Source organism: Paraburkholderia sp. 35.1 (assembly GCF_050436525.1).
In the GTDB taxonomy this organism is placed as follows: domain Bacteria; phylum Pseudomonadota; class Gammaproteobacteria; order Burkholderiales; family Burkholderiaceae; genus Paraburkholderia; species Paraburkholderia tuberum.
Genome location: NZ_JBNDMJ010000001.1, coordinates 1 through 225,921, shown reverse-complemented (window position 1 = coordinate 225,921; position 225,921 = coordinate 1). Strand labels below are relative to the sequence as shown.

The following is a 225,921-nucleotide window of genomic DNA, read 5'->3' as shown; positions in this document are numbered from 1 at the left end:
CTTGGGACCGCTCCTCGGAGGCTTCATCGTCACGGTGGCGTCATGGCGCTGGATATTCCTGCTCAACATCCCTTTCGGCGTGCTGGGGATCTTGTTGTCACTAAAGTTTGTGCCGGATTCGCGATCAGAAAAAAGGGAACCGTTTGATGTCACCGGCTTTGTTTTGATGGCGATCGGACTTTCTGGAGTGGTCTGCGGCCTGGAAACTATCGGGCACAATTTTGTTTCACTGAGCGCTACAATTTTTGTTACAAGCATTGGCATCGTGGCATCAATCGCCTATTGGATCTATAGTCGAGATCGTGCTGACGTGATCATTCCGCCCAGCCTATTCCGATATAAAGCATTCAGTATCACAAATATCGGCGGTATGCCATTAAGAATAGCGGTCGGATCGTCTCCGATTTTCGTTCCGCTGCTTTTGCAAGTCGGTTTGGAATTCACGCCTATTCAGGCCGGATTGACGAGTGCCTGGCTTTCGGTTGGAGCCTTTGGGATTCGGCCAATTATGCGACGGGCGATTAATAGATTCGGATTCAAACCTCTTATGATTGCAGCGACGGTACTGTCAGGTGCCGCATTTGCTGCTTATGGTTTGTTTTCGCCCGGAACGTCGATTTATTTCATGTGCGCCGTGCTCTTCGCGGCTGGCATCTTCAATTCGCTTGGAATGATCACGATGAATACGGTCGGATATTCCGGCGTCCCGAAGGCCATCATGAGCAAGGCAACAGCACTTTCAACTATGATGCAGCAGACGTCGATGAGTATTGGTGTCGCACTATGCGCTTCCTGCTTGACGTTTAGTGCGCGGGCTCACGGGCATAGTGCGGAGCATTTGACGATGAGCGATTTTCCGATGATGTTCTTTATCGTCGGGGCGTTGAGTTGTCTGTCAATGCCTGCGTTCCTCCGTCTTCCGAACGATGAAGGTGCCGAGCTGCGGTAAGTGACCTCGGTTAAAACGATGAGCGCCGGATGCGCACCCGCAGTCAGCGACAATTTCGGGCGGAGTTTAGGCTAGCCATTATGATGGCCACGATCGCGATGTGCGCTTCGCATGCTTCACATTCGGCCCGATCTGCTTGTCGACTAGACTTTGCGGACGATACCGTCGGGCCTAACCGTTAAGAGAAAAAGCCCAGGCACTGAACTGAGCCCGGAGAACCGGATGGTGCAAGGAGGCGGAATACCGAAGGGCTGGGCGCTACACCGGAGGCGAGCTGTATGCAATTGAGCCCGCGATCCGCGGCAAGCCACGGACGTGCGAAGACGTGTCTGTCAGGAGCAGGCGCGTCCGCTACTCGACGCCCTCGAGACCTGGCTGCGCTCGACATTGAGTCATATTTCGCAGAAAGGGCGATACCGACAAAGCCATCAACTACGCGCTCAACCAGTGGCCCGCGCTTACAATGTACGTCGACGAGGGGGATAGTCGAGATCGACAACCATGCCGCTGAACGCGCCCTGAGAGCGGTAGAGCAGGAAAGGAAAGGCGGATTCAACCGGTCGTCGCAATCTTTGATCATGTTGGTGTTTATGGGGCGACCAGCGGGATGGATGCATAAGCTGACCCGGTGAGGGGCGATGCGCTCGTCAGGTGCACCGTCGCGTCGGCGTGAGATCGAGCGGCGACTCTGGAAGCAAATCGCAATAGACATTACAAACGCGAAAGCAGAAGATCTGTTTTCACGGATTCAGTTTGACCTCGTTCGCCTTTCCGAATTGCAGGGGGGATGAACGGTGCGGATCATCTCGCTGACGGTCATCGAGAAGCAGTATTGCCGGAATGCGAAACTGGCGAAGCAGATTTCAAGCGTCCCGACGTTTTCCATAACGTCGCATGTCGTGAAGAAGCGACGACGGTGCCCGACATCCACTCCGCCGCACTGAAGACGCGACGCGGGCTTCCCGCCCTTCACGTCCCTTTGTGATGGACGGCAGCCAGAAGATTGCGCCGCGTATTCCTTTGACAATTGCGGCGTGGCTCGATGCTAGGCGATCCATCAAACACCTCGGGCCGGCCATGGCCGCAAGGTCCAAATTCACGCCTGGACGCAGGACTGCGGCGAAGCCGGCGGTCTGTCGAAGCTTGCTTCGGCGGCGCAGGAAGTAGGGCACCACGTCGGCGCGCCGCTTGCTGGAACCACATTTCGAGGGTCTCGCCGGTACACATCAGGCAGAATGAATGTTGTTTCGATCTGCCTTTTTTTTGTCAAGACAGCGCCTATACTCTCAGGGATATCCCCGATAAAAAAGGCCTTGCCATGACCTCTCTTCCGCGTATTGCGCTCGGCGCCCTTGCCGCAGCGTGCTGCTTTGCGTCCGTTGCGGCGCTCGCCCAACCGTACGATTCCACAGCGCCGCTGACGCGCGCCCAGGTGCGCGCCGAGGTGATCGAATGGCAGCGGGCGGGCTACGATCAGTCCGACGATTGGTCCCACTACCCTGAAAGCGCGTTACGCGCAGGCGCGATCGTCGCACAACGGCGTGCAGAGACTGCCACTCCTGCGGGTGGCGCGCGCCATTGACCGCGGCGATCCTCGACTGGAAAGACCGCTCGCGTGAACCGCGCCCGTATAGTTGGATATTGATCCGACCTTTGGATGCAAAGTACAACGAGCAGTTTCGGCGGCAGATAGTTCAGTGGTATCTGGAGCCGGGCGCGAGCACACGAACGTCGGCCGCGCGTTATGGCATGGGTGGCAGGGCGATCCGACCCGGGGGCGAGCTACCGGGAACATCGCCTGGCCGGCCAGTGCACTAAGGTCATTGGCCACGATGCCCGGTTTAGGCCGTCGGTGCTTTGCCTGCAGCAGCGCATCGAGCCTTTTCAGGGACGCTACTCTGGGGATGAGCGTCCCGTACGTGGACCTCAGAGTCGAGCTCCGGAGCGTCTATGATCATCACGGGCGCGTTACGGCGATGTGCATGTCATGGAGGCGATCCGGCAGGCTGGACAGTTGATCAAGTACCGCGCCGGTGGCCCGTCCAGAAGTGGGTTCCGATGTAGCAGGCTTTAACGTCGACGGGCCGAAGCTTCTATGTGTCGCCGGTGATGGATTCATACAACGGAGAAATCGTTGCTTCCGGATGGATCAGCGACTCAGCTACGAACTGGCCAGCGGAGGTTGAAGAACGCACAGACCGCACTCCCACGCAAGGAGTGGCCACTGCAGCGTTCAGACCAGTGCTGACACCGCTGCACGTCAGCCTATCGTCAACTGCAGGACCGCCGCAGCCACGTGCAAAGCATGTCCCGCAAGGGCGATTGCCTCGATAAGGCGGTCATGGAAAGCCTCTTCGGCGCGCTCAGTCTGAATCCGCCGGGCTCGAACGTTTTGCGTGCGCCGGTCAATTGCACGCGCGCTGGATAGATACATCCACTACAACAACCACGAACGCGTCAGGAAAAACTAATGGCCTAAGTCCTATTCAGAAAAGGACTCAGGCCTTGATGGCCCGCCAGATTTTAACTGTCCGACTTCGCGGGGTCAGTTCGTTCGGCGGGTTTTCAATTGCAACAGCAACTACGCTCAGAAGCGCGTCGACATGCCCAGACCGATAGCCGTCACATTCGAGTGCTGACCGGTAGTAGCCAAGCCCCCCGGGGGGTAAATCGACTGACTTGCGATACCGCTATTCCAGAGCTTCTTGACGAAGCCATAGAACATAGTGGATTTCGAAACCGAGTAGGTGTAGCCGATAGCAGCGGAACGGATGAACCAGTCTCCGACTTTAACCGGCGTCGTGATTTGTGTGCCGCTCGCAGTGAGATTCTGGTCGCTCAGCTCGCCATACGAGACGCGGACCGTGCCGAAAGGGCTGGTCGGGACCGTGAAGCCAACCTGCCACCCCTTGTCAACGAAGCCTGGATCGTTGGTACGGATTTGGCCCGAGGCATACAATTCCATGAAATTCAGGTTGTAGCGGATGCCAAGGACATTTTCGTACGTATTGCGAGCCACGGCAGCTTGGTTCTGAAGGCTATGGCCGAAACCGTATTCCGTGATCAGGGGGCCGTTTTCATACCGCAGCGTCGCGAGCTCGAAGTGCCGCTGGTAGGCTTGAGCCGTCAGTGGATCGGAGGGATCACCCCAAGAATAGGTTAGCGTGCCGGTCAAGCCGCGAAATGTCGGGCTCGTGTACTGAATCGTATTGTCCGACCGTGCCGGGTCTTGCAGCATGTTGAACAGCCACGGACGCGGATTCTCACCGCCGATCGAACCCAGCGGGGATCCCGGCGCGAGCAGGATCGGGTCGAACGTGCCACCCCAATCGTAACCCATCGTCTGGAGGCGACCGGCGATCAACTCGCCGTACTGTGCGCTATGCAGGCCGACAAACGCACGACGACCGAACAGACGGCCGCTTTGGCCTGAGGTGCCGTTGTTGATATTGAAGCCACTTTCGAGGGTGAAGATTGCCGATAGACCGTTACCGAGATCTTCCTGGCCCCTCAAGCCCCAGCGCGAACCACCTGCACCACCGCTGTTCATGCTGATGACGTGCTGCCCATTGGAGTTGGCAAAATAACCCATGAACACATCGGCCACGCCATACAGTGTGACACTGCTCTGCTGCGCTTGAACCATCATCGGCGCGAATGCTGCTGCGGCAATTGCGCCGCAGGTAATAAGTTTACGCACTGGAGCCTCCAAAAATTTGATATTGGTCGTAGGGCGGGCTGCCGACCCACCGTGACACGCCGAGATATGGGGTGTACGAATTCAAAATGATATTCTTTGTTGCATAAGTTGTGTGGAAAAACACAAAAATGTTGCTTAAGGGTATCCACTAGATGACAGTCGCGTGATCCATTTGGCATGACTTTGTTACTTAGCGATCCAAAGTAATGTGCAATAGGGATCATTTCTTAGGGTCGTAAGTCAAAATCGGGTTTTCCCCACGTTTACAAGGCTTCTTGTTTGCCTATAGCATTAGATATGCTAAATTGAATACAAAACGCGGACCGGGGCAGCGGGCCCAAGGTTCCTATTGCAATGTGCCAAGGAGAAAGGATGTCAAACATTCAGGGTGGTCTTTCGTCGCCCGAGTTCATCGCGCAAGCAGATGGATGGCTCGATAGTTGGACGGGACGTGTAGCAGCAATGCTTGTCGGATTCATTTTCGTCGGCTGGATTGCGCACGATCTCCATTCGGATCCCCGTTGGAAGTGGCACGCAGGCACCGGCAAACTTCCCCATGAGGTCGTTCACGAATTTATGGACATGGCCTATGCGCAGGGCCATGGGAGCGAGGCCTACAAGGAATACTTCTCGGCTAAAGCGATCGATACCGCGCCCCAGACCGACGATCACCAGGATGGCGAGCCGATCCCCGATCACGTGAAGAAGGTTATCGTTGAAGGCTTTGACGTCGCTGTCTACCACACGATTGGCGCCGCGCGCGGTCAGGCCGCACAAGACGTCGTTGATGTATTCGAGCTCGACGGGTCGGGCTGGATCATTCGACGTGATCGTCTCACGGCTCCGGTGCAAGAACAGGCGGCGAACACTGAGGTTGCCGCGCAAAAGCAGGCCTCCAAATAAGCGGGTCGTAAACAAAACGGTGAAAGCATATATGTCTAACGATGATCATAGGACGACGGCTCAACTCGTCGGCAAAGTCATTCTGACCTTCTGTCGCCTGTATCTCGGCGGTTGGATGGTGGTGAGCGGCACCAGCTATTGGCGCACCGTACTCGGGATGGGACCAATCTTTCCGCAGCCGTTCGGCACGCTCCATGCGTCGAATGAATTGCTTGTCACGATGGTTCACACGCACTTCTTCCACATCGTGAAGACGCTTGAGATCTTGGGCGGCCTGTCTCTCGTGCTTGGCCTCTTCGTGCCGATCGGCCTACTGGTCCTGCTGCCGGTGTCGTTTGTGGTCTGGTACAACGCAATCATCCTGAACCATCGTTTCGATAAGATGTTCACGCCATACATGGGTGTCGGGTGTCTCTACATCAACCTGGTGCTGTTGGTCTGGTATATCCGCTACTACCTTCCGATGATGACGTTCAAGACGACGATTGGCCGCATCAGCGACTGGAAGAAGTTGTCCAAAATTTTCAAACCAGATGCTGCTGATCTGGTCTGAATTCGGATTTTGAAGTGAGGGATTTAGCTACGCTGCTTCGGCAACGTAGCTCTTTTTTGTGTAAGTATCTCGCGATATTCCCGAACAAACGCGGCGCGCGTCAAGCAAGTTGTCGCCTCACTCATGCAGCCAGAGGCTGTTTATTTGCGCTGATCGACGCCATCTCGACGACTGAGTCGCGTTCGGGGTTAAGCGTCACGGCACCAACCGGTGTCCAGTTGCGCGTGTGAAGCGACCAGCGGGCCGGATTGCACGCGCGCGCCTTCGCGTACAGTGCGTGACGTGCCACGAGAAGCGCACGATCGTCGCCGGCATGACGCTGCGCAGGCGTCACGTAGCGGATGCCGCTATGACGATGCTCGAAGTTGTACCACTGCACGAAGCCGGCAGCCCAGGTGCGAGCAGCGTTCAGGTCCTCGAAGCCTGTGACCGGAAACTCCGGCCGGTACTTCGCGGTTCGGAACAGCGCCTCGGCGTAGGCGTTGTCGTCGCTGACACGGGGGCGCGAGTACGACGGCTTGACACCCAGCCAGTGCAGCATGGCCACCTCGCAGGCCAGGCGCAACCGTGCGCCAGCCAGTCTTGCCGAATCGATTTCCCGGGCCAGGAGCTGGCGATCTTCGAGGCCGATCATTCGTCCTCGCCCTTGTCCGTGTTGAAGATCGCCCCGAGTTTTTTTGAAAGAACCAGCAATGCGGCTGCCTCGGCCAGTGCTTTCTCCTTGCGCCGCAGTTCGCGTTCCAGTTCCTTGATGCGACGCTGGTCCTGCTTCGTTTGCTGTGGACTCGCACGGGCCTCTTCGGGCTCGGCCAGCGCCTGCGTGGCCGCTTGCCGCCACTGCGCCAGTTCCTGCGGATACACGCCATGCTCGCGGCACCATGCATTGCGGGCCGTCTCGTCCATCGCTGCCGTGCTCAACACCGCTTCGAAACGCGCGGCCGCTGTCCATGCCCGCTCGCGAGCGGGCATGGACAGCGCATCACTGCGCCAGCGCTCCAGCGTCTGCGCGCCCACACCGATCTCTCGCGCAACCTCTTCCACTGATGCGCTCTCCGGCGGCAGCAACCGCGCCACCGCTCTGTCCTTGAATGTCTTTCCGTAACGCGCCAACTTGTTCTCTCTTTATCGCCCCCAGATTCCAATTTTATCCAGGCGACAACCATTGTGACGCGGGGGGAACGACAAAAAGGTTACTATGTCTTAAATCGGTTTGTCATTCAGCCGAGTTTGTAGCGACATTCGGGGTGCATTATTTGCCATGCTGTTGATCGTGCAATAACGAAGTTCGCATTCAAGCCGATCATGGTCCTGTCCGCGTCTGTGCAGGCGATATCGGCGCAGCGTCGGGACTTGGGCGACTTCGCGCGATTGCAGGCATTTCTTCAAGTGTCTGACGAAGAGGGCGCACTCAGTTACGGTAAATGATATGAGCTATTCTTTTAAATCACAGTCCAACACACATCCCGGTTCAAATGACTACGGTCAAGACCTTGCAAATCACTTCGGTGGTTTCGACCTGGAATTTTACGACCGGCGCGTGGCCCATCAAGAAACCGAACTGCAGGAGACGCCGCGAGGTGAAGCGCGAGAAATCGAACAGGGCGTAAAGTTCACGCTCGCGCGTGATCAATGGTAAGCGCGCGATTTAGCACACCGAGTTCATAGGGAAATACGGAAGGCGACATGCAATACGGCAGCGCATCGATCGGCAAGGCGCTTCGAATGCGTCGGCCAGATCAAGCTCAACGAGCGGCTGCGGTGAGCTTTGCGTAGTTGAACGGCAGGAGGTCAGTCACGTCGGCATGCGGTTCGCGCTGCGGTAGTTCGGTGAGTACGTGCACGAAGTAGGCGTAGGGTTCGACGTTGCAGGCTTGGCATGTCGAATCTACTCAACGCTCAAGCCCTGCAAAATGTGCCGTGCCGCGATCGAGCATTTCTCCACGGAAAATAGCTTTCTGACCTACGGCGCGTGTCAAGGTACTTGTCGCCTCAGTCATGCAGCCAAAGGCTGTTTAAGTGTGGCATGCGAAGCCATCGTGACGACTGACTCGCGCTCCGGATTGAGAGTGACGGCGCCGATCGGCGTCCAGTCTCGCGTGCAGCCTGACCAGCGTGCGGGGTTGCGTTCCCGCGCCTGGACATATACCTCGTGACGCGCCGCGAGGATCACGTGATCGTCGCCGTCATGGCGCTGCGCCGGGCTGACGTAGCGGATGCTGCTGTGGCGGTGGTCGAAGTTGTACCAATGCACGAACTCGCTCGCCCAGTCGCGTGCAGCATTGAGATCGGTGAAGCCCGTGTTGGGGAACTCCGGGCGGTACTTGGCCGTGCGGAACAGTGCCTCGGCATAGGCGTTGTCGTCACTGACGCGTGGGCGCGAGTACGATGGCTTCACGCCAAGCCAGTGAAGCATGGCCAGCACGGTCGTGGCCTTGAGCGTGGAGCCGTTGTCTCCGTGCAGCACCGGCTTGTCTGCCAGAGTGGCGATGCCCTCGGCCAGCGCTGTGCGCCGCACCAGATGGGCAGCATGGCTGGCATCGTCGCGCTCGTGTACCTCCCATCCCACGATTTTGCGGCTGTACAGGTCGAGGATCAGGTACAGGTAAAACCATTGACCGGCAACCTCGGCGGGCAAATACGTCATATCCCAGCACCAGACTTCCCGTGGTGCGCAAGCGATGTGCGTGGTCGGCGGCCGGCCAGCCTTGGGCGCTTTCGCCCGGCCCCGATGTGCGGTTTGTCCGTGCTCGCGCTGAAGTTGACCCAGAAAAACGCACATCTATCCTTTGGAGAAGGAGGTGCCGATTATGGGCAAGCATCGTACCCCGTACCCGGCGGAATTTCGGGCGCAAATGGTCGGGCTGGTGAAGGCCGGGCGCAGGCCGGAGGAACTGGAAAAGGAGTTCGAGCCGACTGCACAGACCATCTACAACTGGGTGGCGCAGGCTGATCGCGACACAGGTGTGCGGCATGACGGTCTGACCACAGCCGAACGCCAGGAGCTCACACGGTTGCGTCGCGAAGTCCGGCAACTGAAGATGGAGCGCGACATACTCTCTCACGCGGCAGCCTGGTTCGCGAGGGAGACGGGATCCATTCCACCGAAGGGCGGTACGGATTCATGAAAGCGAACCGGGCCCGCTGGCCCATCGCGATGATGGCACGGCTGCTCGGCGTCTCGACGAGCGGCTATTACACATGGCTGGTGCGGGAGCCCGCGATGCGCACGCGTAGCGATGCGCAACTGCTCGCGCATATCCGCACGCTCCATGCAAGCTCGCGCGGCACGTATGGGGCACCGCGTATTCATGCGCAACTCGCGCGCGAAGGCATACACGTGGGGCGCAAGCGGGTGGCGCGCCTGATGCGTATGGCGGGTCTGTGCGGGGCAAGCCGGCGGCGCTGGCCGCGCACCACACGGCCACGCGCAGGCGCCCGGCGTGCGCCTGATCTGGTGCGCCGGCACTTCAGTGCCGAGGCGACAAACGTGCTGTGGGTCGCAGACGCGACCTATGTACCCACGGGTGAAGGATTCCTCTATCTGGCGGTTGTGCTGGATGTATTCAGCCGTCGCATCATCGGCTGGGCGATGTCCAACCATCTGTACACCGAACTGATGCTACGCGCCCTGGACATGGCGTTGCAGCAACGACGCCATGAAGGTGTAATTCTACATTCCGATCAAGGCTCTCAAGGCGGATTCAACCGGTCGTTGCAACACCTTTGATCGAGGAGGTGTTGCATGGGACGAAGTGCAAAGCAGGTGTATCGGTTGACAGGGCGAGAAGCGATGTACTCGCCGGGTGCGCCATCACTTGGACATGTGATGGAGCGTCGGTATTGGCAACAGATCGCAACGGGCATTACAAGCGAGAAAGCAGCGGAGGCGGTAGGCGTATCTCAAGCGGTAGGCTCGCGCTGGTTCCGCTATCGTGGCGGCATGCCACTATTCATGTCGAAACCTATCGCTGGTCGATACTTGTCGTTCGCTGAGCGGGAAGATATAGCGTTGCTCTCGGTACAAGGTCTTGGGGTACGCGAAATTGCCCGGCGTCTTGGACGCAGTCCGTCAACCGTTTCGCGGGAACTCACACGCAATGCGGCAACCCGTGGTGGGTGCCTCGAGTATCGTGCTTCGGTCGCGCAGTGGAAGGCGGAACGGTTCGCCAAACGACCAAAGCCAGCGAAGCTGGCGACGAACGCACGGCTGCGCCAATACGTACAGGAGCGCCTTGAGGGCAAGGTACATGACGCTGATGGTCGTGAAATTGCGGGGCCCAGGCAGGCACCGTTCAAGGGGCGCAATAAACCACATCGCGGTGACCGAAAGTGGGTCAACGGCTGGTCACCTGAACAGATTGCCAATCGATTGCAAGCTGATTTCCCGGATGATGAATCTATGCGCATCTCTCACGAAGCCATTTATCAAGCGCTCTATATTCAAGGGCGCGGTGCGCTCAAGCGCGAGCTGGTGGGTTGCCTTCGCACCGGGCGCGCGTTGCGCGTTCCCCGAGCGAGAGCGCGTGCCAAGGCGTGGGCGCACGTCAGCGAGGAGGTGATGATTTCCAGCCGGCCTGCAGAGGTGCAAGATCGTGCTGTGCCAGGCCATTGGGAGGGCGACCTGATTATCGGCTTAAACCGATCAGCCATCGGGACGTTGGTGGAAAGATCAAGCCGCTTTACGATGCTCGTGCACTTACCTCGCGAGAAAGGCTATGGGCTAATTCCACGCACGAAAAACGGGCCTGCGCTGGCCGGCTACGGAGCTGTTACGATGGCCAACGCACTCAAGAAGACCGTGGCGGACTTGCCTGCTCAGTTGTGGCGATCATTGACCTGGGATCGTGGCAAGGAACTGTCCGATCACGCCCGCTTCACGATCGAGTCCGGCGTGAAGGTGTTCTTCGCTGACCCGCACAGCCCATGGCAGCGTGGTACGAACGAAAACACCAATGGCCTTCTACGACAATACTTTCCAAAGGGCACAGACCTGTCCCGGTGGAGTGCTCGCGAGATCCAGGCCGTTGCTAACACATTGAATACCAGGCCCCGGAAAACACTCGGCTGGAAGACGCCTGCGGAGGCCTTGGACGAATACCTAAAATCTGTTCAATAATCTAGTGTTGCGACGACCGGTTGAATCCGCCCAGTACACGTCCATTGCATTCGGGCGGCGCTGCCGCGAAGCTGGCGTGCAACCGTCGATGGGCACGGCCGGCGACGCGTACGACAAGGCTTGCGCTTCACACTACACCTCCTCGCGGCGATCAGAAACGACGTCGGGGTGGCGACGCCGGCAGGACAGCTTGACGCCCATCGCCTTTCTGGGCGCGTTATTGCCCGGTGGGTCGTACAGGCACTCGTTCTTGTCGCTGTAGGCGTGACCGCGGATGAGTCCGCGACGGTTCCATATCTTTACGCTCGTCGGCGTGACGTGCAGCGCGTCGGCCATCTCCTGCAGCGTCAGGAGACCCGCTTCGCGCAACCGGTCATAGCGTGGCTTCAGACAGTAGTTACGCTGCAGGCGCGCGACCATTTTTGCATTGAAGGGCCTACCCGTGCCCGACGGCGTACCACGTTCGTTCAGTATATTCGCGATCTGCAGGACAGTATGGTGATTGAGCAATGCGTCAATCTCCTCGATCACCGCGGCGGGGGTGATCCATCGTTGCCACGATTTCAGCGGCAACGGCAGCCTGAGGGTCCGGTGAGCGCCGCCCTTGAAGCGGATGTGTGCGGTAACCTGCTGGTCGCGGTTCAGGGTGACGTCTTCCAGAAGCAGCCTCATCATGCGTTTGCGTTCCCGGTCGGGCGTGGCGGGATCGCGCCATAGCCGGGGGAAGTTGGACGCCAGCGAGACGATGACGGCGCGCTGCTCGTCCGTCAGAATGCGCGCGTCCTGTTCGCGGCGACGCCGATAGTCCTCGTTAGCCTCAGTCAGCGCTCGAAGCTTATGGTTCCAGTCCGCTTCGAGTGAGTCAGCAACCAGCCGGTTCTCGGGGTCGACGCGCATGTAGCGACGCTGCGCCAGATCGGCTTCATACTGGGCACGCTCCACCTGCTTGTGACGCAGACGGTCGGCTTCTTCGATGCGGGACTGGAGTTCGTGCTGAACCGCCAGGCTCACCTCAATGGCAAGCGGATTGAGCGCTTCGACGAGCAGTTCGCCAATGGCCTCATCGATGGCCGCGCCGTGGATGCGCTGGCAGACCGGTTCGGCCTGTTCGATGCCTTCGCGCTGGCAGATGTACTCGGGACACAAGCCGCCCTGGCGGCTGTGATAACGGACCGTCATGCGGTTCCCGCATCGACCACAGACCACGAGTCCCTGAAGAAGTGCTGGACCCTCACGCGGCGCGCCACGGCGCCGGTCGGCTCCGATCACCTGTGCGCTCTCATGCAAACGCTTCTGGTTCTGCTCGTACTCTTCCCAGGACAGATAACCGGCATGGGCACCCAGAATCAGCGTATCCCACTGGTCTCGCGGGGCGCGAATCACACGCGTGCGTCCATCGACTGTCCTGCGCGTATGCGTGCGACCGTAGACGAACGCGCCGGCATACCTCGGGTTGTGCAGAATGCGCACCACCTGGCTGTGACCGAGACTGCCCCACAGCAGTTCGCCTTTGTGTGGACCTTTGCAGCACCGTCGCGGAAACGCCAGCTCGAGGTGATGCGCAGCGCGTGCGGTGGCCATCGCCGATCCCGTACCGCGGAAGGTGTCGAACAGCCACCTCAGACAGTGCTGGACCTGCTGGTCCGGATCGAGAACGACCGTGCCCGTGGCGTTATACACGAAGCCGACGGGCAGGCGCATCTGCAACTCACCGCGCCTCGCCTTGCTTAGGATTCCTCCTTGCAGTCGTGCGCGCAGCACATGCAATTCGGCCTCGCTCATGGTGCCCTTCAGCCCCAGTAACAGCCGGTCGTTGAAATGGGCAGGATCGTATACGCCATCCTCATCAAGGATCAAAGTGTCGGTGATTGCGCAGATCTCGAGTAACCGGTGCCAGTCGGTGGAGTTGCGCGCCAGGCGCGATACTTCCAGTCCAAGCACGATGCCGGCATGCCCCACGCCGACTTCGGCGACCAGGCGCTGGAAGCCTTCCCGGTCCGCCGACGAAGCGCCCGACTGGCCGAGGTCGCTATCGATCACAATAATGCGGTCCTCGGACCACCCCAGGGCGACGGCCCGTTGGCGCAGAGCGTATTGGCGCTTGGTGCTCTCGGTGTTCTCGAACACCTGGCGCAATGTGGATTGCCGGATATACAGATAGGCGTTGCGCTTCAGATGACTCGCCTGGACCTTCTGGTGAGGATCGCTCTTCATGCTGTTGCCTCCTGACGCCCATATAGAAGCATTGAAGCCAGAATCATCGTCGCCTCCTGATGCAGCTTGAAGGGGACGATCTCTGCCTCACCCGGCGGCGGCGGCTGCCGCCGTACAACCGTGGTCGCGCACTGCGCCCATGCCTGCATCCACGCTCTCATGCCGCTGCGCATCAACAGCACGAGGCCCTGACCGCGAGGAATCTCGCACGGCAGTCCAAGTGCCTGTTGTCTCAGATCTTCATAACGCGAGACCAGTCCGTCATTGCACAGCGCACGCTCCGGCAATGACACAGACGGTTTCGTTACGGTTTTTTTTGGCGCAGGAACTGCCGTTCGATACTGCGCGGATGAACCTGTACGCCGAAGTTCTGGTGCACCAGGCTGGCCAGTCGCTCCGCTCGCACAGCCGGCTCGGCAACCCGCGCCCGGTTCAAAAACTCCATCACCGCCGGTGTCAGTTTGTGGCCGCTGTGCGGGCCCGTCTTGTGGGGGATCAAACCGGCCAGACCCGCGTCCTCGAAGGCCGCCTGGGCCTGATAGACCGATGGCCGCGAGAAGCCGAACGCCTTGGCGGCTTCGCTGATGGACCACTTGTCGATGTGCACCGCGCGCAGCATCTCGTACTTGACCTGCAGCAGATCGTGCGGGTCGAAGAAGTCGCCGTCGCGAAACAGCGGATGAGTCACGGCATCGGAGCGCGGATTGAGGCTCGCCTGTTCCCGCAGCGCGCGGTGCTTGTCCTCTTTGCGTCGGTCTGTCGCCATGCACGAACTCCAAGGAAGGCGGGCAAGTCAGTGTAAATACAATTATGTACAAAACGTCAGGATATACAAGGCCGATTTATGAAATATCATCGATTTCATCCGGAAAGCAAAGCATTATCTCTGGCACAGCGGATCGTAATACAAGGCGACGTCAGGCGTAATTGCATTTACACATGCGGCGTATTTGGCTTTACAGTGCTTGCGTTGTCATGGCTCCAGCGTCGCGATCAAACGCCCCAGTTCAAGCAGTTCTTCCACACGAAACAAGGCGCGTCCGGCGGCGACCACGTTGAATGGGTCCTCGCCGACGACGCTCGTCCAGCTGGCGGGCAGCGCCCGCAGTCGGCCATTCGCGTCGTGAAACCAAACCCTGTCCTCATGCCAGTTCCGGGCGTGAAGGACCAGTTCGAATTCTTGCAAATGAAGGGGATGGTACGGATGAGTTACCTGAAAACGTCGGCTTTCAACGTCACTCACGGGCGCAGTTGTCTGCGAACTCCAACGCGATGTGCGAGTCATTCTTCGGCACGCTCGAAGCCGAACTGCTCTGTCGCGAACACTTCGCGACCCACGAACAGGCACGGTGGCGTCTGTTCTCGTTTCTCGAGAGCTGGTACAACATACGCCGCCTGCACAGCAGCATCGGCTACTGTTCGCCGCTCGAATTCGAAAACCTGCATGCGCAAGATCAAAGCTTATCGCCGCGCGGGTTGTCCACCGCCGGGCAGCGTCGTGGTCGTGACAGGCGACCTGCCGCCCGGCCGTGGACAACCCGCGATTCAACCTTATCGGGAGGTGCCACACCGCATTAGACTCAACTGCAAATCTATCCGTCGAACCGGGTCAACCTCACTGACTTTATCTCCACGAAGCAAGTGGACGGGCACTGTACGGTAATCGAGACCCTTCAGGTTGAGCGCAATGCGCACCCGGTACGCCGCAGAACCGCGGAAATATGTGTAAAGGACGCGATCTGAGACCGCAGCTTCCGGCTTGTTCGAAACTGTCATCGGTGGTTCCTTTTTAGGCCAGGACGGTGCCACGGACTTCGCCGAGTCCCATGCGAACCGCGCCGGGACGTTCGCACCATCCACGCAGAATCAGCGTGTCGCCGTCCTCCAGGAAGGTCCGCTGCTCGCCATTGGCCAGCACGACGGGCTGCCTGCCGCCCTCGGTCAATTCGAGTAGCGAGCCAGCCTCATTGGCGGCGGGGCCCGACAATGTACCGGAACCAAGCAGATCGCCGGGCTGGAGATTGCAGCCGTTGACCGTGTGGTGGGTCACCAGTTGTGCCGCTGTCCAGTAGGCCGCTGTGCCAGCGTTGCCCAGCGTCAAGCGCTGAGGTGGGAAGCCTGACCCGACCATGCGCTCCGTTAGGATCAACACCTCAAGTGTGACGTCGAATGCGCCTTCCTTGCGATTACAGGCGGCGTCGAGGTAAGGGAGCGGCTGCGGGTCACCGTCGGGACGCGTCAACGGCGCGCGGAAGGGTGCCAGTGCCTCGGTCGTGATTAACCACGGAGAGACGGTTGTCGCGAAGTTCTTGGCCAGGAACGGGCCGAGCGGCTGGTACTCCCACGCCTGGATGTCGCGCGCGGACCAGTCGTTGAGCAGTGTCACACCGAAAAGATGATTCTCCGCGTCTTCGATGGAGACGGGTTGCCCCAAATCGTTGCCGCGACCGACGAAGTAGCCAAGTTCGAGTTCGTAGTCCAGTCGTCGGCTGGGACCAAAGGTGGGTTGCGCGGCCTCCGGCGTTTTGGTTTGCCCACGCGGACGCCGAAACATCTGGCCGCTCACGCGAATGGATGAAGACCGACCGTGATAACCAATCGGCACCCATTTGTAATTCGGCATCAGCGGCTGGTCGGGCCTGAACAGCTTGCCGACAGACATGGCGTGGTGAATGCCCGTATAAAAATCTGTGTAGTCTCCGATTCGGCAAGGCGTTGCCATCTGCGCCGCGCTCTGGTTGATAAGCAGCGTCGACCATGCTTGTTGCTGCTCGCTGCCGTGCGCAAGGCCTCGGGAAATGGCGCGACGCAACTCCAGTCGAGTTGTTGAATCAAGTGCCATCAACGCGTTCATGTCCGGATCGTCGATCAGGCCTGTGCCCTGCAGATCTAAAATCTGGTCGCCAATGGCTACCCCAATCTTGAAGTCCTCGTCCGTGCCCATCGGTCGATAACGACCAAATGGAAGGTTCTGGATCGGAAAATCGCTCCCCGGTCGGTTTGCCTGTTCCACCCAACTTTTCAGAGCCGGGCTGTGCGTCTCGTCGATCAACGACATGTGATTTCTCCAACGTCCTATCAGGCTTGTGCCGGGTTGAAATGCTTCTTGAGGCCCTGCCAGCACCGGTAATACTCGCCTTGGAGCTGCGACGATTCGAGCGCATGGCGCGTCGGCCGGATGACGGCGGGCGTTTCGAACATGAACGCCAGCGTGTTCGTGATGTGATCAGGCCGGGTCGTGTCTGCGGTGCTCGCCCTGGCGAAGGTTTCGGCATCTGGGCCATGACCACTCATGCAGTTGTGAAGCGACGCACCGCCGGGCGCAAAACCTTCAGCCTTCGCGTCATACGCGCCATGAATCAGTCCCATGAACTCGCTTGCGAAATTTCGGTGGAACCATGGCGGACGGAATGTGTTTTCCATCGGCAACCAACGCGGCGGGAAAATGACAAAGTCGATCGAATCGACGCCGGGGTTATCAGTGGGGGACTGGAGCACCAGGAAAATCGAGGGGTCGGGATGGTCGAAGCTTATTGAACCAATCGTGTTGAAGCGCCGCAGGTCGTACTTGTACGGCGCATAGTTTCCGTGCCATGCGACGACGTCGAGCGGCGAGTGGTCGATCCGGGCGCGCCAGAGATTGCCTTCGAACTTCGCGATCAGTTCGAAGTCGCCTTCCCGGTCTTCATACGACGCGACCGGCGTCAGAAAATCACGCGGATTCGCCAGGCCGTTGGAGCCAATGACGCCAAGGTCGGGCAGCTTGAACAGCGCGCCATAGTTCTCGCACACGTAGCCGCGCGCCTCGCCATCGGGCAGTTCAACCCGGAAACGCACGCCTCGCGGGATGACGACGATCTCCTGCGGTTCGACGTCCAGCAGTCCCATTTCGGTTGCCACGCGCAGCCGTCCTTGTTGCGGCACGACAAGCAACTCACCGTCGGCGTTGTAGAAAAACCGGTCGGTCATGGAACAGTTCGCGGCATACAGGTGGATACCGCATCCTCGCCCTACATCGGGCGCACCGTTGCCCGCCATGGTTACAAGGCCCGCCACGAAATCGGTCGGTGCATCGGGCATCGGAAGGGGATCCCAGCGCAACTGATCCGGTGGCGTGGGTACTTCGTCGAAGCGGCTCAACAGGCGCGAGTTCTCGATATGCTGGAATGGCGAGTGCATGGCCGCTGGCCGGATCCGGTACAACCACGAACGCCGATTGTTATGACGCGGCGCCGTGAATGCAGTCCCTGAGAGTTGTTCTGCGTATAGGCCATAAGGCACGCGTTGCGGAGAGTTACGCCCCACGGGAAGGGCGCCCGGCAGCGCCTCGGTGGCAAACTCATTGGCGAAGCCGGTTTGATAATTGACGGTCATTGTTTCGCGTTCCTGCGAAGGATATGGGAAGCCAGAAAAAGTGCTACGAGGTGGGCTTGTGGATTGGAACCCTACCGCGGCGCTGATTCAGTCATTCCTTCGCTTGCGTCGTCGATTAAATTCAGTGCGACGGCGGGGTCGTTGATCCTGTCGATCGCGAGCATGGCGAAGCGCGCGAGGAAAAGCGAAGTGTTCGGCCGACCCAGTTGAGTCATGGTCTTGCACAGCCGGGTATAAATGATGTCGAGGTCGCTGTCGGTCATGGCGTTCTCCTTTACCGGTTTGGTGATCACATTTGAAGGGCGTGGTGGATGGCGGCCTCAACATCTGCAGCCGCTGCCGCATGCCAGCGTCCCAGTACATGGCCGTCCGGGCGAACCAGGTATACGGTACCGGGTCTGGCGGTGTACATGGCGAACAGCCGACCTGTGTGGTCCCAGTTGTGATTATTTTTCGTCTCGGGGTGAAGATGCGAAGTCACGGGGATCAGCTTGAAAGGCAGCTTTTCCTCTTGAAGCGTTGCTTCGAGTTCGGCAAATTCCACCGGTACGCGTCCGTCTTCGCTGAAGTACAGAGCGGTGAACCTTGGAGTGATCAATTCCGTCAGATGAGCCTCTCTCGCGCTGCCGCCCTCGACGATCGTCAGTGGGCATTCGGTCAACACGGCCCCCGGCGCAGGACCAGCCTCAAACGCGCCCGACTGTGCTTCAGGCGTGTTGAGCGGCGACTCCGTATAACTGATGGCAGAAGTCTGCCGCGGGTTAATCAGAGAACGCACGCGTTCATGCTTGATCGCCAGGCTCAATACGGCCTTGCGCATCAACTCGAAGGCGAATGAGGGCGGCGCCATGAATTCGGTGCTCTTGGTACCGTAGCTAAGGTTTTCGTGGGCCGCAAAGACGCGCTCGTCTGAATAGCTGTCGAGCAATCCTTCGGACGCAAGGCCACGGACGACGAACGCCAGTTTCCACGCGAGGTTGTCCGCGTCATCGATTCCTGAATTCGCGCCGCGCACGCCAAAAATCGGCACCAGATGGGCTGCATCGCCGCCAAACAGCACGCGATCGTGACGATAGCTTTCCAGGGTCAAGGCATTGGCCTTGTAGATCGTGATCCAGATGGGTGCCCAGGCGCCACGTTCGCCCATCATGTCCAACAGGCTTTGCACCCGTGGCATGACATTTTCAGGCTTGACTGCCTGTTCGGCGTCCTCGCCGTCCCGCAATTGGTAATCGATGCGCCAGACATTGTCAGGCTGTTTGTGGACCAGCACAGTGGAGCCCGGGTTCGACGATGGATCGAAGTAGGCAAGACGCTCGGTCGGCCGCTCGCTCTCGAGCTCGATATCGACGATGACATAACGGCCCTCGTAGCTCGTCCCATTGAGCTGCAAGCCCAATGCCTCGCGGATCGTGCTGCGCCCACCATCGCAGGCGACCACCCAGTCCGTATTGAGCGAATAGTCGCCTTCGGGAGTCGCGAGGCGAAGCATGGCGCCGTCCGTACGCGAATCGATGGCGGTCACCTTGGTCTGCCAGCGGATGTCGATCAGATCAGACTTCCGTTGCGCGGCGTCCAGGAGAAACTGTTCGATGTGATATTGCGCGACGTTCACCATCGGAGGCAGTTTCTGGTTGTCGTCCTGCGGCATCTTGAAGTGCAGCACTTCGGTGTCGCGATAAAAACTGCGCCCACCGGTCCACGGCAGTCCGGTCTTCAGAAACCCGTCCACTGCACCCAGGCGCTCGATGATTTCCAGGCTCCGACGCGAGATACAGATGGCCCGGCTGCCATAGCACACGGAATCATCGGCTTCGATCAATACGGAAGGAACGCCGTGATTGGCGAGGCCAAGTGCCACGGCGAGTCCGACAGGGCCACCGCCGACGATCGTCACTGCATGTCGCTTTGTCTCGATGCCGTTGTCAAGATTCGGCATCTGGCCAGCGTACTTTTTTGCAGTGAAGGGATAAGCTTTGAATTCCATCGGTTGCTCCTTAACGAATTCTGGTAAGCGGGGGGCCACGCATGAGCTGCACCTCGATGCTGCCGTAACGCCATCGGCGTATTCGCCCAACTAGGGCAATCCGCACTAACGTGCGTTGCTAGATAGTTCCGCGTCGCGGGAGCGCTTGGGCTGAACGGGCAGCACTGCCACCACGATGGCGCCGATCACGAGCAATGCCGCTGCATAGAGCAAGCCGGCCGAGAAGCTATGGGTGAGATCCTTCAGCCATCCCACGACCAGGGGGTTCAGCGCCGACCCAATGTTGCCGGTCGCGTTGATCACTGCGATCCCAACGGCACGGGCCCGGAGGCTCAATGCGTGATCAGGGGTTGTCCAGAAGATCGACATGGCGGTGTACGATCCCGCCGACGCGAGGCAGATGCCTAACATCTGAATCACGGGGTTGGTGGAATAGGCGGTGCAAAGCCAGCCAGCAGCGGAAAACAGCATCGGCAACATCAGGTGCCATTTGCGCTCCTGTTTGCGATCAGAGCGTCTTCCCCACCAGATCATTGCAACGATCGTGCAGATTTGCGGGATCGCGGCCAGCAGGCCGACGGTCCGGTTGCTCGCGTCAGCGCTGAAGCTTTTGACGATCAGGGGCGTCCAGACGGCAACCATTGCTAGCGTGTTGACCAGACAGAAATAAGCGAGCGCAAATTTGAGGACCGTTGGCGAGAAGAGCTCGCTCAGAAGGCTTCTTTCGTCGGTGGCGGGCGAATGCGGCACGGGGTCGGCGTTGTGCTCGGCCGCGAGGGTCTTCGAAAGCGTGCGCTTCTCATCGGCAGTGAGCCAGTTCGCCTTATCGGGAACATCGCGCAGATAGCCGAATACGACCAGACCCAGGATCGCCGAAGGCAGACCCTCCAGACAGAAGAGCCACTGCCATCCTTTGAGGCCAAGCGTTCCATCCAGCGCCAGAATGTATCCCGAGAGTGCGGAGCCGACCGCGGCCGTGACGGGCATCGCGATCATGAACAAAGCGTTGGCCCTCGCGCGATATGCGCTCGGAAACCAATATGTCATGTAAAGCAGGATGCCAGGTAGAAAGCCCGCCTCGGTCACGCCGACGAGGATTCGCAACAGGTAAAGCGTTCCCGGACTCGATGCGAACATCGTCGCTGTAGAGGCCAGACCCCAGGCGATCATGATAGTCCCGATCCATTTCCGCGCGCCGATGCGCGCCAGGACGATGTTGCTGGGAATGCCGAACGCGATGTATGCAATATAAAACAACGTGGTCGCCAGACCGAACTGGACGCCGGAGAGGCCGAGATCCTTCATCATGGTAAGGCCGGCAAATCCGATATTGATCCGGTCCATGAACGAGAAGAAGAACAGGACGAAGAGAAACCACAGAAGGTGCCGGGAGACCTTGGCGATGACACGCTGCTCTCGCATCGATTCACCAGATCCAGCACCGTTTGCCGGACCGCCAGGAAGCGGACTGCGGTCAGCCAATGGGGTCGTTTCCATACGGGTCGTCTCCAAACTCAGCTCTATGTCGAGCGCCGCAGCACTCAATGCAATCGCGTCAGGCTCGTCAGGGCGGCGAGGTATGGCGATGAGTGGAGTATGGAGATTCGCCCGCGCGCGCTGTCCCCAAAATGGGTACGACTTGACGGGTGAAACGGATTAGGAAAAACCCTCAGTGCCAGGCAAGCAGAAGAGCGGGCACGGTCAGAGCGATGACGCAGTGCGTGATCATTCTCGGCTGGTAGCCAGGCACAAGGCAAACAACTGACGCTGGCTCGAAATGCCGAGGCGGCGAAAGGCCCGCTTTTGATAGGTCACGACGCTGGAGGCTTTGACGCCCATAAGTTCTCCAATGTCTTTCGCGGTACGGCCCTCCAGAACGCCGCATAGGACATCGAGTTCGCGCTTCGACAACTCGGGGCAGATCCCTCGAATACGCACCAGCATCAGTTGCGGAATGCCGGTCTGAATCTGGCCGCATAGCACGTAATGATGCTTGGCGGTCTGGGCGATGAGCGGCGCAAAGGCCTCAATCAGCGCGATCTCGTTCGCGTGGAAATGGCCGCGCCTGCGGTCGCGGTAGAGATTGACGGAGAGCCAGATGTCCTGCGAGGGCTGCAGCAAAAGGGAGAGTCGGCCCGAAACGTCCGGCTGGTGATAGCAAGCGGCTCGATACCCTTCATGCGAGATGTCTTCGATGGCCTGCTGGTGGAGCAGGACGGCCGAGTCGAGCTTCTGAGGACGGGCAGAGGAGATAATCGTCTGATTTCCGTCCAACGCATAGAAAGTCCTGGCGTAGGTATCCGCGACGTTGCTCAGATATCGACCGCCACGGTGGTCTGCGACCGAGACCGTCCGAGGACGATTGTTGAACTCGTAAGCAAAGACGGTGCACTGCGATATGCCTGCGGCGTCCCCTAGGAGTTTCAGAACTTCCGCGGCGAAGGCGTTCGCATCGTTAGACCCGATGGCCGAGACCAGGCTCGTTGCCCGTGACAGATCCAGATGGCCGGAGAGGTTGGGACGATCAAGCCGCCATGAGCGCATGATTGGCCTCGGAGAGTGCCGAAAAGATGATTTTAAGCGACTCTGCGGCGGAAGATCGCTCGCATTTGTTCCCATCGGAACTTGCGGCAAAGAGGAGAAGGCGACGCAACGCGATGGCCAAAATACTAGCCTTCGCGTTCGTAGCACTGACCGAGCGTCGTGGTTGATTTCCGGAAAAATTCGTCGGGAGATTAGCAGATCCGGTGACCGTTGCAGGACTGGATACAGACAATCATTTTGCTTGGGTGTACGGCCAAGTGACGCCCTGAGGTGGTCCGTCAAGTTTTTTTGAACGGGAGCCTGTTCCTCCGAAGCCATCCGGTTTGACCTGCGCGTTGCTGGCCCGGCGAGTTGCCCACCGCCGGCCAGCGTCATGGTCGTAGCCATCACGTATATCCGCACGGCGCAGGGCTGGCTCTATCTGGCTGTCGTGCTGGACTTGTACTCGCGCAGGGTCGTCGGCTGGTCAATGGCCCCGACCATGCCGGCTGGACTGGTCATATCGGCATTGACGATGGCGCTGGAGCAGCGTAGGCCAGCGCCGGGACTGGTTTTGCATTCGGATAGGGGCAGCCAGGTATGCAAGCGATGAGTACCAGGCCTTGCTGAAGCAGCATCACGTGGTTTGCAGCATGAGCCGCAAGGGAAATTGTTGGGACAATTCGGTGATGGAAAGATTCTTCCTGAACCTGAAAAAGGAGCGCGTGTGGCAGCGTCGGTACGCCAACCACGATGAGGCTCGGCGCGATATCAACCAGTACATCGTCGCTTTCTACAATCCGGTGCGCTTGCACTCCACGCTGGGCTATCTGTCGCCCGCCGCCTACGAGGCGAAACCGACAGCGAAAGAACCTATCTGCCTTTCCGAAATTAGTTGACCACTACACCGGCCCGCACGCGCCGCAGCACGCGCGCAGCCATGTGAATGAGGGCAGGCGTCGATTAACCCTTAACGTAAAGCGTCTCTCGCCCTCCCGCAGGAAGCGTCGATCAGCACAGTACCGGGGCGGCGAACTACGCCGCCCGGTGATCCTTCGATCCGCGGTTTCCGGGCAGTCCAGTCAATTTCGTGCTTTCGAGTCTAGCCAACCGTTCCTTAGTCCAACGAATTCGGCTTCCCGACACTCCTGCAGGGAGATCGAATTAGTTAGACTGCGGCTTCTTATTAATCAATGACTTGCTAACTTTTTCGGACACACTGGGCGCGAGACCCGAACGAAATAGTTAGATTAGCCGGATTTGTGTCACGAGTTAGTTGGACTGTTGGACTGTGTTAGCAGCGGCGTCAATTTCGCCCAAAACCGACGGTTTGAAATTCACCGTGTCGAAGCGATAGCGCAGCGGCGGCGAAATGGTTCTGCTCCCCGGCCGAGTTCGGGGGGTTTTGTTGCAGTAAGGGGCCGGGTTAAAATTGGGCAGCAAAATTTCTGAGCTGTCTGATGAAGAAGACGAAGACACCGCGAACCACGCTTGCCCCGGGCCTGGCCAAGGTCCTGAAGCGGCTTCATTACCCGCTTGAAGTGATTTTGCTGTGCGTGCGATGGTACGTCGCCTATTCGTTAAGTTTGCGCAATCTCGAGGAGATGATGGACGAGCGTGGTATCGCGGTTGATCATTCCACGGTGTACCGCTGGGTACGGAAGCTATTGCCGCTATTCGAAAAGACGTTCCGCAAGCACAAGCTTCCGGTTGGGAAAAGCTGGCGAATGGACGAGAGCTATATCAGGATCAAAGGCGAGTGGAAATATCTTTATCGGGCGGTGGACAAGGCGGGCGACACGATCGACTTCCTGCTCAGGGCCAGGCGGGACAAGGTTGCAGCCCGGCGGTTCTTTGAAAAAGCCATCGCCCACAATGGTGCGCCAGAGACCGTGACCATCGACAAAAGCGGCTCCAATCTGGCCGCGTTGAACGCGGTGAATGCCGATCGCGAGACGCCGATCAAGGTCCGCCAGATCAAATACCTGAATAACATCGTCGAACAGGACCATCGGGCTATCAAACGCCGGACCCGTCCTATGCTAGGGTTCAAGGATTTCCACAGTGCGAGGGTCATTCTCGGCGGCATCGAGGTAATGCACATGATCAGGAAAGGACAGATGAAATGTGTGGGCAAAGACCCGTTGTCTGCTTCCCGGCAGTTTTATTTACTTGTTATGTAAGCAATACTGATTATATTGACATTTGTCGTCTCGTCACGCTTACTGCGACAGAACCTTTCATGGACATCATAGAACTGGTGACCGATGTGACGGCGGACCGACGCGAGATCGTATTTCGCCTGTCCGGTCAGCACGGCGAGATTGCCTGTGCGATCACGCGGGAAGCGCTCGAAGCGCAATTCTGGTTACCCCCGGACGCTGACCAAATTCGCATGCTCAAGGCGTTTGCCGATGGACAGCGCCGTATCATCGCGGTCGCCGAGAGGAAGATCCGTTTGAGCCCGGGCGGACCCGTAAGGCTCACGACCAATGATTTCCTGATCCGGCGTTGAGTCGCTTGCTGCCAGTTGCCTGCCCATTGCCAGAATGGTGTCGCCCCCCCTGGATCCGGCGTCGCTAGTAACGTCGCCCGTTACCAGTCAATACGATGTTTTCATCGGTCTCGCTACGCTGGCGATCTTCGTCGATGTGCATGTACCGACTTGTTTTCGTCAGCGACGCATGGCCGAGGTTGTGGCGCACAAGTCGCAGATCCACCTGCTGGTCCGCCATATGTGACCCGTGACCCGGCGCTGGGACGCAGCCAGTGTACCCGATGCCTGCTCGAGACGATCGGCGCGCTGCGCATGTTTTTCGCCACGCGCGCAACGCTTCATCCGTGCCGCCGAAGACGTCCTTCATGATCCGGTGCAAATCGGCGGGCGTGAGTGGCTCGAGTGACTGGCCGACCGGCAGCACGAGTGGCATGTCCTCGCCCGGAGAGGGGAGGGCCGGCAGTCCGCGTGCCAGCCGGTACCTGCCGAGTTCCGTCATCATCTCCGCGGTGGCGCGAACCAGCCGCTCCTTGCCACCTTCGCCCATCACTTCAAGCCACCAGCGATCTTTCCCGTTTTCGTCAGGACGACGGAAAAAACGTCCCATCGTGCTCGCACCCACGTCCGTAATCCGTAGACCACCAAGATAAGAGGTATGGCCGGGATTCGTTATTACCTGCAGATTAAGCTAATCGCAAGTGCTGGCCGACCCTTATTGCGTGCGTCGCTCTACCGAAAGCAACTCAGCGAATGCTTCGCCACATGGCATCGTTTCACCGAGCTCACCCAAAAATCCGTCCGGCTTTTAAGGAAGGGCCCGTTGATCGCACTACTGCGACGCAGACACTCATGTAAAAACGCCATCCCACTGCATGCATGACGGCACCGCTGGGCGCGTCACGGTCCGCTGCAGAAAATGGCCGTTAGCAAGAGGGGGACAACTTGATGAATGACAGCGCCGCTGCCGGTCTGGCGCGCGTGCGCTTCTACTGACTCGGTGGGGCCGATTACTACCACCCCATAGGCTGAGTCCGGGACGGGCCGGCCATCTCCGCGTTTGAACAGTGCATCGTCGTGTTCATACCCGAGGACGGCGTAGACGGGAAAGCCAAATGCCGTCAACTTGCTGCCGTGCGCCGGTCGAAATGCATTGACCGAGTTTGCTTCGACGCGCATCGGATTCGGATCGATATACTGGCTCTTTAGCAGCGGGGCGATGAACGCGTGTGCGTTCGATCGACAGTCGAGTTTCGGATCGAGCGCGTAGGCGTAGGACGAGCCCGAAGCGAGCCCCGCGGCGATAGCAGTAAGCACCGTTACCCAGGTGTAGATTGCGGAAACCTTCATCAGTCGCTCCACTCAATCGAGCCTGCTCACGATCCGGAACCAGCATGTCCTGCACCCGCTCCGGTTTCATGGCCAGCGCTCATATGCGCATTCCAGGTCAGCGTGAGGGCCTCCCTTGTGGCGCTCCGGCATCATGTTTTCAGGATGACGAAGACTCCGCGCACAGGCCCCCCCGACACGGAGACCAATCGGATTCCTTACCATTCGCCAATGCCGACTCCAACGCATGAACAAAACGCTGAAACGCATCCAGGGTTCCATGGACGCTGCGGTACCCGGTGCAACCGATCCTGCCATCGAGTACGACCAGCATTCCGGCATTCCCCGCCCGTTCCAGGATGTTCATTCCGTTCTCCTCAGATCGCCCGACTATCGACCCGTCGCTCACGCCGCAAGCCGGTAAGCGCGCATCGCGGACCTCCCAGCATCCAGCAAGACCGGGTTCCTCAAACAGAAATCGGTCCGACCTGATGCCGGCATTGCCTTGCCAGCAGGATCCGGTCCACTGATCTCTACCAGTCTCGATGAACTCCCGGGAACATAGGGAAGTGCCCAGCCGGGAACGGGACGATAAACATGCAATTCCACGCGTGATAAGCGCAGTGCGCTTCGAATACCTGCTCGTTGGACAGGTCCCAGGTTCGCCATACTGCCAGGACCCTCACAACACCCGCCGCTCCCCACTACTCCAACACCTCCCGCACGCCGTTTCATCGCAGTCCCCTCCGAACCAGGGTCTCCTTGGTGCTCGCCATCCGCACAGTATGGCGAGCACCAGGCAGCATCTAAAGCCGGGCGATTCCAGACACCCGTAACGTGAAACCGCGGCTTGTACTAAAGATGCGAGCCGGGCCGGCCAGACTTTCCATGCTGAGGTGCCAGGTCTGTCTATCCAGTTCATAGGTAGGCATGCATCACTGGCCGTCTGGACGCGGGCGGGAACACGCGCCACGATCCATCATCGTGCCGGAAGAAGAAAATGGCCAGCGAGCCGGTCGTTCGCAATGACTCCACACGCACGCAGCGTCTCTGGCTCGAGTTTGCACGACCGTATCGGGTCAGGCGGACCGGCATGGCCGGCGTGGGCGCCAGCCATTTGTCAATCAACCATCGCAAGGACTTCTGATCGGTGTTCATCTGCTGCTCCTTCAACCCCATGGCCGTTGATCGGGCGCGCCCCTTGCCGTGCCCCGGCAGGCCGCCACGTCCTCGAGGACACCGGTGTGCAAGTCGGCCGCCGATTCGTTGCTGACGTGCGATTCGTGCTGATAGATCAGGTCACGAAGTTGCGGATAGATCGCGCTGCGCCAGGCATGGCCCGAGAAAATTCCGTAGTGGCCGCAGCCGCGGGCCGTCACCCGGTGTTTGAGCAACGCGTCGAGTCCCGTGCACAGATCGTGAGCCGCGTGGGTCTGGCCCCGCCCGCAGATGTCGTCCCGCTCACCTTCGACGGTGATCAGTGCAGTGGCCTTGATGGCGTCCGGGCGGACGTGTTCGCCGCGCACCTGCCAGGTGCCGCGCGCCAGGCAGAACTCCTGAAAGACCACCCGAACCGTTTCCAGATAGTATTCGGCCGCCATGTCGAGCACGGCGTTGTACTCGTCGTAGAAGCGGCGATGCGCGTCAGCCGCTTCGCTGTTGCCGGCTGCCACGTCGCAGTAGTAGCGCAGGTGCGAATCCAGGTGGCGCTCGGGATTCAGCGCCACGAAGGCCGCGTGCTGCAGGAAGCCGGGATACACCTGGCGGCCGGCACCGGGATAGTTACCCGGCACGGTCTCGGTCAGTTCGCGTGCGAACCAGTCGAGCGGTTTGCTGACGGCGAATTCGTTGACGGTCGTCGGACCGCGACGCGCGTCGATCGGGCCGCCGATCAGCGTCATGCTTCTCGGCGTCGTCTCGCCATGAGTCGCCATCAGCGAAATAGCGGCGAGCACCGGCACGGTCGACTGGCAGACCGATACAACATGAACGTCCGGTCCCAGGAAACGCAGAAATTCGCGCAGATACGCGACGTAGTCGTCCAGGTGAAAGGCGCCCTCGGCGAGCGGAACCGTGCGGGCATCGCGCCAGTCGGTGATGTAGACGTCGAAATCCGGCAGCATCGCCGCCACGGTGTCACGCAGCAGCGTTGCGTGATGGCCCGACAGGGGCGCGACGACCAGCGCGACGGGATGCCTGTGGGGCGTGGCGCGCTCGAAATGCAGCAGCCGGCAGAACGGCTGGTCCAGCACGACGGTTTCAGTCACCGCGACCTGCTGACCGTCGACGACGGCGTCGGTCAGGCCGAATTCCGGTTTCGGGTAGCGCTTGCAGAGCCGCGCCAACAGCTCGCAGCCGGCCACGAGCTGACTGGTGGGCAGCGCGGAAGCGGCGTTGCCGGAACCTGCAAGGTAGCTGGCGGTGGCCTGCAGCCAGGGAAGGAACGGCGCCCAGATCGCAGTTTGCAACTCGCGCAGGGGGTAGGACATCAACACGTCAGCTTCTCCTTGACTACGGCAGCCGCCTCGACGCATTCAGCAACAGACCCGCTGAAATAGGTCTTATGACCAAATACTAGTGGTCCGTAGACCAATATTCAAGTCCAGTAAGGAGGGGAGAAATACCAATAAGTAGGAGGATTTAGCGACCGTTCGATGGGTCAGACCCAGGCAGTTGATGGTTAAGCCCGTGATTGGCAGTATGTTAACTGTGTTTAATTGGTTTCTTGACCTACCATAGATAGGTCGGATGACAAGAAGGCACGACTGCTTCGGCTGCCCGGCGGCGCGGAGACACTGACTGAGGAATCACCTCTTGGGCCAGGCGCGAACCGAGTCGGGCGCACCATTTCGGCGGCCGGAAGGAACTGTCCTGCGGAGATAACCCGTCACTGAGGAGTTGGGCGCAGATGAAAGAAATGACGATCACATCGGCGGAAATGCTAGGCTCGAGCGCGCCAGCCGAGCCCAGGCGGCGAGGCAACAGAACAACGCGCGTGCCGGAGATCCTCGAGGTCGCGATCAGCGTTTTCGCTACCGAAGGTAACGCAGGGTTCACCCAACGCCGTGTGGCGAGCGATGCGGGTATTCGCCTGAGCACCTTGCAGCACTATTTCGGTACCCGGGAAGACCTGTTGCGAGCCACTTTGAGAGCGATGGCCAACCGCTACCTTGAGCTTTATCGAACGCTCGCCAGGGATAAGCTTCGATCGCCGGAAGCCCGCCTCGATGCGATCATCGACGAGGCGTTTGCTGCACTGACGCGGCCTGGCACCAGCACGAGCGCCTTCGCCCTCGAATCGTGGAGTTTGGCCGAGCATGAGGATTTTGCGCGCGATTTGACGGCGGAAATCACGGGAGAATTCCAGGAAATCTTTGCGGGTCTTGTCGCGAAGATAAACCCGGCGCTGACGTCGGGGGAATGCGCGCTCCGAGGTGCTTTGCTCGTCTCGCACTTGCAAGGCCTGGTCGTTTTTATCCGTCGAGCTGGAGATAACGCGCCTGATCTGGGCGCATTTCAGACCGCCGCAAAAGTAGTTTGGAAAGCGCTAAGCAAGGCGCCACAATAAGGCCACAGTCTTAAGCGTTCCTTCTATGGGGCAACGAAAGTCAAGCCCTTTAGCGACCCTGTTCCCGTCACCATTCTCCGCCATTTTGAGCCGATTTGAAGAAGGATCCTTGGGAGAGGGGAAGGTTGTCCACTGCCGGGCCAGCAGGTCGCCTGTCTCGACCACGACGCTCACCGGCGGTGGACAACCTTCCCCCCAACAGATACGGAGGCCACCACTCATGATGTTTCGGTATCCTTCGCATAACACGAACCTTTGACAGTGCTGATGTCCGGGGTGGTTTGCCCGGGTCACCTTCTAGCCGTGTCGACACCAGGCCGGTCACCACATACCAAATGTGGGGAGCGTCAAGCAGCACGACCGGACAAAGCCATTGTCGCCGCCCACAAATGGGCGCGAAGCGCTGGAACCACCCCAGTTACCGGCGCGCCTCATCTGATAGACGGCTACCAGTAGGGGTAGCCCGGAACACTTACGGGCGTGCTGCTCGCGGAACGGCAGGTTAGTCGAATCATCGGGCTTCGGATTCACTCGTTGGTTTGCATGATTTTGTTCCTCCTGCGGCACCGACAAATGGCGGCTCGGACCCGTAGCGAGAACAAATTTATTTGAAGAAATTTTGCATGAAATTGTTCCTTTAACGGACTATTGAAGCAATTTTGTAGGTGCCGACGCCCGGGCCGGACTTTGGATGACACCCAGCGCTGTCTAACGTTGTCATGTCGCTCAACCCCGAGTGCTTCAATCGTATTGGCAGCCGCTAGCCGGACCGTTCGCGCGCTCAGCAAGAGACGGCTAGCCCGCATTCAGTCCTCGGCACTGCCGGACGCGGCAAAAGCAGATGCGGGTGGAGAACGGCGCAGGCTATGCAACCGTTTTTACTCGGACAAGGGGCTGGGAACAAATTCATGCAAAATTCGGGAACAAAAGTTTGCAAACCAACGGGAGCCCAGATCGATGCGAGTTCGTGAAGTGCGAATTTGACATAAAGGAAATCATCGAAAATTAATTCGCAATCCTATGTTTACCAAGCCGAAGAGGTTTCAATTTGTGCAGGAGGCTGCTGCACAAATTCTGGATTCGGCCATGCCTTCAGGTTGCGCGGTGACAATTTGCGCAAGGCGGGGAGGGCTGGCTTGCGCTGGATCAGTGTGGCGACACGCTCCTTTAAGTTTCTGATGATCGAAACGTCGAGGGGGACGATTGCCTGTCTCACGAGGCCACAATGAAGCGTCTCGAATTGACGATTGGTGACCTGCCAAGGTGTTCGATGCCGTGGACATGGAGGCTGACTGATCGCTGGAGGAGACTGAGCAGGCGTCAACTCCGTTACCATCGCCTGGCGTGTGAATCCGAAATCAGTAGCTCAAACCCGCCAGTTCTCTTCGGAGCCTGGCGGGTTTTCTTTGCCGGCCTTTGCCTGTGGGGCGCGGGCTACATACAGCGGTGGAGTCGCTCAGCCGTTCAGTTGCGACTCGACGTTCAGGACGATCCGTGCAACCGGGTTGTTGTCTGCGGATTGCGGCGCGAACTTGATCTGGGCGAAGGTGACGATACCGAGAGCGACGACCAGGAGTGCTCCAGACGCGGCGATGCGGGGAAGGTATTTCACAGGGACCTCATTTTGATGATGTAGACAGAAACTGGGCGTAGCTGACAGGCGTGGCGATTCACCTTCAGCGGCATGTCTGTCCGCAACCCGGCAACGCCGGACGCGGTCGCCAGATCGCACTTGCCGATCGGACGGAGATTGTGCAGTGCACTATAACACGACCGTCAGATCGCACCTGCCAATCACACGGGCTTGTGCAGTGCACTATAAATGGTTTATCCGTGTGCCCGGTGCGACATCCTGTCGCGAGCGGATGCTTAGTTGCTTGAGCGTTTCGTGTATGAAAGATTTCTGTAGGCCGGGGCGATTCTCGCAGGCACGGACGATGTCGAGGAGACCGCCTCGGCAGTCTCCCCGCTGGAGCCCGCTAGATCGAAGATGGGTTTGCGGACGGTATCAATTGCGCTATCATTAGGCATCAACTGATACTTTGGTCGGGAGTCGCATGTCACTGATCACGCCTGAAGCAGTGGCCGCGGTCATGGAACTGCGGCAGGTCCCGCACACGCTCGCGGAACTCGAGGCACTTGTCCGCGACGGCCTGCCCAAGTCCGCGCTGCGCGCGGGCGTCGAACATGCGACGCAGGGTGCCGACGCCCGGCGTGCGCTACTTGCCCGCATCATCCCCGAAGCGACCTATAAGCGGCGTCGCGATCGGCTGACGCCAGACGAATCGGAAAAGACTGAGCGGCTGGCCAGGATCGTCGCGACGACGGCCTACGTCTGGAACGACGAAGAGGACGCGCGGGAATTCCTGTCGGCGCCGCACCCGGAGCTCGAAGGGCGGGCGCCGCTCGATGTTGCGCTGACCGAGCTCGGCGCGCGCCGGGTCGAAGAGCTGCTCTGGAAACTGTTTTACGGGTTGCCGGCGTGAAGTTGTTTCGAATCGCCGACACTCGACACCCGGTCTGGAGTGGCACCGGCGCGATGCTGGTGGGCGGCCGCTTCAATAGCCCGGGGCGACCGGTCATCTACGCCGCGTCGACCTTCGCCGGTGCGATGCTCGAGGTTCTTGTTCATGCGCGCATCGGCAAGGTACCGAAGACACACGGATGGGTTGAAGCAGCGGTTCCCGACGATATTCGCGTCGAACGCCATTCGGCCGAATCGTTGCCGGGGGGATGGGATGCGCCAGCACTGCAGGTGGCAAGGGTGTTCGGCGACGCCTGGCTGACCGAGTCGCGTAGCGCGCTCCTGATCGTTCCTTCCGTCGTGGTCCGTGCAGAGTTCAACGTGCTGGTCAATCCCGCACACCCCGACGCGACGCGGATTGCCGTGACCGAGCCGCAACCCGTGGTGTGGGACGAACGCCTCTTTGTGATGCGGTCGGTCGGACACTCCTAGATCATGATGGTGGTCGGCTAGCCTCGCCTCGACGCTTTGCTCCTCGAGGGAGATGACCAGGGCGTCGCTTCTGGTTTAGTTCGCACTCGCCGCTCGCAATGGCCAGTGCAGCGCCGTCTTATATTCTCCTTGTGTGGTTGCCAGCGCCGACACGGCTGTCAGTTTTTGTCAATCGCCCCGACAATTTGACATAATATAATTTATCAACAATGAGAATGTGGGAGCAAAGTAGTAGTGTCGTACCTGAGCAAAGTACAGATGTCGTACCCCAGGGATCTGTAGCGCATGCTGGTGCGGTTTTCCTGCCTGTGGAGACCGCCATGACGCGCACCGGGACGATCACGATGAGCATGCAGGAGCTTGACCGGCTGAAGGTCATTGAGGCGGTTGCCGAGGCGCGGCTGATGACCTGGCGCGCTGCTGAACGGCTGGGTTTGAGCCGACGCCAGGTCGAGCGGCTTGTGATCCGCTACCGCGACGAAGGCGCCGCTGGGCTCGTTTCGCAGCGGCGCGGCGTGCGCAGCAATCATCAGTTGCCGCAGACGGTGCTTGACCGGGCGCTCGGACTGATCCACGAGTGCTACGCGGATTTCGGGCCGACGCTCGCGTGCGAGAAGCTGCGTGAATGCCATGGGCTGGTGCTGTCGAAGGAAACCGTGCGGCACCTGATGACGGACGCGGGCCTGTGGGTGCCGCGCAAACAGCGACCGCCGAAGGTCTATCAGCCGCGTGCCCGACGCGCCTGTTTCGGCGAACTGGTGCAGATCGACGGCAGTGACCATCACTGGTTTGAGGAACGGGCACCGGCGTGCACGCTGCTGGTGTATGTCGACGATGCCACCAGCCGGATCATGGCGCTGCACTTCACAGCGACCGAGTCGACTTTCAGCTACTTTGAGGCGACGCGCGCGTATCTCGAAAGGCATGGCAAGCCGGTGGCGTTCTACAGCGACCGCGCCAGCGTGTTCCATGTCAAGAAGCGCGCGGAGACGGCGGGCAAAGGCGTCACGCAGTTCGGCCGCGCGATGTACGAGCTGAACATCGACGCGTTCTGCGCCAACAGCAGCCCCGCCAAGGGGCGTGTCGAACGGGCTCACCTGACGCTGCAGGACCGCCTCGTGAAGGAACTGCGTTTGCGCGATATCAGCACCATCGAAGCCGCGAACGCTTATGCCTGCGCCTTCATGGCCGCTTATAACGCGCGTTTCGCGAAGCTGCCTAGAAGCACGTACGATGCGCACCGGCCGCTGCGCGCCGACGAGAATCTCGACACGATCCTGACGTGGCGGGTCCAGCGCAAGGTGTCGGATGCGCTGACGCTGCTGAACGATCGCGTGATCTGGCTGCTCGACGATACGCCGGCGACCCGCAGGCTGATCGGCCGCTACATCGACGTGTGGGAGTATCCGGACGGGCGCCTTGAGATCCGCGCGGACGGCGTCGTGCTGCCCTGTGTGCCGTACGACAAGCTCGCGGAGATTGATCAGGGTGCCGTGATCGAGCACAAGCGCCTCGGTCATGCGCTGCAGGTCGCGCAAGCCCTGCAGGCGCAGCGCGACAACCGCCGGATCTCGGGCTCGCCATCACGTACGAATCGTGGTGCGGCGGTACGCAAACCCAAACCCTCACCCGGCACGAAGAAGCAACGCGCATTCACCCGAGCCGACCTGAACCAGGCAATCGTGCAGATCGCACAGCAGTCGAAGACGCCTTCAACACCTGGCCAACGGTCTGCACGCACTCGCTGAACGGACTGACACGCCCTGCCCGTTCAAGGCTGTCCTTCGACACTACGTGGATTCAAACCGTTAAAGACAGACTCAAACCCGACATCAAGACTACGACATCTGTATTTAGCCAGCCCTGCGACATTTCAATCTAGCGCAGACCCCGACATTTGAACTTGGCGGGGACATGTGGTGCATTTAAAACATCAAGGATCCGCTGTTGATGGTACGTCTCTATAAGCGCCAAAGGTCTGACTACCCGGCTCAATAGGAACACGACTCAATTTGCTGACCTGAACCGTGCTTCGAAAAATGACGTCGTGGACCAACTCGGCCGTGCTGGCGGAGCGACGAAGGTCACGGGTTGATCCCGCATCCAAAATGGATCAGACGGATGCCTGGGGTGTTGATGGAAACAGGACGCAGCTAGTCCGAATCAAGCAGACTTGCCGCGGGTCGCTTGTGTGGACCATAATGCACATAAAATGCAACGTGGATGGGCACATGGGTAAGGCACTCGAAGTTCGACCGCGCAAGTCCACAAACGTCACATTGCCGCCTGAAGTCCTGGATCGGGCCAAGGAGCTGGGGATTAACCTTTCGCGAGCGAGCGAGCGCGGTGTGCGGGAAGAAATTCAGGAGGCGGAGGCTCGCCGTTGGGCCGATGACAACGCCGAATTGGTCGCCGCCTACAGTGCGATGGTCGATCGCGACGGGCTTCCGCTAGCGAAATTCAGGACGTTCTAATGGCGCGGTTCGATCTCTACGTCAACCCCGACAAAGAGACGCGGAGACTCGCGCCGTACCTGCTCGACATACAGAGCGCGCACGTTGGGATTTTGCCGACGCGCATTGTGATCCCTCTGCGACCTGTCGAGCATCTCGCTTTTTCGGGCAAACCATCCGATCTGCTGCCGGTTTTCGAGGTTAACGGCGAAAAATGTTTCCTTGATACGCCCGGCATGAGTGCAGTTCCTCTGAACGCGCTCGGCAAACGCATCGGTTCTCTTTCGGATGAACGTGAAGCCATCCTGGCGGCGCTCGACCGGATCTTCGGTGCATTCTGACCGACAGCAATGCAGCGCGATAGCCAGCGACGTGACGATTCAGCGCCGGTCCGGCGCTGTGATCGCCGGTCACAAGGCGCCTGGTTCGATCTTCAGAATCACCCCTTTCGCTGCAAGCCGGGTTTGCTTTTGTGGTGTGAGCAGTTGCCACAGACGGTTAGTTGCGAATCTGCAATTGTTAATCTTTGCAAATGGTGAGCTTTTACAGGAGTAAGGTGTGCCAACCGGAACATCGAAACCCGGGCGCTCAATGCGCGAATCGCTGCACCCTGCGTGGGAAGTTAAAGAATTCTGTCGTGGCAGTTCAGGCATCTCCGGCCAGGAACTGCCCGTCTGAATCAGTCACCGAGGAAGCAGCCGTTCCCGCTTGACCGCATCCGGGAAAGTCACCACGAATGCGCGCCCTGCCCGGCATGTCCGTTAGCCTGCGACGGGCGCTGCCGCGTGCTGACGGGCAGCGCCGCGCTGTTCAGGCTCCGCCCGCGGTAGGTTGGCTCAACAGGAAAAACAGAATCGGATCCGGAGCGCACAATTTTAACTAAAACGTTCACGAAAAGTGAATCTTAATTATGTCAAATTGCGCCTGCTGAACCATGCGATGCCGCGACCTGTCCGTAATGCTGGTGCTTGCCTTTGGCGGCCCATGCCTGCATACTAGCTAATATTGATTAGCTAATACGTAGGTGGTGCCATGCTCACGATCAACATGCACGACGCCAAGTCGAAACTATCAAGCCTGGTCGAGCGGCTGGAGGTCGGCCAGGAAAACGAGGTCATCATCGCCCGCAACGGCACGCCCGTCGCGCGGCTGCTGCCGTTCGCGGCGCCGCGGCGCATCGGCGCCGCGCGGCACCTGCTGGCCGGCCTGGCCGTGCCCGCCACCATCGAGGCGTTCAACGCCGCCGATGACGCGATCGCCGCCGACTTCGAGGCAAGCGCGCAGCAGGGACTCACTCCGTGAAAGTGCTGCTCGATACGCATATCGCGCTGTGGGCCGCCGAAGGTGCGCCACAGCTGTCACCGCAGGCCGCCAGCCTGATCGAGGATCCGGCCAATACGTTGCTGGTCAGCGCAGCCGCGATCTGGGAGATTGCCATCAAGCATGCGAAAGGCAACCTGCGCGTGCATCCGCGCGATGCCCGCTCGGCGTTCCGCCTGTCCGGTTTCGTCGAACTGCCGATCACGGGTGAACATACGGAGGCAGTCTCGACGCTTCCTTCCCATGCGGATCACGCGGATCCGTTCGACCGCCTCATGATCGCCCAGGCGCTGCACGAGGGGATGCCCCTGCTGAGCGCCGACCCAAAGGTGTGGCGCTACCACCCCACCCTGATGCTGCAAGCCTGACTTCGCCTGTTTGCTTGACACCGGCTCGCTCTAACGGGTGTCGCCGCGCACTCGGGCGACGCTGCATCGGCTTCAGCCGTCGGCGCGCGAAGTCACTGACTTCGGGAAGATGCGTAGGGCACCGGTTGTGCAATCTCATGTTCCTTCAGGTACGCCCGGATGGCTTCGACCGGATACGGTTCAAGCGGTAGAGGTACCAGGTGTCGCGAGCCGCTTCCACCGTCTGCAGGTCCGCTGCGCCGGTCATTCGAAGATTCGAGGCGCCTTTGGGAACTGAATTGCCAGGCGTCGGCCTCCAGTCGACCGTCCCGACGTTTGACCCGAAATCGTCAATTTGAGAACGGAGTAGATTTGGACATCTTCTACTACTGGAAAGACTTCGTATCGGATGTAAACGAAGGGCGGATAGGTACACTTGGCGCCGATACTCACAAGCTGGCTGAACTTCAGGAGCGGCTGCCGCGCAAGGTGTGGACGTTCATAACGCCTAAGGGGATGAAAGGGAAGCTTAAGCTTATCGGTTCCATGTGGATCACCGACGAGAGGCCCGCGAACTTTGTACCCAAGTGGCCGCACAACCTTTTCTATGACGCTGCTTCACCCAGGTCAGTTCTCTTCACGAACTCAGGGAGTCCCGAAAAGATTGAGGAAGTCAGTTCCTACTTGAACAACCGGTTCAATCAAGCCTTCAGATCCAACTTTCAAGGCGGAAAAGGTCTTCACGCGATGGAAGCCGACGTCGTCCGCGGTTTCGAAAAACTCGTGCGTGACTACGAGACCGTCCAATTTATGGATGGGATAAAACAGCCACCGTTGCGATGAAGGCAATATTATCGTCCGGACTGCGACATAACGGGCAACTTCAGCGACAACGTTTCCGCGTCGCCATCGACTTCACGCGACACCTTCGTCGCCTTGCCGTCAGCCACCACAACCTTCGACGCGAAGGTCGCCTGCGGCAGATTCGCCAGCGCAGCCGGCATCTGGCCCGTCTGGTTCGAATCGTCGTCGATGGCCTGCTTGCCGGGGTTCACCAGTTGCGGTTGCTCCTCGTCGACCAGCGCCTTCAGCAGCTTCGCGACTGCAGGCCTTCATTCGATTCGATCAGAATCGCGCGGTACGCGCCGATCGCCAGCGCCGCGCGCAGCGTTTCCTGACATTGCGGCCACTTCCGTCGCCACGCCGGCTTCCTTCAGATGTGCCGCCTCTTCAACGGCGATTTCGTCCAACGGGTTCATCGACACCTTCACACTCGCAATGTCGACACCCGTGTTGTCCGACTTCACGCGGACCTTCACGTTGTAGTCAACCACCCGTTGACTGCCCTAGGTATTTTCAACGCGCTCTTCTGATGACGGGCACCGCGCTGCAGCCATCGATCTTCATCGCGGTACCACTTATGTAGAAAAATCGCACCGCCAGGGTCTTCGTGCAGTCTCTATCTGATCCGCAGGTTGCAATCGACAAAAGGTGAGCTAGAATCAGGTGCATTCTTCACCAACGGATTGCTCACCGTGCAAATGGAAAGCTGGGTTGGGACCATCGAGCGTGAATGGCATCAGTTGCGCCGCGCCGACCCTACACTGGATGTCGAAAAGTTCTCCCGTCACGTCATTGCGGCAAACAAGACTGGATTCCTGTCACCGGAGTCGCTCGCTGCCATCGCAAATGCGCTGCTCACCAGCACGTTAAACCGCGCACCCGATCTGGGACGCTGGTTACTCGAGCGCCTTGGCGCGAACCGTCATCCAGCCTGGCGACTGGCAATGGCCATTTCTCTGGTCACCCCGACTGGAGCGGAGCCGGACCTGGGAAGAGGTAACGCGATTCTCGAGGATGTGATGAAGGATGAAACCGCCGAAGGTCGTCTGCGCGGCATGGCCGCCGCCGCGCTGGCCGATAGCGCGCGCCTCGGAAGAGGCATGCAGGTGGACGTGAGCCGCGCGCGCTCGCTTTACGAGCAGGCCATTGAACTGGGGCATAAAGCCTCGGCACACAATCTCGGCCTTTTCTGGGAAGGCGTGTGGGGCGCAGAAGACAGGAGCGTTGCCCCGGACCGCACCAAGGCCATGCAGAGCTATCGACGCGGTGGAGACGACAAACGTTGCCAACGTCGCCTGGAAGCGCTGCGTTGAGGCAGTACCGCCTGCGAGTCGGGCGGGTGGAAAATCCTGAGAGGCACCCGACGGTTTTCTCTCATCAATTGATAAAAGCAAGGTTACGGAGAAGAGACTCCCCGTCCTCCGTGATGCGAGGGCGTACTGCCCCGCCCGCAAGTCGCTCCAGTGCGACAAGCTGGCGTTCAAGCAATGTTCCAAGTTCTTCGCGATCGGCAATGTGATCGGCGGAGTCCTTGACCAGCATCAATGTTGCAAATTCGTGGGCGCTCAGCACGGGATGCTCCTGATGCAAAGAGAGAAACGATCGTCGTCAGGTGTTCCGGTGACGGGCGTCCGGTGACCACCCACAACGGTGGGCTTACTACCGGGGGCGAAAAAGCTTAACGTCGAAATGTGACAGCATGAGGGCGGTCTTTTGGGCGCTGGAGGCCGGTAGCGGAGGACGCATATGTAGCAACTGACGCATTAGATGACAACGTCGCCTCTATAATCAAGATATTCAGAGTATCAACATCGCATGGAGCCCTACGTTATGAGTCAAGCCCGCGGGCGATATGCGGGATCCCGGGACAGCGGCCAACGCCAACCTCGCCACGAAAAAAAATCCCCGCCCAGCCGGCAGGGACAACCGTATGTGAAGGCGCCTCCTCGAGACCCCGCCCAGACTGCCTCAATTTTCAAAACAAGATCGTTTCAGTTTCTGGTCGATGCGGTGGGCGTGGAGAATATCGCGATAGCACTTGAATCGAACATGACGCGCGTGGCCGAACTGATGAAGGGCGAGCGGTTCACGCCCGAGACCGCCTTTCACATGGAAACCACGCTTGGATTGCCGCACGGCTTTTTTGACCAGCCCAATCCCGTACTCGCGGCAGAGACAATCACTCGTCTGAAGTCACCGCTCGACTTCATTCAAACGGACGACGAATCAAACGTGCCTGAAGCAACCACGCGGGCTTCTGCCCTGAACGTCGATCAGCAATCATTTCTTAAAGATAGTTTGTCCGAGGAAGCGCAAATGCCAAAGTGAAGTTGACCCAGAAAAACGGACATCTATCCTTTGGAGAAGGAGGTGCCGATTATGGGCAAGCATCGTACCCCGTACCCGGCGGAATTTCGGGCGCAAATGGTCGGGCTGGTGAAGGCCGGACGCAGGCCGGAGGAACTGGAAAAGGAGTTCGAGCCGACTGCACAGACCATCTACAACTGGGTGGCGCAGGCTGATCGCGACACAGGTGTGCGGCATGACGGTCTGACCACAGCCGAACGCCAGGAGCTCACACGGTTGCGTCGCGAAGTCCGGCAACTGAAGATGGAGCGCGACATACTCTCTCACGCGGCAGCCTGGTTCGCGAGGGAGACGGGATCCATTCCACCGAAGGGCGGTACGGATTCATGAAAGCGAACCGGGCCCGCTGGCCCATCGCGATGATGGCACGGCTGCTCGGCGTCTCGACGAGCGGCTATTACACATGGCTGGTGCGGGAGCCCGCGATGCGCACGCGTAGCGATGCGCAACTGCTCGCGCATATCCGCACGCTCCATGCAAGCTCGCGCGGCACGTATGGGGCACCGCGTATTCATGCGCAACTCGCGCGCGAAGGCATACACGTGGGGCGCAAGCGGGTGGCGCGCCTCATGCGTATGGCGGGTCTGTGCGGGGCAAGCCGGCGGCGCTGGCCGCGCACCACACGGCCACGCGCAGGCGCCCGGCGTGCGCCTGATCTGGTGCGCCGGCACTTCAGTGCCGAGGCGACAAACGTGCTGTGGGTCGCAGACGCGACCTATGTACCCACGGGTGAAGGATTCCTCTATCTGGCGGTTGTGCTGGATGTATTCAGCCGTCGCGTCGTCGGCTGGGCGATGTCCAACCATCTGTACACCGAACTGATGTTGCGGGCGTTTGACATGGCGTTGCAGCAGCGACGCCATGACGGTGTGATTCTACATTCCGATCAAGGCTGTCAAGGCGGATTCAACCGGTCGTCGCAACACTAGATTATTGAACAGATTTTAGGTATTCGTCCAAGGCCTCCGCAGGCGTCTTCCAGCCGAGTGTTTTCCGGGGCCTGGTATTCAATGTGTTAGCAACGGCCTGGATCTCGCGAGCACTCCACCGGGACAGGTCTGTGCCCTTTGGGAAGTATTGTCGTAGAAGGCCATTGGTGTTTTCGTTCGTACCACGCTGCCATGGGCTGTGCGGGTCAGCGAAGAACACCTTCACGCCGGACTCGATCGTGAAGCGGGCGTGATCGGACAGTTCCTTGCCACGATCCCAGGTCAATGATCGCCACAACTGAGCAGGCAAGTCCGCCACGGTCTTCTTGAGGGTTCTGTCGCAGTAAGCGTGACGAGACGACAAATGTCAATATAATCAGTATTGCTTACATAACAAGTAAATAAAACTGCCGGGAAGCAGACAACGGGTCTTTGCCCACACATTTCATCTGTCCTTTCCTGATCATGTGCATTACCTCGATGCCGCCGAGAATGACCCTCGCACTGTGGAAATCCTTGAACCCTAGCATAGGACGGGTCCGGCGTTTGATAGCCCGATGGTCCTGTTCGACGATGTTATTCAGGTATTTGATCTGGCGGACCTTGATCGGCGTCTCGCGATCGGCATTCACCGCGTTCAACGCGGCCAGATTGGAGCCGCTTTTGTCGATGGTCACGGTCTCTGGCGCACCATTGTGGGCGATGGCTTTTTCAAAGAACCGCCGGGCTGCAACCTTGTCCCGCCTGGCCCTGAGCAGGAAGTCGATCGTGTCGCCCGCCTTGTCCACCGCCCGATAAAGATATTTCCACTCGCCTTTGATCCTGATATAGCTCTCGTCCATTCGCCAGCTTTTCCCAACCGGAAGCTTGTGCTTGCGGAACGTCTTTTCGAATAGCGGCAATAGCTTCCGTACCCAGCGGTACACCGTGGAATGATCAACCGCGATACCACGCTCGTCCATCATCTCCTCGAGATTGCGCAAACTTAACGAATAGGCGACGTACCATCGCACGCACAGCAAAATCACTTCAAGCGGGTAATGAAGCCGCTTCAGGACCTTGGCCAGGCCCGGGGCAAGCGTGGTTCGCGGTGTCTTCGTCTTCTTCATCAGACAGCTCAGAAATTTTGCTGCCCAATTTTAACCCGGCCCCTTACTGCAACAAAACCCCATGAAACACCTCATGCTTCCATGCTGCCGACTTACTGTCGCTCATTGGAATTTACCAGAACAGACGGTGGACAAGTGAAGTCACGTAGGCAGCGACGCCAAGTAGAATGCCGTTCATCCAAAATGTTGCAGCGATACCACCTAAGGCCAGTGTTGCGCCAGCCAATGCCGGCCCCAAGGCACGACCAGCGGCTTGCGTCGACTTCCGAAGACGAAGCGCCTCGGCCAAACGATTCGCCGGAACAAGTTCAGCCGAAATGGTCGAGCTTGCCGGACCGATGAAGGCTTTTGCCACGACGGTCACCACACCTATGCAGATGATGGGCATAAGTCCATAGTCGGACAGTGAGGCGAGCGTAGCGAAGGTGAAGGCGGCGACCATTAAGGCGCATACACCCCATACAATCTGCGGTCTCTTTGCGTAGCGATCCCCAAGTGGCGAAAGCAGCGGCATTGCGAAAATCGTGGCGATGGCAAAGGTTACGCTGTAGATCGCCAGGTCATGAGCGCCGCCACGATGAATGATCCACCAAGGGAGCGTGATATAGCCAACCATGTCTGCCAAGATCGTCAGCAGATCGCTGAGAAGCAGACTGGAGAGATGGGTGCCGATTGCATTTATGCGAGATTTAATTCCCCGAAACACCGTTTTCTCCCCTGTTGAGTTCGGTGATGCTACCTCAACATTTTTTCCCGCTGTTTATCTGAACGCGTCCAGATGTCGTTGTTTCGCTACTGAGACGATGGACAGCCAGTTCGCGACTGGCTATGCATGAGATAACGATTGTTAGCAATTCATGGGGGTATGTTGACTGGCCGAAAGTGGCCGGTCCCTGCCTGAGGGCAATTGGCGGCACGCGACCCGCAACTGCACTTGAAAATTACCCAATGCGGTCGTTCGCAGAGTGAGTTATGGCTGACCCGGTATTCGGCGCAAGCTGCATAGTAATTGTCGGAATAAGAACGCCGTCTTTGCCAGCTTTCTCACCTGATGCGATTTGGACAAACCCGCACTTACTGTAACAGGCTATGGCTCGCGTATTACTGCATCGCACGTTTAATTGAATCGCGAGATCACCCGAAAACGCACGAACGTCGGCGATTACATCATCAATGACAGCACGGCCGATTCCTTTTCCTAGCAATTCAGATTGCCCGATGAGGATGCCAAGGAACACGACATTGGGCAGCCCTGCCTTGCATTCAACCCAGGTTGTCCCGATCTCGACGCCGTCAACGACGACAATCTTCCATAGGACCGTTCGGGACCGATCTGGAAGATAGCGCGACATAAACCGATCTGCGTCGATTGCTCGCGCCCATGTCTCGATAAGCGGTATGTCGTGCTCAGTCGCCGCTCGCAGTTGAATCTTTCGTGGCATTGACTGACCCTTGGTGCTGAAAGAATTGCTAGATTGTTAGCGATTCAGGCACTCACGTCGAATGACCGCAGTTGGCCGAATTCGGCCCTTCGACGCTGAACCGGAATTGCGCAAACTATCGTTTTGGCGGCCCTGGTGAGAAGGAAGAAAAATCCCCAGCCTGTCAGGCAACCGGGGAATGTCGGATAGCCTGAGCAACACGAAGCGCGGCCAGCAACAGTTTCAAGCGGCAACGGTTGCCAGTTTGCGAAACAACCCCGTGCACGGCCGCCGAACGCCCAAGTTTAACTTGGTGGCTGCATGCTGCACGTGGCCCACAATGAACCGGAGCGCCCTTTTCACGTCGGGCGCTCGAGATCATAGTTACCTTGTCACCCGCCGTCCGATGATGGCGATTCTTTGTCTGCGCATCGCGCTATATCCTGGGAAATCTCCAGGGTGTCCCATGGACCCGCATAACCACAGTCAATGGCGCGTTGCGCTGGCTGGCGGCGAACCAATCACGGCCGCGATGCCTTCGCTGTCGATCACATTCAAGGCTTCAGCGAGCGCTGCACTGTCAGTCGGAAATGAATTGTCCCAGACGGTCGAATTGCCGAATTCATCGACGACCTCGAGTAGCCACGCCCCCTTGCCATCACCATAGATTTCAACCTCGACTGCAGTTCCGTCGCGTGTGACGCGCTGACTCAGCGGGGAAACAATCAATGACTCTTGAGCGTCAGTCAGAACACGTCTGGCCTGTTCCAGATCAAAGCCATGCCCGGCGCTTCCGGAACCGGTGGTCACTTCGACCGCGCCATGACAGCGCTTGTATTTCTTTCCTGAACCGCACGGGCAGGGGTCGTTACGACCCACCTTCGGTGCGCGTCGAAGCGGCTCGCGTTGGGCCATCACACCGGGAATCCCGCCGCGCTCGATTCGCAGCCGGCGCTGTTCGGCCCAGTAGCGATGAATATCTTGCACCGACCTGGCGAGCGATCCGGCAAATGCCTGATGCTGATCGAGGTTGTCTTTTCGCCGTTTCAGCTCATCCCACCCCTCCTCCGTGCCGTACAGCATGATCACCGTGAACCATTCAGGGTGCTCCGCGAGCACCGGCGCCCAAGCTGTCCGATCGACGGAGATGCCTTTGAAATACCCCTCGCACCAGTCGTCGATGACCGAAATCACTCGCCCATCTGATTCGTGTTCAAGGATGAGCGGTTCGTACCCGGCGGAGGCATCGTTCAACATTTCGTTGACGCTATTCCAGTGCCGGATGATCAGCCCGACGATGTCTTTTGACTCGTCAGCACTGGCAAACGTCGGGAGGTCCTGGCCATGCTCCGCATCCCAGATCCAACCCAGCATGGTGCCAGGCATCATCAGGTTTGGCCCCGAGGCGAGCGCTGTCATAAACCCGTCCATCATCGAAACGTCCATTGCCGCATCGGGAGCGGAATCACTGGTCAAGAAATCATCAAGCTGATCGATTTCTGTTTCGTTCAGCGGCAATGTGGGTGCGATTTCGTCTTTCATGGATTCTCCAGCAAGCGTCTGCGATCGCGGGTCCCGTTCGACGGCCCCGTGTGCGTGCCTGTCCGTCCTGCGCTTCTTCGCCGCCGCGACGCCGTTCGAGTCAATATGTCACTTTAAACGTCGGCGAACCTCTTCGGGGCGGCTCTTGCGTCGGTCGTAGATCCGCGTGGTCGCGATGTTCGCGTGGTCGAGCCATTCCTGCACCGTCGCGATGTCGGCCTCATGCTCGAGCGCGTTGGTCGCGGCGGTCGCGCGCAGGCTGTGCACGCCGAAGCCGTCGATCGCGATCTTCGCCTGCGCCGCGTACGCGAGCACGCATTTATAGACGCTGATCCGCTCCAAGGCCGTCGCCGCGACTTCCTCGAGCATTGCCTCCTCGACGAGGAAATCGTCGAAGTTGCCGCCAATGTGCTTACTGGGACTGTTCGTCATGCGTGCACCTCTTGGGCTTTGCGCGGACGTCCTCCCTTCTTGCCGTTCTCGCGCGCGGCGGCCGCCTTCGCTGCGGAGCGTGTCGCGCCCGCCACGCGTGCGGCTTGCTTCATCCACGCCTTAGAACCGTAGATGCCTTCGAAAAGCGCGGGCACGTACACGTCGGCGTCGAGGCGCGGGAAGTGCAGGCCCCATCCGGCCGGCGTGATCTCGATCTTGCTCAGGTCCGTAGCGCTGGCGCGCGCAAGCCCCTGAATCAGGCGTGCGGGTACCGCGAGCGTCACGCCGTTGTCGAACTCGACCTCGAGCTTCCCGACAGACGGGCGATAGCGCGCGGCGACGGCGCGCGGGCCTAGTTCCTTGCCGGACTTGCGAGCGGCGGCGATCGACTCTTTAGTAATGGCCATGATGCTTTCTCCATGCCGCACAAAAGGCGACGATCGCGGGCTCGATGAGGCTCGCTATGCGATATATCGTCCGGTCTGAAACCTTCCCGGCGATGTTCCTGACGTCCAGCGGTCCGTTCGGGCAGTTGAGGTTAAAGACGATCTCGAAGCCGGCGCCGATCACGTGGACGTGCGCTGGTCGGTGGTCCGCCGTGTAGATCACCACGCGGTAGCCGTTGATCGTTGCTATTGTGGGCATACGCCGATGATAAACCTAACTGATGGGTTTTCGCAACGTCGTGGTGTCGCTGCGCCGCCCTGCCCTGCCTGTCGACCAGACCAAGCAACACGTGCGCCGACGCCTTGTCCGGCGTGCCTTCGCGTGATGCGACGCAGCGAAAGCCCGTAAGATCATGGACTTGCGTGGGATTCGCCGGCGGTTATCCACAGGCTCATCAACTTTTTCGGTGCATAACCTTGGCGAAAAACGTCATGCCATAGGACGATTATCAATGGCCGCGCGGAACTTCAGACGTGGCGTGTATGTGGATAACACAGCGCTGTTGAAGCTCAGAAGGCGATCGTCGACGACTTCGTCAAGTGGCAACTGAAACACCATAAGCAAGTAGTTCGCCGGAGCCAATCCATCGGCGCGATGACAAGCCCACCCGCGTGTTCTGACGATGCCCATGTCCGAGCTAGACTCGAAGCACATCACCTGCCCTTTTGACAAGCCAGACGGCCCGGCTTTGATGTGCGCGAGCCTTGGGGCAAGTTCTCGGCGTCGATCCGTGGGTGCAGGTGGTTAAATTTTGCCCAATAGAGCCGACCCGATGAGCGCTCTATTCGTGATCAAGCCGTGGCAGGTCCGCGAGCGTTCGGCCCGCATCGGAATCACCGACCACCATTTCGATGCCTACGCGTCCGGCCTCGTCGACGACGCGCCGGACCTCTGGACCAGCGACGCGCTGTCCATCAAGCGGAAAGACTGTTACGACAGTGTCACCCTTGGCCAGTGCGTCTACCACTTCAATTACAGGCGATGCGTACGGCGCGACCTCAAATTGTTCTCCGCTCAAGGACACCTGCCCCCAAAGCACGTGTGTGATCCTTTGCGAATTCCCGTCCATCCGAACCGCCGTTATAGCATGCACTGTCATTTCTTTTCCTCCCTTGTTGGGGAAATCCTAGCATGAGCGCAACCATCAGCCATTTCGTCACTTACCGATACCGCGAGCCGGCGACGCACCCTTCGACGACCGTGGGCAGACGATGTTCCTCATGCTGAACCCGAGCGCGCCCAACGCCAGTTGCGACGACCCGACCATCAGGCGCTGCCGCTCGCGAACCTCGCAAGGCCGCAAGCGGCAGCATGCGACCCTGAGCCGCCGTCCACCGTCTTTAACCCGGACGCCCGTTTCCCAAGGTTAAGCAGTCGATCGCGCCTCCAGACGCAGCGACGGAATCGGCAGAAATGTCCGAAGGCGGAACCGATGCTCCAGGAGTTGAATCCCCGAAATCCCTTCGTCAACCCTTAGAGGACGCCGCCGCCCAGGCGACCTTCGAGCGCTCATGCGTCCAACGTTACGCCCCTTCCTCAACAGCGAATGCCCTTCCGTCACACATCCATTCGGCGTTCCGAAGAAGTTCAATGACTTGCCCGTAGCGGATAACGCAAGAATTAATAGGGTTTTCCCTGATGTAATTCTGCGACTGTTTGCCTTTAACCCAAGCCGGTAAATTCGATGGAGGCTCAATGAAGAGACACGCGCTGCCCTGTGAGCCTTTCACAATCTTGCGCTGGCTTTAGAGTCGCGAAAGCTTGACCTCGCCTTGACGAGAACACCTGGGCACCCACCGGCTAAATTCAGGAACATTCAATGGAACACTACAGCGGTACCCTTTCCCCCGAGGCCGCAAACGTCTCCGCAGATCTTTTAGAGAAACTCGCATACGCTACGACGGAAACAGCGCCACTAGTAGCAGGTCGCCGAACATTCTTCAATTATCGGGACCTCGGTGTTTCCGACGCCACAGACGGTCGAATGAGGGCGCAGGTGACCGTGGCGACAGGCGTGATGCAGCAGACTGGTTGGCATTATCATGTTTGCGAAACGCAGTTCATTTTCACCCTCCGAGGCTGGATAGATCTTCAGTTCGAAGATGGTCGAGTTATTCGGGTTGGCGCTGGCGAATCGCTTTATATTCCACCTGGTCTCAAACACAATGAAACGGCAATTTCGGAAGATTTCGAGTTCCTGGAAATTTCAGTGCCGGCTAGGGAAACACTGATTTATTTGGTGCGACCGTCATCGCAGATGTGGTCGAGGGCGTTGTAGAAGAAATTCACGGGACGGGCGATCGACGATGAAGCGGCAGATCAGCTTTGCGGAAGCGGAAAGTGCGGGCAAGAAACGTGTGACGAGACGCCAGCGCTTTCTGGCCGAAATGGAGCGCGTCGTGCCTTGGCCGCGCTTGCTGGCGGCGATCGAGCCGCACTACCCGAAGTGCGGGCGAGGTCGGCCGCCGATCGGCCTGGAGCGTATGCTGCGCATCTACTTTCTGCAACAGTGGTACGGTCTGTCGGACGAAGGTCTGGAAGATGCGTTGTATGACAGCATCGCGCTGCGCGCCTTCGCCGGTATCGACCTGGCGGTCGAGAATGTGCCGGATGCGACCACCTTGCTGAAGTTCCGTCGCCTGCTGGTCGAGCATGATCTGACGCGCAAGTTGTTCGACGAGATCGGCATCTCGCTGTGCGAGCGCGGGCTGATGATGAAGGAAGGTACGCTGGTCGACGCGACGATCATCGAAGCGCCACCGTCGACCAAGAACGCCGGGAAGAGCCGCGACCCGGAGATGCATCAGACGAAGAAGGGAAACGAATGGCACTTTGGGATGAAGGCCCACATCGGTGTCGACGCCGATTCGGGGCTGGTGCATACCGTGGTTGGCACGTCGGCCAACGTGTCGGATGTGTCGCAGGCCCATGCCCTGCTGCACGGACATGAGCAAGAAGCGTTCGGCGACGCGGGCTACATCGGCGTGGACAAACGCGACGAAATGAAGGGCAAGCCGGTGAAGTGGCGCGTGGCGGCCAAGCGCGGAAAGATCAAGGCGATGCAGGACGGGCCGCTGAAGGACCTGGTGGTTGCGGTCGAGCGAACCAAGGCGCAGATTCGCGCGCGGGTCGAGCATCCGTTTCATATTGTCAAGAACCTGTTCCATCATCGCAAGGTGCGCTACAAGGGGCTGGCCAAGAACACGGCGCAACTGTTCAGTCTGTTCGCCTTGGCGAACCTGGTGATTGCGCGAAATCTATTGCAGCCGGTTCATGGGGGCAATCCGTCAAGTGTGTGAAAGATGCGATAAGTGAGGCTCGCTCCAGAGCCAAATTCATCGAAACCGATCCTCATTTACTTCGTCATCCAGAAAAATTCCGCGCCATCCCATCTGCAAGCTCGGCAGCCCGGTCAATTAATCAGCGTTTCCCTAGGATGGGAACAATACCGTGCGAGCCTCCTGAAGGTTTAAAGATCCTCGACTGAATTGCCCGACGTACCGCTTGGCTCGCAATGCGCACTGAGACGCAGTAAGCACGACCTGAAGTCGTGCTTACCAGTCAACAGCGCTTGCGCTGGTTGTTTTACTGCCCGCCCTTTACTGCCCGTACAGTCCTAGTCAGGCAAGCCAACGGTTCTAACCAGCCACGCGGCATGCCGCAGCGACCACTGTTCTGCTTGTCTTGCTTTCCTTGGCGAAGCCGACGATGCCCGCAACTGAGACCGCGAAAGTCCGACGGCTGGACGGAGCCTATGTATCAGTTCAACGAGTATGATGCCTGGTATATTCGTTACATAAGTCGTCTGGCCGATTGACCTGTCCGGCGGCTGAAGCCCAAGGTGATGAAAGGAAGGCCGAAACTGCATCTGTCGTTGAGTCCAGAGGACAGAGCCGCGCTCAACGACTTCGCGCAGCGCGGCGGCAATAGTCCAGCGCTGGCTTTTCGCGCCCGAATCGTCCTGGCCTGTGCAGAGGGACTGGACAATGCGGTTGTGGCCGCTCGCGTTCAGTCGACCGCGCACACAGTCTCCAAATGGCGCAGAAGGTTCATCATGGATGGCCTGCAGGGCTTGACGGATCTTCCTCGCAGCGGGGCTCCCCAAAAAATCGGCGAAGCGACGGTGGCCGCGATTGCATCTCGTAAGCCCGACGGTGTCACGGCAGTAAGCAGTGCCCGCCACGTCGCACGAGAGTCTAACGTTTCCGCCTCCACTGTCGGCCGGATATGGCAGAACATGGACAGGCCGGTAAAACGATCCGGATCCCACCGACAATCTCGTCCCGCACCTCCTTCTGCTGCATCCGGAGTCGTTTCCATAAAGGCGGCGGCGCCCACCGTCAACCCGGAAGGACAGGGTGCCAGTGATGACAGACTGGCTACCGACGTGGGTTCCGGTGAGGCGCCGTATCCGCCTGTCGATCTTGCGCAGGCGTTTCGCATGGCACCGGTTGGCCTGCTCCTGTCCAGGCAGCGAGTCATCGTGTCCTGCAACTACACGTTCGGTGAAATATTTGGGTGCGCGCCCAACGAACTGGCTGGACGCTCGCTGCAATACCTCTACCCCTCCCAGGACGAGTTTCGACACATCGGCGAGCGCGCATGGCTGGCAATGAAGGAGACGGGCTTTTATTCCGATGAGCGCATCATGCAAAGGCTTGATGGCAGCCCGTTCTGGTGCCACGTTTCCGGGCGCTCAATGAACCGCAACGATCCATTTGCAACTGCGATCTGGGCATTCGAGGATATTTCGTCGGCCCGTCGGGTGACTCGCGACCTGACCCGGCGCGAGCGCGAGGTCGCGCAACTGCTGGTGACGGGAAAAAGCAGCAAGCGGATCGCGCGCGAGCTGCAAATTAGTCATCGAACGGTTGAAGCACACCGTGCCCGGCTTATGCGCAAGTATGCAGCCATGACGACGGGAGAACTGATCGGCAAGCTACTCGGGCGCGATCGGTGACCTTCTGCACTACCTCTGCGCCACATTGCGACGTTGTAGGTCCCACGCCCGGAGAAACGCGGATTAATGAAAGGAAGTTAAGACGCATCTTACCGGTGTTCACCCTAATGTAATTCGACGACTGCCCTCCCGGTGATGACGCGGGTAAATTTCCCATAAGCACACTGATGGGAGAACGCGATGGGAGTGTCGATTGTAGGCTGGGCGCACTTGCCGTTTGGCCGGTTCGACGGCGCAAGCCTTGAGGATCTGATCGTGCGGGCCGGCCGCGAAGCCGTGAAGGATGCGGGCCTGCAAGGCGAAGAGATCGACGGCACCTGGCTGGGCAATTTAAATGGTGGTCTGGTCCCGGACATCTTCGCTTCGTCACTGACGCTCAATTGCAGCGATGGGCTGCGATGGAAGCCGGCGGTGCGTGTTGAGAACGCCTGCGCGTCGGGCGCCGCCGCAATTTATTCGGCATGCGATGCGATTGAGGCGGGCCGTGCTCGCATCGCGCTGGTAATCGGCGCCGAGAAGATGACCGATGTATCCGGCGAAGATGTGACGCGCATTCTTGGTAACTGCGCATACTCGGGCGAGGCGGGAAATCCACCCGGGGGCTTCCCGGGAATCTTCGCCTCAATCGCGCAGGACTATTTCGCGGAGTACGGAGACCATTCGTCGGCGCTCGCGCGTATCGCCGCAAAAAATCACGCGAATGGCGTCGACAATCCGTGGGCGCATATGCGGCGCGATCTCGGCTTTGAGTTCTGCAATACCGTATCTGAAAAAAATCCGATGATTGCGCCACCGCTGCGCAAGACAGACTGCTCGCTAATCTCCGATGGCGCTGCGGCACTGGTGCTTGCCTCGAGCGATGCGGCCGCAGATTTTCCTCGTGCGGTCTCAATCCGTTCCCGTGTGCAGGTCAACGACTATCTGCCGCTGGGGCGCCGCCATGCTGCGTCGTTCGAAGGTCCGAAGCGCGCCTGGCGCGGCGCACTCGAGCGTGCCGGTTGCGCGGTCGACGACCTGTCGTTCGCCGAGGTTCACGATTGCTTCACGATCGCTGAGTTGCTCAGCTACGAAGCGATGGGCCTGGCCGCTGCTGGCCAGGGCCATCGTCTTATCGAAGAAGGGGTCGTTGCCCGTGGAGGGCGACTTCCGGTCAACGCTTCTGGCGGGCTCAAAGCGAAAGGCCACCCGATCGGCGCCACAGGCGTGTCCATGCACGCGATTGCTGCGATGCAACTGACCAATACGGCAGGCGCAATGCAGGTTCCCGATGCCTCACTCGCCGGCGTCTTCAACATGGGAGGCTCCGCGGTGGCGAGCTATGTCAGCATTCTGGAGCGCAGCCGATGAACATCGCCCGGTGGCTGCAGCGCACGGCAGCGATCTTTCCGAAGCGGCTCGCGGTTCTGCACGGCGACGAACCCTGGCTCGAATACGGGCAACTCGCAACACGCGTGGCGGCGCTAGCAGGCTTCCTGAGCGAGCAATGCGGCGTACAGCCTGGTGCCCGGGTTGCCATCTACTCCGCCAACCGTCCCGAATATCTGGAGGTGCTTCAGGCCATCTATTGGGCAGGTGCCCTTTCCGTGCCTGCTAACTGCAAGCTGCATCCCAGAGAGTTGGAGTACATCCTGGATGACGCCGGGGCTGACGTGCTGTTCGTTTCGAGCGAGTTGCTGTCGACACTGGGCGACCTGCAACGCGGTAAACGGCGCTGCGTCGTGTTCGGCTCGGACGAATACCTGCATGCGGTCCAATATGCACCGGCCGACCTGCATCACCGTCAGCCCGATGATCTCGCGTCGTTGTTCTACACATCCGGAACGACTGGGCGACCGAAAGGCGTCATGCAGACTCACCGGAACCTGATGGCGATGACCGCGTGCTACTGCATTGACGTGGACGATGTTCGCCCCGAAGACGCGATGGTCTACGCAGCGCCGATGTCTCACGGGGCCGGACTTTACCACTATGCGTACATCTTGCGAGGCGCGCGTCACGTGGTGCCGCGCTCGGGTGGATTCGAGCCCGAGGAGCTGGCTGGTCTGGCCGCACGTGTCGGACCTCTCGCGATGTTCGCGGCACCGACGATGGTCAAACGGCTTGTCGATCATTTCCGCGCAGTCGATGCCGATCCCGCCGGCTTCAAGACGATCGTCTATGGCGGCGGACCGATGTATGTGAATGACTTACAGCAGGCTTTGGAAGTGTTGGGTCCGCGCCTCGTGCAGATCTATGGGCAAGGCGAAAGCCCGATGACAATTACCGCACTCGGACGTCACCATCTCTCGGATCGGAAGCATGCTCGCTGGCCGGCCCGTGCCGCTTCCGTGGGTGTCGCACAGTCGCTCGTCGAAGTCGACGTCGTGGCGGGAGACGGAAGCTCCGCCCCGAAAGGAGAAACAGGTGAGGTCGTCGTGCGCGGCGCCGCCGTCATGCCTGGCTACTGGAACAATGCGTCCGCTACGCGCGACGCGATCCGCAACGGCTGGCTCTACACGGGCGATACCGGCAGTCTCGACGAGGACGGGTTTCTCACGCTGAAGGACCGATCGAAGGATCTGATCATTTCGGGCGGCTCCAACATCTATCCGCGAGAGGTAGAGGAAACCTTGCTGGCTCATCCGTCGGTGTCAGAAGTGTCGGTAGTGGGACAGCGAGACGACGAATGGGGTGAGGTGCCCGTGGCTTTCGTGGTGCTTCACGCGGGCCGTCAAACGACCCGCGACGAACTGGACGATTGGTGTGTGCAGCACATTGCACGTTTCAAGCGCCCGAAACACTACCGGTTCACCAATGAGTTGCCAAAAAACAGTTACGGCAAGGTATTGAAAACGGAGTTGCGCGGCCAGCTCGGCCAGTAGCCGTTGCGCAAGCTGCTGAAGATGAGGAGAGCAATCTTGAAACAAGTCAATGTACCGGTACTGATCGTCGGTGGAGGCGGTTGCGGGCTGAGCACATCTATTTTTTTGGCCAACCTTGGCGTTGAATCGCTGCTGATCGAGCGGCACCCGCAGCAGTCGCCGATGCCGAAGGCGCGGTACCTGAATCAGCGCACGATGGAGGTGTTTCGTCAATACGGCCTTGCCGACGCAATCTACGCACGATCATTGCCGATCGAATACGTCAGCAAGATGCGCTGGTGCACGAGTCTGGGCGGCGATCGCCCGTGGGACCGCAAGACGCTTTACGAACTCGAAGCCTGGGGCGGCGGTTCCCTGGCGTCTACGTATCAGAAAGATAGTCCGTGCCAGAGCACCGTTTATCCGCAAGTGCGCCTTGAGCCGCTGCTCAAGGCGCATTCGGAGCAGATGGGTGGTGCGCAGATGCGCTTCGGTCACGAGTTGCTGTCGATCGAGCAAAGCGAGACCGAGGTCATCGCGACCGTGCGTGACCGCATCGCTGACGAAAACTATCAGGTTCGCGCTCAATACGTCGTCGCTGCCGACGGTGGAAAAACGGTCGGTCCGTGCGTCGGTGCGCGTCTTGAAGGTACGCCCGAACTGCTGGAGATGGTGACCGTCTACTTCGCGGCAGATCTGTCGGCTTATATCGACGACGACAACGTCAGCACGTTCTGGTTTGCGAATCCCGAAGGCGACACCAAAGCATGGGGTAGCGGCGTGCTGGGTAAGCTGGGCCCGACGCGGTTCGACCGTCGCTCAGAAGAATGGATGTTCCACTTCAGTTTCAAGCCCGGCAGCAGCGAAAATTACGAGGCGGCTACGCTCGTGCCGCGCATCCGCGCATTGTTGAAGATTCCTGATCTCGACATTAGCGTGCTCAGCGTCGGCAAGTGGATCGTGCAGGGTGTGCTGGCTGATCGCTATCGGTTTGGCCGCGTCTTTCTGGCAGGCGATGCCGCACATAGACACACGCCCACGACGGGGCTTGGCCTGAACTCCGCCGTGCACGACGCACAGAATCTGGCATGGAAACTGGCTGCCGTGATTCGGGGCCGTGCCGGAGCCGGTTTGCTTGACAGCTATGAGAGCGAACGTCGCCCGGTCGCCGAGCGCAACGTCAACTGGGCACTGTTCACGTTCGGAAATTATCAGGTGACGAATGCAGCCATCGGAATCGTGCCGGGCGATCCGCAGGGCAGCGAGGCAAACTTCAAGGCCTTGCTCGCCGAGGGCGACGACGCAGAGGCACGACGTGCCCGATTCAACGAACTGATGAAGGTGCACCGGACAGAATATCAGGCGCACGACCTCGAAATCGGCATCCGGTACGACAGGGGTGCGCTCGTCAGCGACAACACGTCGCCTCCGCCCCGCGACCCGCTGGGCCAACGCTTCGTTCCGACCACGCGCCCCGGCCATCGCATCGCGCATGCATGGCTGGCGCGCGGGGCGCAGAAAATTTCCAGCCTTGATCTCGCACGGGCTGATCGCTTTGTGCTTATTACCGGCCGGCCGGACATCTGGGAAACGGCGGCAAAGGAGACCACTGACAGGCTCGGTATGCCCGTCGAGGTGGTGGTCATCGCCGACGACGCACAGGTAAGCGATCCTTCGGGCGAATGGCGCAACGTACGCGAAATCCAGGATGACGGCGCAATCCTGCTGCGCCCGGATCAGCACGTTGCGTGGCGCTGTACAACTGCTCCAGTAGGTGTCGATCTCGCGCAGTGCCTGACGGACGTGCTGGCACAAGTCATCGATCGCGCCCCCGTGCCGGTCTAACTACGACAGATAGGAGTCGATATGCAAACTTCCACATTAGCAGCGCGCCGCTCGGCCTCCGAGCTGGGACTGCGGCCGAATATGCTCAATCACTATGCACGCGTCACGCATGACGTCGGTGCGACTGCCGACTTTTACGGCCGCATCCTCGGAATGGAACTCGCGAGCACGATCATGGATGATCTCGTGCCGTCCACGGGTGATGCCTTTCCCTATTTCCATATCTTCTTCCGGATGGCGGACGGATCAACGATGGCGTTCTTCGAATGCACCGATTTGCCTTTGCCCTCGTCTCCGTCGCATCCCGCCTACGACGTCTTCGACCACATCGCGCTTGAAGTGAGCGATACGGCCGAGCTCATGCGCTGGAAGGAATGGCTGGTAAGCCAGGGCGTAGATGTACTTGGCCCCGTCGATCACAAAGGCATTATTCAGAGCATCTATTTCAGGGACCCGAACGGATATCGGCTTGAGTTGACGACGCCGATCGATCCTGCATGGAACCAGCACACTACCCGGGCGCAGGAAGATCTTAATCAATGGCTCGCCGCGAAAGCAGCGGCGCAAGCCGAAGGCCGGGACGTCTCCGCCGCCATGATTGAGTTGATCGGACAGATTAAGCGCAAGCGCTACGAGACCTCTGCGGAAGGAAATAAGTGAACATGACCCGTTCCAATCACACCCATGAAGCTTCACGGAAGAGCTGGGTCCGCTCAGCAAATGACGGCGCGACGGATTTTCCAATTCAGAACCTTCCCCACGGCGTATTCCGGCGGGCTTCGCGAGGCGAAGATTTCCGAGGCGGCATCGCAATCGGCGATCAAATTCTTGATGTAGGCGCTGCTCTGGCAAGGAGTCTTTTTCCGGCAGAAGCGCGTGAGGCAGCGCAGGCGGCCGCACGTGCGCCGCTCAACGATTACATGGCGCTATCGTCCGACAAGCGAAGCGCTGTGCGCTCGGCTGTGTCGTTCCTGCTATCTGAGGACTGTCCTCAGCGGAAGGAGGTTTCCGAATGCCTCGTTCCGCAGGCGGACGCTGAATACGCTCTTCCGGCGCGCATCGAGAACTTTTCCGACTTTTACTCGTCGCTCAGCCATGCGACAAACGTCGGCCGTCTGTTCCGGCCCGACAATCCGATCCTGCCAAACTATCGCTGGCTGCCGGTAGGCTATCACGGCCGTACGTCCTCGATTCGTGTGTCGGGACAGGATTTCCGTCGGCCAACCGGTCAACTGAAGGACCCGAGCAGCGCCGAGCCGGAGTTTGCGCCCAGCCGGCGACTTGATTACGAAGCCGAGCTCGGTGTACTCATCGGACAAGGAAACGAACTCGGCACGGCCATTGACATCCAGAATGCTGACGCGCATGTATTCGGCGTTTGCCTGTTGAACGACTGGTCCGCGCGCGACATTCAGTCATGGGAATATCAGCCGCTGGGGCCGTTCCTTGCGAAAAGCTTTTTCACCAGCCTGTCGCCGTGGATCGTGACGCTCGAGGCGCTCGAGCCGTACCGCACCGGCTTCTCTCGGCCTGAAGGTGATCCTGCGCCGATGCCGCACCTTTGGAGTCCGGAGCTGGCGACACGTGGTTCGATTGATATTCGGGTCGAGACTCTGTTGCAGTCAGCGCAGATGCGAACCAGCGGCGCACCTCCGGCGAGCTTGTCCATCTCGCGTTATCCGGACGCTTATTGGGCAATGTCACAACTGATTGCACATCAGACATCAAACGGGACGAATCTTTGCCCAGGCGACCTGCTCGGCAGCGGGACGCTCTCAGGCCCCGATCCGGCTTCGCGCGCCTGTCTTCTTGAACTCACGGAAGGCGGCAAGCATCCGTTCACGTTGCCGAGCGGAGAAACCCGCACGTTCCTGGAGGACGGCGACACAGTCATCATGCGCGCATGGTGCGAACGAGACGGCTATCGTCGCATCGGGTTCGGTGAGTGCCGCGCGACGGTGCTTCCCGCGCGCCGGCCGTGACGGGTGACGTGAGGATGTAAGGAGCGGCGGTGGCCTTGGCCCATCGCTGGTAGGAAAACATGAACCGTATTGTCCGTAAGAGATAAGCGGCTACCCAGGAATCACCTGGATCGGTGAAGGACAAGGCAACCCAGTGACATACCCAAAGGGTTTGTCCAAAGCCGGTCCACCATCGTCCGGATGGAGGAGACAAAATGAAATCCGATCAAACCGCCGCGAGCCTCGCGGCAGGCACAGCTTTGCCTGAACATTCCGCAGGAAAGCGCTCGGGCGCGAGCCTTTACCAGATTGTGGTTGCTGCATCGCTTGGATCGTGCTTCGAGGCGTACGATTTGTTCCTCGTCGGCACTATGGCTGCCGTGATTGGCAAGCAGTTTTTTTCCGGTGTCAATCCCGCGCTGTCGCTGATCTTTACGTTGCTCGGATTTGCGGCAGGCTTTCTCGTCAGGCCGCTTGGCGCGATGGTCTTCGGCGGCATAGGCGACCGGCTCGGTCGAAAACAGGTCTTCGTCGTGACGGTCGCGCTGATGGGACTCGCGACCGTGCTCATCGGTCTGCTGCCGACATACGCAACCGTCGGCGTCCTCGCCCCCGTTATGTTCGTCGGGCTGCGGCTTGTGCAGGGGTTCGCGTTGGGCGGCGAAAATGGAGGGGCGATGGTGTACGTCGCGGAACACGTTCCGGCAAATCGGCGCGCCTTCTATACCTCGTGGCTCCAGATTGCACCGATCGCTGGTCTGATTCTCTCTCAGCTGGTCGTGCAGGGCACGCGTTCTACATTTGGCGAGGCGGCTTTTCTTGAATGGGCCTGGCGTGTGCCGTTCGTGCTATCGCTGGTTTTGCTGGCGTTGTCGTTGTGGATGCGTACCCGCATGGGCGAATCACCTGAATTCGAACGCCTGCGCAACGAACACCAGGTCTCACGCGCGCCGCTCAGGGAAGCGTTCACCGGTCGTCGCAACATCGTCGCAATGATCTGTTCGCTGTTCGCTCTTGGACCCGGCGCGGCGGTGACGTTTTACAGCGCATTTTTCTACACGCCATTTTTCCTGACTGAGGTGCTGCGCGTTGAGCCCGCAACGGCCAATCTGCTTTCAATGTTCTCGCTCGTCATGGCGGTTCCGATCTTTCTCGCTTTCGGCGTGCTGTCCGACAAGATCGAGCGTAAGACAGTAATCTGCACAGGTTTCATTCTGGTTGTCCTTTGTTATCCGGCTATCTACCGCGGCCTGACGCATTTTGCCAATCCGGCGCTGGAACGCGCCATTGAGACGGCGCCCGTCGTGGTCGTGGCCGATCCGCACGAATGCTCCACGCAATTCAATGCACTCGGAACGTCGAAGCTCCATACGTCCTGCGATCTCGCGAAGAGTGCGCTTGTCCGCGCCGGCATCAGCTACACGAATGAGACAGCGAGCGCGGGTGCCGGTGCAATCATCAGGGTGGGCGATAAGGTCGTCGCTTCTTACGAAGGCAGCGGGCCGGACGCCCCAGTCAAGGCTAAAGCTTTCGCCGCCTCGCTGCGCGGTGCGCTGGACTCGGCCGGATACCCGCAGAAGGCCCCGCCGCACGGTGTGAACCGGCCAATGGTCTTCCTGCTGCTGGTCGCCCTTGCCACTTTTGCAGCCATGACCTACGCACCTTTAGCAGCGGCAATGACTGAACTGTTTCCAGCCAGGATTCGCTTCACCGCGCTTTCCGTGAGCTACCACATCGGCTTCGGCTGGACTGGAGGATTTCTTCCTGCAGCGGCTTTCGCGATCGTCGCGGCGAACGGGAACATGTATGCAGGATTGGCCTATCCCAGGGTGGCCGCCCTGATCGGCGCAATCCTTGTCGTGGCGTTCATGCTGGCAGCACGCACGGGAAGTCTGAAGCACGAGACGTGACACGAGGGGTTGGCGTGGCGGGCGGGCGCCGGGTCGGCGTTGCATGGCGTGACCTGGCGGCGCGGTTACGCAAGGTTGTAATCTGGAGACATTGACAGTGCATAGTACCTATCAGTACGAGAAATTCGAATTTGTGCGTCCGCCTGAGCTCAATGGCGTTCCCCATGGGCGCTACCCGGTGGTCGTGGTCGGCGCCGGTCCGGTCGGTCTCACTACCGCTATTGACCTGGCCGCCCAGGGGACGCCGGTGCTTCTCCTGGACAACGACGATACTGTTTCATTCGGCTCACGCGGGGTGGCGTACGCCAAACGCACGCTCGAGATCTTCGACCGACTCGGCTGCAGCGGGCCGATGATGGAAAAGGGTGTGTCTTGGAACGTCGGCCGTACATTCTTTGACGAGACGGAAGTTTTTAACTTCAATCTCAGCCCGGAGCCCGACCATCATCGCCCCGGCATGATTAACCTTCAGCAGTACTACCTCGAAGAGTTTCTGCTTCGACGCGCTCGCGAGTTGCCGAATCTCGAGATCCGTTTCAAGAACGAGGTCATCGGCATTATGCCGCAGGGTCATGAGGTGACGCTTCAGGTCAGGACCCCTGCGGGGGACTACACCTTGGACACGGAATGGCTCGTCGCTGCGGACGGCGCGCGCAGCCCAATCCGCACCTTTCTTGGGTTGGACATCGACGGGAAAATCTTCAAGGATCGGTTCCTGATTGCCGATGTGGTCATGAACGCCGACTACCCCACGGAGCGGTGGTTCTGGTTCAATCCGCCGTTTCACCGTAATCAGTCAGCGCTCGTACACCGTCAGGCCGACAACGTCTGGCGGATCGACTTCCAGCTTGGCTGGCAGGCCGACCCGGAAGAGGAAAAGAAGCCAGAGAATGTGATCCCGCGCATCAAAGCGATGCTGGGCGACGACCGCGAGTTCGAGCTCGAATGGGTGAGCATCTACACGTTCCAGTGCCGGCGCATGGGCAGCTTCAACCATGGCCGCGTGCTTTTTGTCGGCGATTCCGCGCATCAGGTTTCTCCTTTTGGGGGGCGGGGTGCCAATTCGGGCATACAGGACGCCGACAACCTGGTATGGAAGCTCAAGCTCGTTATGGAAGGCAAGGCGCCGTCGGCGCTGCTCGACACCTACACGGAAGAGCGCGGGCTGGCTGCTGACGACAACATCAGGAACTCGACGCGCTCGACGGATTTCATTACCCCGAAAAGCAACATCAGCAAAACGTTCCGTGATGCTCTACTGGGGCTGGCCGGGGAGCAGCCTTTTGCACGGGCGCTGGTGAACTCTGGCCGTCTCTCGGTGCCCACCATCCTGATCGACTCGAGTCTTAACACGCCGGATGCGTCGACGTTCGCCGGCAACATGGTGCCGGGGGCGCCGATGGCCGATGCGCCGGTGACCGGTGGAGGTCAATCATGGCTGCTCGGTGCATTCGGTGACCGCTTCGCCCTGCTCCTTTTCACGAAGGACGCGTCAGCGCTCGATGCGGCGACTGTTCAGGCGCTCGCCGAACTTTCGGATGCGCCGATTCCGGTCGAAGCAGTTGTGGTGGCGGAAGGTGGCAGCGCCCCTAGCGGCATTCCCACGCTCATCGACATCAAGGGGCGCGTCCGCGAGCGATACGATCTCGCTCCCGGGAGCGTCTATCTTGTGCGGCCCGACCAGCATGTCGCAGCACGCTGGCGCGAGCTTGACCCGATGAAGGTACGGAGCGCAATTGCCCGCGCGACGTGCAACGATTGAAGGACTCAGAATGGCACTGACTACGCAGCCCAATTTTGCTGAACCCGGCAAACGCTATTTCTATTCGTTCGTTCCCGGCGACGATTTTTACGAGGCGCTCATCAATGCTCATCGTGACCTCACCGATGAGCAGAGTTCAACGCTCAACGCGCGGCTGATCCTGCTGCTGGCCAACCACATCGGCGATCTATTAGTGCTGCGCGAGGCGCTTGGTATCGCGAGGGGAAAAGTGGAGACCACCGGCAACCTCGAACCTTCCGCGGAGCGTTGATCCATGAGCGGATCCAATGATTTGATGCAGGCTGAATGGCGTCTGACGGATTATGTGCATGGGTTTGATGCCTCGCATGCACCGGAAGAGGCACTCGCAGTCGTGCGCAACATGCTTTTGACGACCCTCGGTACGGCGATCGCGGGTGCCTCCGAGGACGGTTGCGCAGCGATTCTGGACTTCGTCAGGGAACGTGACAGATCAGGCGATGCCACAGTGTTCATTCATGGCGATTCCGTATCAGCCAGCGGTGCCGCGTTGGTAAACGGCGTCATGTGTCGGGCATTGGACTTTTGCGATGCGATGGCGCCCGGGTTGCATACCGGTTCCTCGCTCATTCCGGCGGCACTGGCCGCGGTGGAGCTCGCCGGCGGTTGCTCGGGCCGGGACTTCCTATCCGCGCTCCTCATCGGGGCGGAGGTCGCCTCCCGGATGAATCTGGCAGAGACTGATTACGATGGCGCCGATCCGACGGGCGTGGCCGGGGTCTTCGGCGCGACCGCAGCGGTGGCGAGGATACTCGGCCTGGACCGTCAGCAAACCCTGCACTCACTGGCATTGGCGTTCAACCGGGCAGCGGGCAGCTTCCAGAGCAATATCGACGGGTCACTCGCGGTGCGACTGATTCAGGGGTGGGTGGCCGAGACCGGGGTCATGTGCGCGCAGCTCGCGCAACGCGGTATCACCGGACCGGGCCGCTTCCTGTCCGGTGTCTACGGATATGCGCACCAATTTGCCCGAGGGCTTCGCAAGGCCGACGAGTTTGTCGAGGGACTCGGAGAACAGTGGCAGGTAATGAGCACCGTATTCAAAAAATACCCCAGTTGCGGCCTGACGCAGGGGGTGACCGAGCTGGCGCTGCGCGCACGCAAGGAACTCGATATCGGACAGGGTAACGTCGGTCGCATTGAGGTCAGACTGCCGCCGTATGCGTACCGCCTTGTTGGCCATGATTTCGTAATAGGCGAGAACCCTCGCGTGAACGCGCAGTTCAGTGCGAAATACTGCGTCGCTAATGCGTTGGTTCGGGGCGCATCGCGACTCGAGCACTTCGTCGAGTCGAGCATCCGCGATCCCGAGGTACTTGCATTCACCGGTCGGGTCGACGTGATTTCCGATGAGACCATGCAGGCGCTTCACCATACGGCAGTCGAGCTTCGCGTCGAAGCGGCCGATGGCCGTCGGCTGAAGCTGGCGCTCGATATTGCTCCGGGTTTTCCAGGCAACGCTCTGCCCGAGCAGGCCCATCTGGCGCGTTTCACGGACTGTCTGCAGTATGCGGCTAAACCGGTCTCAGGTCAGCAGGCTGACCAGCTTGTGCAGATCGTGAACACTATCCAGGAGCAGGACGACGCGCACGCCATCCTGTCTCATATGCTGGTGGAGCGCGGCGGCGCATGACCTCGGGGTCCGCGCTAGCACAAAACAGCTGTTTCCCCATCTTAGATATCCGTTACAGAACACGGAGAGTTGGCATGGCAAAGGCATTCGCATCCCAAGGGGACCTGGAAGTCAAAGAAATTACATGGACGCAACTGTCGGAGAACGCTTATGCGTACACCGCCGAGGGCGATCCGAATTCGGGCGTGATCATCGGTGATGATGGTGTATTGATCATCGACACAACCGGTACGCCCGCAATGGCACAGCAACTGATCGCAAAAATCCGGTCGGTGACGGACAAGCCGATCAAGTATGTGGTGCTGTCGCACTATCACGCCGTGCGCGTCCTGGGCGCGTCGGCCTACTTTAAGGAAGGGGCCCAGGAGATCATCGCCAGCCGCGGTACCTATGAGCTGATCGTAGAGCGCGGCGAAGCGGACATGAAGTCGGAGATCGAACGCTTCCCGAGGTTGTTCGCAGATGTGGAGACGGTGCCTGGGCTGACCTGGCCAACGCTTGTTTTCGAAAAGGAAATCACGCTTTTTCTCGGCAAGCTTGAAGTCAAGATCGCACATCCCAGCGCGGGCCATACCAAGGGCGACACGGTGGTCTGGCTGCCGTCGCAGAAGGTGCTGTTCTCCGGTGATCTGGTCGAATACGGGGCGGCCTGCTACTGCGGTGACGCTCAGCTGGCCGAGTGGCCGGCGACGCTCGAAGCGCTGCGTGCTCTCGGTGCGGAAAAGCTCGTGCCGGGCCGTGGACCGGCACTGGTGACACGCGAAGATATCGAGCAAGGGCTCAACTATACGAAGGACTTCGTGACCACTCTGCTTCAGAGTGGTCGTGATGCAGTCGCGCAGAAGTTCGATCTGAACGGTGTGATGGCGCACACGCGCAAGGTCATGGACCCGAAGTTCGGGCATGTTTTTTCATCTACGAGCACTGCCTGCCCTTCGACGTGTCGCGGGCCTACGACGAGGCCAGCGGTATCAGCCATCCACGTATCTGGACGGCTGAACGAGACAGGGAAATGTGGGATCAGCTTCAGGGCTAAGAGCGGACTTGAAGCTATATAGCTACTTCCGGAGTTCGGCGTCCTATCGCGTGCGGATTGCGCTGAACCTCAAGGGGATCCCGTACGAGTACCTGCCGGTGCATCTGGTGCGCAACGGCGGTGAACAGCTCGCGCCGGCATTTAGGGAAATCAACCCCGACCAGCTGGTGCCTACGCTGCTTGACGATGCGCGCGTCCAGACGGCGATGGCGAGCCGGTCGCCGAGCCACGCGAAGCGGTCCAGATTCGCGTTGCCGCTGCTCAGCGTGTGACAGACCGACTGCAGGCCGAACGGCGTTTCGGTAGCGGGCATCACGGGGACGGGTGGGCTGACGTTCACGGAAAACGGGCGAATGACTGTCGATGACTGGATGAGCACGAGTATACGGTGAGCCCTGCGCGGCGGCTCGTCGACGCGAAAAAGTGCGCAATCCTGGACAAGTGCGGCCGGCTGCGCGGGCGCATAGTCGAGCTTCCTTCCGCATTCGCTGTTGCAGGCTCGACCATGAATCTCGCGCTCTATGCCGTCACCGTATTGATCTGGGGCACCACGTGGATCGCCATCAAATGGCAACTCGGCGCGGTTGCGCCGCCGGTGTCGCTTGCGTGACGTTTCTGGATCGCGGCGCTGTTGCTGTTCGCGCTGCTGCGCATCATGCGCCGGCCGATCTGGCCGCCGCGCGCCGCATGGCGCTTGCTGGCCGCGCAAGGATTGGCGCTTTTCTGCCTGAACTTCCTCTGCTTCTACTACGCCGAACAGGTCGTGCCGAGCGGCCTGGTGGCGGTGGTATTCTTCACCGCGCCGCTGCTGAACTCGATCAACGGACGCCTCTTCATGGGCCGGCCGCTGCAGCCCTCGGCGATTGCCGGTGCGTTGCTCGGGCTCGTCGGCATTGTCTGTCTGTTCGTTCAGCAGATGGCCGGACACCTGGGCGATCACACGGCGTGGCTGGGCCTTGGGATCGCGTTCCTGGGGACCTTGTGTTTTTCGGCCGGCAATCTGTTGTCGAGCCGGATGCAATCGATGGGCTTGCACCCGTTCGCCACCAATAGCTGGGCGATGCTGATCGGCGCGAGCATCCTGACGGCGGGGAGCCTGCTGGCCGGCTTTCGTTCGCGGTCGAACCGTGTCCGTGCGTTATCTCGGCGCGCTGGCTTATCTCGCGGTGTTCGGCTCGGTAATCGGCTTTACCGCGTACCTGATGCTGGTCGGACGCATGGGCCCCGAACGGGCCGCGTACTGCACGGTACTGTTTCCGATTGTGGCGCTGGCGGTGTCGACGGTATTCGAAGGCTATCAGTGGTCCGCGTTGGCGGTGGTCGGGCTGTTGCTGGTGGTGGCCGGCAATCTGGTGGCGTTCGATCTGATGCGGCGGATTTTTGCGCGGCGGTTGGTCGCGCGATCGTGATGGTGCGCTTCACCGTCAGCATCACCTGACGCGATGATGAATCGTATTCGACAACTGCTTCGGCGGCCCGTTTGAGGTGAGCGTTTTCGGGAGGCGCAAACGCGGTCGAACGCCCGACAGGTGAGCTTTTGCGGGAACAAACTCCCCGCCGACAGGCCGCCGGGCCGCCCCTGAATTAACCACATGGGTAGACGAACCCTCCCAACGCCCGTATAATCCTTTGCACCCTAACCGCGAAATCGTAGCTAAATAGCCTTGGTTAGAAGGGGTTGGATGCAAATTAGCAGCACATTGCACCCATCCCGTCACCGGTAAAAAAGCCGGTCTTCCAAGGGGCACCCAAACCCCGCCGGACAAACGACCCAGCGCCGCTGTCCACAACATCATCATCGATGGATCTGGCGCCAGTTTTGTTAACTGGCAAGCCACCGAGGGCACGAGCAACTCATCGCCGGGACCCTCGCGCCGGGCAACAACACACTCCCGGCACCACTCGGTTCAACTCGCGGCATCTGCCGCGTCCCGAACTTCCCATTCGCAGCGTCGTCACGATGCCTGTGCGGCGTGGCTATTTCCGCGCGTCGCCCGAACAAGGAGGCGCATCTTCATGATTCATCGTCCTGCCAGACTGATCGGCAGTCTTGTAGCCATCGGCATTGTCGTCGCGTTGCTGTGGCGCGCGATCGACCCCGGCGCATTGCATCAGTACGCGCCCGATCTGGTCTACTACACGAAACGTCACCTGCTGCTCGTCGGCTACTCGATGGCGCTCGCGCTGCTGGTCGGCATACCCGCCGGCATCCTGCTGAGCCGCCCGTCGTTTGCGCGTCACGCCGAACGCTTCATGCAGATCTTCAACATCGGCAACACGATCCCGTCGTTGGCAGTACTCGCGATTGCGCTCGGCATCTTCGGCATCGGCGACATTCCGGCGCTCGTCGCGCTGTTCCTCGCGTCGTTGCTGCCGATCACGCGCAACGCTTACGAAGGCATGAAAAACGTCTCGCCCGCACTGCGTGAAGCGGCGCGCGGCATCGGCATGACGGGCAGGCAGTCGCTGCTGCGCGTCGAGTTGCCCAACGCGATGCCGATCATCATCGGCGGCGTGCGCACAGCGCTCGCGATCAACGTGGGCAGCGCGCCGCTTGCGTATCTGATCGGCGCGGACAGTCTCGGCACGCTGATTTTCCCCGGCATCTATCTGAACAATCAGCAGCAGCTTTTGCTCGGCGCCGCGGCGACCGCGATTCTCGCGCTGGTGCTGGACGGCATCGTTTCGGCCGGCAGCCGCTACCTGCTCGCACGACGCGGGGTGACGGCATGATGAGTCTGTTCAAACGCAGCGGCTGGGTTGCAGCCGGCGCACTGTTCTTCGCGAGCCTTCACGCGAGCGCGGCGACGCTCGTGCTCGGTGGAAAAAATTTCACCGAGCAGTACGTGCTGACCGAGATCACGTCGCAATACCTAAGCTCGAAGGGCTACACGATCGACGCGCGCACCGGGCTCGGCAGCACGCTGCTGCGCAGTGCGCAGGAGAACGGCCAGGTCGACGTGGTGTGGGAATACACCGGCACCGCCGCGATCGTCTACAACAAGATCACCGAGAAGCTCGATCCGAAGACGATGTACGAACGCGTGAAAACGCTCGACGCGAAGCGCGGCCTCGTCTGGCTCGATGCATCGCCGCTGAACAACACGTACGCGCTCGGCTTGCCGCAACGAGTGGCGCAGCAAACCGGTATCCGCACGATTTCGCAGCTCGCCGCGAAGCTCGCGGCGGAGCCGAACAGGAAGCACGTGTTCGCGATGGATGCGGAGTTCGCCAATCGCCCGGATGGTTTGAAGCCGCTCGAAGCCGCCTACGGCATGGAGTTCAGCCGCGCGGAAACGCGTCAGATGGACCCGGGCCTCGTCTACACCGCGTTGCATAACAACCAGGTGCCGATCGGTCTGATCTACACGACGGACGGCCGCGTGAAGGGCTTCAACATCATGCCGCTCGAAGACGACCGTCACTACTTTCCCGCGTACAACGCCACGCCGGTGGTGCGCAAGGCGACGCTCGACCAGAACCCGCAACTCGCGACGCAGTTGAACGCACTATCCGACGCGCTGAACAACGACACCATGCTGGAGATGAACAAGCAGGTCGACATCGAGGGCAAGCCGGTGCGTGAAGTCGCGGCGGATTTCCTGCGCACGCACAAGCTGCCCTGAGCGGAGACCTTTTCCATGACTGTATTCGACTATCTGTCGGCCAATTGGCCTGAGCTGCTGCAACTGACTGCGCAACATGTATGGCTGGTGGGGATCGCGGTGGGCTGCGCGATCATCGTCGGCGTTCCCCTGGGGATCCTGATCAATCGGCACGAGTGGCTCGCCGCGCCGTTGCTGAGCATCGCAACCGTGGTGCTGACCTTGCCGTCGATCGCGCTGTTCGGCCTGATGATTCCGGTCTTCTCGCGCTTCGGCCAGGGGATCGGCGCGGTGCCGGCGATCACCGCCGTGTTCCTCTATTCGCTGCTGCCGATCATGCGCAACACCTACCTCGCGCTGCGCAACGTCGACGCCGGCATCAAGGAAGCCGGCATCGGCATCGGCATGACCGTTTGGCAACGGCTGCGGCTCGTCGATTTGCCGCTCGGGGTGCCGGTGATTCTCGGCGGCGTGCGGACGGCCGTGGTGACGAACATCGGCGTGATGACGATCGCCGCGGTGATCGGCGCGGGCGGCCTCGGCACGCTGATCATCCGCGCAATCGGCCAGAGCAACATGATGAAGCTATTGGTGGGCGCGGTGCTCGTGAGCTTGCTCGCGATCGTCGCCGACCTGCTGCTGCAAGCGCTGCAACGCCTGCTGACACCGAAGGGAGTGCAAAAGACATGATCGAACTCGACCAACTGACAAAGACATTTACGCAGAAGGACGGCCAGCAGGTAAAAGCGGTCGACTCGGTGAGCCTGACGGTCGGCGCAGGTGAAATCTGCGTGTTTCTCGGCCCGTCGGGTTGCGGCAAGACCACCACGCTGAAGATGATCAACCGTCTGATCGCGCCGACTTCGGGCCGCGTGCTGATCAATGGCGAGGACACCTCGGGCCTGAACGAAGTCGAATTGCGCCGGCACATCGGCTATGTGATCCAGCAGATCGGTCTGTTTCCGAACATGACGATCGAGGAGAACATCACGGTCGTGCCGCGTCTGCTCGGCTGGAACAAGAAGCGCTGCCGCGAACGGGCCACGGAGCTGATGTCGATGGTCGCGCTCGATCCGAAGCTGTATCTGAAGCGCTATCCGCGTGAACTGTCGGGCGGGCAGCAGCAGCGCATCGGCGTGATTCGCGCACTCGCCGCCGATCCGCCGGTGCTGCTGATGGATGAGCCGTTCGGCGCGGTCGACCCGATCAATCGCGAGTCGATTCAGAACGAGTTCTTCCAGATGCAGCGTCAACTGAACAAGACGGTGATCATGGTGAGCCACGATATCGACGAGGCGATCAAGCTCGGCGACCGTGTCGCCGTGTTCCGCCGTGGTCAACTGGTGCAATACGATCATCCGGATACGCTGCTTGCGCATCCGCGCGATGAGTTTGTCGGCGCGTTCGTCGGGCAGGACAGCACGCTCAAGCGCCTGTTGCTGGTGAAGGCCGGCGACGCCGCCACGCAGCCGGAAACCGCCCATGCCGACCTGCCGGTTGCACGCGCCTTCCAGATGATGGACGACAGCGACAATCGCTATCTGACCATCGTCGACGACAAGCGGCAGGCGCTCGGCTATGTGACGCGGCGCGCGGCGCGCGCGGGCCAGGGCGTGTGCGGCGATCATCGGACCGCGTTCAAGGCGACGGTCAGCGCCGACGAACATCTGCGCATCGTGTTGTCGAAGATGTATCAGTTCAATTCGTCATGGATGCCGGTGCTGGATGGCGACGGCCGCTATGTCGGCGAAGTCACGCAGGATTCGATCGCGGATTATCTGAGTTCCGGACGTTCGCGCCGGCAGACGGGTCAGCCGGCAATCGTGTCGCCTGCCGTCACCGCGGCGGAAGCGGCTGCCGCTGCCGCGCAAGCGGCGGTTGTAGAGCACGCCGTGCATTCGTAACGCAATCGCATCTAAGCTGAGTAAGGATTCGAAGGCGTTGTGGACGACATGACCGCACTGATCCAGAATGGATCCAACTTGCTCGGTGGGGGGCGGTTGTTTTGACGGAAGGCCGTTGCGGGCGCCGGACGCGGCGGCCTGACAACCCTCGAAGCTGTCGCGTCGAAGACTCAGAGCAATACGGGGTTACAAGCGTGCCCCACGCGAGCGCACGACGTCGATGTTGTTCGTCGTCCCCTCCCGGTTGCGGGCGATGGCCGGTTACGGGGTAGAGCCGACGCCTGAACGTCCGGCCGACGACGGATGTGAACGGCGGATTGTGGCCGCGACCAGACCGCCGGCTCGATGACCGGGCTGCCGCTCGACGCAGCCGCTTGCGATGAGAGCTTTGAGCCGCACACCCGATTTACGTAGTCGACTTCGACGCCGCGAAATCCGCAAGTAATAACGAGTTGGCTGATAACGACGTGATTGACCAGACCATTTCGCGTACGAGCGTGGCTACCAACTCGGCAGCCGGCATTGCTCGCGACAGGCGTACAGCCTGCCCCGCCCATTGCGCTGCATATTCCGAGCTACCGTGCGCCTGTGCCGCAGCATTGAGCGCTTTCCCCGCAGCGAACGCCAACGGAAAGTCGGGTACCGGCGGGCAGGCGGGATCGCGCCCGAGTCTCGTGAAATGATTTTCGATCGCACGAGCCGGCCTGCCGGAAATTACCTTTATCAATGCGGTCCTGCTTCGAGGGTCAAGTAGCGCGGCGCGGTCAGCCTCACTCGCAACAGACTCGGCCGTGGTGAGGAAAGCAGTTCCAAGCTGGGCCGCTTGCGCGCCCAGCGCGAGCGCAGCTGCAATGCCCGCGCCGTCCATGATCCCACCCGCAGAAATCACCGGCAGTGATGTTTCGCGCAGCAGCAACCGGACGAGCGCTATCGTCCCGAGCTGTTCGTCCGCCAACGCCGGATCGAACATGCCACGGTGGCCGCCCGCCTCGATCCCTTGCGCAACAATGGCATCGATTCCCGCTGCTGCAATTTGGCCCGCTTCGTCCGAATTAGTGGCCGTCGCCATCAACACAATGCCGGCGTCGCGCAGTGCGGCGATTTTTTGCGAGGGTGGCAGCCCGAAATGAAAGCTGACGACAGCTGGGCGTTCTTCTAACAGCAACGTCAACATCGCGTCGTCGTCGACGAAGCTTGAGTAACCCGCGCCGAGGGCCGTTGGCGGCTGTGCCTGGAAGCGCTCGAAATGCGGCTTCAGATACGTGAGCCAACGCGCGTCACGCGCCAAGTCTGCGGGTGGTCGAACATGGCAAAAGACATTCACGTTGAATGGACGGTCAGTGAGCAAACGTGTTTCGCGGATGAGGGCGCGAGCGTTCTCCGCAGTCATGCCGCCAAGACCGACGGAGCCCAGCGCACCTGCATCGGACACGGCCGCAGCCAGCGCCGGGGTGGCCCAACCGGCCATCGGCGCCTGGATGATCGGTACAGCAATTCCGAGTTTCGCGAGCAGGTTAGTTGAGTTTTCAGTGGTGCCCATCGCACGCTCCTTCGCCTGGTCATGACTAGCGCGTGGTTTTGCGCGCTCGCCAAGTCGACTATATTGTGCATCCCTGCGACGCTGACCGCGTTTCCCCCCGCTGGGGGGTGCTAAACGAAGGGTACGATCGACCCACAAACGCCGTTCGACATAGCACCGTCTTGACGACAGCTTCCAAGGTACAACGGCCATTCCCTGACCATTAGACGTTTGGCGAAACGAGGGATCGGTTTAATGACTCAGGAGGTTAAATACACACTGCTGACCGGAAACGGATGTTGACGATAGACTACTCTCGCCACACCCATCGGCAATAGGAGCATTTCATGCCCCACGAACGAGTGACTATTCGAACTCGCGACGGCGAATGCCCCGCGAATATTATGACGCCTGCTGGCGAGGGGCCGTGGTCACCGGTGATTTTCTTTATGGACGCTGGCGGGATCAGGCCTGCGGTGCTTGAGATGGCACAGCGCGTTGCAAACGCCGGCTACGTCGTGTTACTCCCCGACCTGTTCTACCGCTACGGCCCCTACGAAACCCTCGTGCCAGAGGAAGTGTTTAAGGGCGACGTGCGCGCAATTCTAGGCCCATTGATGGCTACGACAGGGAATGATAAGGCTGCGAATGACACCGAAGCCTTCCTGGCCTATCTCGATGCCCGCAGCGATGTTACGGGCGCCAAGGTCGGCGCAATAGGTTTTTGCATGGGTGGCGGTATGGCGATTACCGCGGCGGCCACCTATTCTGATCGTTTTGTGACGGTCGCTAGCTTCCATGGTGGCAATCTGGCGACCGACGCGCCAACCAGTCCACACTTGCTCGTGTCCAACCTAAAAGCAGCGGTCTACCTCGCGAGCGCAGAGAACGATGACAGCTATCCGCCGGCGATGGCCAAGCGCCTGGAGAAGGCGTTCGTCGAAGCCGGTGTAAATTACCGCGCGGAAATTTACACCGCCGCTCACGGTTGGATGGTGCCGGACTTCCCGGTATACGACCATGCCGCCGCCGAGCGCGGGTGGGAAGCGTTGTTTGCGCTGCTGAATCAAAACTTGCGCGGTTGAAAATCAGTCCGACGCCAGAATGGCGTCTTTGAATGGCCGGTTTCAAGTGCGATGCTGTTGAAAAAGTCGCGACATACGGGTTGTCGAGCAACAGCAAAAAAATCGACCTCTCAGATCGGCCTACAAGCCGCTCGCAGCCCTTGAGTAAGGGTAAAGCGACCCATGAAAACCTCGCGATTAGACGGTGGCCGACTTTTTCAACAGCATCAAGTGCGGAAGCCGCCGCTCGAGCGTCCTGGCAAACGGCCAAGCGAACGTCCCTTGGTGGCCGGGACAGCGCCCGATGCAGACCACCGTCCGGAGGTACCTCGGTTCAAACTTCGGTCTGCTCTGCCATCTCAAGGGCATCGTCGACCTCGATGCCACGGTACCGCACTGTGCTTGCACGTTTGGTATGGCCGAGGATCTGAACGGCGCGGAGGTGGTGCTCGGTCAGCCCGGTGGCAGATCAACTCACCTACTATCACGACGTTGAGGTGAACTTGAGCTTGCTGCCCTTACTGAGGAGATCGGCCGCCTGTGCCGCCATCGATTGCACGATTGATTCCGCACCCGGGCGGTCTTTTAACAGACCCACAGCCTCTCCGCAGATGACTGCAACCGTATCCAGGTCGTTCCGAGCGCGTGCCTGGGCGTATTTCTCAGACAGCGTACCAAAGGCGCGGAACGCGTCGGCTTCCCGGTCCGCCCATTCGTCGGTCAGGTTGTTCTTTAGGAAGCGAAGTGAGTATTCTTTCGGCCACGGAAACCCTCGCAGCGCATCGAGCACTTTCGTCTGAATCGTCGAATCGCCGGTCACAGCGATAGCCTTGTCAGTGTGCGCCTTTGGGGTGAGCGCTTCGGCCGACGCCCACAGACGTGTCCCCACTACCACCGCATCTGCACCAAGCATCAGGGCTGCTGCCAATCCTCTGCCGTCCGCTACGCCTCCGGCCGCAATCAGCAACGTTCCGGGCGAGGCCTTCGCTCATGACTTGCCGACCCGAGCGTAGCGCGGGCGTGGGCTTTCGAAATCCCCCTCATACGCAAGCTTTCCCGCCTATTTCGCGCGTTGCCACACTACCATTTGCGCCCCATACCCGAAGCTTCCTGGAGTAACGTACGTTAGCCGATTGCCAACAAGGGTGAACGGCCTTTGTTGAACCTCTCCATCCCAGTTCGGAAATGTACCTCGCTGAATGCGGAATACAATGGCATGTGCCGCCTGGTCCACCGTATATGTGCCGAAATGCGCCACATTGCCCTGCGCAATTACTCTGTTTTCCTCAGCGGATCCCGAGAGGCGGTCACCGGATGCGAACTTCGGCAGGTCGGTACGAACCCCAACCAGAACGTAGCGGCCGTCGCTCCCAAATATCAACTGGCCCTCTGGATGCGGACCGAGTAATTCTGTTTGGGTGCCACTCCTCGAAACCGTCAACGATACCAAGGTCCATGAACCCACGATGTCGCCTGCTGACTGCGCGAGCGTCTGTTGTTCGGTGAGCCACATCGCGACAAACAGTGTCGCGGCGCCGGCCATTGTCCGGAGGGTTTTATTCATGGCTTTTCTCCATCATCGTACGAGCATAGGGATTCGACAGCCCCGGCTCCGTCGGCCGGGTGCCGCGAGACTTTCCATCAAAGCGTAGGCTTTTTTCGCACTGCGGGCATTCTGTGCGCCCTCCGTTTGCTCAGGGCGTGGGTCTGCATCGATGCATATGGAGGAACAATGCCACTCGTCTAGGGCTTCTAGCTCACCGAAGGGCGTAATACAATAAACGAGGCAACTTGTATGCAACTTTGAACGTCCCAGTTCGACCCTCAGCCGCCATTAAACTCGAAACCGGGTCAACGGCAGCTTCGTGCCATCTGGATGACCGCGATAACGGCCGAGGAAACTGCCGGCGAGCGCGAACTCGAAAACGTCCGCTCGACTCTGGCCCTGCGTTGGCGAATGGCTGCTTCAGGGTAGGGCCTAGACCACGTGGAGAGGGGACGGGGAGAGGTGTAGGCGTTTCGGCAAAGTAGAAATCGTGCCCCGATTGCGCTGCGCGATGACGGGACGCTCACAAACGGCTCAGCAGCTCCGCTTTCTTGGCGGCGAACTCCTCATCGCTGAGAATCCCCTTCGCGTGCAGCTTGGCGAGCTTCTCTATGGTGGCGAACACGTCTGCCTCGCGGGCGACCGACTGAGTGCTGTCGGGCTCCTCCTGCACCGGCGGCGACGCCGGCTGCGGAATCCCACCGACCGAGACAACCGGCAGGCTGGCGACAGCAACCAAGCCGTGCTGGCTCGCGAATGTGAGGGACGCGTCGCGGGACTGCTGCTGTGAGAAGCCGCTGATCTGGTGATCGAGCGTATCGTAAACCGTCACCTTGCCGTTCACTTCGATCGCCAGGCGCCGGGGCTGGGCGAAGTAGGCATAGCGGACATCGTTCTGCGCGCCGGTGCTGTTGGGCCGCCCCAGATCAGCGGGCCACCAGTCGCCAGAGGTGCCGGGCGCGGGTGGAACGAACAGACTCACCGGTCCGACCGGTCCGGCTGCAGTCTGCTGCTGGTTGCTGCCACCGTAACCAGCGCTCTTCTGTTGTTGCTGGCCGCCGCCGTAGTTTCCCTGCTGCTGGGTACCCTGGCTCTGCGACTGGAAGCTGCCGCTGCGAATAAGGTCGGGCTGGTTTGCCATCAGGCGGGAAAGCTCGGTACAGAGCCCATCGACGCGGCCTTTGAGGTAGTTGTTGAACATGTCGGAGACCATGGTCATTCCCCCCTGCATCCACTGGCCGTTGCCACCAAATTCGGGGTGATTGAACTGGGCCATGCTGCCGTTACCGCGAATCACAGACTCCAGCATGCTCATCACGGCATCCGTGCTGAACCCATATCGCTGGGCTACTTCTTTGATCAATTGCTGGCCGGCGGGTGTGAGTTTTCGCATAATGATCCACTCATGTTTCTTCCGACACTGGATTATATAAACCGCAGCGCCGCCTGCCCGGCGCCGGACGGGGCAAATCAGCGAGGATCGCGAAATGCTGGGGAACAGTTCCGTGCACCGGTGCCATCGCAGCAGCGAATTTCGAAGTATTCGCAAGCCACGTAGATCGCGCCTGCGGACAGGAGAAACAGGGTAAGCGTTAGGAGCATGGAAGCAGTCCGGCCAGGCGAGCAAGAATCCAGTGGCACAACAGCACGGCTCGCCCGACTGGCAAAGCGCGTTGTGGCCAAGGTCTCCCTTGGCTCACGCTGCAAATTGTAGCGGCTGACCGCGCCAAGTCACCAAGCTATATAACTGTGTCTCGTCTCTTTCATCATGACCGGCCGTTGTCGACCCAAACGAGACAGCCCGGCGAAATCCACGAACGACCGCTTTGCGCGAGCGAGCCGTCGCTGGAAGTGACTGGATCGCACTAAACGGCTAGCTATCTTGCTCGAAGGTCATGCCCCCGTTTGCGCTCGGACAAGGTTAATCAACGAGAGAAGCGGCTGTCGCGGCAGCTTATCTTCCGGGGTACCAGGACTCAAAACCAATGCGATTTATTTGTGGGGCTCGATTGGGCCAAGCCCAGTCCTTTCGAATACTGCCGACGCTGTCGGCGTTCTCAGATAAGAAATGAGCGCCGCGGCGCCTTCCCGCTCCTGCGCGTTTGTTGACACGGCGGCGGAAATGACGCTCGCCTTCTGCACTTCTTGCGGAAGCGGCCCGACGTACTGGATCCCCTGAATGGCACGAAGTTCACTGATCTGTTGCAATCCAACTTCGGCGTCGCCCCGCTTAATGGCCGTTCCGACCAGCTCCTTCCCTTTGATCTGAACACTCCTGGCTTTCATTTGATCCGCGATGCCAAGCTTGGGGAACAACGTCTTAGTAATATAGGTGCCGCTCGCTCCTTCAGAGAAGGCTACTGATTTCGCTGCGAGCAGTGCACCACGTAGTGCTTCCACAGTACTGACATCCGGCTTCGGCATGCCGGCCTGAACCGCCACGCCAATTCGGGACGCAACGAGATCTGTGCGAGTGCCCGGGAGAAACTTACCCTGTCTGATCCGTGCGTCTAGCGCAGGGCGGATCATGAAGCAGACGTCCATTGCTTCGCCATTCTTAATGCGCATGGGTAACGCGTCAGCGGACGTACCGTATGAAGGCCCCCACGATATGACGAGGTGATTCCCGGTCTGTCGTTCATACGCTGGTCCGAGCTCCCTAAACGCTGCTGAGAGCGCTCCAGTTGCCAGAACATGAACGTCAGCGGCATGAACCACATTTGACAATAGTGACGCGGTGCAGAGTGCGACAGACACGGTCGCGCGTCGGAGCTTTGCAATGTTGATGACCATCGGATTATCCTTTTCTAGTAAAGCTACGTTTTGTTCAGGTATCGAATCTCACCGCATGTAGTGACATACATCCATAATTGACCTTTCCACGTTAAGCCCTACAGACCCGCTGTCTATGGCGAAGCACAAGAATCAACAACCGGAATCGAACGCTACCCCGTCGAATCGATCGCTCGAACGCGGGCTCGAACTGCTGCGCGCGTTCGGTCCCGGTGCAACGCTTCTCGGCAATGGAGAACTCGCGGAACGCACAGGCCTGCCGAAGGCTACGGTGAGCCGCCTTACACGAACGCTCGTCGAGGCGGGTTATCTCGAGCACGATGCGGCACGCAGGACGTATAGACTGGGCCTGCCCGTGCTCAGTCTGGCGCAGGCGTTGCGCAGCGGATCCACGGTACTGAATGCTGCAGGACAGCTAATCCGCGACACTGCCCAGGCAAAGCGCATCAATGTCGGAATCGCGGGCGCCGACCGGGAAGAGATGGTCTACCTCGAGTCCATTCGTTATAACCAGCGAGCCTCATTGCGTACGATCGTCTCGGGACAACGTGTGCCGATGGAACTGACTTCGCTCGGCCGTGCGTATCTCGCCACGCAGCCGGAGGCCGAATTTGCCCGCCTGATGGGCGCGTTCAAGCGTCGCGGACGGAGCGGCTGGGAGCGTCTGGCGCGAGAAATCGCCGAGGCCGTGGATGATGTGCACCGAAACGGCTATTGCGTCGCAAGCTGGCAGCCTGAAGTCATTGCACTCGCGACTCCGCTCGCCATTCCAGGACACCGGTTGTTGATCCTCAACTTTAGCGTCCGCACGGCAGCGTCAAAAGACAGCGTTGTGAGCGAGCTGGCACCGGCTCTGCTGCGTCTGCGCGACGAGATCAAAGCCGAATGCGTGCGCCTCGAAAATTGAGGCCCGCAAGCGTCTCTTTCATTCCCGACGTTCACTGATCGCGCGCGCTGGAATACCCAGCACCACTGCGAGACCGCCGAGTATGGAGACGACCGCAACCGCATAGAGACCCATCGCGCTGCTGCCGAAGTGCGTCGATGCGTAGCCGATCACCGAAGGAGCCGAAATCCCGCCAAACTGGCCGAGGCTGCTAATGAGGCCGATGCCGCTTGCTGCGGCGGTGCTCGACAGGTACGCGGGTGGGATCGTCCAGAACAGCGACAGCATGCCCAGATAACCAGCCGTCGCGACGCAAAGCAGTGCTACCAGAATGCCTGCGTGATTCGCCGCCGCCGGTAAAAGCGCGACGCCCAGCGCGGCCATCAATGCGCTTGCCATGAAATGCCACCGCCTCTCCAGCATACGATCCGAGTTTCGGCCGAGCAGATACATCGCGACCGCGCCGACCACATACGGAATCGCAGAAAGTAGCCCAATGTGCCAGTAGTTCGACACACCGCTTTTCTGGATCACGCTCGGCGCCCAGATATGCACGACGATGCTCGCCCAAGGTACGCTGAAGTATGCGAAGGTCAGGAAATAAAACTTCGGCTCCTTCAACGCGACCCAGATCGAACCATGAGCGCGTGCGGCCTTCGTTTGCGCATCGCGGCTAAGCTCCGCCAGCAGGAGGGCCTTCTCGTCGTCCGTGAGCCATGTTGCCTGCTCCGGCCGGTCCGTCAGATAGACATACGCAAAGACACCGGCGATGACTGACGGAAACCCTTCTAGCAGGAACAGCCATTGCCAGCCGTTATAGCCGAGTAAGCCCGACATGCTATTGAGTATCCATCCCGACACAGGCCCACTGATGATGCCGGATACGCAGATCGCCGTCATGAAGATGGACGTGACGCGTGCGCGGCGCGCTGCCGGAAACCAGTAGGTGAAGTAGAGAATCACGCCCGGGAAGAATCCTGCTTCCGCTGCGCCCAGCAACACGCGCGCGATGTAAAACTGCGTTGGCGTCTGCACGAACGCGGTGCCCGCCGAAACGATGCCCCATAGCGCCATGATCCGCATGAGCGTTTTTCTCACGCCGACTCGCGCAAGCCACAGGTTGCTCGGCACCTCGAAGAGCATGTAACCCACGTAGAAGAGTCCCACGCCCAGACCGAATGCGGCGTCGGAAAGACCGATGTCACGCGAGAACTGCAGGTGCGCGAAGCCGATATTCGCGCGATCCAGATAAGCGAAGACATAACAAACGAAGAGGAACGGCAGCAGCCGCCAGGTGACTTTCCGGTAGACGGCCTCTGTCTGCGGTTGCGCGACGGCGCTGACGTCGATGGGATTGGAACGGGCTGCGTGCATCATGTCTCCGGGCTTGTATTGGGCCGCAGGTGGCCTGCGTTGGAATCCATTATCGGCACCGAACGCTCGATGACAATCCGTCAATTCCATCCAGTGGAATTTGTCGAACCCTCGGATGAAACGCGCTCCGTTCCACACAGTGGAATTAACGGGGTGTCTTGGGTGGCGGGTGGGGCTAAGCTGCATTGGCAGATTGACCTTGTCAGTCGACTCCAATTCAACCATCGAGACACGCATGAGCACATCCACCATTCAAGTCACTATCGATTCGCAGGTCGCCATGATCGCGCTGAATCGTCCTGAAAAACGTAACGCCATCACCAACGAAATGCGTGCCGAACTGACCGAGGCGCTAGACGCCGTTTCGCGCGACCGGCGGGTGCGCGCCGTGGTGCTGACCGGCAACGGCAAGGGGTTCTGCGCCGGCGGCGACGTCAGCGGTATGGCGCAGCGCATGGAAGCGCCCGCCGGCGAGGTTGCGTTCAATGGCTGGTCCCGCCAGCAACTCGTGCATCACACGGTCAATCTGCTCTACTCGATGCCCAAACCAACCATCGCCGCAGTCAACGGGGCGGCGGCGGGGCTCGGCGCCGATATGGCGCTCTCTTGTGACTTCATCATCGCATCTCAAGAAGCGAGCTTCACGTGGAGCTACATCAAACGCGGGCTGATTCCCGACGGTGGCGGCATGTACTTTTTGCCGCGTCGGGTCGGCCTCGCGCGGGCGAAGGAACTGATCTTCAGCGGGCGCAAAGTGGATGCCAAGGAAGCGCTGGAAATCGGCATCGCGGATCGCCTGAGCGAGCCGGATTCGCTCATCGCCGACGCCCACGCCTGGGCCGCCGAATTGAGCCAGGGTTCGGCCACCGCGCTCGCGCTTGGCAAGAGCATCCTCAACCAGAGCTACGAACTGTCCGCGCATCAGGTGTTTTCACAAGGCAGCCAGGCCCAGGCCGTCTGCTACACAAGCAGTGAACATCGCGACTCGGTGCTCGCATTTCTGAACAAAACCAAGTGAGCACGAAGGAGATCGACGTGAATGCAATTTCAAAATTGATGCGTCCGGCGAGCGTCGCCGTAATCGGCGCATCGGCGGACACAGCCAAGACGTCAGGCCGACCGGTGGCTTACCTCAGGAAGCACGGCTTCGCCGGCGACATCTACCCGGTCAATCCGCGTTACGACTCGATCGATGGCCTACCCTGCTATCCCGATGTAGCGTCGTTGCCGCACGCACCGGATGTCGGCATCGTGCTGCTCGGCGCCGAGCGCGCCCACGTTGCGGTGCGAGATCTGGCAAGCCGCGGCACGAGCGCTGCAATCGTGCTGGCGAGCGGCTACGCAGAAATTGGCGAGGAAGGCGCGAAGCGGCAGGCGCAATTGATCGAGGCAGCAGGGTCCATGCGCCTGCTCGGCCCGAATACAATCGGGCTCGTCAACCTCACCGATCGCATCACGCTGTCAGCAAGCGGGGCGCTGGAGACAGACACTTTTACAGTCGGCGGGATCGGCGTGGTGTCACAAAGCGGCGGGATTCTCGGCTCGCTGTTGTCGCGGGCGGCAGCACGCGGCATTGGCTTGTCAAAGCTGGTGTCGACGAGCAATGAAGCAGATCTCGACATGGCGGACTTCGTCGATTATCTGGTCGACGATGATTCGACTTCTGTTATCGCGCTCTACATGGAGGGGCTACGTCATCCGGACCGCTTTCGCCGCGCCGCGCTAAGGGCGGCCGCCGCGGACAAGCCGGTCGTCGTGTTCAAGATCGGACGCTCGGAATCAGGCGCGCGTTCGGCGGTCTCGCATACGGGCGCGCTGGCCGGCTCGGACCGCATGTATGACGCGCTTTTCAGCCAGGTCGGCGTCATTCGCGCCCAGACGTTTTCCGATTTGCTCGACATTCCTCATGCGCTCGCTACGCGGCGTAATCTCTCCGGGCGACGGGTGGCGATTTTAACCTCGACCGGCGGTGCGGGCACGCTCGTCACCGATAGCCTCGGCATGGCGAACTTTGAGACCCCGCCTCCCGATGAAGCGACTGCTGCAAAGCTGCGCGCGCTCCAGACCGGCGATCATGCAGTGCTCGACCGCAATCCGATCGACGTGACGCTTGCAGGTCTGCAGCCGGCTCTCCTGCGCGGTGCGATCGGCACTCTACTCGATAGTCCGACTTACGACGCGGTCGTGGTTATCGTTGGATCGTCTGGCCTCGCGATGCCTGACCTGATGGCCGGCGCGATCCGCGATTCGCTGCCCGGGAATGACAAACCCGTGATGGTATTTGTGAGCCCTCACGCGCCGGAGATCACGCGGTTGCTTAACGAGCAGGGAGTGCCGGCGTTCCCAACGCCCGAAAGCGTGACGAGCGTGCTTGCGGCGATGTGGCAGCATGGCGAATACATTCGACGCGCTGTGAGTCCGGACGAAAGGTCCCTTGAATCAGACGTCGACCTGAGCGATCTACCGGTCGGATCACTCAACGAAGCGCAGGCGAAAGCGCTTTTTTCCCGCTTCGGCGTGACAGCGGTGCGCGAGCGTGTCGTCACGAGCGCACATGCAGCGGAGAGCGCCGCTCGCGATCTGGGTGACAGGGTCGTGCTCAAGCTGCTGTCGAACGAGATCACGCACAAGAGCGATGTCGGCGGCGTTGTGGTGGGCGTCACTGCCGACAGCATCGGGGCGCGCCTAGACCGCATGCGCGACGACGTCGAAACCGCGACTGGCGTATCCGCGAATGCATTTCTCGTGCAGGAAATGGTGACCGGTGGTACAGAACTGATTCTCGGCCTCCATCGTGATCCACTCGGCACGGTATTGCTGCTCGGCATGGGCGGCGTCACCGCGGAGTTGTTCAAGGATACGACAATGCGTCTCCTCTCCACCGAAGCGCCGCTGTCGCGCGCAGACGCGCTCGCGATGATCCACGAACTGAAAACGTGGCCCCTGCTCGACGGGTATCGTGGACGGCCGCGCGCTGATATTGACGCCCTCGTGACCGCAATCGTCGCCTTTGCGCGAATGGCGGTGCAGCTTGGCGGGCGTCTTGTCGAAGCAGAAATCAATCCGATCTTCGTGCTGCCTGCAGGCCAAGGCGTACTGGCGGCTGATGGCGTTGCTGTACTCGCATCGGAGGCTCACCATGAATGACGATGTTCTGATCACACTCGACGAAACATCCCCCCTCGCCTATCTTGCGCGTGCCGAGAGCGAGGCTGCAAATCCCACCCACATCGATTTCTCGATTGCAAGTGCCGTAGAGTCGATCGCGGTGATCGGGGCCGGTACGATGGGCAGTGGCATCGCAATCTGCGCACTCGATGCAGGACTTCAGGTGACACTCGTCGAGCAGGATGCAGGCGCCCTTGACGCGGGACGAGAAAGAATCCTCAAGCATTACGAACGCAAGCTGAAAGCAGATCACGCAGCAGAACGCGCGAGGAGGCTCGTTTGCACGACCGACTGGCAGTCGTTGACGCATGTCGATGCCGTGATAGAAGCGGTGTTCGAAGATCTTGCAGTTAAGCAAGAAGTGTTTCAGCGCATCGACAAACTCGCGCGTCCCGGAGCACTGCTTGCCTCAAATACCTCCTATCTGGATCTCGATGGCATCGCTGGAGCCACAAAACGGCCACGCGATGTCGTCGGGTTGCATTTCTTCAGCCCCGCGCACGTGATGCGGCTGATGGAAGTCGTGCGCGGCACTGAATCCTCGCAGCAATCGCTTGCGACGGCTTTCGTGCTCGCCCAGCGATTTGGCAAGCTACCGGTGTTGACGCGCAATGCGTTTGGCTTCATCGGTAATCGCGTGTATTCGGCGTATCGCGCTCAGTGCGAATTCATGCTTGAAGAAGGTGCCTATCCTAATGAGATCGACGCGACGCTCCAAGCCTTTGGGTTTGCGATGGGCCCCTTTGCCGTTGCTGACATGTCGGGACTTGACATCGCGTGGCGGATGCGCCGGGCCCGGGCGGCAAGTCGCCCTACCGATGTACGCTATGTCGACATTCCCGACAGGTTGTGCGAAGCGGGCCGCCTCGGGCGCAAGACGGGCGCGGGTTACTATCAATACGGCGCCGGTTCAAAGCACGGCCAGCCCGACGACATTGTGAAAGCGATAATCGATGACGCGCGTGCTCGTAAGGGGATTGTGCCGCGTAGGCTTAGCTTTGAAGACATTCGGAAACGCGCATTGCTCACAATGGTCAACGAAGCGGCGCTTCTGCTCGAAGAAGGTGTCGCCGCGCGTGGGCCAGACGTAGATGTGGTGCTGGCGAATGGGTACGGGTTTCCGCGTAACCAAGGTGGGCCGATTTATTGGGCGAAAGCCATGGCGCCTGAAACGCTTTCAAGAGATCTGGCCTGGCTCGCCGAGGTAAGCGGGACCGGGTTCAAGCCAGCGGGCCGCCTCGATCTGGTGTTGGGGGCGGCGTAAGCTCGCAGAGACGTTTGTATCGATAGAGGCTTTCCGGCCAGACGTTCTCAAAAGGGCAGGAGTGGCTGATCGATGGCCGTGCGTCGATCGGGATGAACGACCGAATTAGATTGAGGAAGGGCCCTTCATCGCGACTAGCGCGAAGGCCGCTTCTGGCCGATCCCGGTCCGACAGCAAACTTCGGCGAGGGGGCTGAACACCGCCGGTCGCGATCGGCGGCACCCGGACCCGAAGCGGTGGCTCGACGTTACGTGGCTGAAATGACCCGGTTCGTGCACAAACCGGTCGCAGTGGCAATTCGCACGTCGCAGACATCAATAGCTCGATCAGCAAGCGCCTGCGCCAAATTACACGGCGGCATTTTCTATCCCAAGTTCCCTTGCGTACGCGGAGAGCTGATCTCCGACGCAGGCTTTCAGTGTGTCGACAAAGCGTACTACCTTGGCGTCGACGAACTGCCGGGACGGATAGACCGCGTACACATTCCGCGCGTAGGTGTGATATTCCGGCAGCACGCGAACCAGGGTTCCCTTACGTAGATCGTTGATAGCGGAAAACCCCGCAAGCAAACCAATTCCGGCGCCGTCGCGCAGCGCGACGGCCATGGCCTCCATGTCGTTCACGCTGAAGTGCGGTCCGGATGGCCGATAAATGACAGTGCCAGAGAAACTCTCGAGGTGCCATTCACCCGCGGCGTAATCCACGGTGCTCAACAATACCCGCGCATGATCGACGAGATCTTCCGGCGCTGCGGGCGCAGGATGCTGCGCCAGGTACGTCGGCGAAGCAGCCAGAATGCAATGGCTGCTACCGATCTTCTGGCTCACATAGGCGGAATCGGGCAGTGCGCGGGCGATCACGACAGCGAGATCGAGTTGCTCCTCGAGCAGGTTGGGCATGCGTTGCGAAAGCAGCAGGTCGACCGAAACATTCGGATACGCTTCGCGGTACGCAAGTATCGCTCGCGTCACGAGCTCGCGCCCGAGTCCCGGTACAGCGTGTACGCGCAGCGTCCCACGCGGCTCAAGCAAAGCGTCGCGCGCCTCGGCTTCGGCATGTGCGATTTCGGCGAGGATCGAGACGCTACGCTCGTAGAACCGGCGGCCCGCATCGGTGACGACGAGGCGTCGCGTGGAGCGTTGCAGAAGTCGCGTGTTGAGGCCCTCCTCAAGCACGGAAACCGCGCGCGAGACGTTACCGACCGTGGTGTCGAGATGGTTGGCGACGGCGGTGAAACTGCCCATCTCCACGACCTTAACGAATACCGACATGTTGTAGACCTTGTCCATTCCGGCGATCCCTATTGAGCTTTCATTATTCTTTCGATGACGGCGCGAGACGCTTCCGCAGCCGCGTCGGATGCGTACTCCGCATGATATCGAGCGTTTTTTATTTGGGGTAGCAAGGCGCGCGGCCGGTTCTGAGGGCTTTACGCGCTGAGCATAAAGCGTACGGCCGTTCGATACGCACGACGCGATTTTCCCTCCAGCGGGAAGAATCATTCTTTCCAGCACCGCTAAAACCGGGCGGCCTTCGCGCCTAAACTTCGTTCCGCAGTCAGGCATTTGACGCATCCGTATCCAGCCCCGAACGACGGGAGGCGATCACGCCGCCCGTACGAATAACCTGATCCGAAGTACGTCCGTTAAGTGGACAAGCCGCTCTATTAATACGGATACCTGATCACTAATATCAACATGAGGTAACGTCATGAACGCAGTCTACGATCCGCTGTACCTTTTCATCGACGGCGAATGGATCGCTGCCAACGAACGCGAAACCGCGCCGGTCATCAACCCGGCCACGAAAGGCGAACTGGGCCGCGTGCCGCTCGCCACCACCGCCGACCTCGATCACGCGCTAGCTGTTACGCGCCGCGCGTTCGACGTCTGGCGCAACACGGTACCCGCCGAACGCGCCCGCATCCTCAGGCACGCTGCGGATCTGATGCGCGAACGCGCGCCGCACATTGCCGAACTGATGACGCTGGAGGAAGGCAAGCCGCTTTCGGAAAGCCGCGACGAAGTGCTGCGCGCCGCCGAGTATTTCGAGTGGTTCGCGGAAGAGGCACGCCGCATCGACGGCCGTGTGGTGCCGTCGAACCGCCCCGGCGTGCAGCAACTCGTGAAGAAGCAGGCCATCGGTCCGGTGGCTGCGTTCACGCCGTGGAATTTCCCGGCCATCACGCCGGCCCGCAAGCTTGCGGCGGCGCTTGCGGCAGGCTGCAGCGTGATCATCAAGCCTGGCGAAGAAAGCCCGGCCACGGCACTCGCACTGGCCCGCGCACTTGACGATGCAGGCCTGCCCAAAGGCGTGCTGCAAGTCGTGTTCGGCGTGCCCGACCAGGTCTCGAAGCAATTGATCGCCTCGCCGGTGATCCGCAAGGTCACTTTCACGGGTTCGGTGCCGATCGGCCGTCTGCTCTCGGCGCGCGCCGCCGAAGGCGTCAAGCCGATCACACTCGAACTCGGCGGCCACGGTCCGGTACTGGTATTCGACGACGCCGACGTGGAGAGGGCCGCTGTCGAAGGCGCAGCCAACCGCTTTCGCGGCACCGGCCAGATCTGCATCTCGTCGACGCGCTTCCTGATCCAGCGCGGTGTCTACGACGTGTTCGTCGAGCACTTCGTGCAGGCGGCAAAGGCGCTCAAGGTGGGCGACGGCATGGATCCCGCCACTCAGGTTGGCCCGCTTGCCAATCCGCGCCAACTCGCGAAGATGGAGGAACTGGTGGCGGACGCGGTGGCGGGCGGCGCGAAAGTGCTCGTGGGCGGCAAGCGCATTGAAGGCGACGGTTACTTCTTCGAGCCGACCGTACTCGCCGACGTACCGATGAACGCACGCGTGATGCACGAAGAGCCGTTCGGCCCGATCGCCGTGCTGATGCGCTTCGACACACTCGCAGACGGCCTTGCCGAAGCGAACCGCCTGCCGTACGGCCTCTCGGCCTATGCGTTCACGCAGAGCGCGCGCACCGCGATTAACGTGGGCGACGGTCTCGAAGCCGGCATGATCGGCATCAATCAGTACCGCATCATCGCAACCGAATTGCCATTCGGCGGCATGAAGGAAAGCGGTCATGGTTCGGAAGGCGGCGTCGAGGGCATCGAGTATTACCTCACGCACAAGTTCATCAGCCAGGCCTGAAAGGAGAGCGGTCATGTCCCACGCAAACTTCAGCAGCCCGCGCGAAGCGGCGCGCGCCTTCACGCCCAAACTCGCGGAGTTCGTCGATGCCACGCTCTATCCGCAGATCTGGAGCGACCCCGCTCTCTCGCTGCGCGACCGCAGCCTCGTGACGGTCGCGGCGCTGATCGCGGGCGGCCATCTCGACGAGTTGCCCGCACATGTGCGCCGCGCCGTAAATAACGGTGTGACACTCGAAGAACTGTCCGCCGCCATCACGCACCTCGCGTTCTATGCCGGTTTTCCGGCAGCGATCTCAGCCTCCGCTGTGGCGCAGGCCACGCTTCTTGAGCAACACGCTAAGGAAACACAACCATGAAAGCCATCACATTCAAGGAATTCGGCGACGCCGACGTACTCCAGCTCGCCGAGGTATCCACACCCGAAGTGCGTCCGGAGGACCTGCTAGTGCGCGTGTACGCCGCCGGCGTGAACCGCGCCGATCTCACGCACCGCACGGGCGGCTACGGCCGTCCCAACTTCGGCGACTCCACCATCATGGGCCTTGAAATAGCGGGTGAAGTGGTCGAGACCGGCAGCGAGGTCCAGGGCTACAAGGTGGGCGACCGGGTGATGGGCGTGGTGGGCGGCGGCGCCTACGCGGAGATTGCGCGAATCGACTGGCGTATGGCCATGCCGATTCCCGCCACCCTCGATTACGTGCACGCAGCAGCGATTCCCGAAGTGTTTGTCACGGCGCACGAGGCGATGCTGCACCTGGGCGGCCTGCGGCGCGACGACTCGGTGCTGATTCATGCGGCGGCAGGCGGTGTCGGTTCGGCCGCCGTGCAACTGGCGTATGCGACGGGTGCAAGGATCTTTGCTACGGCTGAAGGCAGAAAGCGCGAACGTGTTGTGCAACTCGGTGCAGACGTGGTCATTGACTATCGCACCGAGGATTTCGCCGAAGTCGTCAAGAAGGCGACGAACGGTCGGGGTGTCGATGTCGTGATCGACTTCGTGGGTGCGCCGTATTTCGCGCACAATGTAGCGTCCCTCGCCAATGGCGGCCGGTTGATCCAGGTCGGCATTCTTGGTGGTGGTGGGGAGGTGGCGGTCGAACTGGAGCAGATCCTTTACCGTTATCTGCAGATCAAGGGGACGGTGATGAAGTCGCGCCCTCAGGAGGAAAAACACGACATGGTGCGTCGTTTCCGCGAACACTGGCTCGAACGGTTTGACGGCGGCGGCCGCCTTGAACCGGTTGTGGACAGTACATTCGCGCTTGCGCGCGCCGCCGATGCCCATCGGCGCATGGAATCATCTGCCAATGTTGGAAAGATCATCCTGACCATGGAAGCAGACGACCTGTGAAGCGCGGCGGAACGTTGCCGGCACGGTGTAGACGGCGGCGCGCGGGATATCGATCTGCAGACTTCGTAATGCCATAACCGGTCGACGACGACTTTCAGCACGTGGGCGTTCGACCTTTGGGTCGGTGTGCGCCCAAAGGCGTACGCTCGCAACCGGCCCGCTTGCAGACGCTCGAAAGTCCCAACAGCATCTCGTCCGATTGTCTCAAATTGGCCGACTGCCGCCCGACGCGGACGGCTCTAGCCGACCCAGTATAGATAGTCCGTCCCGCTTTCATCGATACTGGTGGGACTGGCAGCGAGCTGCCAGTGCAGGCGGAACATGCACCCGTGGACTACGAATAAGTCGGTCAACTGATTGCGCGTTTCAGTCCTGTGCAAGCCGGGGGTTAGCGAGCGAGATCCGCAAACACGCGAAACTGGATGGATGGTTGCGGAAACTGATGGGTATTGAGATGTCGAGGTCGGCATTATCATCAGGAATACCGATGGAAATGACGTGACCGTCCATGGCGCGATGCGCCATCGGGCAACAGCATGCACCTGCGATGACGCTTAGCAGTAGTGCCGCAGGTTGATCATCGTATAGGCAAGCGTTTTGAACGCGTAGTGGACCGCACCGAGACGTTCGAAGCGCAGTAGCAGCCGGCGGAACTTGTCTTCCCAGGCAAAGACACGTTCAATGGTCCTGAAGCGCTCCTCGAAGATGGCCGGGTCGAAGCTCTGCTTGCGACCGCGCTTTGCTCTCTTGCGCCCGCGCGGATTTTCCGGAATGTTGGGAACCATGCCCCGGTTGAAAATGGCCTTGCGATTGGCCCGGCAGTCGTAGACGCCGTCCAGACTGACGCGCGCGCCTTTCAGGTTCATGCCGATGGCGCGCGCCATCTGGCTCAGTCTGGGCAGTGCGTCACGCAGCAGGGGCGATTCGTTGCGGTTGCCCGCAGCGGCGACGAACGGCGCGATGACGTTGCAGTCACGGTCGCAGAAGGCCACCACCTTGTCGCCTTTCAGATGTTTATGACCGCTGTAACCGAGATTGTCGCCGCCTTTTTTCGCCGCCGTCGTCGTGCCATCGCCGTGAATGACCGTCAGATCGAGCAACTGATCCTTATGAAGCTTGCCGACCGAGCCCGCAAAGATGGCGTCCATGCAACCCGCCGCCTGCCAGCGGCGCATCGCGCGGTAGATGCGGGTGTGGTGAATTTCAGGACGACCCAGGCAATCCTTATCGATCGGCAGTGCCTTCCACTGGCATCCCATATAAAGCACCTGCAGAACGTAGTTGAATATCCTGTGCAAACTTAGCTGCGGCGGCGGCCCGCGCCGACCACGGATCAGGTGGGGCAAGACAAATTCTTCAAACTGCGCAAGGCTCAGTCTCACCGGAATCGCTTGCCAGCGGTGCTTTCCATCCATTCAGGGCATCCATAAATCTGGACTTTAACCGATCCGGCGCCCAATAGACGATCATCCAGTTCCTGCAAGGCTCGCAGACAAATTCGATCACTAGAAAAAACGCGCAACCAGTTGCAAAGAAAAGCAGCCACGAATCGGCAGACTGGAGTCGTGGCCGTGTTGTACAGATTGATGAGATACGGAGCACCCGAGAGGAGATTGAGAGCTCGTACCACGATCTGGAAATACAGCGGAAGTCTTGGACTATTCGAAATCCATAGCACCTTTCCAACGTAATCCATGAGCGGGGACAATATAAGCAAGGTCTCTCAATTTGCAATTCATGCCGTTTTAGCTGCCTACCAATGGCTCGCCGTTGCATGTACCGATTTCGTTGAGCGCCGTCGTCGCCAACTCAAGCGCTCGCACTTCGAGTGCGGGCAGTAACTGTGAAGCGGTGACTGCCCGTACGCGTTGTCGTTCGCTCATGAGCCCGTGCTCGAGGGCAGGCATCGAATAAACCTAAACGATCGGCGACAATCGCGGGCGGCGGCACCCTCGCAATGGATGTCTCTCGCCTGGTTTTAGCAAAACTTGGAGCCCGATCATGTAGGCGATGCATTATGAAATCACCTTGCCCGCCGACTACGATATACGAGGGAAAAGCTGCGACCGTCGACGTCCCACTCCCGGTCGCGGCGCGGGCGCTCGGCTACAAGGGCGCTGCCCCTGATGATACGACCGGAGGCAGATTCCGACCTTTGGGGAAGGGTCCCTGTCAGGATCACCGCGCCCCCGCAGACTGGTCGGCCCATTTTGCGTCGACCACGTCGAGCATTCCGATATCCGGCACGCTGCCCAGCAATGACAGGGAATGCTTGGCGAGTTCCCGAGGAACATGACCCGTCAAGTCCGCAAACCGACCGCCGTTGTCGGGGAAGACGTCAAAGATGCCGAAGTGACTGTCGTCAAGGCGGATGGCAAACCAGGCAACGGTCTTGGGTTCCTGCTCCACGAGTGCTTGCGCGTCGCGAAGGAACTGCGCGACCTGCGCCTCATGGCCCGCCTTTGCCTTGAACGTGAGGAGCAGCGCCTTCGTGACCGGCTCGCCCGATGATGTTGCAGGCAACTTGTCGGCCAGGACCTCGAACTCCTGAATCAGCGGCGCCCCGACAAACGCGCTGCCGCCGGCATCCAACAATGCTTGTATAACTGGCCCCGCCAGATGCGCCTCGCGGCCGGCATCGTCTGGGAACACGTCGAAGATGCCATACTCCGATCGCCCGAATCTGATCGCGAACCACGCGGTCGTTGCTTCCGCCCGACCCATCGCGAGAGCTGAGCGCAGGACGTCTTCCGCCCCGGCGTCGTCGTAGCCGGCCTTGACTTCCAACCTGACGAGCAGACCTTTAGTGCCCATGAGACACCTCCATCCGTGATCGACCGACCGGGAGCGCCTGAGGGTGCAGTCCTTCGACGCTAACAAGCCAGCAGCGCCGCGCAGCGCTCCAAAGGACACCTTCGGTGCTGCGATCCTCGGCCGGCGGCATCGGGCGCGAGACATCTCGCCGGGGATCCTGCGCGCCTGCAATGCACCTCAACTGACACGATAGTGGATTTCGCCTCGCCGTTCCAGGCGGGTTCGCTGGAACCGGCTTGCCCATACGACTCTGGCAGCTGCAGCTACACGAGCTTCGCTAGCGACACGTCGGCACGTCAGGAGCCGGAGCCTGCCGACGTCCGGTGGGGATGAGCAGCTGAGGTACTCATGCTGCGCCGCGAAGAGCGTAAGAGCGCCGCACGCCGGGTGAGCCGCGCTCTGGGGCCCGGTGACCCGCGGAAATGTGGTCCGACGAGGCTCCGACTGTCCTGGTCAGAGCAATGCCAACAGGCGTTGGGCGACCGCTGCTACCATAGCCGAAGATCGAAGCCTACGGGTTGCCCCCGCGACGATCCGGTTCCATGGGCTTCAGATCGGTAACATGGCTTGCTAGCTATGCCTGTTCGTTGGCAGCAAGACCTCGGGAGCACACGATGATCGTCGAGCGTGTCTGGACTGGCAATGCCTACCGCAACTTCAACTACCTGATTGCATGTCCGGAGACAGTCGCCGGATCTTTCGCTCAGACATCTGGACGGCAGCCTTGCCGTCCGAAGCAGTCGTTGGCTATTCGAGAGCTGCTCGCGTAGCGGCGCGGGGGCAGCGGCGGTACGGCGGCCCGATCTCTGGCCCCGACGCGCCTGCATAACGTCCACCGTCCCGTAGAATCTCCGGTTCCCCATCGTCAAAAGAGGAGCGGCATGGCTATCCGGCTTCTGGTTGATACGTGCGTCTGGCTCGACCTCGGGAAGGACTATCGCGAGCAGCCCGTCATCAGTGCGCTCGAAGACCTTGTCGAGAACGGCCATATCGAACTGATCGTGCCGCAGCAGGTGCTGGACGAATTCGATCGGAACAAGGTCCGCATCATCGACGAGGCCCGACGCGGCCTGCAGTCGCATTTCCGGCTGGTCAGGCAGGCCGTGAATCAGTTTGGAGACGACGGCCGCAAAGCCGACCTGCTGGCAGGACTGAACGAGGTCGACCACCGGATCGGCGTTGACGGCGACGCGGTAGGCGGTTCGATCGAACGTATCGACAGGCTTCTACGCCGCGCTCCCGCGCTCGCGACCAGCGACGCGGTCAAGCAGCGCGTCACCGAGCGCGCGCTCGCGAAGCAGGCTCCCTATCATCGTGCGAAGAACAGCGTGAGAGACGCTATCCTCGTCGAGATGTACGTCGATGTGGTTTCGGGCGCGACCGAGGACGCGCCATGCGCGTTCATCACTCACAACACGAAAGACTTCAGCGATGCAAACGGTGACTTTCGGAAGGCGCACGCCGACCTCGTGCACCTGTTCGATGCGCCGAAGTCATCCTACTGGATATCGATGGTTGAATTCCTGAAGGACTACTGCCCCGATCTGCTTGGCGAACACGACTTCGAGTTCAACTACTCGCAGGAAGCGCGGCGGCTACCGGAGATCCTCGAAGCCGAACACCTGTTGTTCCGGCAGGTCTGGTACAACCGCCACTGGAACCTTCGCCACGAGATTGAGACTGGCAAACATCATGTCGTCGCGGAGAAGGACTACAGCCGGAACCCGTATCGGGCGGACCAGACGCTCGATACCGTATGGGAAGGCGCACTCGCTGCCGCGAAGAGGACCGAAGACGAGGTCGGCATCGAGAACCTCGGCCCGTGGGACGACTTCGAGTGGGGAATGATCAAAGGCAAGCTCTCGGCGTTGCGATGGATTCTCGGGGACGAATGGGACATGCTGGACACGTAGGTGTCTCAATCAAGCGTCGAAGAAGCGCACTAGCTTCGCGCGTTCGAGTTCGTCGTTCGTGAAGGTCGTGCGTAGCGATCGTGTCGACCCGCCAATGTAGCGGACGTCCTCGATCGCTCGACGCGGTTGCGGGATCTGGCCGGTGTCATTGGGTGGTCGGAGCGCCTTGCGTCCGCTCGGATTGACCACGAACATGCCGAAGGTCTCGTCGGCCTCTGCAGCGTCGACGATCGCCTGATTGACGTGCTCGTCGCCAAAGCCGTAGCCGATGGTCATCAGACGCGAGCCGCGTTCGCGCAGGCGCGCGCGGAACTCCTCGGCGTATCGCGTGAGAAGCGCCGAGCCTGCAATCGCCTCGACCTTGCGTGCACCCATCACGAGCAGGTCGTTGCCGTCCTCGCTGCGCCAGTTGACCGAGCCATGCAGCTTGAAGACCGGCTGGCCTTGACGTTCCACACGGTACTCGGCGTCCGGTCGCGGTCGCCAGTCCGCCGCGAGCTTTTCCTCCGGGCGAAGATTCCAGAAGTTCGGCGGCAGCGCCATGCCGGGGTATTGCACGCTTATGCGTGGATCGTGGGGCCCATAAAACAACTCGAGGAGCAGATCTTGATTGAGCGTGAAGATAGCGTCGAAGCGGGCCAGAAAGCTGGTGATGCTGCGCTGGACGAAGTTCGGGCCGTTGCCCTGAAACTCCAGCCCGGGTCGATCCGACAGCATCGCGTTCATGTCGTCGAAGGATGCACTGACCGCGCGCTCCATCAGGTTTAGCCGCTCACGGTGCGCGGGTTGCTGGTGATGACGCCACTCGAGTTGCAGGTCGCCAAGTACCTCTTCGAAGTTCGGATTGTCGGTGAGTCGTTTGCAGAGATCCCGGTTGTCCGCAAGGCGGCTAATCAGGTCGTCGGCTAGTTCGCCGGCGAGCCAGCCATCCCAATTGCGGGTGAATCCCGCCCCGAGCAAAAGTAGATGAGCCACCCACTTTCCCCTCACGATTCAGATCGCTCATTCTACCCATGCGGCTGGACGCAGTTCCAACGCGAACACAATCGCCGATGATTCACGCGGTGAAGGGCGGACGAAAGAAAAACTGGCTCGTCGCGGATTTGCGTGGCGGACGGCTTCGGCTGCCTTGCCGTCAACGGTAAACTGCGTCGGCTTGTAGCCAGGAAACTGCAGCTGAAATGGGCACCACAGCAGATCGCCGGGTGGTTGAAGCAGCAGTATCCTGATGATGCAGACGAAAGAGCTTGCGGGCGCTGAATAGCTGGTACCCGTCGCGCCCCGCGCTTCCGCGTGACGGCGATAGCCGCCGATTTTGATGCGATGGTCGCACACGACATTGTCCTTCGAATCGTGTTGCCGCAGCAGCCTTACAAACGCTGGTTGTTTGAGGCTAGCCTACCAAGGCGTTCGTAATCTCTGTAAAATGCGCGACCATGAATTCGCTCCGCCATCGCCTGACGTGGTGCGGTGCACGGGGACGGCAGGTCATCATTTGGATGCTCGCCATCCTCCTGCTCCGCGCTATCTGTCCAGGTGCCATCATGCTTGACCCTGAAGCGCCATCCGGCAGCTTCGGACTGGCCCTATGTACCGGACATGGACCGTTGGTGCTTCCTCAAGGCAGCAATCTCAGCGCCATGTCCGGCGTGATGGCAATGCCCGATGTGAGTGGGCTCAGCGACGCTCGCGACATCAGCGCATCAGGAGACGCCCACAACCCGCTTTCTGACTCGCGCGACACCCATTCGCTCTGCTCTTTCAGCGCGGCATTCCTGAGCGCGATCGCATCGATTTTCGCGCTGTCGGTGCTTTTCGGCATTATCGTCACCACCCCGTTCTGGTTCGCACCGAACCAGAACGGTCTCCCGCAGTTTCTCCTCCTGCGTTGCCCTGGCGCGCGTGCGCCTCCCGCCTTTTCGGGCTGACATTGAGCATATTTCCCCGCTGTGTCGAGCGATCGACCGCGAGAATGCGCTCGTTGACTGATGTGATCCGTGTTTCTTAGGTCCCCCTCTCGACCCTTGTGTCGAGGCCCTCACTCGCCATCTCGAACCGCGTTGTTTGTGACGATCGGATGACACGCCCGGGATTGACGGATTCGCATCGCCACATCATTTCGACCAGACATCACTGCCAACGCCGACCTCCGATCTGACTGAGCGGGCGGTTTTCGCGCGCACGTCTGGTCACCGGAGCTTATATGTTGAACTGGAAAGGCATGCTGACCGCGGCCCTAGTCGCCCTCGCCTGCATCCCTGCAAGCCAGGCCATCGCAGCACCCGTACATGTCATCGATGCACTGAATCGCGATGTCGTGGTCGACGCACCTGCAAAACGGATCGTTCTAGGTTTTTATTTCGAGGAATTCACCGCCGTTGCCGGCACCAGCGGATGGAACCGCGTCGTGGGTTTGAGCAAGGCAACCTGGGCGGGATGGCGCGCCGCGACCTGGAAAGAGTATGTCAAGGTGATTCCGCGGCTGCAGGATCTGCCTGACGTTGGGTACGCGGGGGACAACACGTTTAGCGTCGAGAAGGTACTGGCCCTGCGCCCCGATCTTCTGATTCTTTCGCAACTCGAATTCGATTCGCTCGGCACATCCAAAAGCCGTTTGGATGCGGCTGGTATTCCGATTGTCGTCATCGACTATAACGCCCAGACACTGCAACGCCACCTCGCCAGCACGCGTGCCATTGGCGCCGTTATGAGCGAGAACACCCGCGCCGAGGAACTAGCCCGCTTCTATCAGCGCAAATACGACGACATCCTGCGTCGTGTCGCCGCCGCCCGCACGACCACGAAACCCAAGGTTTACGTTGAACTGGGGTATGACGGCGCAGGAACCATCGGCAATAGCTACAACGGCACGATGTGGGGAAAGATTCTCGATAACCTCGGTGCGGAAAATATCGCAACGGGTCGAATTCCCGGTGGTTGGGGGCAAATGAATCCGGAGCTCGTCCTGGCGGCCGACCCGGCATTCGTCTTTATCGCAGGTTCCTCGTGGGACAACGCACCTAACGCGGTTCGCCTAGGCTTCGGAAGCGATCCCGCACCAGCCCGTGCCACCCTGAAGACCTATACCGCGCGTCCAGGCTGGTCGAACATGCGTGCCGTGCGGGAGGGGCACGTCTACGGCATTGATCACGCGTTATGCCGGACGTTCTTCGACTACACCGCGATGGAGTACATCGCCAAGCAGCTCTATCCTGCACAGTTCGCCGATATCGACCCGATGGCCGACCTGCGCGACTACTACGCCAGATATTTGCCAGTGAAGCTGACTGGAACGTGGATGTTGAGCGCGAAGCCATGACCGTCGTAGATTCCTTTCTTGCCGAGTACCGTCGACAGATAATGCGTCGCGGCGCGTGGTTGATAAGCGCCGTCCTGTTATTGACAGTCCTGTTCATGATTGACATCGCGACTGGCCCCGCGATGTTGCGACCGTGGGACATGCTCACGGCTCTGTTTGGGGCGGATACTGACCCGGTCAACCGTATCATTGTCTGGACGATCCGCCTGCCCATGGCGCTGATGGCGGTCGGTGTCGGGATGTCGCTCGGTCTCTCGGGCGCAGTCATGCAGACGGTGCTGCACAACCGGCTGGCCTGCAGCTATACGCTCGGCATTTCGGCTGCAGCGGGATTTGGCGCCGCCTTCGTGATCGTCCTGGGGCGATGGATCCCTCTCCCCGCCGATTATGCGATACCGATCGCAGCCTTTTTCTTTTCAGCAATTGCCTGTGCCTGTGTCTTTGCAATAGGAAACAGCAAAGGCGCAAGTCCCGAAGCGATGATTCTGGGCGGCATTGCGCTGTTGTTCCTCTTTCAGGCGCTGACATCGCTTGTACAGTTTCAGGCTTCGCCGGAAGCTTTGCAGCAGGTTGTCTTCTGGCTGTTCGGCAGTTTTCTTAAAGCGAGCCTCGGCAAGGTCGCTGTGCTGGCCGCAGTGGTCGCCGTGGTTTTTCCGTTTCTGATGCTGGACGCGTGGAAGCTGACGACGTTGCAACTCGGCGACGACCGTGCGCACGCTCTAGGCGTGAACCCTCGCGCATTACGGCTACGCTCACTCGCCTTCGTATCCTTGCTGACGGCCGCGGCCGTCGCGTTTGTCGGAACGATCGGATTTGTCGGTCTCGTAGCCCCGCACATCGCCCGGATGCTGCTTGGCGACGATCATCGCTTCCTGCTGCCTGGCGCCGCGATCACAGGCGCTTTACTGTTATCCGGCGCCTCGATTGCCAGCAAAGTGGTCTACCCGGGTGCGGTCGTGCCGATCGGCATCGTCACTGCACTCATCGGCGTTCCGTTTTTTGTCTGCCTCATCGTCAGCCAGAAGCGAGGTCCAGCGTGAAGATCGAACTTCGTGATATCAGTATCTCGTACGGGAAACGTGCGGTGATGCAATCAATTTCCCTCACCGCCATGCCCGGAGACGTGACCGCCATCGTCGGTCCGAATGGCTGCGGGAAGACATCAGTGTTGCGTGCCATTGCGGGGCTTGCTGCATACAGCGGCCAACTCCTGTTCGACGGCCGCGCGCTGGACCGCCCCCCGAAGAAATCGAACCGAAGCCTCGTCAGCTATGTCGCGCAGGATTCTGCAGGGCGTAGCAGCCTTACCGTTCTCGAAGTTGTCCTGCTGGGTCGACTGGCAACACTAGGTCTGCGTGTGACTGAAGTGGACAAACATGTCGTGTGCGAGGTCCTTGCGGAACTTGGCATCCTGCATCTCGCGCAACGCTTTCTGGTGGAACTAAGCGGCGGTCAGCGCCAACTCGTTTTCATTGCGCAGGCCCTCGCGCGCAATCCGGCGGCACTGTTGCTGGACGAGCCGACCAGTGCGCTGGATATATATCACCAGTTGCACGTGCTGGAGGTGGTAAGGCGAACGACGCAGAAGCGCGGGCTGGCAACCGTCATCGTCTTGCACGACCTCAACGCCGCCATCCGCTACGCGGACCAAGTCGCGGTCCTGCGAGAAGGGCACATGCTTGCATGCGGCAAACCTGAGGAGATCGTGCGGCCGGACGTCGTCGGCCCGGTCTTTCGCGTGGAGATGGTGAGCCTCCCCGGCGCGGGCAATTACCCAACGCTGGTCGCGACAGGACCCGTGCATGGATCGCAGGGCGCCGCCAGTCCAACGTAGCCCCCCAACCGCAACTTCGATTTCATAGTCTCATTTACCAGGGGAGTCCGCGCTGCGTCGCGACTCACCGCGCGCGATGCTTCCGCACATCGGATAAAAACGTACGTATTGCGAAAATGAAAATAGCATCTACTCTTGCACTTATTCCTGCTGCGCTGGGACTGATCGCGCCACAGGTCAATGCACAAAGCGTCACCTTATATGGGGTGGTCGACTCCGGTCTGAGCTACATGACGACGAATACTGGGAACAGGACAAGCCTCGTAAGCGGCGGCTTGTCCAGCAACCGGTGGGGGATCCGCGGTAGCGAAGATCTCGGCGACGGCCTTCAGGCTGTTTTCCGCCTCGAAAATGGGTTCTCGATTGTCAACGGAAAGCTGGGACAGGGTGGCCGGCAGTTCGGACGGCAATCGGTTGTGGGTCTGGCAAGTCAACGGTGGGGAACCGTGATCTTCGGACGTATGTATGATCCGGTCGTCGATATGACAGAGGTGCTGACGGCCGAGACGATCGGCGGTTCGCCATTCGCGACCCCGGGCGACGTCGACAACAACGACGGCAGCGCCCGCGTCTCGAACGCGGTGAAATACACGAGTCCTGTGATCGCGGGACTTCGGGCTGAGGCAATGTACGCGCTGGGCGGCATCGCGGGACAGAACGGCCAGGGATATACGGCTGCGGGTGCAGTTTCCTACACCTATGAAAGCCTCAGTGTTGCAGGCGGCTATTACCAGGCCAGCAATACGCATAGGGATTCGACATTGCGCTTGGGGTGGAGCGGCGCATCGTCAGACTCTCTGTTCGACGGTGGCTCGATCAATGCCGCGTACGCAACGGCGCACGTCATCGGGATTGCGCAAGTTGCGACGCAGTATACCGGTAAGCGTGTCTCATTTGGCTTCGGTTACAGCAACGCGACGTACAGGCCCGACGCACTGTCGTCGTTTTCAAGGACTGAGACATACAACACAGCGCGCGCCTTCACGTTCTATCGCGTGAACCCTATGCTTCAGTTTGGCTTGGGCTACGCCTATACGCATGCGAGCGGCGATACCTCGGCGAGTTATCATCAGTTCAGCGCTGGCAGTTTTTATAACCTGTCCGTGCGCACGGACGTTTATCTGACAGGTGCGTATCAAATCGCGAAAGGTACGCAACGTACCGCAGATGGCGGTACGCAGCGCGCTGTTGCTTCGATCTCGTCGTACGGCGTCGACGGTACGCGCTGGCAAGCGCTAGCACTCGTCGGCATGCGTCACCGTTTTTGACCCGCCTTCGGGCCGTCGTTGGTCGAAGAATCTTTGCCCATCGAGGATTTGCATTTCCGGATAGCGGAGCAAGCGTCGAGCCGAGCCCTGCTGCAAGGGCGCTGCCGGCGATCACCGCGACGTTTCGCACGGAAGGTGCGATGACCCGGAATCCGTGTTTCGTTTGCCGCGAAGCCACGATTGGGTGCGGCTGTTTCTGACCGCGCGATAGCGCCGAATAGAAAGCGGAACACTTGGCGCGTGGCGTGAAGGGAGGTTACTGCCGTTGACAATAAGCTTGCCATCAAAAGGCCGCTGCAGATAAAGGGATGGCTGCTGTACTCGGAAAGCGCTCATACAGGTGGCACCGGCTCTATGTCCGTAGTGGGTCGGTCGTGCCGCTCGCAGACACGCTATGACCGGCCCGGCTCGGCGATTAACGTTTGCTCCCGATTCGGCAATCGCGACCGGCGCATTTCGTATCAAGCCATCTTAGCGACGGCCACTGCGGGCCCACACGTAGCGTACCCAACGTTGCCCATCGATACCCTGTTGCGCAGCGGTAGTATTACGCTTTACCTGCTCTTCGCGGTCGCGCTCGGCGCTCTTCTGTACCTGTTCGTGGATCTGGCGCAACGTCAAGTCACCGGGTCCTTTCAGTTCGTCTGGATCGGGATTTGTCTGTCATGGCAATGGCTCATTCCTGAGAAGATCGATTTGATCTTGATACATATGGGGAGTCGCGGCAAGCACGCGACCGCTGCCTTCGAATCTGTAGGACTGGCACAATCGAGATGAACTTCTACCCGCTCGGGAATCCTCATGCCAGACGCTGTCCCGCCTTCGCCGCCTTCGCGGGCTATAGGCCCCCTGTTTGCCCTGTTTCCCTTCATGCGCCCATATGCCGGGCGCTGGGCGCTCGCGTTCCTGGCGCTGGTGACGTCGGCGGGCGCCACACTGGCGTTGCCGGTGGCGTTCAAATACCTGATTGACCGTGGCTTTGCTGCGGGTGACCGTACGCATATCGATCGCTATTTCCTCGCGTTATTCGCCGTTTCGCTGGTACTGGCCGGCGCCACGGCACTGCGCTTCTACCTCGTGTCGTGGCTGGGCGAGCGGGTCACGGCCGATTTGCGAAGTGCTGTCTACGACCACGTGCTGGAGATGAGCCCGCAGTTCTTCGAAACCACGCAGACCGGAGAGGTGCTGTCGCGGCTCACCACCGACACCACCTTGATTCAGACGGTGGTGGGCACCAGCCTGTCGTTGGGGTTACGCAACTTCTTCCTGCTTACTGGTGGCATGGCGATGCTGGCGCTGACCAGCCCAGTGCTGTCAGGCTACGTCATCGCTACGCTGGTGGTGGTGGTCGCTCCCATCGTTGTCTTCGGTCGGCGCGTGCGCCGCCTCTCGCGCGCCAGCCAGGACAAGGTAGCGAACGCGAGCGCGCTGGCGGGCGAGGTCCTCAATGCCATGCCGACCGTCCAGTCGTACACGCAGGAGGCCTTTGAGGCGCGGCGGTTTGCCGGCGCGGTGGAGGTGGCCTTTGAGACCGCGCTCAAGCGCATTCGGGCGCGTGCCTGGTTGACCGCCGTGATTATCGTGCTGGTATTCGCCGCCGTCGTGTTCGTCCTCTGGCTTGGGGCGCAGGCTGTGCTAGCCGGGCGGATGACGGCCGGCCAGTTGTCCCAGTTCATCCTCTATGCGGTGTTCACCGCCGGCGCTGTGGGAGCTGTCGCCGAAGTGTGGGGCGATCTGCAGCGGGCTGCCGGCGCCACCGAACGTTTGTTGCAACTGCTGGTGGCACGCTCGCCGGTGGTGCAGGCCGAGGCGACGGTCGCGCTGCCGGCGCGCGGGGACGGCATCCGCCTCGACAATGTTAGCTTTTCGTATCCGTCCCGCCCCGGCATCGCTGCACTCGCCGGGCTCTCGCTCGACGTCCGCGCGGGCGAACATGTCGCGCTGGTTGGACCGTCCGGTGCCGGCAAGACCACGCTGTTCCAACTGCTGCTGCGATTTTACGACCCGCAGGGCGGCAACATTCTGATCAACGGCGTCCCGACGCGACAGGTGCCGCTCCTCGAGTTGCGCAAGGGAATCGGGGCAGTGCTGCAGGAATCGGTGATCTTTTCGGGCAGCGTGCTCGACAACATCCGCTACGGCGCGCACGAGGCCACACTCCCGCAAGTGCAGCGGGCTGCCGAAATGGCCGCTGCGGCCGGCTTTATCGAAGAACTGCCGCAAGGCTACGACACGTTTCTAGGCGAGCGCGGAGTACGGCTGTCTGGGGGACAGCGCCAACGCATTGCGATCGCCCGCGCGATCCTGAAGAATCCGCCCATTCTGCTGCTGGACGAAGCCACCAGCGCGCTCGATGCCGCCAGCGAACGCCTCGTACAAAAGGCGCTGGACAATGCCGCGCAGAACCGCACCACGCTGGTCATCGCGCACCGCCTCGCGACCGTACAGCAAGCGGACCGCATCGTCGTGCTGGAGCAAGGCCGCATCGTCGCGCAGGGCCGTCACGCCGACTTGCTTCTGAGCTCGCCGCTCTATGCCCAGCTTGCCGCCCTGCAGTTTGGCGAGCAGGTTGCGCATACGGGACAGAGCGACGCTGAGTGCGATCGCGTCGACTCGGCGTGAAGACACGATCCAGGTCGGCACGGGCAACCGCAGGGCTCCCAACGGATCGACATGACACGGTAGCGTAAGGCAATAAGCGGCCAGTTTCTGCCGTTCGATGTCGATTTGCGACCGTCCGCTCAAGACGTGACAAGAGGCAATCGACAACTATAAGTGAAAATTCCGCGCATGCCCGAATGCGGGAACTGCGGACCTGAGAAAGCTGAAAAACAAGAGTATCTGGGTTGCGAAATCGGCTTCCGCGCGTTCGTCGACATGCACGATGACGAAAACTCAGGCGATTGCCGGTCCCTCAAATGCCCGCAGCGATTCTTTAGACAAAGAGTCGATGCGGGCGGAGAGAGCATTGCGCTTGATTGCTAATCGCCGTCGCTCGAGTTTGGCGAGGGCTGCAAAGGTGGCGAATAGGTTCGTTGTTCTTGTTCCTCCATTTGGCGTAGTTGTTGTGCTTCGTTCGAATTCATCGTCCCGGTATTATGTTGTCGTTGGGCAGCCTCTGCGGCCTCTTGGGTCGTTGTCGTGTAAGTCTGATTGCCTTGCGCAAAGGCGAAAGCTGAACTCAATAGAAGTGTTACAAGCAATGTACTCTTGGGCAGATTCATGATTGTCCTCCTGTTAGATCTTCACGATCTAAAGCTGTGTCGCACCACCGAAAAACCGGAGGCGGTTACCGATCATTTACGGGGCGTATCTGTCGATTCGGGGATATCGACTCCTCGCGTCGACGGCTATAGTTTTGCTGGTGAGAAGGCTCCTTGGAACCCGCATCATTGGGGGAAGGCCGATGTTTTTGGAGGGGCGCGATACGAGGCCCTGCGAAGGCCGGGTACCAATTGCGCGGAAAGTCGTTACTGTGAACGCTTAAAAAGGCGGTGGCGATAGACCGCGGTTATTACGAAGCCGTATTGCCTGTGAAGGGCAAAGCGCTCACGTGCAGCGCGATGAAGCACTCAGACCGCGACAGCGAGCCGACGCTCATGATTGATGTGATTTCGATCAGACCTGTCTTGGAGCAAAGGTATGTTGGCCAACGATGTCACTAGCTTGCCCTCAATTCAGCACAACCTGCGAAATGTCGGTGAGCCAACTCCCATGAGGCCGACAACGGTCGCTGTAAAAATTGTCCTCTGCCCGCGTTGTCTCTCGTCTACAGTGAAAAGCGACACGACGCGACACGCGGAATGCGATGAAGTCAGCGAATTTCCCTGCTGCTCAGCAGCGCGAACCGCGCAGAGCAGGCTCTGCGCTGCGGGAATTATTGAGCAGCTTAGCGGAGACGCTTACATTTCCATCCCCATTTGACGACGCCGACCTCGAACGTGAGTTCCTTGAAGATCATGGAAGGCGTTTTGCGAGGTTCCGCCGAGCGTCAGGCGTGCTCGGCCTCTTCGTCTGGGGTTGCTACTTGTGGGTAGACTTTTATGTTGCGGGCCAGGCCCCTGCATTTCAGAACATCTTGCCGGCCCTCCTACTTTTTCGCGGGATTGGCGTCGCCGCGATAGCATGCGCCGTTGCGCTTTCCTTTCACCGCTCATTCGCACGCGAATTCACGGCGCATGTCGTCTTGATGTTTCCCATCGCCACGGTTGCGATGTCTCTCCTTGGTGCGGAATTGGTCGCGCCAACGCCGTTTAAAGTCGTTCCGTATCTCTTCTCTCTGGACCTCGTTCTGTTTTTCCAGTTCGGCTTCTTCCAGTTTCGGCCAAAGGCCGCGTGTTGGTTCGCCGTGTCTGTCGTTCTTGCTGTCATTGTTCTGCAGATTATTTTTCGTTTTTTAAGCACATGGGATCTTTTTATCGCAGTGATGTGGCTTTCAAATGTGATTGTGATCGGGCTTGGCGTGAATGTTCACGCGGAGCGTCACTCCCGAGAGAGGTTTTTCGCAGAGAAAGCACTCGCTGTTTCCAACCGACATCTAGAAATATTGAATGAAACGATGATGGACAAGAACAAGGCTTTGGAAATCTCACGAGACGAGCAGATGGCGAAAACAAAAGCATTAATTACACTAAAGGAACAACAAAAACGCGCGGCCGAGGATGCCAATTTTGAAAAATCATCTTTCCTTGCTGCGGCCACGCATGATCTCCGGCAACCCATGCATGCATTAAATCTATTTCTGGCAGCCGCTGAGGAAGCGGCGGGGCGCGACGACAGCGAGGAATCTCGAAAACTGATAACACAAGCGCGCAAATCGTCCGTCGTCATGGCACGCCTCTTCGACGCGGTGCTCGACCTATCGAGGCTCGAGTCCGGAAAAGTGCGTCCCGACTACCGCGTGATTGACCTATCGCCGCTCGTTCATGAGCTAGTCGAACAATCGACGCCGCTTTCTGCAAACGCGGGCGTCTCGCTCCGGCTACGATGCCCGGTGAATGCCAGAATTTGGGTTCGAAGCGATCCGTACTGGATCCGCCGAATTCTCGCAAACCTCATCTCCAACGCCGTGAAATATGCTGACCTCCAAAAAGGGGGGCAGTGTGGTGTCCTTGTAGGCGTCGTTCGAGGCGCCAATCGTGTGCGAATCGATGTCGTGGACAATGGCATCGGGATCGCGCAGCGATATTGGGATGCTATTTTCAGGCCGTTTTTTCAAATTGGTAACACTGAGCGTGACCGTGAACGAGGATTGGGCCTTGGCTTGTCAACCGTAAATGCTATGATTTCCATGTTGGACGAACATCGGATCGAACTTAAATCGATTGAGGGTCGCGGCTCCCGATTCTCGATCGAACTTCCGGTCTGCCACTCACCAATGCTGACATCAGTGTACGAGCCACCTGCCGAGCCGGCTTCAACCGCTCGTGCAATCTCGGGCCTGTATGTTCTGTTGATAGAAGACGACAGACTTGTACGCGCGGCTACGGAAGCACTCTTTCATCAATGGGGAGTGCTTTTTGACTCGGCAAACTCGGTTGCGCAACTCAACGAGATCCTGGACTCAATTGAGCGCTACCCTGATCTCATAATTACAGATTATACGTTGGCAGACTCGACGACTGCTTATGATGTCTCCGCTTCTGCACATGCCAAACTGGGAAGATCTATCCCGTGTTTGATAATAACAGGTGAAGTTGGAGCAATAAATCTCGAAATTGACTCAGACAAAAATATTATCACGAAACCAGTGACGGCCGAAATACTTAAGACGAGTATTTTGAAGATGATTGCAATCGAGCCTTCACAGTCCTCCGCATCTGAACATGTCAGGTAGATGGATTTTGGGGCGCCTTGGGAATCTCAACGCCTCGGCGCGCCATCTCTACGATGAGAAACGTCCGGCGAGTCACATTGAAGCGGGCCAATAAGTCACTGGAATATTCCTTGGCTGTATTTTCCGTGATATTCATTTTTTTTGCGATTGCTTTATTGGATAAACCCTGCAAGACGCAACGCAATGTCTCCGTCAGTCTCGGCGGAAGATTCAGAGTTTCGACAGGAATTCCGCGAGTATTGGACGTCGGCTGCGGACGAAACCCCCCTTTTCCCAAGACCGTGTTCGGCAAATAAATCCGTCCACTCAGAATTGTCCTGAGTGCGTCCTGAAAGACAGCACCGCCTTCTTCACTGGCTTTTGAAATAAATCCGCATGCTCCATTTTTAATGCACTCGAATACCGTAACTCGATCGTCCTGATTGGACAGCATAATACAATGGATCTCATGGTCTCGTTCTTTCAGCCATTTAAGCAGGTCGAGGCCCGTTCGGTCCCCGCTGAGTCGATAGTCGAGGAATAAAAGATCGTAAGACTTGCTCTCGATCCGGGAAATAGCCTGGTCGAAGCCATCCGCCTCATCAATGCTAAGTTGTGGCTCGCTGGCCAAGATAAGACTCTTCATGGCGCTGCGCGTGAGGCCTTCGTCCTCCACCAGTAAAACGGTCCTGAAGTAGCCGTTTTCCATAACTGTCCCCTTTTATAGCTTCATCATACTGGTTTCTACTCCAATTGATACCCCAGTTGATACCCCCCATTGGTAGGGCCTCGTCTCGTGCCCTTCCAAAAATGCCGAGTCTTCCCCGGTATCGAGGGTTTCGGGGAGCGCATGCGCGGACAAAACTACAGTCATCGATGCGTCGGTAACACATAGGCAAATCGATATCCTCAAAGCTAACTGGAGCTAGCCATGAAGACCATGCCAAATATCGCACGAACCCTTGCTGCATTATCGGTAGCGGGAGTTGCGGCGTCTGCCCATGCCAACTACGTTGATCTCGTAAACGACACTGACCAAACCATTCTCGAATTCCACGTAAGGCACGCGGGCGGACGTGGCCCTGGCCCTGATATTTTAATCGCCCCCCCAATCCTGTTTTCCGGAAGTCATGCATTAATTGATGTCCATGACGAAAACCCTTGGCATTGCCTATTCAATTTCACAACTGTCATGAATGACGGACAGATTGCTCATGAGCGAAACGTGAACGTCTGCGGCGACCCCATTGTTTACACGGTTTATTCTCGCTGAATCGCCGGGGCATAGATTCATAAATATTGAGGCACGCGTCTTTTGACTGTGCCTCCTTTTTGGGCTGCCGTTTTGACTTCTTTCTCTATTTGACTTGGCCGAGCTTTCCAGAGTCCGATCATGCGACACGCCACGATCCATCAAAATAGCGGAACAGCCACGATGTCGAACTGGAGATATATCGGCCTTCGTGAAGAGCCCGTGCTTGGTGCGCATCTCGTTGCGCCGCGCAGCGGTTACCGACACCACGGCATTTATGTAGGCGATGGGAACGTAGTGCACTATGCTGGGCTTGCTGGATCCTTGCATTTCGGTCCGGTAGAAGAAGTTGACATCGAATGCTTCGCAGCCGGTCAAGAAGTCTGGACCGAGCCGAGCCTCTTGGCGACGTACGAGGAGGGCGAGGCCGTCGAGCGGGCTCGCTCCAGGTTGGGTGAGAACCGCTACAACCTGCTAACAAATAATTGCGAGCACTTTTGCGCTTGGTGCCTGTACGGTCAAAGTCGGAGCGAACAAGTTCACGATTGTCTTACTCATCCGCGCGCTGCCGTGCACCTAGTAATTGGTTTCATCCGGGCCGTGTTCTCAGCCACTCGGAAGCATTTGTCTATCGGCATCGCTATAGCCTAAGGTCTTCGATTCCTAGTCAACCAATTCAGATGATGTCCCCTACTGGCCGGACCTTCACGAGGATACGTTCGCCGCGGCGTGACCATTCGGCGGGGGCACCCATCGGTCGTGCTGTACCGAGCATCGACGCTGTTTAAGAGGCCGTTGGTTCGCGACAAGCGGACGTTCAACGTCGTTGCCCGAATGGCGCTAACGGGTCGAGCTGAGACAGTTGACCGGGTGCCACCGACCCGCTGGCCTAGCCGAGTTCGCCGCCTTGCTCGAACTCCACGATGCGCCGGCCAATCTCCCGGTAGGTCGCCGTCATCAACGCGTTGACGCGGCGGGCGGCGGCCGCGCGCGCGGACTCCACCACGTCGGCGATTTCACGCTGCAGGCCCGCGTAGATGGCCGGTGCGATGCCGGTCTTCGTCACCGTGCGTTCACCGCGTCTTTGAACGCCTTGCCGGCAGTGAACTTCACCGTCTTTGCCGCGGCAACCTGGATTTCAGCGCCCGTCGACAGATTGCGGCCGGTGCGTGCCGCACGCTGTCCCGTCGGGAACGAGCCGAAACCGACCAGTTGCACGGTGTCGCCAGCGGTCACCGCGCGCGTGATGGCGCCTGGCACTGCATCGATGACTTCGCCGGTGGCGGCCCTGGTGTCGCCGGTGCGGGCTGCGACCGCGTCAATCAGTTCCTGTTTATTCATGTTCGATCGGTTGTTGTTGGCCAGACCCGCAACGTACGGCAACGGGCGGTCCGAACGCAAACGCGCACGCACGTGCCCAAGGTAGCGCCCGCCCCCTCCGTTTTCCCGGCCAGCGCGGGCTGCCGGAGCGTGACAGACGGAAAATCGTCCAGCGGCCAGCAGCGCTGTCGCGGCACTGCGGTAAAAGTCGGTGTGTGCGGCTCCGTCATTGCGAAACGGTCTCGACGTTGGAGGGGCGGCCCAGACGAACATGACGGTTAGTTGCGTCATCCGGTATTAAATGAACCGGTAAGGCGAGCTTTTGCAGGAGCGCGGACACTGGAACGTTGAGGCTTTCCTCCTGCAGTCCGTCGTGACATCGCTAACCGCATCGGGCGCCTTGGCGATGCGGCGGCACGTAATGGCGCCGGGCAAATCGTTTGCGCCTTTGCGCCGGAGGTCCTATGAGGTCACACGCCGATCTGCCATCGGGACGGCAGGAATTCGCCCTTATGAGAGCGTCGAACGCACATGTCAGGGTCGAATCGATACTCGAACCTCCAGATTTCAGTCTGCGTAACGAGCGAAGCCGAATGTGGTCGGTCGAGGAGGATGCCATGTGGAACCGATCGGCGATGATGACAAGATCACCGTTCGGCAGACCAGGCTACCCCTGGTAGCGCCCCCGTTTGCCGAGTAGGACAAGCAGCGCTAAACCCGGGTCATCAACGCGCCCATGCTCGTGGCAGCCTCTTCGCATCCTTCCCGGTTTGGGCTGCGCAAGGCGGCAGGAGGCGGCAGCAAGAAGGAACAGGTAGAGTACCCGACGCGCCGGCGCATCACCTAAACTGTAAGCATGTTTGCGACTCGACAGGAGGTCGCCATGGCCGAATCAATTTCGGGAATCATGCTGGGAGTGATCGTTCTGATCATGGCTGCCATCCTCGTGACGGAGCACTACCGACGTGAACATCACAGGAGCCGGCAACTCCGCTGGCTGGACACCCATCCGATGCGGGACTGGTTGCACCGCAGGCCTTGAAGCACAGCCAGACACCTGCCTTGTTGACTGTCCACCCATTGCGGGCAATTCCGGCAGCGCAAGCGACAGGGGCCAGCCGTTTGCGCTCCACTCCGGACGAGCTGTGCTCCGGGACTTTGCCAGCGTCGGCATGACCCGGCCCGTCCCGGGTAACGCTCGCTTCCCGGGGCCCGAGCATGGTGCGGCGGCACCACCGCACAGGCACGCGTAGTACCGACACAGGTCACCATCAAGTGGCTCGTCCGTCTCCAGTCGGTAATCGATAAAGAGTTCGCCGCCAGCCGTAATGTCCCGGATCGCGTGGTTGAACACGCGCCCCGCCTCCTCAACTGCCTCGCAGTTCGCCGAGCAGCAGTGATCAGCCAGCGCGCGCTGTTGCCCCCGCGGCTGCCGTCGATCACCCGGCCGTCCTCCAGCCCGAAAAAGAACGTGTGTCCCTCGATGCCGTCTCGCCGGTGCTGCGCGGGCGGCCCGTCGCCAGGAAATCACCTCACCCCTGTATTCCAACACGCGCTCCCCCGCTTTCAGCGTCCGCAGCGCGAACACTCCTTTCCCATGCACCGGCGATCGCTGTCATCGGCGATCTGAAAGTCGTCAAAAACTGACAGTGTGAAACTCACTGCGTGGAACCAACTTTTCTTGGTTCACTTTCTTCGGGGCCCGGTTTATCCAGAGCCTCATTCTTCTTTATTTTCCCTCGCTCCATTCTCCTGCTTCCCGTGTGGTTGCCGCATTCTCAACGGATTAGCCACTGAGGTCAGCCGCGGTCGCAGAGCCAGCTTGACTATTTATCCCGCCCCTACCGCATCGCACAGCTCTCGGGCGAACGCAATGTAGGCTTGGGGCGTGACGGCGGATGTCATCTGCCATGCCGTGCGTTGAAATAGCAGCAGGCCCCCACGTTCACCGAGCCTCCTGAAACATCCCGTCCGCAAGTTCCGAAAGGCTGCCCGATTTGACTACGCTGCGCAACATCGCACACGGGGTTTCCTCTCATGCTTCGGCCTGATCCGGCAGCACTTCGCGCTGCCTCGACATCTGATGAATGCAGGTCGGCACCGGGCAGAATTGAAGGATCGCCTGGCGGCCCGGCGTCAATGGACAATGGCAGAATCTGGCGTCCGCATTTTTTGATTTGCAATCCTACTCTTTTTCAAAAATTTCACCTTTCCTCGACCAACTTGAGAAGGCCGTCCTCTCATATCAGCTTGCCACATCCGCCGTACCACGTAACGGATCTGCGCTCACGAGAACGTCGAAGGTTGTTGTAGGGAAAGAAAACTATAATGGCCCGGCCCATTCACTGCCGGATCGGCCGCATGATGTGTCCCTCTCATGCAGCGCAAGAGCATTGGGTGTCGTGGCCATCTGGCGCCGGCCCCCTTCTCCGCTCGAGCCGGTCCAACCTGTTCAGCCATGCATACCCCGTTCCGCTTTTCCTCCGCGGCTTTCGTGCTTGCGCTTGCGAGCGCACTGTCTGCGTGCTCGACACCGAAGCCGCTTTACCAGCAAGAACAGTTCGACGCAGGCGATAGCCCTTATATGCACAATTTCGCCGGGAAGGCAGAGCTCGCCTGCGAAGCCGCCCGCCGTGCGTTGCTCAGCCAGGGATATATCGCCAGTTCGACGAGGCCCGATTCGGTCGACGGCTCGAAAAATTTCCAGCCCACCGGCGATACGCACGCGGTGATTGAAATCCATGTGGTCTGTACAACCGACGACCCCAAAAGCAACAGCAGTATCGCGTACGTGAACGCAGTGCAGGATCGCTATGCGCTGAAGAAGAGCAACACGTCGGCGAGCGTCGGACTGAGCGTGTTCGGATCGCTGTCGCTGCCGATCGGCTCAAGCGATGACTCGATGGTGAAAGTTGCGAGCGAGACGATTCCTGCCGGCGTTTTCTATCAGCGTTTCTTTGCGCTAGTCGACCACTACCTGAAGGCCGACTCCGCCCAGCCGGACGCCGTCGCCGCCGCGGCAGCGCCGAAGGAGACGCTGCCGTCAATGAACGACGCCGTGCCGCCGATCGGGACAGCCCGGACAGGTAATGGTTCGGAGAAAGCGACGAGCGCCAGGTAAGGCGTCGACGGTATGGCGCGCCCGGACGTGTGCTCGAGCCGCGTTTGGTCCGCCCACTTTCCCGGCTAGCATGCAGCGACGAAGAGGCGAACAGCCTGACGTGCCATGTTGCCGTGTACGGACCCGCCTGGCAGCAGACGCGAGCCGCCGCGGTCGTCAGCCCGGTCGTAAACTTCGGCGCATAAACGGCGTCATGCTCGCGCTGTCCCAGTGCAGATCGGGCGGGCCCTCGAAGTTGGGCCGCGGCAAGTATCCGGAACAACGCTCAAGCCTGCATCATATCGGCTTGCGGGCTCATAGGGTGCGACATCTCAGTGACGGCGTGCGAAGGCCCGAAGAAGGGAATCTCCGTCCTGCGTAATTCGAGGCCGCACCGTACCGCCGGCAAGCTGCTCCATGGCGACGAGCTGGCGTTCGAGCAACGTGTCAAGTTCCTGCCGCTCGGCAATATGGTCGGCCGAGTCCCTGACGAGCATCAATGTCGCAAATTCATGGGCGCTGAGCATTCCTGTCTCCTGGTCGTTCGAGTAGGTGCCGTAGGGGATTGCGCCGGCTACTGGCCTGTGGGCCGTGCCTGCCCGGCTAAGGTCGCTGTCGGCGACGCATTACCGATGGCGCGTTTGGCTGCGATTGGCAGCGGGGAGTTGATGATAGAAGCAGGCTCGGGAGCGGAGCAATCCGGGTCGTCCCGCATATTGGACATATTGAAGCTCTTCCGCGCATGAAATAGCGTCACCCAGCTTCAACGCCGGCTGCCCCGTGCACAGTCGCGAGAGCACCCAACCGGCCTCACCTGATCAACCCGCCGCTCCACCGGTCACGGTCGCTCCAGAACGGACACCGCGGACAGGTTTCGCCGTCCGGATAGTCGATGCCTTCCTCATGCGGGCACCCGATGATGCGATCGACCGCTGCGACCGAACGCGCACCATGCTGTTCAATGAACCGGACGACTGCTTCGGTGATTTCCGGATCGGTTCTCGCATCGGACGTTTCACAGAACCACCGCTCAACAGGATCAGCATCCGCGCCTTCGTACGCGACGATGCCGACGGCAACCTTCGTCGCCCGCCTGTCATCGGGCCCATAAAAGGCCACCGTTGCGACCGGATAGCCGCAGAAGCCCTTGCGGCTTTTTTTCGTGAGCCTGTCCCGGTACCACTGCGCTTTCAATGTCATGTCGCCTCCGTGCCTCCGCCCGACTGGCCAATGCGACCACGGCATCGTCGGTGATTGGCCGCCGATCGCCATACTCACCGGTGCTGCACTTTCCGTGTCGCCATGTACACGTCGAACAGGCCGGCATGCAGGCGACTGAGCGCCTGACGCAGACTTGACGAGTTCGTGCTGGTCGCCGTCATGCTCCCGGCGCAGGATCTCGCCCAGCAGGACCGTGGCCCGCGATGCCGCAACCTCACGTTGCGTCCGGGCGTCACCCAGCCGGCCTGCGAGCGCCGGCTTGACCACCAGCAGCCAGGCCGGCAACCACGCGTAATCGTCGATCTCGCCGGTGCCGGGGAACTCCGCATCGAAGCGCTGGCGTAGCGCGTCGAGCGACGCGTCGCCCAGTCCGGGCAGCAACGCCGCGAACCGTGCGGGCGCCAGCCACGCCAGTCCAGCGAGCTGTGGCCACGCGGCATCCAGACCATCAGCCCGGTAGCGCGCCTCGGTCATCCACGCGAAGGGTGCCGGGATGCGCCACCAGGACTCAATGCCCTCGACCGCTGCACGTGCAGCCGCCCAGTCTCCGGCCAGCAGCCAGAGCGGTGCGGCGTGGCTCTCGGCATGGTTCCCGGCACCGGCGCCGCGAAAGGCCAGGGACGCGGCCCGCTGGGCGAGCGCTCGCCAGCATGGTGCGAGCCACGGCTGGACGCTCTGCGCGGGCAGCACGCGCCGGGCGGCGGGCACCACCCCGTCCTCCAGGTGACGGTGGGCGATGTCCAGCGCCGCATGGTCAGCAAAGGGCGCGGTCGATCCATTCCCGAGTTCGCGGACCAGCACGGTCATCGCGGGCAGCGCACCGTCGTCCGGGTATTCGCCGGCGAACTGCGCCAGTGCCGTTCGCGCGGCCGCCACATCGCGCCGCTGCAACGGCGCCAGCACGTCGTTGCGCAACATCACGTCACGGCTGTCGGCGAAGATGTCGAGCTGCTGCATGGTCTGGGTCATCCCGTTCAGAAGAGCTGATCGTGAAGAGCGGTCAGACTAGCCCATTTCACCGTGCTGCGGAAGGTGCGGCCGTCTTCGTGCACCGACCCGATGATCACGCGCTGGCCGCTCGCTTCGGCGATCACGCGCACGGTCCGCTCGCCATAGCGCATCAGCGCGCCGATCGGCGGACAGACCGGGGCCTTCCGTCTCTTGCGCGGACGGGTTCTATTTTCCATCCCTCTTTCCCCGCTTGCGGTGCACTACGGTCTGGCTGGCTGGCGCGGGCGTGACGCGCGGCGCGCGTGAAGGGCGTGTCGCCACCGGGCGCGCCGGGGTGGAGGCGGACTTCGCGCGGGCTGGGCGGGCGTCGCGTATATCCGCCTGCCGCAGTGCCGCCAGCTGTTCCTGCAGCGTGACGTTCGTGGCCTGCGCGGCATCGAGCCGTCCCTGCAGCACGCCCGCCTGGTGACGCACGTCCCCGAGCTGCGCCTGCAGCGCCTCGACCGCCCGGTGATGGTCCGCCCCGCGACTGTCGGCCCGCTTCACCGCGGCATCGAGGTCCTTCTGCAGCTTCGCGGCCGCACCCCGCTCGCGGTCGATCTCCAGCAGCGCGCGCTTTTCCGATGCTCGCAGGCGCTCTTCGGCGCGTTCCGCGCTCTCGCGCAGTTTCTCGAGATCCCGCGAGAAACCTTCGCGCACCTTGTCCAGTTCACGGTCGCGCACGAGCGCCTCGGCCTTGAGCCGGACGACCTCGGCCTCGCACCCCTGCCGCGCCGCGTGGCCCTCGACCTGCGCCTTTTCCAGTTCGCGCACCTCGACCTGCGCGGCAAGGAGCGCCGCCGTGCGCTGTTCGAGCGCGGTCTCGACGCGACCCAGTTCGTCGCGGGCAGCCACGACCGACCGTTGCGCCTCAACGCGTTGCGCCTCGACCTCGTCGCGCAGCGCGTCGAGCGCGGCTTCGGCAGAGGCGGTTGCGCGGGTCCAGAGCGCCGCGACCAGTTCGCCGGCAGCCGGCCCCAGATCGGCGGGCAGGTCGGGGTGGTCGATGCGCACCCGGCTCTTTTCGCGCAGTTCGGCCCAGAATTCACCGAGCACCTGGGTCGGCGTGCTCATGCTGCCGCGCTTGACCAGCTGGTAAAGCCGGTTCGCGGTCGGCGTGATCCCGAAGCGGAAGAACAGGAGCGCGCAGACCTCGCGGTACAGCTCGCGGGTCTTCGGGAATTCGCCTTTCAGGCGGTCGATTTCAGCCGAGAGGCGGGTTTCGTCAGGCAAGACGTCGGCCATGGAAGCATGCTGGTGTGGAATCTGATAAATAATACAACGTAAACCGCCTCATATCTAACGCATCGACGGCCATATTTTGACATTACGGCGATAATGTTGATATCTTGGGGGCGGATCAGTCCATCATCACGTCACACCCCGACCTCCGCCTCCGCCGCGTCTGCGACCATGAAAACCGCCGTCTCCGCCCCGCGCCCGATCGACGCGCTCGAACTGCCCGCCGGTCTCGATGGCCACCACGGCACGAACCGCGCAACCGGCCACATGCAGGTCGCCGCGGTGACCGATCCCGATGCGATCCGCGCGTGGCTCGCCCGCTTCGTCGATACGAAAACGACGTTCGACAGCTACCGCAAGGAAGCCGAACGGCTGCTGCTGTGGTCCGTCCTGCAGATGGGCAAACCGCTCTCCTCGCTCACGCACGAAGACCTGCTGGTCTACCAGCACTTTCTCGTCGATCCGCAACCCGCGGCACGGTGGACCGCTGATGGCGGACGCAAGCATCCCCGCAACGATCCGCGCTGGCGACCGTTCTACGGCCCCCTGTCGGCATCGAGCCAGCGGCAGGCGATGGTGATCCTCAACGTCATGTTTGCGTGGCTGGTGCAGGCCGGGTATCCGCGACCTCCAGCACGGGGTGCTCCGCGTGCGGCCGGGCTAGCCGGCGGGCAGGCGGTCCAGCGGACTGACCACCTTGCGCAGGAGGTCAGTGGCAACCTGGGTATAGAGCGTGGTGGTCTCTATCTGCCTGTGTCCAAGGAGCACCTGGATCACGCGGATATCCTCCTTCTGTTCCAGCAGGTGCGTGGCAAAGGAATGCCTCAGCGTGTGCATGGATACGCGCTTGTCGATGTTTGCGGTCTCGGCGGCCGCATGGATGGCGCGGGTCAGTTGCCGCGTGCTGAGCGGGTCGATCGGATCGAGGCCCGGAAAGAGCCACCCGCCATCGAGCATGCAGCCCTGGGCACGGGCAACGCGCCACCAGACGCGCAGACGTTCGAGCAGGACCGGCGAGAGCATCGCGTAGCGGTCACGGCGGCCCTTGCCCTGCTCGATGCGCAGGGTCATGCGCTGGCTGTCGATGTCGCTGACCCTGAGGGCGACCACTTCGCTCGCACGCAGCCCGGCGCCATAGGCGACCGACAGCGCGGTCTGATGCTTGAGGTTTCCGGCTGCCGCGATGAGCCGGCGCACCTCCTCGGGGCTGAGCACAACCGGGAGCGTGCGAGGCACGCGTACCGGCTGCATCCGCGCCATCAGCTCAGGCCGGCCGGGCGTGACTTCGAAGAAGAACTTCAGACCGCTGATCGCGGCGTTCAGCGACACCGGCGACGCGCCGTGATCGACCAGATGCAGCTGATAGTCCCGGAGGTCCTCGACAGTGGCGGTATCGGGTAAACGCCCGAGGTATCGGGCGAACTGACGTACGGCACGCAGGTAGGCGGCCTGGGTCTTGGGTGCGAACTTGCGCATGCGCAAGTCCTCAAGCATACGGCGGCGCAGCGGGCTGATGCCCGGATCGGAGGAGGTCATGATGGGGCTCCTGCTGGAGGACGAGGCGGATTGCCTCAACCACCAACATAAGCGCCGGCGCCACTGGCCTCCCATTCGCCGCCAGAGACGGGCCGCAGCCCCCTACCGCGCGAGCGGTTTAGTCCATTCGGCCTGAGCCGTCATTCGAGCATCGGTGCCGGTCAGACGGGTATGGGGCGCTTTCCTGTCAGCCACAGGTCGGTGGTCGTGAATGACTCGTCCCGCGGAAAGCGAACGAGTACTTGCGACCCACAACGGACGGTGAACGCGGTGGAAAGCGGCCGTTCGCGGAGCCGCTGTCACGCTCAGCCAGCACGACTGCACTGGCGACCTATCTGATGTAGCCCCGATACTGAGAGACGCTGACCGACTTGTTATTTAGGTAGGCGGCAAACAAGGTTCCAACCGATACAACGAGGAAACGCTTACTCTTCCTTTCGATGTAGAAGGTATCGGTGCCTCCGGCGGTGCTAACGAATTGGAGAACGATCAAGTTTTCGTTCTCGAAGAGCTTGGACAACTTTTCGTCGAAGCCATCTGGCCAAACAACCGTGGGCTCTGCTGTCGTGATCCCGGTGAAGGTGACTTGACCACCCACCCGTTTGGAAGAACTTGGTGCGTCGGTGACCACACCGATCAAGCTGTTCTGACCTGGCTGGGCCAGTGAGTGCTGCGGCGACGCTCCCGTTATCGCGAGAAGCAGCGGAATTGTGATACGCGCGACCAACGCGCGCATCCTCGTTCGTTGCATGATCTTCGAGATAACGGACATGACCTGGTGTCGTGCGTCACAAATAATGCGGGCTTCGCCGCCATCGCCGTTTATCACGATTCATCCTTCAGCCACATCATCACGTTGATAGACCAATGCGGCACAGCAGCCGATATATGCGACGACGCGTGACGTTGGGTTTGTGAGATCGTAGTCCTGGAGGTGCACCTTATATGGGACGAGCGCTGTCATCTCAGTCTCCCATTCAGTGCGGTGACAGCCCCACGAATCTCGTGCCGTCTCATCGTTGCCGACAGGGTCAATTTCCATGGCGACATCGAGATCGCTGTCGGTCCGCTGGACACCCTTGAGTCGGCTGCCATAAACCCATAGCCGTCGCACGTGCCGGCGCGCTTGCGCCCATCCGCGCAACCGTTTTATGGCGTCGAAGAGGCCGTCGTCGATCATCGTGGATTTCCGTAGCACGTATTGATCGTCTCTCACTGTAAACCATTGCCCGCCCGACGCCTGGAATTACCCATACCGCCCCCTTGCGCCGAACCGAGAGTCCAACGCGCAGCCGACCGACTGCTTTCGTGCGCCACTGTCGACCGACCGGTCATGGCCGAAACCCGCCCGATGCTCAACGCGAGCATCTCGGCCTTCCCCGTGGCCTCCTGCGGCGGTTCGCCTTGGCGTATGAAAGCGAGGCGGAACTGCGGATAAGTGAATCCTTTCGGCCACTGGGCCGTGATGGCAACAGAAGTGATGCCGGACACTCATTCTTCGGTGCATCTCGGCGTTTTGAGTGGACAATCTTGTGATTGACCGCCGTAAAGACGGTGATGCCACCACCCAGCATGCACACCACCGCTAACGTCAGCGAGAAAAATGACAGCAGCTTGAGGACAGTCATGCTAGCGCCCCCTTGACCCTTGACCAACCGAATCAAACGGAATTGAATGGGCGACGGGGCCGACTGAGGGGCGCTCGCTAGCGACGCTATGCAGTTTCTTCGGTGCCTCCTCCCGATATCATCAGCCTGATAAGCGACGACTCTCCGGTTGCAGGAGGATCTTCCTGATGACGTAATGAACCGGCACGCCGCTCGGCGGAAGGCACATGATGACTTGTCCGCAACGCGCACCCAACAGTGCGATGCCCGTCGGCGAGAGAACGGACAGTCGCCCACGCTGATAGTCGGCCTCGCGCGGGTAAACCAGCGTCCATTCATGCGTCTCAGTGCCGTCGGTGGTCGTACATTCGACCGTTGTATTCATCGTGACGACGTCCGGTGGTATCTCGGCGGAATCGACAAACAAGGCTGTCGCTTCCATGGCGTCCAGGAGGGCGCGCTGCGTCGGTGACACCCTCGGCAGGTGCGCACATTCCCGGAGTCGTTCCATGTCGGATTCGGACACGACCGGCTGGCCTTCCATGCGGCCGGTTATGGCCGTGATCGAAATGTTTTTGGCAGACAACATGTGTGCCTCCGGCTGGAAAACAGGTTACAGATATCCGCGCAATCGCGGTCATTCCATACGTCGAGCCACGAACCGTCCAAGAAAATGAGCCGATCGATGGTTCCCAAATGTTGGATATCGAGCAACGCGCTCCGGTTGACGAACGCACCGGGTCGATCGTCAGGAAAGACGACCTGCATCAGGGGAGCGAAGCGCCGGGTTATCTCGGTGAAGCTCGCCTCACTAGACGGTTCCGTCACGTCAAGCCAGTAGACAAGCGCCGCCGTAGGACTTCCTGCCTTCCGAGCAATAAAACGGAGTGTTTTTTCGCCTGACGATTCATTCATGATCCCCTGCCCGGTTAGTACGTTCCTCTTTCAAAAGCAGTTCGGCGCTGCTTGCCGGGCTTGCCGATACGACGCGCTGTAGGGCGACTTTCGTAAGCCGGTGGTCGACCCATATCCGTCCCCATCGGATCGCGTACCGCAAGGCCTGCGCTGGGTCGTAGAAATAATCCAGCGCGTGGAAGCAGCGCTGTGTCGGGCAGCCCGGCCCTTCGATCACAAGATGGGCCGCGTGCAACGCACTCTCCACGGGTTCTGCTCGGGCCGTCAAACGGTAGCCCTGATGTTCAGCCTGATAGCTCACAGAGCCGATGCGCCTGCTTTGCGAAACGTTCCACTGCGAGGCCAAATTCTGGCCACTGATTGTGACGGAGCGTTCCTGCCTGACCGTCGGCGTCTCATTCAGACGTTTTGTTTGCGTTCTCATGGCTTCTCGATCCTTCGAAGACGATCCGATTCCGCCGCTGTTCGGTCGCGCGGCTAAAGACCTGCGCACAGGCAGCGCAACGGATCTCGAGTTTGTTCGGCACGCGGGCGGACGCCCATCACGCAAGTCGTGATGGAGTAGCCGACTATCGCCTGATGCGCCCAGCGTTTGCCACTCCGCAAGTGGCGCTCGACTTTCTCACGCACGGTCGCTGGCGAAAGGTTGGTCTCAGGTAGTTCCGCGGCGCGCGCCACCCTAACGAGTAACCGGCAGCAGGCCGCTGCCGGTTTCAACTACGCTCTCATCCGTCAATTTGCTGAATGCCGGCCAGTCGCCACGCCTGGTTGCCACGCGCGTCGCTGACCATGTTCCAGACTTCCTGGAACGGCTGGGCAGTCGGCGCATCGTCTTCCCGCATTTGACCGTAAAAGCGAACGCTAACCAGCGTTTCATCCGCATTGCGTTCTGTGCCAAGCACTTCCGCGTCAAGTTGCGTGACTTCCGTATGACTCACCTGGCGACCCCGCGCTTCGAGGTCCCGCTTGATTTGCGCGAACATCTCCGGCGTCGTCAATTCGAACAGGTCACCCTGCTCGTTCCGGTCCCATGCGCCTTGAAGGCGCATGAACAAGGTCTTTGCCGATACAAGAAACGCCGCCTGATCTTGCTCGAGTGGTAGTCCCGTTGTCCTCTCCGTGTCCGCTGCTCCCGTCGAACCCATCGCCGCGTTCGGCCTGCCCCGCAAGTTCGCTTCAGGCCGCGCTTGCGGGAACTGATTCAGAAACCGTGAGCCGTTCGTTTGCTGGCGGTTCACGGGACCGTGTCCATAGGCAAGATCCGGACGACGCCGGTTGGCGATAAAGCGGAATAGCATCACGCCGGCGAAAATCACCGCCCCGATCAGCAACGCATTCGACAGCATCTGCGCCAGCCCTTCGCCCAGGCCAAACGACGACAGTAATGCGGCAATCCCAAGGCCCGCAGCGAGACCCGCCAGCGGGCCCATCCAGCGGTTACCCGCTGCCGCAGCAGGCGCCTGCGCGGCCTGTTGTGCCGGCTGTGCCTGTTGGCTTCGCTGCGCTTGTCCAGACGGCGACGCCGTCTGCGACTGCCGCCCGATGCTTTGACTCCCGCCTACGCGCTTCGCCTCGGCGTCGTTCGACGCCACGGCGCCCAGCGCCAGCAGTCCCGCCAGACCGAGCGCGGCCGTCCCGCGCGTGACTGCACCGGCAGCACGTCGTAATTCGTTGATGATTTGCGTGTACATAAAAACCTCTTTCGATGAGTCGCGAAACTGCCCGCAACGCGCTCCATTTGCGCGCGCAAATACATTACGAACAGTAATATTTTTAGCTACGCAAGCTCGCCGCTGGTTGTGCCTTCGATCCATCAAAAGCGGCGTGAAAACCGTTGCCGTGGATGTAGTGCTCCAGTTGCCGGATGGTGTGTTCCTGCTCGGAAATCAGGTTCTTGATCAGGTCGCCGATCGACACCATTCCTGTCACCTGCCCTGCGCTGATCACAGGCAGATGGCGAATCTGATGTTCTGTCATGATCGCCATGCACTCGTCCGTCGTCTGCTCCGGACTGACATAACGCACCGCCGTCGACATGATGTCGCGCACAGGCGTATTCGTTGACGAGCGTTCCATCAGAACGATCTTCCGGGCGTAATCGCGCTCCGTCACGATGCCGGCTATGCGCCCGTCGTGCGCGGCGATGAGCGCTCCAACCTCCCTGTGAGCCATGATCGATATCGCGTCGTAAACCGAAGCGGATGCCTCGATCGACCACACTGTCCGGGAAGCTTTCGCACGCAGCAATTCTGCAACCGATGCCATATGTCACCTCTGTCAACTGTCATGAAACGCCCGCCGACGCTTCGGGGCGAGGTTTCAATCTAACTGAGCTCATGCCAACATAAAATTCGTATTTTTATTGTTGATACTTCGAGAAAAACGTATCTTTCCGTAATCGGTGGAGGGTTCGTGAATTTCAAGCATCTCTATTACTTCTGGGTCGCGGCTCGCGCGGGCGGCATCGTGCGCGCGGGCGAGCAGTTGCACATCACGCCGCAAACGCTCAGTGGCCAGATCAAGCTTCTCGAAGAGGCGCTGGATAAGAAGCTGTTCAGGAAAACCGGCCGCACGCTCGAACTGACCGATGCCGGGCGCCTCGCGCTCGATTACGCCGACGAGATATTTTCGTTAGGTTCGGAACTCGAAAGCGCTGTGCGGCGCGAAAGCGAAGCCGGTGCGCAAACGCGGTTTCGCGTCGGGATCGCGGATTCGGTCCCCAAGGCGATTGCGTACCGGCTGCTGGAACCCGCGCTGAGCGCGTCGGCGTCGCTGCGCATGATCTGTCACGAAGGCAAACTGCACGCGCTGCTCGCGCAACTGGCCGTGCACCGCCTCGATCTGATCATCGCGGACGCCCCCATTCCCGTCGACGTCAACATCAAGGCGTTCAATCACCGCCTCGGACGTTCGACGCTAAGCTGCTTCGGAACCCAGGCGTTGATTCAAAGCAGCAAAAAACGCTTCCCGATGTCGCTCGACAAGCTGCCTGTGCTACTGCCCGGCACGGAATCCGCCGTGCGGCGCAAGCTGGATCACTGGCTCGCCTCGCACGCCATTTCGCCGCGCATCGTCGGCGAGTTCGACGACGGAGCGATGACCATGGCATTCGGCCGCGAAGGCCGCGGCCTGCTGTTCGCGCCAACCGTGCTCGAAAGCCAGTTGCAGACAGAGCACAACCTGACGATAGTCGGGCAGATCAATTCGATCGTCGAGGAATTTTTTGCAATCTCTATCGAGCGCCACATCAGCCACCCGGCTGTCGCGATGATCATGGACGCGGCGCGTAGCGAACTGTTCAACGTTTAGGCGGGGTCGTTTCTGAGTAGGATGACCTCGCGATGCCGGCAACACCCTGGTTTGAGCGCGCTTGCGGCCCCTTACGTAGCAGGAACGCGGCGATCACCTCGAAGGTCTCGATGCGAACGCACGCGTGTTCAATTCGATGATGACAATAGCTACTATCGCTATTCCATTAGAGCGATGAACAGATTGCTAATGTCCGCGAGAAGCACGCATGCGTTTTATATCGAGTCGACGTCCATACGCGATCTATCCAAAGTTTGCGGCCGACGGCTCGCCTGATCAAACGGCCGGGCAGATGAAGGCTATGGCCGTTCCGATGTGAAGGGTACGCCTCTCGCGATTGATACCCTGCATCTTGCGATGCTTCGTTACGTTGTCAGAGTCGCTCTTTATTGAGACTCCTAGACGCGCCCGGTGACACGGGCGGTTCCCTCATGTTGAAGCGGGAACAGCTCCTGCAAGCAACTTCGTGTCGCAGTCACCACCTTCCATCCGCTGGCGGCTAGCCAGCCTCATCTGTTGCGCGTTGCGCCGGAATTTCTTTTCGGGAGCACGCCCCATCTCAAGAATCGGTTACGTGAGTAACCCGGGCACCCCACGGGCATGTTCACTTCAAACCGCCCAGACATCGGGTCCCGCGCTTTCCATGGTGATGTTGTCGGAACGCCTTTGCGGATCGCTGACTTCAGCTGCGCCCCCTCGGGTATCACCCCGTCCTTCAGATAGCGCCACAACGCAATTGCGAGACGCCGCGCCACCGCGACGATGGCGATACGTCGGGCGCGGCGATTCAGTGGGACGCCCTGCGTTCGCTGGAAGAACCACCGTGTCAGCACACTGTCGGGCTGGTACCGCAGCCAGGACCACACCATCTCGAGGAGCAGGGCACGCACCCGTCGATTGCCCTGCTTGCTGATGCCCTGATCTGTGCGGCTCCCGCCACTGTCGTATGGCTGTGGTACGAGGCCAACGCACGTACCGACTTCACGCCGGTTGTGGAATGCCCGCCAGAACAGTTCGAGCGCAGGATGCATCCAGGTCAGTCAAAGTCGAACATATCGAACAGTGACTTCTTCTTGCGGCGCGGATCGTAGTGCTTGCGCTGATCGCCGTGGTAAGAATCGTTGCGCCGTCCCCACTGCTGGTCATGGTGGCCGTCGCGGTCGCCGTAGCGCGCGTCGCGCTCGACCTGATTGCTTCTGTTGTCCGGTTCGGGCGTGCCCTGCATCTGGGTCAGCAGCTTGTCCAGCTCGCCGCGATCGAGCCATACGCCACGGCATGTCGGGCAATAGTCGATCTCGATGTTCTGACGCTCGGTCATCAGCAGATCGGGGGTCTTGCAAACGGGGCACTTCATTGCGTTGCTCCTTTCTTAACGTTCAACCTTTGTGCTGCCGGTCGGGGCGGCGTTCAACCGCCCCGATACTTCTGTCAGTCCGCTTCAGTCCGCTTCGTTCAGTTCGAGAAAGCCGAACCGCTGGTCTGCGTCTCTTCAGACCTTGCTTCGGAGCCAGCTTCACGCTTCGCTTCCAAAACTGCCGCCTCGTGCTCGCGCTTGTCCTTTCTGCGCCGCGCCATCATGTTCATGCCTTCGACGAAGCCTGCGAACGCCATGGCCGTGTAGATGTAGCCCTTCGGCACGTGCGAACCAAAACCTTCGGCAATCAGCGTCATCGCGATCACCAGCAGGAAGCTCAGCGCAAGCGTGACGACGGTCGGATTGCGCTCGATGAACTTCGACAGCGGGCGAGCCGCGAACAACATCGCCGTGACAGCAGCGATCACTGCAATGAACATGATGGGCAGGTGATCCGTCATGCCGACCGCGGTGAGGATGCTGTCGACGGAAAACACGACGTCGAGCAGCAGGATCTGGCCGATGGCAGCCGTCACCGTCAGGCCGCCGACGCCCATCGCAGGAGTCGTGTGCGCCTCGGCGTCACGGCTCACGAGATGGTGCATTTCACGCGTGGCCTTCCACACAAGGAACAGACCGCCCGCGAGCAGGATCAGGTCGCGCCACGAAAACGCGTGATCGAACACGGAAAACACAGGGACGGTGAGACGCGCGATCCATGCGACGGTGCCCAGCAGGCCGAGCCGCATCAGCAGCGCCAGCATGATGCCGATACGCTGCGTGCGCGCGCGTTGCGCTTCGGGGAGCTTGTTGCTCAGAATCGAAATGAAGATCAGGTTGTCGATGCCAAGCACGATCTCCATCACGACGAGCGTCACGAGTGCAGCCCATGCAGCGGGATCGGCGGCCAGGGTCAGTAAGGATTCCATTTGCGTGCGTCGTTCTCCGGTTGAGAAGAAAACGGCTGATTACTGGGTCACAGCCTGTGGAAAGCATGATCGCCTGGCGCCGTATTCGAAAAAACCAGTGATAATCTGACAGTTGGTTCGGTTTTTTCGAAGTGAGGCCACACATGCTCAACTACCGGCACTTGCACTATTTCTGGGTCGTCGTGAAGGAAGGCGGGTTTGCGCGCGCCGCCGAACGGCTCGACATGGCGGTGCAAACCATCAGCGCGCAGGTGCGCGAACTGGAAAAATCCCTCGGACATCAACTGCTGAAGCCCGCCGGACGCGGCGTCGCGATGACGGAAGCGGGACAGGCGGCGTATGCGCGAGCGGAGGAAATCTTCCAGATCGGGCGCGCGTTGCACGACGAAGTGCGCGAAGCGGCCAGCGGGACCGTCGCGCGCTTCGCGGTCGGCTTGACGGATGGCATTTCGAAGCTGGCCGTCCATGCCATTCTTGCGGGCGTGCTGGACACGCCTTCGCTACGGCTGCTCTGCCACGAAGGCGAAGCGGAAGACCTGCTGGCGGAACTGGCGCATCACCATCTGGATCTCGTGCTGTCCAGCCAGCCCGCGCCGCACAACTCGAATCTGCGTCTATCCAGCGAGCGCCTGATCGCTTCGCCGATCGACTGGTACGGGCCGGCCGCCGTGGTGCGAAAAACGCATGTCGATCATTTTCCGCAATGCCTCGCGTCGCTGCCGGTGCTGCTGCCGACGGGGCACTCGTCGCTGCGTTCGCGCCTCGACCGCTGGTTCGAAGCGGAAGGCATCCGGCCACGCGTCGCGGGCGAGTTCGAGGACAGCGCGTTGATGGCGCTGTTCGCGTCGCGCGGCATGGGCGTGTTTCCGCTCGCGGCGTTCGGCGCCGAGCGCAACGATCCCATGCATCGCGGCTTGCGCTGGCTCGGCCGCTCGCCGGAAGTGAAGGAGGAAATACACGCAATCGTGTCGCGGCGCGGGCGGCATCATCCTTTGACGCAAAAGGTGCTGAGTGCGGCGCATGCGTGAGCGCGTTCGTGATCACGAAAAAGAAGGTTCGGTTTTTCCGAAGCTGCATTTCCGTTATTTCTGCTTTTTCCTCGACGCCTCCTCACCGTACTCTTGAGCCGTACCCACGAAGGAGGTGTCTCATGCAAGTCCTGTTCAAGTCCCGCGACCGTGAAGCCGTCCGTCTGTGCAGCTTCGCGCGCCAACGCATCCGGTTCGTGTTTCGCCGCATGGACTGGCTGATTTCGAAGGCGACCGTCAGCATGTCGGACATCAACGGCCCGCGCGGCGGACTCGACAAACGCTGCCAGGTGCAGGTGCAGACGCCCGATGCGACGCCTGTCGTCGTGACGTCGATCGCAAGAGACTGGCGCGGCGCACTCGATCTCGCGCTGGCCCGCGCGGCGCACTCGATCATCCGCAGGCAGCAGGCGCGCATTGCGACTCGGGGTCCCCGTGATTTTGATGCCGCTTACGGGCGATGAACAAGGTACGCGCGAATTCCTATGAAGACAGATAGCAAACGTCTTGTGCTGAAATAGAAACATTACATAAACCTTTCGGTTATCCGGTGTCAAAGGAGAGTTGAGGGTTCTATGTCACCGCAGTCATTCAGCCAGTTTCCACAGGAGACTTGTGAATGAAAAGAATTTTGCTGTTCCTCGCCACCAACCTCGCGGTAGTGCTGGTGCTTTCGTTAGTAACGAATGTATTGGGCGTCGGCCGCTTCCTGACCGGGAGCGGGCTCGACTTCAATGCGCTGTTCGTGTTCTCGCTGGTGATCGGCTTCGCCGGTTCCATCATTTCGCTGCTTATCTCCAAACCGATGGCGAAATGGGCAACCGGGGCGCGTGTGATCGATTCGCCGCGCGATTCGACTGAGCAATGGCTGATCGACACTGTACGGGAGCTCGCGCAGCGTGCTCGCATTCGTATGCCGGAAGTCGCAATTTTTGAAGGCGCGCCGAACGCGTTCGCCACAGGGGCTTTCAAGCATTCAGCCCTAGTGGCTGTCTCCACGGGATTGCTGCAATCGTTGAACACGGAGGAAGTGGAGGCTGTCCTTGCCCATGAGATTTCGCACGTGAGCAACGGCGACATGGTCACCTTGACGCTCATTCAGGGCGTGGTGAATACCTTCGTGATTTTCTTGGCCCGTGTGGTCGGGTACTTCGTGGACAAGACCTTGTTTCGTACCGAACGCGGTGTCGGTCCCGGGTTCTACATTACCGTTATTGTTTGCGAGATGATTTTCGGCATTCTCGCTTCGGTGATCGTCGCGTACTTCTCGCGCCGGCGCGAGTTCCGCGCTGATGCGGGCTCTGCGCAACTGCTGGCTTCTCCGCGACCGATGATCAATGCGCTGGCCCGCCTGGGTGGACTTGCACCCGGCGAACTTCCGCAATCCTTCAAGGCATCCGGCATTACCGACAAGCCGGGATGGCTCGGGCTCTTCTCCACGCACCCACCGATCGACAGGCGCATTGCCGTGCTGCAAAGCAGCGGGTAGTCAGTAAAGCAGGGCTGCGCGCGGCATTCCAACATGCGACGTCGACGTTTAGACAAGGAGTGCTCAGGCGCGGGCCGGTATGGGGCTTCCTGTAACGACCAGGTGCCACGGCGCGCGGAAGCACCGGCGCGCCCGCAAATTCTCAGCGTATCTAAAGGGAAGGCGTTCATGGACGAGAGCTATCAGATGTCCCCGGTCAAGCGCATCATCCTTGCATTTCTTCTTGGCGGGCTCGTAGTGCTGAGCTACGTAGTGCTGCACCTGTTCCTGGTGCCAGTGGCCTGGGCCACCATCTTTGCCTACGTGACCTGGCCCGCTTATCGCCACTTGCGCTCGCTTATGCGCGGGAACGCCACCGGCAGCGCGATGCTGATGACGGTCATTCTCTCGGTGGCGTTCATTCTGCCGTCAATCTGGCTGATCGTGCTGCTGCGTGACGAACTGACCGCGGCCTACCAGACCGTCGCCAGCTACCTCGCCAATGGGCCGCACAAACTGCCGGAATTGATTGCGCGCGTCCCGTGGCTCGGGCTGTGGCTGCAGGATCTACTGAACCAGGTATCGGCCGATCCGATGGCTTTGCGCGCGCAAATCGCTGAGTGGGGCCGGCAGTGGACCGGGGAGGTCGGCCAGTTAGTCGGCGGCGTGGGTCGCAATGCGACGAAATTGGGCTTTGCCTTGCTGACGCTGTTTTTTATGTACCGGGACGGCGAAAGCGCGTTGGATCAAGTGCGCCGCATACTACGGCGTTTTCTGGGCGATCGCCTGGACGCCTATCTCGCTTCTATCGGCGGAACGACCAAGGCGGTCGTCTACGGGCTCGTGCTGACGGCACTGGCGCAGGGCGCGCTTGCCGGCTTGGGTTACTGGGTGGCCGGGATGCAGGCGCCGGTGTTGCTGGCTGCGTTTACGGTGCTGATCGCGTTGATACCCTTTGGCACGCCGTTCCTATGGGGATCGATCGGTGTATGGCTCCTCGTCACAGGAAAAACGATAGCCGGGGTCGGTCTTTTACTCTGGGGCGCACTGGTCGTTAGCTGGGTGGACAACCTGATTCGTCCGCTCGTGATCAGCAGCGCTACCCGGATACCGTTTCTTCTGGTCGTGTTCGGTGTGCTGGGCGGGCTTGCGGCCTTCGGCCTGGTAGGACTGTTTGTAGGTCCCGTCATCCTGGCGGTCCTGATGGCAGTGTGGCGTGGGTGGCTGGAGGAACAGGCAACCGTGGGCACTGGAACACAAGGCTAGCCCAACGCACTGCTGAAGTGATCAACTGCTTGCTGCAGCCACTCACGGCTTGGGCACCGCGGCTAAAGCGGCATCAAAATCACGGAGACGCTGGATCATCCCGCGGACGCGTGAGGAAGGTGGCGAGATCCACTCCGCTGGGAAGCAGGACCACGTCCCTATCGACGAGCGTCTGGATGCCCGGCACTCCCGGCTGGACCGCGTTCTGCCAGATTGAGAACGTCGGCCAGCCGCCCGGGATGATGGGTGCGATCCCACGCGGCTCGAACCCTCCGTCCACGCGCTTTGTCCCATAATTGGCGATCCACAGGTGCTGCTTCGTGAACAGGCTCGCGTTCGCCATGCCGTGCGTCCAGAATGACGGGTACGTGTAAATGATCGGCGCCTTCCCGCTACCTTCCTCCACGATCGACAGGAAGAACTGCAGCGACGCGACCGCCTGGTCCACGCTCACGTTATTTGGCAAGAGCTCAACGTCGACCATTGGCGGCAGATCCCCCAGGTCAGCTCGGGTCACATCGGAGATCGGTTTCCGCTATATTTTCGAGAACACTCAGCTTTCCCTTACATTCACAATCGGTTTGGAACGGCGTCGCAGTTGATCGTTAAACTACGACTTTAGCAGTTCATCGTGCTGCTGTTTCTCGATACCGAGTACACCGGCTTCGGGCAACGGACTCCCCGGCTGATCAGCCTGGGGATTGTTGCCGAAGACGCTAGCCGCGAGTTTTATATTGAGTTCTCGGACACGTGGCAAATCGAAGATTGCTCAGACTTCGTCAAAAGGGAAGTTCTGCCATTGCTTGAGGGAGCGCCCCTTACGTTCGAACAAGGTCGCGTTCGCCTGCGGGAATGGTTTTTCAATGCTCCGCGTGCGGTCCGGATAGCGAGCGACTCGAGCACAGACTTTCGGTTCCTTCGGCTCTGCGGTGAAGCCTCGCCAGCGATACTGCGGCTGCTCATTCGCGAACTCGCCCGATGATCGGCCTGCCAGCGGCCGCGCGTCTGGATACGGACTTTCCCTGAATCGTGCAAGCAGCTTTGTTAGAAGCGGAATGTTGGCTATCTTTGACTCACCATTTGCCAGGCCGAACGAGAGAGGCAATCATGAAAGCATGGAACGTCGTGAATCTGCTCGTCGTCGTGGGATGCGTGACGTTGACGTCGAACGTCTACGCGCAAGCCAGCAACGCTATGCCGATGGGCTCGAGTCCGGCTGCAAGTTCAGGCAAGGCGACGCCAGCGGACAAGAAGCTGGCTCGGGATGTACGCAAGGCGTTGTCGAAAGCGCCCAACTTCAACGTGTCGAACGTATTCGTCAAGGCGCGCGGCGGTGTCGTGACATTATCCGGCAGCGTGTCGGACGGTCCTCAGATCCAGCAGGCCGCGGAAGTGGCGAAGGGCGTGCCGGGTGTAACGTCGGTGAGTAACCATCTGACGCTCTATACGAAAGGGTATTGACCCTTCGAGGCGGCGCCGGGAAGTACTGGCCGTTTTCAGCCGTGAATATTGCAGGAGGAGCCGACGCTTCGTGAAATTTCACGCGCTCCCTTAGCGCCTTCGATTTGCAATAGCGTTGGCAACGTTACGCCGTTCTTCGCCGCTGTCACTCGGCAAGAATCGACACGAGCATTTCAGGCGGGGCCGATCTACACTCAAGTCGCGCCAGAGCACAGATTCATGTTCCAGACACGGCTCCGGCGCTTCTGTGAGGGGCTCAGCACCGCTGGTCGCGATTGGCGGTACCCCACCCTGATGCGACATTCGAAGCCCCACTTTAGGTGACTGGTACGCAGTCAGAAGACGCCACCCCGCCGGGCAGCCTTCGACAACCAGCCGAAGCCGCCTGTCATCAGTGCGGCGTGATGTCGCCTAGCATCCGGCCATGAGGACACGTTGTGGGACAATCCAGTGCGGCAACCACCAGTCTGGAGGGCGAACGTCATGGATTCGTCATACATCAAACTGACAACCCCAATTGTCGACAGCCGGTCAGCGCTGTGGTTCTCCGCGTATGACTTCGGCTGGGGATACTGCGCCTTCGAACTCAGACCGGAGGTTGTTTGCGAATACCTCGGAGCGGCAGACGACAGCCAGAAGCAGTTGCTGCTCGCGTTTCAGTTGGGAAAGCAAAAGTTAGTGGGAGTTGCGGAACGCAAAACACCTCCATCGAGTGGAGAGCGCATCGAGATTACTGGCCAGGATCTTTAAGCCGCGCTGCAGCAGTGCACACGACCGGCCGGTTCGGTCTAAGCACCCGTCATTCGCGCATGAAGTCGGACTGACCGGACCTGGCCGACCTCTGCCTGACGCGATCGGCGGCACGCGACCCGAAGCTGCCGTCCGGACTCGGGCGACCGCAACGACCGCTTTCAAGCATGCAACGGCAGTTCGTCCGCCGGGTTGGTTTCCGCCTTATCGGGCGGTAAAGTCGTGCACGACGGCTGTCGCCCGGCAGCCCGGCTTGCCCTGCTGCGTCCCGCTGCAACGACGAGCCGCCTGTCGCGCTCGTTGGCCGAGATGAGGGCTGTGTAAAGGGCGTTCTTTCTCTGGGGGCAGACCAAAACGAAGCGACGAGCGTACACGCCCCGCAAGGCAGCGCCGTTTTTTTACCGCGCATGACAACCGACCGGCAGGCGCGACGCGTCCGAAAGGACGCAGACAGGACTCGCTGTCAAGGGGCTGCTATTCTTCGGCTGCTTTCAACTTGATGTTGACGGTCGCCTGCGCCGACTCGTCTTTGATCTTCGTAACTTGAGCTTGAATGGCATGCGCACGCTCCACGCTCGAAGCGTCAGCGTCAACCCCGGTCAACATCTTCCGGAGTTCCACTAGCAATGCCTTTTGCAGTTCATCGACCAACGCCGGGTACCCAGCAGCACCATGCTGGTCAATATGGTCTGCCCGACTAGGCAACGCAAGCTTGGCAAGTTGGGCTACTCCCGCGTGATTGAGCAATTCTCTCGGATCAACACCCTTCGCCAGCATATGGAGTTGCGAAAGAGAGATCGTCAGTATTGCCTGGTAGGCTTGATAGAGACTCCAGACGACTTCGGACACGAAAGGCTCTGCTTTGGCGGCATCAGGCACAGCATACTTCTCAACGTCTCCGACCATCTTGGCCATGATTTCCACAGCACTTCTTAGTCTATTGTCGTGGCCTACCTGTTCTGCGAGCGCGTCCATTTTCATAATCGCGATGTATTGGACGGCTCCCTTCGCGCCTGAGAGCGTCGAGACGGCTGACCAGATCTGTTCGGTCGCGGAAACTCGCCTCTTGTAGAGTTCCAACTGCGTACTCGCTATGCCGGAGATTGCGCTGCTCTTTAGGGAGGCGATATCTGCCTCTCGTTGCCGGATTACTGCCTTGAAAGACTCTTCGCTGATCCGCTGCTCACTGCGCACGGCTTCTATCTTTTGGTCGAACTCGTGCTGAACGGCACTCTTGAGGCGTGTGATGATGAGGTTGCGCCCGAGCCAAAGGGCGGCTGCAAACAGGGCGGTGGGCATCAAACCCGGTAACAAGTCCGTGATCTGCATGTCGAATGGATCTATTGTTGACGTTCCATTCTAACTGGCATACCCGTCTGCCAGATACTGATGCTGGCAATACCTCACCGTCAGGACCGCATGATGAATGATTCCGCTAGTTTCACGGGGCACAAGTTCAGGCAGCTAGACGAAAATTTCTGGAAGAGTTTGGAAAGCAGTTCTTTTTACTTTCCTGATCCAGTGAGGCTCAATGACCCTGCCGACTGTCAAATCGACCTCGTGAAAGCGTTTCAATTGGCGCGGGCAGGTCAGAGCGCAACCCATGCGGCAAAAGCGGAAGAATTGTTTCTGCGGTTTGCTAATAAGGTCGTGGAACATGCAAAGACGTGTGGCGTTTATAGCCTTAGCTGCGGCTCCATCGCCGGCGACGACGAGCGTCTCCTTTGGGCGCATTACGCTGCAAACCACACCGGCGTATGTTTGACCTTTAAAATTCCGTACGACTTTGTATCTGACAATATGGTTGGCGTTGCGCCAGTTGAATATTCAACCGACTCTCTGTTTGGTGCCCTTCGAGGAATTGATTTGTCGAAAAAACCAGATTTTGAACAGGACATAAAGCCGATATTGACCGCGTACCTTACGACGAAGGCGCCTGAATGGGAGTACGAGCACGAAGCTCGATTCATTTCCTTTCACTCTGGCTTGCAAGAACTTGATCGCACTTGGTTAAAACAAATCTGCTTTGGATTGCGCACGTCCGCCGCTGATCGGGAGCGAGTGACGCAGTTGGCCGAAAACTACCCCGACTGTAATTTGGTGGAAGCGGTGAAATCGGATGACGACCTCTTCCGCCTCACGCTGCGAGAAGTGGCTCGATAGCGTCGTACGACATGTACGCGACCCAACGACGATTGACCCGGCTGCTGCGGATTGCGATAGCAGAAACCGAAGCCCTACCGACGCCGACAAGCGCCCCTTTCGGCCGGTGACATACGCAGTCGCCCATGCCGAGAGGAGCTATGTTGGACGCGATGCCAATGCTGACGCGCGGGCCGCCGACGAAGCAAGGATGAAGCAAGGCTTAAGCCCTCAAGCTGAATGGCTGCTTCCTCGGCTGTAACCGACGCCTGAATGTCCTGGCCGGGATGGAGATGTATGACGCTTCGTGGCCGAACGCGGGCCGGCGGCGAACGCACCAGATCGACCCCGAGCGGTCGTTCGAACCGAGACCATTTGGACGGCCGCCGTTGATCGTCAAGCAGCCAGTTGTGATCGATGTTGTGAACCCCCCAGTGGGGCGGCAGGCGACACCGGTACGGGCTAGACTGACTCCAGCCTTGATAATCGGAGCGTCTAATATGACAGACCGTAAGCCGTGGACGTACGGAAAGGGAATCAAAGGCCGTGCGTACCTTGAAAGCGATCAGCCGTTCGACGATGTCGCACACGAGATTCGCGATGCGCTGGAGCATGCGCCGCTGTGCGCCGTTTGCTTCCAATTGGAGCAAGCGCGAGATAACCCGGAACTCGTTAAGAAAAACTGCAAGCGCGGCTCATGGCATATCCAGCTCGATGTCGGCCTTCTCGATATCTTCTTCAATGGCAAGATGGGAATTCGTGCACAATATTATAAGAGTCCAGAACACGGACATTTCAAGAACCGACTTCTCCTCGATTTAATTAAAAATCGCCTCGTTACGTTTGCTTCTAAAAAAGATCCCACCGTAGATACGTCGATGGTCAAGCTTTCACTGAACGCTGAATCCGCGAAGGTTTGGATCTCCGAAAGAAACCTTCTCGGTCAATGGATTATCGGTTGTCCCGCACCTGATCTGGTTGAAGATGAGATACAGAACGACTGGCTTGACGTTGCGCGCAAGGTGCAGTGCGGGGAACTTGGACCTGCGCAATGGGGTGCGCTACATGGTGTACGGGCGCCTCTTGCCGACCAGTTAGAGATAAAAGGCGCTTGGGTAACCGAGCTTGGTCGCTATGAATACGTGCCCGAAGAAAAGCGCGGCCGCGACCAACAGTTACATTTGTTCGGATTCACCTGATCCGTGTCCGGGCGGCGGCCGGGAGCGGCGTGCTCGTCACGTCGAACACCCGGCGTCCGCAGGTCTTTCGAACCTGATACCGGTTGTAGGTAACACCTCCATGCACCGGTGACAGACAGGACGATGTCCGGCGCAAGAAATCTTTGTCAGCGGTTCGCGCACCGAGGGCCTTCATGCCAACGTTCATGATCGCCCTTAGTTATTTTGAGGATCCGGTTATTGTAATAATCGGAAACGTAGAGCGACTTATCCGGACCGAAGACAAAGCCGGTGCCAGATGGGGGGCCGATACTGAAGCCGGATCCAATGATTGCGGCCTGACCACGCTTGGTGTAGGTAAGCAGTTGAGTGCCATTCAATACGTAGAGCGCCTTTCCGAACTCCCTTTCGGCAGGACCGAAGGCGAGATAGGTATTGAATCCGGCCAAGCCGGTCGCAAACGCATTGTCCGCCACGCTCCCGTCGGCGTTGTAAATCCGGATCGTCCCGTCGGCGATCGACAGGAAGATCCGGTTGTCGTCGGCGATTGCGATACTGTTGGGCCGGTTCGGGGTGGAAAACAATACAGTGGGAGAGCCACCATTGCTCACAAGGACCCGCGGGAAGTCGTCGGAAAACACCAGGCGTCCTCGTTGATCGAACTTCATATCATCGACGTCTGCAAAACCGGAGTTAAATATCACCGCGGAAGTTTGGTCCCTGAAGATAGCGGCCAGAATGCCACCGCCTCCGACGAGCACGGAATTGCGCACGCCGCTTATCCGTCCGGAAGCGTCGAACAGCACTGCATCCGGGTCAACTTGGGGCGGGCCAAACTCAGACACCGATCCGCCGCAGGGCTCAACCTTGTGAATCCGGTTGTTGCTTCCTCCCTGCCGACCCACATAGAGCGCCCCGTCCGGCGCGAATGACAATTTCATCGGTTCGGGGACATTCGCATAAACCGAAACGTGGAAGCCAGCGCTGAGGGTCGGCAAGTTCGCTGCGGAATCCGCTGTTTGGGCCTGTCCCGACTCGGACGAGGTGACGCTGGTCTGGCCGCTCCTGACCTGATCATTGGCGCCGCTCAGATTGGCGGTATCGTTGGTCTGGGCTGCATATGCGCCGCCCGCGAAGCCGAACAGGACAGATGCGAGCATGGAAGGTAGAAGGTTGCGCATGATAACCCTCATATAATGAGGCGAGAAGCGAGACATGCATCGCGCTCGTTGAGGCCAGCGTCCTCCGGAATACACCGTTCGTTGGGGGACCGCTGTCGGCGGTGAACCCGCCGTTCGCACGTCCGCCGGCAAGTGCTGACCATGTCTGTTGATGGCCGAAAGTCGCCCAAAAGCACGACTGGTGCATGAGCAGCAAGGAAAGTTGTTTGGGTGTGCCAGAAACGCGAGCGACTGCTCGCGCATCGCTGACATATAATTCGAAAGTTGGTTAATTAGGATTTATATGATGGCGGATGAGCGACACATGGAGACCGCGTGGCCGGAGCTGCCAGCCGAGCGCGGCGTTGCGCAATATCACCGGCTGGCGTCCCTGCTGCGGCACCGAATTGCGAAGGGCGAGTACCCGCTCGGCACGCAGCTGCCGCCGATCACGCAACTCGCGGACGACCTGAGCGTCGCCGTCATCACCGTTCGGCAAGCATACGAGCTGCTTTCCAAGGAAGGGCTTATCCGCAGCCAGCGGGGCGTCGGGACCCACGTTGCAGCGCTGCCCGCCGTCACGGGCGACCTCGAACAGGTGATCAACAACCCCTTCGCCGCACCGCAGGCGCTTGCCTTCGAGATACTCGAAGTCCGGCGCCGCACCCTTGTGCCACAAGAACTGCTCGGACCGGATGGCCGGGCGGCCGACGAATACGTCTGTGTCCGCAAGCTGCACTCCTATTCCGGCGAGCCGTTCTGCTACGCCGAAATCTATGTGCCGACGCCGGTTTTCGAATCGCTGCCCAAGGACATCGCCATGCAGCGGAAACTGCTCGCCGCGGTGCTCGACAAACTTGGCGCGCGCTGCAAACGCTTGCGACAACGCGTGACCGTGATACCCGCCGATTTTCCTCTGTGCGATATGCTGAAGATCCCGTTTGCCTCGCCCGTCGCGAAGATGTCGCGACGCCTGGTTGACGGCAAAGGCAACGTGCTCTACGCCGGTGCGACCTGGTATCGGGGCGACCGCTACGTTTCCGAGATTGACTTCCCCGCGTCCGCCATGAAAACCGTGCCGGGGATCACCGAGCCCCAGCGGCGGGCTGTCGGGTAAGCCCGCACTTGACGCCACTTTACGCAGGCCTAAACTACTAACATTAGTCATTTAAGTTTAAGTCTCCGAAGTTGAGTCCTCACTGGAGCTCGATGCGCATGCGGAACCTTCTCGTCCTCCTGGCTGCCCCCGTACCCGCGCTGCATGCGATGGCGGCGGCCCCTTATCCGGCCCAGCCCATCAAGATCATCGTTCCCTTTCCGGTCGGAAGCGGAACGGACGCCGGGGCGCGCCTGCCCGACCAATCGCTGCCCGCCGGCAAGGGCCAGCCCGTCATCGTGGAAAACCATTCCAATGCCTCCGGCTTCATGGCAGCGCAGGCCGCCACCCCGGCGATCAAGACCGCATGGAGCCAGCCCGAATGAAGCCCGTACCTACCGTGGTCAGGGCGGCCGATCTTGCCGCCTATGCGCCGGCCAACCACACCGGCACCTCCAACGTGCGCGTGATCGGCCCCGAGACTGTCGGCGCGACGGCGCTCGAAGTGCTGGTCGGCACGATCGTGAAATCGCACGGCGCGCGGCCGCACGCGCATCCGCACCTGGAGCAATGCGCCTACATGATCGAGGGAACCGGCGAGTCGGGGGCGGAAGGCCGCGTGGAAGCGATGGAGCCCGGGACCTGGGCCTACGTGCCGGCCGGCGTGTTCCATTCGTTTCGCGTGACCAGCGACCAGCCCGGGCGTGTGCTGGTCGTCTATACGCCGCCGTATGGCGAGAACCCGGCGCACACGATCACGGAACCCGACGGCGCCGCCGCCGCGCCCGCTCACGCCAAGGTGCGCGTGCTTGCCGCCGGCGACGCCGCCACCGGCACGGTTCCCCTCATCGACCGCGAGACCGCTGGCGCGCGCTGGGTCGACATTGCGGCGCTGCGCATGCCTGCCGGCAGCGCATCGGTCTGCACCACGGAGCCTGACGCCGAGCAGGTTCTCTACGTCGAACACGGACGGATCGACGCACGTGTCGATGGGCAGCACTTCGGTCTCGCCCCGGGCGACTTCCTGTTTCTTCCGCGCGGGGCTGCCGCCTCCCTGCGCTGTTTGCCGGAGCAGCCTGCGTCCGGCTTCCTTATCAAGGGGCGGCTTCCATCGACTGCTTTAAATCCAGTAACAACGGGAGACAATTCATGAACGCAAGAATGCTCGCGCAGCCCACCACGTCCACCGGCGCCCCGCTGCCGCTGCCCGCTCTGCCACAGGACAAGCTCCTGACCGTCAACATCGAGCAGATCCCGCTGATCAGGGATGTCTTTCCGGGCATCCACATCAAGCCGCTGCGCCTGGACCTGGAGCGCGGCGAGTGGGTCTTCATGGCCATCCTTGAACCCGGTTGCTCCCTGCCGATTCACTACCACACCGGTACGGCGCAGGTGTGGACGATCCAGGGCTGCTGGGCGTATCGCGAGTACCCCGAGCAGCGGCAGACGGCAGGCTCCTACCTGTACGAGCCCGGCGGCTCGGTGCACACCTTCTACACCCCCGAGGACAACACCGAGGACACCATCACCATCGCCTGGATCGAAGGCGCGCAGGTCAGCTTCAACGAGGACGGGACGTTCCACTCGCTCAATGACGCGGTTTCGATCCGGTACGCGATCGAGGCCCTCGCGGCAGCGCGCGACATCGGACCGGTGCCCTACATCCGCGGCAACGGCGCCGACGTAGCCGGTTCCTGACCGGAAAGAGGAGCACGGACAGAATGAGCAACGACTCGAACCAGTGTGGGCCGCTGGCCGGCCTGCGCATCATCGACATCACCGAAGTCGTCATGGGACCTTCGGCCACGCAGATGCTGGCCGACCTGGGGGCCGACGTGATCAAGGTGGAGCCGCCCGGCGGCGACATGCTGCGCGCCGTCGGACCCGGCGGGCGCTCGGGCGCCGGCCCGCTGTTCCTCAACCTGAACCGCAACAAGCGCAGCGTCATGCTGGACCTGAAGCGCCCTGCCGGCAAGGAAGCGCTGCTGAAGCTCGCGCAGACGGCTGACGCGCTGGTGTACAACGTGCGGCCGCAGGCGATGCAGCGCCTTGGGCTGGATTACGAGGCGCTGCGGCTGGTGAACCCGCGCATCGTCTACGTCGGCACCTTCGGCTTCAGCCAGCGCGGTCGCTATGCGGACTCGCGCGCTTTCGACGACCTGATCCAGGCGGCCGTCGCGATCCCCGAGGCCAGCGTGCGGGCCGGTTCCGACGTGCCGCGCTATGCCCCGCTCAACCTCTCGGACCGGGCCACGGGCCTGTACGCGTTCGGCGTGATCTGCGCGGCCCTGCTCGCGCGCGAGCGCACGGGCTGCGGGCAGGCGGTGGACGTGCCGATGTTCGAGACCACCGCGCAGATGATGCTGGGCGATCATCTGTACGGCCACACGTTCATCCCGCCGCGCGGCGGCTTCGGCTATCCGCGGCTGCTCAACCCGCAGCGGCGGCCGTACGCCACGCAGGACGGCCTGGTGTGCCTCGTCGTCTACACCGACGCACAGTGGCAGGCCTTCATGCGCGTGGTCGGCGAGGCCGAGCGGTTCAACAGCGACCCGCGGTTTGCCGACGGCGAATCGCGCACGCAGCATGTCGAGGCACTGTACGAGATCCTCGCCGACAAGCTGAAAGCGCAGACCACCCAGCAATGGCGCGAGCTGCTGGAGCCGCTCGGCATCCCGGTGTTGCCGGTGCACACCTTCGAGTCGCTGATGGACGATCCGCACCTGCAGGACATCGGGTTCTTCCGGCAATTCGAGCATCCCACCGAGGGCGTGCTGCGAACCATGGCGGTGCCGAGCGAATGGCCGCAAACGCCGCTGCCGCCGCTGCGCCCGCCGCCGCTGCTGGGTGAGCACAGCGCACAAGTGCTGGCCGAGGCGGGCTACTCGCCGCAGCAGATCCGCGAGATGGAGCAGGCGGGCGTGACGCAAGTGGCGGCGTGCAGCGAGTCAACGGGAGTCGAAGCATGAGCGAGGTCGTGCACGCCAGCCGGCAGGACGGGCGGCTGATTCTCACCATCGACCGCCCGGAGCGCCGGAATGCGCTCAACGCGGAAGTGATCGGCACGTTGCAGGAAGCGCTGGACCGCGCCAGGTCTGACGAGACGATTCGCGCGGTGGTGCTCACCGGTGCCGGCGACGAGGCGTTCTGCGCCGGCGCCGACCTGGGCGGGGATGCCTTCGCGTTCGACTACGCCACGCCGACCAGCGCCTATGCCGACCTGCTGCGCACGGCCCGCACGCTGAACGTGCCGCTCGTCGCGCGGGTCAACGGCGCCTGCATGGCCGGCGGCATGGGCCTGCTCGCGATGTGCGATCTCGCCATCACGGCCCGGCACGCGAGCTTCGGCCTGCCCGAGGTGAAGGTGGGCGTGTTCCCGATGCAGGTGCTCGCCGTGCTGCAGGCCCAGTTGCCGCTGCGCTGCCTGGCGCAGCTGTGCCTGACGGGCGAGCCCATCGACGCGGCGCGGGCACGCGAGATCGGTCTGGTGAACGAGGTGGCTGACGACCTCGACGCTACGCTCGAGCGCCTGCTGTCGCGGCTGCTCGCCAACTCCCCTACCGCGCTGCGGCGCGGCATGTATGCGATGAAGGCGATGCGTTCGATGTCCTTCGACGAGGCGATCGCCTTCGGCGAAGGGCAGATCGGCCTGCTGGCCCTGACCCAGGACGCGCGCGAGGGCCTGGCCGCATTCAAGGAAAAAAGGAAACCGCAATGGACGGGCAACTGACATCGTCGACGCCGGGCAAGGTTGTGCGCATCGGCGGCGCCTCGGGTTTCTGGGGCGACAGCAGCCTCGGGCCGCTGCAGCTGGTGCGCTGCGGCGCCATCGATTACCTCGTGTTCGACTATCTCGCCGAGCTCACCATGTCGATCCTCGCGGGCGCGCGCATGAAGCGGCCGGAGGAAGGCTACGCCATCGACTTCGTCACGGTGGCGCTGCGCTCGGTGCTGAAGCAGGCCGTCGGGCAGGGCATCCGCATCGTCAGCAACGCCGGCGGCGTAAACCCGAAGGGCTGCGCCGCGGCGGTGCGGGCTCTGGCCGACGAACTCGGCGTACCGGTGCGGGTCGCGATCGTCGAAGGCGACGACGTCCTCCCGCTTGCCGCCGCGATGCGAGCGGCCGGCACGGGCGAAATGTCCAGCGGCGAACCGATGCCGGAGCGGCTGGTGACGGCCAATGCCTATCTCGGCGCACTGCCCATCGCACGGGCCCTGGCCGCGGGTGCCGACATCGTCATCACCGGCCGCTGCGTCGACAGTGCCGTCACCCTCGGCGTGCTGATGCACGAGTTCGGCTGGGCGGCCGACGACTTCGACCGGCTCGCCGCCGGCAGCCTGGCCGGTCACATCATCGAATGCGGCTGCCAGGCGACAGGCGGCCTGCACACCGACTGGGCCAGCGTGCCGGACTGGGCGAACATCGGCTATCCGGTCGTCGAGTGCCGCGAAGACGGCAGCTTTGTGGTCACCAAGCCTGCGGACACCGGCGGCCTTGTCACGCACGCAACTGTCGCTGAGCAACTGTTGTACGAGATAGGCGATCCGGCCAACTATCTGCTGCCGGACGTGACCTGCGACTTCCGCCAGGTGCGCATGGAGCAGGCCGGGCCGCATCGCGTGCTCGTGACCGGCGCGCGCGGCCGCCCGCCGACCGGCACCTACAAGGTCAGCGCCACCGCGCCGGCGGGCTTCAAGGTGTCCGGGCAGCTCACCATCGTCGGGATCGACGCCGCAGCAAAGGCCAGGCGCACGGGCGAGGCGCTGCTCGAGCGCGGCCGCCGGCTGCTGCACGAGAGCGGGTTCGCGGACTTCCTGGCCACCCATATCGAGCTGCTCGGCACGGAATCGGCTTACGGGCCGCATGCGCGCCCCTTGCCGACGCGCGAAGTCGTGTTGCGCCTGACGGTGACGCATGCCGACCGGCGCGCACTGGCGATGTTCAGCCGTGAGTTAGCCGCACCCGGCACGTCCTGGTCACCCGGCACGACCGGTGCCGGTGGCCGTCCCTCGGTGTCGCCGGTGCTGCGGCAGTTCGCCTGGCTCATTCCGAAGGCGCAGGTGACGCCGACGGTCACGCTCGGCGAGACGACGTTCACCGTGACGTTGCCGCCACCGCAACCGCAGGTCGCGCGGGAACCGCTGGCGCCCATCGAGGGTGCGTTGCCCGCCGGCCCACGCCAGACCGTGCCGCTCGTGAGAATCGCGCTCGGACGCAGCGGCGACAAGGGCGACACCTCCAACATCGGCCTCATCGCGCGGCATCCGGCCCTGCTGCCGGTGCTGAAAGACCAGGTGACGCCAGAACGCGTCGCGGAGTACCTCCGCCATCTGGTGCAGGGGCCGGTCCACCGTTACGAGCTGCCCGGCATTCATGCCATCAACCTCGTCTGCGAGTGCGCGCTGGGCGGCGGCGGCATGGCGTCGCTGCGCAACGACCCGCTCGGCAAGGGCATGGCGCAGATGCTGCTCGACATGCCGGTCGACGTCCCCGCAGGCCTGCTGCAGGAGCGCCCCGCATGAATTTCGACTTCTCCGACGACCAGCTTGCGATCCGCGACGCCGTCGAGGCCCGCTGCGCCGACTTCGGCGCCGATTACTGGCTCGAGCGGGACCGCGATGGACGCTGGCCCAGCGAGTTCTGTGACGCCGTCGCCCGCGGCGGGTGGTTCGGCGTGACCATGCCCAAGGAATATGGCGGCGCCGGCCTCGGCGTCTCGGCGGCCGCGATGGTGATGCGCACGATCGGCAAGCTCGGCTCGGCGGCGGTGTCGTCGGTACACCTGAACCTGTTCGGCCCGCAGCCGGTGGTCGTGTTCGGCAGCGACGCGCAAAAGCGGCGCATGCTGCCGCCGTTGATCGACGGTTCGGATCGCGCCTGCTTCGGCGTGACCGAGCCCAGCGTCGGTTCCGACACCACACGCGTCAGAACCTTCGCTCGTCGCGCGGGCGACCGCTACATCGTCCACGGCCAGAAGGTTTGGACCTCGACCGCGCAGCACGCCAACAAGATCCTGCTGGTGGCCCGCACGACGGCGCTCGAGGCATGCGCGCGGCCGATGGACGGCGTCACGCTGTTCTACACCGCCCTCGATCGATCGCGCGTGCGCATCAGCGAGATCGACAAGATGGCGCGCAAGGCAGTGGACTCGAATGAACTGTTCATCGACGGACTGGAGATCCCCGTCGAGGATCGCATCGGCGACGAAGGCCAGGGTTTCAAGTACCTGCTGCACGGCCTGAACCCGGAGCGCATCCTCGTCGCGGCTGCCGCGCTAGGCGCCGCTGAGACAGCGCTGGCGCGGGCAACCGACTACGCCAGGGAACGCGTCGTGTTCGGCCGGCCGATCGGCAAGAACCAGGCGATCCAGCATCCGCTGGCGGAATGCTGGATGCACCTGCAGTCGGCCGAACTGCTGATGTGGAAGGCGGCGGCGCTCTACGACGCCGGCAAGCCCTGCGGTGTCGAGGCTACGGCGGCCAAGTACCTGGCGGCAGAGGCCAGTTTCGAGGCGTCGTTGCGTGCGGTGCGCACGCACGGCGGCTACGGCTACGCGACGGAGTACCACGTCGAGCGCGGCCTGCGCGAAAGCGTGCTGTCGCTGCTCGCACCGGTGACACAGGAGCTCGCGTTGTGCTACGTCGCCGAGCAGGCGCTCGGGTTGCCGAAGTCGTACTGACCCGCGCAGCGCGAGACAAACCGCATCCAGGGCGTGGCAACGGCACGTCCGACGACACCGACCGGATCAATCAGCAACGGTCCATAAACCCGAGCCTGGAGACTGCGAAATGAGAATGAACATTGCGGGAGGACACGATTGAATAATCGTCCGCCGCCGAACGTGTCGTGCGAGGGGAGGCCGTGGCGCAGCTGGAGGAAGCGGCGCCATGACAAATAAGTGCATCGGTTCTGGGGCGCATCCAGGCGATGCGGCTTCCCTGGTTCTCAAATCAAGTAAATCAAAGGAAATGGCGTGAGCATCTTGACAGTGATATCGCCTGAATTCAGGGATCAGGAACGGCTGCAACTGGTGCATGAATTCGATGGCTTCGACGGGACCGGCCAGAACCGTTCGCCCGCGCTGCAATGGCACGGCGCGCCGGCAGGCACCAGGAGCTTCGCCCTGACGCTGTACGACCCGGACGCACCCACCGGCAGCGGCTTCTGGCACTGGATCCTGTTCGATATCGATTCGTCCGTCACCCAGCTCGCCGCAGGCATAGGCTCATCCGACGCCACTGACCTGGGCGCCAGCGGCACTCAGGCCACCAACGATTACGGCGCCACCGGCTACGGCGGTCCCTGCCCGCCCAAGGGCTTGCCGGCGCACCGCTATATTTTCACCGTGCACGCGCTGGGTGTGCCCAAGCTGGAGCTGCCGGCCAACGCGCCCAACGCGGTGGCGCGCTTCGTTATCTACCAGAACACGCTCGCCATGGCCACCCTGACCGGCCTCTACAACCGCTGAGGGTGCGCCTTGCTGTCACTGTTTGAACCGCTCGCCGGCAGTCCCAGGGCGATCAGCCCGAATGGAGGAGCCACGATCTAAGCATGGGGACTGCTTCCTGTCCACCCGATGCCGGTAGAAACGCCCGGCCCAGTTTCATTCCACCACTAGCCGTACGCCTGCCGGAAGTGTCCCGCGATCGCCACACAACTAGGAGACCGAAATGAAATCGAAGTGGAGTGGCGCTGCAGCGCTTGTCGTGTTCGCGAGCGCAGCACATGCGCAATCGTCGGTGACGCTGTACGGCCTACTCGATACCGGGTTCCTGTATCAGAGGGCGAACGCGAGCAACTTTCAGTCGAAGGTGAATCTCGGGCATGTCTACGAGCTCAAGGACGGCGGCATCTATGCGAGCCTCTGGGGCTTGAAGGGCACCGAGGACATAGGGGGCGGCTACAAGGTCAACTTCAAGCTGCAGGGGTCGTTCAACACGCCCACCGGGAGGGCCGGACTGGCCGACACGCCGACCGCCACCGCGATGTTCAACGAGCAGACGACGGTGGGCGTGTCGAGTCCGTACGGCACGCTTGACCTGGGCCGGCAGATCCTGCCGATGATCTATGCGATGGCGGACACCGACGTACGGAACGCCCAATACTTCGGCAGCATCCTGACCGCGTGGCTCGGCCTGAACCAGGCCGCGGGCTGGCCGGGCACCAGCACGAACGGCTCGATCGGCGCGCTGTATGACGACAATGCGATCGTCTACCAGTCGCCGAAATTCTACGGCGCATCGCTTGCGCTCGAGTACGCGCCGGGCGGCGTCGCCGGGAAGTTTCAAGGCGGCACGCGCGAGTCGGCCGTGCTCAAGTATTCGAACTACGGCCTCAACGTGGCGGGGGTGTACTACAACGGACACGACGCCAACCCGTTTGCGCCCAACGGTGCCGTGACCCCGGCGACAGGCCTGAACAACAACCGGTTCTGGTACGTTGGCGCGCAATACACGTTTTACAATGTTTCCGTGTCGACGTCGTACGCCATGGGCAAGAATCCGGCGAAAAGCAGTCAGGACAGCTTCGAGATGATCTCCGCCGGCCTCGGCTACCAGTTCACCCGATTCTTCAAGGTCACGTCGGGCTTCTATTACCTGAGGGACCGAAATTTTTCGTCCAACCAGTCGAATCTGTTCGCGGTGGGCGCCGAATATAACCTGTCCAGGGCCACCCTCGCCTACGCACAGGTCGGGTACGTCAACAACCGGGGCAACATGAGCCAGACGATCATATACGCCGCGCCGGTTCCGGAAGGAACGTCGAGCACCGCAGCGATGATCGGCATCCGTCATGCTTTCTGACCCCGTGAACCACGACAAGCGGAGCATCGAATGAGCACAAGCAACATGGCACTCAGGATGGCCGGCGGCATATTGCTCGCGCTGGCATCGGTTCACGTCTCGGCGCAGTCAGGCGCAGCGAGCGCGGCGTCGAATGGCGCCGCGACGGCGGCGTCGGCCGCACCGGCGGCCAAATCGGACCGGGCGGCCAATCGCGCACTGCGCCGCAAGGTCTATTCGGCCATCGTGAAGCACAAGGAGATCAACGCCGGGAACATCAGTGTCGTCGCGAAGGGCGGTGCAGTCACGCTCTACGGGACGGTCGTCGACCCATCGCAGATCGACAAGGTGGCCGAAATCACCAAGGGCGTCCCGGGCGTCATCTCCGTGACCACCAAGCTGACGGTCGAGAAACCGTTCGGCGGCCAGTAAGCTATGGCGGTTCTGTTGCAGTAAGGCCGGTCCGCTATGATGTGCGGAACGACATGAACGACTGAAAGCTCGATGAAGACGATGAATCCGGTGGTGGCCCGAGTGCTCAAACGCCTGCATTATCCGCTGGACGTGATTCTGACTTGCGTGCGCTGGTAAGTGGCCTATCCGCTGAGCCTACGGCACCTTGAAGACATGATGGCTGAGCGCGGCGTTTGGATCGATCATTCGACTGAGCACCGCTGGGCCATCGAGCGCTGTTGCCGGTGCTGGAGAAAGCGTTTCGCCGCCGCAAGCGTCCGGTGGGTAAGAGCTGGCGGATGGACTAGACGTACATCCGCGTCAAGGGGGAATGGCGGTATCTTTACCGGGCCGTTGCTCGATGCGCAGGCACAGATGATCCATATTGCGCCCCGCACCTGGCGCACCGCTCTCTGGGCGATCGATCTTTCCGCCGACCTTCAGCAGATCGATCAGCGAGTGCCCGGCGTGTAACTGGATGAGCCCGAGATCCGCCTGTTCCTTTTCCACACTGCAACCAAGCACATCGCAGTAAAACCGGGTCTCGAATCGAGATCGGCGGCCCTGATCACGACGTGGTCGATCTCACGGATTTGAAACTCCATGGAAAAGCCTCCTCCTTCGTCCGGTTCTTCGTGCCGCTCGCGGGAACTTTCCGAGTGTAGGAGAAGGACGAGCCGGGCGTTAGCCTAGTCGCTTCGCCGAAGGTGAATCCGCTTGCTCATCGCCATGCGGATCGCACGTTGTCGGTATTTGCAGAGACGACCTGACCGTCGGTGATGTTTTTGAATGCCCCGGTGTACGCGCACGGGGCGATCAGGATTTCCAGCGGCATCATCGCGCGCGGGCCAGATCTCCGCGCTGTCCAACAGACGGCTGCTGCCCAATAGAAAGTGCGCACGAAAATCGCGTCGCGTTTGAGCGACGTTGCGTCCGGTGCAGTTCCAGTCGGCGGGCAGTCACTTTGAGCGACCGTTGTAGCTCGCGCAGCCGACGTTCGAATGTCCGCGTGACAGCGCGAGCCAACGGCCGTAGATGGCCGATCACCGTCATAGCGGGCGCGCGCCGGGGCCGGGCCACGCCCGCGCACACTGAAGCTCTGGGTTGATCGATATCAACATAGTCAGAACGCTTCGGACGATGCTAGAAGTTGCGCGTCACGCCACGTGCGGGATGCGTCGCCGTGCCGGCGTCCTTCGGCGCCGTCGACGATTGTGCAGGAGACCGGGATGAAGTCAGACCAAGCGCTAAAACAAGACGTCGAGCAGGAATTGCTCTGGGACCCGGCAATCGACGCCAGGCAGATCAGGGTAGCGGTTCATGATCGCATCGTTACACTCGTGGGGGCAGTGTCGAGTTACGCGCAGAAACTCGCGGCACAGAAGGCGGCGCAACGTGTGACCGGCTGCCGCGCGCTCGTGATGGAATTGAATGTCCCGGAATCGTCGCCTGCGTCGCACAGCGACGAGGATCTCGCCACCGCGATCTTATCGGCGCTCAAGTGGCAGGAGGACTTCCCCAAGGACGCCATTCAGGTCGAAGTCGAACGCGGTTGCGTGACCCTTGCCGGCGAAGTCGACTGGGGCTATCAGCGTCATGCCGCTGAAATGCTGGTGAGCCGCATGCGTGGAGTAATGGGTGTGTCGAACCAGATCACCGTCCGGGCCGATGAAGTCGCCGCCGCCGTTGGTGCCCAGATTTCTGCAGCACTTGCGCGACGTGCAAAGCGAGAGTTCGCCGGCATCGCAATCGACGTGCACGACGGGGTCGTCACGCTGACCGGTACTGTCAGTTCGCTGGCAGAAAAGCGCGCTGCGTGCGGGGCTGCGTGGTCAGCGAAAGGAGTACAGCGCGTCGTGGATAAGTTGAGCGTGGTGTGAAGCGCGGACCTAGGGCGCAATCGTGCACCCCGCTTCGACTCAGGTGTTCGACAGGCACTCGACGTTCCAAGGACGGCCTCCTACGCTGCGGAAGGTCTTCACTTCGGTGCCACAGCAGCCATTCGACTTCCGCTGGAAGTTGTCGACAGCGAACGGGGCTTTCGAGAAATTCGAATGCTCCTTGCCGACCCGTTGCTGACCGTCGGCCCCACCGAGACATATATGGCGGCTCTCAAGCGATACTGTTGAAAAAGTGGCTGACCGTCTCTCTCGGGAGGTTTTCATGGGTCTTCTTACCCTTGATCGACGCTCGCGAGCGGTTCGTGGGCCGATCTGAGAGGTCGATTTTTTAGCTTGCCAATTGCAAAAGCCATGTAGCGACTTTTTCAACAGTATCGAAGCAGAACTGCCGCCTGAATGTCATGGCGACGCAACGAACGGAGGCCGCCTTCTGGCCGCCCGCTGCCTGTCGGCGATCCGCAGCCACGCGACCCGCAGCTGACGGTCGGGTCGGCGCGCCATCAACGGCCGCTTGCGGGGGCGGATTCAACCGGGGTCGCGCCGATGAGCGCCACCATCAGGACAGCAGGTGATGAGCCGCCGCCATGCCGATGGCGACCAGATGCATGAGCCGGAGGAGCGGCTCATGCACCCACTGCCAGCCCAGCGCCACGCCCACCCAGATCGCGACGAGCCCACCGACGATGAAGAGCGCAATCAGCGTGCGCAACACAAGCACTGCATCGGCCGGCCAGATCGTGGTGTCGTTCGCTCCGCGCTTGATACAGATCAACAGTAGTACCGCACCGCGCAGCACATTAGTTGATGTGTGTGGCGCGCGTCCATCCAACGTCCCACACGCTCCCATACGGGCCGTACGCGTCGTAATACGCGCCATACGCTTCCCTCATCCCGCTGGAGTCGCAGCCATGAACCCTATTCCCCGAAAGGTCGTCATCATCGGCGCCGGCATTGCTGGCCTGTGCGCCGCGGTTCATGCGCGCAAGTGCGGATACGCCGTCACCGTGCTCGAGCAGCACGAACGTCCCGGCGGACTCGCCACCAGCTGGCAGCGTGGCACCTATACGTTCGAAGCTTGTCTGCACTGGCTGCTCGGGTCGAATTTGCACGACCCCACGCACGCGTTATGGCGCGAAGTGTTCGATATCGACCGCCTGCATTTCGTCTACCCGGAAGAATGGATGCGTGTAGAAAGCGAAGACGGAAATAGTCTGTCCATCTACTCGAATCTCGAGCGCCTCGAAGCGGAGCTGCTGCAGCACGCACCGCAGGACGAAGCACAGATCCGCCAGTTCATGCATGCCGTCCGCAGCCTGAGCCACTGCCCGCTGCCGTCGTTGAGCAGCGCCTGGCAGGACCGCCTCACGACGGGGCTGCAATTGCTTCGCCACATGCCTCTTCTTCAAAACCTCTCGCACATTACTTCCGAAGACTATGGCAAGCAGTTCAACGACTCGTTGCTGCGAGGCTTCTTCGGCGAAGGAGAAAACGCGCAGCTCGCGGTCGTTGCGCTAGTTTTCGCGCTCGCATGGGTCAGCAACCGCAACGCCGGCTATCCAATAGGCGGCTCGCACGCGGTGATCGGTCCGATCGCGCAGAACCTGCAGCAGCTCGGTGGTGTGTTGCGCACCGGCTCGAGCGTCGAGCAGATTCTCGTGGAAGACGACACTGCAGTGGGTGTGCAACTGGACGACGGCGAGCGCATCGACGCCGACTGGGTCGTCTCCGCCGCCGACGGGCACACGACCGTGTACAACAGGTATTGTCAAGTTGGCGCGGGGGTCGACGAATATAATGGGGCATGAAGAAAGCTTCCGTTTCCGTTTTGCTGTCGGCCGAGGCGCCGATTTCGTTCAAGGGCTATCGATTTCCGCCGGACATCATCAGCTACGCGGTGTGGCTGTACTACCGGTTCCCGCTCAGCCTGCGCATGGTTGAGGAGATGCTGGCGGCACGGGGAATCGAGCTTACGTACGAAACGGTGCGGTGCTGGGCGACGAAGTTCGGTCTGGCGGTCGCGAAGCGTATCCGTTCGACAGCGCCGGGTCGCGGCGACAAGTGGCACCTGGATGAGGTGGTCGTGACGATCCACGGCAGGAAGCATTGGCTGTGGCGGGCTGTCGATCAGCACGGCGCAGTGCTCGATGTGCTGGTGCAGAGCCGCCGCGACAAGGCGGCGGCCGAACGGCTGATGCGCAAGCTGCTCAGGCGCCACGGCTGCCCACGCGTGATCGTCACGGACAAGCTGCGCAGCTACGCGGCGGCGAACAACGAACTGGGCCTGAACGTCGAGCATCGGCAACACAAAGGACTGAACAACCGGGCGGAGAATTCCCACCAGCCCACACGCCTGCGCGAGAAGGTGATGCGCCGCTTCAAGTCGGTGCGCCATCTACAACGATTCACGTCGGTCCATGCTCAGGTATGCAACCTGTTCATGCACTGCCGCTACAACGCGAACGCGCAACAGAAACGGCAGGCCCGCAAGCATGCGTTCATGGCGTGGGAAACCGTAACGGGCAATCCGCTGCTGGATCGCATTGCCGCATAAATTGGTGATCCTTATGTTGAGTGATTTCGCCTGCGCGCCCTTCAACAAGTTGACAATACCCACCTGGCTACCGGCGGCGGTCAAAGGCAAGTATTACTACTGGTACATGATGCTGGACGTGTTCAGCCGCAAGATTGTCGGTCACGAAGTTCAAGAGGTGGAAGCGGCAGAACTGGCGGCGTTGCTGATGCGGCGCGCGAGTCTGGCCGAGGGCTTGGCAGGACGCCCCCTGGTGCTGCATTCGGATAATGGCAGCCCAATGAAGGGCGCAACGATGCTCGCCACCTTGGAGAACCTGGGCGTGGTGGCCTCGTTTAGTCGGCCGCGCGTGAGCAACGACAACCCATATGCCGAGTCGCTATTCCGCACCTGCAAGTACCGGCCTGACTATCCGCGCCGCCCGTTCGGCAGCGTGGACGAGGCACGCACCTGGACGCAGCAGTTCGTGCGCTGGTATAACCACGAGCACAAACACAGCGGCCTGAAATTCATCACGCCGGCGCAGCGGCATAGCGGCGTCGCCACTGCGGTGCTCGCGCAACGCGAAGCTGTTTACGCGCAGGCCAAGGCGCGCAATCCGCAGCGGTGGTCCCGATCGACTCGCAATTGGAAATTGAAGGACGAGGTCTGGCTCAATCCGGAGCGAGTTCAGCCGACAGAATTAAAGCAGTCCGCGTGAAGTGACGTGACAACTACGTTGACAACCGCCGATTGGCGCCGCATAAGCAGTCGCGGAGGCTCGTCTCGCGGTTCGTCCCGACACGGCAATCGATGGACCTCGATGAGCTGGACATGAGCCCCTGCGGCGCCACGCGCGAGTGGCTGTAGCGCTGCAGCGCCAATGTAAATACTCCTGCCGCATCGGCCAGCGGCGGTTTGACCGCGGCGCGACAGTAGCCGGGCCCGGATGGACTGCGTTATCAGCGATGCGACGAACGTGGTCGAATTTACGTGCGTTGGAGGCGAGCGCGTCCCGCCAGCTCGCAGCGACAACGGGCGCAGGACTGACTGAAGCCCGCTGCCACGCAGGCACACCGCCAGACTGAACTGCACGGCCCCGCAGGCGCGCTAGCGCTACATGCCGAGGGCGTCGTGCATCTCGACCACCGGATCGTAAGTGCTAGCATAAGCATTGTGGGAGTTGCGCCCTCCGCAACCGGCGTACAAGCTCGATGCCGCAAACTTGCAGTATCGGAAGCCTCTTCTCTGCCGTGGTGCGGAGTCGCCGTTTCATGCTTCGTACTTGAACGACAAAGATACCCGCGCCCGGTATTCAACGACCTTGCCGCTATCGACCCTCATGTCGAGCTTGCAGACCTCGGCGACTCGCAAATCACGCAGCGAGTTCGCTGCAATTTCCACAGCATTTTTCGCCGCATCCTCCCAGGAGGTTGTGCTGGTGCCGATAATTTCCGTGACGCTGTAGACGCTGGATTCGGTGTCTTGCTTGGCCATGATTCTCGCTCCTCTGGGTTAGGAGGCACGTTTTCCGCACCTCAATGATTTCATCATAGGCCGTCCTGCGAGCCACGCGTCGCTTGAAGTGGCAACGCGCGCTGCCAGAGTCCCGCCAGGATGCGGGCCAATTTCCAAGGGGGAGCCATGTTCGATTGCACACCAAAACGTCGACACGCCTGGCGGCCGGGCGCTAACGTGCACGGACTTTCTCGAACGGTCGTTGCGGCGTCGTGCCCTTACAGCGGCGCACAAAGGAGGCAGCCACAGGGACCCAGTCGCGTTGTCGGTATCGCGGATACGGCATTGTGGTGCAGATAGCGGAAGTCCAAAGTCCATCGTTTAACGGAACAGAACGCCGTTTCTCACTGTCGTGGTCCATAGAAAAGGAGGGGTCGCCGGCGAGCAGCATCGCAATCTTGCCGGAGCCGGTGAAATCTATGTCTGCCAGTGAAGCGTTGCGCATGCGAGGGAGCGCGCAGACGTTCACCGATTCCACGTTAGCTTGTGCAGAAGCGGAGTAGATTGGGGGCACCACGCCGAGCCGTTGTTGTTCATAGAGCCGCTGCTGCACCGCATCGTTCCGCTATCGGAGCAGGCGGAATTCGGCGGCGTGCAGTGCGGGGCGGAACGCGCGAGTCAAGCGATAATTTTTAGCTGTTGGACAGCACGCGCGTGAACAGCATGGGGAGGCCTCACGCATCTCAACCGCTGCCCGTAGACGCCTGCAGGGTAGCCGCTGTGGTCAAGCTCGCGCTCAGGCAATCGCCTGTTCCTCGTAGAATAGGCCTTGCTGCATTTGAGGCATTATTTACGAGGCAAGCATGGCCACGACCCGAAAGAGCAGAACAACCGCTCCGTAGCGAGATATTGAGCAGATTATGAATCGCCTTTGTCAACCGGCCTATAGGGGCGGGCTTCAGCAACAATACGTCCCATAGCGGCCCGTCACGAGCAAGAAATGCGGACGCCGCACAGGTTGGAGTTGGCGATGTCTACAAAGCGGAAGTCCGCATCGAGGAACGACAGTTCTGCGCCCGCGCGGTTGCGACAAGTACCCGGGCCGACATCAAGATGAGTTGACGCACACGGCTTATGACTGCGCCGATGTCGCGCGATTCAGCAGCGGCGCATTAGCGTTGGCCTGCCTCCCACTGCTGCAAGTCATGTCTGACATCCCGAGTCGAGTTCATTTCCGCAATTCGATGGTGTAAATCATCGTAAACCGGGCTGCCGACGGCCCTGACCTGGCAATAGAGGGGCTCGAGCGAGAGTGCTATCGCGAACACGGAAGCGTGGCGTCGGCCCTCAGCTCCCCAAAATTCAAGTCCCCCATCCTGTCTGACCACAATCACCTCCTTCGCGCCGCCTTCCAGGTACGACGCGACCCTACGGTTCATCTCGCGCTGCCGGTCGCTATCGAGCAGCACTTCTACGCAAAGGTCGGGTACAAACGGCACGGGGGTATCACCGTCAAGACCTTCCCATTTTTCGGGCGCCATCCATACCACGTCCGGGACCCTGATACCAAACGATGGCGTCACCACGGGCACTGCCATGGCGGCAAGGTGCCCCATCTGTTCGGCCAGCTGACAGTAAATGTCTGTGAAGGTCAGCTGGCGCGTCCCCGACGGGCAACCATTCGCCACCACCTCGCCGAACCCGGTTAACTCGTACCGGTCGCGCGCGGCATGTTGTGCCGTCGTGACAAGACGATGCCATGCGGCAAGCAATCCGTTGCGGTCCAGCAGGATGGGCGTGTCCATGGTTGTCTCGCAGGGAAATTGTCCTAAGCGTATACCCTCTCCCTGTGGTTTAACAACGTGTAACACTTCATTCGTACTGTGCAGTGCACAATTAGAGCCTCGGCCAGCAGCGTTATCGGGTGTCCGCAGCCGCACACTGCGGGCTGTCAGTTTCCTTGCTACTGGAGGTCCTGCAGTCTAGTATTCAAGTGGTTTCTCAGGTTCGGTGTGCAGTGCGGCAGGAGGAAACCGATGAGAGCCAGGACACGACGTGCTGATAGGACATTGGGTGGCGTCAACCGCGCCCGCACCTGCGCAGTGCTGAGGGCGGTCGCGACCCGGAATACAATGCGATTGGCAGCAACGGAAGGCACCACCGAGGCCGCCTTGCCACACGACGTCCAGCACCGCGAGTCACATGAGCCGTCAACGGAGATTCGTGTCCGTCGCAGGCCGAAGCGGGTGCTTAACTGAACTGGTGGGGACGCCCGCAAGTTTGCGGGGCCGGACAGCGCCTTGAGGCAGTCAGCTTAGGGTGAGTTCTGCCCGCTGAGGAGTTCCAATATGAAACTTGACGCCGCCACTTTCCGGCAACTGCGTCGCCTGGCTCCCGTCCTCGACGACATCCTTAACGCAGGCGAGGTCGAGTATGCAGACCAGGCTGTGAATCTCACTGCATTGGCAACCCTGTGCTCACAATTGTTTGACGCATACCGCCACCTGCATCCGAACGATACTGAGCAGGCATGCATCGACGCTCTCGAGTCGCGGTAACACACTTCCTCTGGACTGGCTCGCGGCTTCAGGTATCGCCGGTACAATCAAAGAACCTATCGCTTTGACCCAGAACATGACCGCACCTCCATGCGTACAGGACGATTTTCTGCAGACGCTCGCAAAGGACAAGACCACCGTAAACGTGTTCCTCGTGAGCGGTATCAGACTGATTGGCCAACTGGCCGGATTTGACCAGTTTGCAGTGCTGTTGGAGTCTGGCCCAGGCGTGCAACTTGTTTACAAACATGCCATTTCGACCGTGATGCCGGTCAATGGCAGGGGCCCGGCACGCGGTTCCGGCGCGGCGGTGAATCGGGACAAGCCGGACAACTTGTGAGTTCGGGTCCGATGAGAACTGTCATGACATGCTGTGGTCTACGCTTGACCTGCGCATAGTCAGGCGACGTCCACGTCGGGAAGGTCAGACAGGCGCGCACAATCCGTACTCTTCGGAACGATAACTCCGGCGCACCAAAGGGTCACGTCGCGTTCCAGTACGCCAAGCGAACTGGCCACCCGACTGGAAGTAACCTTTGCGCGCTTGATGGTCATGTCCAGCCGTGCAGCGAAGGCTCGCCTGGAACAATGGCGCCGCTAGCTGCGAAGTCGCATCAGCGTTCCGTTGCCGTTATTCACGGACGCTATCCGTCTCCCGCGACAACAGAGGCACGCCAGCGTCATTCACTCGTTGAAGAGGTCGCGGCACGGGCCGCCATATCGAACGTCGAGCGATGACTCGTCCATGAAAACGAGTCGCTTTACAACTCCACAATCCTGGACTTTTTGAACGGCGTCCCGTTTCACGAAGACGCCTGGACGTTCGTCGGGTAGAACCAGCTGCATCAACGGTCCGTATGTTTGCATGGCGTTGAAAAAGCTGGGTTCCGCAGAGGGCTCCGTCACCCCCAGCCAGTAAACCAGGGCTGCGCCAGGATTTCGGGCGTCGCGTGCAAGAAAGCGCAACGTCTTGCGGGTACCCTGGTAGGACGAGGGTTCGATATGCGGCACATCGCACATGCCGGTCTCCGGTTGGTTGTCCGTCTGTTTTGCGAAATGGGCCGCATTACGGGCCCATTCATCGCGACGAGTGTCGGGCTTGTTACAGCGGCTTGATGTTGGCAGCCTGCTTGCCCTTCGGCCCCTGCTTCGCTTCGAAGCTGACCTTCTGATTCTCCTGCAATGATTTGAAGCCGCTGCCCTGAACCTCAGAGAAGTGGGCGAACAGGTCTTCTCCGCCGTCGTCCGGCGTGATAAAGCCGAAGCCCTTGGCGTCGTTAAACCATTTTACTGTTCCGGTTGCCATATTCATTCCACGAAAGTTTAATGCCGCATTTTCGTTTGCTGTATTTCACAGCGCAGCGAATCAGGAGGAAAAGTCTTACCACGCTGACACCGTTTCTGCGCGTCACATCGGTCGTCAATGTGACGCGACTGGTCCTGTATTGAGTCATCAATGTGCGTGCCGCAAAGCGGCTTGAATCTCGTCGTCACCTTGTCAAAAACGCAGGCCTGGACTGCTAGCGACCTGCGCGGACCACGCGTCCAAAGAGGCCTCAACCCATATGAAGCCCACCGTTGAGCGAAAAATCAGCACCGGTCGCAAAGCCGGATTCATCGCCGGCAAGCCACGAGACAATTGACGCAATTTCCGACGCCTCCCCAAGACGGCGCACCGGAATGCCCTGAATGATTGCGTCCAGCACTTCGGGGCGCACCGCCCGAACCATGTCGGTTCCGATATAGCCTGGTGAGACCGTATTCACCGTGATGCCCTTTGTCGCTACCTCCTGCGCGAGCGACATCGTAAAGCCGTGAATGCCAGCCTTCGCTGTGGCGTAGTTCGTTTGGCCGAACTGTCCTTTCTGACCGTTCACGGATGAGATATTGATGATTCGCCCCCACTCCTTGCTGACCATCCCCTCGATGACCTGCTTGGTCACGTTGAAGAGGCTCGTCAGGTTCGTGTCAATGACATCGTTCCAGTTCTCCCTGGACATCTTGCGAAACGTCCCGTCCCGCGTAATGCCGGCGTTATTCACCAGCACGTCAATCTCACCGACCGCTTTCTTCACTTTCGCGAAAGCGGCCTCTGTCGACTCCCAGTCGCTGACATTGCCCTCTGAAGCCGTGAAGGAGAACCCAAGCTCAGCCTGCTCGGCCAACCACCGTTCCCGTCGCGGCGAGTTCGGTCCACATCCGGCCACGACAGTTAGCCCGTCCTTGTGAAGCCGCTGACATATCGCAGTACCAATTCCACCCATACCCCCGGTTACGTAAGCGATTCGCTTTGACATGCTCTGCCCTCAGTTGCTGTTACGGTTAGGGAATAGAATAGTTTTCCTCGTTAAGTCACTCGGGACACCGACGTGGCGGCTTCGGTATGACTGCTTTTCCCGTGCGAAGAGCGACGCTCCCGTGTCCAGCGGCATCGCGCCAGAGATTTTCACTCTTCTGCTCAGTCCGCCCTCTGCGTCCTGGCGTTCCGGGAGTGCAAGCTCTGGACGTTTTCGGGGCCTGCGAGCAGAGATGGGGCGGGAGGGCGCAGTGGGTGGCGCCTCTGGCAAGCGGCCACGCTCGATGAAGTCGAGAAGCACCTTCACTGCTTCAGGCTTCCCACGCTTTCCCAACCTATCAAGAAGTGCGCGCGCGAACGGCTCCAGGTCGTCGCGTCCGCGAGATGCCTCAAACAGGAGAACGGTTTCCCTTATCGCTGCCGCCATGCTTTCCGCGCACAGCGTGCTCGAAATTAGCGAGGCAGTTCGCGCCAGCTCCCTCTGGTAATGCCCGAGGCACCGCGCCTTAGCGGATGCGAGGTTGTGTTTGCCAGCTTTCAAAGCGCAACCCGACTCAACGGTAAATCCTGGTGGACTGGACTACCCGCAGGCGGCGTTCGTGCAGACGGGACGCCGAGCAGGAAGGGAGCAGCAAGAGGCATCCAGACCGACGGGAGGACTGCCTGACTTGCTGCGCGCGAGTATGCTCGCTAGACGAGGTGAGTCTGCCCGGTGCAGAGCCAGTGAATATCCAGATCAAGAGCAGCGGCGAGACGCGTACAGGCGTTCAGCGGAGGCACTGTGATACCGCTGCGCCAATACTGCACGTCGTCTTCACTCACGCCTAACCTCTTCGCTGCGTGGGCTGAGCTGATTCGGGCCCGTTTGAATGCCCTGTCAAGCCGTGCGGCCAACGCGCGCCTGAGGCGGTCGTCCTCGACGCTACGCTCGAGGTGGCCAATATTTTGTAGATGCCGATTCATCGCTCAGGTCTCTCAGCTTTATTCTTTATAGATTTCAGCGCGGGTTTGTCCGCGGCGTCGAGTGACGTTACTGGTTCGTCATGACTACCTCGTGACTCAATGTGGCGCCCCTACATCGCCTTGTCAGTACTCCGAAATTCTGTCCCGCCTGGTAGCACAACGATTTACCGCAACAAACATCGGCGTCAAGCGAAAAGCAGTTCCTGGAAAATCCGAACACAACATCAAGCGGTGAGCCGGACTTTTCCGCTTACGAAACGTGGCGAACCGCCCTCACGATGGCAATCACCCGTCCGTTGAAGCTCGATGCCAGCACTGTCCCCCTTGCCCAAACAGGGCGCCGTTAAGGCGATGGGGCCGATGACGCTTTCACGCCGGGTGCGGACGCTGCGGTCTCGCCCTCTAGCTTCCTCGATGCCTCCACCATTGAAGCACGACGCCGTGCACCAGCCTTCTGGCGAACCGGGTAGGTACCGCGTCGCGACCAGCAACTGAACGCGCGAGCGGAAACAACTCCGCACAACGTCGGAACGAGCATGACTGTACAAATTTTCTGCGGCGCTGCACAAGTCATCGTAAACACCAATATGTGGGAAGCCTGTACCGGTTGACTGCTGGGGTTTCTACTTAAAATTCATCTTCGCCAATGCCAGTAAGGCTTTCGGCGTCGACCTCCTAGGTCGCGCCTGATGCGTGCCGAAAGGTCATTGACATTCGCCCCAGCCGCTCTAGAATGACTTTGCTGCATCGCATCAATTGCTCGACGTTGTGGCTTTTGGTGGCTGATAGCTCGCGATTCCGTGCATCGGAACCTTGGGACGCTGGTCCCGCATCCTCTATGGAGTTAAAGATGAGCAGTATTCCCCCGGAACAAATCGTCGCTGCGCAGAAAGCTGGTGTTGACACAACATTTGGCATCCTGACCAAATCATTTGACGCCATCGAAAAGCTGGTCGGGTTGAACATGCTAGCAGTCAAATCAAGCCTCGCCGAAAATCAGGGAATCCTGGTCAAGGCGTTTTCGGCCGGAGCGCCGCAGGAGTTTTTCGCACAACAGGCAGGCCGGGCTCAACCCGCCATAGAAAAAGCACAGTCATACTGGCGCCACGTTTACGAAATTATCTCCAGCACTCAAGCCGAATTCGCCGCCGTCGCCGAAGCAAAAATCAAGCAGTTCCAGCACGATGCACAGGCATTTGTCGACAGCGTCGCGAAGAACGCGCCGGCGGGAAGCGAAAACGCCGTGGCTGCGTGGAAGACCTTCATCACCACGGCAAGCGAGACGGCGAACACGACGTATGAAGCTGCGAGCAAGGCCGCAAAGCAGGCGGTAGAGACTGCGGAGAGCAATATCAGCGCGGCGGCGTTGACCTCGGCCAAGCGGACTCGACAGCTTGCAGCACCGGTCGAAACCAGTGAGAAGTAGTCACGTTTTGTCGTAGCTCACTACTATCAAATCGTTCAGGCGAGCACCCCGCCCGCGTTGCTTGCGGGGTGGCCGCCTGTGGCGGTGCGAGGCGCCCGGTGCGCCTCGCACGCGGTCGCGGAACTCGTCTCCTGCGCCAGAAATTTTCAAGCGCCGTTGCGCAGGTCGCCTGCCGTAGCTTCGTTTGATTTCGTCCGGCATCCATCACGCGAAGCAACCACATTCTTCGAGGCCGCAGGTACATCGAGGCTTGTGCAACCGGGCAACGCCGAGCCGACGGTAACGAGACTGAAGGAGGAGCGGATGAACACGGCAGAAAGGTCCCTGCGTTCGCTGGTTGAAAAATGGCTGACACCAGCTGCGGCGACGCCGATTCGGGTAACCCGATTCAGTCGCACAGGCTCTAGCCGCAGGCGTTACGTGCGCGTTGAGGCACAGCGACCGGAAGGTTCGGTTGGGCTTTTTTTCTTCCGGCACGATGACGGCACATGGCAGGTGTTCCCGCCCGGGACCCACGGGCCAGGAGTATGTGCTGGCGCTAGCGCCGTGTGATTGGGTCATCGCAGCAGTCTGTTTGTCGCATTGCTTGATTTCAAAATCCCGACCTATTTTTCATATTTTTCATATCAGTAAAGTTGGGCGCGACCGTTTTTCCGGACATATGGCGCAAAGCAGAAGCAGGTAAATCAGAGCGCACGCAATGACCTTCACTGACAGAAACCCGACGGGCGTGAGTCCCTACACATTCCGTAATATCGACCCGCGATTGCCCATCTCGAGCAGGTGCTGGGCGCGGAAGGAGCGGAGTCTCTATTCACCAGAACTTACTGGCGCGGGCGCGTGCTTCAGGCACTTGCGACGCAGGGACTTTCACCGGACCAGCAACAACGACTGCAGAGACTGCTGGAAAGCATCGATGCATTCCCGCCTGAAATATCCGTCTCCAGTCCGGAACAGGCGATGAGTTAGGCAAACCCGCGGAGGGCTCGCACATCCAGGCGGAACTCGCCTCATCGATAGCCACTTCGGAGTTTCTATTGCACGCCATCGAAGTCGCGAGTTGGTTGCAGATGCAACTACAAGGGAAAAAAGTCTCGGGCTATCGTTCGGGACAGGCGCCGCTGCGAACCATCCTGACTGCACTGCGCCCGCTACCCTATGGGCTGCGGTGACGCTTCCGCATAACGAAAGGACTCGACAGCGGTCAACCCCGGGGGCCGTCTGATTTATTATTGACCGGGTATGCCAGCGGGTGCTCTCGGCGGCTACCCCGCGTTCGAGTCAATAGGGAATCTATACATCTATGGACGACACCCTCACCGCGGAACCCTGCGTTTCTTCAGACGGAAAAGTGGTTGCTTTCGCTGCATCTTTTCGCAACCAGTCGGTGCACTGCTCAATCACGTGCGACGCGCTCGAACGGCATTTCTGGTTGCCGGCCGGTGCTAACGAGGCGCGCACATTGAAAGCATTTGCCGACGGACACCAGCGCATAACGGCAGCCGTTGAAAGAAGACTGCTCAAGAAGACCGGCGCCCCGATAGTATTGTCGGCAGCAGACTTTGCGGACCGATGACGCGGCTCCAGCGGCGACCGTCTGTGACGTCTCGCACCGATTAAATCCGACGCATCTTTTAGAGTCGGCGCATTGCGTGCTTCCAATGCAGGCAGCCTCAGGGAAGCAACGCCAAACGCCAACCGAAGCGTCCGGACGGTGGTCGCGCCCGGTCCCCAGGAAACAACGACGATGAAAGCGAAAAAGGTCTCGGCGGAGGCACGCGCCCTCGAGCGCGTGGTGACCGCCGCGCGAGAAGTACAAGCCGCGTCACTACGGCTGGAAGCGCACTACGCAGGAGACCCACGTAAGCAACCAACGACCTTGGCATTGGCCAGATTCGCGGCGGCCATGCAGGAACTGAAGGACGCGCGGGAAGCCTTCGATGCGCTGCTCGAGAAAACAGACCTGACCTCACCCAGACGGCAATCTCACGAGTGAGCTTTGTGAGGCGGCAGTCGCTAGACATTAGCTTTTTCCCGCACTCGCCCTGATGGAATGCCGCAGCCGCATTACCATCGACTGTTCACACCCATTAAGCTGGAGTTCCTGATGGCCCTTCCACCCTCTGTGCAAGACGGGTTTCTTCAGATGTTGTCCAGAGACAAGATGGCTCGCCTGTGCCCATTCGGACACGATGCCGCTGTCGAGAGGGCGCGGAAATTATTGTGGTCCGGCCTGGGCGTTTCCGAGCAACAGAAATCCAATTCATTGACGGTCGGGATTGCCCGCGAACGTAACATTCCGAACATAACGAAGCGCTGCGACGTTTCAGACTGACACATCGCATATACCCGAGGCACGGCATGGAGTCCAAGCCAATCCATCACAAAGAACACGTCATCGTGCCTCTCCCCTCGATGTCGGTGCCAGGGTATGCGGCAAGCGCGTTTGTCACCAGCCCGACCGGAAAGCGCAGCGCATTCGGCATACTCGCCTATTTTGCCTCGGAGAAGGCCGCGCTCAAATTCGCCATCGCGTACGCCAAGGCGGTTCTGTTGCAGTAAGGCGGTCCGCTATGATGGGCGGAACGACACGGACGACTGAAAGCTCGATGAAGACGATGAATCCGGCGATGGCCCGAGTGCTCAAACGCCTGCACTATCCGCTCGACGTGATGCTGACTTGCGTGCGCTGGTACGTGGCTTATCCGCTGAGCCTACGGCACCTTGAAGACATGACGGCTGAGCGCGGCGTTTCGGTCGATCATTCGACTGTGCACCGCTGGGCCATCAAGGTGTTGCCGGTGCTGGAGAAAGCGTTTCGCCGCCGCAAGCGCCCCGTGGGTAAGAGCTGGCGGATGGACGAAACGTACATCCGCGTCAAGGGGGACCGGTTGAATCCGCCCTTTACCGGGCCGTCGACAAGGACGGCACCACCATTGACTTTCTGCTACGCACGCATCGGGACAAGACTGCGGCCCGGCGTTACTTTGAGAAATCGATCGCCCAGAACGATATACCCGAGACCGTAACCATCGACAAAAGCGGCGCCAATCTCGCCGCGCTCGAAGCGATCAATGCTGGTCGTGAAGCGCCCATCAGGATCCGCCAGTCCAAATATCTCAATAACCTGGTCGAGCAGGATCATCGGGCGATCAAGCGACGAACGCGGCCCATGCTGGGGTTCAAGACCTTTCGCTGTGCCCGGATCCTTCTGGCCGGCATTGAGATTATGCACATGATCGCCAAAGGACAGATGAAATGTGCTCGCGGAGCCCATCCGTCCGCCGCTGACCAATTCTACGAGATCGCAACATAAGCAGTACTTCGCATATCGATTCCGCTCGCTCTTTGAACCTTACCGCGACAAAGCCCTTTATCCCCGGTCCCCTGTGGCATCGGTGCTCTCCGTTCCCGGTCCCGGGACGACGCCGTCAACTAAAGTTGTAATGCCATGTGCGATTCCAACCAAAGTTGCAACGCAATGGCCGGCCCGGGCGCCCAAAGCGGTCATGGCACGGAAGCCGAGTGACCTGCTCAGGCGCATACGCAGGAAAAAGCGCACACGTGGTAGCAAGACACGCGGGGCGTTACAACTTTAGTTGAAATTTAGCTACAAGATTAGTTGCGTGAACGATGGGGACGAGTGAAAAAAAGCATCGCGAAACCAGGCTATTTGGATAATTTACTTCTCACAACAGCCGTATCTCGTTGCAAAACTTAGCCGATGCAATTCTTGCCGGTTAGCGTGGCCGCGGCCTCGTCGGCAGTGTTGAGTCATTCCTGCGCGGGGCTGCGGCATTTGACTGCCATGTAATTGGTAATCCATATTACTTGCACGTTGCGATTACGCGAGTGTTGGCTTTAGCTCGATGACAGGCCGTACGTCCCTGCCACTTTCGCGGCATTCCTCGAATTTTCGACAAGCGAAGCAGTCACCGGCTTCTGCGTCAGCGGCCCGGTTGCGCGCGGCCGAGACGGCGCTGTCAGGTTGAGAAGGCGCTCGGGTAAGATGTCTGGATGAAGAAAGCAGAATCCCTGTATCACACGCATGAAAGGATTCCGCATCGCAGCGCACGCAGGCGTTGCGGTCGGACCGTTCCGTCAGCACTTCGCATTACCCAGACACCGGATGAACGCATCGTGCCATCGAAACGAACTTGAGGCGCGACTCACCGCCTGGCAGCGGCGGACAATTGTCGAAGCCGCCAACCGTGAACATTAATTAGGATGCCATACGTTATCTGCAGAACTCATGCGGCCCACGTCAAGTCGACCACGCCGGAAGGCCCATTGATTGCACTACGGCGACGCAAACACTCATGTAACAACGCCATCCCACTGCATGCATGACGGCATCGCTGGGCGCGTCACGGTCCGCTGCAGAAAATGGCCGTTAGCAAGAGGGGGACAACCTGATGAATGACAGCGCCGCTGCCGGTCTTGCGCGCGTGCGCTTCTACTGACTCGGTGGGGCCGATTACTACCACCCCATAGGCTGAGTCCGGGACGGGCCGGCCATCTCCGCGTTTGAACAGTGCATCGTCGTGTTCATACCCTAGGACGGCGTAGACGGGAAAGCCAAATGCCGTCAACTTGCTGCCGTGCGCCGGTCGAAATGCGTTGACCGAGTTTGCTTCGACGCGCATCGGATTCGGATCGATATACTGGCTCTTTAGCAGCGGGGCGATGAACGCGTGTGCGTTCGATCTACAGTCGAGTTGCGGATCGAGCGCGTAGGCGTAGGACGAGCCCGAAGCGAGCCCCGCGGCGATAGCAGTAAGCACCGTTACCCATGCGTAGATTGCGGAAACCTTCATCAGTCGCTCCACTCAATCGAGCTTGCTCACGATCCGGAATTAGCATGTCCTGCACCCGCTCCGGTTTCATGGCCAGCGCTCATATGCGCATTCCAGGTCAGCGTGAGGGCCTCCCTGGTGGCGCTCCGGCATCATGTTTTCAGGATGACGAAGATTCCGCGCACAGGCCTCCCCGACACCGAGACCAATCGGATTCCTCACCATTCATCAATGCGGACTCCAACGCATGAACAAAACGCTGAAACGCATCCAGGGTTCCATGGACGCTTCGGTAGTCGGTGCAACCGATCCTGCCATCAAGTACGACTAGCATTCCGGCATTCCCCGCCAGTTCCAGGATGTTCATTGCGTTCTCCTCAGATCGCTCGACTATCGACCCGTCGCTCACGCCGCAAGCCGGTAAGCACGCATCGCGGACCTCCCAGCATCCAGCAAGACCGGGTTCCTCAAACAGAAATCGGTCCGACCTGATGCCGGCATTGCCTTGCCAGCAGGATCCGGCCCACGATCTCTACTAGTCTCGATGAACTCCTGGGAACATAGGAAAGTGCCCAGCCGGGAACGGGACGATAGACATGCAGTTCCACGCGTGATAAGCGCAGTGCGCTTCGAATACCTGCTCATTGGACGGGTCCCAGGTTCGTCGTACTGCCAGGACCCTCACAACGGCCACCGCCCCCCACTACTCCAACACCTCCCGCACGCCGTTTCATCGCAGTCCCCTCCGAGGCAGGATCTCCTTGGCGCTCGCCATCCGCAAATATGGCGAGCACCAGGCAGCATTTAAGACCGGGCGATTCCAGACGTCCGTAACGCGAAACCGCGGCTTGTACTAAAAATGCGAGCCCGCCGCGTTATCACACGGCCGACCAGGCCGGCCAGACTTCCCGTGCTGACGTGCCAGGTCTGTCTATCCAGTTCATGGGTAGGCATGCATCACTGGCCGCCTGGACGCGGGCGGGAACACGCGCCACGATCCGTCATCGTGCCGGAAGAAGAAAATGGCCAGCGAGCCGGTCGTTCGCAACGACTCCACGCGCACGCAGCGTCTGTGGCTCGAGTCTGCACGACCGTATCGGGTCAGGCGGACCGGCATGGCCGGCGTGGGCGCCAGCCATTTGTCGATCAACCATCGCAAGGACTTCTGATCGGTGTTCATCTGCTGCTCCTTCAACCCCATGGCCGTTGATCGGGCGCGCCCCTTGCCGTGCGCCGTCAGGCCGCCACGTCCTCGAGGAAACCGGTGTGCAAGTCGGCCGCTGATTCGTTGCTGACGTGCGATTCGTGCTGATAGATCAGGTCACGAAGTTGCGGATAGATCGCGGTGCGCCAGGCATGGCCCGAGAAAATCCCGTAGTGGCCGCAGCCGCGGGCCGTCACCCGGTGTTTGAGCAACGCGTCGAGTCCCGTGCACAGATCGTGAGCCGCGTGGGTCTGGCCCCGCCCGCAGATGTCGTCCCGCTCACCTTCGACGGTGATCAGTGCAGTGGCCTTGATGGCGCCCGGGCGGACGTGTTCGCCGCGCACCTGCCAGGTGCCGCGCGCCAGGCAGAACTCCTGAAAGACCACCCGAACCGTTTCCAGATAGTATTCGGCCGCCATGTCGAGCACGGCGTTGTACTCGTCGTAGAAGCGGCGATGCGCGTCGGCGGCTTCGCTGTTGCCGGCTGCCACGTCGCAGTAGTAGCGCACGTGCGAATCCAGGTGGCGCTCGGGATTCATCGCCACGAGGCCGCGTGCTGCAGGAAGCCGGGATACACCTGGCGGCCGGCACCGGGATAGTTACCCGGCACGGTCTCGATCAGTTCGTGTGCGAACCAGTCGAGCGGTTTGCTGACGGCGAATTCGTTGACGGTCGTCGGGCCGCGACGCGCGTCGATCGGGCCGCCGATCAGCGTCATGCTTCTGGGCGTCGTCTCGCCATGGGCCGCCATCAGCGAAATAGCGGCGAGCACCGGCACGGTCGACTGGCAGACCGATACAACATGAACGTCCGGTCCCACGAAACGCAGAAATTCGCGCAGATACGCGACGTAGTCGTCCAGGTGAAAGGCGCCCTCGGCGAGCGGAACCGTGCGGGCATCGCGCCAGTCGGTGATGTAGACGTCGAAATCCTGCAGCATCGCCGCCACGGTGTCACGCAGCAGCGTCGCGTGATGGCCCGACAGGGGCGCGACGACCAGCGCGACGGGATGCCTGTGGGGCGTGGCGCGCTCGAAATGCAGCAGCCGGCAGAACGGCTGGTCCAGCACGACAGTTTCAGTCACCGCGACCTGCTGACCCTCGACGACGGCGTCGGTCAGGCCGAATTCCGGTTTCGGGTAGCGCTTGCAGAGCCGCGCCAACAGCTCGCAGCCGGCCACGAGCTGACCGGTGGGCAGCGCGGAAGCGGCGTTGCCGGAACCTGCAAGGAAGCTGCCGGTGGCCTGCAGCCAGGGAAGGAACGGCGCCCAGATCGCAGTTTGCAACTCGCGCAGGGGGTAGGACATCAACACGTCAGCTTCTCCTTGACTACGGCAGCCGCCTCGACGCATTCAGCAACAGACCCGCTGAAATAGGTCTTATGACCAAATACTAGTGGTCGTTAGACCAATAATCGAGACCAGTAACGAGGGGAGAAATACCAATAAGTACGAGGATTTAGCAACTGCTCGGTGGGTCAAGCCCAAGCAATTGGTCGTTAAGCCGGTGTTGGGCAGTATGTTAACTGTGCTTAATTGGTTTCTTGACCTACCATACATAGGTCGAATGACAGGAAGGGACGGCTGCTTCCGCTTTGCGGCGGCCCGGCGACACTGACTGACGAATCCCCTCTTGAGCCAGGCGCGAGCCGAGTCAGGCGCACCATTTCGGCGGCCGGAAGGAACTGTCCTGCGGAGATAACCCGTCACTGAGGAGTTGGGCGCAGATGAAAGAAATGACGATCACATCGGCGGAAATGCTAGGCTCGAGCGCGCCAGGCGAGCCCCGGCGGCGAGGCAACAGAACAACGCGCGTGCCGGAGATCCTCGAGGTCGCGATCAGCGTTTTCGCTACCGAAGGTAACGCAGGGTTCACACAACGCCGTGTGGCGAGCGATGCGGGTATTCGCCTGAGCACCTTGCAGCACTATTTCGGTACCCGGGAAGACCTGTTGCGAGCCTCGTTGAGAGCGATGGCCAACCGCTACCTTGAGCTTTATCGAACGCTCGCCAGGGATAAGCTTCGATCGCCGGAAGCCCGCCTCGATGCGATCGTCGACGAGGCGTTTGCTGCACTGACGCGGCCTGGCACCAGCACGAGCGCCTTCGCCCTCGAATCGTGGAGTTTGGCCGAGCATGAGGAGTTTGCGCGCGATTTGACGGCGGAAATCACGGGAGAATTCCAGGAAATCTTTGCGAGTCTTGTTGCGAAAATAAACCCGGCGCTGACGTCTGGGGAATGCGCGCTCCGAGGTGCTTTGCTCGTCTCGCACTTGCAGGGCCTGGTCGTTTTTATCCGTCGAGCTGGAGATAACGCGCCTGATCTGGGCGCATTTCAGACCGCCGCAAAAGTCGTTTGGAAAGCGCTGAGTAAAGCGCCTCAATAAGCGCGTTCAAATTCGACCACCTGATACGAGCGGGTCGCCGCGGGCGTCCCTGCCTCGTCGTCTCAACGCGGCAAACCCTTGTGGGCGGCGACAATGACTACGTCCGGTCGTGTTGCCTCATGAAGGAATGTTACCCGGACGGATTGTTGTCGTTTCGCTTTCTTTCTTCTCTTCTTTCGTGGTTTGCCGGGCGCGGAGCGCCCGGCCCCCGGCGACTTTCGACGTCTCCGCAACTACACTTCGGCTGGCGCATCAGCGGACTTTCGCAGGCCGCCCAGAATCAGTTCTTTTACGCGCTCTGCTCGCCATGCCTTGCCCCGGCGCTGCAGCGTTCGTAGTTGTGCCTGACTTGCGTACGCCTGCGGAAACATCTCGGCCAACCGATCCATCAATACGTTGGCCGGCATAGAGGGCGGATTCAACCGTCCTTCGATTAGCGGCCACGTCGGCGAACGGATCCACCCGACTTCTCCACCAGTGCTTTGCCTTAGGTTGCTTTCGGTGCGTTGGACGTGCCTCACCTTCCTTCCATGCCGAAGAGAGGCTGGCGAGGAAGACGGCAACGTCTGATTCGCCAGCCGGCGCTGCTTCAGCACGCACGCCGTGGGCTGCGAAGTCGCTCAATGTGGTACAGCGAATTGACATTTTTATTGTCTCAACGTTGACGGCTTTAACGCGTTCTACGCATGACGATTTGCTCAGTCGGCGCGCCGACATCGAGCACGCCTTGCCGCAGCGCATAGATCGGGTTGGTGCCGATGTCGCCGAGCACCACGCCGAGTGCGCCGAGGATTAAGAGGGGCGTTCCGGCGCGGTGTTCGTTGCGCTCAGGCCCAGGCGCTCCGATGACCTACGTGTTCGCGCATGAATGGGGGCTTGGGTGAGCCTCAGATACGAAGGCGTGCTGCAAAAATTGTTCCGCGCGATGCGCGGCCCGACGCCATCGGAGATCGTTCGTTGGATCATGGCTTTTCACCTTCTGTCGGCAAGGGCAAGGGCAGTGGCGGAGGAAAAATTCGTACCGCGCGCGAAGACGGACGACCGGTGCCGGCGGTCGGCCCCAGCAAGGAACAGCGCTTGCTGCACTCCATGTTGCCGCCGCGCAATCCGTTTCAAACGGCAAGTTCCGCAAACCCGGAGCAGGTCTTTTTTCTGGTCTCGTGAGGAGCATGAACATGGAATACATGTCGGTGGAAGAACGCATCAGGACCAGGGCTTACCGTTTGTGGGAAAAGGCGACCGAGCCCAAGGGGACACCTGAGGAATACTGGGAACAGGCGCGTGCCGAGATCGACGATGAAGACGCGCATGCCGACGCTTCGGGTGTGCCCACGGAGCCACCCGGAACGCTGTGACGGATCTCCCGCGATCCGCCGCCCGCGCGGTCCACTGCCTGGGGGCGCGCCGTCGGGCCTGCCCGGCATTCGAAAGGGTTTTGTCGCAGTGAGGAATGCGGGGTGAACGAGCTCGATATGCACAGTACTGCTTATATTGCGAGGTCGTAAAATTGATCGGCGGTGGACAGATGGGTTCCGCGAGCACACTTCATCTGTCCATTGGCGATCATGCAAGCTTCCGCTGTCGCATAAGACACCTCCCTTGCTTGTGCCAACCATGCCGTCGTTGGCTTCGAAATCAGCCCGCCCCGTTCAGATCCAGCGACAACTGCTTTTTCGCATTTGCGCCTGGCGCTTCACCAGATGCATTCCGTTGTAGCGATGCGGCTTTTAGCACATCAAGATGAAAACCGCCCCCGCGCCGACGCTGACAATGCCATCGAACTCCTGCGCGGGATAATCGCCGCCTGCGGGGACATCGCTGCGCCCCCACCGCTTCCTGAAGCGCCTCGCTCAAGCGACGTCCGCCAGCATCGACTGGCGACAGTCCGACGCAGAACACCGGCACGCATACTGCGCCCCACGGAGGTATCGAAACCTGCCGCCTTGAAGGCTTCAAGCCCCTTTCTGTAACCCGCACCCATGATCGAATGTGCAGTGGCGAACTGCTCCATCAACTTACGGCTCCTGCCGTCGCCCAGTTTCGCCAGCAGCATGGCGGTCTGCTCGTGGACGGAACGCTCCTGCTGCTCGAAAGCCGCCCATCCGCTCGTGAGCTTCGCGGGGTTCTTCCCGCGCAGCAAAATGTCCTTCCACTCCTGAACCTGCATCTTGAATGTCACCAGTATGCTGGTGACTACCCGTTCGTTGGCGACGTTATCGCGGACAACGGTGTGGTATGCCGTAATCGACTGATCCTGCGAATGAAGTCCGTACATCGCACCGGCGATCATCGGAAATAGCGAGGCTGCGAACGCCACGGGAAGCTTGATCGTCAGTTTCGTTGATATGGTCGGGTCAGCTACAGAACGAGCGCGTCATCTTCATGTCCTCAGCGCGGGCTTGACCCACGCGGCTTGACGGTGCAACGACGCACATGCCCGGTTTACGGCCAACCGGTATACGAAATGAATCCATCCCTAATTGTTGAACGCACCTCAGCAGTCCTGGCCGCAAATTACCGGAACGATCACGGGTTTTACGCTTCCGTTATGGGTTTCTGAAAGCGCTGTTGCGAAAGTTGGTAAAAAGCGAGGGACGCATCGAACATAATTTTCGAGGAAGGTCGGTTACCTGAGCGAAGCCGACGTTCGAATGTCCACTTGACAGGGGCGCGCAAACGGCCGTGGATGGCCGGCTAGCGCCAGCTACAGCCATGAATCACGGTCCGAAGGCGCCAACGTTCGAGAGGCATAGCGCCGTCCTTCTTCGCTGCTCTGTCGCCCCATGCTGGGACAGGCTCACGGCAATAGGTATAACGGGGTGCCATGGCGGAATAGTCCTCCGACGCAGTCCAGTCCCCTCGACACTCCGTGCGGCCTGCTTCAGAAGCGTTAAATATTTGATGCTATAATTGATGCGATTCAGCATCAACCGGGAGTCATCAAAATGCGAACCACTGTTACGATCGACGACAACCTTTACGAGCGCGCTCTTGAGCTCGCCGACCCTGACATGGATAAGGCCGACCTGTTTCGGGTGGCGATGCAGACGTTTGTTCGCGTTCAGGCTGGTAAGCGTCTGGCGTCCCTGGGTGGCACCGAGCCCGGTATGCCCGACATCCCGCGGCGCCGCTCGGAGCCTGCGGCTCAATGAGCGTCCTCATCGATACATCTGTGTGGGTTGATCATTTCCGTCGCGCGAATATGAGACTTACCCAGCTGATCACCAGCGATCAGGCGCTCACACATCCAGTCGTGCTTGTTGAACTCGCCTGCGGCACTCCGCCTGCACCCCGCGCACGTACGCTCCACGACATCGGGCTGCTGCAACATGCGACGCACGCGACATGGACCGAGGTGATGGAGTTGATCGAGGCAAGACAAATTTATGGTCGAGGCTGCGGCAGCAGCGACCTTACGCTGCTTGCGTCAACTTTGATGACTCCCGGTGCGTCACTTTGGACCTTGGACAAACGACTCGCCCAGCTCGCCGGTGAACTCGGCATCGCGCACATGCATGACATGCACTAGGCACGTCATCCACCAGGCACGTCATTCGGCACTTTCCAGGATCAGCGCTATCGTTGTGCAACAACCTGCGGTCTTACAGCTCACCCACCTAAGCAGATCCTCACGACGCTTCTCCGGTCTGCAAGTGGATTTTATATACCGCACGCTACTTAGTTTTACTAATGAAAATTCGCCAATTACATTATGTCAAGTCAGTGCTCAAGCGGAGGGCAGGCGGTCTCATTTTTGCGGTCGTGGCCGCCACGTTCATGCGTCGGTACGAGCGAGCCGAATCGCTTCACCGGCTCGCGCAAGGAATTCTGCGAGCTGAACAGCGGCGCGTGGATATGGACGGTCGACCGTTTCCTGGCGCAGCAGTTCGCCGCGCCGGATGGAAAAAGCGTCGCCGCTACAAACCGTGCAACGCCCGATGACGAATTAGACGGCGGTCAACTGGGTGATCGGAACGGATTGACCACCGTCAGCCGGTCGAAGATGACCTGGCCGTGTTGCATATCTTCGCTGTAGAGTACTTCGCAATCTTCAAGCAAAGCGAAGGCGATGATGCACGAATCGTAGAACCTGAATCCGTAGTGTTCGGCGATACGGCGTGCTTCCTTGTGGACTTCAAGCGTCAGTGGCACGATCTCGCAGAACTCCTCCACATCGCCCAGGAGAACGTTGATTTCCGGCCACGAGAGCCCCATTTTCCGGCTCATGACGAGCGTAATCTCGTTCATTACCTGCGTGCTGATGACGGGCATCGGAGTTCCCTGCACCACCAGCGCCTCGGCCCGGTCAGCCTTCGCGGCGTCGCTGGAGAACAGATAGGCAATCACATTGCTATCGACGGCAAATCGCGCCGGTGCCTCAACCGTCATTCAGCGTTTCCCCTTTCGCTGAGCGATTCCCGATCGAACTTGAAGTCGGCAGGCAGTCGTCCGCGGTACTTGCGCAGGCGCTCGATCCGCTCAGCGACGGTCGGCCTTTTGCTGACCGAGAACGCGCCGGATTGTTCGGCATAGATCTCAATGTCGTCGCCCTCCTTCAAACCCAGTGCATCGACGACGCTCGCGGGCAGCCGGACGGCAAGGCTGTTGCCCCATTTAGCGACTTGCATCATTATCTCCGGTAGATATACATAAACCGTATTGTATATCCAACCCAATACTTTTCAAGTGCGAAGACGGTTCTGATGATTGCCTCGCGGGCGACTATCCGTGCACGTCGCTCCCAAGCGCAGGCTTATGCTTTGGCGAGCCCAACGGCATACCGCCCCCAGCTCGTCGATCGACATGCGGCGCGGCGTGAGACCCTGCTTGAACGCGGTCGCTTCGAGGGTTTCGATCGTCTGCAGGTTTTCCTGCAGACCGTACGGCAGCGGATCGTGACCGACGATCTTGCGCAGTTCGAGATACTTCTTGTCGCTTGCGCTCGTCGCCTCACCCGCATCGAGACGCTCGAGCCATTCTTTTTTCGCCTGCGCGAAGGCATCGAACAGCGATTTCGCAATCCACGGATGCGCAGCGAGCACCGAGTCCTTGACGACGATCGTGCCGTGCATCGGATACACGCCGGTGCGCGCGTAGTACTCGGTTTCGAGTTCGGTCGCGTTCGGCAGCAGATCCGGGTAATCGGCCTCGACTTCCTGCCAGCCACCCGTCGGCGCGCCGGTGCGGCCGATACCGGCGGCTGCGGCAAATCCGGCCGACAGTTCGCCCGACGCCATCATCTGCGCGAGCGAGCTGCCTTGCGGCGCATGCACGACGTTCGACGGCAGCTTCAATTGCGTCACGTGCTCTTCGTCGTCGACGACCCACGTCACCTTCGACGAGTCGAGACCGAACTCATCGATGAGCACCTGACGTGTCCACACGCCGGTCGTGACCGAATAGGCGCGCACGCCGACCTTTTTGCCTTCCAGGTCCTTCGGCGTGTTGATGCCCGCGTCGGGACGCACCAGCAGACCGCCGTGATGAAAACGCCGCACGACGAAGATCGGCAAGCCGACGAACGGCGCGCCATAAGCACGCGCGATGATGTAGGTGGTCGGTGCGAGTTCGCAAACGTCGAATTCGACGTCGCGCACCATGCGGCGGAACGCGCCGATTTGCGGCTTCGCGGTGACGAAGTCGGCGTCGACGCCTTCGATAGGGATGGACCCGTTACGAATGGCCGACGTGTGCGGATGCTCAGCGATCGCGATCTTGAGCGGGACTTTCTTGGTCAACATCCTCTCCTGTGGATTATTCGTCGCGGGCTGCGGGATACGGGTCGCAGCCTAGTACGTGTCGTCTCGATGGCGTAAGAATAGGGGAGGACGGGACAGGCGTCCCTACACAAAAAGTAGATTCAATGGCACTTTTTGGTGGCGGTGGAAAGCCGCGGGAAAGCCGGAATGGCGCGGATATTGGAAGGAACGGAACGAACTGATCGGCTGGGGGACATCGCGCTAGCTATCGCGCACGCCGAGCCTCGATAAAAGCCTCGACATAACGCAACGCCTGCTCGCACTGCTCGGGCGTGAACGCGTGAATGCTCGCTGGAACAGAATCGAAGCCAAGCTCGGTTGCAACCCACCGGGTCGCCTTCGCGCGGGCTTCGAACGCGTTGACGCCATCGCGGCGCAGCTTCCCGGCAACGAGCGGTTCAAGCGCATCGTGCAGCTTGCTCTTCGCCTCGCGCAACGTTGCGTCGGCAAGGCGGCCGAGCCGCAGGTTGTGCTTGCTGCGCGAATAAACGCCGATCCACGCCTGACACGAAGTGCAGATCCACCGCAGCCCTTGATCGCTGCGATACGGGTACGACTCGTCGCCGTAACGCGCGAGCAATGCGCGGTTGCCGCAGTAGTCGCATGACGGCTGCGGCAGGGCCTTGACGGGCTTGCCTACGCGCATCGGAAGGGCTCCCGGGCAAATTTGCAGGACTTCATCGCATCGATCCGGCTGGCGGACAAGGGGTAGAGCCATACAGTTTAATGGAAGGCCCGCACCAACCGTATGCAAGGCTCGCGATTAGGTAGCCTATCTCTGCGCGATTTCCATCACTATCCGGCGCCGCGCGGCCAGGCCTTCAGCCGACCGTTGCCGGACCAGTTCCACCACCGCTTGCGGCGCCAGCGCCGGATCGCTCGCGTCGAACGGCGGCGCCGGCGCATATTCGAGTTCGAGCTGAATCGCCTGCGCCTCTTCGACGCCCGCCAGTTCGGCAGCCACGGTCAAGCCGAAGTCGATGCCCGCCGTCACGCCACCGCCCGTAATCAGATTGCCGTCGCGAACCAGAGGGTCGGCCGGGATTCGTAAAATTTTCGCCAAAAGTGATCTAACGCGTTGATCAGGAAAACGAATTCAGCGAATTGATCGGGCAATCGTTGGCCGGTGATTGTTGCCCCCGCAGACTGAAAACCTTCCCGCGAGCCGACAGCCTTGATCGGAATGTAGAATCACACCGTCATGGCGTCGCTGCTGCAACGCCATGTCAAACGCCCGCAACATCAGTTCGGTGTACAGATGGTTGGACATCGCCCAGCCGACGACGCGACGGCTGAATACATCCAGCACAACCGCCAGATAGAGGAATCCTTCACCCGTGGGTACATAGGTCGCGTCTGCGACCCACAGCACGTTTGTCGCCTCGGCACTGAAGTGCCGGCGCACCAGATCAGGCGCACGCCGGGCGCCTGCGCGTGGCCGTGTGGTGCGCGGCCAGCGCCGCCGGCTTGCCCCGCACAGACCCGCCATACGCATGAGGCGCGCCACCCGCTTGCGCCCCACGTGTATGCCTTCGCGCGCGAGTTGCGCATGAATACGCGGTGCCCCATACGTGCCGCGCGAGCTTGCATGGAGCGTGCGGATATGCGCGAGCAGTTGCGCATCGCTACGCGTGCGCATCGCGGGCTCCCGCACCAGCCATGTGTAATAGCCGCTCGTCGAGACGCCGAGCAGCCGTGCCATCATCGCGATGGGCCAGCGGGCCCGGTTCGCTTTCATGAATCCGTACCGCCCTTCGGTGGAATGGATCCCGTCTCCCTCGCGAACCAGGCTGCCGCGTGAGAGAGTATGTCGCGCTCCATCTTCAGTTGCCGGACTTCGCGACGCAACCGTGTGAGCTCCTGGCGTTCGGCTGTGGTCAGACCGTCATGCCGCACACCTGTGTCGCGATCAGCCTGCGCCACCCAGTTGTAGATGGTCTGTGCAGTCGGCTCGAACTCCTTTTCCAGTTCCTCCGGCCTGCGTCCGGCCTTCACCAGCCCGACCATTTGCGCCCGAAATTCCGCCGGGTACGGGGTACGATGCTTGCCCATAATCGGCACCTCCTTCTCCAAAGGATAGATGTCCGTTTTTGCGGGTCAACTTCACCCGTACGCTTTTCTCATGGTGACTTTGGCCTTGTTGTTCAGCCCTTCAACGATGCCACTGGAGAAACTCCTTTCGTGCCCGGAAATAGTTGCGCAGGAGTTCCCGGTGATTGCGAACTGTGCGAGCGAATTTCTTGAGCGGGTCGCTCAAAAGCGTGCGGGCCTATCTCTTCAAGGAATACTTCCAGCAGTTCTGGGACTACGAGTCACCTGCCTGGGCGGGCAAATTCTCGATCAGTGGTGCGATGAGGTCATGCGTTCGCGCATCGACGCGAGCCCGTCGATACAGTCTCTCCCGTGGTGTTCTCCATCGCATCGCTCCGTCGTTACGATGGCTACGCGTTCGCACCGCGCGTACGTGCGCTCAAGACGGGATGCGCTGACGGATACGAAGCAATCGCGCTGGTGAGCGATGCGAAGAACTTCGACAACGCACGTCAATTGGCGGCATGGATAGGCCTTGTGCCGCGGCAGAACTCCAGTGGCGGCAAGAACGTGTTGCTGGGCATCAGCAAGCGAGGCGACACGTACCTGCGTACGCTGCTGATCCACGGCGCGCGCTCAGTGATTTGCGCCTTCCGGCGCAAGAAGGATAAGGTCGACGGCTGGCTGGGAGCCCTCCTGGCGCGGCGAAATCCCAATGTGGCTGCCGTTGCGCTGGCCAACAAGAATGCGCGCATCGTCTGGGCAATGCTTGCCCGCGACCGCGAGTTCCGACCCGACTACACGACCGTCAAGGCGGCCGCGTAGCCGAACCGGCCGCCCGAATCCGAAAACAGCAATCAAGCAAGGGAGATTCAAACCACCGATTGCTCAGGCGATCAAGCAGTGATGGCAAGACAGGTCAGACCGTGGTCGATCAAACCCGACGCAACCAACGCACGATTCCAGTGCGCCCAACTGATTGGGACTCGACCAGCGGATTCCATCAGGGACAGGCAGGCATGCGCCTGACATCAAAGTCCGGATGCATGGCTGCAATCATTTCCTTCAAGCCGTCATGAAAAGAAAGCTTGGCAAACCGGGGGCGTCCATGCATGGTTGCGGAGCACGGCACTGTAACGCTCGACAGCGTCAACACCGCCCTGGGCTCCGGTAACGTCAGGGTCAAACAGTTCATCGTCCAGCAGTCGGAAGATGACCCTGCGCTCGACGAAGTACAGATCGGATTGTCGCGTGCGACGAGCAGCGAATTCACGGCCATCTGTTCACGGCTGGAAGCCATGCCAGGCGCCCAAGAGTGCCGACATCACAATTGAGGGTGGGCCATGAATCGTACCTATGAATATCACGGGTTCACCCTTACCGTGGCAGTCGAATCCGACTTTCGCTGGCAGCAAAAAGCCGGTCCCGCCAAACAACGGGGCTTCGTGGCTATAGTCACGATTTTTCAGTCAGGCACGGCCGTCGCCGTATTTTCTCCGTTGCGTTTCGGTGAGGCCAGCGGTCGGCCGTTCGCCACGGAGGCCGACGCCGTGATGGGCGGTTACAGCGCTGCGCGAAAAATCGTCGATGATCTTTTTGGCCAGCAGCCTCGCTAACCCATCGCTAACCCCTGCTCTACCCTTTGCCATAGCGTGAACGTTCGCTATACGCAGAGCTTGCGGCCGTCTGCCACAAGTCCTCGAAAGTCTGTTGATGACCGGGTCTTGCCTGTCTCGACTAGTTGAAATCGCCGCCGGGTCGCCGAAGGTCTATAACAGTATCTGAAGTCCGAGATGAAGTCTGTCCAGTTGACGAGGCGCGGGTGCCATGCGTACTTCTGCCCAGCAAGGAGGTTTAGCGATTACGACCGGATGCATCTATGCTTTGCCTTTCCAATCTCGATTAGCCTGAGTATCGGAGGTAATCATGAAGTGCGGATACCGTGGGTGGATCATTGACTCGACCCCGGATTTTTCCCTTGGGAAATTTTTCGCACATGCGCGGCTGGTCCGCATATCGCCCGACGAAGATGTTGACAGTGAAATGCACATCGAGCGTCATCTCGCCTGGTTCGACACTGAAGACGAGGCGATCGAGGTTGGCCAGCAGTGGGCGTTTGCATGGATCTGCGAGCGTGACGCCAGCGTAGGTGGTCGGCAGGGCGTTCGTCGATCAGAACATGGAACCAATCGAGGCGTACGAGGAATTGCATGCCGCGATGGAAGCCGAAAGCATGAAAGGCGATCCGCACTAGCGGGAGCGCTCCGCGCAGGTAGTGAGCGTGCAACCCGGTCCATCCAAGGCGTAGAACGAAGGACAACACATGGCACTCAGTTTTTCCAATCCCAGCCGCAGCTATGATGGGATCAGGCATGGCGTGTGGTTCTGGGGATACGACAAAGCACGCGAGATTACCTTCTTTGTGGAAGACCGCGTACTGAAGCATTTCGACTCCGCCCTCGGGACTGACGAAGCCGAGGTGCTGGCCTCCTTCGACCGGAATCGCAATGAGATCCTGAAGGTCGCCATGACCCTCTATGCCGAGGGGCCGCAGACACTCTACACGCTGCACTGAAGAAGCCTGGGCAGGCCGCGAGCGACACACCCGCCGCATCGGGCGCGCAGGCATCCGCAGAGGATTGCGCTCAAGGCGAGGATGCAGGAGAAAGCGCACGCTCGCGTCGACTTGCTTCGAGAAACTTATGCGATGAAGCCTCGAAAGATCCATTGATCCCTTGGCCGCGTCTAGAACAGCAATCGACCCGATATAGATAGTGGGTCGGGTGCCGCCGATCGCCGTCCCTACCACTCCGCCGTAAAATAGCTTCGCCTGTGACAGCGAAGAGTACGAGGCGCTATGAAAACCCGTACGCGGGGCGTCACCGCAGTGTTCGCGGTGCTCGCCGCCATCGCGGTGCTCTTTATCCCGTTGCCGCAGCGGATCGGGTTCGACACGCGCATCGTTACGGTTGCGTCGATACAGCGCCCTCCCACGGTCGTGTTCGACTATGTCACGACGCCGGCTCACTGGCCAGTCTGGCATCCGTCATCGCTCGCGGTCAGCGGTTCGGTGGACCATTCGCTCGATGTGGGCGAGCAGGTGACGGAGGAATTCAGGGTGGCGGGCAGGCGCGGCCGCGTTGTGTGGACAGTCGCGGCACGTGTGCGTCCGAGCAAGTGGGTGATAGCAGGAACGATTGACGGCAGACCGGCCGGCACCGTCACTTATTCGCTGACATCGACCGTGAGCGGAACCCGTTTCGAACGTGAATTCACCTATCGCGCGCCGTCGTTGTGGTTCGCGATATTGAACTGGTCCGTGCTGCGCGCGCGGATTCAATCTGAATCGGATACGGCAGTCTTGCGACTTAAGAGCCTTGTGGAAGCGTCACCGCAGCATTAGCAACGTCGCTCGGCTGGCGTTACTACGTGGCGTTTTCACGACCAGACTGAATCCTTGGGTACAAGTCTGCCAGCGGCCATTCGTGAGGGCCATCGAAGCGCAAGAGGGGCGCCCCATATGCGAAACCGGTTCCGAGTCAGCGCGCGGCCATGAAGAGATAGTCGTCCCTCGCTACCGAATGACCGCCCGCCTTGGCCGCCGTTTACAGCGTCGGAAAATCGAAAGTACGACTGCCAGGTTCCGTGCGCGTCAGGGGCATCAGAGACCACTTCGACGCCGGGCACCGGGAATGACGTCTATCGCCTCAGCTACCGGCTACCGTCAAACCACTTTCGCCGAACGTTCCACCGCGCCACCGCGACGATACAGCACAAGCGTCGCGACCAACCCGCACATCGCCGCGAAGCTCATCCAGTATCCCGGTGCAGCCTTGTCATGCGTGACCTCAATCAGAAATGTCGACACCGCTGGTGTAAATCCGCCGAAGAGCGCCGTCGCGAGACTGTATGCCAGCGAAAACCCTGCCACGCGGACATTTACCGGCATCACTTCGGTCAGCGCGACGACCATTGCCCCGTTGTAGATGCCGAAGAAGAACGAGAGCCACTGCAGGACGATCAGCATCCGGAGAAAGCTCGGCGCCGCCGCCAGCCACGAAAGCGCCGGATAGGAGGTGAAAACGGCAAGCACCGTGATCGCTATCAGAAGCGGCCGGCGTCCGATACGATCAGACAGCGCACCGCCAATCGGCAGCCAGATGAAATTGGAAACGCCAACGCACAGCGTAACGACGAGACTGTCGGCGGTGCTGAGTTTCAGGACGGCCCGGCCGAACGTCGGCGTGTAGACGGTAATCAGATAGAACGTGGTGGTCGTCATCGCAACCAGCAGCATGCCGGCGAACACGATTTGCCAGTTCTCCATCATCGTCGCGAGGACTTCCTTTGTCTTCGGATGGTGCTGCCTCGCTTTGAACTCCTCGGTTTCCTGTAGCGAACGGCGCAACACGAACAGGAACGGTACGATCGCGCAGCCGATAAAGAACGGGATGCGCCAGCCCCACTCACCGATATTCGCCGCGGACATCCAGCTGTGGAGTCCATAGCCGAGCCCCGCTGCAACTACAATTGCGACCTGCTGGCTTGCCGACTGCCAGCTCGTATAAAAGCCCTTGTGGCCTGGCGTCGCCATTTCCGCCAGGTAGACCGACACGCCGCCCAGTTCGGCGCCAGCCGAGAAGCCCTGTAGCAGCCGGCCGATCAGCACCAGTGCCGGCGCCAGCATGCCGATCGTCGCGTAGCCGGGGACCGCGGCGATAAGTATCGTGCCACTCGCCATGAGCGACAGCGTCACGATCAGGCCCTTGCGACGGCCGACTTCGTCGATGTAGGCGCCAAGCACGATGGCGCCTAACGGCCGCATCAGAAAGCCCGCGCCGAACACGGCGAACGTCAACATCAGCGAGGCGAACTCGCTGCTCGACGGAAAAAACACCTTCGAAATGTAGGTGGCGTAAAAGCCAAACAGAAAGAAGTCGAACTGTTCGAGGAAGTTACCGCTGGTGACGCGCAAAACGGCGCCGACCTTGGAGCGGGGCGGTCTGGGTGCGTCTGCCACCATGCTGGTTGAAGGGTCCATGATTACTGTCTCCTTGCGTTTGTCTGTCTGGCTTGTGAGCCGGCAGGTCCGGAGCATTTACCTTGCCGACCTGACGGCACCGCACTTTGAAAACGAACCGCTAACAGCGTCAATCCGATCCCACCTGTGCACCGCTCTTCTGTCGCTTTTCGATTGCCGATTTCAGTAACGCCGCGCCGCGGTAGATGCCATTGCGTCTGGGGAGCGCACCATGAACGGTGACCATGCATATTCAGCATACTTCTCGACACGAACTTTCGCTATTGCCGCCGCAATCTTCCGCGCAAACTCGTGCGGAGGCGCGTACAGGCAACGCGCAAGAGGGGGCGTTTGACGACGGTACGGTAGGGGTAGACACGCTATCCGCGCTGCGCACGCAGTGCTACGCTCTGAATGCTACGCGCACGATGCTATTGAGTGCGGACTTCAGCCAGGCTGCGGACAACCCGTTCAGCGGTCACGGCATGCATGAGGCCTGTCTTTGACAATCCAGAAAGTCGATAGCGAGCTGTATAAGCAGACTTATCGGTCGATCGCCAACCGCGTCTGCGACGAGTACCTCCGTCCCGTTCGCCCGATGGCGACCCGGATCGGCGGGGCGATTACCGTCACGACCGTGCTGATTCTCCTGTCGCGCTATGTCTAACCAGCGCTTCTCCACTGCGAGGTGATCATGCAAGTCACAGGCATGCTGCACGGAGCCAAAATGCTCCAGTTTGTCGACTTCCCGACCACTGAGGTGCTCGGGCCCGACGCGAGCGAAGAAGAGATCCGCGCACTGATCGACAAGTACGGCCTGGTGTTCATCAAGCCGGTCTTCAAGGGGGGTGTCGGCAAGAAGGGCAAGTCCGGGCTGATCGGCAAGGCTGCTGACCTGAAGACCGCATTGAAGGAAAAGGAACGGCTGTACTTTGTCGAGCACCGCATCGGCAACACGGTGGCCAAGGCCAACGGTGTCACCTTCGAGGCCGGTGTGCCCGCCGAGCACGAGGTCTACTTCTCGATCACAGACTCGACGCATTTCCGTGCGCCGACGATGACGCTGACTCACCACGGCGGCATCGACATCGAGGAACTCGACAGGAGCCAGGTGGCGCAGGTGCCCTTCGATCCGCTCACCGGACTGAAGGCCTTCGTCGTGGCCAATGCGCTGTCCGCGCTGGGGGCGCCGCGGCAGATCATCTCGCCGCTGGTGCAGCATCTGCCCAAGCTGTGGGAGCTGTACCACGACTACGGCATGACCACGCTGGAATTGAATCCGATCCGCATGCGCGAGGACAGGAAATGAAATGAACGCGTCCCACCCGAGTATATGAGCGCAAAGGAAGCTGGATCCTCACAGGCCGATGTGCCTACGTGGAAAATACGAAGTTTCCAGGCAAACCGGAGGATCCGTCGTGAAGCTTACGCCAGTTGGGATTGACATTGCGAAGTCGGTGTTTCAGGTCCACTACGTCGATCAGGAAACCGGAGAAATCGTGAACAAGCCGATCAAGCGGGCAAAGTTTCTCGAGTACTTCGCGAACCGGGCTCCGTGCCTGATCGGCATGGAGGCGTGCGGCGGATCGCACCACTGGGCCCGGCAACTTACGAACATGGGTCACGTGGTAAAGCTGATGCCGGCGAAGTTTGTGAAGGCGTTCAACATCCGCAACAAGAACGATGCGGCAGACGCCCGTGCAATCTGGATGGCTGTGCAGCAACCCGGCAAGGCCGTCGCGGTGAAGACCGAGATACAGCAGGCGATGCTGGCGCTACACCGTATGCGGCAGCAGCTGATCAAATTTCGCACGATGCAGATCAACAACCTGCGTGGACTGCTGATGGAATATGGAGAGATCATGAGCAAGGGCCGGAACAAGCTGAACAAAGAGATACCGGTCGTGCTCGAACGGATCGCGGAGCGCCTGCCTGCCGTGCTGATCGATACGTTTCGCGAGCAGTGGAATGGACTGGCGAAGCTGGACGAACAGGTTGCCGAGATCGAGCGCCGGATGCGCGAGTGGAAGAAGGACGACAAGGCGGTGAAAGCGGTTAGCGAAATTTGCGGCGTCGGGCTGCTGACGGCAACGGCAGCCGTCTCAATGATGGGTGATCCGAAAGCATTCAGTTCGGGGCGGGAGTTTGCCGCATGGGTTGGCATCGTGCCGAAGCAGACCGGCTCGGGCGGAAAAGTGAACCTGCACGGGATCAGCAAGAGAGGCGACACCTATTTACGGACACTGCTGATCCACGGCGCGCGTAGCGTAATAGAGCACGCAAAGGAGCCCGGCGAGTGGGTCGAGCAGATGATGAAGCGGCGACCAAAGAATGTGGTGGTCGTTGCATTGGCGAACAAGATGGCGCGGACGATCTGGGCTGTGCTGGCCCATGACCAGCCGTACCAGAAGGCCTACGTGAGCGTGAAGCCCGTCTGAATGGTTCACGCGAAGCAGAAGATCAACGGTTAACACAGGGTGAACGTCGAAAGGTTGCGCAGCAATCGAGTGTGATGACAAACCAGGTAGGACCGGGACTCGCTAAACCTGAATGCGCCGTCGAGCTTCGAGCTCGCGCAGGAAATGAGGTGCGAGTCAGCGTATTTCATAGAGGCCCGCAGCAGCAATACCGGCTGCAACAAGGCCGGATATAAAGCTGCAGCCCATCCTGTCTGTCTGAACACACGAAAACTGTTGCAAACGGGACGCGTTCATATAAAGGGGCGCATGACGCCGGTGGCCTGCGACTTCAAATGTGGCTTCGATCGCGACGACCCGCGCTGGCGCCGGCTGAACCTGCCGGCGAGCCTGTTTGCGGTCGACTACTCGGACTTCGAGCAGGAGATCAACCAGCTGCGAACCTACCAGGGCCAGAGCGACGTCTACGTGATCAACGCGGAGGGCACCATCCTCGCGCCGACCTTCGGTGGCGGGGCGAACTCGCTCGTCACCCAGATGCTGGGCGACGACGCCATCATCTCCTCGGACTTCGGCGGCAACCCGCCCTACGAGAAGATGAAGGAGGTGGCGCGCATCTGTTTCAAGCACTGGATCAAACAGAGCAATGTGCTGTTTATCATTGGTGGCAAGTCGAACAACACGGACATCTTCGAGACCTTCCGCGCCATGGCCGACGCGCTGCGCGAGCACTTCAGCCAGCATGGCGCGACCCCGCTCTACGTGGTGGTCGGCCGCGGCGGGCCGAACCTGGTGCGCGGCATGGGCGCAATGCGCGACACGCTCGATGCGCTAGGCCTGCCCTACCGTTTCTTCGGCTTCGACTCCGACATGAGCGAGGTCGTTCTGTATGCGAAGAAGGTCGATGCATGGATGAAAGCCGGCGGTCGCGAGCAGATCGCCGCGCGGCTCGGCATCGCGCCGAATCAGGCCGCCTGAAGGTCGCCCCGCGCATAAGGAGCGTGTCATGTACAAGCAAGGCGTAGGTGATTTCAAATATTTCGTCGGCATCAGTTCTCTCACCCAGGTGGCCACGCGCGAAGACCGGGTTTGCGTACTCAACATCCTCGGTGGCGAGTCGAGCGACGTGACGCCGGTGGGCCATGTGTATTCGGGCGGCAACGTGGTGTTCGGCACGGCGCCTGGCAAGCGCGGCCAGGCGCTGGAGACGGCACTCGGCAAAGTGCCGGTCTACAACAACGTGCTCGAAGGCATCAACGACGGCCACCGCTTCAACTGCGGCGTGATCTACCTGCCGCCGGCGGCGGCGCGTGACGGCGTGGCCGAACTGATCCGGGTCAATCCGGATCTGAAGAAGATCTTCATCGTCACTGAGAAGCTGGCGGTGCACGACTCGCGCGAAATCCGCGCGATGGGGCAGTCCAACGGCATCGACATCTTCGGCGGCAACAGCCTGGGCGTGGCCGATGCGTGGAACCTGGTGCGCATCGGCGGGGCACTGGGCGGCGATCATCCGGAGGAAGCACTGCGCCGTGGGTCGATTGCGATCTTCTCCAACTCGGGCAACTTCACCACCACCATTGCAACCTATCTGCGCATGGCCGGCTGGGGCACCACCACCTCGATTTCCTGCGGCAAGGACGTCTATATCCACTTTGCGGCACCCGAGTTCGCCTTTGCGTTGTCCAACGATGCACGCAGCAAGGCGGCCGTGCTCTATGTCGAACCCGGCGGCTACTACGAGCTTGATGCCAACTTCACCAAGCCGGTGGTGGCATGCGTGGTCGGGCGCTGGAAGTCCAAGCTGACCCGCGCGGTCGGGCATGCGGGCGCGATGGCCGGTGGTGCCGACGACGCGCTCAGCAAGGAAGGCTGGTTCATGGACAAATTCGGCGTGGACGGCATCTTCACACCGGAGCATCCCGTGTTCTCGGCCAAGGGGGCGCTCGTCACCAACATCGCCCATATCCCGGCCGCACTGACTGCGGTGATGGGCGAGAACGCCTGCCGGCCCGACTTCGCCTCCGAGGGCAATCTCGCACTCAAGCCGTGGTTCGGCGCGAGCCACGGGCTGACGTTGACGCCCGAGCTCGACTTGCCCGTCGTCGAGGCCAGCGCCCCGTATAACGAGCAAATCGCAGCCCTGAACCGGCAGATCGGCGCGGTACCGCCACGCCAGACAATGAAGGACGCCTCGGGCGCGTCGCAGATGGACGCCAGGACCCAGGTCACGAGCCTGTACGGCGTGTCGATGCTCGACGCCGCGCAGTATCCGCTGGAAGCCAACGTCAGCCTCGCGCTGCTGCACGAGCCCGGCGGCGAGAACGACCGGCGCCTGATCAACGTCGCCATCGGCGCCGGCCTCAACCTGCACGGCCACCCGGCACTGGCCGCGGCACAGGCCGCGCGCGAGGCCGGCAACGCGCCGAACACCGTGCTGGCCGCTGCCGCCAGCATCCTTGGGCCGCGCTGCCAGGGCACGGCGAGGCAGGCTACGCGGGTGCTGATCGACGCCTTTGCGGCGGCCGGCGTGAGCGATGCGCTGGACGAAAGTTTCGACCTGAGCGCGATTCGCATCGACGACCCGGGCCTCTTCGTCGGCGCTACGCCCGATGCCGGTGCAGAGGCGCTGCTCGAGGGCCTGCGCGCCAGAGGCGCCAGGTCAGTCTTCGTGCGTTACCTGCAAGCATTGCCAGGCCATCCTACTGCGGATGCCGTGCTGGCTGCGATCAGCGCCACCCTGGCCTGGGGGCCACTGATGCGCAAGCGCGTGTCGCGGCTGACTGTCGAAAGCCTGCCGTGGTGGTTGCGTCTGTTTGGTACCCTGATCGGCGCGTCGGTCAGCGCGGACCAGCACCAGGCCGACAGCTTCTGCGGCATAGCGATGACCGATGTCCTCGAGAAACGGCCGATCAGCGAGGTAGCGTTCGTCGCGCTGCTTGGCTTCGCGCCGCAGCCGGCCGACCTGTTTGCGTTTCAGGTGCTGGTGGGGCTGCTGCTGTCCAACGGACCCGGCACGATCTCGGCCCAGGGCGCCAAGGGCGCGGTCTCCGCCGATGGTCCCGAGGACCCCGAGCGAGTGCAGCTCAACAAGGGCCTCGTCGGGTTCCTGGCCCACACCGGGTACACCCACGGTGGCAACGGCTACGAGGGGATCGCTTTCCTGATCGAGCAGTTCAAGGATACGGGCCTTGTTGATCCTGGTGATCCTAACCATGGCATTGACCTGAAGGCGCTAGCCTTGAAGTATGTCGAGGCGTATGCCCGCTACAAGTCAAACAAAAAGAACACCGGAAGCCTCGACATCCAGAAAATTCCTGGCGTCAATCACCCGGTATTCAAGGACAAGCCGGTCAATCACGATCCGCGCGAGGTCTTCATTCGTGAGCTGATGGCCGGGCGCAATGAATACAACGTCTTCCACGAGTTCTACGGTACCCTGGTTCAGACCTTGTTCGATGCAGGCGTTTCGCGCAACGTTTACTGCGTCAATATCGACGCGGTGATTGCCGCGCTGCTGCTGAAGATGCTGTGGCTGCCGTATCGCAACGGCGCTTATACCGGAGCGGCACTCGAGACGGCGGCCTTCACGATCTTCCTTTATCCGCGCATGCTCGGCTGTGCCGCCGAAGTCGACGACCACATGAACCGCGGCCGCAATATGGACACGCGCACGCCGGCGTCGCAGTGCGTTTTCGTCGCTTGATCGACCATGGCTGACAAATCACGCATCGACCGGCCCCATTGATTGGCTTCGACACGCCGTCTTCGCTGCATTGGGCGTGCCGACGGCCGATGCGCAGCAGTTTATCCACTGGCAGGTAGAGCCGATCTGTGAGGGCTTCTCGCGTCAGTTTGGCAATGCGACGAACGTAGGGGCAAACAGGAGTTCGGCGACAGAGCGTCGCGCCGAAATCGATGTCCGTGTTGGCGGCTGAGTCCAGAAGCAGTATCGAGCCAGATCCTTCGCGATAGCCGCCCCCGGTCGAACAGGACATCACCACGCGGGCGTGACGGCACCGTCATCACGTCAGACGGCATTGTCACGATACCCGCTAAACGGTCATAACGTCGGTCGTCGAATTAGCTTACCTGCGCGCTTAGGCTTTCCATCAAAATGTGAGCACTGGTTGGTCCGCGTGTGTACGTTCGCTGCCGATGCGCTTGTATCCAGAGCGCAAAACCCTCCGGCGGCAACGGCGGCGAGAAAAGATGTCCTTGATACAAATGGCAGCCATGGTCGCTCAGAAAGTCGCGCTGCGTTTGCGTTTCCACGCCTTCAGCGACAACAGTCAGTTTTAGCACGTTGCCAATGTTCATTACAGTCTGTGCCAGAGACTCTGCCATTGCGTCGCCCCCGATATCCCGCACGAAGCTTTTGTCAATCTTCAGTTCTTTGACGGGGAACCGGTGGAGGTAGCTCAGGGACGAGTAGCCCGTACCGAAGTCGTCTATCGACAGCGCTATTCCCAGGGCATGTATCGCATCGAGCGACGTGCGAATGTCATCGGCCGACTCATCAAACATGACTCGCTCGGTCATTTCCAGGATCAGGTCTTCAGGATCCAGGCCATGAGCCCGCAGAGTGCGCGCGATAAAGGCGGGGTAATCTGGCCGCCTGAAGTCGGCGGCACAGACATTCACGGAAATGTTCGGCACGTCGATGCCACCTGAGCGCCACTCGGCAAGTTGGCGGCAGGCCTCGCCGAGCACCCATGCATCCACCTCTGCGATCAGACCGCTTTCTTCCGCGACGGCGATGAAGCGATCCGGCGGAATGAACCCTTGCTTATCGCTGTACCAGCGCACCAAGGCCTCGACACCGCGCAGCCCTCCAGTCACATCGACCTTGGGCTGGTAGACGACACTCAGTGCACTTGCTTTCAAGGCTCGTTGCAGCGCGATTTCCAGCTCGAGATGTTCTTTGGCCTGGCGCTCATACTCGGGAGCGTAGAAATGCACCTGGTTACGTCCCGCGCTCTTCGCCTGGTACATCGCCATGTCCGCGTTTCTCAGCAGGGTATCGCTGTCCTGTCCGTCGTGCGGATAGAGTGAGATGCCGATGCTGGCACTGATCGTGATGCTACTGTCATGCTTGGAGTTGATGACGATAGGCTGATCTACCGCTTGCAGAATGCGTCCGGCTATGTGGGTGGCCCCAAGTACGTCGCAGTTCTGCAATATGGCGAGAAACTCGTCTCCGCCGAGCCGGCCGATCACGTCCTGACCCCGGACATGACCCCGAAGACGACTTGCGATCTCGCTCAACACTTCGTCGCCGGCGGCATGCCCCTGTGTGTCGTTGATGCGCTTGAAACGGTCCAGATCGATAAACAGCGTTGCGAAACTCGACGAATTCCGGCCGGCGTCCGTCAGGACGCGGAGTGCGTCTCTCCGGAGTTGCGCCCGGTTAGGCAAGCCCGTTAACGAGTCGAACCACGCGAGTCTCTGCAATTGGCGTTCCATTGCCAGTCTCTTGCGCAATTGTCCGCTGAACATCAGTGACAACGTGATGAAGAGCACATCGAGAACGAAAGTGACGATGCCGATGGCAATTGCTCGTTTGCGCCATCCTGCGTAGATGTCCCCAGTCGCGAAGCCGACGACGAGGACCAGTGGGTAGCGGCCAATCCGCCTGAAGCTGTACAGCCGCTCAACGTGGTCGAGTACCGCAATGTCGACGTACGTTCCGTGATCCGATTGCACGAGTGGTGGAAACGAATGGCCGCCAGCGAGCGAACTGCCGATATCGTCCTTGTGATGCGGTTGCCGCACCAGGACCGTCCCGTCCGTGCGCAGCAGCGTAATGGTCCCGTGCTGACCGAGTATTGAGTCTTCGAACAACCGGCGGAAATAGCTTAGCCGAAGTGTACCGGCGACAATGCCCGCGAACTGGCCGTCTTTATCCTCAAGTCGCCGGCTCAATGCGATCTGCGGTTGTTCCCGATCGCCTGCGCGCGGTAGGAAAGGCTTGCTGAGGTACAAGCCAGCATCTTTTTTCTGTCGCTGAACCTGAAAGTAATCCCGCTCGCTCACATTGAGCTTGCGCGGCGGAACGGAACGGGAGTCGAGAATCAAATTGCCTGCTGCATCTGTCGCGAACAATGCGCCCAGTTCTTTCGCATTGCTAGCCGTGCTGAAAGCGACGAGCTGCCGGACTTCTGGGGGAAGACGGTAAATGCTGGGCGTCTCGATACTTGTCACGACATCGCGCATGGCGAGTTGATAGATGTCGAGATTACGCTCCGTCTCCTTTTGCAGGGAGATCACGAGGTTTTGTGCGGCATCGCGCGCCTGTGCCATCGCGTCCAGTCTCATTTCGTACAGCGAGACTACCGTGACGCCGGTGGTCGCGAGCGTGATTGCAATCCCAGCGAAAATGAACAGGGCCGGTCTTGTGACAAAGGAGCTTGCGACTCGAATCATGTTCTTCAGAAATGCTCGGGAAAGCCTGGGCTTAAGTGCGAAGACAAACAAGCGCTTCGTTAGCACGCGCTCTCCAGTTCGACGGAATGATACCTTGAACTGGCGAGCCCGATACTGCAGGTACAGGTGGAGGACGAACGTCCCTGCAGATGAATTCGTGATCGGGCGACACCTTCCTCGTTATATCGACACGTTTGGCAAAATCTTTACCCTTGGCCTGTTCGATGGTTTCCTGGCGACAACCGGGCTCGCAGGACGGGCACGACGAAGGCTGGCGGTCCGGGAGGCCGCCCGAGCCATTCCTTTCCTTTCGATCGGATCCCTTCTCCCTGTCCAATTAGCCGTCACCGTTCCAGACGGACATGTCTGGACGACCTGCTGTGCTTTCGGCCGGTGGTGCGCAGCGAGGCAGGAGTTTCGTGACAACCGTTCGGTTTGGAATGGTTAGCCAAAATGGTGATCACGAACATCGTTTTGTAAAGCTTGACCGACCGCGTCGAATCTTGCCTGCGGTCCCAAATCGGCCGAGGGCGTGCGAAAACAGATTTCTTATCGCCGAAGGCCAGTTCACGCGTCCGGTTAATAGGGATTGGTAGATCGGGTTCGCGCTAACGTAACGTCTCAAGCGCAAAGAAGCCCCTCGGGGCCTTAGCTTTCAGCCGTCCTCATCGCCTTTATCGCCCCGGCAACGCCAAGTATATTCATGACCCGCTTCAGGTTGTAGGCCAGTACCTGAAGACTCATTTCAGTGCTCACTCTTCCAAGCGTGCGGGTCAGGAAGTGCGTGGCACCCATCCAGTGCTTGAGTGTACCGAATACATGCTCAACGGTACTTCTGCGGATGGTCATTGCATCCGGTTTCCGCTCAAGCCGATGCTGCATGGCTTCCAGTACGTGTTCGTGTTCCCATCGTCGAATGCGACGATAGTCGCTGGGAGAACATCTCTCCCTGAGATGGCAGCGCGGGCAGGCACTGGGCCAGTTAGACCTGCAGAGTCATGTCATGCTCAACAGTCGTGAATCGACGAATTGCACGCTCGCCAGCGGGGCATCGATATTCATCGCTCTTCGCGATGTAGACAAAGTCTCGCTTGGTAAAGAGGCCCTTCATCCTTGATGCCGAAGTCAGTGGTTTCGGGACATACGCTTTGACCCCTGCCAGTTCGCACGCACGGATATCTGGACCACTGAAGTAACCTCGATCGGCCAATGCCTTTAGCTTCGGCTTGCCCATTGCGTTCTTCGTCGATAAAGCCATCCTGCTGAGTTGCCCGTGATCGCTTCCGGTATTCGTTACCTCGTGCTCAACAATCAGGTGATGTTTCGTGTCCACGGCGGCCTGAACGTTGTAGCCGACCGTTCCGGTTCGTTTGCCACTGCTGGTCATGGAACGAGAATCCGGGTCGGTAAGCGACAGCTGTCCGTCCGGTTCTTTCTTCAGCGCTGCGCTTTGATTTGCTCGAGCTCACGCATCCGCTGGCGCAACAGAGCGATCTTCTCGTACAGGCGCACGGTCTTCACGTCGAAACCTGTCCGGCTGGTCCGGTCTGCGGTTTCAATCAGGTCAAGATATCGCTGAACACTTTCCTCAATCTGCTGCTGACGCTTGTCGATCTTGCCGGCCGTGTAGTTCCTGTCACGGCTGTTCACAGCCTTGAACTTGCTGCCGTCGATCGCCACCATGTCACTGGACAGCAGCTTCAGTCCACGACACAGTTCGACGAAACGTCGGCATACGTTGCGAATGGCTGGGCCGTTGTCGCGGCGAAAGTCGGCGATCGTCTTGAAGTCTGGTGCCAGACGTCCTGTCAGCCACATCAGTTCGACATTACGCTGGCATTCGCGCTCGAGACGCCGACTCGAAGGCACACGGTTCAGATACCCGTAGATATAGATCCTGAGCATCGCGCCAGGATGATAGGACGGGCGGCCCGTGAGCGCCGGCATGATGCCATTGAAACCAAGTTCCGCAAGGTCCAGTTCGTCGACAAAGGCATTGATGACCCTGACGGGGTTGTCCTGTCCAATGTAGTCATCGACGCATTCGGGAAGTAGTGCGACCTGCTCTCTCAGGCGACTACGACTTCCAGTTCATGATCGAGGAGCTCGCGGCCGGCGCGCAATTCAAGCTGCCGTACGTGCATGTCGTCGTGAACAACTCGTACCTCGGGCTGATTCGCCAGGCGCAGCGCGCGTTCGACATGGACTTCTGCGTGCAGCTCGGCTTCGAGAACATCAACTCGCCGGAGATGAACGGCTATGGCGTCGATCACGTCGCCGTCGCCGAAGGTCTCGGCTGCAAGGCGATTCGCGTGTTCAAGCCGGAAGAGCTGAAGCCGGCGCTGCAAAAAGCGCAGGCGATGCTCGCTGTCGCGTAGCGACCGTATCTCGAAGTACAACCAGCTGCTGCGTATCGAGGAAGATCTCGGCGATAGCTCCAGCTACCCGGGCAAGTCGGCGTTCTACAACTTGAGATAGTTGTGGGAAAGTGACTTTAGGTCAGCTGCATGGCGCACTACCCAACTCTCCGCATAGCAAACCCAGAGCGGACATTACTGTAAGAGTCCCCAACAGTGGTCACTCAACGGAAGTAGGCTGATGACCCCACCGTCTTTCACGGCAAGCAATGAATTCGATCACATTTGGCAGAAGGCTTTTGGGTTGATTAAAAGCGTTCAGTCATGCGCTGAACGCACACATCGGCAGGGTTAGAAACAGTACAGCTTTAACGCCGCAGACGAATCCATGACACTGTGCGCGAAAACGGCGCGCGGGCCGCGACGGGCAAACTGCGTTCGACGATCGGGGGAGAGGTGAAGCTATACGAAAAGTTGGCGAAAGACATCGAAGAGCAGATTCACAGTGGTGTCCTCCGGACCGGCGAGCGCATTCCATCGGTCCGGCAAACGGGCCGGCATCACCGGCTGAGCATCACCACGGTCATCCGCGCGTATCTGCTGCTAGAGAGCAAGGGCGTCATCGAGAGCCGTCCGCAGTCCGGCTATTTCGTGCGCTCCGATGCGAGCGGCACGCACCGCGGTGCCGCGCTCGAACTGAATGCGTCGACGCCGCTTGCGGTTTCTGCACGGGTGGACGTAAGCCGCCTCGTGCTGTCGACCTTGCGCTCGATCGGCGCCGACGACGCGATTCCGCTCGGTTCGCCGTATCCGGACCCATCGCTGTTCCCGTTTCATAAGATCAATCGCTACGCTTACGCGATCGCGCGCCGCCAGACCCAATGGGGCGTGAAGTCCGAATTGCCGCCAGGCGATCCTGAGCTGATCCGGCAGATCGCCCGGCGCTATCTTGAGAACGGGGCGTCGATCGACCCGAACGAAATCGTTGTGACTGTCGGCGCGACGGAGGCCATCAATCTGTGCCTGCAGGCGGTCGGCAAACCGGGCGAAACGGTGGCCGTCGAATCGCCGACTTTCTACGCGATGCTGCACGCGATCGAGCGGATGGGGATGCGCGCGATCGAAGTCGCGACGGACCCGCGCACTGGTATCGACGTCGGCGCGCTGGCGCGGATCATGGAGAAGCAACGGATCGCCGCCTGCATGGTGATGCCGAACTTCCAGAATCCGCTCGGCTTCCAGATGCCGGACGAAAAGAAGCGCGAACTGGTCGAGCTGATGACGCGCCACGGTGTGCCGATTATCGAAAACGACGTCTATCACGAACTGTATTTCGGCGACGCGCATCCCGGCGCGCTAAAGGCTTACGACACGAAAGGGCTGGTGCTGCACTGCGCGTCGTTTTCGAAGAGCCTGACGCCGGCATTCCGGATCGGCTGGGCGCTACCGGGGCGTTACCGCCAGCAGGTCGAGAAGCTGAAGTTTCTCAACACGCTCACTACGCCGTCGATTCCACAACTGGCGATCGCCGAGTATCTGGAGAACGACGGCTACGAACACCATCTGCGCAGAGTCCGCAAGGTCTTCACGCAGCAGGCGAACCTGATGCGTGCGGTCGTCAACCGGTTCTTTCCAGAAGGGACGAGAACGTCGCATCCTGCTGGCGGCTACGTGCTGTGGGTCGAGTTGCCGCCGCAGATCGACTCGATGAGGCTGTATCAGCTCGCGCTGGAAAACGGCATCACGATCGGGCCGGGGTATATGTTTTCGACTTCCAACAGCTACAGCAACTTTATTCGACTCAATTACAGCTACGCGTGGTCGCCGCAAATCGAAGGCGCGGTGGTGAAGCTCGGCAAGCTTGCGGCTGCGTGTATGCGCGAGGCTGCCTGAGCGCGCAGCGGATGTTACGCTTGTAGCGGTCCCGAAAGCTCCTCTTCGTTCAATGTTCAATGCAATGCTGGGCCCAACGCTTCGAGCGAAACGCGCAGCGTATCCGGCAGGCCGTCGGCGAGACCCAGTACCGGCTCCGGCGCGTCTACATCGCGAGCCGTATCCATACGTTCTCGGCGGGGCCGGCGTCGATCCATCAGATCGTCAGCCAGCAGGCCGGGCGCGCAGCCAGTCTGAGGTCGCCGGGCGCAGACACGCACCGGCAGGACGCAACGCTTTGCAGGCCGATGCCGGACTGCGGGACTGCGCATGACGCACGCGCCGGATCGGGCGCGCGAACTGTACCCCTTCAAACGGCACCCTACTGTATGCAGGTCTCGCGCCGCGCGGCCTTATCCTGACACTATGCTGGACGCGGACACGGATGTTCCCCGCGTCGCCCGCGCCTTGTTTAAGGGAGATCGTCGTGAGCACCGTTTGCTTGCCTGAGACTAACACCGTCGCGATTCGCTCGCCGCTTTCACGCACCGATGCGGGCGCCGCCGCATGGCCCGACATCGAATGCATCGATGCGCTCGGCCGTCCGCTGAAGGACCTGCGGCTGTCGGTGATCGACCAGTGCAACTTCCGCTGCACATACTGCATGCCGAAGGAGGTGTTCACGAAAGACTATTCGTTCCTCAGTTCGTCTGCCCGGCTCTCATTCGAGCAACTCACCACGGTCGCCGGCGCCTTCGTGCACCTCGGCGTCGAAAAGATCCGCCTGACCGGTGGCGAACCGCTGTTGCGCAAGAACCTCGAACGCCTGATCGAAAGGCTTGCCGCAATGACGACACGCGATGGCCGCCCCGTGGAACTTGCACTGACGACAAACGGGTCGCTTCTCGCCGCGAAAGCGCGCGCGCTGAAAGTGGCCGGACTCGGGCGTGTGACCGTCAGCCTCGACAGTCTCGACGACCGTCTGTTCAGGGGCATGAACGACGTCGATTTTCCCGTTGCGCGCGTGCTCGAAGGCATCGAAGCAGCGTGCGCCGTCGGGCTTGCACCGGTGAAGGTCAATACGGTCGTCGAGTGCGGCGTCAATGAACATCAGATCGTGCCGATAGCCCGCCATTTCCGGTTTAGCGGCGTGACCGTGCGCTTTATCGAATTCATGGACGTCGGCGGCGCCGCGTCGTGGACGCAGGGCAACGTATTCACCTCCGCCGACGCCCGCCGCGAAATCGAGCAGACCTTCCCGCTCGTCCCCCGTGCCGCGGCGCGCGGCAGCGATACTGCCGCGACCTACCGTTACGCTGACGGCGGCGGCAAGGTCGGCTTCATTTCGAGCGTGTCTCAGCCGTTTTGCGGGGATTGCACGCGAGCGCGCGTCGCGGTGGACGGCAAGCTGTACCTGTGCCTGTTCGCCACCGAATCGTTCGATCTGCGACGGCTGCTGGACCGCGGCTGCGGCGCCGGCGACCTCGCCGGCGAGATCCGCGAAGTCTGGGCTCGCCGCCGCGACCGCTACTCGGAACTGCGCGAAGAAAAGCGAGCCATGCCGGGGAAAAAGCACTACCCGACGGTGCGTATGTCGCTCGTCGGCGGCTGACCGGATGCGAATCACAATTGCCACGGCTTCACTCACCATCCAGACAGGCCCGCAACCGGGCATCAGGACAAACGATGAAAGTCACCGTCAGATATTTCGCCGGCGTGCGGGAAATGTTGGGTATCGCCGTCGAAGAAGTCGACATCGCGAACAGGGGCACTACCGTAGCGGATCTTCGCCGGCAACTGGCCGCGCGCGGCGAGGCGGAAGCAACCACGTTTGCGGGCGGGCGGCCGGTGCGTGTCGCAGTTGACCGCGTCATGGGTTCGGATGCCTGCTTGCTCAACGACGGTTGCGAAGTGGCGTTCTTTCCTCCTGTCACAGGAGGCTGATGGGGCGCGGCCGCAGACCGGCCTCAATGAAGCCGTGCTCGCCGGCGTCGGCAGCCATTCACGCGGGTAAGAGTTCGGTGCATAGATCGAGGCCCTGCGTGGTCAGCGTCGCGGAGCCGGTGCCGTCGGGGTGAATCGTTACATCGACGAGGCCCGCCGTACCCAGTTCCGTCAGCAAGCGCCTGAGCGTGCTCATCGGTAATTGCGAACGTTTGCTGAGCTTCGCGAGCGACCATGGTTTGTCCGGTGACGCCTGCTGCGCCTGCCAGAGTTCGACAAGCAGTTCCACGAGTTGAAGCTCAGGGTCGTGCGTGTGCAGGGTGCCGCTTTCCACTTCGGTTTGCCGATCGTCCTTCATCGAATTGCCCTCCGCTCAACGTCGTTGTGACGTCGCTGGAGTGCGGGACGCCCGATCGCTCCGGAGTGATTCCGGTGAAGAGATTCTAGCGGTGCATCGCCTTGCTCCGGCAGACACAGTTTTCGATCTACTTCCGCGCCAACTGTAATCCCCGTTGCGCTGATACGAAGTTGTGGGACAAATGACTTTATATCAGCTGCATGGCGCGCTACGCAACTCTCCGCACAGCAAACCGAGAGCGGAAATTAAGAGTCCCCAACAGACCGCCAATCAGGTCTTCGACTGGCGCAGACAATATCTCGAAGGCCGCCGGAATCCGACCGCGCAGGACTGATGCCCCAATACATAGGCGACGCCGGCACTAAAAAGCCGGCGTTTTGCCGACGTCCGCTGATGATCAGGCCGGCGCTGCACCGGCCGTGAAAGAGACAGAGAAACCATCAGTGAATCCTTTCTGTGACGATGCACTTAGCCAGGCATGGCCGGCGCGATCTGCACGATCTGGCCGGTGTTCAGCGAATCGCCGGGGTTGTCGATCACGCGGTCGGTGGCGGCGAGGCCTGTCGTGATTTCGACGTGCGTGCCGAAATCGCGGCCGATATGCACGGTCTTGAGCAGCGCACGGCCGTTGCTATCGACCACGGCGACCGTCACGCCGTCCGGCCGGAACAGCAAGGCGCTGACAGGTAGGTCGAGCGCCGGCGTGGTCGAGTGCAATTGCAGATGCACCTGCGTGTAAGCGCCGGGCATCAGCGCGCCATCCTTGTTGTCGACGTCGACCTCGACGCGCAACGTGCGGCTCGACGGATCGATCGAGCCGGCGCTGCGCGCCACCTTTGCCGCGATGCGGCGCCCCGGATACTGCTGGGCGGTCAGATACACGCCGGTATCCGGCGTGATATAGGGCGCGTCGTTCTGCGGCACGTCGACGAAGACCCGCAGCACGCCGTTCTGCTGGATATGGAACAGTTCGCCCGACATGCCCGCGGTGCCGGGCGTGCCGCCCGCCGTCACCAGTGCGCCGACGTCGACGTTGCGCGCAGTGATCACGCCGTCGAACGGCGCGGTGATCTTCTCGTATGAGACCAGTTCGGCGAGATGCGCGACATTGGCCTGCGCCGACGCCAGCATCGCACGGCGCGCTTCCATGTCGCTGACCTTGGTGTCGGCGTCCTGCTGCGCGACCGATTGGGTCTTCAGCATCTCCTGCCAGCGCTGCGCGGTGGTCTTCGCGTAGTCGAAATTGGCCTGCGCCGTGGCTTCGTCGGCGTGGGCCTGGCGCAATTGCGCATCCAGTTCGGGGGCTTCGATTGTCGCGAGCGTCTGACCGCTTTTCACCCGTGCACCGATGTCGGTGTTCCAGTGCGCCAGATAACCACTCGTGCGCGCATAGATCGACGCTTCCGCGAACGGCGTAACCGCGCCCGGCAGCAACAGTTCCTGGACGGCCGGCGCGGCGCGCGGTGTGACGACCGACACGCTGAGCACGCTTTGCGCCTGCGTCTGTTGCGTCAGCGCGGCACTGGCATGCAGGCGCGGCACGATGCCGACGATCAGCAACGCCGCGGCAAGTCCGGTCAACGCAAGCGGCCAGAGGCGGCGGCGCGGCTTCGTGCTGGCGGGCGCTGCCGCCGTGGCATGCCGGGTTTCGTTGTCGCTATGCAAACGCGCGGTGTCGGCGGTCTCGGCGAACGCTTTGGACCGCTCGCCAAGCTCGGGCGGAAGGGATGAATCGTTCATGGGCAAGGTCTCGTCGGAGTCAATGAGTGCGGGCGGGAACGCCGGATTCTTGTATGTCGGTGCGCGCCGCGCGGCGTTTGTCGAGCCATGCATGCACCATCCCGTAGACGACCGGGACGAACAGCAAGGTCGACACCGTGCCGAGCGCGAGGCCGCCGATCACGGCGCGCCCGAGCGGCGCATTCTGTTCGCCGCCGTCGCCGAGGCCGAGCGCCATCGGCAGCATGCCGATCAGCATGGCGAGGGCGGTCATCAGCACCGGACGGAAGCGACTGAAGCCGGCCTCGAGCGCGGCCCGCAGCGGCGGCTTGCCGCCATGGTGAAATTCACGCGCGGTGTTGATGACGAGAATGCTGTTGGCCGTGGCAATGCCGATGCACAGAATGGTGCCGGTCAGCGCCGGCACGCTCAGGCGGGTGCCGGTGCTGAACAGCATCCACGCGATGCCCGCGAGCGAGCCCGGCAAGCCGCTGATGATGATGAACGGGTCGAGCCAGGACTGAAAATTGACGACCATCAATAGATAGACGAGGCCGATGGCGAACACGAGGCCGCTCGCGAGTCCCCTGAACGAATCGTGCATCGCCTGCACCTGGCCGCGCATGACGATCGACGCGCCCGGCGGCAATTGCGGCCGGATCTGATCGACGAGCCGGGTCACGTCGGCCGCCACGCCGCCGAGATCGCGTCCTTGCGCCGACGCGAAAATGTCGAGCACCGGCTGCACGTTGTAGTGCGAGACGACGGCTTGCTGAGTGCCGCGCGTCAGCGTGCTCAACGCGCCGAGCAGGTTTTGCGGCGCCGGACCGCCCGTGTTTGCGGCCGTGGTCATCATGCCGGACCCGGTGCCTCCGGTTTGCGCGACCGGAATATTGGCGAGCGCCTGCAACGAGTTGATGTCGTACTGCGGCATCATCGCCATCAGCGGATAGCTCACGCCGTTGTGCGGATCGAGCCAGAAATTCGGTGTGGTCTGCGAACTGCCGGACAACGCGATCAGCAGGTTCTGCGACACGTCGCGTTGCAACAGGCCGGCCTGAATTGCCCGGGTACGGTCGACATTCACATTGATCGCGGGTTCGTCGCCCGGTTGCTGGATGCGTGCATCGACGAGGCCGCGCACGCCGCGCAGTTGCGCGAGCAGGCGGTTCGCCACGGCGCGGTTGGCATCGAGCTTGTTGCCGACAATCTGGATATCGATCGGCGCGGGCAGCCCGAAATTCAGAATCTGGCTGACGATGTCCGCGGGCAGAAAGGCGACCATGACACCCGGAAAATCCCTGGCGAGCGTCGTGCGTAGCGTCGCCACATATTGAGCGGTCGGTTTGTGCTTCGCCGCGAGTGTGATCATCACGTCGGCGTCTTCCGGACCGATCGGGTCGGAGGAATCGTAGGTCAGGTTGATGCCGCTCACCGGCACACAAATGTTGTCGAGCATGGCCGCGAGTTCCTGCTTCGGGATCACGCTGCGCACGCGGGCTTCGACTTCATCGGTGATGCGCGCGGTGTCTTCGATGCGCGTGCCAGTCGGTGCACGCAAATGCAGGCGAATTTCGCCGGTATCGACGGCGGGGAAAAAGTCGCGCCCCGCAAACGGCACGAGCGCGAGCGAGCCGATGCAAAGCAGCAGAAAGATCGCGATGAAGCGCCGCGGACTCGCTGCCGCCGAGCCGAGTACGCCGCGATAGCGTTCGCGCAGCATCTCGAAGCGATGCTCGAAGGCGGCCTGGAAGCGGATCAGGCGCGCAATCGGTCCATTGCCCGTCACCGGCGCGTTGCTGCGTGCGCGCATGAGGTACATCGCGAGCGTCGGCACCAGCGTGCGCGAGAAGAAGTACGACGCGATCATCGCGAACACCACCGCTTCGGCGAGCGGCACGAACAGGTAACGCGCAACGCCGGAAAGCAGGAACATGGGCACAAATACGATGCAGATAGACAGTGTCGAAACGAAAGTCGGCACGGCGATTTCGCCGGAGCCGTTTAGGATCGCGTCGTGCAGCGGCTCGCCGTTTTCCAGATGATGCGTAATGTTTTCAATAGCGACCGTGGCATCGTCGACGAGAATCCCCACCGCGAGTGCGAGCCCGCCGAGCGTCATGATATTGATGGTCTGTCCGAGCGCGGACAGCGCGATCAGGGAGGTCAGCACCGCGAGCGGAATCGACACCGCGATGATCAGCGTGGCGCGCAAACTGCCGAGAAAGAGCAGGATCATCAACGCGGTCAACGCGGCGGCGATCACGGCCTCGCGCGCCACGCCCACCACCGCCGACTTCACGAACACCGATTGATCCGACAGCGCGGTGATGTGCAGCGCGCTAGGCAAGCCAGCCGCGATATGCGGCAGCATCGCCTTGACCTGCTGGATGATGGTGAGCGTCGACGCGCTGCCGGACTTCTCGATGGTGAGGAGCGCCGCGCGTTTGCCGTCGCTGCGCACGATGTTGGTTTGCGGCGCATAGCCGTCGCGCACATGGGCAACGTCGCGCACATACACCACGCCGCCGGCTACCGTCTTGATCGGCAGGTCGTTCAGCGCGGCCACCGTGTCAGTGCTGCCATTCATCTGCACGTTGTATTCCTTCGTGCCGATTTTGGCGGTGCCGCCCGGAAGAATCAGGTTCTGCGCGTTGACGGCGTTGACCACGTCGAGTGGTGACAGGCCTTTTGCCTGCAGCGCGCGCGGATCGATATCGACCATGATCTGCCGCACCTTGCCGCCGAACGGCAGCGGCACCGACGCGCCTTGCACCGTCGCCAGTTGCGTGCGGATCTGGCTGTTGCCGAGATCATAGAGCTGCTGTTCGGACAGCGTGTCGCTGGAGAGCCCATGTTGCAGGATTGGCACCGTCGACGCGTTGTACGTGATGATGTTCGGCGGCAACGTGCCGGGCGGCAGCACGCGCAGGATCGAAGCCGAATTGGAGGCCGCCTCGGCAATCGCGCGATTGATGTCAGCGCCCGGGTGAAAAAAGATCTTCACTACCGAGACGCCGTTCAGCGATTGCGACTCGATATGCTCGATATCGTCGACGTCGGAGGTCAGCGCGCGCTCGTAGTTCGACGTGATGCGGTTGGCCATGTCCTGTGCGGAAAAGCCGTTATACGTCCAGACGATGCTGACCACCGGGATGTCGATGTTCGGAAAGATATCGGTGGGTGTACGCAGTATCGCGAGCGGGCCGACGATAAAAATCAACACCGCAAGAACCACGAATGTATATGGGCGGCGCAGCGCGAGCTTGACGATCCACATGACGGTTTCCTGAAAAGAGGCAGAGGGAAGCGCACGGTTTGTTTCAACGCCTGGCGGCGCGGGACGCGGGCTTCTTCGGAGTGTGTGGGGGTGGCGCTTACCGGCGGTGGTCGGATAGATTACCGTTCTGTTATCTGGAGTTTGGGTTTTCTGTTCTGATTCAGGCGCGGTGCGTAGATAACAAAACGGTAATCCGAAGGTCAGTGCTCCGACAGCTGAAATGACAAGAATGGGAAGCGTGGTTCAGGCCACTCATTTCTTGCACATATCCGGAGAGACATCATGAAACGTTTTACCGCTTTGGCTGTTGCTGTTGCCGCGCTTGGTTTGTCGATTGGGTCGACTGCTTTTGCTCAGTCTAATTCGTCAGGGTTGACGCGGGCTGAAGTGCTGGCCCAGTTGCAGCAGGCCCAGGCTGAAGGGCTAGTGCCGGCGCCTAAGGATGACTATCCGCCTAGTGAGGCGACGATTGCCCGGAATCGGGAGATTTATGCTATTCAGCATCCGGGGGAAGCAGCGGCTGTGAAGACGGCCGGAGCGGGTGGTGTGGGTGCTGCGGCGGCTTCCAATTGAGGCTGGGTTTGTTCGCCTGCGGAGTTGACTCTTCCTTGTTGTTCGCCTGCTGCTTTGGCCTTTCCTTGATTTCTTATTGGTTTATTAGCATTGCCCCTGTGCGGGGCAACGCTCTCAACTTAAGCCTCACTGCATGAAGCGAGTTTGTACGCGAGATGGAAGTGGGGCTTGGCTTTTCTGGGTGGCCCTGGATAGGAGCGTGAGGGCTGGATCCGGCATCGAGTCTGGTGGATCATTTCCAGCACACCGGCGAGGCCGTCCAGACAGCGCTGGATGCACCGAGGATGGACTTGAGTGCGGCCAGTGCGTACACCCGGTTAGTACTGCAGCCGTAGATTTGTTACTATGCTGATATGGATAAGGACTACTGCACGTCAAGACTATGCATTCGACTGCGAAAACGTGGGCGCATGCCTGCGAGGCTCGTGAATGGCAACGGGAGCCCAACCGATCGTCCAAGAACTTGCGCATTTTGCATATTCTTGAGCATGTTTGTGATTCGCCCTGTCGGCGTGTAGTCCCGGTTCGCACCTGAATCGGTGGTTGGTGTCGCGTGATCTGGGCGATGCCGATATCGCCGCAACGATGGAGTTCTATCGCACTATCGAAGGTCGAGTGAGCTCGTTGTTTGGATGATGAGCTGCACCAGTGGAATCAAACCCTAGCTAGAATGGCACTTACTTAAGCCCGTGGAGCGTGCCCATATTTTTGGACGCGCTCACGTGCGATGTGACGAGGCTCTTTCAGCCATGAGTAGGACTTCGGTCTTCGTTTGCGCATTCGTGGTTCGATGCGACCGGGGCGACTCCCAACGCAAGACTGCGTGATCAGGTTGAACAGGAGACTCTGGTTGTGAGTTGCCGTCAGACCTCTGGCCAGCCATTCAGTCCATAACTGCACCGTGTGTTTGAAACTCAGTGTTCTCGGGTCAGTGGCATGGTGACTGGCGGCCTGAGCCATCAGCAGCCGAATCACGTTGTAGGCCAGCAGATGGACCCAGATCTCCTTTTCGTTCATGTGGGCAGTCTGGCAATGCAGCACATCCATGCCCATCGTCGTCTTGATGTTACGTAGATCCAGTTCCACGTCCCAGCGCCTGGCGTACAACTGCGAGAGGTCCTGTTTGCTGGTCTTGCGTGCATCAAGCATCGTGGTGACCAGCACCCGGTGATGCAGCCTGGACTCGCGCACCATCAGTTCATCGGGGAAGGCCTGGTACTGCTCATGCGTCATCCAGTCGGGACGCTGCCGGGGTTTGGGCCACGTCACAATGTGATCGCGCGTGCCCAGGGACCGGCCTCGCCGAAAGTCGGTGCGGCGTGCCCCATGCTGTTCCATCACGACGTCCACCCCGGCGGCGATCATTGAGGCCATCAGAAAGTAGTGGCAGTACAAGGCATCGGCGACGATCACGTCACCTTTGCGAAACGTGCCTTGCAGCATGCGAAACGCCGTCAGCTCCCCGCTGCCTTTGCCCGCGTAAGTTCCGACCGCCGACTCCAGTACTGCGCCGCTTGCCAGACAGATCACCGCAACCAGATAGGCCAATGGAAAGCCCACTCCTTCGGCCTGAGCACTGGACTGCGGGAAACGGGCCTGGTTCGACGGCGTATCGGGCATCGAGATCCCGGTGCCGTCAACCAGCTTGACCGGGCGCCCGCGCCACTTCCAGGCAGGCTCGGCCTGCTCATGCAGTTGGCGCCCCGTCTCGCGCGCCAACTCCCGCACCATCGTCAGCGGCAGTCTCTGGCGAGCGCGGCAGTAGCCTCCCGTACGCACACTCATGGGCCGCAGCCCGTCGGCAGCTCGCTGCGCCGCCCACCCGTTGACTGCCTTCTGACAGGAGGCGTCCTCTTCCAGCGCCTGGCGCATGAACATCGACAGTGTCACCGTCGGCGGATACAGCCGTTCCCGATGTTCTGGCAAATACGCTTCCGTTATGCCCAACAGCCCCGGGCTCGTCAGTATGTTGAAGTAGTCTACCGCCTGGGCCCTGCACGCCCGGCTTTGAACCCTGCTTCGTGTTTGCCTGTGATGACTTCGTGCATTACGATCCATGGGGGCTGATCTTTGGAATGAGACGGTGTTTGCCTGGTAACAACCATCGTATCAATCCCTGGATCAGCCCCCTCCCTTTCTCTTCAAGCACTTACCCGCGTCTTCTCCTCCATGTAGGCTTAAGTAAGTGCCATTCACTAGCTAGGCTTGAAACCAGTCACAAGACTATCCTCGACTTTAAGAGGTGATAGGTGTCCGGAGATTCAGGGGGCTGTTCCACCTCGTTTATCCCCCCGGTTCGTTTGCACTTGACATAAAAGGAATGATCGAAGATTAATTCGCAATCCTATGTTTACCAAGCCGAAGGGGTTTCAATTTGTGCAGGAGGCTGCTGCACAAATTCTGGATTCGGCCATGCCTTCAGGTTGCGCGGTGACAATTTGCGCAAGGCGGGGAGGGCTGGCTTGCGCTGGATCAGTGTGGCGACACGCTCCTTTAAGTTTCTGATGATCGAAACGTCGAGGGGGACGATTGCCTGTCTCACGAGGCCACAATGAAGCGTCTCGAATTGACGATTGGTGACCTGCCAAGGTGTTCGATGCCGTGGACATGGAGGCTGACTGATCGCTGGAGGAGACTGAGCAGGCGTCAACTCCGTTACCATCGCCTGGCGTGTGAATCCGAAATCAGTAGCTCAAACCCGCCAGTTCTCTTCGGAGCCTGGCGGGTTTTCTTTGCCGGCCTTTGCCTGTGGGGCGCGGGCTACATACAGCGGTGGAGTCGCTCAGCCGTTCAGTTGCGACTCGACGTTCAGGACGATCCGTGCAACCGGGTTGTTGTCTGCGGATTGCGGCGCGAACTTGATCTGGGCGAAGGTGACGATACCGAGAGCGACGACCAGGAGTGCTCCAGACGCGGCGATGCGGGGAAGGTATTTCACAGGGACCTCATTTTGATGATGTAGACAGAAACTGGGCGTAGCTGACAGGCGTGGCGATTCACCTTCAGCGGCATGTCTGTCCGCAACCCGGCAACGCCGGACGCGGTCGCCAGATCGCACTTGCCGATCGGACGGAGATTGTGCAGTGCACTATAACACGACCGTCAGATCGCACCTGCCAATCACACGGGCTTGTGCAGTGCACTATAAATGGTTTATCCGTGTGCCCGGTGCGACATCCTGTCGCGAGCGGATGCTTAGTTGCTTGAGCGTTTCGTGTATGAAAGATTTCTGTAGGCCGGGGCGATTCTCGCAGGCACGGACGATGTCGAGGAGACCGCCTCGGCAGTCTCCCCGCTGGAGCCCGCTAGATCGAAGATGGGTTTGCGGACGGTATCAATTGCGCTATCATTAGGCATCAACTGATACTTTGGTCGGGAGTCGCATGTCACTGATCACGCCTGAAGCAGTGGCCGCGGTCATGGAACTGCGGCAGGTCCCGCACACGCTCGCGGAACTCGAGGCACTTGTCCGCGACGGCCTGCCCAAGTCCGCGCTGCGCGCGGGCGTCGAACATGCGACGCAGGGTGCCGACGCCCGGCGTGCGCTACTTGCCCGCATCATCCCCGAAGCGACCTATAAGCGGCGTCGCGATCGGCTGACGCCAGACGAATCGGAAAAGACTGAGCGGCTGGCCAGGATCGTCGCGACGACGGCCTACGTCTGGAACGACGAAGAGGACGCGCGGGAATTCCTGTCGGCGCCGCACCCGGAGCTCGAAGGGCGGGCGCCGCTCGATGTTGCGCTGACCGAGCTCGGCGCGCGCCGGGTCGAAGAGCTGCTCTGGAAACTGTTTTACGGGTTGCCGGCGTGAAGTTGTTTCGAATCGCCGACACTCGACACCCGGTCTGGAGTGGCACCGGCGCGATGCTGGTGGGCGGCCGCTTCAATAGCCCGGGGCGACCGGTCATCTACGCCGCGTCGACCTTCGCCGGTGCGATGCTCGAGGTTCTTGTTCATGCGCGCATCGGCAAGGTACCGAAGACACACGGATGGGTTGAAGCAGCGGTTCCCGACGATATTCGCGTCGAACGCCATTCGGCCGAATCGTTGCCGGGGGGATGGGATGCGCCAGCACTGCAGGTGGCAAGGGTGTTCGGCGACGCCTGGCTGACCGAGTCGCGTAGCGCGCTCCTGATCGTTCCTTCCGTCGTGGTCCGTGCAGAGTTCAACGTGCTGGTCAATCCCGCACACCCCGACGCGACGCGGATTGCCGTGACCGAGCCGCAACCCGTGGTGTGGGACGAACGCCTCTTTGTGATGCGGTCGGTCGGACACTCCTAGATCATGATGGTGGTCGGCTAGCCTCGCCTCGACGCTTTGCTCCTCGAGGGAGATGACCAGGGCGTCGCTTCTGGTTTAGTTCGCACTCGCCGCTCGCAATGGCCAGTGCAGCGCCGTCTTATATTCTCCTTGTGTGGTTGCCAGCGCCGACACGGCTGTCAGTTTTTGTCAATCGCCCCGACAATTTGACATAACGTAATTTATCAACAATGAGAATGTGGGAGCAAAGTAGTAGTGTCGTACCTGAGCAAAGTACAGATGTCGTACCCCAGGGATCTGTAGCGCATGCTGGTGCGGTTTTCCTGCCTGTGGAGACCGCCATGACGCGCACCGGGACGATCACGATGAGCATGCAGGAGCTTGACCGGCTGAAGGTCATTGAGGCGGTTGCCGAGGCGCGGCTGATGACCTGGCGCGCTGCTGAACGGCTGGGTTTGAGCCGACGCCAGGTCGAGCGGCTTGTGATCCGCTACCGCGACGAAGGCGCCGCTGGGCTCGTTTCGCAGCGGCGCGGCGTGCGCAGCAATCATCAGTTGCCGCAGACGGTGCTTGACCGGGCGCTCGGACTGATCCACGAGTGCTACGCGGATTTCGGGCCGACGCTCGCGTGCGAGAAGCTGCGTGAATGCCATGGGCTGGTGCTGTCGAAGGAAACCGTGCGGCACCTGATGACGGACGCGGGCCTGTGGGTGCCGCGCAAACAGCGACCGCCGAAGGTCTATCAGCCGCGTGCCCGACGCGCCTGTTTCGGCGAACTGGTGCAGATCGACGGCAGTGACCATCACTGGTTTGAGGAACGGGCACCGGCGTGCACGCTGCTGGTGTATGTCGACGATGCCACCAGCCGGATCATGGCGCTGCACTTCACAGCGACCGAGTCGACTTTCAGCTACTTTGAGGCGACGCGCGCGTATCTCGAAAGGCATGGCAAGCCGGTGGCGTTCTACAGCGACCGCGCCAGCGTGTTCCATGTCAAGAAGCGCGCGGAGACGGCGGGCAAAGGCGTCACGCAGTTCGGCCGCGCGATGTACGAGCTGAACATCGACGCGTTCTGCGCCAACAGCAGCCCCGCCAAGGGGCGTGTCGAACGGGCTCACCTGACGCTGCAGGACCGCCTCGTGAAGGAACTGCGTTTGCGCGATATCAGCACCATCGAAGCCGCGAACGCTTATGCCTGCGCCTTCATGGCCGCTTATAACGCGCGTTTCGCGAAGCTGCCTAGAAGCACGTACGATGCGCACCGGCCGCTGCGCGCCGACGAGAATCTCGACACGATCCTGACGTGGCGGGTCCAGCGCAAGGTGTCGGATGCGCTGACGCTGCTGAACGATCGCGTGATCTGGCTGCTCGACGATACGCCGGCGACCCGCAGGCTGATCGGCCGCTACATCGACGTGTGGGAGTATCCGGACGGGCGCCTTGAGATCCGCGCGGACGGCGTCGTGCTGCCCTGTGTGCCGTACGACAAGCTCGCGGAGATTGATCAGGGTGCCGTGATCGAGCACAAGCGCCTCGGTCATGCGCTGCAGGTCGCGCAAGCCCTGCAGGCGCAGCGCGACAACCGCCGGATCTCGGGCTCGCCATCACGTACGAATCGTGGTGCGGCGGTACGCAAACCCAAACCCTCACCCGGCACGAAGAAGCAACGCGCATTCACCCGAGCCGACCTGAACCAGGCAATCGTGCAGATCGCACAGCAGTCGAAGACGCCTTCAACACCTGGCCAACGGTCTGCACGCACTCGCTGAACGGACTGACACGCCCTGCCCGTTCAAGGCTGTCCTTCGACACTACGTGGATTCAAACCGTTAAAGACAGACTCAAACCCGACATCAAGACTACGACATCTGTATTTAGCCAGCCCTGCGACATTTCTATCTGGCCTCGACAGAGAATGTTAGTCCAAAGTTCAGATGTCGCGTTTCCGCTAAATTGAAATGTCGTGTTTGCGGGTTCAGGCTGGTGGCCAGTATCTCTTCAGGAGCGCTGGCCATGAACGCATCCGGGACGATCACCATGTCGATGACCGAGCTGGACCGGTTGAAAGTGGTACAGGCTGTCTGCGAGCGGCGTCTGAAGCCGGGCCAGGCAGCGGACCGCCTTGCGTTGAGCGTCCGTCAGGTTGAACGTCTGGTGCGGCGTTACGAGGCGGCGGGACCGGCCGGGCTGGTTTCAGCGCGGCGTGGACAGCCCAGCAACCGCGAACTGCCGGTGGATGTCCGTGCGCGGGCCATGCGCTGGTGCGCGAACGCTATGCCGATTTCGGGCCGACGCTCGCGTGCGAGAAACTGTGGGAATGTCACGGCGTGATGCTTGCGAAGGAAACCGTGCGGCGCTGGATGCGTGAGGCCGGGCTGTGGATTCCCCGCAAACAGCGGCCGCCGAAGCTGCATCAGCCGAGAAACCGTCGTGCCTGCCTGGGTGAACTGGTGCAGATCGATGGCAGCGATCACCGGTGGTTTGAGGACCGGGCGCCGGCCTGCACGCTGCTGGTGTTCATCGACGATGCAACGGGCCGGCTGATGGCGCTGCACTTCACGGCGACCGAGTCGACCTTCAGCTACTTCGAGGCGATGCGCGCGTACCTGGAACAGCATGGCAAGCCGGTGGCGCTGTACAGCGACAAGGCCAGCGTCTTCCATTGCAACAGCCATTCGGCGACGCCTGGCAAGGGTGTGACGCAGTTTGGCCGCGCGCTGTACGAGCTCAATGTGGATACGTTCTGCGCCAACAGCAGTCAGGCGAAGGGGCGCGTCGAGCGCGCGAACCTGACGTTGCAGGATCGTCTCGTGAAGGAACTGCGGCTACGCGGCATCACCACGAAGGAGGCCGCCAATGCGTACGCGCCCCACTTCATCGCTGACTTTAACGGCCGGTTTGGCAAGATGCCGCGGAGCACCTTCGATGCACACCGGCCGCTGCGTGCCGACGACGATCTTGATCTGATCCTGACGGTTCGTGTGCCGCGGCGCGTGTCGAAGGTGCTGACGGTCCAGTACGACCGGGTGATCTATCTGCTGGAAGACACGGTCGCCAACCGCAGGCTGATTCACCGTTATCTGGATGTGTTCGAGTATCCGGATGGGCGCATCGAGATCCGGGTGAATGGCGCTGCCCTGCCCCGTGTGCCGTATGACCGGCTCTCGGAGATCGATCAGGCGGCGGTGGTCGATAACAAGCGGCTGGGACACACGTTGCAGCTGGCGCAGGTGATTCAGGCGCAGCGCGATGACCGGCGCGCGTCAGGCTCGCCATCGAGGACCAATCAGGGCGAGGCACCACGCTCGAAGGAGCGCAAGGTGGGCACCCGCAAGCAGCGCGAGCTGACCCGGGCGCAGTTGAATAAAGCGATTCTGGGAACTGCCGGAATGCGGGTTGGCTCGGTGCTCAAAAGCCCCCTAACATAGATATTTCTGAACCTCAAAACCGGACATTTCTAAAAAGTCGCAACCCCGACATTTCTATCTGGCCTCGACATCATGTAGCGGCAATATGAGAATGTCGTGTTCTAGCAAGATACAAATGTCGTGTTTTACCGTGACTGGCAAGCTGGCCGGCGGCATTGATCCCGCAACGGGAGCAGCACGAGGCATGCTGAACTTTCGCACCGGACGCTTCGGCGCCGACCTGCTCTGTGTCGCGGGTCCCGCGCAGATCGGCGCGGTGGCCGCAGTCGTCCCGTACCCGCCCATCATCAACAACGGCGTGCCCACGGGCCTGAGGCGATCAACTGGGACCGTGTGAGCGGCAAGCGCATGTCCAAGCGGTCAAGCTGACTTCGCCCCGGCATGGAATCTTGGTGCAGCCCACACCGATTCGGAACGACAATGCCTTTTTGAAGAATGTCGCAATCAACCAAGCGGCGATCCAGCTCACCCACGCGCTATCCAAAACCACCGCAGTCCACCTGGCCGGTGTGTTTCAGCGTACGAACGTAATCGGCAATTCACCGACGTCCTTGCGATGTCAGGCGATCTGATGCAAGGGCGAGCGCAGCGGATTGCCGGCGAAGAGCGATTTCCACATCCGCGGCGTGAGTTCATGCACGCGCGATGCCGGATGCTGGCCCACGCGCTGCAGCACGTCGACCAGATAATCGTAGGGATCGATGTCGTGTAGCTTGCACGTCACGAGGAGGCTTTGCGCGATACCGTGCCTGGCACCGAGTTCGGTCCAGCAGAACATCCCGTTTCCGATTGCTCTTCTCTAGCTGATGTCATCGCCTGCTCCTGATCGAATTGAACGAAGAGCATTGTGCGATCGCCTCTACGCGAGATCTATAACGCCCATGGCTTACCGCTTACCTACGAACGGCGCTTACCCTGCCGAAATTGGCACCGCGGCGGCGGGCAAGATCCAGTCGGTCCCCGCTGCCGGGATGCAGTTGCGGTTCTAGAAGCAGCGAAACGGGCGCGCCGCGGACCAGCCTGATCCCGGCGGCCCCTTAATGAACATTCCTAAACGCCGCGCGCAGCCAAAACCGCCATCAAGCCTTGGAGCACGATGGCGCGGCCCTTGTCGTAGGTGCTCAGGAGCAGTTTGCGATCTTTCGCCGACAATGCCTTGAGAAGCTGTTCCTCGATTCGCGCGTCGAGGTGCGTACCATGGCGCGTGATGTCCGCCGCCAACGAGCGATACCGATCGGTCAGGCGCATCAGCCGCAACGCTTCACGCTTTAGGATCTTGTTTTCTGACAGGTCGAAGATCGCGTCGTGAAACGCCCGGTGGCGCTCTATCCAGGCGTCGCGCGAGCCGCTTGCCAGTAACTGATTGAGCTCGGCCACCATCGCCTTGAGGCTCTTCAACTGGGGCGGGGTGGGCCAGACAATGGTGGCGAGCAACTCAGATTCAAGCAGATGGCGCATCCGATAGAGTTGACGTGCCTCGTCACTGGACAAGGGCGCCACGAAAAACCCACGATTCGGGTCGTGTTCGATGATGCCCTCAGCTGCCAGAAGCTTGAGCGCTTCGCGCACTGGCACGCGACTGATGCCAAAACGCTCGGCCAGATCGGACTGGCGAAGTTGCAAGCCCGGCGCGAGTGTTCCGCGATTGATCAGTTTGCGCATCTCCGACGCGATCTGGGATGGGAAGTCGACCCCGTCAAGTTCTGTAAGTGTCACGATGACCGCCCAAGAGTTGTATTCAATACGAAATTATATCCTGATTGTCGACGGCGCAAGGCGTCCGAGCCCTTCCTGATTGGGCCGCCCGGGGGCGCTACATTTATTTATTACCGGCCGAGGACCGTGGTGCCACGAGGCGAGGGTACATCAAGCCTCGCTCGTCAACGAAGCTTGATCGCCCACTGCGCATGACCGCAAACGATGCACCAATGCAGTTGCGCATCGCATTGATGTCGAGGTCGCCCGGGCTCTCGAGGGCACGGCTATAGCCGAATGCCCGATGACCATTTCCGCATTTCCCAACAGGGTTCAGAACCGCATCTGCATGCCGATGCCGATAGCGGACACATGTTCATCGTACGTGGTGGGCGCGGGCAAGCCGCCGGGTGGGAAGATGGTCTGCTTCGCGACTCCGCGATTCCAGAGCTTCTTATAGAAGCCATAGAGCGAAGTGGTCTTCGAAAGATAATACGTATAGCTGACTGCGAATGAGCGCACGCTCCAGTTTTGCGAGCGGACCTGGTTCTCGTCGCTCAGTCCGCCGTACGCAAAGCCGAACATACCCACGGCCCCTGTCGGCACCGTGAAGCCCGCTTGCCATGCCTTGTCGGTAAATCCAGGATTGTTTCGCCGCAACTGATACGTGCCATACAGGGAAAGCCAGTCGAACCGGTATTTGACGCCAAACGCATGTTCCAGGGTGTTGGCGTCGCCACCGGGCGCCACGGTGAGACTGCGGCCCAGTCCGTAGCTGGCGACCAGGCCGCCATTCGCATACCACAGCGTGCCGATCTGATACTTCGTATTCGTGGCGGCGCCCTGGTTTGAGCCAAACGAGTAGCCCAGGGTCGCGCTGAGGCCATGCCAGGTGGGCGAGCTGTATTGCAGCGCATTGTCCTGGCGGGCGGGATCCTGCAGCGGGTTGAAGATCCACGGTCGCGGTTCCTCGCCGGTCATCGACCCCAGGACCGATCCTGCAGACATCAAGATCGGGTCGAACGTCGTGCCCCATACGTAGCCTGCCGTCTGCAAGCGCCCCCCCACGAGCGTTCCCCACTGGCTGTCGATGCCGACATACGCCTGGCGGCCAAACTCCCGACCGCCCTGCCCGAGCGTTCCATTGTTAATGTTGAAGCCGCTTTCAAGAACTGCAATTGCAGTCACGCCGCCGCCAAGATCCTCCTTGGCGCGAATGCCCCATCGTGATCCGCCCAGTCCGCCCGAATTGAGGCTGCTCACGCTTGTTGCGGAGTTCTTGAAGTAACCGTAAAACACGTCAGCAACGCCGTAAAGCGTGACGCTCGACTGAGCGTGCGCTACGCACGGCAGCAAGACACCCAGCATGCATTCAGCAATTCTCTTGTGCACTTCCGTCTCCTGTCTTTTGATCTCTGGGTTGCAGGTGCCTTTCATTCCTTGCGAAATCGTGCAGCCTCCGCCCTTCAGGTGTCATCGAACTTGCATTTTATTTTGAATTTTTACCAGTAGGCATTACTGGTGTCGGCGTCAACGCGGGCATTCGCGTCTTGTCGAGAATGGATGCTCGAAATACAAGGCCGGTGGCGATGTGCAGCATGTCAACCTCTTCCTGCGGCTGGCGACGCCCGCGTCTGGTCAAACCGTAGAATTTGGCTTTGGACTCTTGAGCCCCGGTATTACATTGCGGCTTGACGACTCGTCGCTGGCTGCCTAACCAACCGGAACAGCGACCAGCCAAGACCTCAAAAGTGCGTCACGCCCTCGCCGGGCGTGGCCGTGTGGCCCCGCGATGTACGAACTGAACGTCGACCTGGTGCGCCAACAGCAGCTCGGCCAAGGGGCGCGTCGAGCGCGCGCATTTAACGCTGCAAGATCGCCTGGTCAAAGAGCTGCAGCTGCGCGGCATCGCCACGGTACGCGGATGCCAATGCGTACGCCCCCTCTTTCATCGCCGCCTACAACACGCGTTTTGCCAAGGCGCCCAAGAGCGCGTTCGATGCGCATCGGTCGCTGCGCGCCGACGAGGACCTGGACCTGCTGCTCACCTGGCGTGAGTCGCGCAAGGTGACCAAGGCGCTCACGGTCCAATACGACCGCGTGATTTATCTGCTCGGGGACATAGTGGAGAACCGAAAGCTCGTTTGGGTGACCGCCCGGGGAAATCCGAGAATAAACGCGGAATCGACGTCATTACCAACTCCCTTCTGGCAGCTTTGCTACCGAACATCCTCTCCAGAACGGCGATCTCTGTATAACGAGATGGATTTAAAGTCGTCAGCTGGCTCCGACAAGCTGCCATCCCTCCTCACATATCTGTCACAGACTCTTTGTAGGATTCGGTTATCCACTTATCTAGATAACCGCATATGAGCTTGTACGCTGTCAGTCGAGAGCAGGGCGAATCCTTGTATGCCCAGATCGCACGGCAACTGGAACAGGAGATCGTCAATCTCTACGCACCGGGCGACTACCTGCCATCCGAGGGCGAGCTTGCTTCGCGCTTTGGGGTGAACCGGCACACGCTCCGTCGCGCCATCGACGAGTTGGTCGATGCCGGCCTGGTGGAGCGCCGCCATGGCCGCGGCATCCTGGTGCTCGACAACCAGATCGACTACCAGATCGGTAAGTCCACCCGCTTTACCGAAAACCTGAACGCTCAAGGTTTGCAGGCCGGAAACCGCATCCTTCGCAAGCAGACCTTGCCTGCCAGTATGCGCGTTGCCGAACGCCTTGCCATATTGGAAGGCGAGCCCGTGCATTGGCTGGAGACGTTACGAAGCGTGGACGGCAAGCCGATGTGTGTCATTTCGCATTTTTTGCCAGTACATCCCTTCCCCGATCTGCTGGTCCGATATCAAGGCGACTCGCTTCACGCTTTTCTGAGCGCAGAGTACGGCTGCCGGCTCCGCCGCGTTGATAGCGCCGTGACCGCAGTGCTGCCCCAAGGGGACGATGCGCAAATCCTTGGCATGCCGCAAAACCGACCGGTCTTGCGGGTCAAGAGCGTGAACGTGGATGAGCGCGACAACCACCCGATCGAGTATGTGATTACCCGATTCCGCGCAGATCGCGTTCAGTTGCGTATTCCGCTGCTGTAACGGCAGCAGGGCACTGCCGCGCCTGAAGTTCTGGCCACCGGTGCCCTTGCGATCTGCCAGGAAACCTAACGGATTTTTTTTATATTTATCCAGCCATATGGATATTCTGAAGGACTGCTCATGAAGACAATGGGGACGCAGCCTGCGCGCGGCGACTGGATGCGCTACTGGACGAACGTTCCGGTAGAGCGCATTCGCGTACTCGCGCATCGCATCTGTGAGCAATTCCAGGTGGAAGACCTGGAAATCCCGCAATCCGGCCTCGCGTTGGTGCCGCTCACCGACGCTGCCCTGGGCGAGACCTATTACCTCGGCGAGATTCCGCTCGCCAAGGCGCATGTGCGCCTGACCGACCCACAAGGCGGCACCGCCGAAGGCGCGGCGATCGTGATGGATGACCGTACCAGCCTGATTCGTGCGCTCGCGATTCTCGACGCGGTAACGGCAGCCGCGTGGCCGGGACATGACGCCGCGCTGGAGCTGCTTCGCGAAGGCGAGCGGAGCGTCGAAGCAACCGCAGCCGACCGCAAGAAGTTGCTGGCGGCAACGCGCGTGGACTTCGCGTTGCTCGCCGCGCAGGAGGACGATGATGAATGAGCTGCAGACGCGTATCGTCTCGCACCCGGCCGACTGGACCCCGCCGGTTCAGCAACGCGCCTTTCGCCGCATCCTGGACGCATTTTCCTATCCGGGCCGAATCAGCGAACTGCAGACACAGGCCGCGCATGTGCTGCCCCTCGTGCTTGCCACGCTGGCCGATCCAGCAACGACGCTGGCCGATCCTTGCGAGCTGGTTGATGCCGCAGACCTTCAGCGACTCGGTGCAAAGTCAGCCAGTGCAGATCAGGCCCAATTCGTCGTGATGCCGGGCAGAAAAGTACCCGCTGTCGAGCTTGCATGCGGCACGCTCGACAGCCCCGAGAACGGCGCAACACTCCTACTGGTGGCGGACGAGATCACGCAAGGTTCCGGGCTTGTCCTCAGCGGTCCCGGCATTCAAAGCAGCATTTCGCTGCAGATGTCGGGTGTCGACCCGCTTTGGTGGAAGCTGCGCAAGCGCTGGAACAGCGCCTTCCCGCTCGGCGTCGATATGGTGCTGCTGGACGAGCGCAGCGTAGTCGCGCTGCCGCGCACGATCAAGGTTGCCGTAGAAGGAGGCCGATAATGGGTTATGTGGCTATCAAGGGCGGCGGCCGGGCAATCCAGGGCACTGAACGTGTCGTCGACGCGCTGCGCACGGCCGAGGGCGAACACGGCACGCCGCTGACGCTGCAGACGATCGAACATCAACTTCGCTCCCTGACCTCGCGGGTGGTGTCGGAAGGCGGTCTGTATCACCCGCGGCTCGCCGCGCTCGCGATCAAGCAGATGCAGGGCGATACGCTCGAGGCAGCGTTCGCGCTGCGTGGCTATCGATCGACCAAGCCTCGATTGCTCGAGGCGCCCGTACAGCATACGGGCGAAATGCGCGTGATCCGCCGTATTTCCAGCGCGTTCAAGGACATTCCGGGCGGTCAGATGCTCGGCCCAACCAACGACTACGCGCTGCGCCTGATGCGCCTCGACCTCGCCAACGAATCGCCGGAAGCATTCCGTTCGGTTGCACGGACGTTCCTCGACTCGATCGACGAAAGCGATCTGCCCGACACCTTCCCGAAGGTCGTCGATGCGCTGCGCGCGGAGGGGCTGCTGCCGACGCTCCAACCATCGCAGGCGGAGCCGTTCGATGTCACGCGTGATCCGCTGATTTTCCCGGTGTCGCGTTCCGCCGCGCTCGCGACGATGGCGCGCGCCGAAACCGGCTCACTGCTCGCGATCGCGTACTCGAACATGCGCGGCTATGGCGATGTTCACCCGACGGTGGCCGAACTGCGCGTGGGCTATGTGCCTGTGCGGATTCCGCATCCGGTCACGGGCGAACTGGTCGAAGCCGGCGAGGTCCTGATGACCGAGTGCGAGATGGTGGCGATGTACGAGGACGACGACGGCGGCGGCCCACCTGTCTTCACCCTCGGCTATGGCGCATGTTTCGGCCACAACGAAGTCAAGGCAATCTCGATGGCCGTGCTTGACCGCTCGCTGCAGAACGGCATGCGTAACGGTCCGACCAATCCGTCGGAGGATCCCGAGTTCGTGCTGCTGCATATCGACGGTGTGGATTCGATGGGTTTCGCGAGTCACTACAAGATGCCGCATTACGTCACGTTCCAGTCGGACATGGATCGGCTGCGCACGACCCAGGGAAAGGCTGCGGGCAAGCAGACCGAACAGGATGTACAAGGAGTCGAGCTATGAACGACCTCTACGAATTGCCGCTCGACGAGGCGGGTTACAACTTTGGCTTTCTCGATGAGTACGCGAAGCGCGAGATCCGCCGCGCGGTGATCAAGGCGATCTGCGTACCCGGCTACCAAACGCCGTATGCCTCGCGCGAAATGCCGATGGGTCGCGGTTTCGGGACGGGCGGTCTGCAGCTCACGCTGTCCCTCGTCGGTCCGGACGATACGCTCAAGGTGATCGACCAGGGTTCCGATGACTCGGTCAACGCGGTCAATTTGCGTCACTTCGTCGAACTCACCTGCGAGGGCGTACAGACCACCGAGCACACCAGCGAAGCTACGCTGATCCAGTCTCGCCACCGGATTCCCGAAACCGCGTTGACGGAGCAGCAGATTCTCGTTTTGCAGGTGCCATACCCCGATCCACTGGTCGTGGTGGAACCGTCCGAAGCGCGTCGCAAGACCATGCATGGCGAAGGCGACTATTCGCGGCTGCTGACGAAGCTGTACGAAGACCTCGTGCAGTTCGACGAAATCACGATCTCGCATCGCTATCCGACGCGCATCAACGGCCATTACGTGATCGACCCGAGCCCGATCCCGCGCTACGACGTGCGGCAGCTGAACAGGTCGGCCGCGCTCGTGCTGCTCGGTGCGGGCCGCGAAAAGAAGATCTACGCAGTGCCGCCCTATACGAGCGCGGATCCGCTCGCGTTCGACGACGTGCCGTTCCGTACGGAGGACTTCCACGATGAGCACGGTAAGCGCCGCGCCTGCGCGCGTTGCGGCTCGACCGGGAGCTTTCTCGACGAGATCATCGGAGACGACGGCGACAAGCTGTACCAATGCTCCGATTCGGACTATTGCAACGACTATCGCGCCGGCCGCACTGATGAGAAGGCCACGGCAACGACTGAAGGAGCTGCCCAGTGAGCCCCATTCTTCAAGTGCGCGGTTTGACCAAGATTCACGGCGCAGGCTGCGAGCGCTGCATCGAGAGCACCGGACCGGAACAGGACACCAACATCTGCGCGCATTGCGGTTCGGTGGTGGCTGCCCACGACGTCAGTTTCGACCTGCGGCCGGGCGAGATCCTCGGCATCATGGGTGAGTCGGGCTCGGGCAAGTCGACCGTCGTCAAAACGCTGTATTTCGATGAAAAGCCGACCGCGGGTACGGCGTGTTTCTTCGATGAAGACAATGACTGGAACCTGTTCGCAGCGAATGCCGCCGAACAGCGCTGGTTACGCAACCACCGTTTCGGCATGGTGTACCAGAATCCGCACCTCGGCCTGAACTTCAATGTGTCGGCGGGCGGGAACATCGCCGAGCGCCTGTTGATGAACGACGTGACGCTATTCGGCGAGATCCGGCAACGCGCACGCGAGCTGCTCTCGCGCACCGAAGTACTGCCGGAGCGCATGGACGAGTCGCCGAAGAAGTTTTCTGGCGGCATGCAACAGCGCGTGCAGATCGCGAAAGCACTCGCGACCCGTCCGCCGCTACTGTTCCTCGATGAAGTGACCACCGGCCTCGATCTGTCGGTGCAGGCGCGCATCCTCGACCTGATCCTCGAAATCCAGCAGGAACTCGGCACGGCGATGATCGCCGTCACGCACGATCTCGGCGTGATCCGCTTGCTGGCGGGCCGCACGATCGTGATGAAGTATGGCCGCATCATCGAGTCGGGTTTGACCGACCAGATCCTCGAAGACCCGCAGCATGCGTACACGCAGCGGCTCGTGGCCTCCGCACTCTGAGGTAAACCGATGTCCGCGATCCTGACCGTTAAAAACCTGAGCAAGCATTTCACGCTGCACGATCAGCGCAAGACCATCCCGTCCTGTGCGAACGTCTCGTTTGCCGTTGAGCCCGGTGCCCTGTCCGCGCTGATCGGCCCGACCGGTGCGGGCAAATCGTCGGTGCTCAAATGCATCTACCGTAGTTATCTGCCGAGCGCTGGAAGCGTGCTGTTCCGTACTGAAGCGGGTGAGACCGTCGATCTCGCGCAGGCGTCGGAGCACGACGTGCTCGCGCTGCGCAAGCACCAGATCGGCTTCGTCACGCAGTTCCTGCACTGCCTGCCGCGCAAGGCCGCTGTCGATGTCGTGGCCGAGCCTCTGCTCGTGCGCGGCGCGACGCGTGCCGAAGCGCGCGACAACGCGCGTGGACTGCTCGATGCGCTGAACGTGCCCGAGCGTCTTTGGGAAGTGCCGCCTGCGACCTTCTCGGGTGGTGAAAAGCAGCGCGTCAACCTCGCGCGTGGCCTGGTCGCTCGCCCGCGCCTGCTACTGCTCGACGAGCCGACCGCAAGCCTCGATCCTCGCACCACCGGCAAGATCGTGGAAATCCTGCAGGCGATCAAGGCGGAAGGTGTGGCGATGCTCGCCATCTTCCACCACCCGGACCTGGTAGCACGCCTTGCCGACCATGTAATCGAACTGGCGCCGCCGGTTGTCCCGCCCTCTCTTTCGGAAGCAATAACGCAATGAGCCGCCAACTTCTGACGAACGCAACCGTCGTTCTCGCCGACGAAGTGCGCGAGCGACTTGCCGTGCTCATCGAGGACGGCAAAATCGCGGCACTCGACCCCGAGCATACGGCCGGAGCGACCGTGATCGATCTGGAAGACCATATGCTGATTCCGGGAATGATCGACCTGCACTGCGACTCGCTGGAAAAAGAGGCCGAACCCCGTCCGGGCGTGTATTTTCCGTTCGACTTCGCCTGCGCGCAGGCGGACAAACGCAACGCGTCTGCCGGCATCACCACGGTATTTCATGCGCTGTCTTTTGCGAATCGCGAGTTCGGCGTGCGCAACAACGAAACGGCAGCCGGACTTGGCCGCTCGATTCTCGCGTGGCAAGCGCATGCGCTGATCGATAACAGATTCCATGCACGCTTCGAGGTGACTGATGTCACCGCGCCACCAGTTCTGACGTCCCTGATGGACGAAGGCGTGATCGACCTGATCTCGTTCATGGATCACAGCCCGGGCCAGGGCCAGTTTCGCGACGTGGAGTCGTTCCGCAACTATCTTGCGAACGCCTACAAGGCTGACGATGCCACGCTCGACGAAATCATGAAACAGAAGCGAGAAGCTGCCAAAGGCGCGCTCGAGCGCATGCAGCAACTCGCTGCGCTGGCACGCGCGAGGGGTGTCGCGATTGCAAGCCACGACGACGATTCGGCCGCCAAGGTCGACGTGGTGCGCGAACTCGGTGCGACGATCTCCGAGTTCCCGATCAACCTCGAAACGGCCCAGGCCGCGAGGGGCCACGGCATTGCCACGCTGTTCGGCGCGCCGAACATCCTGCGCGGCAAGTCGCAGTCGGGCAACATGCGCGCGCTCGATGCCGTGCTAGCAGGCGTCGCGGACTGCCTGTGCGGCGACTACTCGCCAGCCTCGTTGCTGCCGGCCACGTTCAGGCTGCCGGAGGTCGCAGACGTTTCGCTCGCGCACGCGATAACTCTCGTGACGCGCAATCCTGCGCGCGCAGCCGGGCTAAGCGACCGCGGTGAGATCGCGGTGGGACAGCGTGCCGATCTGGTTGCAGTCCAGCGCATAGGCGGCCTGCCGCATGCCGACCAGGTGTGGTCTCGCGGCAAGCTCGTACTCGGCGCGAGCCGCGTGCATCACTGAGGCCGCTTCGATGTCAGGCAAGCTAATCCACGTGAGCGGCCCATCCGGCAGCGGCAAGGACAGCCTGTTGCGCTATGCGCGCGAACAGCTGTCCGGCCACGCCGCGATCTGCTTTGCTCATCGCTACATCACGCGCGCAGCAGACGCCGGTGGCGAAAACCACGTCGCCCTGAGCCCGGAAGAGTTCGCGGCACGTAGCGGTTCGGACCTGTTCGCGCTGAACTGGGCGAGCAACGGGCTGCAATACGGCATCGGGGCCGAGATCGACCACTGGCTGGACAAGGGTCTCACCGTCGTGATGAACGGGTCGCGCGAATATCTGCCGCAGGCGCGCGCACGCTACCCGTACCTCGTGCCGGTGGAAATCGCAGTACCGCAGGCGGTACTGCGTGAACGCCTTCTGGCGCGTGGCCGCGAAACGGTCGAGCAGGTCGAGCAGCGCCTGCAGCGCAACGACCTGCTCGCGCAGTTGTCCGGCAAAGCGGAAATCATCCGTAATGACGGCGATCTCGAACAGGCGGGGGAGGCACTGGTTTCGCTGATTCTCCGTTACGCGGAGCAAACATGATGCGCGTTACCTTCCTCGGCACCGGAGCGGCAGGCGGCGTACCGCTTTACGGCTGCAACTGCCCGGCGTGTACACAAGCGCGACATGTGCCCGCTTGCGTCCGTCGTCCCTGCAGCGCTCTGCTCGAAACGGACACCACCCGCGTTTTGCTCGATGCCGGGCTGATGGACCTGTCCGAACGCTTTCCGCCCAGCAGTCTCGACGCGATCGTACTCACGCATTTCCGCCCCGATCACGTGCAGGGATTGTTCCATCTGCGCTGGGGCTTCGGGAAACCCATGCCGACCTGGGCTCCGCCAGACAGCAACGGTTGCGCCGATCTGTATCGCAACCCGGGCCTGCTCGCATTCAATCAGGCGGAAAAATTCGGATCTTTCGAGATTGGTGGCCTGAAATTCACGGCGTTGCCGCTGATCCATTCCAAACCAACGTTCGGCTATGCGATCGAAGGGCTGAATGGCGAACGCTTTGCCTATCTGACCGACACGATCGGGTTGCCATCTTCGACGCTGGACTGGCTGCGAACATGGGGACGGTTCTCGCTCGCACTCGACTGCTCGTTCCCCCGAGGGCTCAGCCGGCCAATCACAACGACTGGGATACCGCCTGTGCGCTGGTCGAGCAACTGCGGCCAGTGCGTACCTGGATGACTCATGCATCCCATACGCTCGATGCGTGGCTACTGGAGCAATCGGAAAACATCATGCCGGAAGGCGTTCTGATCGCTTATGACGGCATGGTCCACGTGCTACGCGCTGATTCGGGCAATGTACCGCCGTCCGAGGGGGCGCGCCATGGCTAATTAACCGCGCGGTACGACTCGAATGTGTCTGAAATATTTCATTTTAGTTAGTATGACGAATAGAGAATCGAATCAGGAAAGGAGCATATCGACATGACTTCCCGAACCACCATCAAGACCGACGTCTTAACCCGGCTCGATCACATGCCGTGGACCCGCTTTCACACTCTGCTGACGGTCGCGCTGGGAATGGGCTGGACGCTTGACTCGTTTGAAACCAATATCATCGGTAGCGTGTTCGGCACGATCAAGGCGCTTTGGCACCTTGATGCGGCCCAAAGCTCGCTGGCCGTGAGCGTATGGGTGCTCGGCATTCTGGTCGGCGCGGTCGCATTCGGCTACCTCGCGGATCGCTTCGGCCGCAAACGCCTGTTCCTGGCTACGCTCCTCTGGTATGCCGCGTTCAGCGTGGCAACCATCTTCGCGTGGAACTACGACTCCTTCCTTTTGTTCCGCGCACTGACCGCGCTTGCCGTGGGCGGCGAATACTCTGCCGTGACGGCCACCATGGGCGAATTCATTCCGCGCCGCAATCGCGGACGTACCGACGCGCTGATCCTGTCTGGTTTTCCGCTCGGTGCCGTGTTGTCGGCCATTGTTTCGTACTACGCGCTCAATCTGCTGCCACCCGACATCGCGTGGCGCGTTGGTTTTGGCCTGGGTACCACGATGGCGCTGATTTTCTTCTGGATTCGCCGCGTGATCCCCGAATCGCCGCGCTGGCTTCTGCAGCAAGGGCGCGTGACCGAAGCCGAAGCGATCGTCGACGAGATTGCCGCGTATGCAAAGGGCGCCGGAATCGCAGCGGCAACCGAAGCGCAGAAACGCTATGAACCCACCGCGATCGTGCCTGCACACCCGACGTTCTGGCGTAACGTGAGTGAACTGGTTGGCCGCTATCGCGGTCCGTGCAGCCTTGCCAGTGCGCTGAACTTCTCGCAGGCCGTCGTTGTATATGGCGTACTGTCGTTGATGGCGCTTGTGATTCTGCCGTACATGAAAGTGCCGGCCGCCGCGATGCCGATCTACTACGTTTACGGCAACGTAGCAGCTTTGCTCGGTGGCCTGCTTGCATCTCGTGTGCTCGAGTCGTGGGGGCGCCGCTCATCTCTCTTCACGAGCTACACGTTCACCGTGCTTGCGATTCTGGTGGTCTACTTTGCGCAAACGCTGCCTTCCATGGTGTTCGGTTACTGCCTGATCCAGTTTGGCGTGACGTGGGGCTATATCTCGGCTTACGTGGTTTCGGCTGAAATCCTGCCGACACGGCTACGCGCTTCGGGTTTGGGCGTATCCGTTGCTTTCGGTCGAGTGGGCGCAATGATTACGCCGCTGCTACTGACGAGTGCTTTTAGCACGACGGGCACACCTTCCGCACCGTTGCTCGTGCTGCTCGCACTTGCTCTGCCCGGTCCGGTGGCCGCCGCGATCTGGTGGGTCAAAGGACGCGAAACCCGGAATATTTCGCTGGAGGAAGGTAGCGATGATGCGTTGGCGGAAGCCACAGTGCAGCAAAAATTCCGAACGCGCGAAGCATAGACAGACGCTTGGAGAGTCAAGGGGCTGCAGAGTAATCTCTGCCGCCCTTTTTTATTTTGACTTCGGAATGGCTGTCGAGTTGCGGATTCCACCGGTCGAATGCTCCGCTCGCCCGCGCAAATGACTCCCGGCGCGCGCCCGATCGAGATTGCTTAACCGTAAGCGCTCTATTGAGCACACGAATGTGCAGTGGGCTATTGTGGGGAAGCGTCAACGGTTCTGATCTGATGGACGACTCCCGCTAAGCGGCGAAAGGATTTATGCCAAAGTGCAGAAGTCGTGACGTCCACGGCAAAGGAGCGTTCATCATGAACATAGCGACTATTGAACTGGATCTGGCCAAGAATGTTTTGCAGCTTCACGCCGTGGATCCGCAAGGCCACATGGTTGTGCAAGCAGTTGAGACGCACGGATGTACTCCGGTATTTCGCAACGCTTGACCCGAACATTCGATCCCGCGAGCCTGCAAGGTAGAAGGAACTTCCGATCAAAACCTGGTACCCTAGAGGGATGACGAGAGAGAAACGTAAAGCCTACCCGACAGACGTGTCAGACGAAGAATGGAGCTTCGTAGCAGCGTATCTGACGTTGATGGATGAGAGTGCACCACAGCGTAAATACGAGTTGCGCGAGATGTTCAATGCGTTGCGCTGAATGGCTCGCGCCGGGGCTGCGTGGCGAATGCTGCCGACCAACTTTCCGCCGCGGGAACTGGTGTACCAGCAGACGCAGCGATGGCTGGCGGCCGGCTGTTTCGAGTGCATGCTGAGTGATCTTCGTTCGATCATCCGTGTCGCGCAGGGGCGGCAGGGGCAGCCCAGCGCGGTGATCCTTGATGGCCGTACGATGCAATCGACATGTGCGAGCGGCCCACGCGCAGGCTATGACGGCTACAAGCGCAAGGGTGGCAGCAAGGTGCATATGGCGGTCGACACGCTGGGTCAGTTGCTCGCCGTACACGTGACACCGGCCAACGAGCAGGAGCGCGCACAGGTGGCAGAGCTGGCACGCCAGGTGCAGCAGGCAACGGGAGAAACCGTGAAAGTGGCCTTCGCCGATCAGGGTTACACGGGCGAAGCCCCTGCGCAGGCCGCGCGCGGTGCGGCGCGCATCAAGCAGGTTGTCGCCTCACTCATGCAGCCAGAGGCTGTTTATTTGCGCTGATCGACGCCATCTCGACGACTGAGTCACGTTCGGGGTTAAGCTTCACGGCACCAACCGGTGTCCAGTTGCGCGTGTGACGCGACCAGCGGGCCGGATTGCACGCGCGCGCCTTCGCGTACAGTGCGTGACGTGCCACGAGAAGCGCACGATCGTCACCGGCATGACGCTGCGCAGGTGTCACGTAGCGGATGCCGCTATGACGATGCTCGAAGTTGTACCACTGCACGAAGCCGGCAGCCCAGGTGCGAGCAGCGTTCAGGTCCTCGAAGCCTGTGACCGGAAACTCCGGCCGGTACTTCGCGGTTCGGAACAGCGCCTCGGCGTAGGCGTTGTCGTCGCTGACCCGGGGGCGCGAGTACGACGGCTTGACACCCAGCCAGTGCAGCATCGCCAGCACGGTGGTGGCCTTGAGCGTCGCACCGTTATCGCCGTGCAGCACCGGCCGGGTCTCAAGGACGGCAATGCCTTCGGAGAGCGCCGTACGACGCACGAGATGAGCAGCGTGTTCGGCCGCGTCGCTGTCGTGCACCTCCCAGCCGACAATCTTGCGGCTGATATGACTTCCCGTGTCAAGAGAGATCGGTTTTCGGTTTTTCAGGACGCTAAATTTCCTGAGGGCGACGTAGCAGTAAGTCTCGACGGTGGATCACCCTTCTATGAGCAGACTTCTGTCAAGATCCCTTTTCCCGAAATTTCCATAACCTGTCTGACCTGTGTTTGGTCTGAAGCCGCCCTTGCGCTCGTGATGTCATCGGCAACTTGAAAGTCGTCGAGATCTGACGGTGCGAACGTCATCTTCTTCGTGGTGGTTTTTCTTCCGGGTGCGTTTTCTTCCGGCTTTTGTTTCATAAAGGCCTGGCTGTTCTTCGCTTTTCGCTTCTTCTTCGGCTGTTGTTTTTTGTTCGTGCCGAACCTGACGGCGAGGCTCGGGCGTAGGCGCGCGCATGATCTGCCCCCAAGGAGGGTCGGTCATGAAGCGCGTCGGACAGCGAAAGTGCCGGCATTGCGGGGCCTGGTTTCGTCCCGATCCCCGCAATGCGCGGCACCAACGGTACTGCAGCGAACCCGCGTGTCGCCGGGCGAGCAAAGCCGTCAGCCAGCGGCAATGGCTGGCCAAACCCGAGAACCAGGACTATTTCCACGGTGCGGAGCACGTCGCGCGGGTGCGGCATTGGGCTGGCGCGCCGAGCATCCGGGCTACGGGCGCCGAACGCAGCAGAAGTCCGAGAAGTCTGGGGATGCGTTACAAGAGAACTGCCGCGCGCAAACCCTTGCCCCACAAGGCTCGGGGGCCGATTCGGGAGGCGCTGCGTTACAAGAAGTCTTATCGGCGCAACCGGCCGTCCTGATTGGGCTGATCGCCCATTTGACCGACAGCCCGTTACAAGAAGACATCGTGCGCAGCAGCCGGCGGTTGCTACAACTGGGGCAGGACATCTTGCATGGGAGGGGGGAGCATGCCGAGCAAGCGTGTGATTTGCCCTGAGCGGATCCGGCAGATTCCGGCGCACTTCAGTTGGGTCGATCACCGGCTGGTGCGCGAGCGCTACATCGAGCGCTGTGACGCCTGTGCGGCTGCGCTGTACCTGTTTCTGGTCACCGTCGCCGATGCGCAGGGCCTGAGCTACTACGCCGACGCGACGCTCGCACGGCGCCTGTCGATGGCGCCGGCGCGTCTGGAGATGGCCCGCAGCGACCTGATTCGCGTCGGCCTGATCGCCTGGCAAGGGCCGATCTATCAGGTGCTGGCGCTGGATGCGCCGGTGCCGGCGCCGCCGCTGCCTCACGCGGACGTGACGACGCAGCTTGAGCGGTTGCACGCGGCGCTGGGGAAGCGTCGTGCTTGATTATGAAACGTACTGCAAGATTCGCGACTGCCATGATCGGCAGCACCTGACGATCACGCAGACGGCGCGCGCGCTCGGCCTGCATCCGCAAACGGTGTCCAAGTGGTTGAAGGCCGCGCGGTACGCACATCGCGCGCAGCCGCCACGCACCAGCCGGCTCGATCCGTTCAAGGCGCAGGTGGTGCGCTGGCTCGATGCGCACCCGTACAGCGCGCAGCAGATCTTCCAGCGCTTGCGTGAAGCGGGCTTCGACGGCGGCTATACGATCGTGCGCGACTACGTGAGCAAGATCCGCCCGCCGCGGCGCGAGGCATTCCTGAAGCTCGCGTTCGCCCCGGGCGAGTGTGCCCAGGTCGACTGGGGCGAATACGGTTCGATCGCCGTGGGCTCGACGCGGCGGCGGCTCTCGTTCTTCGTCATGGTGCTGTGCTACAGCCGGCTGATGTATCTGGAGTTCACCGTCTCACAGACGATGGAGCACTTCCTCGCCTGCCACGAACATGCCTTTGCCGCCTTCGGGGGTTGTCCGGCCAAGATTATGGTGGACAATCTGAAGTCCGCGGTGCTGCAGCGGCTGATCGGCCAGGCGCCGGTATTCAATCCGCGCTACCTCGATGCAGCGCGCCACTGGGGGTTCGAGATCGTCGCCTGCAACGTCGGCAAAGGCAACGAGAAGGGCCGCGTCGAGAACGGCGTGGGCTACGTCAAGAAGAATCTCTTGAACGGGCTCGAGCTCGCCGAGTTCAGCGCCATCAACCCCGCGGCCCGACTCTGGCTCGATACCATTGGCAACGTGCGCATCCACGGCGAGACGCACCAACGCCCCGTCGATCTGTTCGAGACCGAGCGCGCGCATCTGAAGCCGCTCAATGCTTCGCCCTACGACGTCGCGCGCATCCTCACGGTGCGCACGAGCAGCCAGTTTCGCGTAGCGCTGGACACCAACCACTACTCGGTGCCGGCGCGCTACGCCAATACGCGCGTCACGCTCAAGGCCTATCCCGATCGGATTTGCATCTACTACGAGAACCAGTTGATTGCCCGCCATGTGCGCAGCTACGAGCGTCACCTCGATATCGAGGATCCCGAGCATCCGAAGGCCCTGCTCGCGCAGCGTCGCCATGCGCGCGAACAGCGGCTGATGCTGCGCTTCCTGAGCCTGGGCCCGCACGCCCAGGCCTATTGCGAAGGCCTCGAGCAACGGCGCATCAATGCGCGCCAGCATGTGCGCAAGATCGTCGCGTTGAGCGAAATCTACGGCATCGAGGCCGTTGCGCGCGCCCTGCAGGACGGGCTCGCGTTCCAGGCCTTCAGTTGCGAGTACATCGCCAACATGCTCGAGGCCAGAGCGCGGCAGCGGCCCGAGGCCGGAGCACTGCATCTGATCCGCCATCAGGATTGGCTGGAGTTCGAACTCGCGCAGCCGGATCTCTCGTGCTACCGCGTGCCGGAGGCCAACGATGACCAGGATGACGACAAAGACAAAAGCTGAATCCAGCGCGCCACAGTCAGGCGCCGATTCTGCGGCGACGCTGCGCACGCAGCTTATGCAGCTGCATCTGGCCTACACGCTGCAACACTACGAGGCTTTGGCCAGCGAGGCAGCCGCCCAGCACTGGTCGCATGTCGGGTATCTGGCCCGCCTGGTCGAAGGCGAGGCGCATCGGCGTGAAGATCGCAGCGTCGCCCGACGCGTCGCGCTCGCGCGATTCCCGGTACTCAAGACATTGGACCAATTCGAGTGGAACTGGCCCACCAAGATCAATCGTCTGCAGGTCCAGAATCTGTTTCGCCTGAACTTCATCGAGGAGCACGCCAACGTGATCTTCCTCGGCGGCGTCGGGCTGGGCAAAAGCCACTTGAGCATTGCGCTGGGCCATACCGCCTGCCTGCGCGGCTACTCGGTGCTATTTGCCACGGCCGTGGACATCATCAATTCGGTGAATGCCGCCTGTGCCCATGGCGGGCTCAGGCGTGAATTGCGCCGCTACGCCAAGCCGCGCCTGTTGATTATCGACGAACTCGGATATTTGCCCATCGACCAGCAAGGCGCCGACATCCTGTTTCAGATCGTCAGTCAACGCTACGAACACGGCGCCACCATCATCACCTCCAATCGCGCCTTCAAGCACTGGCCCGACATCCTCAACCACGACAGCACCTTGACCTCCGCGCTGCTCGATCGCGTCTTGCATCATGCCGAGACCGTCGTCATCGAAGGCAAGAGCTATCGCATGAAAGACCAGAGCGACCCCGAACCCGCCGCTTGACGCCGTTCACCACCGTGAGTTTCAAACCGCCCGATTCGCGTGAAATTGACGCCGCCGCTGACA

General features: G+C 60.5%; 210 protein-coding genes and 38 pseudogenes (1 of these 248 only partly in view). 149 read left to right on the top strand and 99 right to left on the bottom strand.

The annotated features are described in order from the left end of the window. The 3 genes and pseudogenes from OKW27_RS01240 to OKW27_RS01230 form a co-directional block, all read left to right on the top strand. A protein-coding gene (locus tag OKW27_RS01240; protein ID WP_429332273.1) for an MFS transporter crosses the window boundary here: on the top strand, window positions 1-949 show its 3' portion. The gene continues 407 nt to the left of window position 1, outside the view; only the last 949 of its 1,356 coding nucleotides appear in the window; its start codon lies off the left edge, out of view; its stop codon occupies window positions 947-949. A 268-nt stretch (window positions 950-1,217) separates the two neighbouring features. Beyond that, a pseudogene (locus OKW27_RS01235) lies at window positions 1,218-1,494 on the top strand (IS66 family transposase); the annotation flags it as partial. Window positions 1,495-2,267: 773 nt separating this feature from the next. Then, window positions 2,268-2,531: a DUF4148 domain-containing protein gene (locus OKW27_RS01230; RefSeq protein WP_184062786.1), complete on the top strand. Its 264-nt coding sequence runs from the start codon at window positions 2,268-2,270 to the stop codon at window positions 2,529-2,531. Between the two features lie 1,005 nt (window positions 2,532-3,536). Here OKW27_RS01230 and OKW27_RS01225 read toward each other — a convergent pair. Then, window positions 3,537-4,649 (bottom strand): porin, encoded by a 1,113-nt coding sequence (locus OKW27_RS01225; RefSeq protein ID WP_429332272.1) that lies wholly within the window; start codon window positions 4,647-4,649, stop codon window positions 3,537-3,539. 372 nt (window positions 4,650-5,021) lie between these two features. Here OKW27_RS01225 and OKW27_RS01220 point away from each other — a divergent pair, with 372 nt between their 5' ends. After that, window positions 5,022-5,552 carry a hypothetical protein gene (locus OKW27_RS01220; protein WP_429332271.1) on the top strand — a complete coding sequence of 177 codons (531 nt, stop codon included), beginning with the start codon at window positions 5,022-5,024 and terminating at the stop codon, window positions 5,550-5,552. Between the two features lie 31 nt (window positions 5,553-5,583). Further along, on the top strand, window positions 5,584-6,105 hold the full coding sequence (locus OKW27_RS01215; protein ID WP_429332270.1) for a DoxX family membrane protein: 522 nt from the start codon (window positions 5,584-5,586) through the stop codon (window positions 6,103-6,105). A 121-nt stretch (window positions 6,106-6,226) separates the two neighbouring features. On the opposite strand, the pseudogene OKW27_RS01210 reads toward OKW27_RS01215, so the two are convergent. Both OKW27_RS01210 and OKW27_RS01205 read right to left on the bottom strand, forming a co-directional pair. Further along, window positions 6,227-6,643: pseudogene (locus tag OKW27_RS01210) on the bottom strand (integrase core domain-containing protein); the annotation flags it as partial. Between the two features lie 92 nt (window positions 6,644-6,735). Next, window positions 6,736-7,179, bottom strand: coding sequence for a transposase (locus tag OKW27_RS01205; RefSeq protein WP_429332269.1), 444 nt, complete (start codon window positions 7,177-7,179; stop codon window positions 6,736-6,738). 352 nt (window positions 7,180-7,531) lie between these two features. Between OKW27_RS01205 and OKW27_RS01200 the strand changes: the two genes are divergently transcribed. Beyond that, window positions 7,532-7,741: a hypothetical protein gene (locus OKW27_RS01200; protein ID WP_184062782.1), complete on the top strand. Its 210-nt coding sequence runs from the start codon at window positions 7,532-7,534 to the stop codon at window positions 7,739-7,741. A 106-nt stretch (window positions 7,742-7,847) separates the two neighbouring features. Here the strand turns inward: OKW27_RS01200 and OKW27_RS01195 are convergent. Further along, window positions 7,848-7,985: pseudogene (locus OKW27_RS01195) on the bottom strand (transposase domain-containing protein); the annotation flags it as partial. 113 nt (window positions 7,986-8,098) lie between these two features. Next, window positions 8,099-8,857 (bottom strand): annotated as a pseudogene (locus OKW27_RS01190) (transposase); the annotation flags it as partial. Window positions 8,858-8,912: 55 nt separating this feature from the next. Between OKW27_RS01190 and OKW27_RS01185 the strand changes: the two are divergent. From OKW27_RS01185 to OKW27_RS01175, 3 genes are read left to right on the top strand one after another with little or no spacing between them, the layout of a single operon-like run. Then, entirely contained in the window at window positions 8,913-9,230 is a 318-nt protein-coding gene (locus tag OKW27_RS01185; RefSeq protein ID WP_429332140.1) for a transposase, read from the top strand. Beyond that, entirely contained in the window at window positions 9,227-9,832 is a 606-nt protein-coding gene (locus OKW27_RS01180) for an IS3 family transposase (RefSeq protein ID WP_429332268.1), read from the top strand. The genes OKW27_RS01185 and OKW27_RS01180 overlap by 4 nt, the downstream gene beginning before the upstream one ends. A 15-nt stretch (window positions 9,833-9,847) precedes the next feature. Then, the gene (locus tag OKW27_RS01175) at window positions 9,848-11,221 is read left to right on the top strand and encodes an IS30 family transposase (protein WP_167368848.1); all 1,374 of its coding nucleotides are present in this window, start codon (window positions 9,848-9,850) and stop codon (window positions 11,219-11,221) included. A gap of 132 nt (window positions 11,222-11,353) precedes the next feature. Here the strand turns inward: OKW27_RS01175 and OKW27_RS01170 are convergent, their stop codons facing one another. From OKW27_RS01170 to OKW27_RS01155, 4 genes are all read right to left on the bottom strand, one after another. Beyond that, a complete protein-coding gene (locus OKW27_RS01170; protein ID WP_429332267.1) occupies window positions 11,354-13,435 on the bottom strand; it encodes a recombinase family protein in 2,082 nt (693 codons plus the stop codon). Then, window positions 13,432-13,728 (bottom strand): hypothetical protein, encoded by a 297-nt coding sequence (locus OKW27_RS01165; protein WP_176079011.1) that lies wholly within the window; start codon window positions 13,726-13,728, stop codon window positions 13,432-13,434. Before OKW27_RS01165 ends, OKW27_RS01170 begins: the two co-directional genes overlap by 4 nt. An 11-nt stretch (window positions 13,729-13,739) precedes the next feature. Further along, window positions 13,740-14,201, bottom strand: coding sequence for a helix-turn-helix domain-containing protein (locus tag OKW27_RS01160; RefSeq protein WP_090812729.1), 462 nt, complete (start codon window positions 14,199-14,201; stop codon window positions 13,740-13,742). 207 nt (window positions 14,202-14,408) lie between these two features. Further along, window positions 14,409-14,678 carry a DUF5372 family protein gene (locus OKW27_RS01155; RefSeq protein ID WP_090812730.1) on the bottom strand — a complete coding sequence of 90 codons (270 nt, stop codon included), beginning with the start codon at window positions 14,676-14,678 and terminating at the stop codon, window positions 14,409-14,411. 29 nt (window positions 14,679-14,707) lie between these two features. Here OKW27_RS01155 and OKW27_RS01150 point away from each other — a divergent pair, with 29 nt between their 5' ends. Further along, window positions 14,708-15,013 (top strand): IS3 family transposase, encoded by a 306-nt coding sequence (locus OKW27_RS01150; protein ID WP_429332821.1) that lies wholly within the window; start codon window positions 14,708-14,710, stop codon window positions 15,011-15,013. 51 nt (window positions 15,014-15,064) lie between these two features. Here OKW27_RS01150 and OKW27_RS01145 read toward each other — a convergent pair. The 7 genes and pseudogenes from OKW27_RS01145 to OKW27_RS01115 form a co-directional block, all read right to left on the bottom strand. After that, window positions 15,065-15,211, bottom strand: a pseudogene (locus tag OKW27_RS01145) (maleylacetoacetate isomerase); the annotation flags it as partial. A 13-nt stretch (window positions 15,212-15,224) separates the two neighbouring features. Further along, on the bottom strand, window positions 15,225-16,493 hold the full coding sequence (gene fahA / locus OKW27_RS01140) for a fumarylacetoacetase (RefSeq protein WP_429332266.1): 1,269 nt from the start codon (window positions 16,491-16,493) through the stop codon (window positions 15,225-15,227). A gap of 20 nt (window positions 16,494-16,513) precedes the next feature. After that, a complete protein-coding gene (gene hmgA, locus OKW27_RS01135) occupies window positions 16,514-17,809 on the bottom strand; it encodes a homogentisate 1,2-dioxygenase (RefSeq protein WP_429332265.1) in 1,296 nt (431 codons plus the stop codon). 71 nt (window positions 17,810-17,880) lie between these two features. Then, window positions 17,881-18,072: a hypothetical protein gene (locus OKW27_RS01130; RefSeq protein WP_429332264.1), complete on the bottom strand. Its 192-nt coding sequence runs from the start codon at window positions 18,070-18,072 to the stop codon at window positions 17,881-17,883. A gap of 26 nt (window positions 18,073-18,098) precedes the next feature. Beyond that, complete coding sequence (locus OKW27_RS01125; protein WP_429332263.1) at window positions 18,099-19,796, bottom strand: FAD-dependent oxidoreductase; 1,698 nt, start codon at window positions 19,794-19,796, stop codon at window positions 18,099-18,101. A gap of 105 nt (window positions 19,797-19,901) precedes the next feature. Next, window positions 19,902-21,293 (bottom strand): 4-hydroxyphenylacetate permease, encoded by a 1,392-nt coding sequence (gene hpaX / locus OKW27_RS01120; RefSeq protein ID WP_429332262.1) that lies wholly within the window; start codon window positions 21,291-21,293, stop codon window positions 19,902-19,904. 228 nt (window positions 21,294-21,521) lie between these two features. Next, entirely contained in the window at window positions 21,522-22,340 is an 819-nt protein-coding gene (locus OKW27_RS01115) for a LuxR C-terminal-related transcriptional regulator (protein WP_018420249.1), read from the bottom strand. Window positions 22,341-22,701: 361 nt separating this feature from the next. Between OKW27_RS01115 and OKW27_RS01110 the strand changes: the two are divergent. From OKW27_RS01110 to OKW27_RS01100, 3 genes and pseudogenes are all read left to right on the top strand, one after another. Beyond that, window positions 22,702-23,218: pseudogene (locus tag OKW27_RS01110) on the top strand (IS3 family transposase); the annotation flags it as partial. A gap of 561 nt (window positions 23,219-23,779) precedes the next feature. Next, a complete protein-coding gene (locus tag OKW27_RS01105; protein WP_429332249.1) occupies window positions 23,780-24,502 on the top strand; it encodes an IS6 family transposase in 723 nt (240 codons plus the stop codon). 59 nt (window positions 24,503-24,561) lie between these two features. Continuing rightward, the gene (locus OKW27_RS01100; protein WP_429332261.1) at window positions 24,562-24,834 is read left to right on the top strand and encodes a DUF1488 family protein; all 273 of its coding nucleotides are present in this window, start codon (window positions 24,562-24,564) and stop codon (window positions 24,832-24,834) included. A 64-nt stretch (window positions 24,835-24,898) separates the two neighbouring features. Here the strand turns inward: OKW27_RS01100 and OKW27_RS01095 are convergent, their stop codons facing one another. After that, a complete protein-coding gene (locus tag OKW27_RS01095; RefSeq protein ID WP_429332260.1) occupies window positions 24,899-25,438 on the bottom strand; it encodes a hypothetical protein in 540 nt (179 codons plus the stop codon). Between the two features lie 84 nt (window positions 25,439-25,522). Between OKW27_RS01095 and OKW27_RS01090 the strand changes: the two are divergent. Next, window positions 25,523-25,625 (top strand): annotated as a pseudogene (locus OKW27_RS01090) (IS6 family transposase); the annotation flags it as partial. An 88-nt stretch (window positions 25,626-25,713) separates the two neighbouring features. On the opposite strand, the gene OKW27_RS01085 reads toward OKW27_RS01090, so the two are convergent. Continuing rightward, the gene (locus OKW27_RS01085; RefSeq protein WP_429332259.1) at window positions 25,714-26,163 is read right to left on the bottom strand and encodes a hypothetical protein; all 450 of its coding nucleotides are present in this window, start codon (window positions 26,161-26,163) and stop codon (window positions 25,714-25,716) included. Between the two features lie 226 nt (window positions 26,164-26,389). Between OKW27_RS01085 and OKW27_RS01080 the strand changes: the two genes are divergently transcribed. After that, window positions 26,390-26,566, top strand: coding sequence for a hypothetical protein (locus OKW27_RS01080; protein ID WP_429332258.1), 177 nt, complete (start codon window positions 26,390-26,392; stop codon window positions 26,564-26,566). 494 nt (window positions 26,567-27,060) lie between these two features. Here OKW27_RS01080 and OKW27_RS01075 read toward each other — a convergent pair whose 3' ends face one another. Together OKW27_RS01075 and OKW27_RS01070 are read right to left on the bottom strand one after the other, a co-directional pair. Further along, entirely contained in the window at window positions 27,061-27,300 is a 240-nt protein-coding gene (locus OKW27_RS01075) for a hypothetical protein (RefSeq protein WP_429332257.1), read from the bottom strand. Window positions 27,301-27,311: 11 nt separating this feature from the next. After that, window positions 27,312-28,631, bottom strand: a complete 1,320-nt coding sequence (locus OKW27_RS01070) for a polyhydroxyalkanoate depolymerase (protein WP_429332256.1) — start codon at window positions 28,629-28,631, stop codon at window positions 27,312-27,314. 419 nt (window positions 28,632-29,050) lie between these two features. On the opposite strand from OKW27_RS01070, the gene OKW27_RS01065 reads away from it, so the two are divergent. Next, entirely contained in the window at window positions 29,051-29,710 is a 660-nt protein-coding gene (locus OKW27_RS01065) for a TetR/AcrR family transcriptional regulator (protein ID WP_429332255.1), read from the top strand. 1,456 nt (window positions 29,711-31,166) lie between these two features. Here OKW27_RS01065 and OKW27_RS01060 read toward each other — a convergent pair. Further along, a complete protein-coding gene (locus OKW27_RS01060; protein WP_158608233.1) occupies window positions 31,167-31,322 on the bottom strand; it encodes a hypothetical protein in 156 nt (51 codons plus the stop codon). A gap of 445 nt (window positions 31,323-31,767) precedes the next feature. Between OKW27_RS01060 and OKW27_RS01055 the strand changes: the two genes are divergently transcribed. The 8 genes from OKW27_RS01055 to OKW27_RS01020 all read left to right on the top strand — a co-directional run bounded on the left by OKW27_RS01055 (window position 31,768) and on the right by OKW27_RS01020 (window position 37,629). Beyond that, a complete protein-coding gene (locus OKW27_RS01055; protein WP_429332124.1) occupies window positions 31,768-32,196 on the top strand; it encodes an antitoxin Xre/MbcA/ParS toxin-binding domain-containing protein in 429 nt (142 codons plus the stop codon). Then, complete coding sequence (locus OKW27_RS01050; protein WP_429332123.1) at window positions 32,193-32,666, top strand: RES family NAD+ phosphorylase; 474 nt, start codon at window positions 32,193-32,195, stop codon at window positions 32,664-32,666. Before OKW27_RS01055 ends, OKW27_RS01050 begins: the two co-directional genes overlap by 4 nt. A gap of 320 nt (window positions 32,667-32,986) precedes the next feature. After that, window positions 32,987-34,414, top strand: coding sequence for an ISNCY family transposase (locus OKW27_RS01045; RefSeq protein ID WP_429332122.1), 1,428 nt, complete (start codon window positions 32,987-32,989; stop codon window positions 34,412-34,414). A gap of 483 nt (window positions 34,415-34,897) precedes the next feature. After that, complete coding sequence (locus OKW27_RS01040) at window positions 34,898-35,140, top strand: type II toxin-antitoxin system CcdA family antitoxin (protein ID WP_244145174.1); 243 nt, start codon at window positions 34,898-34,900, stop codon at window positions 35,138-35,140. Further along, window positions 35,140-35,460 carry a CcdB family protein gene (locus tag OKW27_RS01035; protein ID WP_184050358.1) on the top strand — a complete coding sequence of 107 codons (321 nt, stop codon included), beginning with the start codon at window positions 35,140-35,142 and terminating at the stop codon, window positions 35,458-35,460. Before OKW27_RS01040 ends, OKW27_RS01035 begins: the two co-directional genes overlap by 1 nt. Before the next feature lie 691 nt (window positions 35,461-36,151). Continuing rightward, complete coding sequence (locus OKW27_RS01030; RefSeq protein ID WP_429332254.1) at window positions 36,152-36,421, top strand: type II toxin-antitoxin system Phd/YefM family antitoxin; 270 nt, start codon at window positions 36,152-36,154, stop codon at window positions 36,419-36,421. After that, on the top strand, window positions 36,418-36,807 hold the full coding sequence (locus tag OKW27_RS01025) for a type II toxin-antitoxin system VapC family toxin (RefSeq protein ID WP_429332253.1): 390 nt from the start codon (window positions 36,418-36,420) through the stop codon (window positions 36,805-36,807). Before OKW27_RS01030 ends, OKW27_RS01025 begins: the two co-directional genes overlap by 4 nt. A 351-nt stretch (window positions 36,808-37,158) precedes the next feature. Beyond that, entirely contained in the window at window positions 37,159-37,629 is a 471-nt protein-coding gene (locus OKW27_RS01020) for a hypothetical protein (protein ID WP_429332252.1), read from the top strand. A gap of 26 nt (window positions 37,630-37,655) precedes the next feature. Here OKW27_RS01020 and OKW27_RS01015 read toward each other — a convergent pair. Then, window positions 37,656-38,093 (bottom strand): annotated as a pseudogene (locus tag OKW27_RS01015) (electron transfer flavoprotein subunit beta/FixA family protein); the annotation flags it as partial. A 234-nt stretch (window positions 38,094-38,327) separates the two neighbouring features. Here OKW27_RS01015 and OKW27_RS01010 point away from each other — a divergent pair. After that, window positions 38,328-38,942, top strand: a complete 615-nt coding sequence (locus OKW27_RS01010) for a sel1 repeat family protein (RefSeq protein ID WP_429332251.1) — start codon at window positions 38,328-38,330, stop codon at window positions 38,940-38,942. Window positions 38,943-39,006: 64 nt separating this feature from the next. On the opposite strand, the gene OKW27_RS01005 is transcribed toward OKW27_RS01010, so the two are convergent. Further along, entirely contained in the window at window positions 39,007-39,201 is a 195-nt protein-coding gene (locus OKW27_RS01005; RefSeq protein ID WP_429289665.1) for a hypothetical protein, read from the bottom strand. A gap of 258 nt (window positions 39,202-39,459) precedes the next feature. Here OKW27_RS01005 and OKW27_RS01000 point away from each other — a divergent pair. The 3 genes and pseudogenes from OKW27_RS01000 to OKW27_RS00990 all read left to right on the top strand — a co-directional run. Further along, window positions 39,460-39,954: pseudogene (locus tag OKW27_RS01000) on the top strand (hypothetical protein); the annotation flags it as partial. A gap of 54 nt (window positions 39,955-40,008) precedes the next feature. Further along, window positions 40,009-40,326 carry a transposase gene (locus tag OKW27_RS00995; RefSeq protein ID WP_429332140.1) on the top strand — a complete coding sequence of 106 codons (318 nt, stop codon included), beginning with the start codon at window positions 40,009-40,011 and terminating at the stop codon, window positions 40,324-40,326. After that, on the top strand, window positions 40,323-40,925 hold the full coding sequence (locus OKW27_RS00990; RefSeq protein ID WP_429332250.1) for an IS3 family transposase: 603 nt from the start codon (window positions 40,323-40,325) through the stop codon (window positions 40,923-40,925). Before OKW27_RS00995 ends, OKW27_RS00990 begins: the two co-directional genes overlap by 4 nt. Before the next feature lies 1 nt (window position 40,926). Here the strand turns inward: OKW27_RS00990 and OKW27_RS00985 are convergent. The 8 genes and pseudogenes from OKW27_RS00985 to OKW27_RS00950 form a co-directional block, all read right to left on the bottom strand. Then, window positions 40,927-41,262 (bottom strand): annotated as a pseudogene (locus tag OKW27_RS00985) (IS30 family transposase); the annotation flags it as partial. A 49-nt stretch (window positions 41,263-41,311) separates the two neighbouring features. Continuing rightward, window positions 41,312-42,034 carry an IS6 family transposase gene (locus tag OKW27_RS00980; RefSeq protein ID WP_429332249.1) on the bottom strand — a complete coding sequence of 241 codons (723 nt, stop codon included), beginning with the start codon at window positions 42,032-42,034 and terminating at the stop codon, window positions 41,312-41,314. Window positions 42,035-42,146: 112 nt separating this feature from the next. Continuing rightward, a complete protein-coding gene (locus OKW27_RS00975) occupies window positions 42,147-42,740 on the bottom strand; it encodes an MFS transporter (RefSeq protein WP_429332248.1) in 594 nt (197 codons plus the stop codon). A 235-nt stretch (window positions 42,741-42,975) separates the two neighbouring features. Beyond that, on the bottom strand, window positions 42,976-43,476 hold the full coding sequence (locus OKW27_RS00970) for an N-acetyltransferase family protein (RefSeq protein ID WP_429332247.1): 501 nt from the start codon (window positions 43,474-43,476) through the stop codon (window positions 42,976-42,978). 465 nt (window positions 43,477-43,941) lie between these two features. Next, window positions 43,942-44,997, bottom strand: coding sequence for a UPF0149 family protein (locus tag OKW27_RS00965; RefSeq protein WP_429332246.1), 1,056 nt, complete (start codon window positions 44,995-44,997; stop codon window positions 43,942-43,944). A 108-nt stretch (window positions 44,998-45,105) separates the two neighbouring features. After that, complete coding sequence (locus OKW27_RS00960) at window positions 45,106-45,429, bottom strand: tyrosine-type recombinase/integrase (protein WP_429332245.1); 324 nt, start codon at window positions 45,427-45,429, stop codon at window positions 45,106-45,108. Continuing rightward, window positions 45,426-45,836 carry a DUF2442 domain-containing protein gene (locus tag OKW27_RS00955; protein WP_429332244.1) on the bottom strand — a complete coding sequence of 137 codons (411 nt, stop codon included), beginning with the start codon at window positions 45,834-45,836 and terminating at the stop codon, window positions 45,426-45,428. Before OKW27_RS00955 ends, OKW27_RS00960 begins: the two co-directional genes overlap by 4 nt. Then, entirely contained in the window at window positions 45,823-46,074 is a 252-nt protein-coding gene (locus OKW27_RS00950) for a DUF4160 domain-containing protein (protein ID WP_187639577.1), read from the bottom strand. The genes OKW27_RS00955 and OKW27_RS00950 overlap by 14 nt, the downstream gene beginning before the upstream one ends. Before the next feature lie 574 nt (window positions 46,075-46,648). Between OKW27_RS00950 and OKW27_RS00945 the strand changes: the two genes are divergently transcribed. From OKW27_RS00945 to OKW27_RS00870, 16 genes and pseudogenes are all read left to right on the top strand, one after another. Further along, window positions 46,649-47,011, top strand: coding sequence for a hypothetical protein (locus OKW27_RS00945; RefSeq protein WP_429332243.1), 363 nt, complete (start codon window positions 46,649-46,651; stop codon window positions 47,009-47,011). Between the two features lie 76 nt (window positions 47,012-47,087). Further along, entirely contained in the window at window positions 47,088-47,246 is a 159-nt protein-coding gene (locus OKW27_RS00940; RefSeq protein ID WP_429332242.1) for a DUF1643 domain-containing protein, read from the top strand. A 449-nt stretch (window positions 47,247-47,695) separates the two neighbouring features. Continuing rightward, on the top strand, window positions 47,696-48,154 hold the full coding sequence (locus OKW27_RS00935) for a cupin domain-containing protein (RefSeq protein ID WP_429332241.1): 459 nt from the start codon (window positions 47,696-47,698) through the stop codon (window positions 48,152-48,154). A gap of 28 nt (window positions 48,155-48,182) precedes the next feature. Further along, window positions 48,183-49,175 (top strand): IS5 family transposase, encoded by a 993-nt coding sequence (locus tag OKW27_RS00930; RefSeq protein WP_429332240.1) that lies wholly within the window; start codon window positions 48,183-48,185, stop codon window positions 49,173-49,175. 545 nt (window positions 49,176-49,720) lie between these two features. Next, window positions 49,721-50,836 carry a LuxR C-terminal-related transcriptional regulator gene (locus OKW27_RS00925; protein WP_429332239.1) on the top strand — a complete coding sequence of 372 codons (1,116 nt, stop codon included), beginning with the start codon at window positions 49,721-49,723 and terminating at the stop codon, window positions 50,834-50,836. Between the two features lie 180 nt (window positions 50,837-51,016). After that, on the top strand, window positions 51,017-52,183 hold the full coding sequence (locus OKW27_RS00920; RefSeq protein ID WP_187619939.1) for an acetyl-CoA acetyltransferase: 1,167 nt from the start codon (window positions 51,017-51,019) through the stop codon (window positions 52,181-52,183). Next, on the top strand, window positions 52,180-53,697 hold the full coding sequence (locus OKW27_RS00915; RefSeq protein ID WP_429332238.1) for an AMP-binding protein: 1,518 nt from the start codon (window positions 52,180-52,182) through the stop codon (window positions 53,695-53,697). The genes OKW27_RS00920 and OKW27_RS00915 overlap by 4 nt, the downstream gene beginning before the upstream one ends. A gap of 3 nt (window positions 53,698-53,700) precedes the next feature. Continuing rightward, window positions 53,701-55,521, top strand: a complete 1,821-nt coding sequence (locus OKW27_RS00910; RefSeq protein WP_429332237.1) for an FAD-dependent monooxygenase — start codon at window positions 53,701-53,703, stop codon at window positions 55,519-55,521. Window positions 55,522-55,542: 21 nt separating this feature from the next. Next, a complete protein-coding gene (locus tag OKW27_RS00905) occupies window positions 55,543-56,181 on the top strand; it encodes a VOC family protein (protein ID WP_429332236.1) in 639 nt (212 codons plus the stop codon). A gap of 2 nt (window positions 56,182-56,183) precedes the next feature. Further along, a complete protein-coding gene (fahA, locus tag OKW27_RS00900) occupies window positions 56,184-57,503 on the top strand; it encodes a fumarylacetoacetase (protein WP_429332235.1) in 1,320 nt (439 codons plus the stop codon). Window positions 57,504-57,697: 194 nt separating this feature from the next. After that, on the top strand, window positions 57,698-59,392 hold the full coding sequence (locus tag OKW27_RS00895; RefSeq protein WP_429332234.1) for an MFS transporter: 1,695 nt from the start codon (window positions 57,698-57,700) through the stop codon (window positions 59,390-59,392). A gap of 97 nt (window positions 59,393-59,489) precedes the next feature. Continuing rightward, on the top strand, window positions 59,490-61,154 hold the full coding sequence (locus OKW27_RS00890) for an FAD-dependent oxidoreductase (RefSeq protein WP_429332233.1): 1,665 nt from the start codon (window positions 59,490-59,492) through the stop codon (window positions 61,152-61,154). Window positions 61,155-61,164: 10 nt separating this feature from the next. Continuing rightward, complete coding sequence (locus OKW27_RS00885) at window positions 61,165-61,425, top strand: DUF2783 domain-containing protein (RefSeq protein WP_429332232.1); 261 nt, start codon at window positions 61,165-61,167, stop codon at window positions 61,423-61,425. A gap of 3 nt (window positions 61,426-61,428) precedes the next feature. Continuing rightward, window positions 61,429-62,826 carry an MmgE/PrpD family protein gene (locus OKW27_RS00880; protein WP_429332231.1) on the top strand — a complete coding sequence of 466 codons (1,398 nt, stop codon included), beginning with the start codon at window positions 61,429-61,431 and terminating at the stop codon, window positions 62,824-62,826. Window positions 62,827-62,900: 74 nt separating this feature from the next. Continuing rightward, window positions 62,901-63,862 (top strand): annotated as a pseudogene (locus OKW27_RS00875) (MBL fold metallo-hydrolase). Between the two features lie 8 nt (window positions 63,863-63,870). After that, a pseudogene (locus tag OKW27_RS00870) lies at window positions 63,871-64,074 on the top strand (glutathione S-transferase N-terminal domain-containing protein); the annotation flags it as partial. On the opposite strand, the pseudogene OKW27_RS00865 reads toward OKW27_RS00870, so the two are convergent. Then, window positions 64,053-64,202: pseudogene (locus OKW27_RS00865) on the bottom strand (AraC family transcriptional regulator); the annotation flags it as partial. The pseudogenes OKW27_RS00870 and OKW27_RS00865 overlap by 22 nt on opposite strands. 165 nt (window positions 64,203-64,367) lie before the next feature. Between OKW27_RS00865 and OKW27_RS00860 the strand changes: the two are divergent. The 5 genes and pseudogenes from OKW27_RS00860 (at window position 64,368) to OKW27_RS00840 (ending at window position 69,371) form a co-directional block, all read left to right on the top strand. Continuing rightward, window positions 64,368-65,271, top strand: a pseudogene (locus OKW27_RS00860) (DMT family transporter). Window positions 65,272-65,878: 607 nt separating this feature from the next. Continuing rightward, a complete protein-coding gene (locus tag OKW27_RS00855) occupies window positions 65,879-66,595 on the top strand; it encodes an ABC transporter permease (RefSeq protein WP_429332230.1) in 717 nt (238 codons plus the stop codon). Next, entirely contained in the window at window positions 66,592-67,488 is an 897-nt protein-coding gene (locus OKW27_RS00850; RefSeq protein WP_429332229.1) for a glycine betaine ABC transporter substrate-binding protein, read from the top strand. The genes OKW27_RS00855 and OKW27_RS00850 overlap by 4 nt, the downstream gene beginning before the upstream one ends. Before the next feature lie 15 nt (window positions 67,489-67,503). Then, complete coding sequence (locus tag OKW27_RS00845) at window positions 67,504-68,157, top strand: ABC transporter permease (RefSeq protein ID WP_429332228.1); 654 nt, start codon at window positions 67,504-67,506, stop codon at window positions 68,155-68,157. Then, window positions 68,154-69,371 carry a betaine/proline/choline family ABC transporter ATP-binding protein gene (locus OKW27_RS00840; RefSeq protein WP_429332227.1) on the top strand — a complete coding sequence of 406 codons (1,218 nt, stop codon included), beginning with the start codon at window positions 68,154-68,156 and terminating at the stop codon, window positions 69,369-69,371. Before OKW27_RS00845 ends, OKW27_RS00840 begins: the two co-directional genes overlap by 4 nt. A 406-nt stretch (window positions 69,372-69,777) precedes the next feature. Here OKW27_RS00840 and OKW27_RS00835 read toward each other — a convergent pair whose 3' ends face one another. Then, window positions 69,778-70,911 carry an NAD(P)H-dependent flavin oxidoreductase gene (locus OKW27_RS00835; protein WP_429332226.1) on the bottom strand — a complete coding sequence of 378 codons (1,134 nt, stop codon included), beginning with the start codon at window positions 70,909-70,911 and terminating at the stop codon, window positions 69,778-69,780. Between the two features lie 326 nt (window positions 70,912-71,237). Here OKW27_RS00835 and OKW27_RS00830 point away from each other — a divergent pair, with 326 nt between their 5' ends. Next, complete coding sequence (locus OKW27_RS00830) at window positions 71,238-71,975, top strand: dienelactone hydrolase family protein (RefSeq protein WP_429332225.1); 738 nt, start codon at window positions 71,238-71,240, stop codon at window positions 71,973-71,975. A 313-nt stretch (window positions 71,976-72,288) separates the two neighbouring features. Here OKW27_RS00830 and OKW27_RS00825 read toward each other — a convergent pair. From OKW27_RS00825 to OKW27_RS00805, 5 genes and pseudogenes are all read right to left on the bottom strand, one after another. Further along, window positions 72,289-72,399 (bottom strand): annotated as a pseudogene (locus OKW27_RS00825) (integrase); the annotation flags it as partial. A 39-nt stretch (window positions 72,400-72,438) separates the two neighbouring features. Beyond that, window positions 72,439-72,921 (bottom strand): NAD(P)H-dependent flavin oxidoreductase, encoded by a 483-nt coding sequence (locus tag OKW27_RS00820; protein WP_429332224.1) that lies wholly within the window; start codon window positions 72,919-72,921, stop codon window positions 72,439-72,441. 93 nt (window positions 72,922-73,014) lie between these two features. After that, the gene (locus OKW27_RS00815) at window positions 73,015-73,518 is read right to left on the bottom strand and encodes a lipocalin-like domain-containing protein (RefSeq protein WP_429332223.1); all 504 of its coding nucleotides are present in this window, start codon (window positions 73,516-73,518) and stop codon (window positions 73,015-73,017) included. Window positions 73,519-74,023: 505 nt separating this feature from the next. Beyond that, entirely contained in the window at window positions 74,024-74,893 is an 870-nt protein-coding gene (locus OKW27_RS00810; protein WP_429332222.1) for an SHOCT domain-containing protein, read from the bottom strand. A gap of 599 nt (window positions 74,894-75,492) precedes the next feature. Beyond that, window positions 75,493-76,293, bottom strand: a complete 801-nt coding sequence (locus OKW27_RS00805) for a substrate-binding domain-containing protein (protein ID WP_429332221.1) — start codon at window positions 76,291-76,293, stop codon at window positions 75,493-75,495. Between the two features lie 115 nt (window positions 76,294-76,408). Here OKW27_RS00805 and OKW27_RS00800 point away from each other — a divergent pair, with 115 nt between their 5' ends. Continuing rightward, window positions 76,409-77,200 carry an IclR family transcriptional regulator gene (locus tag OKW27_RS00800; protein WP_429332220.1) on the top strand — a complete coding sequence of 264 codons (792 nt, stop codon included), beginning with the start codon at window positions 76,409-76,411 and terminating at the stop codon, window positions 77,198-77,200. 18 nt (window positions 77,201-77,218) lie between these two features. Here the strand turns inward: OKW27_RS00800 and OKW27_RS00795 are convergent, their stop codons facing one another. Then, window positions 77,219-78,553, bottom strand: a complete 1,335-nt coding sequence (locus OKW27_RS00795) for an MFS transporter (protein ID WP_429332820.1) — start codon at window positions 78,551-78,553, stop codon at window positions 77,219-77,221. A gap of 235 nt (window positions 78,554-78,788) precedes the next feature. Between OKW27_RS00795 and OKW27_RS00790 the strand changes: the two genes are divergently transcribed. Genes OKW27_RS00790 through OKW27_RS00780 form a run of 3 tightly spaced genes read left to right on the top strand, consistent with a single transcriptional unit; the run spans window position 78,789 to window position 82,985 of the window. Further along, window positions 78,789-79,571 (top strand): enoyl-CoA hydratase/isomerase family protein, encoded by a 783-nt coding sequence (locus OKW27_RS00790; protein ID WP_429332219.1) that lies wholly within the window; start codon window positions 78,789-78,791, stop codon window positions 79,569-79,571. 38 nt (window positions 79,572-79,609) lie between these two features. Continuing rightward, the gene (locus OKW27_RS00785) at window positions 79,610-81,700 is read left to right on the top strand and encodes an acetate--CoA ligase family protein (protein WP_429332819.1); all 2,091 of its coding nucleotides are present in this window, start codon (window positions 79,610-79,612) and stop codon (window positions 81,698-81,700) included. Then, a complete protein-coding gene (locus tag OKW27_RS00780; RefSeq protein ID WP_429332218.1) occupies window positions 81,693-82,985 on the top strand; it encodes a 3-hydroxyacyl-CoA dehydrogenase NAD-binding domain-containing protein in 1,293 nt (430 codons plus the stop codon). The genes OKW27_RS00785 and OKW27_RS00780 overlap by 8 nt, the downstream gene beginning before the upstream one ends. Before the next feature lie 347 nt (window positions 82,986-83,332). Here OKW27_RS00780 and OKW27_RS00775 read toward each other — a convergent pair whose 3' ends face one another. Further along, window positions 83,333-84,274, bottom strand: a complete 942-nt coding sequence (locus OKW27_RS00775; protein WP_429332217.1) for a LysR family transcriptional regulator — start codon at window positions 84,272-84,274, stop codon at window positions 83,333-83,335. A gap of 421 nt (window positions 84,275-84,695) precedes the next feature. Between OKW27_RS00775 and OKW27_RS00770 the strand changes: the two genes are divergently transcribed. Genes OKW27_RS00770 through OKW27_RS00760 form a run of 3 tightly spaced genes read left to right on the top strand, consistent with a single transcriptional unit; the run spans window position 84,696 to window position 87,485 of the window. After that, on the top strand, window positions 84,696-86,132 hold the full coding sequence (locus tag OKW27_RS00770) for an NAD-dependent succinate-semialdehyde dehydrogenase (RefSeq protein WP_429332216.1): 1,437 nt from the start codon (window positions 84,696-84,698) through the stop codon (window positions 86,130-86,132). 13 nt (window positions 86,133-86,145) lie between these two features. Next, window positions 86,146-86,490 carry a carboxymuconolactone decarboxylase family protein gene (locus OKW27_RS00765; protein ID WP_429332215.1) on the top strand — a complete coding sequence of 115 codons (345 nt, stop codon included), beginning with the start codon at window positions 86,146-86,148 and terminating at the stop codon, window positions 86,488-86,490. Beyond that, window positions 86,487-87,485 (top strand): NAD(P)H-quinone oxidoreductase, encoded by a 999-nt coding sequence (locus OKW27_RS00760; RefSeq protein WP_429332214.1) that lies wholly within the window; start codon window positions 86,487-86,489, stop codon window positions 87,483-87,485. Before OKW27_RS00765 ends, OKW27_RS00760 begins: the two co-directional genes overlap by 4 nt. A gap of 554 nt (window positions 87,486-88,039) precedes the next feature. Here OKW27_RS00760 and OKW27_RS00755 read toward each other — a convergent pair. Both OKW27_RS00755 and OKW27_RS00750 read right to left on the bottom strand, forming a co-directional pair. Then, window positions 88,040-88,900: an IS5 family transposase gene (locus OKW27_RS00755; RefSeq protein WP_429332213.1), complete on the bottom strand. Its 861-nt coding sequence runs from the start codon at window positions 88,898-88,900 to the stop codon at window positions 88,040-88,042. 763 nt (window positions 88,901-89,663) lie between these two features. After that, entirely contained in the window at window positions 89,664-90,299 is a 636-nt protein-coding gene (locus OKW27_RS00750; RefSeq protein ID WP_429332212.1) for a putative quinol monooxygenase, read from the bottom strand. An 881-nt stretch (window positions 90,300-91,180) separates the two neighbouring features. Here OKW27_RS00750 and OKW27_RS00745 point away from each other — a divergent pair. Beyond that, window positions 91,181-92,212: a PIN domain-containing protein gene (locus tag OKW27_RS00745; protein WP_429332211.1), complete on the top strand. Its 1,032-nt coding sequence runs from the start codon at window positions 91,181-91,183 to the stop codon at window positions 92,210-92,212. A gap of 9 nt (window positions 92,213-92,221) precedes the next feature. Here OKW27_RS00745 and OKW27_RS00740 read toward each other — a convergent pair whose 3' ends face one another. Together OKW27_RS00740 and OKW27_RS00735 are read right to left on the bottom strand one after the other, a co-directional pair. After that, window positions 92,222-93,202 (bottom strand): SIR2 family protein, encoded by a 981-nt coding sequence (locus OKW27_RS00740; RefSeq protein ID WP_429332210.1) that lies wholly within the window; start codon window positions 93,200-93,202, stop codon window positions 92,222-92,224. Window positions 93,203-93,214: 12 nt separating this feature from the next. Continuing rightward, entirely contained in the window at window positions 93,215-93,547 is a 333-nt protein-coding gene (locus tag OKW27_RS00735) for a hypothetical protein (RefSeq protein ID WP_429332864.1), read from the bottom strand. Window positions 93,548-93,756: 209 nt separating this feature from the next. On the opposite strand from OKW27_RS00735, the gene OKW27_RS00730 reads away from it, so the two are divergent. From OKW27_RS00730 to OKW27_RS00700, 7 genes are all read left to right on the top strand, one after another. Then, complete coding sequence (locus OKW27_RS00730; RefSeq protein ID WP_429332209.1) at window positions 93,757-94,140, top strand: hypothetical protein; 384 nt, start codon at window positions 93,757-93,759, stop codon at window positions 94,138-94,140. 275 nt (window positions 94,141-94,415) lie between these two features. Beyond that, window positions 94,416-95,531, top strand: coding sequence for an ABC transporter substrate-binding protein (locus tag OKW27_RS00725; RefSeq protein WP_429332208.1), 1,116 nt, complete (start codon window positions 94,416-94,418; stop codon window positions 95,529-95,531). Then, entirely contained in the window at window positions 95,528-96,571 is a 1,044-nt protein-coding gene (locus tag OKW27_RS00720) for a FecCD family ABC transporter permease (RefSeq protein ID WP_429332207.1), read from the top strand. The genes OKW27_RS00725 and OKW27_RS00720 overlap by 4 nt, the downstream gene beginning before the upstream one ends. Continuing rightward, on the top strand, window positions 96,568-97,365 hold the full coding sequence (locus OKW27_RS00715) for an ABC transporter ATP-binding protein (RefSeq protein ID WP_429332206.1): 798 nt from the start codon (window positions 96,568-96,570) through the stop codon (window positions 97,363-97,365). The genes OKW27_RS00720 and OKW27_RS00715 overlap by 4 nt, the downstream gene beginning before the upstream one ends. Before the next feature lie 116 nt (window positions 97,366-97,481). Then, a complete protein-coding gene (locus OKW27_RS00710; protein ID WP_429332205.1) occupies window positions 97,482-98,633 on the top strand; it encodes a porin in 1,152 nt (383 codons plus the stop codon). 513 nt (window positions 98,634-99,146) lie between these two features. Further along, a complete protein-coding gene (locus tag OKW27_RS00705; RefSeq protein WP_429332204.1) occupies window positions 99,147-99,410 on the top strand; it encodes a hypothetical protein in 264 nt (87 codons plus the stop codon). Between the two features lie 24 nt (window positions 99,411-99,434). Then, window positions 99,435-101,255, top strand: a complete 1,821-nt coding sequence (locus OKW27_RS00700) for an ABC transporter transmembrane domain-containing protein (protein WP_429332203.1) — start codon at window positions 99,435-99,437, stop codon at window positions 101,253-101,255. 359 nt (window positions 101,256-101,614) lie between these two features. Here the strand turns inward: OKW27_RS00700 and OKW27_RS00695 are convergent, their stop codons facing one another. Beyond that, on the bottom strand, window positions 101,615-101,857 hold the full coding sequence (locus tag OKW27_RS00695; RefSeq protein ID WP_429332202.1) for a hypothetical protein: 243 nt from the start codon (window positions 101,855-101,857) through the stop codon (window positions 101,615-101,617). A gap of 584 nt (window positions 101,858-102,441) precedes the next feature. On the opposite strand from OKW27_RS00695, the gene OKW27_RS00690 reads away from it, so the two are divergent. Continuing rightward, window positions 102,442-104,469 carry an ATP-binding response regulator gene (locus OKW27_RS00690; protein ID WP_429332201.1) on the top strand — a complete coding sequence of 676 codons (2,028 nt, stop codon included), beginning with the start codon at window positions 102,442-102,444 and terminating at the stop codon, window positions 104,467-104,469. Here the strand turns inward: OKW27_RS00690 and OKW27_RS00685 are convergent. Beyond that, window positions 104,462-105,157 (bottom strand): response regulator, encoded by a 696-nt coding sequence (locus OKW27_RS00685; protein ID WP_429332200.1) that lies wholly within the window; start codon window positions 105,155-105,157, stop codon window positions 104,462-104,464. The genes OKW27_RS00690 and OKW27_RS00685 overlap by 8 nt on opposite strands. A 222-nt stretch (window positions 105,158-105,379) precedes the next feature. On the opposite strand from OKW27_RS00685, the gene OKW27_RS00680 reads away from it, so the two are divergent. Then, the gene (locus OKW27_RS00680) at window positions 105,380-105,721 is read left to right on the top strand and encodes a hypothetical protein (protein WP_429332199.1); all 342 of its coding nucleotides are present in this window, start codon (window positions 105,380-105,382) and stop codon (window positions 105,719-105,721) included. A gap of 162 nt (window positions 105,722-105,883) precedes the next feature. Then, a complete protein-coding gene (locus OKW27_RS00675; protein ID WP_429332818.1) occupies window positions 105,884-106,351 on the top strand; it encodes a lecithin retinol acyltransferase family protein in 468 nt (155 codons plus the stop codon). 238 nt (window positions 106,352-106,589) lie between these two features. Here OKW27_RS00675 and OKW27_RS00670 read toward each other — a convergent pair whose 3' ends face one another. Together OKW27_RS00670 and OKW27_RS00665 are read right to left on the bottom strand one after the other, a co-directional pair. Continuing rightward, window positions 106,590-106,766 carry a DUF1016 N-terminal domain-containing protein gene (locus OKW27_RS00670; RefSeq protein WP_429332863.1) on the bottom strand — a complete coding sequence of 59 codons (177 nt, stop codon included), beginning with the start codon at window positions 106,764-106,766 and terminating at the stop codon, window positions 106,590-106,592. Then, window positions 106,763-107,041 carry an HU family DNA-binding protein gene (locus tag OKW27_RS00665; RefSeq protein WP_090812434.1) on the bottom strand — a complete coding sequence of 93 codons (279 nt, stop codon included), beginning with the start codon at window positions 107,039-107,041 and terminating at the stop codon, window positions 106,763-106,765. The genes OKW27_RS00670 and OKW27_RS00665 overlap by 4 nt, the downstream gene beginning before the upstream one ends. An 862-nt stretch (window positions 107,042-107,903) precedes the next feature. On the opposite strand from OKW27_RS00665, the gene OKW27_RS00660 reads away from it, so the two are divergent. After that, window positions 107,904-108,062, top strand: a complete 159-nt coding sequence (locus OKW27_RS00660) for a hypothetical protein (protein WP_167368858.1) — start codon at window positions 107,904-107,906, stop codon at window positions 108,060-108,062. Window positions 108,063-108,377: 315 nt separating this feature from the next. Here the strand turns inward: OKW27_RS00660 and OKW27_RS00655 are convergent. Continuing rightward, window positions 108,378-108,572 (bottom strand): annotated as a pseudogene (locus tag OKW27_RS00655) (SET domain-containing protein-lysine N-methyltransferase); the annotation flags it as partial. A 465-nt stretch (window positions 108,573-109,037) separates the two neighbouring features. On the opposite strand from OKW27_RS00655, the pseudogene OKW27_RS00650 reads away from it, so the two are divergent. Together OKW27_RS00650 and OKW27_RS00645 are read left to right on the top strand one after the other, a co-directional pair. Then, window positions 109,038-109,196, top strand: a pseudogene (locus OKW27_RS00650) (IS6 family transposase); the annotation flags it as partial. Window positions 109,197-109,478: 282 nt separating this feature from the next. Next, window positions 109,479-110,084, top strand: a pseudogene (locus OKW27_RS00645) (DUF2242 domain-containing protein); the annotation flags it as partial. Between the two features lie 368 nt (window positions 110,085-110,452). Here the strand turns inward: OKW27_RS00645 and OKW27_RS00640 are convergent. From OKW27_RS00640 to OKW27_RS00625, 4 genes are all read right to left on the bottom strand, one after another. Beyond that, the gene (locus OKW27_RS00640; protein ID WP_187639394.1) at window positions 110,453-110,647 is read right to left on the bottom strand and encodes a hypothetical protein; all 195 of its coding nucleotides are present in this window, start codon (window positions 110,645-110,647) and stop codon (window positions 110,453-110,455) included. 283 nt (window positions 110,648-110,930) lie between these two features. After that, a complete protein-coding gene (locus OKW27_RS00635) occupies window positions 110,931-112,298 on the bottom strand; it encodes a hypothetical protein (RefSeq protein ID WP_429332198.1) in 1,368 nt (455 codons plus the stop codon). A 17-nt stretch (window positions 112,299-112,315) separates the two neighbouring features. Next, entirely contained in the window at window positions 112,316-112,528 is a 213-nt protein-coding gene (locus OKW27_RS00630; protein WP_429332197.1) for a hypothetical protein, read from the bottom strand. Beyond that, complete coding sequence (locus tag OKW27_RS00625; protein ID WP_429332196.1) at window positions 112,518-113,576, bottom strand: DNA-binding protein; 1,059 nt, start codon at window positions 113,574-113,576, stop codon at window positions 112,518-112,520. The genes OKW27_RS00630 and OKW27_RS00625 overlap by 11 nt, the downstream gene beginning before the upstream one ends. Before the next feature lie 168 nt (window positions 113,577-113,744). Between OKW27_RS00625 and OKW27_RS00620 the strand changes: the two are divergent. Continuing rightward, window positions 113,745-114,194 (top strand): annotated as a pseudogene (locus tag OKW27_RS00620) (tyrosine-type recombinase/integrase); the annotation flags it as partial. Between the two features lie 39 nt (window positions 114,195-114,233). Here OKW27_RS00620 and OKW27_RS00615 read toward each other — a convergent pair. From OKW27_RS00615 to OKW27_RS00585, 7 genes are all read right to left on the bottom strand, one after another. Next, window positions 114,234-115,109, bottom strand: a complete 876-nt coding sequence (locus OKW27_RS00615) for a tyrosine-type recombinase/integrase (protein WP_429332195.1) — start codon at window positions 115,107-115,109, stop codon at window positions 114,234-114,236. 331 nt (window positions 115,110-115,440) lie between these two features. Next, window positions 115,441-115,938, bottom strand: coding sequence for a hypothetical protein (locus tag OKW27_RS00610; RefSeq protein WP_429332194.1), 498 nt, complete (start codon window positions 115,936-115,938; stop codon window positions 115,441-115,443). A 3-nt stretch (window positions 115,939-115,941) separates the two neighbouring features. Continuing rightward, window positions 115,942-116,289 (bottom strand): nucleotidyltransferase family protein, encoded by a 348-nt coding sequence (locus OKW27_RS00605; protein ID WP_429332193.1) that lies wholly within the window; start codon window positions 116,287-116,289, stop codon window positions 115,942-115,944. Window positions 116,290-116,858: 569 nt separating this feature from the next. Then, a complete protein-coding gene (locus OKW27_RS00600) occupies window positions 116,859-117,305 on the bottom strand; it encodes a GreA/GreB family elongation factor (RefSeq protein WP_262414930.1) in 447 nt (148 codons plus the stop codon). A 318-nt stretch (window positions 117,306-117,623) separates the two neighbouring features. After that, a complete protein-coding gene (locus tag OKW27_RS00595; RefSeq protein WP_429332192.1) occupies window positions 117,624-118,055 on the bottom strand; it encodes a hypothetical protein in 432 nt (143 codons plus the stop codon). A gap of 301 nt (window positions 118,056-118,356) precedes the next feature. After that, window positions 118,357-119,322 (bottom strand): Tim44 domain-containing protein, encoded by a 966-nt coding sequence (locus tag OKW27_RS00590; protein ID WP_429332191.1) that lies wholly within the window; start codon window positions 119,320-119,322, stop codon window positions 118,357-118,359. A gap of 82 nt (window positions 119,323-119,404) precedes the next feature. Then, window positions 119,405-119,896, bottom strand: a complete 492-nt coding sequence (locus tag OKW27_RS00585) for a CBS domain-containing protein (protein ID WP_429332190.1) — start codon at window positions 119,894-119,896, stop codon at window positions 119,405-119,407. A 147-nt stretch (window positions 119,897-120,043) separates the two neighbouring features. Here OKW27_RS00585 and nhaR point away from each other — a divergent pair, with 147 nt between their 5' ends. Then, window positions 120,044-120,940, top strand: coding sequence for a transcriptional activator NhaR (nhaR, locus tag OKW27_RS00580; RefSeq protein WP_429332189.1), 897 nt, complete (start codon window positions 120,044-120,046; stop codon window positions 120,938-120,940). 674 nt (window positions 120,941-121,614) lie between these two features. On the opposite strand, the pseudogene OKW27_RS00575 reads toward nhaR, so the two are convergent. From OKW27_RS00575 to OKW27_RS00565, 3 genes and pseudogenes are all read right to left on the bottom strand, one after another. After that, window positions 121,615-121,959: pseudogene (locus OKW27_RS00575) on the bottom strand (transposase); the annotation flags it as partial. 17 nt (window positions 121,960-121,976) lie between these two features. Next, entirely contained in the window at window positions 121,977-122,294 is a 318-nt protein-coding gene (locus OKW27_RS00570) for a zf-TFIIB domain-containing protein (protein WP_429332188.1), read from the bottom strand. Window positions 122,295-122,392: 98 nt separating this feature from the next. After that, complete coding sequence (locus OKW27_RS00565) at window positions 122,393-123,223, bottom strand: TerC family protein (protein ID WP_429332187.1); 831 nt, start codon at window positions 123,221-123,223, stop codon at window positions 122,393-122,395. Between the two features lie 143 nt (window positions 123,224-123,366). On the opposite strand from OKW27_RS00565, the gene OKW27_RS00560 reads away from it, so the two are divergent. The 4 genes from OKW27_RS00560 to OKW27_RS00545 all read left to right on the top strand — a co-directional run bounded on the left by OKW27_RS00560 (window position 123,367) and on the right by OKW27_RS00545 (window position 126,985). Further along, window positions 123,367-124,251, top strand: a complete 885-nt coding sequence (locus OKW27_RS00560) for a LysR family transcriptional regulator (RefSeq protein ID WP_429332186.1) — start codon at window positions 123,367-123,369, stop codon at window positions 124,249-124,251. Between the two features lie 122 nt (window positions 124,252-124,373). Then, window positions 124,374-124,715, top strand: coding sequence for an HPF/RaiA family ribosome-associated protein (locus tag OKW27_RS00555; protein WP_429332185.1), 342 nt, complete (start codon window positions 124,374-124,376; stop codon window positions 124,713-124,715). A 155-nt stretch (window positions 124,716-124,870) separates the two neighbouring features. Beyond that, window positions 124,871-125,740, top strand: a complete 870-nt coding sequence (gene htpX, locus OKW27_RS00550) for a protease HtpX (RefSeq protein WP_429332184.1) — start codon at window positions 124,871-124,873, stop codon at window positions 125,738-125,740. Window positions 125,741-125,908: 168 nt separating this feature from the next. Beyond that, entirely contained in the window at window positions 125,909-126,985 is a 1,077-nt protein-coding gene (locus tag OKW27_RS00545; protein WP_429332183.1) for an AI-2E family transporter, read from the top strand. Window positions 126,986-127,064: 79 nt separating this feature from the next. Here the strand turns inward: OKW27_RS00545 and OKW27_RS00540 are convergent, their stop codons facing one another. Further along, window positions 127,065-127,502 carry a GH25 family lysozyme gene (locus OKW27_RS00540; protein ID WP_429332182.1) on the bottom strand — a complete coding sequence of 146 codons (438 nt, stop codon included), beginning with the start codon at window positions 127,500-127,502 and terminating at the stop codon, window positions 127,065-127,067. Window positions 127,503-127,616: 114 nt separating this feature from the next. On the opposite strand from OKW27_RS00540, the gene OKW27_RS00535 reads away from it, so the two are divergent. Both OKW27_RS00535 and OKW27_RS00530 read left to right on the top strand, forming a co-directional pair. After that, window positions 127,617-127,967 (top strand): hypothetical protein, encoded by a 351-nt coding sequence (locus OKW27_RS00535; RefSeq protein WP_429332181.1) that lies wholly within the window; start codon window positions 127,617-127,619, stop codon window positions 127,965-127,967. Window positions 127,968-128,092: 125 nt separating this feature from the next. Next, complete coding sequence (locus OKW27_RS00530) at window positions 128,093-128,446, top strand: BON domain-containing protein (protein ID WP_184070392.1); 354 nt, start codon at window positions 128,093-128,095, stop codon at window positions 128,444-128,446. Between the two features lie 35 nt (window positions 128,447-128,481). Here OKW27_RS00530 and OKW27_RS00525 read toward each other — a convergent pair. After that, window positions 128,482-128,627: pseudogene (locus OKW27_RS00525) on the bottom strand (XdhC family protein); the annotation flags it as partial. A 302-nt stretch (window positions 128,628-128,929) separates the two neighbouring features. On the opposite strand from OKW27_RS00525, the gene OKW27_RS00520 reads away from it, so the two are divergent. Continuing rightward, window positions 128,930-129,196 (top strand): hypothetical protein, encoded by a 267-nt coding sequence (locus tag OKW27_RS00520; protein WP_429332180.1) that lies wholly within the window; start codon window positions 128,930-128,932, stop codon window positions 129,194-129,196. Window positions 129,197-129,670: 474 nt separating this feature from the next. Here OKW27_RS00520 and OKW27_RS00515 read toward each other — a convergent pair whose 3' ends face one another. Beyond that, window positions 129,671-130,525, bottom strand: coding sequence for a hypothetical protein (locus tag OKW27_RS00515; protein WP_429332179.1), 855 nt, complete (start codon window positions 130,523-130,525; stop codon window positions 129,671-129,673). A 90-nt stretch (window positions 130,526-130,615) separates the two neighbouring features. On the opposite strand from OKW27_RS00515, the gene OKW27_RS00510 reads away from it, so the two are divergent. Together OKW27_RS00510 and OKW27_RS00505 are read left to right on the top strand one after the other, a co-directional pair. Next, a complete protein-coding gene (locus OKW27_RS00510; RefSeq protein WP_429332178.1) occupies window positions 130,616-131,359 on the top strand; it encodes a DUF2971 domain-containing protein in 744 nt (247 codons plus the stop codon). 479 nt (window positions 131,360-131,838) lie between these two features. After that, entirely contained in the window at window positions 131,839-132,537 is a 699-nt protein-coding gene (locus OKW27_RS00505; RefSeq protein ID WP_429332177.1) for a hypothetical protein, read from the top strand. Between the two features lie 146 nt (window positions 132,538-132,683). Here OKW27_RS00505 and OKW27_RS00500 read toward each other — a convergent pair whose 3' ends face one another. After that, window positions 132,684-133,697, bottom strand: coding sequence for a hypothetical protein (locus OKW27_RS00500; RefSeq protein ID WP_429332176.1), 1,014 nt, complete (start codon window positions 133,695-133,697; stop codon window positions 132,684-132,686). A 304-nt stretch (window positions 133,698-134,001) separates the two neighbouring features. Here OKW27_RS00500 and OKW27_RS00495 point away from each other — a divergent pair, with 304 nt between their 5' ends. The 12 genes and pseudogenes from OKW27_RS00495 to OKW27_RS00440 form a co-directional block, all read left to right on the top strand. Beyond that, on the top strand, window positions 134,002-134,793 hold the full coding sequence (locus OKW27_RS00495) for a GntR family transcriptional regulator (RefSeq protein ID WP_429332175.1): 792 nt from the start codon (window positions 134,002-134,004) through the stop codon (window positions 134,791-134,793). Window positions 134,794-134,891: 98 nt separating this feature from the next. Next, a complete protein-coding gene (locus OKW27_RS00490; RefSeq protein WP_429332174.1) occupies window positions 134,892-135,158 on the top strand; it encodes a hypothetical protein in 267 nt (88 codons plus the stop codon). After that, window positions 135,155-135,925: a cupin domain-containing protein gene (locus OKW27_RS00485; protein ID WP_429332173.1), complete on the top strand. Its 771-nt coding sequence runs from the start codon at window positions 135,155-135,157 to the stop codon at window positions 135,923-135,925. Before OKW27_RS00490 ends, OKW27_RS00485 begins: the two co-directional genes overlap by 4 nt. After that, on the top strand, window positions 135,922-136,470 hold the full coding sequence (locus OKW27_RS00480) for a 2,4'-dihydroxyacetophenone dioxygenase family protein (protein WP_184070382.1): 549 nt from the start codon (window positions 135,922-135,924) through the stop codon (window positions 136,468-136,470). The genes OKW27_RS00485 and OKW27_RS00480 overlap by 4 nt, the downstream gene beginning before the upstream one ends. Window positions 136,471-136,493: 23 nt before the next feature. Beyond that, a complete protein-coding gene (locus tag OKW27_RS00475) occupies window positions 136,494-137,741 on the top strand; it encodes a CaiB/BaiF CoA transferase family protein (RefSeq protein WP_429332172.1) in 1,248 nt (415 codons plus the stop codon). Continuing rightward, on the top strand, window positions 137,738-138,502 hold the full coding sequence (locus tag OKW27_RS00470) for an enoyl-CoA hydratase-related protein (RefSeq protein ID WP_429332171.1): 765 nt from the start codon (window positions 137,738-137,740) through the stop codon (window positions 138,500-138,502). The genes OKW27_RS00475 and OKW27_RS00470 overlap by 4 nt, the downstream gene beginning before the upstream one ends. Next, window positions 138,487-140,295: an acyclic terpene utilization AtuA family protein gene (locus OKW27_RS00465; RefSeq protein ID WP_429332170.1), complete on the top strand. Its 1,809-nt coding sequence runs from the start codon at window positions 138,487-138,489 to the stop codon at window positions 140,293-140,295. The genes OKW27_RS00470 and OKW27_RS00465 overlap by 16 nt, the downstream gene beginning before the upstream one ends. Further along, window positions 140,292-141,452, top strand: a complete 1,161-nt coding sequence (locus OKW27_RS00460) for an acyl-CoA dehydrogenase family protein (protein WP_429332169.1) — start codon at window positions 140,292-140,294, stop codon at window positions 141,450-141,452. Before OKW27_RS00465 ends, OKW27_RS00460 begins: the two co-directional genes overlap by 4 nt. 294 nt (window positions 141,453-141,746) lie before the next feature. Continuing rightward, window positions 141,747-142,241: a YbhB/YbcL family Raf kinase inhibitor-like protein gene (locus OKW27_RS00455; RefSeq protein ID WP_429332168.1), complete on the top strand. Its 495-nt coding sequence runs from the start codon at window positions 141,747-141,749 to the stop codon at window positions 142,239-142,241. 202 nt (window positions 142,242-142,443) lie between these two features. Next, window positions 142,444-143,577, top strand: coding sequence for a porin (locus OKW27_RS00450; protein WP_429332167.1), 1,134 nt, complete (start codon window positions 142,444-142,446; stop codon window positions 143,575-143,577). 57 nt (window positions 143,578-143,634) lie between these two features. Beyond that, entirely contained in the window at window positions 143,635-143,988 is a 354-nt protein-coding gene (locus tag OKW27_RS00445; RefSeq protein WP_429332166.1) for a BON domain-containing protein, read from the top strand. A 72-nt stretch (window positions 143,989-144,060) separates the two neighbouring features. Beyond that, window positions 144,061-144,389, top strand: a pseudogene (locus OKW27_RS00440) (DDE-type integrase/transposase/recombinase); the annotation flags it as partial. Here the strand turns inward: OKW27_RS00440 and OKW27_RS00435 are convergent. After that, window positions 144,367-144,614, bottom strand: a pseudogene (locus tag OKW27_RS00435) (VOC family protein); the annotation flags it as partial. The pseudogenes OKW27_RS00440 and OKW27_RS00435 overlap by 23 nt on opposite strands. Before the next feature lie 624 nt (window positions 144,615-145,238). On the opposite strand from OKW27_RS00435, the gene OKW27_RS00430 reads away from it, so the two are divergent. Beyond that, window positions 145,239-145,889, top strand: coding sequence for a BON domain-containing protein (locus tag OKW27_RS00430; protein ID WP_429332165.1), 651 nt, complete (start codon window positions 145,239-145,241; stop codon window positions 145,887-145,889). 577 nt (window positions 145,890-146,466) lie between these two features. On the opposite strand, the gene OKW27_RS00425 is transcribed toward OKW27_RS00430, so the two are convergent. After that, complete coding sequence (locus OKW27_RS00425) at window positions 146,467-146,682, bottom strand: hypothetical protein (protein ID WP_429332164.1); 216 nt, start codon at window positions 146,680-146,682, stop codon at window positions 146,467-146,469. 136 nt (window positions 146,683-146,818) lie between these two features. On the opposite strand from OKW27_RS00425, the gene OKW27_RS00420 reads away from it, so the two are divergent. The 3 genes and pseudogenes from OKW27_RS00420 to OKW27_RS00410 all read left to right on the top strand — a co-directional run. Continuing rightward, a complete protein-coding gene (locus tag OKW27_RS00420; RefSeq protein ID WP_429332163.1) occupies window positions 146,819-147,715 on the top strand; it encodes a phytoene desaturase family protein in 897 nt (298 codons plus the stop codon). Beyond that, entirely contained in the window at window positions 147,712-148,461 is a 750-nt protein-coding gene (locus tag OKW27_RS00415; RefSeq protein WP_429332162.1) for an IS6 family transposase, read from the top strand. Before OKW27_RS00420 ends, OKW27_RS00415 begins: the two co-directional genes overlap by 4 nt. A gap of 61 nt (window positions 148,462-148,522) precedes the next feature. Continuing rightward, a pseudogene (locus tag OKW27_RS00410) lies at window positions 148,523-149,140 on the top strand (transposase); the annotation flags it as partial. A gap of 551 nt (window positions 149,141-149,691) precedes the next feature. Here OKW27_RS00410 and OKW27_RS00405 read toward each other — a convergent pair. Both OKW27_RS00405 and OKW27_RS00400 read right to left on the bottom strand, forming a co-directional pair. Further along, window positions 149,692-149,916, bottom strand: a complete 225-nt coding sequence (locus OKW27_RS00405; RefSeq protein WP_429332161.1) for a dodecin family protein — start codon at window positions 149,914-149,916, stop codon at window positions 149,692-149,694. A 1,133-nt stretch (window positions 149,917-151,049) separates the two neighbouring features. After that, the gene (locus OKW27_RS00400) at window positions 151,050-151,682 is read right to left on the bottom strand and encodes a Uma2 family endonuclease (RefSeq protein ID WP_429332160.1); all 633 of its coding nucleotides are present in this window, start codon (window positions 151,680-151,682) and stop codon (window positions 151,050-151,052) included. Between the two features lie 543 nt (window positions 151,683-152,225). Between OKW27_RS00400 and OKW27_RS00395 the strand changes: the two genes are divergently transcribed. Both OKW27_RS00395 and hfq read left to right on the top strand, forming a co-directional pair. Continuing rightward, a complete protein-coding gene (locus OKW27_RS00395) occupies window positions 152,226-152,435 on the top strand; it encodes a hypothetical protein (protein ID WP_429332159.1) in 210 nt (69 codons plus the stop codon). 76 nt (window positions 152,436-152,511) lie between these two features. Then, on the top strand, window positions 152,512-152,775 hold the full coding sequence (hfq, locus tag OKW27_RS00390; RefSeq protein ID WP_429332158.1) for an RNA chaperone Hfq: 264 nt from the start codon (window positions 152,512-152,514) through the stop codon (window positions 152,773-152,775). Window positions 152,776-153,119: 344 nt separating this feature from the next. Here the strand turns inward: hfq and OKW27_RS00385 are convergent, their stop codons facing one another. The 3 genes from OKW27_RS00385 to OKW27_RS00375 all read right to left on the bottom strand — a co-directional run bounded on the left by OKW27_RS00385 (window position 153,120) and on the right by OKW27_RS00375 (window position 154,732). Continuing rightward, entirely contained in the window at window positions 153,120-153,455 is a 336-nt protein-coding gene (locus OKW27_RS00385; RefSeq protein WP_090812523.1) for a hypothetical protein, read from the bottom strand. 82 nt (window positions 153,456-153,537) lie between these two features. Continuing rightward, window positions 153,538-153,741: a cold-shock protein gene (locus tag OKW27_RS00380; RefSeq protein ID WP_429332157.1), complete on the bottom strand. Its 204-nt coding sequence runs from the start codon at window positions 153,739-153,741 to the stop codon at window positions 153,538-153,540. Window positions 153,742-153,991: 250 nt separating this feature from the next. Continuing rightward, complete coding sequence (locus tag OKW27_RS00375) at window positions 153,992-154,732, bottom strand: 3-ketoacyl-ACP reductase (RefSeq protein WP_429332156.1); 741 nt, start codon at window positions 154,730-154,732, stop codon at window positions 153,992-153,994. Between the two features lie 1,812 nt (window positions 154,733-156,544). Here OKW27_RS00375 and phaP point away from each other — a divergent pair. The 5 genes from phaP to OKW27_RS00350 all read left to right on the top strand — a co-directional run bounded on the left by phaP (window position 156,545) and on the right by OKW27_RS00350 (window position 160,436). Next, entirely contained in the window at window positions 156,545-157,120 is a 576-nt protein-coding gene (gene phaP, locus OKW27_RS00370) for a TIGR01841 family phasin (protein WP_429332155.1), read from the top strand. 1,303 nt (window positions 157,121-158,423) lie between these two features. Next, window positions 158,424-158,696, top strand: coding sequence for a DUF1488 family protein (locus tag OKW27_RS00365; protein ID WP_429332154.1), 273 nt, complete (start codon window positions 158,424-158,426; stop codon window positions 158,694-158,696). A 171-nt stretch (window positions 158,697-158,867) separates the two neighbouring features. Further along, on the top strand, window positions 158,868-159,116 hold the full coding sequence (locus OKW27_RS00360; protein ID WP_429332153.1) for a hypothetical protein: 249 nt from the start codon (window positions 158,868-158,870) through the stop codon (window positions 159,114-159,116). 365 nt (window positions 159,117-159,481) lie between these two features. Continuing rightward, a complete protein-coding gene (locus tag OKW27_RS00355) occupies window positions 159,482-159,682 on the top strand; it encodes a hypothetical protein (RefSeq protein ID WP_090812531.1) in 201 nt (66 codons plus the stop codon). A gap of 47 nt (window positions 159,683-159,729) precedes the next feature. Further along, window positions 159,730-160,436 (top strand): IS6 family transposase gene (locus OKW27_RS00350; RefSeq protein ID WP_429332152.1). Its coding sequence is split into 2 segments (ribosomal slippage): window positions 159,730-159,999 and window positions 160,002-160,436, totalling 705 coding nucleotides; the frame shifts between segments, so codons are not numbered across the junction. 1,051 nt (window positions 160,437-161,487) lie between these two features. On the opposite strand, the gene OKW27_RS00345 is transcribed toward OKW27_RS00350, so the two are convergent. From OKW27_RS00345 to OKW27_RS00335, 3 genes and pseudogenes are all read right to left on the bottom strand, one after another. Next, entirely contained in the window at window positions 161,488-161,937 is a 450-nt protein-coding gene (locus OKW27_RS00345) for a hypothetical protein (RefSeq protein WP_429332151.1), read from the bottom strand. 919 nt (window positions 161,938-162,856) lie between these two features. Further along, on the bottom strand, window positions 162,857-163,096 hold the full coding sequence (locus OKW27_RS00340) for a hypothetical protein (protein WP_429332150.1): 240 nt from the start codon (window positions 163,094-163,096) through the stop codon (window positions 162,857-162,859). A 56-nt stretch (window positions 163,097-163,152) separates the two neighbouring features. Further along, window positions 163,153-164,426: pseudogene (locus OKW27_RS00335) on the bottom strand (polyhydroxyalkanoate depolymerase). Between the two features lie 419 nt (window positions 164,427-164,845). Between OKW27_RS00335 and OKW27_RS00330 the strand changes: the two are divergent. From OKW27_RS00330 to OKW27_RS00320, 3 genes are all read left to right on the top strand, one after another. Beyond that, window positions 164,846-165,505, top strand: coding sequence for a TetR/AcrR family transcriptional regulator (locus tag OKW27_RS00330; protein ID WP_429332149.1), 660 nt, complete (start codon window positions 164,846-164,848; stop codon window positions 165,503-165,505). Window positions 165,506-166,381: 876 nt separating this feature from the next. After that, the gene (locus tag OKW27_RS00325) at window positions 166,382-166,669 is read left to right on the top strand and encodes a hypothetical protein (RefSeq protein ID WP_429332148.1); all 288 of its coding nucleotides are present in this window, start codon (window positions 166,382-166,384) and stop codon (window positions 166,667-166,669) included. A gap of 11 nt (window positions 166,670-166,680) precedes the next feature. Then, window positions 166,681-166,860 (top strand): DUF2934 domain-containing protein, encoded by a 180-nt coding sequence (locus OKW27_RS00320; RefSeq protein ID WP_429332147.1) that lies wholly within the window; start codon window positions 166,681-166,683, stop codon window positions 166,858-166,860. Between the two features lie 131 nt (window positions 166,861-166,991). On the opposite strand, the pseudogene OKW27_RS00315 reads toward OKW27_RS00320, so the two are convergent. Both OKW27_RS00315 and OKW27_RS00310 read right to left on the bottom strand, forming a co-directional pair. After that, window positions 166,992-167,072, bottom strand: a pseudogene (locus OKW27_RS00315) (IS6 family transposase); the annotation flags it as partial. Between the two features lie 168 nt (window positions 167,073-167,240). Continuing rightward, window positions 167,241-167,822 (bottom strand): hypothetical protein, encoded by a 582-nt coding sequence (locus tag OKW27_RS00310; RefSeq protein ID WP_429332146.1) that lies wholly within the window; start codon window positions 167,820-167,822, stop codon window positions 167,241-167,243. 628 nt (window positions 167,823-168,450) lie between these two features. On the opposite strand from OKW27_RS00310, the gene OKW27_RS00305 reads away from it, so the two are divergent. Further along, on the top strand, window positions 168,451-168,657 hold the full coding sequence (locus OKW27_RS00305) for a type II toxin-antitoxin system VapB family antitoxin (RefSeq protein WP_018420240.1): 207 nt from the start codon (window positions 168,451-168,453) through the stop codon (window positions 168,655-168,657). Further along, the gene (locus OKW27_RS00300) at window positions 168,654-169,034 is read left to right on the top strand and encodes a type II toxin-antitoxin system VapC family toxin (protein ID WP_429332145.1); all 381 of its coding nucleotides are present in this window, start codon (window positions 168,654-168,656) and stop codon (window positions 169,032-169,034) included. Before OKW27_RS00305 ends, OKW27_RS00300 begins: the two co-directional genes overlap by 4 nt. 428 nt (window positions 169,035-169,462) lie before the next feature. Here the strand turns inward: OKW27_RS00300 and OKW27_RS00295 are convergent, their stop codons facing one another. The 7 genes and pseudogenes from OKW27_RS00295 to OKW27_RS00265 form a co-directional block, all read right to left on the bottom strand. Next, complete coding sequence (locus OKW27_RS00295) at window positions 169,463-169,894, bottom strand: PIN domain-containing protein (RefSeq protein ID WP_429332144.1); 432 nt, start codon at window positions 169,892-169,894, stop codon at window positions 169,463-169,465. After that, window positions 169,891-170,133: an AbrB/MazE/SpoVT family DNA-binding domain-containing protein gene (locus tag OKW27_RS00290; protein ID WP_027803752.1), complete on the bottom strand. Its 243-nt coding sequence runs from the start codon at window positions 170,131-170,133 to the stop codon at window positions 169,891-169,893. Before OKW27_RS00290 ends, OKW27_RS00295 begins: the two co-directional genes overlap by 4 nt. Before the next feature lie 54 nt (window positions 170,134-170,187). Next, the gene (locus tag OKW27_RS00285) at window positions 170,188-171,246 is read right to left on the bottom strand and encodes an ABC transporter substrate-binding protein (RefSeq protein WP_429332143.1); all 1,059 of its coding nucleotides are present in this window, start codon (window positions 171,244-171,246) and stop codon (window positions 170,188-170,190) included. A gap of 223 nt (window positions 171,247-171,469) precedes the next feature. Beyond that, a complete protein-coding gene (locus OKW27_RS00280) occupies window positions 171,470-171,910 on the bottom strand; it encodes a zinc-finger-containing protein (protein WP_429332142.1) in 441 nt (146 codons plus the stop codon). A gap of 126 nt (window positions 171,911-172,036) precedes the next feature. Further along, window positions 172,037-172,294 (bottom strand): annotated as a pseudogene (locus tag OKW27_RS00275) (DJ-1/PfpI family protein); the annotation flags it as partial. Window positions 172,295-172,360: 66 nt separating this feature from the next. Next, a complete protein-coding gene (locus OKW27_RS00270) occupies window positions 172,361-173,002 on the bottom strand; it encodes an IS3 family transposase (protein WP_429332141.1) in 642 nt (213 codons plus the stop codon). Continuing rightward, the gene (locus OKW27_RS00265) at window positions 172,999-173,316 is read right to left on the bottom strand and encodes a transposase (protein ID WP_429332140.1); all 318 of its coding nucleotides are present in this window, start codon (window positions 173,314-173,316) and stop codon (window positions 172,999-173,001) included. Before OKW27_RS00265 ends, OKW27_RS00270 begins: the two co-directional genes overlap by 4 nt. A gap of 450 nt (window positions 173,317-173,766) precedes the next feature. On the opposite strand from OKW27_RS00265, the pseudogene OKW27_RS00260 reads away from it, so the two are divergent. From OKW27_RS00260 to OKW27_RS00240, 5 genes and pseudogenes are all read left to right on the top strand, one after another. Then, window positions 173,767-174,120, top strand: a pseudogene (locus OKW27_RS00260) (transposase); the annotation flags it as partial. A 287-nt stretch (window positions 174,121-174,407) separates the two neighbouring features. Beyond that, window positions 174,408-174,629, top strand: coding sequence for a hypothetical protein (locus tag OKW27_RS00255; protein WP_429332139.1), 222 nt, complete (start codon window positions 174,408-174,410; stop codon window positions 174,627-174,629). 9 nt (window positions 174,630-174,638) lie between these two features. After that, on the top strand, window positions 174,639-174,911 hold the full coding sequence (locus tag OKW27_RS00250) for a hypothetical protein (RefSeq protein ID WP_429332138.1): 273 nt from the start codon (window positions 174,639-174,641) through the stop codon (window positions 174,909-174,911). 707 nt (window positions 174,912-175,618) lie between these two features. Then, a complete protein-coding gene (locus OKW27_RS00245; protein ID WP_018425166.1) occupies window positions 175,619-175,870 on the top strand; it encodes a DUF1488 domain-containing protein in 252 nt (83 codons plus the stop codon). Between the two features lie 282 nt (window positions 175,871-176,152). After that, window positions 176,153-176,698: an SRPBCC family protein gene (locus OKW27_RS00240; RefSeq protein ID WP_429332137.1), complete on the top strand. Its 546-nt coding sequence runs from the start codon at window positions 176,153-176,155 to the stop codon at window positions 176,696-176,698. Window positions 176,699-177,019: 321 nt separating this feature from the next. Here OKW27_RS00240 and OKW27_RS00235 read toward each other — a convergent pair whose 3' ends face one another. After that, a complete protein-coding gene (locus OKW27_RS00235; protein WP_429332136.1) occupies window positions 177,020-178,336 on the bottom strand; it encodes an MFS transporter in 1,317 nt (438 codons plus the stop codon). A gap of 481 nt (window positions 178,337-178,817) precedes the next feature. On the opposite strand from OKW27_RS00235, the gene OKW27_RS00230 reads away from it, so the two are divergent. The 5 genes and pseudogenes from OKW27_RS00230 to OKW27_RS00210 all read left to right on the top strand — a co-directional run bounded on the left by OKW27_RS00230 (window position 178,818) and on the right by OKW27_RS00210 (window position 184,438). Then, complete coding sequence (locus tag OKW27_RS00230) at window positions 178,818-178,982, top strand: hypothetical protein (RefSeq protein ID WP_429332135.1); 165 nt, start codon at window positions 178,818-178,820, stop codon at window positions 178,980-178,982. A gap of 27 nt (window positions 178,983-179,009) precedes the next feature. Further along, window positions 179,010-179,621 (top strand): annotated as a pseudogene (locus OKW27_RS00225) (ATP-grasp domain-containing protein); the annotation flags it as partial. 112 nt (window positions 179,622-179,733) lie between these two features. Continuing rightward, window positions 179,734-180,753, top strand: a complete 1,020-nt coding sequence (locus OKW27_RS00220) for an IS110 family transposase (RefSeq protein WP_429332134.1) — start codon at window positions 179,734-179,736, stop codon at window positions 180,751-180,753. A gap of 279 nt (window positions 180,754-181,032) precedes the next feature. Continuing rightward, window positions 181,033-181,710: pseudogene (locus OKW27_RS00215) on the top strand (ATP citrate lyase citrate-binding domain-containing protein); the annotation flags it as partial. 28 nt (window positions 181,711-181,738) lie between these two features. Next, window positions 181,739-184,438: a CoA-binding protein gene (locus tag OKW27_RS00210; RefSeq protein WP_429332133.1), complete on the top strand. Its 2,700-nt coding sequence runs from the start codon at window positions 181,739-181,741 to the stop codon at window positions 184,436-184,438. Window positions 184,439-184,815: 377 nt separating this feature from the next. On the opposite strand, the gene OKW27_RS00205 is transcribed toward OKW27_RS00210, so the two are convergent. Next, the gene (locus OKW27_RS00205) at window positions 184,816-187,224 is read right to left on the bottom strand and encodes a bifunctional diguanylate cyclase/phosphodiesterase (protein ID WP_429332132.1); all 2,409 of its coding nucleotides are present in this window, start codon (window positions 187,222-187,224) and stop codon (window positions 184,816-184,818) included. A gap of 582 nt (window positions 187,225-187,806) precedes the next feature. Continuing rightward, a pseudogene (locus OKW27_RS00200) lies at window positions 187,807-189,231 on the bottom strand (IS1182 family transposase). Between OKW27_RS00200 and OKW27_RS00195 the strand changes: the two are divergent. The 5 genes and pseudogenes from OKW27_RS00195 to moaD form a co-directional block, all read left to right on the top strand. After that, window positions 189,222-189,527 (top strand): annotated as a pseudogene (locus OKW27_RS00195) (thiamine pyrophosphate-dependent enzyme); the annotation flags it as partial. The pseudogenes OKW27_RS00200 and OKW27_RS00195 overlap by 10 nt on opposite strands. Next, a pseudogene (locus OKW27_RS00190) lies at window positions 189,523-189,636 on the top strand (hypothetical protein); the annotation flags it as partial. The pseudogenes OKW27_RS00195 and OKW27_RS00190, both read left to right, overlap by 5 nt. A gap of 335 nt (window positions 189,637-189,971) precedes the next feature. After that, a complete protein-coding gene (locus OKW27_RS00185; protein WP_429332131.1) occupies window positions 189,972-191,408 on the top strand; it encodes a PLP-dependent aminotransferase family protein in 1,437 nt (478 codons plus the stop codon). A 505-nt stretch (window positions 191,409-191,913) separates the two neighbouring features. Further along, window positions 191,914-192,999, top strand: a complete 1,086-nt coding sequence (gene moaA / locus OKW27_RS00180) for a GTP 3',8-cyclase MoaA (RefSeq protein WP_429332817.1) — start codon at window positions 191,914-191,916, stop codon at window positions 192,997-192,999. 74 nt (window positions 193,000-193,073) lie between these two features. After that, window positions 193,074-193,331, top strand: coding sequence for a molybdopterin converting factor subunit 1 (gene moaD / locus OKW27_RS00175; RefSeq protein WP_429332130.1), 258 nt, complete (start codon window positions 193,074-193,076; stop codon window positions 193,329-193,331). A gap of 58 nt (window positions 193,332-193,389) precedes the next feature. On the opposite strand, the gene OKW27_RS00170 is transcribed toward moaD, so the two are convergent. From OKW27_RS00170 to OKW27_RS00160, 3 genes are all read right to left on the bottom strand, one after another. Next, the gene (locus OKW27_RS00170) at window positions 193,390-193,689 is read right to left on the bottom strand and encodes a transcriptional regulator (RefSeq protein ID WP_429332129.1); all 300 of its coding nucleotides are present in this window, start codon (window positions 193,687-193,689) and stop codon (window positions 193,390-193,392) included. Between the two features lie 468 nt (window positions 193,690-194,157). After that, complete coding sequence (locus OKW27_RS00165) at window positions 194,158-195,429, bottom strand: efflux RND transporter periplasmic adaptor subunit (RefSeq protein ID WP_429332128.1); 1,272 nt, start codon at window positions 195,427-195,429, stop codon at window positions 194,158-194,160. A 19-nt stretch (window positions 195,430-195,448) separates the two neighbouring features. Further along, window positions 195,449-198,688, bottom strand: a complete 3,240-nt coding sequence (locus tag OKW27_RS00160) for an efflux RND transporter permease subunit (protein ID WP_429332127.1) — start codon at window positions 198,686-198,688, stop codon at window positions 195,449-195,451. 282 nt (window positions 198,689-198,970) lie between these two features. Between OKW27_RS00160 and OKW27_RS00155 the strand changes: the two genes are divergently transcribed. Beyond that, a complete protein-coding gene (locus OKW27_RS00155) occupies window positions 198,971-199,261 on the top strand; it encodes a DUF4148 domain-containing protein (protein WP_429332126.1) in 291 nt (96 codons plus the stop codon). A 681-nt stretch (window positions 199,262-199,942) separates the two neighbouring features. On the opposite strand, the gene OKW27_RS00150 is transcribed toward OKW27_RS00155, so the two are convergent. Both OKW27_RS00150 and OKW27_RS00145 read right to left on the bottom strand, forming a co-directional pair. Then, a complete protein-coding gene (locus OKW27_RS00150) occupies window positions 199,943-201,319 on the bottom strand; it encodes an IS4 family transposase (protein WP_429332125.1) in 1,377 nt (458 codons plus the stop codon). 724 nt (window positions 201,320-202,043) lie between these two features. Then, entirely contained in the window at window positions 202,044-202,199 is a 156-nt protein-coding gene (locus OKW27_RS00145; protein ID WP_158608233.1) for a hypothetical protein, read from the bottom strand. 445 nt (window positions 202,200-202,644) lie between these two features. Between OKW27_RS00145 and OKW27_RS00140 the strand changes: the two genes are divergently transcribed. The 5 genes and pseudogenes from OKW27_RS00140 to OKW27_RS00120 all read left to right on the top strand — a co-directional run bounded on the left by OKW27_RS00140 (window position 202,645) and on the right by OKW27_RS00120 (window position 207,287). Then, window positions 202,645-203,073, top strand: a complete 429-nt coding sequence (locus tag OKW27_RS00140; protein WP_429332124.1) for an antitoxin Xre/MbcA/ParS toxin-binding domain-containing protein — start codon at window positions 202,645-202,647, stop codon at window positions 203,071-203,073. Next, a complete protein-coding gene (locus OKW27_RS00135) occupies window positions 203,070-203,543 on the top strand; it encodes an RES family NAD+ phosphorylase (RefSeq protein ID WP_429332123.1) in 474 nt (157 codons plus the stop codon). The genes OKW27_RS00140 and OKW27_RS00135 overlap by 4 nt, the downstream gene beginning before the upstream one ends. A 320-nt stretch (window positions 203,544-203,863) precedes the next feature. Then, complete coding sequence (locus tag OKW27_RS00130; protein WP_429332122.1) at window positions 203,864-205,291, top strand: ISNCY family transposase; 1,428 nt, start codon at window positions 203,864-203,866, stop codon at window positions 205,289-205,291. A 268-nt stretch (window positions 205,292-205,559) separates the two neighbouring features. Further along, a pseudogene (locus tag OKW27_RS00125) lies at window positions 205,560-206,950 on the top strand (ISNCY family transposase). Between the two features lie 115 nt (window positions 206,951-207,065). Next, entirely contained in the window at window positions 207,066-207,287 is a 222-nt protein-coding gene (locus OKW27_RS00120; RefSeq protein WP_429332121.1) for a hypothetical protein, read from the top strand. Between the two features lie 222 nt (window positions 207,288-207,509). Here the strand turns inward: OKW27_RS00120 and OKW27_RS00115 are convergent. From OKW27_RS00115 to OKW27_RS00105, 3 genes and pseudogenes are all read right to left on the bottom strand, one after another. Beyond that, window positions 207,510-207,734, bottom strand: a pseudogene (locus tag OKW27_RS00115) (transposase domain-containing protein); the annotation flags it as partial. Window positions 207,735-208,000: 266 nt separating this feature from the next. Beyond that, window positions 208,001-208,666, bottom strand: a complete 666-nt coding sequence (locus OKW27_RS00110) for a GntR family transcriptional regulator (protein ID WP_429332120.1) — start codon at window positions 208,664-208,666, stop codon at window positions 208,001-208,003. Between the two features lie 312 nt (window positions 208,667-208,978). Continuing rightward, window positions 208,979-210,082, bottom strand: a complete 1,104-nt coding sequence (locus OKW27_RS00105; protein WP_429332119.1) for a porin — start codon at window positions 210,080-210,082, stop codon at window positions 208,979-208,981. Window positions 210,083-210,428: 346 nt separating this feature from the next. Here OKW27_RS00105 and OKW27_RS00100 point away from each other — a divergent pair. From OKW27_RS00100 to OKW27_RS00030, 15 genes and pseudogenes are all read left to right on the top strand, one after another. Next, window positions 210,429-210,790 (top strand): annotated as a pseudogene (locus OKW27_RS00100) (ISNCY family transposase); the annotation flags it as partial. A gap of 224 nt (window positions 210,791-211,014) precedes the next feature. After that, window positions 211,015-211,746, top strand: coding sequence for a phosphonate metabolism transcriptional regulator PhnF (gene phnF, locus OKW27_RS00095; RefSeq protein WP_429332118.1), 732 nt, complete (start codon window positions 211,015-211,017; stop codon window positions 211,744-211,746). A 120-nt stretch (window positions 211,747-211,866) separates the two neighbouring features. Continuing rightward, complete coding sequence (gene phnG / locus OKW27_RS00090) at window positions 211,867-212,343, top strand: phosphonate C-P lyase system protein PhnG (RefSeq protein ID WP_429332117.1); 477 nt, start codon at window positions 211,867-211,869, stop codon at window positions 212,341-212,343. Beyond that, a complete protein-coding gene (gene phnH, locus OKW27_RS00085) occupies window positions 212,333-212,911 on the top strand; it encodes a phosphonate C-P lyase system protein PhnH (RefSeq protein WP_429332116.1) in 579 nt (192 codons plus the stop codon). Before phnG ends, phnH begins: the two co-directional genes overlap by 11 nt. Beyond that, complete coding sequence (locus OKW27_RS00080) at window positions 212,911-214,041, top strand: carbon-phosphorus lyase complex subunit PhnI (protein WP_429332115.1); 1,131 nt, start codon at window positions 212,911-212,913, stop codon at window positions 214,039-214,041. Before phnH ends, OKW27_RS00080 begins: the two co-directional genes overlap by 1 nt. Continuing rightward, window positions 214,038-214,958: an alpha-D-ribose 1-methylphosphonate 5-phosphate C-P-lyase PhnJ gene (locus OKW27_RS00075; RefSeq protein WP_429332114.1), complete on the top strand. Its 921-nt coding sequence runs from the start codon at window positions 214,038-214,040 to the stop codon at window positions 214,956-214,958. The genes OKW27_RS00080 and OKW27_RS00075 overlap by 4 nt, the downstream gene beginning before the upstream one ends. After that, complete coding sequence (locus OKW27_RS00070; protein WP_429332113.1) at window positions 214,955-215,785, top strand: ATP-binding cassette domain-containing protein; 831 nt, start codon at window positions 214,955-214,957, stop codon at window positions 215,783-215,785. The genes OKW27_RS00075 and OKW27_RS00070 overlap by 4 nt, the downstream gene beginning before the upstream one ends. Before the next feature lie 9 nt (window positions 215,786-215,794). Beyond that, a complete protein-coding gene (gene phnL, locus OKW27_RS00065) occupies window positions 215,795-216,517 on the top strand; it encodes a phosphonate C-P lyase system protein PhnL (RefSeq protein ID WP_429332112.1) in 723 nt (240 codons plus the stop codon). Continuing rightward, a complete protein-coding gene (locus OKW27_RS00060) occupies window positions 216,514-217,668 on the top strand; it encodes an alpha-D-ribose 1-methylphosphonate 5-triphosphate diphosphatase (protein ID WP_429332111.1) in 1,155 nt (384 codons plus the stop codon). The genes phnL and OKW27_RS00060 overlap by 4 nt, the downstream gene beginning before the upstream one ends. A gap of 10 nt (window positions 217,669-217,678) precedes the next feature. Beyond that, entirely contained in the window at window positions 217,679-218,236 is a 558-nt protein-coding gene (phnN, locus tag OKW27_RS00055; protein ID WP_429332110.1) for a phosphonate metabolism protein/1,5-bisphosphokinase (PRPP-forming) PhnN, read from the top strand. Between the two features lie 164 nt (window positions 218,237-218,400). Then, on the top strand, window positions 218,401-218,886 hold the full coding sequence (locus OKW27_RS00050; protein WP_429332109.1) for an MBL fold metallo-hydrolase: 486 nt from the start codon (window positions 218,401-218,403) through the stop codon (window positions 218,884-218,886). After that, window positions 218,883-219,038, top strand: a complete 156-nt coding sequence (locus OKW27_RS00045) for a hypothetical protein (protein ID WP_429332108.1) — start codon at window positions 218,883-218,885, stop codon at window positions 219,036-219,038. The genes OKW27_RS00050 and OKW27_RS00045 overlap by 4 nt, the downstream gene beginning before the upstream one ends. 93 nt (window positions 219,039-219,131) lie before the next feature. Continuing rightward, on the top strand, window positions 219,132-220,577 hold the full coding sequence (locus OKW27_RS00040; protein WP_429332107.1) for an MFS transporter: 1,446 nt from the start codon (window positions 219,132-219,134) through the stop codon (window positions 220,575-220,577). A gap of 308 nt (window positions 220,578-220,885) precedes the next feature. Next, entirely contained in the window at window positions 220,886-221,017 is a 132-nt protein-coding gene (locus OKW27_RS00035) for a hypothetical protein (protein WP_429332106.1), read from the top strand. Between the two features lie 70 nt (window positions 221,018-221,087). Beyond that, window positions 221,088-221,702: pseudogene (locus OKW27_RS00030) on the top strand (IS5 family transposase); the annotation flags it as partial. A gap of 7 nt (window positions 221,703-221,709) precedes the next feature. Here OKW27_RS00030 and OKW27_RS00025 read toward each other — a convergent pair. Both OKW27_RS00025 and OKW27_RS00020 read right to left on the bottom strand, forming a co-directional pair. After that, window positions 221,710-222,294, bottom strand: a pseudogene (locus OKW27_RS00025) (transposase); the annotation flags it as partial. Between the two features lie 195 nt (window positions 222,295-222,489). After that, window positions 222,490-222,714: a hypothetical protein gene (locus OKW27_RS00020; RefSeq protein ID WP_429332105.1), complete on the bottom strand. Its 225-nt coding sequence runs from the start codon at window positions 222,712-222,714 to the stop codon at window positions 222,490-222,492. A gap of 484 nt (window positions 222,715-223,198) precedes the next feature. On the opposite strand from OKW27_RS00020, the gene OKW27_RS00015 reads away from it, so the two are divergent. From OKW27_RS00015 to istB, 3 genes are read left to right on the top strand one after another with little or no spacing between them, the layout of a single operon-like run. Further along, window positions 223,199-223,588 (top strand): hypothetical protein, encoded by a 390-nt coding sequence (locus tag OKW27_RS00015; RefSeq protein WP_429332104.1) that lies wholly within the window; start codon window positions 223,199-223,201, stop codon window positions 223,586-223,588. Beyond that, entirely contained in the window at window positions 223,581-225,080 is a 1,500-nt protein-coding gene (gene istA / locus OKW27_RS00010; protein WP_429332103.1) for an IS21 family transposase, read from the top strand. Before OKW27_RS00015 ends, istA begins: the two co-directional genes overlap by 8 nt. Beyond that, entirely contained in the window at window positions 225,058-225,858 is an 801-nt protein-coding gene (istB, locus tag OKW27_RS00005) for an IS21-like element helper ATPase IstB (RefSeq protein ID WP_429332102.1), read from the top strand. Before istA ends, istB begins: the two co-directional genes overlap by 23 nt. Window positions 225,859-225,921: the final 63 nt, after the last annotated feature.

What these genes read in the sequence shown, in the direction of transcription:
- OKW27_RS01230 (WP_184062786.1), top strand. Translation starts at nt 2,268, where the DNA reads ATGACCTCTCTTCCGCGTATTGCGCTCGGCGCCCTTGCCGCAGCGTGC.
- OKW27_RS01220 (WP_429332271.1), top strand. Translation starts at nt 5,022, where the DNA reads ATGTCAAACATTCAGGGTGGTCTTTCGTCGCCCGAGTTCATCGCGCAA.
- OKW27_RS01215 (WP_429332270.1), top strand. Translation starts at nt 5,584, where the DNA reads ATGTCTAACGATGATCATAGGACGACGGCTCAACTCGTCGGCAAAGTC.
- OKW27_RS01200 (WP_184062782.1), top strand. Translation starts at nt 7,532, where the DNA reads ATGAGCTATTCTTTTAAATCACAGTCCAACACACATCCCGGTTCAAAT.
- OKW27_RS01185 (WP_429332140.1), top strand. Translation starts at nt 8,913, where the DNA reads ATGGGCAAGCATCGTACCCCGTACCCGGCGGAATTTCGGGCGCAAATG.
- OKW27_RS01180 (WP_429332268.1), top strand. Translation starts at nt 9,227, where the DNA reads ATGAAAGCGAACCGGGCCCGCTGGCCCATCGCGATGATGGCACGGCTG.
- OKW27_RS01175 (WP_167368848.1), top strand. Translation starts at nt 9,848, where the DNA reads ATGGGACGAAGTGCAAAGCAGGTGTATCGGTTGACAGGGCGAGAAGCG.
- OKW27_RS01170 (WP_429332267.1), bottom strand. Translation starts at nt 13,435, where the DNA reads ATGAAGAGCGATCCTCACCAGAAGGTCCAGGCGAGTCATCTGAAGCGC.
- OKW27_RS01160 (WP_090812729.1), bottom strand. Translation starts at nt 14,201, where the DNA reads ATGGCGACAGACCGACGCAAAGAGGACAAGCACCGCGCGCTGCGGGAA.
- OKW27_RS01150 (WP_429332821.1), top strand. Translation starts at nt 14,708, where the DNA reads ATGTGCGAGTCATTCTTCGGCACGCTCGAAGCCGAACTGCTCTGTCGC.
- fahA (WP_429332266.1), bottom strand. Translation starts at nt 16,493, where the DNA reads ATGTCGTTGATCGACGAGACGCACAGCCCGGCTCTGAAAAGTTGGGTG.
- hmgA (WP_429332265.1), bottom strand. Translation starts at nt 17,809, where the DNA reads ATGACCGTCAATTATCAAACCGGCTTCGCCAATGAGTTTGCCACCGAG.
- OKW27_RS01130 (WP_429332264.1), bottom strand. Translation starts at nt 18,072, where the DNA reads ATGACCGACAGCGACCTCGACATCATTTATACCCGGCTGTGCAAGACC.
- OKW27_RS01125 (WP_429332263.1), bottom strand. Translation starts at nt 19,796, where the DNA reads ATGGAATTCAAAGCTTATCCCTTCACTGCAAAAAAGTACGCTGGCCAG.
- hpaX (WP_429332262.1), bottom strand. Translation starts at nt 21,293, where the DNA reads ATGGAAACGACCCCATTGGCTGACCGCAGTCCGCTTCCTGGCGGTCCG.
- OKW27_RS01115 (WP_018420249.1), bottom strand. Translation starts at nt 22,340, where the DNA reads ATGCGCTCATGGCGGCTTGATCGTCCCAACCTCTCCGGCCATCTGGAT.
- OKW27_RS01105 (WP_429332249.1), top strand. Translation starts at nt 23,780, where the DNA reads ATGAAGAAGACGAAGACACCGCGAACCACGCTTGCCCCGGGCCTGGCC.
- OKW27_RS01100 (WP_429332261.1), top strand. Translation starts at nt 24,562, where the DNA reads ATGGACATCATAGAACTGGTGACCGATGTGACGGCGGACCGACGCGAG.
- OKW27_RS01085 (WP_429332259.1), bottom strand. Translation starts at nt 26,163, where the DNA reads ATGAAGGTTTCCGCAATCTACACCTGGGTAACGGTGCTTACTGCTATC.
- OKW27_RS01080 (WP_429332258.1), top strand. Translation starts at nt 26,390, where the DNA reads ATGAACAAAACGCTGAAACGCATCCAGGGTTCCATGGACGCTGCGGTA.
- OKW27_RS01075 (WP_429332257.1), bottom strand. Translation starts at nt 27,300, where the DNA reads ATGAACACCGATCAGAAGTCCTTGCGATGGTTGATTGACAAATGGCTG.
- OKW27_RS01070 (WP_429332256.1), bottom strand. Translation starts at nt 28,631, where the DNA reads ATGTCCTACCCCCTGCGCGAGTTGCAAACTGCGATCTGGGCGCCGTTC.
- OKW27_RS01065 (WP_429332255.1), top strand. Translation starts at nt 29,051, where the DNA reads ATGAAAGAAATGACGATCACATCGGCGGAAATGCTAGGCTCGAGCGCG.
- OKW27_RS01055 (WP_429332124.1), top strand. Translation starts at nt 31,768, where the DNA reads ATGTCACTGATCACGCCTGAAGCAGTGGCCGCGGTCATGGAACTGCGG.
- OKW27_RS01045 (WP_429332122.1), top strand. Translation starts at nt 32,987, where the DNA reads ATGACGCGCACCGGGACGATCACGATGAGCATGCAGGAGCTTGACCGG.
- OKW27_RS01040 (WP_244145174.1), top strand. Translation starts at nt 34,898, where the DNA reads ATGGGTAAGGCACTCGAAGTTCGACCGCGCAAGTCCACAAACGTCACA.
- OKW27_RS01035 (WP_184050358.1), top strand. Translation starts at nt 35,140, where the DNA reads ATGGCGCGGTTCGATCTCTACGTCAACCCCGACAAAGAGACGCGGAGA.
- OKW27_RS01030 (WP_429332254.1), top strand. Translation starts at nt 36,152, where the DNA reads ATGCTCACGATCAACATGCACGACGCCAAGTCGAAACTATCAAGCCTG.
- OKW27_RS01010 (WP_429332251.1), top strand. Translation starts at nt 38,328, where the DNA reads ATGGAAAGCTGGGTTGGGACCATCGAGCGTGAATGGCATCAGTTGCGC.
- OKW27_RS00995 (WP_429332140.1), top strand. Translation starts at nt 40,009, where the DNA reads ATGGGCAAGCATCGTACCCCGTACCCGGCGGAATTTCGGGCGCAAATG.
- OKW27_RS00990 (WP_429332250.1), top strand. Translation starts at nt 40,323, where the DNA reads ATGAAAGCGAACCGGGCCCGCTGGCCCATCGCGATGATGGCACGGCTG.
- OKW27_RS00980 (WP_429332249.1), bottom strand. Translation starts at nt 42,034, where the DNA reads ATGAAGAAGACGAAGACACCGCGAACCACGCTTGCCCCGGGCCTGGCC.
- OKW27_RS00970 (WP_429332247.1), bottom strand. Translation starts at nt 43,476, where the DNA reads ATGCCACGAAAGATTCAACTGCGAGCGGCGACTGAGCACGACATACCG.
- OKW27_RS00965 (WP_429332246.1), bottom strand. Translation starts at nt 44,997, where the DNA reads ATGAAAGACGAAATCGCACCCACATTGCCGCTGAACGAAACAGAAATC.
- OKW27_RS00960 (WP_429332245.1), bottom strand. Translation starts at nt 45,429, where the DNA reads ATGACGAACAGTCCCAGTAAGCACATTGGCGGCAACTTCGACGATTTC.
- OKW27_RS00955 (WP_429332244.1), bottom strand. Translation starts at nt 45,836, where the DNA reads ATGGCCATTACTAAAGAGTCGATCGCCGCCGCTCGCAAGTCCGGCAAG.
- OKW27_RS00950 (WP_187639577.1), bottom strand. Translation starts at nt 46,074, where the DNA reads ATGCCCACAATAGCAACGATCAACGGCTACCGCGTGGTGATCTACACG.
- OKW27_RS00945 (WP_429332243.1), top strand. Translation starts at nt 46,649, where the DNA reads ATGAGCGCTCTATTCGTGATCAAGCCGTGGCAGGTCCGCGAGCGTTCG.
- OKW27_RS00940 (WP_429332242.1), top strand. Translation starts at nt 47,088, where the DNA reads ATGTTCCTCATGCTGAACCCGAGCGCGCCCAACGCCAGTTGCGACGAC.
- OKW27_RS00935 (WP_429332241.1), top strand. Translation starts at nt 47,696, where the DNA reads ATGGAACACTACAGCGGTACCCTTTCCCCCGAGGCCGCAAACGTCTCC.
- OKW27_RS00930 (WP_429332240.1), top strand. Translation starts at nt 48,183, where the DNA reads ATGAAGCGGCAGATCAGCTTTGCGGAAGCGGAAAGTGCGGGCAAGAAA.
- OKW27_RS00925 (WP_429332239.1), top strand. Translation starts at nt 49,721, where the DNA reads ATGAAAGGAAGGCCGAAACTGCATCTGTCGTTGAGTCCAGAGGACAGA.
- OKW27_RS00920 (WP_187619939.1), top strand. Translation starts at nt 51,017, where the DNA reads ATGGGAGTGTCGATTGTAGGCTGGGCGCACTTGCCGTTTGGCCGGTTC.
- OKW27_RS00915 (WP_429332238.1), top strand. Translation starts at nt 52,180, where the DNA reads ATGAACATCGCCCGGTGGCTGCAGCGCACGGCAGCGATCTTTCCGAAG.
- OKW27_RS00905 (WP_429332236.1), top strand. Translation starts at nt 55,543, where the DNA reads ATGCAAACTTCCACATTAGCAGCGCGCCGCTCGGCCTCCGAGCTGGGA.
- fahA (WP_429332235.1), top strand. Translation starts at nt 56,184, where the DNA reads ATGACCCGTTCCAATCACACCCATGAAGCTTCACGGAAGAGCTGGGTC.
- OKW27_RS00895 (WP_429332234.1), top strand. Translation starts at nt 57,698, where the DNA reads ATGAAATCCGATCAAACCGCCGCGAGCCTCGCGGCAGGCACAGCTTTG.
- OKW27_RS00885 (WP_429332232.1), top strand. Translation starts at nt 61,165, where the DNA reads ATGGCACTGACTACGCAGCCCAATTTTGCTGAACCCGGCAAACGCTAT.
- OKW27_RS00880 (WP_429332231.1), top strand. Translation starts at nt 61,429, where the DNA reads ATGAGCGGATCCAATGATTTGATGCAGGCTGAATGGCGTCTGACGGAT.
- OKW27_RS00855 (WP_429332230.1), top strand. Translation starts at nt 65,879, where the DNA reads ATGATTCATCGTCCTGCCAGACTGATCGGCAGTCTTGTAGCCATCGGC.
- OKW27_RS00850 (WP_429332229.1), top strand. Translation starts at nt 66,592, where the DNA reads ATGATGAGTCTGTTCAAACGCAGCGGCTGGGTTGCAGCCGGCGCACTG.
- OKW27_RS00845 (WP_429332228.1), top strand. Translation starts at nt 67,504, where the DNA reads ATGACTGTATTCGACTATCTGTCGGCCAATTGGCCTGAGCTGCTGCAA.
- OKW27_RS00840 (WP_429332227.1), top strand. Translation starts at nt 68,154, where the DNA reads ATGATCGAACTCGACCAACTGACAAAGACATTTACGCAGAAGGACGGC.
- OKW27_RS00835 (WP_429332226.1), bottom strand. Translation starts at nt 70,911, where the DNA reads ATGGGCACCACTGAAAACTCAACTAACCTGCTCGCGAAACTCGGAATT.
- OKW27_RS00830 (WP_429332225.1), top strand. Translation starts at nt 71,238, where the DNA reads ATGCCCCACGAACGAGTGACTATTCGAACTCGCGACGGCGAATGCCCC.
- OKW27_RS00815 (WP_429332223.1), bottom strand. Translation starts at nt 73,518, where the DNA reads ATGAATAAAACCCTCCGGACAATGGCCGGCGCCGCGACACTGTTTGTC.
- OKW27_RS00810 (WP_429332222.1), bottom strand. Translation starts at nt 74,893, where the DNA reads ATGCGAAAACTCACACCCGCCGGCCAGCAATTGATCAAAGAAGTAGCC.
- OKW27_RS00805 (WP_429332221.1), bottom strand. Translation starts at nt 76,293, where the DNA reads ATGGTCATCAACATTGCAAAGCTCCGACGCGCGACCGTGTCTGTCGCA.
- OKW27_RS00800 (WP_429332220.1), top strand. Translation starts at nt 76,409, where the DNA reads ATGGCGAAGCACAAGAATCAACAACCGGAATCGAACGCTACCCCGTCG.
- OKW27_RS00795 (WP_429332820.1), bottom strand. Translation starts at nt 78,553, where the DNA reads ATGCACGCAGCCCGTTCCAATCCCATCGACGTCAGCGCCGTCGCGCAA.
- OKW27_RS00790 (WP_429332219.1), top strand. Translation starts at nt 78,789, where the DNA reads ATGAGCACATCCACCATTCAAGTCACTATCGATTCGCAGGTCGCCATG.
- OKW27_RS00785 (WP_429332819.1), top strand. Translation starts at nt 79,610, where the DNA reads ATGCGTCCGGCGAGCGTCGCCGTAATCGGCGCATCGGCGGACACAGCC.
- OKW27_RS00780 (WP_429332218.1), top strand. Translation starts at nt 81,693, where the DNA reads ATGAATGACGATGTTCTGATCACACTCGACGAAACATCCCCCCTCGCC.
- OKW27_RS00775 (WP_429332217.1), bottom strand. Translation starts at nt 84,274, where the DNA reads ATGGACAAGGTCTACAACATGTCGGTATTCGTTAAGGTCGTGGAGATG.
- OKW27_RS00770 (WP_429332216.1), top strand. Translation starts at nt 84,696, where the DNA reads ATGAACGCAGTCTACGATCCGCTGTACCTTTTCATCGACGGCGAATGG.
- OKW27_RS00765 (WP_429332215.1), top strand. Translation starts at nt 86,146, where the DNA reads ATGTCCCACGCAAACTTCAGCAGCCCGCGCGAAGCGGCGCGCGCCTTC.
- OKW27_RS00760 (WP_429332214.1), top strand. Translation starts at nt 86,487, where the DNA reads ATGAAAGCCATCACATTCAAGGAATTCGGCGACGCCGACGTACTCCAG.
- OKW27_RS00755 (WP_429332213.1), bottom strand. Translation starts at nt 88,900, where the DNA reads ATGGATGGAAAGCACCGCTGGCAAGCGATTCCGGTGAGACTGAGCCTT.
- OKW27_RS00750 (WP_429332212.1), bottom strand. Translation starts at nt 90,299, where the DNA reads ATGGGCACTAAAGGTCTGCTCGTCAGGTTGGAAGTCAAGGCCGGCTAC.
- OKW27_RS00745 (WP_429332211.1), top strand. Translation starts at nt 91,181, where the DNA reads ATGGCTATCCGGCTTCTGGTTGATACGTGCGTCTGGCTCGACCTCGGG.
- OKW27_RS00730 (WP_429332209.1), top strand. Translation starts at nt 93,757, where the DNA reads ATGCTTGACCCTGAAGCGCCATCCGGCAGCTTCGGACTGGCCCTATGT.
- OKW27_RS00725 (WP_429332208.1), top strand. Translation starts at nt 94,416, where the DNA reads ATGTTGAACTGGAAAGGCATGCTGACCGCGGCCCTAGTCGCCCTCGCC.
- OKW27_RS00720 (WP_429332207.1), top strand. Translation starts at nt 95,528, where the DNA reads ATGACCGTCGTAGATTCCTTTCTTGCCGAGTACCGTCGACAGATAATG.
- OKW27_RS00710 (WP_429332205.1), top strand. Translation starts at nt 97,482, where the DNA reads ATGAAAATAGCATCTACTCTTGCACTTATTCCTGCTGCGCTGGGACTG.
- OKW27_RS00700 (WP_429332203.1), top strand. Translation starts at nt 99,435, where the DNA reads ATGCCAGACGCTGTCCCGCCTTCGCCGCCTTCGCGGGCTATAGGCCCC.
- OKW27_RS00695 (WP_429332202.1), bottom strand. Translation starts at nt 101,857, where the DNA reads ATGAATCTGCCCAAGAGTACATTGCTTGTAACACTTCTATTGAGTTCA.
- OKW27_RS00690 (WP_429332201.1), top strand. Translation starts at nt 102,442, where the DNA reads ATGAAGTCAGCGAATTTCCCTGCTGCTCAGCAGCGCGAACCGCGCAGA.
- OKW27_RS00685 (WP_429332200.1), bottom strand. Translation starts at nt 105,157, where the DNA reads ATGGAAAACGGCTACTTCAGGACCGTTTTACTGGTGGAGGACGAAGGC.
- OKW27_RS00680 (WP_429332199.1), top strand. Translation starts at nt 105,380, where the DNA reads ATGAAGACCATGCCAAATATCGCACGAACCCTTGCTGCATTATCGGTA.
- OKW27_RS00675 (WP_429332818.1), top strand. Translation starts at nt 105,884, where the DNA reads ATGTCGAACTGGAGATATATCGGCCTTCGTGAAGAGCCCGTGCTTGGT.
- OKW27_RS00665 (WP_090812434.1), bottom strand. Translation starts at nt 107,041, where the DNA reads ATGAATAAACAGGAACTGATTGACGCGGTCGCAGCCCGCACCGGCGAC.
- OKW27_RS00660 (WP_167368858.1), top strand. Translation starts at nt 107,904, where the DNA reads ATGGCCGAATCAATTTCGGGAATCATGCTGGGAGTGATCGTTCTGATC.
- OKW27_RS00640 (WP_187639394.1), bottom strand. Translation starts at nt 110,647, where the DNA reads ATGCTCAGCGCCCATGAATTTGCGACATTGATGCTCGTCAGGGACTCG.
- OKW27_RS00635 (WP_429332198.1), bottom strand. Translation starts at nt 112,298, where the DNA reads ATGCAGCAGCTCGACATCTTCGCCGACAGCCGTGACGTGATGTTGCGC.
- OKW27_RS00630 (WP_429332197.1), bottom strand. Translation starts at nt 112,528, where the DNA reads ATGGAAAATAGAACCCGTCCGCGCAAGAGACGGAAGGCCCCGGTCTGT.
- OKW27_RS00625 (WP_429332196.1), bottom strand. Translation starts at nt 113,576, where the DNA reads ATGGCCGACGTCTTGCCTGACGAAACCCGCCTCTCGGCTGAAATCGAC.
- OKW27_RS00615 (WP_429332195.1), bottom strand. Translation starts at nt 115,109, where the DNA reads ATGACCTCCTCCGATCCGGGCATCAGCCCGCTGCGCCGCCGTATGCTT.
- OKW27_RS00605 (WP_429332193.1), bottom strand. Translation starts at nt 116,289, where the DNA reads ATGATCGACGACGGCCTCTTCGACGCCATAAAACGGTTGCGCGGATGG.
- OKW27_RS00600 (WP_262414930.1), bottom strand. Translation starts at nt 117,305, where the DNA reads ATGTTGTCTGCCAAAAACATTTCGATCACGGCCATAACCGGCCGCATG.
- OKW27_RS00595 (WP_429332192.1), bottom strand. Translation starts at nt 118,055, where the DNA reads ATGAGAACGCAAACAAAACGTCTGAATGAGACGCCGACGGTCAGGCAG.
- OKW27_RS00590 (WP_429332191.1), bottom strand. Translation starts at nt 119,322, where the DNA reads ATGTACACGCAAATCATCAACGAATTACGACGTGCTGCCGGTGCAGTC.
- OKW27_RS00585 (WP_429332190.1), bottom strand. Translation starts at nt 119,896, where the DNA reads ATGGCATCGGTTGCAGAATTGCTGCGTGCGAAAGCTTCCCGGACAGTG.
- OKW27_RS00570 (WP_429332188.1), bottom strand. Translation starts at nt 122,294, where the DNA reads ATGAAGTGCCCCGTTTGCAAGACCCCCGATCTGCTGATGACCGAGCGT.
- OKW27_RS00565 (WP_429332187.1), bottom strand. Translation starts at nt 123,223, where the DNA reads ATGGAATCCTTACTGACCCTGGCCGCCGATCCCGCTGCATGGGCTGCA.
- OKW27_RS00560 (WP_429332186.1), top strand. Translation starts at nt 123,367, where the DNA reads ATGCTCAACTACCGGCACTTGCACTATTTCTGGGTCGTCGTGAAGGAA.
- OKW27_RS00555 (WP_429332185.1), top strand. Translation starts at nt 124,374, where the DNA reads ATGCAAGTCCTGTTCAAGTCCCGCGACCGTGAAGCCGTCCGTCTGTGC.
- htpX (WP_429332184.1), top strand. Translation starts at nt 124,871, where the DNA reads ATGAAAAGAATTTTGCTGTTCCTCGCCACCAACCTCGCGGTAGTGCTG.
- OKW27_RS00545 (WP_429332183.1), top strand. Translation starts at nt 125,909, where the DNA reads ATGGACGAGAGCTATCAGATGTCCCCGGTCAAGCGCATCATCCTTGCA.
- OKW27_RS00530 (WP_184070392.1), top strand. Translation starts at nt 128,093, where the DNA reads ATGAAAGCATGGAACGTCGTGAATCTGCTCGTCGTCGTGGGATGCGTG.
- OKW27_RS00520 (WP_429332180.1), top strand. Translation starts at nt 128,930, where the DNA reads ATGGATTCGTCATACATCAAACTGACAACCCCAATTGTCGACAGCCGG.
- OKW27_RS00515 (WP_429332179.1), bottom strand. Translation starts at nt 130,525, where the DNA reads ATGCAGATCACGGACTTGTTACCGGGTTTGATGCCCACCGCCCTGTTT.
- OKW27_RS00510 (WP_429332178.1), top strand. Translation starts at nt 130,616, where the DNA reads ATGATGAATGATTCCGCTAGTTTCACGGGGCACAAGTTCAGGCAGCTA.
- OKW27_RS00505 (WP_429332177.1), top strand. Translation starts at nt 131,839, where the DNA reads ATGACAGACCGTAAGCCGTGGACGTACGGAAAGGGAATCAAAGGCCGT.
- OKW27_RS00500 (WP_429332176.1), bottom strand. Translation starts at nt 133,697, where the DNA reads ATGCGCAACCTTCTACCTTCCATGCTCGCATCTGTCCTGTTCGGCTTC.
- OKW27_RS00495 (WP_429332175.1), top strand. Translation starts at nt 134,002, where the DNA reads ATGGAGACCGCGTGGCCGGAGCTGCCAGCCGAGCGCGGCGTTGCGCAA.
- OKW27_RS00490 (WP_429332174.1), top strand. Translation starts at nt 134,892, where the DNA reads ATGCGGAACCTTCTCGTCCTCCTGGCTGCCCCCGTACCCGCGCTGCAT.
- OKW27_RS00485 (WP_429332173.1), top strand. Translation starts at nt 135,155, where the DNA reads ATGAAGCCCGTACCTACCGTGGTCAGGGCGGCCGATCTTGCCGCCTAT.
- OKW27_RS00480 (WP_184070382.1), top strand. Translation starts at nt 135,922, where the DNA reads ATGAACGCAAGAATGCTCGCGCAGCCCACCACGTCCACCGGCGCCCCG.
- OKW27_RS00475 (WP_429332172.1), top strand. Translation starts at nt 136,494, where the DNA reads ATGAGCAACGACTCGAACCAGTGTGGGCCGCTGGCCGGCCTGCGCATC.
- OKW27_RS00470 (WP_429332171.1), top strand. Translation starts at nt 137,738, where the DNA reads ATGAGCGAGGTCGTGCACGCCAGCCGGCAGGACGGGCGGCTGATTCTC.
- OKW27_RS00465 (WP_429332170.1), top strand. Translation starts at nt 138,487, where the DNA reads ATGGACGGGCAACTGACATCGTCGACGCCGGGCAAGGTTGTGCGCATC.
- OKW27_RS00460 (WP_429332169.1), top strand. Translation starts at nt 140,292, where the DNA reads ATGAATTTCGACTTCTCCGACGACCAGCTTGCGATCCGCGACGCCGTC.
- OKW27_RS00450 (WP_429332167.1), top strand. Translation starts at nt 142,444, where the DNA reads ATGAAATCGAAGTGGAGTGGCGCTGCAGCGCTTGTCGTGTTCGCGAGC.
- OKW27_RS00445 (WP_429332166.1), top strand. Translation starts at nt 143,635, where the DNA reads ATGGCCGGCGGCATATTGCTCGCGCTGGCATCGGTTCACGTCTCGGCG.
- OKW27_RS00430 (WP_429332165.1), top strand. Translation starts at nt 145,239, where the DNA reads ATGAAGTCAGACCAAGCGCTAAAACAAGACGTCGAGCAGGAATTGCTC.
- OKW27_RS00420 (WP_429332163.1), top strand. Translation starts at nt 146,819, where the DNA reads ATGAACCCTATTCCCCGAAAGGTCGTCATCATCGGCGCCGGCATTGCT.
- OKW27_RS00415 (WP_429332162.1), top strand. Translation starts at nt 147,712, where the DNA reads ATGAAGAAAGCTTCCGTTTCCGTTTTGCTGTCGGCCGAGGCGCCGATT.
- OKW27_RS00405 (WP_429332161.1), bottom strand. Translation starts at nt 149,916, where the DNA reads ATGGCCAAGCAAGACACCGAATCCAGCGTCTACAGCGTCACGGAAATT.
- OKW27_RS00400 (WP_429332160.1), bottom strand. Translation starts at nt 151,682, where the DNA reads ATGGACACGCCCATCCTGCTGGACCGCAACGGATTGCTTGCCGCATGG.
- OKW27_RS00395 (WP_429332159.1), top strand. Translation starts at nt 152,226, where the DNA reads ATGAAACTTGACGCCGCCACTTTCCGGCAACTGCGTCGCCTGGCTCCC.
- hfq (WP_429332158.1), top strand. Translation starts at nt 152,512, where the DNA reads ATGACCGCACCTCCATGCGTACAGGACGATTTTCTGCAGACGCTCGCA.
- OKW27_RS00385 (WP_090812523.1), bottom strand. Translation starts at nt 153,455, where the DNA reads ATGTGCGATGTGCCGCATATCGAACCCTCGTCCTACCAGGGTACCCGC.
- OKW27_RS00380 (WP_429332157.1), bottom strand. Translation starts at nt 153,741, where the DNA reads ATGGCAACCGGAACAGTAAAATGGTTTAACGACGCCAAGGGCTTCGGC.
- OKW27_RS00375 (WP_429332156.1), bottom strand. Translation starts at nt 154,732, where the DNA reads ATGTCAAAGCGAATCGCTTACGTAACCGGGGGTATGGGTGGAATTGGT.
- phaP (WP_429332155.1), top strand. Translation starts at nt 156,545, where the DNA reads ATGAGCAGTATTCCCCCGGAACAAATCGTCGCTGCGCAGAAAGCTGGT.
- OKW27_RS00365 (WP_429332154.1), top strand. Translation starts at nt 158,424, where the DNA reads ATGGACGACACCCTCACCGCGGAACCCTGCGTTTCTTCAGACGGAAAA.
- OKW27_RS00360 (WP_429332153.1), top strand. Translation starts at nt 158,868, where the DNA reads ATGAAAGCGAAAAAGGTCTCGGCGGAGGCACGCGCCCTCGAGCGCGTG.
- OKW27_RS00355 (WP_090812531.1), top strand. Translation starts at nt 159,482, where the DNA reads ATGGAGTCCAAGCCAATCCATCACAAAGAACACGTCATCGTGCCTCTC.
- OKW27_RS00345 (WP_429332151.1), bottom strand. Translation starts at nt 161,937, where the DNA reads ATGAAGGTTTCCGCAATCTACGCATGGGTAACGGTGCTTACTGCTATC.
- OKW27_RS00340 (WP_429332150.1), bottom strand. Translation starts at nt 163,096, where the DNA reads ATGAACACCGATCAGAAGTCCTTGCGATGGTTGATCGACAAATGGCTG.
- OKW27_RS00330 (WP_429332149.1), top strand. Translation starts at nt 164,846, where the DNA reads ATGAAAGAAATGACGATCACATCGGCGGAAATGCTAGGCTCGAGCGCG.
- OKW27_RS00320 (WP_429332147.1), top strand. Translation starts at nt 166,681, where the DNA reads ATGGAATACATGTCGGTGGAAGAACGCATCAGGACCAGGGCTTACCGT.
- OKW27_RS00305 (WP_018420240.1), top strand. Translation starts at nt 168,451, where the DNA reads ATGCGAACCACTGTTACGATCGACGACAACCTTTACGAGCGCGCTCTT.
- OKW27_RS00300 (WP_429332145.1), top strand. Translation starts at nt 168,654, where the DNA reads ATGAGCGTCCTCATCGATACATCTGTGTGGGTTGATCATTTCCGTCGC.
- OKW27_RS00295 (WP_429332144.1), bottom strand. Translation starts at nt 169,894, where the DNA reads ATGACGGTTGAGGCACCGGCGCGATTTGCCGTCGATAGCAATGTGATT.
- OKW27_RS00290 (WP_027803752.1), bottom strand. Translation starts at nt 170,133, where the DNA reads ATGCAAGTCGCTAAATGGGGCAACAGCCTTGCCGTCCGGCTGCCCGCG.
- OKW27_RS00285 (WP_429332143.1), bottom strand. Translation starts at nt 171,246, where the DNA reads ATGTTGACCAAGAAAGTCCCGCTCAAGATCGCGATCGCTGAGCATCCG.
- OKW27_RS00280 (WP_429332142.1), bottom strand. Translation starts at nt 171,910, where the DNA reads ATGCGCGTAGGCAAGCCCGTCAAGGCCCTGCCGCAGCCGTCATGCGAC.
- OKW27_RS00270 (WP_429332141.1), bottom strand. Translation starts at nt 173,002, where the DNA reads ATGAAAGCGAACCGGGCCCGCTGGCCCATCGCGATGATGGCACGGCTG.
- OKW27_RS00265 (WP_429332140.1), bottom strand. Translation starts at nt 173,316, where the DNA reads ATGGGCAAGCATCGTACCCCGTACCCGGCGGAATTTCGGGCGCAAATG.
- OKW27_RS00255 (WP_429332139.1), top strand. Translation starts at nt 174,408, where the DNA reads ATGGTTGCGGAGCACGGCACTGTAACGCTCGACAGCGTCAACACCGCC.
- OKW27_RS00250 (WP_429332138.1), top strand. Translation starts at nt 174,639, where the DNA reads ATGAATCGTACCTATGAATATCACGGGTTCACCCTTACCGTGGCAGTC.
- OKW27_RS00245 (WP_018425166.1), top strand. Translation starts at nt 175,619, where the DNA reads ATGGCACTCAGTTTTTCCAATCCCAGCCGCAGCTATGATGGGATCAGG.
- OKW27_RS00240 (WP_429332137.1), top strand. Translation starts at nt 176,153, where the DNA reads ATGAAAACCCGTACGCGGGGCGTCACCGCAGTGTTCGCGGTGCTCGCC.
- OKW27_RS00235 (WP_429332136.1), bottom strand. Translation starts at nt 178,336, where the DNA reads ATGGACCCTTCAACCAGCATGGTGGCAGACGCACCCAGACCGCCCCGC.
- OKW27_RS00210 (WP_429332133.1), top strand. Translation starts at nt 181,739, where the DNA reads ATGTACAAGCAAGGCGTAGGTGATTTCAAATATTTCGTCGGCATCAGT.
- moaD (WP_429332130.1), top strand. Translation starts at nt 193,074, where the DNA reads ATGAAAGTCACCGTCAGATATTTCGCCGGCGTGCGGGAAATGTTGGGT.
- OKW27_RS00170 (WP_429332129.1), bottom strand. Translation starts at nt 193,689, where the DNA reads ATGAAGGACGATCGGCAAACCGAAGTGGAAAGCGGCACCCTGCACACG.
- OKW27_RS00165 (WP_429332128.1), bottom strand. Translation starts at nt 195,429, where the DNA reads ATGAACGATTCATCCCTTCCGCCCGAGCTTGGCGAGCGGTCCAAAGCG.
- OKW27_RS00160 (WP_429332127.1), bottom strand. Translation starts at nt 198,688, where the DNA reads ATGTGGATCGTCAAGCTCGCGCTGCGCCGCCCATATACATTCGTGGTT.
- OKW27_RS00155 (WP_429332126.1), top strand. Translation starts at nt 198,971, where the DNA reads ATGAAACGTTTTACCGCTTTGGCTGTTGCTGTTGCCGCGCTTGGTTTG.
- OKW27_RS00150 (WP_429332125.1), bottom strand. Translation starts at nt 201,319, where the DNA reads ATGGATCGTAATGCACGAAGTCATCACAGGCAAACACGAAGCAGGGTT.
- OKW27_RS00140 (WP_429332124.1), top strand. Translation starts at nt 202,645, where the DNA reads ATGTCACTGATCACGCCTGAAGCAGTGGCCGCGGTCATGGAACTGCGG.
- OKW27_RS00130 (WP_429332122.1), top strand. Translation starts at nt 203,864, where the DNA reads ATGACGCGCACCGGGACGATCACGATGAGCATGCAGGAGCTTGACCGG.
- OKW27_RS00120 (WP_429332121.1), top strand. Translation starts at nt 207,066, where the DNA reads ATGTCGTGTTTTACCGTGACTGGCAAGCTGGCCGGCGGCATTGATCCC.
- OKW27_RS00105 (WP_429332119.1), bottom strand. Translation starts at nt 210,082, where the DNA reads ATGAAAGGCACCTGCAACCCAGAGATCAAAAGACAGGAGACGGAAGTG.
- phnF (WP_429332118.1), top strand. Translation starts at nt 211,015, where the DNA reads ATGAGCTTGTACGCTGTCAGTCGAGAGCAGGGCGAATCCTTGTATGCC.
- phnG (WP_429332117.1), top strand. Translation starts at nt 211,867, where the DNA reads ATGAAGACAATGGGGACGCAGCCTGCGCGCGGCGACTGGATGCGCTAC.
- phnH (WP_429332116.1), top strand. Translation starts at nt 212,333, where the DNA reads ATGATGAATGAGCTGCAGACGCGTATCGTCTCGCACCCGGCCGACTGG.
- OKW27_RS00080 (WP_429332115.1), top strand. Translation starts at nt 212,911, where the DNA reads ATGGGTTATGTGGCTATCAAGGGCGGCGGCCGGGCAATCCAGGGCACT.
- OKW27_RS00075 (WP_429332114.1), top strand. Translation starts at nt 214,038, where the DNA reads ATGAACGACCTCTACGAATTGCCGCTCGACGAGGCGGGTTACAACTTT.
- phnL (WP_429332112.1), top strand. Translation starts at nt 215,795, where the DNA reads ATGTCCGCGATCCTGACCGTTAAAAACCTGAGCAAGCATTTCACGCTG.
- OKW27_RS00060 (WP_429332111.1), top strand. Translation starts at nt 216,514, where the DNA reads ATGAGCCGCCAACTTCTGACGAACGCAACCGTCGTTCTCGCCGACGAA.
- phnN (WP_429332110.1), top strand. Translation starts at nt 217,679, where the DNA reads ATGTCAGGCAAGCTAATCCACGTGAGCGGCCCATCCGGCAGCGGCAAG.
- OKW27_RS00050 (WP_429332109.1), top strand. Translation starts at nt 218,401, where the DNA reads ATGGACCTGTCCGAACGCTTTCCGCCCAGCAGTCTCGACGCGATCGTA.
- OKW27_RS00045 (WP_429332108.1), top strand. Translation starts at nt 218,883, where the DNA reads ATGACTCATGCATCCCATACGCTCGATGCGTGGCTACTGGAGCAATCG.
- OKW27_RS00040 (WP_429332107.1), top strand. Translation starts at nt 219,132, where the DNA reads ATGACTTCCCGAACCACCATCAAGACCGACGTCTTAACCCGGCTCGAT.
- OKW27_RS00035 (WP_429332106.1), top strand. Translation starts at nt 220,886, where the DNA reads ATGAACATAGCGACTATTGAACTGGATCTGGCCAAGAATGTTTTGCAG.
- OKW27_RS00020 (WP_429332105.1), bottom strand. Translation starts at nt 222,714, where the DNA reads ATGACCGACCCTCCTTGGGGGCAGATCATGCGCGCGCCTACGCCCGAG.
- OKW27_RS00015 (WP_429332104.1), top strand. Translation starts at nt 223,199, where the DNA reads ATGCCGAGCAAGCGTGTGATTTGCCCTGAGCGGATCCGGCAGATTCCG.
- istB (WP_429332102.1), top strand. Translation starts at nt 225,058, where the DNA reads ATGACGACAAAGACAAAAGCTGAATCCAGCGCGCCACAGTCAGGCGCC.